This is a genomic window from Bradyrhizobium sp. CCBAU 65884 (genome assembly GCF_028128835.1).
Classification (GTDB): Bacteria; Pseudomonadota; Alphaproteobacteria; order Rhizobiales; family Xanthobacteraceae; genus Bradyrhizobium; species Bradyrhizobium ottawaense.
Genome location: NZ_LBJU01000122.1, coordinates 1 through 207,290, shown reverse-complemented (window position 1 = coordinate 207,290; position 207,290 = coordinate 1). Strand labels below are relative to the sequence as shown.

General features: G+C 64.8%; 195 protein-coding genes, 1 tRNA gene and 5 pseudogenes. 78 read left to right on the top strand and 123 right to left on the bottom strand.

Translation table 11 applies throughout. The features are described 5' to 3' along the window. Positions 1–625 (top strand): annotated as a pseudogene (locus tag XI03_RS23820) (hypothetical protein); the annotation flags it as partial. Here the strand turns inward: XI03_RS23820 and gmk are convergent. The 9 genes from gmk to XI03_RS23775 all read right to left on the bottom strand — a co-directional run bounded on the left by gmk (position 558) and on the right by XI03_RS23775 (position 9,256). After that, on the bottom strand, positions 558–1,217 hold the full coding sequence (gene gmk, locus XI03_RS23815) for a guanylate kinase (protein WP_028145020.1): 660 nt from the start codon (positions 1,215–1,217) through the stop codon (positions 558–560). The pseudogene XI03_RS23820 and the gene gmk overlap by 68 nt on opposite strands. A gap of 3 nt (positions 1,218–1,220) precedes the next feature. Further along, positions 1,221–2,108, bottom strand: a complete 888-nt coding sequence (locus tag XI03_RS23810) for a YicC/YloC family endoribonuclease (RefSeq protein ID WP_038946510.1) — start codon at positions 2,106–2,108, stop codon at positions 1,221–1,223. Between the two features lie 115 nt (positions 2,109–2,223). Continuing rightward, positions 2,224–3,498 (bottom strand): endolytic transglycosylase MltG, encoded by a 1,275-nt coding sequence (gene mltG / locus XI03_RS23805; RefSeq protein WP_028145022.1) that lies wholly within the window; start codon positions 3,496–3,498, stop codon positions 2,224–2,226. A gap of 125 nt (positions 3,499–3,623) precedes the next feature. Further along, the gene (fabF, locus tag XI03_RS23800) at positions 3,624–4,889 is read right to left on the bottom strand and encodes a beta-ketoacyl-ACP synthase II (RefSeq protein WP_095424743.1); all 1,266 of its coding nucleotides are present in this window, start codon (positions 4,887–4,889) and stop codon (positions 3,624–3,626) included. Between the two features lie 108 nt (positions 4,890–4,997). After that, positions 4,998–5,237, bottom strand: coding sequence for an acyl carrier protein (locus tag XI03_RS23795; protein WP_008130699.1), 240 nt, complete (start codon positions 5,235–5,237; stop codon positions 4,998–5,000). Positions 5,238–5,550: 313 nt separating this feature from the next. Beyond that, positions 5,551–6,288 (bottom strand): 3-oxoacyl-[acyl-carrier-protein] reductase, encoded by a 738-nt coding sequence (gene fabG, locus XI03_RS23790; RefSeq protein ID WP_028145024.1) that lies wholly within the window; start codon positions 6,286–6,288, stop codon positions 5,551–5,553. A 101-nt stretch (positions 6,289–6,389) separates the two neighbouring features. Beyond that, positions 6,390–7,349 carry an ACP S-malonyltransferase gene (gene fabD, locus XI03_RS23785; protein ID WP_271593495.1) on the bottom strand — a complete coding sequence of 320 codons (960 nt, stop codon included), beginning with the start codon at positions 7,347–7,349 and terminating at the stop codon, positions 6,390–6,392. A gap of 173 nt (positions 7,350–7,522) precedes the next feature. Further along, positions 7,523–8,548, bottom strand: a complete 1,026-nt coding sequence (locus XI03_RS23780; RefSeq protein ID WP_095424741.1) for a fatty acid desaturase family protein — start codon at positions 8,546–8,548, stop codon at positions 7,523–7,525. Between the two features lie 3 nt (positions 8,549–8,551). Next, positions 8,552–9,256, bottom strand: a complete 705-nt coding sequence (locus XI03_RS23775; RefSeq protein ID WP_028145027.1) for a TetR/AcrR family transcriptional regulator C-terminal domain-containing protein — start codon at positions 9,254–9,256, stop codon at positions 8,552–8,554. A gap of 335 nt (positions 9,257–9,591) precedes the next feature. Here XI03_RS23775 and rpsF point away from each other — a divergent pair, with 335 nt between their 5' ends. The 4 genes from rpsF to rplI all read left to right on the top strand — a co-directional run bounded on the left by rpsF (position 9,592) and on the right by rplI (position 12,115). After that, positions 9,592–10,101, top strand: a complete 510-nt coding sequence (rpsF, locus tag XI03_RS23770) for a 30S ribosomal protein S6 (protein WP_028145028.1) — start codon at positions 9,592–9,594, stop codon at positions 10,099–10,101. Between the two features lie 5 nt (positions 10,102–10,106). Beyond that, complete coding sequence (rpsR, locus tag XI03_RS23765) at positions 10,107–10,346, top strand: 30S ribosomal protein S18 (RefSeq protein WP_007592020.1); 240 nt, start codon at positions 10,107–10,109, stop codon at positions 10,344–10,346. 131 nt (positions 10,347–10,477) lie between these two features. After that, entirely contained in the window at positions 10,478–11,464 is a 987-nt protein-coding gene (locus tag XI03_RS23760) for a membrane protein (RefSeq protein ID WP_028145029.1), read from the top strand. A gap of 51 nt (positions 11,465–11,515) precedes the next feature. Beyond that, positions 11,516–12,115 (top strand): 50S ribosomal protein L9, encoded by a 600-nt coding sequence (rplI, locus tag XI03_RS23755; protein ID WP_028145030.1) that lies wholly within the window; start codon positions 11,516–11,518, stop codon positions 12,113–12,115. Positions 12,116–12,151: 36 nt separating this feature from the next. On the opposite strand, the gene XI03_RS23750 is transcribed toward rplI, so the two are convergent. The 3 genes from XI03_RS23750 to XI03_RS23740 all read right to left on the bottom strand — a co-directional run bounded on the left by XI03_RS23750 (position 12,152) and on the right by XI03_RS23740 (position 14,295). Then, positions 12,152–12,619, bottom strand: coding sequence for a PaaI family thioesterase (locus tag XI03_RS23750; protein ID WP_038946502.1), 468 nt, complete (start codon positions 12,617–12,619; stop codon positions 12,152–12,154). 11 nt (positions 12,620–12,630) lie between these two features. Next, positions 12,631–13,227: a TetR/AcrR family transcriptional regulator gene (locus XI03_RS23745; RefSeq protein WP_271593494.1), complete on the bottom strand. Its 597-nt coding sequence runs from the start codon at positions 13,225–13,227 to the stop codon at positions 12,631–12,633. Between the two features lie 108 nt (positions 13,228–13,335). Further along, positions 13,336–14,295: a hypothetical protein gene (locus XI03_RS23740; RefSeq protein WP_271593493.1), complete on the bottom strand. Its 960-nt coding sequence runs from the start codon at positions 14,293–14,295 to the stop codon at positions 13,336–13,338. 279 nt (positions 14,296–14,574) lie between these two features. On the opposite strand from XI03_RS23740, the gene XI03_RS23735 reads away from it, so the two are divergent. The 3 genes from XI03_RS23735 to alr all read left to right on the top strand — a co-directional run bounded on the left by XI03_RS23735 (position 14,575) and on the right by alr (position 19,457). Continuing rightward, positions 14,575–15,825 carry an SAM-dependent methyltransferase gene (locus XI03_RS23735; RefSeq protein ID WP_028145033.1) on the top strand — a complete coding sequence of 417 codons (1,251 nt, stop codon included), beginning with the start codon at positions 14,575–14,577 and terminating at the stop codon, positions 15,823–15,825. Positions 15,826–16,621: 796 nt separating this feature from the next. Continuing rightward, entirely contained in the window at positions 16,622–18,130 is a 1,509-nt protein-coding gene (locus XI03_RS23730) for a replicative DNA helicase (RefSeq protein ID WP_028145035.1), read from the top strand. A gap of 40 nt (positions 18,131–18,170) precedes the next feature. Then, the gene (alr, locus tag XI03_RS23725; RefSeq protein ID WP_271593492.1) at positions 18,171–19,457 is read left to right on the top strand and encodes an alanine racemase; all 1,287 of its coding nucleotides are present in this window, start codon (positions 18,171–18,173) and stop codon (positions 19,455–19,457) included. A gap of 123 nt (positions 19,458–19,580) precedes the next feature. Here the strand turns inward: alr and XI03_RS23720 are convergent, their stop codons facing one another. Beyond that, positions 19,581–19,802: a cysteine rich repeat-containing protein gene (locus tag XI03_RS23720; protein WP_271593491.1), complete on the bottom strand. Its 222-nt coding sequence runs from the start codon at positions 19,800–19,802 to the stop codon at positions 19,581–19,583. A gap of 40 nt (positions 19,803–19,842) precedes the next feature. On the opposite strand from XI03_RS23720, the gene XI03_RS23715 reads away from it, so the two are divergent. After that, on the top strand, positions 19,843–20,613 hold the full coding sequence (locus XI03_RS23715) for an exodeoxyribonuclease III (RefSeq protein ID WP_038946496.1): 771 nt from the start codon (positions 19,843–19,845) through the stop codon (positions 20,611–20,613). Positions 20,614–20,723: 110 nt separating this feature from the next. On the opposite strand, the gene XI03_RS23710 is transcribed toward XI03_RS23715, so the two are convergent. From XI03_RS23710 to XI03_RS23700, 3 genes and pseudogenes are all read right to left on the bottom strand, one after another. Beyond that, positions 20,724–21,539 (bottom strand): DUF4886 domain-containing protein, encoded by an 816-nt coding sequence (locus tag XI03_RS23710; RefSeq protein WP_271593490.1) that lies wholly within the window; start codon positions 21,537–21,539, stop codon positions 20,724–20,726. 96 nt (positions 21,540–21,635) lie between these two features. After that, positions 21,636–21,995 (bottom strand): GFA family protein, encoded by a 360-nt coding sequence (locus XI03_RS23705; RefSeq protein ID WP_271593489.1) that lies wholly within the window; start codon positions 21,993–21,995, stop codon positions 21,636–21,638. A gap of 198 nt (positions 21,996–22,193) precedes the next feature. Next, positions 22,194–22,969: pseudogene (locus XI03_RS23700) on the bottom strand (potassium channel family protein). A gap of 655 nt (positions 22,970–23,624) precedes the next feature. Between XI03_RS23700 and XI03_RS23695 the strand changes: the two are divergent. The 15 genes from XI03_RS23695 to XI03_RS23625 all read left to right on the top strand — a co-directional run bounded on the left by XI03_RS23695 (position 23,625) and on the right by XI03_RS23625 (position 37,861). Then, positions 23,625–24,365 carry a FadR/GntR family transcriptional regulator gene (locus tag XI03_RS23695; RefSeq protein ID WP_018317590.1) on the top strand — a complete coding sequence of 247 codons (741 nt, stop codon included), beginning with the start codon at positions 23,625–23,627 and terminating at the stop codon, positions 24,363–24,365. 54 nt (positions 24,366–24,419) lie between these two features. Further along, positions 24,420–25,319, top strand: coding sequence for an NAD(P)-dependent oxidoreductase (locus XI03_RS23690; protein ID WP_271593488.1), 900 nt, complete (start codon positions 24,420–24,422; stop codon positions 25,317–25,319). Positions 25,320–25,329: 10 nt separating this feature from the next. Further along, positions 25,330–26,013, top strand: coding sequence for an amino acid ABC transporter permease (locus XI03_RS23685; protein WP_028145043.1), 684 nt, complete (start codon positions 25,330–25,332; stop codon positions 26,011–26,013). A 7-nt stretch (positions 26,014–26,020) separates the two neighbouring features. Then, positions 26,021–26,689: an amino acid ABC transporter permease gene (locus XI03_RS23680; protein WP_026201880.1), complete on the top strand. Its 669-nt coding sequence runs from the start codon at positions 26,021–26,023 to the stop codon at positions 26,687–26,689. 1 nt (position 26,690) lies between these two features. Then, complete coding sequence (locus XI03_RS23675) at positions 26,691–27,446, top strand: amino acid ABC transporter ATP-binding protein (protein ID WP_271593500.1); 756 nt, start codon at positions 26,691–26,693, stop codon at positions 27,444–27,446. A 20-nt stretch (positions 27,447–27,466) separates the two neighbouring features. Continuing rightward, a complete protein-coding gene (locus XI03_RS23670; protein ID WP_028145045.1) occupies positions 27,467–28,261 on the top strand; it encodes a transporter substrate-binding domain-containing protein in 795 nt (264 codons plus the stop codon). Positions 28,262–28,329: 68 nt separating this feature from the next. Continuing rightward, positions 28,330–28,776: a ribose 5-phosphate isomerase B gene (gene rpiB, locus XI03_RS23665; RefSeq protein WP_271593487.1), complete on the top strand. Its 447-nt coding sequence runs from the start codon at positions 28,330–28,332 to the stop codon at positions 28,774–28,776. 13 nt (positions 28,777–28,789) lie between these two features. Then, positions 28,790–29,707: a ribokinase gene (locus XI03_RS23660; protein ID WP_271593486.1), complete on the top strand. Its 918-nt coding sequence runs from the start codon at positions 28,790–28,792 to the stop codon at positions 29,705–29,707. 57 nt (positions 29,708–29,764) lie between these two features. Next, entirely contained in the window at positions 29,765–30,493 is a 729-nt protein-coding gene (locus XI03_RS23655) for a sulfite exporter TauE/SafE family protein (protein ID WP_038972493.1), read from the top strand. A gap of 16 nt (positions 30,494–30,509) precedes the next feature. Continuing rightward, positions 30,510–31,958: a DNA repair protein RadA gene (gene radA / locus XI03_RS23650; protein WP_018317598.1), complete on the top strand. Its 1,449-nt coding sequence runs from the start codon at positions 30,510–30,512 to the stop codon at positions 31,956–31,958. A gap of 168 nt (positions 31,959–32,126) precedes the next feature. Continuing rightward, entirely contained in the window at positions 32,127–32,756 is a 630-nt protein-coding gene (locus tag XI03_RS23645; protein ID WP_028145049.1) for a CvpA family protein, read from the top strand. Between the two features lie 27 nt (positions 32,757–32,783). Then, positions 32,784–34,307 (top strand): amidophosphoribosyltransferase, encoded by a 1,524-nt coding sequence (gene purF, locus XI03_RS23640; RefSeq protein ID WP_152103071.1) that lies wholly within the window; start codon positions 32,784–32,786, stop codon positions 34,305–34,307. Between the two features lie 184 nt (positions 34,308–34,491). Next, positions 34,492–35,232, top strand: a complete 741-nt coding sequence (locus XI03_RS23635) for an SDR family NAD(P)-dependent oxidoreductase (protein ID WP_271593485.1) — start codon at positions 34,492–34,494, stop codon at positions 35,230–35,232. A 91-nt stretch (positions 35,233–35,323) separates the two neighbouring features. Next, entirely contained in the window at positions 35,324–36,466 is a 1,143-nt protein-coding gene (locus XI03_RS23630; RefSeq protein ID WP_271593484.1) for a hypothetical protein, read from the top strand. Positions 36,467–36,634: 168 nt separating this feature from the next. Beyond that, positions 36,635–37,861, top strand: coding sequence for an ABC transporter substrate-binding protein (locus XI03_RS23625; protein ID WP_028145053.1), 1,227 nt, complete (start codon positions 36,635–36,637; stop codon positions 37,859–37,861). 224 nt (positions 37,862–38,085) lie between these two features. On the opposite strand, the gene XI03_RS23620 is transcribed toward XI03_RS23625, so the two are convergent. The 8 genes from XI03_RS23620 to XI03_RS23585 all read right to left on the bottom strand — a co-directional run bounded on the left by XI03_RS23620 (position 38,086) and on the right by XI03_RS23585 (position 46,812). Then, positions 38,086–39,342 (bottom strand): TCR/Tet family MFS transporter, encoded by a 1,257-nt coding sequence (locus tag XI03_RS23620; RefSeq protein WP_028145054.1) that lies wholly within the window; start codon positions 39,340–39,342, stop codon positions 38,086–38,088. Then, the gene (gene der, locus XI03_RS23615) at positions 39,339–40,721 is read right to left on the bottom strand and encodes a ribosome biogenesis GTPase Der (protein WP_018317605.1); all 1,383 of its coding nucleotides are present in this window, start codon (positions 40,719–40,721) and stop codon (positions 39,339–39,341) included. The genes XI03_RS23620 and der overlap by 4 nt, the downstream gene beginning before the upstream one ends. 50 nt (positions 40,722–40,771) lie before the next feature. Beyond that, positions 40,772–41,320: a hypothetical protein gene (locus XI03_RS23610; protein WP_028145056.1), complete on the bottom strand. Its 549-nt coding sequence runs from the start codon at positions 41,318–41,320 to the stop codon at positions 40,772–40,774. A 48-nt stretch (positions 41,321–41,368) separates the two neighbouring features. Beyond that, the gene (locus tag XI03_RS23605; RefSeq protein WP_028145057.1) at positions 41,369–42,022 is read right to left on the bottom strand and encodes a tetratricopeptide repeat protein; all 654 of its coding nucleotides are present in this window, start codon (positions 42,020–42,022) and stop codon (positions 41,369–41,371) included. A gap of 167 nt (positions 42,023–42,189) precedes the next feature. Further along, positions 42,190–43,782, bottom strand: a complete 1,593-nt coding sequence (locus XI03_RS23600; RefSeq protein ID WP_271593483.1) for a class I adenylate-forming enzyme family protein — start codon at positions 43,780–43,782, stop codon at positions 42,190–42,192. A 72-nt stretch (positions 43,783–43,854) separates the two neighbouring features. Continuing rightward, the gene (locus XI03_RS23595) at positions 43,855–44,439 is read right to left on the bottom strand and encodes an NnrU family protein (protein WP_271593482.1); all 585 of its coding nucleotides are present in this window, start codon (positions 44,437–44,439) and stop codon (positions 43,855–43,857) included. A 71-nt stretch (positions 44,440–44,510) separates the two neighbouring features. After that, positions 44,511–45,089 (bottom strand): hypothetical protein, encoded by a 579-nt coding sequence (locus tag XI03_RS23590; RefSeq protein ID WP_028145060.1) that lies wholly within the window; start codon positions 45,087–45,089, stop codon positions 44,511–44,513. A gap of 100 nt (positions 45,090–45,189) precedes the next feature. After that, a complete protein-coding gene (locus tag XI03_RS23585) occupies positions 45,190–46,812 on the bottom strand; it encodes a peptide chain release factor 3 (RefSeq protein WP_038946486.1) in 1,623 nt (540 codons plus the stop codon). A 176-nt stretch (positions 46,813–46,988) separates the two neighbouring features. On the opposite strand from XI03_RS23585, the gene sugE reads away from it, so the two are divergent. Next, on the top strand, positions 46,989–47,303 hold the full coding sequence (gene sugE, locus XI03_RS23580) for a quaternary ammonium compound efflux SMR transporter SugE (RefSeq protein ID WP_271593481.1): 315 nt from the start codon (positions 46,989–46,991) through the stop codon (positions 47,301–47,303). Here sugE and XI03_RS23575 read toward each other — a convergent pair. The 7 genes from XI03_RS23575 to XI03_RS23545 form a co-directional block, all read right to left on the bottom strand. After that, positions 47,296–48,303: an inorganic phosphate transporter gene (locus XI03_RS23575; protein ID WP_028145063.1), complete on the bottom strand. Its 1,008-nt coding sequence runs from the start codon at positions 48,301–48,303 to the stop codon at positions 47,296–47,298. The two genes, sugE and XI03_RS23575, sit on opposite strands and share 8 nt — an antisense overlap. An 11-nt stretch (positions 48,304–48,314) precedes the next feature. Further along, positions 48,315–48,959 (bottom strand): DUF47 domain-containing protein, encoded by a 645-nt coding sequence (locus XI03_RS23570; RefSeq protein ID WP_271593480.1) that lies wholly within the window; start codon positions 48,957–48,959, stop codon positions 48,315–48,317. Between the two features lie 156 nt (positions 48,960–49,115). Continuing rightward, on the bottom strand, positions 49,116–50,084 hold the full coding sequence (locus XI03_RS23565) for a branched-chain amino acid ABC transporter permease (RefSeq protein WP_028145064.1): 969 nt from the start codon (positions 50,082–50,084) through the stop codon (positions 49,116–49,118). Position 50,085: 1 nt separating this feature from the next. Next, positions 50,086–50,949: a branched-chain amino acid ABC transporter permease gene (locus tag XI03_RS23560; RefSeq protein WP_018317616.1), complete on the bottom strand. Its 864-nt coding sequence runs from the start codon at positions 50,947–50,949 to the stop codon at positions 50,086–50,088. A 72-nt stretch (positions 50,950–51,021) separates the two neighbouring features. Continuing rightward, positions 51,022–52,245, bottom strand: a complete 1,224-nt coding sequence (locus XI03_RS23555) for an ABC transporter substrate-binding protein (protein WP_028145065.1) — start codon at positions 52,243–52,245, stop codon at positions 51,022–51,024. 35 nt (positions 52,246–52,280) lie between these two features. Then, complete coding sequence (locus XI03_RS23550; protein ID WP_038972499.1) at positions 52,281–53,027, bottom strand: ABC transporter ATP-binding protein; 747 nt, start codon at positions 53,025–53,027, stop codon at positions 52,281–52,283. Next, on the bottom strand, positions 53,020–53,775 hold the full coding sequence (locus XI03_RS23545; RefSeq protein ID WP_018317619.1) for an ABC transporter ATP-binding protein: 756 nt from the start codon (positions 53,773–53,775) through the stop codon (positions 53,020–53,022). The genes XI03_RS23550 and XI03_RS23545 overlap by 8 nt, the downstream gene beginning before the upstream one ends. Before the next feature lie 355 nt (positions 53,776–54,130). Between XI03_RS23545 and XI03_RS23540 the strand changes: the two genes are divergently transcribed. Continuing rightward, positions 54,131–54,778 (top strand): hypothetical protein, encoded by a 648-nt coding sequence (locus tag XI03_RS23540; protein WP_271593479.1) that lies wholly within the window; start codon positions 54,131–54,133, stop codon positions 54,776–54,778. Positions 54,779–54,781: 3 nt separating this feature from the next. Here the strand turns inward: XI03_RS23540 and XI03_RS23535 are convergent, their stop codons facing one another. Then, positions 54,782–55,141, bottom strand: a complete 360-nt coding sequence (locus XI03_RS23535; protein ID WP_038946481.1) for an ArsC family reductase — start codon at positions 55,139–55,141, stop codon at positions 54,782–54,784. Between the two features lie 103 nt (positions 55,142–55,244). Here XI03_RS23535 and XI03_RS23530 point away from each other — a divergent pair, with 103 nt between their 5' ends. The 3 genes from XI03_RS23530 (at position 55,245) to XI03_RS23520 (ending at position 57,241) form a co-directional block, all read left to right on the top strand. After that, positions 55,245–55,616, top strand: coding sequence for a tRNA-binding protein (locus tag XI03_RS23530; RefSeq protein ID WP_038946480.1), 372 nt, complete (start codon positions 55,245–55,247; stop codon positions 55,614–55,616). Positions 55,617–55,822: 206 nt separating this feature from the next. Further along, complete coding sequence (locus tag XI03_RS23525; RefSeq protein WP_271593478.1) at positions 55,823–56,455, top strand: TetR/AcrR family transcriptional regulator; 633 nt, start codon at positions 55,823–55,825, stop codon at positions 56,453–56,455. A 3-nt stretch (positions 56,456–56,458) separates the two neighbouring features. Then, positions 56,459–57,241 carry a sulfite exporter TauE/SafE family protein gene (locus tag XI03_RS23520; RefSeq protein ID WP_271593477.1) on the top strand — a complete coding sequence of 261 codons (783 nt, stop codon included), beginning with the start codon at positions 56,459–56,461 and terminating at the stop codon, positions 57,239–57,241. A 2-nt stretch (positions 57,242–57,243) separates the two neighbouring features. Here the strand turns inward: XI03_RS23520 and XI03_RS23515 are convergent, their stop codons facing one another. From XI03_RS23515 to XI03_RS23475, 9 genes are all read right to left on the bottom strand, one after another. Continuing rightward, positions 57,244–57,948, bottom strand: coding sequence for a glutathione S-transferase family protein (locus XI03_RS23515; RefSeq protein WP_038946479.1), 705 nt, complete (start codon positions 57,946–57,948; stop codon positions 57,244–57,246). Positions 57,949–58,047: 99 nt separating this feature from the next. After that, positions 58,048–58,275, bottom strand: coding sequence for a hypothetical protein (locus tag XI03_RS23510; RefSeq protein ID WP_049801662.1), 228 nt, complete (start codon positions 58,273–58,275; stop codon positions 58,048–58,050). Positions 58,276–58,309: 34 nt separating this feature from the next. Then, positions 58,310–58,975 (bottom strand): DUF429 domain-containing protein, encoded by a 666-nt coding sequence (locus XI03_RS23505; RefSeq protein WP_271593476.1) that lies wholly within the window; start codon positions 58,973–58,975, stop codon positions 58,310–58,312. Positions 58,976–59,051: 76 nt separating this feature from the next. Further along, a complete protein-coding gene (locus XI03_RS23500) occupies positions 59,052–59,573 on the bottom strand; it encodes an RNA polymerase sigma factor (protein ID WP_028145074.1) in 522 nt (173 codons plus the stop codon). Then, a complete protein-coding gene (locus XI03_RS23495) occupies positions 59,570–59,779 on the bottom strand; it encodes a YgaP family membrane protein (RefSeq protein ID WP_271593475.1) in 210 nt (69 codons plus the stop codon). The genes XI03_RS23500 and XI03_RS23495 overlap by 4 nt, the downstream gene beginning before the upstream one ends. A 95-nt stretch (positions 59,780–59,874) precedes the next feature. Then, positions 59,875–61,059, bottom strand: coding sequence for a serine hydrolase domain-containing protein (locus XI03_RS23490; protein ID WP_271593474.1), 1,185 nt, complete (start codon positions 61,057–61,059; stop codon positions 59,875–59,877). A gap of 74 nt (positions 61,060–61,133) precedes the next feature. Next, positions 61,134–61,826, bottom strand: a complete 693-nt coding sequence (locus XI03_RS23485; RefSeq protein ID WP_038946476.1) for a GNAT family N-acetyltransferase — start codon at positions 61,824–61,826, stop codon at positions 61,134–61,136. Between the two features lie 4 nt (positions 61,827–61,830). Continuing rightward, entirely contained in the window at positions 61,831–62,178 is a 348-nt protein-coding gene (locus XI03_RS23480; protein ID WP_026201886.1) for a Lin0512 family protein, read from the bottom strand. 216 nt (positions 62,179–62,394) lie between these two features. Beyond that, positions 62,395–64,059 carry an acetolactate synthase large subunit gene (locus XI03_RS23475; protein ID WP_271593473.1) on the bottom strand — a complete coding sequence of 555 codons (1,665 nt, stop codon included), beginning with the start codon at positions 64,057–64,059 and terminating at the stop codon, positions 62,395–62,397. Between the two features lie 204 nt (positions 64,060–64,263). Here XI03_RS23475 and XI03_RS23470 point away from each other — a divergent pair, with 204 nt between their 5' ends. From XI03_RS23470 to XI03_RS23440, 7 genes are all read left to right on the top strand, one after another. Further along, positions 64,264–64,632: an MmcQ/YjbR family DNA-binding protein gene (locus tag XI03_RS23470; protein ID WP_271593472.1), complete on the top strand. Its 369-nt coding sequence runs from the start codon at positions 64,264–64,266 to the stop codon at positions 64,630–64,632. Between the two features lie 98 nt (positions 64,633–64,730). Then, on the top strand, positions 64,731–66,119 hold the full coding sequence (locus tag XI03_RS23465; RefSeq protein WP_271593471.1) for an SWIM zinc finger family protein: 1,389 nt from the start codon (positions 64,731–64,733) through the stop codon (positions 66,117–66,119). Next, positions 66,112–67,542: a DUF5691 domain-containing protein gene (locus tag XI03_RS23460; RefSeq protein WP_271593470.1), complete on the top strand. Its 1,431-nt coding sequence runs from the start codon at positions 66,112–66,114 to the stop codon at positions 67,540–67,542. Before XI03_RS23465 ends, XI03_RS23460 begins: the two co-directional genes overlap by 8 nt. Further along, on the top strand, positions 67,539–68,615 hold the full coding sequence (locus XI03_RS23455) for an ATP-binding protein (RefSeq protein WP_271593469.1): 1,077 nt from the start codon (positions 67,539–67,541) through the stop codon (positions 68,613–68,615). Before XI03_RS23460 ends, XI03_RS23455 begins: the two co-directional genes overlap by 4 nt. 16 nt (positions 68,616–68,631) lie before the next feature. Then, positions 68,632–70,857: a DUF5682 family protein gene (locus XI03_RS23450; protein ID WP_271593468.1), complete on the top strand. Its 2,226-nt coding sequence runs from the start codon at positions 68,632–68,634 to the stop codon at positions 70,855–70,857. Continuing rightward, positions 70,854–72,035 carry a VWA domain-containing protein gene (locus tag XI03_RS23445; RefSeq protein ID WP_271593467.1) on the top strand — a complete coding sequence of 394 codons (1,182 nt, stop codon included), beginning with the start codon at positions 70,854–70,856 and terminating at the stop codon, positions 72,033–72,035. The genes XI03_RS23450 and XI03_RS23445 overlap by 4 nt, the downstream gene beginning before the upstream one ends. Positions 72,036–72,098: 63 nt before the next feature. Next, entirely contained in the window at positions 72,099–72,971 is an 873-nt protein-coding gene (locus XI03_RS23440; protein WP_271593466.1) for a helix-turn-helix domain-containing GNAT family N-acetyltransferase, read from the top strand. Positions 72,972–72,986: 15 nt separating this feature from the next. Here XI03_RS23440 and XI03_RS23435 read toward each other — a convergent pair whose 3' ends face one another. Continuing rightward, positions 72,987–73,712 carry an SDR family oxidoreductase gene (locus tag XI03_RS23435; protein WP_028145085.1) on the bottom strand — a complete coding sequence of 242 codons (726 nt, stop codon included), beginning with the start codon at positions 73,710–73,712 and terminating at the stop codon, positions 72,987–72,989. Between the two features lie 105 nt (positions 73,713–73,817). Here XI03_RS23435 and XI03_RS23430 point away from each other — a divergent pair, with 105 nt between their 5' ends. Together XI03_RS23430 and XI03_RS23425 are read left to right on the top strand one after the other, a co-directional pair. Beyond that, positions 73,818–74,708: a LysR family transcriptional regulator gene (locus XI03_RS23430; RefSeq protein ID WP_028145086.1), complete on the top strand. Its 891-nt coding sequence runs from the start codon at positions 73,818–73,820 to the stop codon at positions 74,706–74,708. Between the two features lie 16 nt (positions 74,709–74,724). Continuing rightward, positions 74,725–75,111: an ester cyclase gene (locus XI03_RS23425; RefSeq protein WP_038946465.1), complete on the top strand. Its 387-nt coding sequence runs from the start codon at positions 74,725–74,727 to the stop codon at positions 75,109–75,111. A gap of 21 nt (positions 75,112–75,132) precedes the next feature. Here XI03_RS23425 and XI03_RS23420 read toward each other — a convergent pair whose 3' ends face one another. From XI03_RS23420 to XI03_RS23410, 3 genes are all read right to left on the bottom strand, one after another. Further along, on the bottom strand, positions 75,133–76,353 hold the full coding sequence (locus tag XI03_RS23420) for an MFS transporter (RefSeq protein WP_152103076.1): 1,221 nt from the start codon (positions 76,351–76,353) through the stop codon (positions 75,133–75,135). 309 nt (positions 76,354–76,662) lie between these two features. Then, complete coding sequence (locus XI03_RS23415) at positions 76,663–77,241, bottom strand: DUF308 domain-containing protein (protein WP_271593465.1); 579 nt, start codon at positions 77,239–77,241, stop codon at positions 76,663–76,665. An 84-nt stretch (positions 77,242–77,325) separates the two neighbouring features. After that, positions 77,326–77,910 carry a TetR/AcrR family transcriptional regulator gene (locus XI03_RS23410; RefSeq protein ID WP_271593464.1) on the bottom strand — a complete coding sequence of 195 codons (585 nt, stop codon included), beginning with the start codon at positions 77,908–77,910 and terminating at the stop codon, positions 77,326–77,328. A gap of 79 nt (positions 77,911–77,989) precedes the next feature. Between XI03_RS23410 and XI03_RS23405 the strand changes: the two genes are divergently transcribed. Continuing rightward, positions 77,990–78,490 carry a peptide deformylase gene (locus XI03_RS23405; protein ID WP_271593463.1) on the top strand — a complete coding sequence of 167 codons (501 nt, stop codon included), beginning with the start codon at positions 77,990–77,992 and terminating at the stop codon, positions 78,488–78,490. A gap of 57 nt (positions 78,491–78,547) precedes the next feature. Here the strand turns inward: XI03_RS23405 and XI03_RS23400 are convergent, their stop codons facing one another. The 3 genes from XI03_RS23400 to XI03_RS23390 form a co-directional block, all read right to left on the bottom strand. Beyond that, a complete protein-coding gene (locus XI03_RS23400; RefSeq protein WP_271593462.1) occupies positions 78,548–79,426 on the bottom strand; it encodes an AraC family transcriptional regulator in 879 nt (292 codons plus the stop codon). Between the two features lie 179 nt (positions 79,427–79,605). Further along, a complete protein-coding gene (locus XI03_RS23395) occupies positions 79,606–80,862 on the bottom strand; it encodes a serine hydrolase domain-containing protein (protein WP_271593461.1) in 1,257 nt (418 codons plus the stop codon). Positions 80,863–80,980: 118 nt separating this feature from the next. After that, positions 80,981–82,984 carry a TonB-dependent siderophore receptor gene (locus XI03_RS23390; RefSeq protein ID WP_271593460.1) on the bottom strand — a complete coding sequence of 668 codons (2,004 nt, stop codon included), beginning with the start codon at positions 82,982–82,984 and terminating at the stop codon, positions 80,981–80,983. Positions 82,985–83,509: 525 nt separating this feature from the next. Between XI03_RS23390 and XI03_RS23385 the strand changes: the two genes are divergently transcribed. Next, entirely contained in the window at positions 83,510–83,860 is a 351-nt protein-coding gene (locus XI03_RS23385; RefSeq protein WP_271593459.1) for an AraC family ligand binding domain-containing protein, read from the top strand. 24 nt (positions 83,861–83,884) lie between these two features. On the opposite strand, the gene XI03_RS23380 is transcribed toward XI03_RS23385, so the two are convergent. Then, complete coding sequence (locus tag XI03_RS23380; RefSeq protein WP_212476937.1) at positions 83,885–84,247, bottom strand: ArsR/SmtB family transcription factor; 363 nt, start codon at positions 84,245–84,247, stop codon at positions 83,885–83,887. Beyond that, complete coding sequence (locus XI03_RS23375) at positions 84,247–84,909, bottom strand: SRPBCC family protein (protein ID WP_271593458.1); 663 nt, start codon at positions 84,907–84,909, stop codon at positions 84,247–84,249. The genes XI03_RS23380 and XI03_RS23375 overlap by 1 nt, the downstream gene beginning before the upstream one ends. A gap of 297 nt (positions 84,910–85,206) precedes the next feature. Here XI03_RS23375 and XI03_RS23370 point away from each other — a divergent pair, with 297 nt between their 5' ends. Beyond that, complete coding sequence (locus XI03_RS23370; protein ID WP_271593457.1) at positions 85,207–85,554, top strand: hypothetical protein; 348 nt, start codon at positions 85,207–85,209, stop codon at positions 85,552–85,554. 35 nt (positions 85,555–85,589) lie between these two features. Here XI03_RS23370 and XI03_RS23365 read toward each other — a convergent pair whose 3' ends face one another. Both XI03_RS23365 and guaA read right to left on the bottom strand, forming a co-directional pair. Beyond that, on the bottom strand, positions 85,590–86,489 hold the full coding sequence (locus tag XI03_RS23365) for an HNH endonuclease (protein WP_038946454.1): 900 nt from the start codon (positions 86,487–86,489) through the stop codon (positions 85,590–85,592). A 51-nt stretch (positions 86,490–86,540) separates the two neighbouring features. Continuing rightward, positions 86,541–88,139, bottom strand: a complete 1,599-nt coding sequence (guaA, locus tag XI03_RS23360; RefSeq protein ID WP_028145099.1) for a glutamine-hydrolyzing GMP synthase — start codon at positions 88,137–88,139, stop codon at positions 86,541–86,543. Between the two features lie 149 nt (positions 88,140–88,288). On the opposite strand from guaA, the gene XI03_RS23355 reads away from it, so the two are divergent. The 3 genes from XI03_RS23355 (at position 88,289) to XI03_RS23345 (ending at position 89,602) form a co-directional block, all read left to right on the top strand. Continuing rightward, the gene (locus XI03_RS23355; protein ID WP_097668173.1) at positions 88,289–88,660 is read left to right on the top strand and encodes a nuclear transport factor 2 family protein; all 372 of its coding nucleotides are present in this window, start codon (positions 88,289–88,291) and stop codon (positions 88,658–88,660) included. Positions 88,661–88,793: 133 nt separating this feature from the next. Next, positions 88,794–89,126, top strand: a complete 333-nt coding sequence (locus XI03_RS23350) for a DHCW motif cupin fold protein (RefSeq protein ID WP_028145101.1) — start codon at positions 88,794–88,796, stop codon at positions 89,124–89,126. Between the two features lie 266 nt (positions 89,127–89,392). Beyond that, entirely contained in the window at positions 89,393–89,602 is a 210-nt protein-coding gene (locus XI03_RS23345) for a cold-shock protein (RefSeq protein WP_008141931.1), read from the top strand. Positions 89,603–89,818: 216 nt separating this feature from the next. Here the strand turns inward: XI03_RS23345 and XI03_RS23340 are convergent, their stop codons facing one another. Then, positions 89,819–91,120: an RsmB/NOP family class I SAM-dependent RNA methyltransferase gene (locus XI03_RS23340; protein ID WP_271593456.1), complete on the bottom strand. Its 1,302-nt coding sequence runs from the start codon at positions 91,118–91,120 to the stop codon at positions 89,819–89,821. A 34-nt stretch (positions 91,121–91,154) separates the two neighbouring features. Beyond that, positions 91,155–91,577, bottom strand: coding sequence for an MAPEG family protein (locus XI03_RS23335; protein ID WP_038946451.1), 423 nt, complete (start codon positions 91,575–91,577; stop codon positions 91,155–91,157). A 171-nt stretch (positions 91,578–91,748) separates the two neighbouring features. Here XI03_RS23335 and XI03_RS23330 point away from each other — a divergent pair, with 171 nt between their 5' ends. Then, positions 91,749–92,363 (top strand): acriflavin resistance protein, encoded by a 615-nt coding sequence (locus XI03_RS23330; RefSeq protein ID WP_271593455.1) that lies wholly within the window; start codon positions 91,749–91,751, stop codon positions 92,361–92,363. 69 nt (positions 92,364–92,432) lie between these two features. After that, positions 92,433–93,275 carry a metallophosphoesterase family protein gene (locus tag XI03_RS23325; protein ID WP_271593454.1) on the top strand — a complete coding sequence of 281 codons (843 nt, stop codon included), beginning with the start codon at positions 92,433–92,435 and terminating at the stop codon, positions 93,273–93,275. Between the two features lie 15 nt (positions 93,276–93,290). Here the strand turns inward: XI03_RS23325 and XI03_RS23320 are convergent, their stop codons facing one another. The 3 genes from XI03_RS23320 to guaB all read right to left on the bottom strand — a co-directional run bounded on the left by XI03_RS23320 (position 93,291) and on the right by guaB (position 96,520). Continuing rightward, positions 93,291–93,590: a hypothetical protein gene (locus XI03_RS23320; protein ID WP_028145106.1), complete on the bottom strand. Its 300-nt coding sequence runs from the start codon at positions 93,588–93,590 to the stop codon at positions 93,291–93,293. A gap of 170 nt (positions 93,591–93,760) precedes the next feature. Continuing rightward, positions 93,761–94,783, bottom strand: a complete 1,023-nt coding sequence (locus XI03_RS23315) for an NADP-dependent oxidoreductase (RefSeq protein ID WP_038972532.1) — start codon at positions 94,781–94,783, stop codon at positions 93,761–93,763. Between the two features lie 246 nt (positions 94,784–95,029). Next, positions 95,030–96,520, bottom strand: coding sequence for an IMP dehydrogenase (guaB, locus tag XI03_RS23310; RefSeq protein ID WP_028145108.1), 1,491 nt, complete (start codon positions 96,518–96,520; stop codon positions 95,030–95,032). A 475-nt stretch (positions 96,521–96,995) separates the two neighbouring features. Here guaB and XI03_RS23305 point away from each other — a divergent pair, with 475 nt between their 5' ends. Then, positions 96,996–98,486: a DHA2 family efflux MFS transporter permease subunit gene (locus tag XI03_RS23305; RefSeq protein ID WP_028145109.1), complete on the top strand. Its 1,491-nt coding sequence runs from the start codon at positions 96,996–96,998 to the stop codon at positions 98,484–98,486. A gap of 208 nt (positions 98,487–98,694) precedes the next feature. Here the strand turns inward: XI03_RS23305 and XI03_RS23300 are convergent, their stop codons facing one another. Together XI03_RS23300 and XI03_RS23295 are read right to left on the bottom strand one after the other, a co-directional pair. After that, the gene (locus tag XI03_RS23300) at positions 98,695–99,390 is read right to left on the bottom strand and encodes an RlmE family RNA methyltransferase (protein ID WP_271593453.1); all 696 of its coding nucleotides are present in this window, start codon (positions 99,388–99,390) and stop codon (positions 98,695–98,697) included. A gap of 1 nt (position 99,391) precedes the next feature. Next, a complete protein-coding gene (locus tag XI03_RS23295) occupies positions 99,392–100,465 on the bottom strand; it encodes a Ppx/GppA phosphatase family protein (protein WP_271593452.1) in 1,074 nt (357 codons plus the stop codon). 209 nt (positions 100,466–100,674) lie between these two features. Between XI03_RS23295 and XI03_RS23290 the strand changes: the two genes are divergently transcribed. After that, positions 100,675–103,047 carry a xanthine dehydrogenase family protein molybdopterin-binding subunit gene (locus XI03_RS23290; RefSeq protein ID WP_271593451.1) on the top strand — a complete coding sequence of 791 codons (2,373 nt, stop codon included), beginning with the start codon at positions 100,675–100,677 and terminating at the stop codon, positions 103,045–103,047. Between the two features lie 130 nt (positions 103,048–103,177). On the opposite strand, the gene XI03_RS23285 is transcribed toward XI03_RS23290, so the two are convergent. After that, entirely contained in the window at positions 103,178–103,975 is a 798-nt protein-coding gene (locus tag XI03_RS23285) for a hypothetical protein (RefSeq protein ID WP_271593450.1), read from the bottom strand. Between the two features lie 104 nt (positions 103,976–104,079). Here XI03_RS23285 and XI03_RS23280 point away from each other — a divergent pair, with 104 nt between their 5' ends. From XI03_RS23280 to XI03_RS23270, 3 genes are all read left to right on the top strand, one after another. Beyond that, on the top strand, positions 104,080–104,583 hold the full coding sequence (locus tag XI03_RS23280; protein WP_038972538.1) for a YaiI/YqxD family protein: 504 nt from the start codon (positions 104,080–104,082) through the stop codon (positions 104,581–104,583). Position 104,584: 1 nt separating this feature from the next. Next, complete coding sequence (locus XI03_RS23275; RefSeq protein ID WP_271593449.1) at positions 104,585–106,396, top strand: ABC-F family ATP-binding cassette domain-containing protein; 1,812 nt, start codon at positions 104,585–104,587, stop codon at positions 106,394–106,396. A gap of 64 nt (positions 106,397–106,460) precedes the next feature. After that, positions 106,461–107,540: a D-TA family PLP-dependent enzyme gene (locus tag XI03_RS23270; RefSeq protein ID WP_271593448.1), complete on the top strand. Its 1,080-nt coding sequence runs from the start codon at positions 106,461–106,463 to the stop codon at positions 107,538–107,540. A 95-nt stretch (positions 107,541–107,635) separates the two neighbouring features. On the opposite strand, the gene XI03_RS23265 is transcribed toward XI03_RS23270, so the two are convergent. The 8 genes from XI03_RS23265 to XI03_RS23230 all read right to left on the bottom strand — a co-directional run bounded on the left by XI03_RS23265 (position 107,636) and on the right by XI03_RS23230 (position 117,042). Further along, positions 107,636–108,856 (bottom strand): NAD(P)/FAD-dependent oxidoreductase, encoded by a 1,221-nt coding sequence (locus XI03_RS23265; RefSeq protein WP_271593499.1) that lies wholly within the window; start codon positions 108,854–108,856, stop codon positions 107,636–107,638. After that, on the bottom strand, positions 108,853–109,770 hold the full coding sequence (locus tag XI03_RS23260; RefSeq protein WP_028145118.1) for an SDR family NAD(P)-dependent oxidoreductase: 918 nt from the start codon (positions 109,768–109,770) through the stop codon (positions 108,853–108,855). The genes XI03_RS23265 and XI03_RS23260 overlap by 4 nt, the downstream gene beginning before the upstream one ends. Positions 109,771–109,876: 106 nt before the next feature. Next, complete coding sequence (locus XI03_RS23255; protein WP_271593447.1) at positions 109,877–110,356, bottom strand: MaoC family dehydratase; 480 nt, start codon at positions 110,354–110,356, stop codon at positions 109,877–109,879. 64 nt (positions 110,357–110,420) lie between these two features. Next, positions 110,421–112,136: an AMP-binding protein gene (locus XI03_RS23250; RefSeq protein WP_271593446.1), complete on the bottom strand. Its 1,716-nt coding sequence runs from the start codon at positions 112,134–112,136 to the stop codon at positions 110,421–110,423. A 128-nt stretch (positions 112,137–112,264) separates the two neighbouring features. Further along, positions 112,265–113,173 (bottom strand): 3-hydroxyisobutyrate dehydrogenase, encoded by a 909-nt coding sequence (mmsB, locus tag XI03_RS23245; protein WP_304489545.1) that lies wholly within the window; start codon positions 113,171–113,173, stop codon positions 112,265–112,267. A 6-nt stretch (positions 113,174–113,179) separates the two neighbouring features. Next, positions 113,180–114,247, bottom strand: coding sequence for an enoyl-CoA hydratase/isomerase family protein (locus tag XI03_RS23240; protein WP_271593445.1), 1,068 nt, complete (start codon positions 114,245–114,247; stop codon positions 113,180–113,182). After that, positions 114,244–115,389 (bottom strand): isobutyryl-CoA dehydrogenase, encoded by a 1,146-nt coding sequence (locus XI03_RS23235; protein WP_038946439.1) that lies wholly within the window; start codon positions 115,387–115,389, stop codon positions 114,244–114,246. Before XI03_RS23235 ends, XI03_RS23240 begins: the two co-directional genes overlap by 4 nt. Positions 115,390–115,545: 156 nt before the next feature. Further along, entirely contained in the window at positions 115,546–117,042 is a 1,497-nt protein-coding gene (locus XI03_RS23230; protein WP_038946438.1) for a CoA-acylating methylmalonate-semialdehyde dehydrogenase, read from the bottom strand. 102 nt (positions 117,043–117,144) lie between these two features. Between XI03_RS23230 and XI03_RS23225 the strand changes: the two genes are divergently transcribed. Then, complete coding sequence (locus XI03_RS23225) at positions 117,145–118,059, top strand: LysR family transcriptional regulator (protein WP_028145124.1); 915 nt, start codon at positions 117,145–117,147, stop codon at positions 118,057–118,059. A 103-nt stretch (positions 118,060–118,162) separates the two neighbouring features. Here XI03_RS23225 and XI03_RS23220 read toward each other — a convergent pair whose 3' ends face one another. Continuing rightward, positions 118,163–118,780 (bottom strand): TetR/AcrR family transcriptional regulator, encoded by a 618-nt coding sequence (locus tag XI03_RS23220; RefSeq protein ID WP_028145125.1) that lies wholly within the window; start codon positions 118,778–118,780, stop codon positions 118,163–118,165. 64 nt (positions 118,781–118,844) lie between these two features. Next, a pseudogene (locus XI03_RS23215) lies at positions 118,845–119,377 on the bottom strand (PaaI family thioesterase). A gap of 152 nt (positions 119,378–119,529) precedes the next feature. On the opposite strand from XI03_RS23215, the gene XI03_RS23210 reads away from it, so the two are divergent. From XI03_RS23210 to XI03_RS23200, 3 genes are all read left to right on the top strand, one after another. Beyond that, positions 119,530–120,300, top strand: a complete 771-nt coding sequence (locus XI03_RS23210; RefSeq protein ID WP_028145127.1) for an enoyl-CoA hydratase — start codon at positions 119,530–119,532, stop codon at positions 120,298–120,300. A 157-nt stretch (positions 120,301–120,457) separates the two neighbouring features. Then, positions 120,458–121,654, top strand: a complete 1,197-nt coding sequence (locus XI03_RS23205) for an acetyl-CoA C-acyltransferase (RefSeq protein ID WP_271593444.1) — start codon at positions 120,458–120,460, stop codon at positions 121,652–121,654. A 112-nt stretch (positions 121,655–121,766) separates the two neighbouring features. Continuing rightward, on the top strand, positions 121,767–123,062 hold the full coding sequence (locus tag XI03_RS23200; protein WP_271593443.1) for an MFS transporter: 1,296 nt from the start codon (positions 121,767–121,769) through the stop codon (positions 123,060–123,062). On the opposite strand, the gene XI03_RS23195 is transcribed toward XI03_RS23200, so the two are convergent. From XI03_RS23195 to XI03_RS23185, 3 genes are all read right to left on the bottom strand, one after another. Next, entirely contained in the window at positions 123,059–124,429 is a 1,371-nt protein-coding gene (locus XI03_RS23195) for a carbohydrate porin (RefSeq protein ID WP_442869737.1), read from the bottom strand. The genes XI03_RS23200 and XI03_RS23195 overlap by 4 nt on opposite strands. Before the next feature lie 30 nt (positions 124,430–124,459). After that, complete coding sequence (locus tag XI03_RS23190) at positions 124,460–125,476, bottom strand: transporter (protein ID WP_028145131.1); 1,017 nt, start codon at positions 125,474–125,476, stop codon at positions 124,460–124,462. A 111-nt stretch (positions 125,477–125,587) separates the two neighbouring features. Continuing rightward, positions 125,588–126,367, bottom strand: coding sequence for an acetoacetate decarboxylase (locus XI03_RS23185; RefSeq protein ID WP_271593441.1), 780 nt, complete (start codon positions 126,365–126,367; stop codon positions 125,588–125,590). A 198-nt stretch (positions 126,368–126,565) separates the two neighbouring features. Here XI03_RS23185 and XI03_RS23180 point away from each other — a divergent pair, with 198 nt between their 5' ends. After that, positions 126,566–127,741: a patatin-like phospholipase family protein gene (locus XI03_RS23180; protein ID WP_028145133.1), complete on the top strand. Its 1,176-nt coding sequence runs from the start codon at positions 126,566–126,568 to the stop codon at positions 127,739–127,741. A 1,421-nt stretch (positions 127,742–129,162) separates the two neighbouring features. On the opposite strand, the gene XI03_RS23175 is transcribed toward XI03_RS23180, so the two are convergent. Beyond that, positions 129,163–129,705 (bottom strand): hypothetical protein, encoded by a 543-nt coding sequence (locus XI03_RS23175; RefSeq protein WP_028145135.1) that lies wholly within the window; start codon positions 129,703–129,705, stop codon positions 129,163–129,165. 436 nt (positions 129,706–130,141) lie between these two features. On the opposite strand from XI03_RS23175, the gene XI03_RS23170 reads away from it, so the two are divergent. Together XI03_RS23170 and XI03_RS23165 are read left to right on the top strand one after the other, a co-directional pair. Further along, entirely contained in the window at positions 130,142–130,567 is a 426-nt protein-coding gene (locus XI03_RS23170; RefSeq protein ID WP_028145136.1) for a YybH family protein, read from the top strand. A gap of 149 nt (positions 130,568–130,716) precedes the next feature. Next, positions 130,717–130,992, top strand: a complete 276-nt coding sequence (locus XI03_RS23165; protein ID WP_018319867.1) for a DUF3303 domain-containing protein — start codon at positions 130,717–130,719, stop codon at positions 130,990–130,992. A 193-nt stretch (positions 130,993–131,185) separates the two neighbouring features. Here XI03_RS23165 and XI03_RS23160 read toward each other — a convergent pair whose 3' ends face one another. The 5 genes from XI03_RS23160 to acuR all read right to left on the bottom strand — a co-directional run bounded on the left by XI03_RS23160 (position 131,186) and on the right by acuR (position 135,015). Further along, positions 131,186–131,680 carry a hypothetical protein gene (locus XI03_RS23160; protein WP_271593440.1) on the bottom strand — a complete coding sequence of 165 codons (495 nt, stop codon included), beginning with the start codon at positions 131,678–131,680 and terminating at the stop codon, positions 131,186–131,188. A gap of 404 nt (positions 131,681–132,084) precedes the next feature. After that, complete coding sequence (locus XI03_RS23155) at positions 132,085–132,831, bottom strand: CoA-transferase (protein ID WP_271593439.1); 747 nt, start codon at positions 132,829–132,831, stop codon at positions 132,085–132,087. Further along, positions 132,828–133,634 (bottom strand): CoA transferase subunit A, encoded by an 807-nt coding sequence (locus tag XI03_RS23150; RefSeq protein WP_271593438.1) that lies wholly within the window; start codon positions 133,632–133,634, stop codon positions 132,828–132,830. The genes XI03_RS23155 and XI03_RS23150 overlap by 4 nt, the downstream gene beginning before the upstream one ends. Before the next feature lie 111 nt (positions 133,635–133,745). After that, the gene (locus tag XI03_RS23145) at positions 133,746–134,321 is read right to left on the bottom strand and encodes a peroxidase-related enzyme (RefSeq protein WP_271593437.1); all 576 of its coding nucleotides are present in this window, start codon (positions 134,319–134,321) and stop codon (positions 133,746–133,748) included. A 7-nt stretch (positions 134,322–134,328) separates the two neighbouring features. Beyond that, positions 134,329–135,015 carry an acrylate utilization transcriptional regulator AcuR gene (gene acuR / locus XI03_RS23140; protein ID WP_442869736.1) on the bottom strand — a complete coding sequence of 229 codons (687 nt, stop codon included), beginning with the start codon at positions 135,013–135,015 and terminating at the stop codon, positions 134,329–134,331. Between the two features lie 192 nt (positions 135,016–135,207). Between acuR and XI03_RS23135 the strand changes: the two genes are divergently transcribed. After that, complete coding sequence (locus XI03_RS23135) at positions 135,208–136,683, top strand: FAD-binding oxidoreductase (RefSeq protein ID WP_271593435.1); 1,476 nt, start codon at positions 135,208–135,210, stop codon at positions 136,681–136,683. 99 nt (positions 136,684–136,782) lie between these two features. Here the strand turns inward: XI03_RS23135 and XI03_RS23130 are convergent, their stop codons facing one another. From XI03_RS23130 to XI03_RS23115, 4 genes are all read right to left on the bottom strand, one after another. Next, positions 136,783–137,376 (bottom strand): hypothetical protein, encoded by a 594-nt coding sequence (locus tag XI03_RS23130; protein WP_271593434.1) that lies wholly within the window; start codon positions 137,374–137,376, stop codon positions 136,783–136,785. A gap of 287 nt (positions 137,377–137,663) precedes the next feature. Then, positions 137,664–139,361, bottom strand: a complete 1,698-nt coding sequence (locus tag XI03_RS23125) for a GMC family oxidoreductase (RefSeq protein ID WP_271593433.1) — start codon at positions 139,359–139,361, stop codon at positions 137,664–137,666. A gap of 269 nt (positions 139,362–139,630) precedes the next feature. Further along, a complete protein-coding gene (locus tag XI03_RS23120; RefSeq protein WP_271593432.1) occupies positions 139,631–141,190 on the bottom strand; it encodes an acyl-CoA carboxylase subunit beta in 1,560 nt (519 codons plus the stop codon). Next, positions 141,120–142,094, bottom strand: a complete 975-nt coding sequence (locus XI03_RS23115; RefSeq protein ID WP_028145144.1) for an IclR family transcriptional regulator — start codon at positions 142,092–142,094, stop codon at positions 141,120–141,122. The genes XI03_RS23120 and XI03_RS23115 overlap by 71 nt, the downstream gene beginning before the upstream one ends. Positions 142,095–142,188: 94 nt before the next feature. Here XI03_RS23115 and XI03_RS23110 point away from each other — a divergent pair. The 4 genes and pseudogenes from XI03_RS23110 to glsA all read left to right on the top strand — a co-directional run. After that, positions 142,189–142,407 (top strand): annotated as a pseudogene (locus tag XI03_RS23110) (acetyl-CoA carboxylase biotin carboxyl carrier protein subunit); the annotation flags it as partial. 320 nt (positions 142,408–142,727) lie between these two features. Further along, positions 142,728–143,894 carry a TAXI family TRAP transporter solute-binding subunit gene (locus tag XI03_RS23105; protein WP_038946423.1) on the top strand — a complete coding sequence of 389 codons (1,167 nt, stop codon included), beginning with the start codon at positions 142,728–142,730 and terminating at the stop codon, positions 143,892–143,894. A 166-nt stretch (positions 143,895–144,060) separates the two neighbouring features. Then, positions 144,061–146,136, top strand: coding sequence for a TRAP transporter permease (locus tag XI03_RS23100; protein ID WP_097668162.1), 2,076 nt, complete (start codon positions 144,061–144,063; stop codon positions 146,134–146,136). A 21-nt stretch (positions 146,137–146,157) separates the two neighbouring features. Beyond that, a complete protein-coding gene (glsA, locus tag XI03_RS23095) occupies positions 146,158–148,005 on the top strand; it encodes a glutaminase A (protein ID WP_271593431.1) in 1,848 nt (615 codons plus the stop codon). Positions 148,006–148,212: 207 nt separating this feature from the next. Here the strand turns inward: glsA and XI03_RS23090 are convergent, their stop codons facing one another. The 14 genes and pseudogenes from XI03_RS23090 to XI03_RS23025 all read right to left on the bottom strand — a co-directional run bounded on the left by XI03_RS23090 (position 148,213) and on the right by XI03_RS23025 (position 161,174). Continuing rightward, on the bottom strand, positions 148,213–148,515 hold the full coding sequence (locus XI03_RS23090; protein ID WP_271593430.1) for a nucleoside triphosphate pyrophosphohydrolase family protein: 303 nt from the start codon (positions 148,513–148,515) through the stop codon (positions 148,213–148,215). A gap of 26 nt (positions 148,516–148,541) precedes the next feature. Continuing rightward, positions 148,542–149,069, bottom strand: a complete 528-nt coding sequence (locus tag XI03_RS23085) for a carboxymuconolactone decarboxylase family protein (RefSeq protein WP_271593429.1) — start codon at positions 149,067–149,069, stop codon at positions 148,542–148,544. 481 nt (positions 149,070–149,550) lie between these two features. Then, positions 149,551–149,910 carry a Zn-ribbon domain-containing OB-fold protein gene (locus tag XI03_RS23080; RefSeq protein ID WP_271593428.1) on the bottom strand — a complete coding sequence of 120 codons (360 nt, stop codon included), beginning with the start codon at positions 149,908–149,910 and terminating at the stop codon, positions 149,551–149,553. Further along, a pseudogene (locus XI03_RS23075) lies at positions 149,907–151,044 on the bottom strand (thiolase family protein). Before XI03_RS23075 ends, XI03_RS23080 begins: the two are co-directional and overlap by 4 nt. A gap of 145 nt (positions 151,045–151,189) precedes the next feature. After that, complete coding sequence (locus tag XI03_RS23070) at positions 151,190–152,389, bottom strand: CaiB/BaiF CoA transferase family protein (RefSeq protein ID WP_038946418.1); 1,200 nt, start codon at positions 152,387–152,389, stop codon at positions 151,190–151,192. Between the two features lie 127 nt (positions 152,390–152,516). Then, entirely contained in the window at positions 152,517–152,723 is a 207-nt protein-coding gene (locus tag XI03_RS23065) for a hypothetical protein (protein ID WP_028145154.1), read from the bottom strand. Between the two features lie 122 nt (positions 152,724–152,845). Beyond that, positions 152,846–154,015 carry an acetyl-CoA acetyltransferase gene (locus XI03_RS23060; protein ID WP_028145155.1) on the bottom strand — a complete coding sequence of 390 codons (1,170 nt, stop codon included), beginning with the start codon at positions 154,013–154,015 and terminating at the stop codon, positions 152,846–152,848. A 61-nt stretch (positions 154,016–154,076) separates the two neighbouring features. Next, a complete protein-coding gene (eda, locus tag XI03_RS23055) occupies positions 154,077–154,727 on the bottom strand; it encodes a bifunctional 4-hydroxy-2-oxoglutarate aldolase/2-dehydro-3-deoxy-phosphogluconate aldolase (RefSeq protein WP_028145156.1) in 651 nt (216 codons plus the stop codon). 13 nt (positions 154,728–154,740) lie between these two features. Beyond that, a complete protein-coding gene (locus tag XI03_RS23050) occupies positions 154,741–155,715 on the bottom strand; it encodes a sugar kinase (RefSeq protein ID WP_271593427.1) in 975 nt (324 codons plus the stop codon). Between the two features lie 24 nt (positions 155,716–155,739). Continuing rightward, positions 155,740–156,726, bottom strand: coding sequence for a D-erythronate dehydrogenase (gene denD / locus XI03_RS23045; protein WP_271593426.1), 987 nt, complete (start codon positions 156,724–156,726; stop codon positions 155,740–155,742). Positions 156,727–156,793: 67 nt separating this feature from the next. Next, positions 156,794–157,729, bottom strand: coding sequence for a carbohydrate ABC transporter permease (locus XI03_RS23040; RefSeq protein ID WP_028145159.1), 936 nt, complete (start codon positions 157,727–157,729; stop codon positions 156,794–156,796). Beyond that, positions 157,722–158,639 (bottom strand): carbohydrate ABC transporter permease, encoded by a 918-nt coding sequence (locus XI03_RS23035; RefSeq protein WP_080670311.1) that lies wholly within the window; start codon positions 158,637–158,639, stop codon positions 157,722–157,724. The genes XI03_RS23040 and XI03_RS23035 overlap by 8 nt, the downstream gene beginning before the upstream one ends. Before the next feature lie 100 nt (positions 158,640–158,739). Continuing rightward, positions 158,740–160,059 carry an ABC transporter substrate-binding protein gene (locus tag XI03_RS23030; RefSeq protein ID WP_028145161.1) on the bottom strand — a complete coding sequence of 440 codons (1,320 nt, stop codon included), beginning with the start codon at positions 160,057–160,059 and terminating at the stop codon, positions 158,740–158,742. A 47-nt stretch (positions 160,060–160,106) separates the two neighbouring features. Then, positions 160,107–161,174, bottom strand: a complete 1,068-nt coding sequence (locus XI03_RS23025) for an ABC transporter ATP-binding protein (RefSeq protein ID WP_028145162.1) — start codon at positions 161,172–161,174, stop codon at positions 160,107–160,109. 202 nt (positions 161,175–161,376) lie between these two features. On the opposite strand from XI03_RS23025, the gene XI03_RS23020 reads away from it, so the two are divergent. The 7 genes from XI03_RS23020 (at position 161,377) to XI03_RS22990 (ending at position 167,808) form a co-directional block, all read left to right on the top strand. After that, complete coding sequence (locus tag XI03_RS23020) at positions 161,377–162,477, top strand: LacI family DNA-binding transcriptional regulator (RefSeq protein ID WP_212476992.1); 1,101 nt, start codon at positions 161,377–161,379, stop codon at positions 162,475–162,477. A gap of 136 nt (positions 162,478–162,613) precedes the next feature. Beyond that, entirely contained in the window at positions 162,614–164,443 is a 1,830-nt protein-coding gene (locus tag XI03_RS23015; protein ID WP_271593425.1) for an IlvD/Edd family dehydratase, read from the top strand. 154 nt (positions 164,444–164,597) lie between these two features. Then, positions 164,598–165,329, top strand: coding sequence for an SDR family oxidoreductase (locus tag XI03_RS23010; RefSeq protein ID WP_271593424.1), 732 nt, complete (start codon positions 164,598–164,600; stop codon positions 165,327–165,329). A 17-nt stretch (positions 165,330–165,346) separates the two neighbouring features. Continuing rightward, positions 165,347–166,093 (top strand): SDR family NAD(P)-dependent oxidoreductase, encoded by a 747-nt coding sequence (locus tag XI03_RS23005; protein ID WP_271593423.1) that lies wholly within the window; start codon positions 165,347–165,349, stop codon positions 166,091–166,093. Between the two features lie 7 nt (positions 166,094–166,100). Further along, on the top strand, positions 166,101–166,493 hold the full coding sequence (locus XI03_RS23000) for a GFA family protein (RefSeq protein WP_028145167.1): 393 nt from the start codon (positions 166,101–166,103) through the stop codon (positions 166,491–166,493). 149 nt (positions 166,494–166,642) lie between these two features. Next, on the top strand, positions 166,643–167,323 hold the full coding sequence (locus XI03_RS22995; RefSeq protein ID WP_028145168.1) for a site-2 protease family protein: 681 nt from the start codon (positions 166,643–166,645) through the stop codon (positions 167,321–167,323). A 62-nt stretch (positions 167,324–167,385) separates the two neighbouring features. Continuing rightward, positions 167,386–167,808 carry a hypothetical protein gene (locus XI03_RS22990; RefSeq protein WP_271593498.1) on the top strand — a complete coding sequence of 141 codons (423 nt, stop codon included), beginning with the start codon at positions 167,386–167,388 and terminating at the stop codon, positions 167,806–167,808. Here XI03_RS22990 and XI03_RS22985 read toward each other — a convergent pair. The 6 genes from XI03_RS22985 to XI03_RS22960 all read right to left on the bottom strand — a co-directional run bounded on the left by XI03_RS22985 (position 167,796) and on the right by XI03_RS22960 (position 173,604). Beyond that, positions 167,796–168,608, bottom strand: coding sequence for an energy transducer TonB family protein (locus XI03_RS22985; protein WP_271593422.1), 813 nt, complete (start codon positions 168,606–168,608; stop codon positions 167,796–167,798). The genes XI03_RS22990 and XI03_RS22985 overlap by 13 nt on opposite strands. Positions 168,609–168,617: 9 nt before the next feature. Next, positions 168,618–169,073, bottom strand: a complete 456-nt coding sequence (exbD, locus tag XI03_RS22980) for a TonB system transport protein ExbD (protein ID WP_028145171.1) — start codon at positions 169,071–169,073, stop codon at positions 168,618–168,620. Between the two features lie 3 nt (positions 169,074–169,076). Then, positions 169,077–170,051 carry a tonB-system energizer ExbB gene (gene exbB / locus XI03_RS22975; RefSeq protein WP_271593421.1) on the bottom strand — a complete coding sequence of 325 codons (975 nt, stop codon included), beginning with the start codon at positions 170,049–170,051 and terminating at the stop codon, positions 169,077–169,079. Continuing rightward, complete coding sequence (locus tag XI03_RS22970) at positions 170,048–170,737, bottom strand: Fe2+-dependent dioxygenase (protein WP_095425903.1); 690 nt, start codon at positions 170,735–170,737, stop codon at positions 170,048–170,050. Before XI03_RS22970 ends, exbB begins: the two co-directional genes overlap by 4 nt. A 2-nt stretch (positions 170,738–170,739) precedes the next feature. Then, complete coding sequence (locus XI03_RS22965) at positions 170,740–173,139, bottom strand: TonB-dependent receptor (protein ID WP_271593497.1); 2,400 nt, start codon at positions 173,137–173,139, stop codon at positions 170,740–170,742. A 225-nt stretch (positions 173,140–173,364) separates the two neighbouring features. Further along, positions 173,365–173,604 (bottom strand): hypothetical protein, encoded by a 240-nt coding sequence (locus tag XI03_RS22960; RefSeq protein WP_018319817.1) that lies wholly within the window; start codon positions 173,602–173,604, stop codon positions 173,365–173,367. 377 nt (positions 173,605–173,981) lie between these two features. On the opposite strand from XI03_RS22960, the gene XI03_RS22955 reads away from it, so the two are divergent. The 3 genes from XI03_RS22955 (at position 173,982) to XI03_RS22945 (ending at position 178,927) form a co-directional block, all read left to right on the top strand. Further along, positions 173,982–175,154 carry an efflux RND transporter periplasmic adaptor subunit gene (locus XI03_RS22955; protein WP_028145175.1) on the top strand — a complete coding sequence of 391 codons (1,173 nt, stop codon included), beginning with the start codon at positions 173,982–173,984 and terminating at the stop codon, positions 175,152–175,154. Beyond that, entirely contained in the window at positions 175,151–178,297 is a 3,147-nt protein-coding gene (locus tag XI03_RS22950; RefSeq protein ID WP_271593420.1) for a multidrug efflux RND transporter permease subunit, read from the top strand. Before XI03_RS22955 ends, XI03_RS22950 begins: the two co-directional genes overlap by 4 nt. Before the next feature lie 66 nt (positions 178,298–178,363). Beyond that, positions 178,364–178,927 (top strand): invasion associated locus B family protein, encoded by a 564-nt coding sequence (locus XI03_RS22945; RefSeq protein ID WP_271593419.1) that lies wholly within the window; start codon positions 178,364–178,366, stop codon positions 178,925–178,927. A 208-nt stretch (positions 178,928–179,135) separates the two neighbouring features. On the opposite strand, the gene XI03_RS22940 is transcribed toward XI03_RS22945, so the two are convergent. From XI03_RS22940 to XI03_RS22900, 9 genes are all read right to left on the bottom strand, one after another. Next, positions 179,136–179,498, bottom strand: coding sequence for a DUF1428 domain-containing protein (locus XI03_RS22940; RefSeq protein WP_271593418.1), 363 nt, complete (start codon positions 179,496–179,498; stop codon positions 179,136–179,138). Between the two features lie 168 nt (positions 179,499–179,666). Then, a tRNA-Gln gene (locus XI03_RS22935) sits at positions 179,667–179,740 on the bottom strand. 176 nt (positions 179,741–179,916) lie between these two features. After that, the gene (locus tag XI03_RS22930; RefSeq protein ID WP_271593417.1) at positions 179,917–180,960 is read right to left on the bottom strand and encodes an acyltransferase family protein; all 1,044 of its coding nucleotides are present in this window, start codon (positions 180,958–180,960) and stop codon (positions 179,917–179,919) included. Between the two features lie 108 nt (positions 180,961–181,068). Next, positions 181,069–182,040, bottom strand: coding sequence for a Bug family tripartite tricarboxylate transporter substrate binding protein (locus XI03_RS22925; protein ID WP_038970931.1), 972 nt, complete (start codon positions 182,038–182,040; stop codon positions 181,069–181,071). A gap of 60 nt (positions 182,041–182,100) precedes the next feature. Then, the gene (locus XI03_RS22920; protein ID WP_271593416.1) at positions 182,101–183,231 is read right to left on the bottom strand and encodes an iron-containing alcohol dehydrogenase; all 1,131 of its coding nucleotides are present in this window, start codon (positions 183,229–183,231) and stop codon (positions 182,101–182,103) included. Positions 183,232–183,244: 13 nt separating this feature from the next. Further along, positions 183,245–184,282, bottom strand: a complete 1,038-nt coding sequence (gene pdxA / locus XI03_RS22915; RefSeq protein WP_028145182.1) for a 4-hydroxythreonine-4-phosphate dehydrogenase PdxA — start codon at positions 184,280–184,282, stop codon at positions 183,245–183,247. Then, positions 184,279–185,385, bottom strand: a complete 1,107-nt coding sequence (locus XI03_RS22910) for a four-carbon acid sugar kinase family protein (protein ID WP_271593496.1) — start codon at positions 185,383–185,385, stop codon at positions 184,279–184,281. The genes pdxA and XI03_RS22910 overlap by 4 nt, the downstream gene beginning before the upstream one ends. Before the next feature lie 2 nt (positions 185,386–185,387). Continuing rightward, positions 185,388–186,827 (bottom strand): FAD-binding oxidoreductase, encoded by a 1,440-nt coding sequence (locus XI03_RS22905; protein ID WP_271593415.1) that lies wholly within the window; start codon positions 186,825–186,827, stop codon positions 185,388–185,390. A 24-nt stretch (positions 186,828–186,851) separates the two neighbouring features. Continuing rightward, a complete protein-coding gene (locus tag XI03_RS22900) occupies positions 186,852–187,772 on the bottom strand; it encodes a dihydrodipicolinate synthase family protein (protein ID WP_271593414.1) in 921 nt (306 codons plus the stop codon). A gap of 104 nt (positions 187,773–187,876) precedes the next feature. On the opposite strand from XI03_RS22900, the gene XI03_RS22895 reads away from it, so the two are divergent. Further along, positions 187,877–188,728, top strand: a complete 852-nt coding sequence (locus XI03_RS22895) for an IclR family transcriptional regulator (RefSeq protein WP_240536292.1) — start codon at positions 187,877–187,879, stop codon at positions 188,726–188,728. 132 nt (positions 188,729–188,860) lie between these two features. Further along, on the top strand, positions 188,861–189,592 hold the full coding sequence (locus XI03_RS22890) for a DUF3750 domain-containing protein (RefSeq protein WP_038970937.1): 732 nt from the start codon (positions 188,861–188,863) through the stop codon (positions 189,590–189,592). Between the two features lie 41 nt (positions 189,593–189,633). On the opposite strand, the gene rnz is transcribed toward XI03_RS22890, so the two are convergent. From rnz to XI03_RS22870, 4 genes are read right to left on the bottom strand one after another with little or no spacing between them, the layout of a single operon-like run. Continuing rightward, positions 189,634–190,539 carry a ribonuclease Z gene (gene rnz / locus XI03_RS22885; protein WP_271593413.1) on the bottom strand — a complete coding sequence of 302 codons (906 nt, stop codon included), beginning with the start codon at positions 190,537–190,539 and terminating at the stop codon, positions 189,634–189,636. 52 nt (positions 190,540–190,591) lie between these two features. Next, positions 190,592–191,575: an antibiotic biosynthesis monooxygenase gene (locus XI03_RS22880; protein WP_271593412.1), complete on the bottom strand. Its 984-nt coding sequence runs from the start codon at positions 191,573–191,575 to the stop codon at positions 190,592–190,594. Between the two features lie 10 nt (positions 191,576–191,585). Continuing rightward, entirely contained in the window at positions 191,586–192,983 is a 1,398-nt protein-coding gene (gene guaD / locus XI03_RS22875) for a guanine deaminase (RefSeq protein ID WP_028145190.1), read from the bottom strand. 15 nt (positions 192,984–192,998) lie between these two features. Continuing rightward, a complete protein-coding gene (locus XI03_RS22870) occupies positions 192,999–194,216 on the bottom strand; it encodes a multidrug effflux MFS transporter (protein ID WP_028145191.1) in 1,218 nt (405 codons plus the stop codon). Positions 194,217–194,735: 519 nt separating this feature from the next. Here XI03_RS22870 and XI03_RS22865 point away from each other — a divergent pair. Continuing rightward, complete coding sequence (locus XI03_RS22865; protein ID WP_271593411.1) at positions 194,736–196,217, top strand: amidase; 1,482 nt, start codon at positions 194,736–194,738, stop codon at positions 196,215–196,217. 34 nt (positions 196,218–196,251) lie between these two features. Here the strand turns inward: XI03_RS22865 and XI03_RS22860 are convergent, their stop codons facing one another. Next, a complete protein-coding gene (locus XI03_RS22860) occupies positions 196,252–196,857 on the bottom strand; it encodes a TetR/AcrR family transcriptional regulator (RefSeq protein ID WP_038946365.1) in 606 nt (201 codons plus the stop codon). Positions 196,858–197,055: 198 nt separating this feature from the next. Between XI03_RS22860 and XI03_RS22855 the strand changes: the two genes are divergently transcribed. Both XI03_RS22855 and XI03_RS22850 read left to right on the top strand, forming a co-directional pair. Continuing rightward, positions 197,056–198,300 (top strand): efflux RND transporter periplasmic adaptor subunit, encoded by a 1,245-nt coding sequence (locus tag XI03_RS22855; RefSeq protein ID WP_271593410.1) that lies wholly within the window; start codon positions 197,056–197,058, stop codon positions 198,298–198,300. A 165-nt stretch (positions 198,301–198,465) separates the two neighbouring features. After that, a complete protein-coding gene (locus XI03_RS22850) occupies positions 198,466–201,666 on the top strand; it encodes an efflux RND transporter permease subunit (protein WP_271593409.1) in 3,201 nt (1,066 codons plus the stop codon). On the opposite strand, the gene XI03_RS22845 is transcribed toward XI03_RS22850, so the two are convergent. The 6 genes from XI03_RS22845 to XI03_RS22820 form a co-directional block, all read right to left on the bottom strand. Next, positions 201,663–202,391 carry a sulfite exporter TauE/SafE family protein gene (locus XI03_RS22845; protein WP_038970940.1) on the bottom strand — a complete coding sequence of 243 codons (729 nt, stop codon included), beginning with the start codon at positions 202,389–202,391 and terminating at the stop codon, positions 201,663–201,665. The two genes, XI03_RS22850 and XI03_RS22845, sit on opposite strands and share 4 nt — an antisense overlap. A 14-nt stretch (positions 202,392–202,405) precedes the next feature. After that, positions 202,406–202,651 carry a hypothetical protein gene (locus XI03_RS22840; protein WP_240536293.1) on the bottom strand — a complete coding sequence of 82 codons (246 nt, stop codon included), beginning with the start codon at positions 202,649–202,651 and terminating at the stop codon, positions 202,406–202,408. Beyond that, a complete protein-coding gene (locus XI03_RS22835) occupies positions 202,578–202,814 on the bottom strand; it encodes a hypothetical protein (RefSeq protein WP_244429067.1) in 237 nt (78 codons plus the stop codon). The genes XI03_RS22840 and XI03_RS22835 overlap by 74 nt, the downstream gene beginning before the upstream one ends. Positions 202,815–203,066: 252 nt before the next feature. Further along, entirely contained in the window at positions 203,067–204,185 is a 1,119-nt protein-coding gene (locus tag XI03_RS22830; protein WP_271593408.1) for a helix-turn-helix transcriptional regulator, read from the bottom strand. Positions 204,186–204,292: 107 nt separating this feature from the next. After that, complete coding sequence (locus tag XI03_RS22825) at positions 204,293–205,411, bottom strand: helix-turn-helix transcriptional regulator (RefSeq protein WP_271593407.1); 1,119 nt, start codon at positions 205,409–205,411, stop codon at positions 204,293–204,295. 144 nt (positions 205,412–205,555) lie between these two features. After that, the gene (locus XI03_RS22820; protein WP_271593406.1) at positions 205,556–207,181 is read right to left on the bottom strand and encodes an autotransporter family protein; all 1,626 of its coding nucleotides are present in this window, start codon (positions 207,179–207,181) and stop codon (positions 205,556–205,558) included. Between the last annotated feature and the right edge of the window lie 109 nt (positions 207,182–207,290).

The window sequence follows — 207,290 nt, the reverse complement described above, 5'->3', positions numbered from 1 at the left end:
CGGCTCCGCCGACAAGCCGGCCGGCTCGGTGCAGATGCTGCTGCTCGTGATCGGCGGCGCGCTGGCGCTCGCCGGCATCCTCGCCAGCATCATCTACCGCTTCGCCGGCGGACGCCTCCGCGTCCAGGCCGCCGACCGCCGCGGACGTTGGGACGATTGGACGCCGCAGGACCATGACGCAAGCCGCGCGCCCTGGCTCGGTGCGGAGCCGGCCGTCACGCCGCGCGCACAGCAGGGCCCCGTCGACTTCGATGAAGTTCGGCCGCCGCAGACCGCGCAAATCGCCGCCTTCACCAGGGAGATCGGCAGGATCGCGGCGCAATCCGCGTCCATTCGCAACAAGGCCGCCGAGCTCGACAAGGCCGACATCTTCAACGGAAAGTTCGAGATCGAGGCATCGGCGCCCCGGCTCGCGGTCAAAGATACGGCCGACGAAGAGCCCGTCGATCGCCATGAAGATGCTCAGGTAGATGCGCAGGCTGGGGAAGCCGTCGACGTCGACGTGATCACCGCGATGCTGGAACGGCTGGCGAAGCAAGGGCCGCGGCTGCCGCAGCCTAGCCCTGAAGCTGAGCTTGCAGAGCTCGTACGAAACCAACGAGGCCAATCCGCCGCTCGCGCTTGAGGCGCTCGGCCTTCAGGATCGACTGCACCTCGGCAAACGCCTCGTCGACGTCGTGGTTGATCACGATGTAGTCGTACTCGGCCCAGTGACTCATCTCGTGGCTGGCCCGGCTCATGCGCTTGCGGATCACCTCGTCGGAATCCTGCGCGCGCGAATGCAGGCGCTTTTCGAGATCCGCCGCCGAGGGCGGCAGGATGAAGACGCTGACGACGTCGGCGCGGGCTTTTTCGCGCAGCTGCTGCGTGCCTTGCCAGTCGATGTCGAACAGCACGTCCTGCCCGGACGATAGCGCGGCTTCGACGGGGCTGCGCGGCGTACCGTAGCTGTTGTCGAACACGGTGGCCCATTCCAGCAGCTCATCGCCCTTCACCATCGCCTCGAAGCGGGGCTTGTCGACGAACAGATAGTCCTTGCCGTTGACCTCGCCCGGCCGCATCGGCCGCGTGGTCGCGGATACCGACATTTTCAGGCCGGACATGCGGTCGATCAAAAGACGCGACAGCGTCGTCTTGCCCGCGCCCGAGGGCGAGGACAGCACGAACATCAATCCGCGCCGCTCGACACCGTCAGTTCCGTGACCGCCGCTCGTCATCGATCACTCCAGATTCTGGACCTGCTCGCGGAACTGCTCGACCACGTTCTTCATGGCGAGGCCCGTATTGGTCAGCTCGATGTCGTTCGACTTCGAGCAGCAGGTGTTGACCTCGCGGTGAAACTCCTGCGCCAGGAAGTCGAGCTTGCGGCCGATCGGGCCACCCTTGCCGATCAGCTCGCGCGCCTGCGCGATGTGGGACGCGATGCGGTCGAGCTCCTCGCGGATGTCCGCCCGGGTGGCGATCAGGATCGCCTCCTGCATCAGGCGGTCGGAATCGAAACGGTCGGAGGTGTCGAGCAGGCTCGCGATCTGTTCGGCAAGCCTGGCCTTGATCGCCTCCGGCTTGCGGCCGGGCGCGGCTTCCGCCCTCTTCGCCAATTGCTCGACCTCGTCGACCCGCTGGGTCAGGATCTGCCCGAGCGACGAGCCCTCGCGCTTGCGCATCTCGACGAGATCGGCGAGCGCCTTGTCGAAAGCCTCGGCGGCGGCGATCCGCGCGGCCTTGTCCTCCTCCTCCTCGCCCTCGGGCTCGGCAACCTCGACGACGCCCTTGATGGCGAGCAGGCCGTCGATGCTCGGCGCCACCGCGTCGACCTTGCCGGCGATCATGGCGGCGGCCTTCAGCACGGCGTTGAGCACGTCCTCGTTGACGCGGACAGAGGCTGCGGCATTGGCGCGCTTGACGGTGAGATTGGCGTAGACGGTGCCGCGCGACAGCAGCTCGCCGGCGCGTTTCTTGGCATGGGCCTCGAGCTCGTCGAACCCCTGCGGCAGCCGCACCCTGAGGTCAAAGCCCTTGGCGTTGACCGACTTCAATTCCCATTCGAAGGTGTACGGCCCGCTAGCGCCGTGGCATCTCGCAAAGCCGGTCATGGACGACAGCGCCATCAGGTCAAATTCTCCAGAAACACGGGATTCGCGAGGCATCAAGCCACGCGAAACTTAAGACTATTTTGCAGGAAAGTGGAATCCGCAAAGTCCCGCAAGCAGGTCTGCAACGCGCCTAGCGCTGGACCACCGGCGGCGAGGGCTGCACCGCGCCCTGCCGCGCCGGTGCTGGAGCGGCGGGGCGTGCCGCCGGCGGCTTTTTCTGCTGGTTGGGCCGGGCCGGCGTGGTCGCCGTCGGTGTATCGGCAGCTCCGGGTGCGACGGCGGCGGGCGGCGGCGCATCCTCGGCCGGCTCCACCGTGTCGTTCTGGATCTGCTTTTCCATGGCGCGGAGCTTGGCGACGTTCTTCTGATGGGCGTCGTAAGTCTCGGTGAAGGCGTGCCCGCCGGTGCCGTCGGCGACGAAGAAGAGGTCGCGGGTGCGGGCCGGATTGGCGGCGGCCTCCAGCGAGGCGCGGCCGGGGTTGGCGATCGGACCCGGCGGCAGGCCCTCGATCACATAGGTGTTGTAGGGCGAGGGCTGCGTGATCTCGCTGCGCTTGATCGGGCGGCCCAGCGTGCCCTTGCCGCCGACGAGGCCATAGATGATGGTCGGATCCGACTGCAGCTTGATCCGCTGCTTCAGCCGGTTGGTGAACACCGCGGCGACACGGCTGCGCTCGTCGGGCTTTCCGGTTTCTTTCTCGACGATGGAGGCGAGCGTCACCAGCTGCTCCGGCGTCTTGACCGGAATGTCCTGATTGCGGCGCTCCCAGATCTCGGCGAGCACGCGTTTGTGCGCCTGCTGCATGCGCTGGACCACCTGATCACGCGGGGTGCCGCGCGGGAATTTGTAGGTCTCGGGCAGCAGCGTGCCCTCGCGCGGCAGCTCGCGCACGCTGCCGGTGAAGATGTCGTTGTCGGACAGGCGCGCCACGATCTGCTCGGAGGTCAGACCCTCCGGAATCGTGACGGCATGCTGCACCACCTTGCCCTCGACGATGGTGGCGATGACGTCGCGCAGCGATGCGTTCTTCTGGAACGAATATTCGCCCGGCTTGAGGTCCGAGCTCGCCTTCAACGCGGCAACGCTGGCGATGAACACCCACGGGTTGATGTCGGTCACGCCTTCCCGGTTCAGCGTCTCGGCGATGTCGCGCTTGCCCGCACGCTGGGGGATGTTGACGATCTTGTCATCCTTGAGCGGCCCGGGCGCCTCGAGCACTTGCCGGCCGTAATAATAGATGCCGCCGGCGCCGAGCATGGCGATCAGCAGGAGGGTGATGATGGCGTTGCCGACGACCACGAAAGGATTGCGCGCACGGTCCGATCGCTTCGGCGGCGGCGGGACCTGCTCGGGCTCGAGCGCTGCCCGCGGACTCCGGGGCGAAATGGGCGGCCTTTCACTCATCGAAACAACCTGAATCCTGCCGGTTCAATCGCGGCCCGACAATCGCTTGCCCTGCCAAATGCACGCGCCCACTTCCATGACTATCGCCGAATACGGCAAAACGGTGGATTCGTCTCAAACTTAAACTAACTGGCGAGGCGCCGGACGATCACCGACGCATTGGTACCGCCAAAACCAAACGAGTTCGACAGGGCGACGTTGACCTCACGCTTCTTCGCCGTATGCGGCACGAGATCGATCGCAGTCTCCACCGACGGATTGTCGAGGTTGATCGTCGGCGGCACGACATTATCGCGAATCGCGAGAATGGCGAAGATCGCCTCGATCGCACCGGCCGCGCCGAGGAGATGACCCGTCGACGATTTGGTCGAGGACATCGCAACCTTGGAGGCGGCATTGCCAAGCAGACGCTCGACGGCGCCGAGCTCGATCTCGTCGCCGAGCGGCGTCGAGGTGCCGTGCGCGTTGATGTAGTCGAGATCGGAGGCGGTCAGGCCGGCGCGCTTGAGCGCGGCAGACATGCTGCGGAAGCCGCCATCGCCGTCGGGCGAAGGCGACGTAATGTGATAGGCATCACCCGAAAGACCGTAGCCGATCACCTCGGCATAGATCCTGGCGCCGCGGCGCCGGGCGTGCTCGAGCTCCTCGAGCACCAGGACTCCGGCGCCCTCGCCCATCACGAAACCGTCACGGTCCTTGTCGTAGGGACGCGAGGCCTTTTCGGGTGCCTCGTTGAAACCGGTCGACAGCGCGCGCGCGGCGTTGAAGCCGGCAATGCCGATGCGGCTGATCGGCGATTCCGCGCCGCCAGCGACCATCACATCGGCATCGCCCAGCGCGATCAGCCGGGCGGCATCGCCGACGGCGTGTGCGCCGGTCGAGCAGGCCGTGACCACCGAATGGTTCGGTCCCTTCAGTCCGTGCGCGATCGAGACGTAGCCGGAAGCCAGATTGATCAGGCGGCCCGGAATGAAGAACGGCGACACCCGGCGCGGTCCGCGCTCCTTGAGCAGGATCGCGGTCTCGGCAATGCCGTTGAGGCCGCCGATGCCCGACCCGATCATGGTGCCGGTTGCGCATTTGTCCTCTTCGGTCTCGGGATGCCAGTTGGCGTCGTCGAGCGCCTGGCCGGCTGCGGCCATGCCGAAGATGATGAAGTCGTCGACCTTGCGCTGGTCCTTCGGCTCCATCCACTTGTCGGGATTGAAGGTGTCGTTGGTGCCGTCGCCGCGCACGACCGTGCAGGCGTATTTGGTCTGAAGATCGGAGACATCGAAGCTCTCGATCCTGCGCGCACCGCTCTCGCCGTTGAGGATGCGCTTCCAGGTCGGTTCGACGCCGCAGCCGAGTGGCGACACCATGCCGAGACCAGTGACGACAACCCGCCTCATATCCGAAAACTCCGCATCGAAAGATTCACGGCCAATAACAAGAAACCGGCTGACCGCTGGGAAGCGGCCCGTCCGGTTTCAATGTTGTCCCCGCGAAAATGAAGAGCCTTAGCTCTTCGCGTTCTTCTCGAGAAACTTCGTGGCGTCGCCGACGGTGAGAATCGTTTCCGCAGCGTCGTCCGGAATCTCGCAACCGAATTCTTCTTCGAACGCCATCACCAGCTCGACGGTGTCCAGACTGTCGGCGCCGAGGTCGTCGATGAAGCTCGCGGCGTCGACAACCTTCTCGGGTTCAACACCAAGGTGTTCGACCACGATCTTCTTAACCCGTTCGCCAATGTCACTCATTGCATAACCTCGTGTTGTTCCCTGTAGACCCGACCCCCCGGGACGATACGAGCCGTCGTGGTCGTGTTACTTGCCTTCGCTTACGAACTTTGATTTGGCCCCATCCTAACCGATACAGGGCCCGGCGAACGACGGCCAAGGCTCCGCATCGCCAATATACAGGGTTTCAAAAACCTGCAATGGCGTTCTTTGCCCATCCGTTGAGCGTCCGGTTATCATACTTCAATTGCCTTGACTACAAGCCTCATTTCCCTCCGGAAACGGCCGTTTGCCGCATCCCCACAGCCCATGTGGGCAGTGCGGAACGAACGCTTCAGATCATGGCCATGCCGCCGTTGACGTGAATGGTCTGGCCGGTGACGTAGGCTGCTTCGTTCGAACTGAGGTAGACGGCCGCCGCCGCGATATCCTCGGGCGTTCCCAGGCGGGCGGCCGGAACCTTGGTCAGAATCGTTTCGCGCTGCTTGTCGTTGAGCGCATCGGTCATCGGCGTCTTGATGAAGCCCGGCGCGATGCAGTTGGCGGTGACGCCGCGCTTGGCGTATTCGGCCCCCAGCGTCTTGATCATGCCGATCAGGCCCGCCTTCGACGCCGTGTAATTGCCCTGCCCGGGATTGCCGGTGACGCCGACCACCGAGGTGATGGCGACGATGCGGCCGAAGCGCTTGCGCATCATCAGCTTGGTGGCGGCGCGCGCCAGGCGGAAGGTCGAGGTCAGATTGATGTTGATGACCTCCTCCCAATCCTCGTCCCGGAGCTGCACGAAGAGATTGTCGCGGGTGATGCCGGCATTGGCGATGAGGATGTCGACCTGGCCCATTGCCGCTTCCGCAGCGGGCACCAGCGCCTCGACCTCGTCGGCCTTGGAAAGATTACAGGGCAACACAAAGGTGCGCTCGCCGAGCTTGCCGGCAAGCTCATCCAGCACCTCCTTGCGCGTTCCTGATATCGCAACGGTCGCACCCTGCGCGTGCAGCGCCTGCGCGATCGCGCCGCCGATGCCGCCGGTCGCGCCGGTGACGAGCGCCTTTTTACCAGTCAGATCGAACATCGAAAAACTCCTCCAAAGCACGATCCGGAAAAGTGCGCAGCGGTTTCCGAAAGATCGTGCGTAAACTGAAAAACTCAAGCGCGATGAGCAATCATCGCGCTTTAGCCCTGCTTGGCAGCGGCCAATGCATCCTTGGCGGCGGCAATGTCGTTCGGGCCACCGACTGAAACGCCGACGGCGCCGTCCGCGATGCGCTTGACGAGACCGGACAGGACCTTGCCGGCGCCGATCTCGAAGAACCGCGTGACGCCCTGCCCTGCCATATAGGCAACCGACTCGCGCCAGCGCACGGTGCCGGTGACCTGCTCGACCAGGCGGCGACGAATCTCGTCGGGATCGGTGATGGCGCTCGCCAGCACGTTCGACACCAGCGGCGCGGCCGGGGCCTTGATCGTGACCTTCGACAGCGCTTCTGCCATGGCGTCGGCAGCGGGCTGCATCAGCTTGCAATGGAACGGGGCGGACACCGGCAGCAGCATCGCGCGCTTGGCGCCCTTGGCCTTGGCGATCTCGACGGCGCGATCGACCGCGGCCTTGTCGCCCGAGACGACAACCTGCCCGCCGCCATTGTCGTTGGCGGCCTGGCAGACCTGCCCCTGCGCCGCCTCCTTGGCGACCTCGATGGCCGCCTCGTAGTCGAGACCGAGCAGCGCGGCCATCGCGCCGGCGCCGACCGGGACGGCCTTTTGCATTGCGAGACCGCGGGTGCGAAGCAGGCGGGCGGTATCCGAGACCGTCAGGCTGCCGGCCGCGGCCAGCGCCGAATATTCACCGAGCGAGTGGCCGGCGACGAATGCTGCATCTCGTCCCACGGAAAATTCCGCCTCAGCCTCCAGCACGCGCAGGGTGGCGACCGACACCGCCATCAGCGCCGGCTGGGCGTTTTCGGTGAGCTGGAGGGTTTCGGCCGGACCATCCCAGATGATCGCTGTCAGCTTCTCCCCTAGCGCGGCGTCGACCTCGTCGAACACGGCGCGCGCCACCGGAAAGGCATCGGCCAGGGCCTTGCCCATGCCGACCGCCTGGGAACCCTGCCCAGGAAATGTGAATGCAGCCGTCATCGGCGCTCCCTGCTTGTCGGACACGATCCCCGCGAGAACCGGCAGCCGATTACGCACGGCGTTAGGCCATGGTTCCGGATCGTGCTCCAAAGGGGGCCGTAGACACTGTCCGGGGCCGGACTGTCAAGCCGAGATGGGAACTCCGAGCAGCACTCAACTGGGGATGCGCCCCCTCAAAACCCACCGGCGGTCTGGTTGGCGTCGACCTCAGCTCCGGCCCGCGCACGGCGCGCGCTGCTCGCCAACTGCCCCGGCCGATCCTCCCTGTCAGGCTTTGCGGTCGCCAGCCGCAACACCGCCGCGTAGTTCGGCTGCACCTCCATGCGGCCGGCGTGCCGGCTCTCGCTCAGCAGGCGATGGACCTTCGGCAGATTGTAACAGGGCACGTAGAACAGCAGATGATGCTCGAGGTGATAGTTGACGTAGTACGGCGCGATGAACAGGCGCTCGAGAACATTGGCATGCGTGGTGCGGGTGTTGCGCAGGGGATCGCTGCTGTCGGGGACGACGGCATGCTCTGCAATGTTGCGGATGCGGGTGATGACCATCATCCAGGTCAGGAGCGGCACCAGCCAGAGCAGCGGATAGGCCCACCATACGCCGGCCGCCGCGAGCGCTGCGAACATGGCGGCGTTGAGGAGGCATTGCGGGCCGAGCTTGTCCCAGAAATGCGCCAGACGCTGCCGCCACGGCCAGTCCTTCGGCCCGAGCGCATTGAGCAGCTGCGCCTTGCGCTGCTGGTAGCCGGTCTGCCCGGTGATGTCGCGAATGAACTTGCGGCGATAGCTGAGCTTGGTGATCGGAAACGGCGCCGACAGCACGAGATCGGGATCATCCTCCTGCTGGGTGCGCGCATGGTGCTGAAGGTGGTAACGCCGGTAGCTGCGCGTCTCAGCAAACAGCGGATAGGCGCAGAACCACTGGCTCAGGGCCAGATTGGTTTTCTCATCAGTGGACAGGCAGCCATGTGCGCCATCATGCATCAGGATCGCGAGGCCCAGCTGGCGCGAGCCGATGATTGCGACGGCGAGGACATAGGTGACCGGATTGGGCCACCACGCGACCAAGGCGATCGCGCCAATGATCAGCGCCCAGGCGTGCGCGATCAGCGCAACACCTTTCCAGGTCACACGCTCTCGCACGTCGGCAAGCTGGTCGTCGGTCAGGAAATCGCGGGCACGCATGCGAAGCGCGGTCATGGCCTAGCCTTCCTCGTTCGAATTGCTTGATGCCTCGCGCCCCTCGACGAGACGCAGGCGCGCCGTGTCATCGGATTTCGCCTGCTCGCCGAGCACGCGCAGCATCTCGGCGCAGAGCGCCTCGGGCGAACGGCCCATGGCGTAGCCTTCGAGAATGACGCCGATGGCGACGGCCCAGAACCGCCGCGAGCTTTCGTCGGGCGCGCGCAGCGAGCGCCAGCCGTGCCGCGCCACCTGGCTCGCATAGGCGCGCGCGCCTTCACCGTGCAGGCGCTCGATCGTGCGCTCGACCAGCGGTGCGAGATCCTGGCGGCGCCGCGTCAATGTCAGCGCCTCGGCAAAGAAAGCCACTGAATCGCTCGCCGTCACTGTCTCCGCGAGCGCATGCGTGTAGTCCCGTGGCGTGCGCGCCTTCAGCGCCGCCTGCTCGGTCGCACGCGCCAGATACAGCAGCTCGCGGCAAGCGCATTCGACGAACAGCGCCTCCTTGGTGCGGAAGTAGTAGGTGATCTGGCTCGGGAATGCGTCCGCGGCGGCCGCGATGTCGGTGATCGCCGTGCCCGAAAGTCCCCGCTCCCGGAACAGCGGGCTCGCCGCATCCAGCAGCAGCGAGCGCATCTTGCGCCCCGCCGACCGTGTGGCCCGCGTAGCGTGCTTCGGATCGCCTGCCGACGCCTCAAACGGAGCCTGGATCGATTCACCCGCCATCAGCACCTCCCGATCCATTATTTGTATGATATACAAACAAATAGGTCAAGCCGTACGGGAGCGTGGGTTTGGCCCGCCTGCCAGCACCGCCCGGCCGGAAACGGGGCACTCCAACCTTGCCAAGTCAGCCAAAATCCGTATAAGGCGCGCATCCGCAGACCCCGGCCGGGAGCTGAACGGACGGTCTCAGCAAGTCATTCGTGATTTTGGTGTGGCAGGGCCAGTCGGCCCGTCGTCCCGTGTTTCCGCCTTCTGAGCTTAATCCCAGAGTCCTTTCCGAAGGCCTCTTAAGGGCTTGACGCCGGGCGATGCGCCAACATGAGGAAAGGACCACCATGGCTCTTTATGAGCATGTCTTTCTCGCGCGTCAGGACGCGAGCACGCAGCAGGTCGAAGAACTGACTGCGCAGATGACCGGTATCGTCGAGGGTCTCGGCGGCAAGGTCACCAAGACCGAGAATTGGGGCGTACGCTCCCTCACCTACCGCATGAACAAGAACCGCAAGGCGCACTTCGTTCTGCTCAACATCGACGCGCCGTCCGCGGCGATCGCCGAGATCGAGCGCCAGGAGCGCATCAGCGAAGACGTGATCCGCTATCTCAGCGTCCGCGTCGAGGAGCTCGAGGAAGGCCCGTCCGCGATGATGCGCAAGGCCGACCGTGACCGCGAGCGCGACGACCGTGGCGGCGGCTTCCGTGGCGACCGCGAAGGCGGTGGCTTCCGCGGCGACCGCGAGGGTGGTTTCCGTGGTGGCGATCGTGACGGTGGTGGCTTCCGCGGTGATCGCGGCCCGCGCCGTCCGCGCGAAGAAGCTGAAACCACCACCACGACGGACGGGGAGTAAGAACAATGGCTGAAGCTGGTGCACGCCGCCCATTTTTCCGTCGTCGCAAGAGCTGCCCGTTCACGGGCGCCAATGCTCCCAAGATCGACTACAAGGACTCCAAGCTGCTGATGCGTTACGTCTCCGAGCGCGGCAAGATCGTGCCGAGCCGCATCACCGCGGTGTCCGCAAAGAAGCAGCGTGAGCTCGCCCGCGCCATCAAGCGCGCGCGGTTCCTGGGCCTGTTGCCCTACGTCATTCGCTGATACGACCAATTCGACCGGCGGCGTCACGCCGCCGGTCGCGACTTTTCTGAACTCATAAGGCTTCCGGGTCGTCCGGTCGCCGATGGTTGGGGCGAGATGCCTCTAACCGCTCGAAGGGAGCGGGACAGCTGATGATGGCCTTTGTGCTGATAGCCCTGATCGCCGGCGCTGCGTCGGCCCTGATGTTCGCCTCGATCATTTCGGGCGCGCTGATCTCGCTCGTCCTGTTCTATCTCGCACCGCTGCCGCTGATGGTCGCCGCGATCGGCTGGGGACCGCTTTGCGCAAGCCTCGGCGGCATCGCCGCCGCGATCGGCCTCGGTGCCCTGTTCGGCCTGCCCTATTGCATCGCATTCGCCGTCACCGTCGCGCTGCCGGCCTGGTGGCTCGGCCATCTCGTGCTGCTCAGCCGTCCTGTGGGAAAGGTTGCCGTGGGACATGCCGCGCCAGACGGCGCCGCGCCCGCCGAACCTGACCTCGAATGGTATCCGGTCGGCCGCATCCTGCTGTGGCTCGCCGGCTTCGCCACGCTGACCACGATCGCCGCCCTGCTCACGCTCGGGACCGACGCCGAGACCATCATCGGCACGCTGCGGCGCGGCCTGATGCGCCTCCTCCGGGCCACGGACCCGCAAAGCTCCGGCGAAGCCGGCCAGTTCGTCGACGCGCTGGTGCGGATCGCACCGGCCGCGGCGACCATCATCGCGATGATGACACTGACGCTCAACCTCTGGCTCAGCGCCAAGATCACGGCGACCTCGGGCCGGCTGCGGCGCCCGTGGCCGGACATGATGACGGCGGAGCTGCCGCCGATGACGCTGGTGGCGCTCTGCATCGCGCTCGCCTTCTGCTTCACCGGCGGGCTGCTCGCGATCGCGGCACAGATCACCGCGGCCGCGCTGATGATGGGCTATGCGCTGACCGGCTTTGCGGTGCTGCATACGCTCACGCTGACGCTGAAGAGCCGCACCTTCTGGCTCGGCTCAACCTACGCCGTCGTGGTCGTGTTCGGATGGCCCGTGATCGCGATGGTGATCCTCGGACTTGCGGATGCCGTGTTCGGCTTCCGCGAACGCTTCCTGCGCAGCCGGCAACCGCCACCGCTGCCGACCCCTTGAGTTCAACCCCGAAACCGAAACCGTACAGAGCACTTCAAAAGGAGAACGAATATGGAAGTCATTTTGCTGGAACGCGTCAACAAGCTCGGCCAGATGGGCGAAGTCGTGAAGGTTCGCGACGGCTATGCCCGCAATTTCCTGCTCAAGCGCGGCAAGGCATTGCGCGCCACCGCCGACAACAAAGCCAAGTATGACGGCATGAAGGCCGAGCTCGAGGCCCGCAACCTCCAGAGCAAGGGCGAGGCGTCAAAGGTCGCCGAGAAGATCGCGGGCAAGAACATCATCGTGATCCGCCAGGCCTCGGAAGCCGGCCAGCTGTTCGGCTCGGTCAACGTGCGTGACATCGTCGTCGCGTTCGAAGCCGACGGCATCTCGCTGGCCCGCCCGCAGGTCCAGCTCGACGCGCCAATCAAGACCATCGGCAAGCGCTCCATCACCGTTGCCGTCCACCCCGAGGTCGAGGTCGAGATCACCGTCACGGTTGCACGCAGCCAGGACGAGGCCGAGCGCATCAACCGCGGCGAGGACATCTCGACCCGCAACGAGGACCGCGACGCGGCCGCCGAGGCGATCGCCGCCGCCGGCGAGTTCTTCGATCCGGAAGCCGAACACGACGAAGCCGAGCCCGCACCGGCCGCGGAAGAGAAGTAAGCCTCGCATTCATACGCGAAGCGAAGCCCGGTCGCCTCAGGCGGCCGGGCTTTTCGTTTTGACGGCGACGTCCTCGCTCAACATCGCGATCGAGGCCAGCGCCGTCGCCGTGTGCTTCTCGACACCGTCGCTGACGCAGAACACGTCGGCCGCGACCACCGACACCTGGCGGCCCGGCTTGATCACCCGGGCACGACAGATCAGCTTCTCACCGACCGCGGGCGACAACAGGTTGAGCTTGTATTCCGCCGTCAGCGCCGGCTGGCCGCGCGAGGTCGCGGCTGCGATCGTCGTGGCGTTGTCGACCAGGAAGGCGGTGACCCCACCGTGGAAGAAGCCGTGCTGCTGCAGCAGCTCCGGCCGGCGATCCACAGCGATCGTGCAGGTGCCGCGCGACAATTCCGAGAGCTCGGCGCCGACCAGGTTCATGAAGCCTTGTCGGCCGACATTGGCGTGGATGCGTTCGGCCACAGTGGCGAATTCGGGATCTGCTGCGGCGCTCATGAGGCCTCTCCTTATGTCTTGTTGATGCGTTCGGGCGGCCTCAGCGCACGGCCGGCACAGGCGATCAGCGTGTCAGCCTCGACGCGGGGATCGGCGCGGTCGCGTCCCGACAGGAAGGCGCGGCAGAAGATCTGCGCCGGCCCGATGAGCTGGCTGACGAACATCACCGGCGTCATCGGCAAGAGCTCACCGCTTGCAACCAGCGGCGCGCGCCAGCGCTCGATACCGTCGGCGAGCCGCGCATTCTGCGCGCGCTGGGCGTCGCGAACGTCCTCGCCCCACTCGCTCCGCGAAATCTCGAACAGGTAGCGCGCCTCGCGCCGGCTGGTCGCGACCCAGTCGAGATGGGCCCGGATCAGCCGATCGATGCCCCGCTCCGCATCGGGCACGGGATCGAGCGCCGCCAGCACCGCGGCGTGATAGTGCCGCAAGACCTCCAGGAACAGCGCACCGGCGAGCTCCTTCTTCGAGCCGAAGGCGTGAAAGAAGCTGCCATTGGAGGCGCGGGCCCGGGTGCGGATCGCGGCCACCGTCGCGGCCTCGAATCCGACGCGGTCGAACACGATCAGCCCGGCTGCCAACAGGTCGTTCCGCACGCTCGCCGTCATGGACGCCTCCTAGAGTATTACTCTAGAGCAATACTCTAGACGCGGTCAATGCAATGCGGAGGCCGCGATGAACGCGGCCTCCGCATGTCGATCAAAAACGTCGCTGGCTTAGCGCGAGATGGGCGGCGTTGGCGGACCGGAGGACTCGGCCGGCGCAGCAGGCGGGGCTGCAGCGGTCGCGGGCGGTGCCGGCTGCGGCTTGGCCGCCGGTTCGGAGCTGGCCGCAGGCGGGGCCGGCTTGGGAGCGGCCTCTTCCGCCGGTTTGGGCGCGGCTGGCTCGGCAGGCTTCGCAGCCGGCGCTACCGCCGGGACTGGATCGGGCCGCAGCGCCGGAGCTTCGCTGCCGCGGGGCTCGGCCTTGGCGCTGTCAGGCTTGGTCTCAACAGGCTTCTCGGACGCCTTGCCGCTGTCGGGCTTGGCCTCGTCGCGACCGGGCTCGACCTTGGCCGCGTCGGGCTTGGACTCAGGCTTGGATTCGGGCTTGGGCTCGCTCTTCTTCTCGTCAGTGGCTGGCGCGGCAGCGTCGACCTTTGGCGCCTCCTCGGTGCCGGGCTTGGCGCGGCGCTTGCCCTTGCGTCCCTCGGGCGCAGCCTGTCCCTCGGGCTTCGTGCCCTCCTCGACCGGCCGTGCGGCACGCTTCTGGCGCGCACCTTCCGCTGCGGGAGCAGCGGCCTCGCCGTCCGGCCTGGCCGCGTCCTGGGCGCGCGGGCGGCGGCCCTGATGCTCGGGATTGGTGCTCGCGTCCTTCTCCCTCGCGCCGTCCTTCTTGCCGTCCTTGGCCTGGTAGCGCGTGTCGGTGGCGCCGTTGGAGACGAGATAGGAGGCGAGGATGCCCGCCATGTCCGAGCTCGTGGTGTAGTGCTGGCGCAGGAAGCCCGGCAGCGAGCCCGGCGCGACGGACTTCAGAAGTCCGCGCGGGCTCTTGTGGCACGCATTGCAGGTCTGCGCGAAAAGCTGGGACGGGGTTTTGCCGGCCTCGAGGTTGGTCACCTGCGCAAAAACGGTATCGGCCGCGCCGAAGCCGATCAGAAGCAATACCGTCGCGAGGCTGAGCGCTCGGCTCGACATTCCCATCATCTCCATTGAATTCCGAGAGTTGCAGCCAGCGTGCGGCGCGGCAGCGGTCACCTTTTATCCGATTGAGCCACGAATGGAAGCAGGCACCACGCGCAAGGATGTGATTAAGCGGTTTGCGAATATCGGCTGTGAACTCAGCGCATTAGCGCAGCCGATCCTGCCTCCCTAAATTTGGATGCAAGCGCATAGGAACCGCCGCGTCACCTGGGCGTCAGAAGTGAAGGCCGGGTTAGTCGCATCCCTTCGGGTTCGCTCGAGAGGAAGGTGTCGATGGACCTCTTGTTGCGTAGATTTCTGTCTCAATTCATCCGCCGCGGCACGATGACGGTGACCGGCTCGAGCGGATCGAAGTTCACCGTTGGAGACGGCACTGGCGAACCGGTCGCGGTGCGCTTCGTCACCGCGGAGGCGGAGCGGAAGATTCTCGTCAATCCCGAGCTCGGGCTTGGCGAGGCCTATATGGACCGCGAGTTCATCGTCGAGCGCGGCACCATAGCTGATGCCCTCGCGATCCTGCTCGATCAACCCGACCTATTGCCGCAGTGGGCAAAACCATGGTGGCGCCTGCGCTATCTGACGCGGCATCTGAAGCAGTTCAATCCGCGCTCGCGCTCCCGCCACAACGTCGCGCATCACTATGATCTCGATGCCCGGCTCTATTCGCTCTTCCTGGACGCCGACAAGCAATATAGCTGCGCCTATTTCGAGACGCAGGACGCGACGCTCGACGACGCGCAGATCGCCAAGAAACGGCACATCGCCGCAAAGCTGCTGGTCAGGCCCGGCCAGCGCGTCCTCGACATCGGCTCCGGCTGGGGCGGGCTCGGGCTCTACCTCGCCGAGATCGCCGCCGCCGACGTCACCGGCGTGACGCTGTCGAGCGAGCAGCTGCAGCTCGCCAACGCGCGCGCGGCTGAAAAGCGCCTGACCGGATCGGCCAGATTCCTGCTCCAGGACTATCGCGACATCGAGGGCCCGTTCGACCGTATCGTCTCCGTTGGCATGCTCGAGCATGTCGGCGCCCGCTTCTACGACACCTACTTCCAACGCTGCGCCGAGCTGTTGGGCGAGAACGGCATCATGCTGCTGCACGCGATCGGCCGTTCGCAGGGCCCGGACTCGACCAATCCCTGGATCGCCAAATACATCTTCCCCGGCGGCTACATCCCGGCGCTGTCGGAGGTGCTGCCGGCGATCGAGCGCGCCGGCCTCCTGGTCTGCGATATCGAGATCCTGCGCCTGCACTACGCGGAAACGCTGAAGGCCTGGCGGGAACGTTTCATGGCGCGGCGCGAGGAGGCCGTGCAGCTCTACGACGAGCGCTTCGCGCTGATGTGGGAATTCTATCTGGCGGCCTGCGAGATGACGTTCCGCAAGCAAGCCATGATGAACTTCCAGATCCAGCTCACCCGGCGCCAGGGCGTGGTGCCGATCACCCGCGACTACATGCCGCGTGAAGAAGCCCGGCTGCGAGCTCGCGAACGCGCGAGCAAGCCCAGACTGAAATTGGCTGGTGAATAGGTCCTAGTCTGGTGAATAGATCCTAGTGACGCAGGGTCGACATCTGGGAGGAGCGGAAACTGGCCGTTAACGCCAGCTGCGCCCTCAGCGCGACCAGGATTTCCGGGGCGACAGGCTGGCGACGTATTTCGGGCCGTTCCGCGTGCTCCATGGCCGCAATCAGCCCCGAGAGCCAAAGCCGGCTACCCGCCTCGCTCCGCCAAATCTGGTGCTGCCGTTCTGGCCGCATCGCCTGCCTCGTTCCCTGTTGACGGATCGCGGGAGACAATTCCCTCCCCCGCCTGCCTGTTCCCGTCTTACCCCCGAAAGATTCCGGGGAGATGTGATCCAATTCACATAAGTCTGGTCGGGCCTGGCTTAGACCGTCGCCATGAGCAAAGAGACCCAAACCTCATTCGACGTGCAGGACGACCTCCGCACCGATTACGCCCTGATCGTTACCGGCGTCGGGGCGGCTCTGGTGGCGCTGGTCTACCTCCTGCTGGTCTGAAGGCGAGCCCAAAGCCGCCAGCGTGCGTCATTTCGCGCGCTTCTGGATTCGTCTGCGCGCCAATCCATTAGGTTCATGCCATAAGGTACATGGTTGCAGGATTTTTCCATGGCGCCGTGGCGGCCACTTCCTGGCCGGGCGAGTTCCGCAAAAATCCGTCAAGCGCGACGCGTGCTGCGAGCGCTAATCATCCACCATTTTAACTGAGCGGTTGATAGCGGTCAGCTTTCGCTTCCGCTTTGCACCGAGGCGGCGCTTTATCCCGGCCCCGCATCCGCCCAAGAAAATTGCTAAGCACGTCCGACCATGGCCCTGACTGATTCGAACGTCCTCAAACTCGCACCCGAGCCTGGCACTCCCGCCTACCGGAGCGCGCCGCATAATATCGAAGCGGAACAGAGCCTTCTGGGCGCGATCCTGGTCAACAATGATGCGTTCTACCGTGTCTCCGACTTCCTCGAGCCGAAGCATTATTTCGAGCCGCTGCACCAGACCATCTACGAGACCGCCGGCAGCCTGATCCGGATGGGCAAGATCGCCACGCCCGTGACGCTGAAGACGTTCCTGCCCGCCGACACCGACGTCGGCGGTATGACCATCGGGCAGTATCTGGCGCGCCTTGCGGCGGAAGCGACCACCATCATCAATGCTCAGGACTACGGCCGCACCATCTATGACCTGGCGCTGCGCCGCGACCTCATCGGCATCGGCGAGGACATGGTCAATGTCGCCTATGACGCTCCGGTCGATTTCGCGCCGCGGGCGCAGATCGAGGATGCCGAGCGCCGCCTCTACGAACTCGCCGAGTCCGGCCGCTATGACGGCGGATTCCAGAAATTCTCGCAGGCGCTGGCGGTCGCGGTCGATCTCGCTGCAAAGGCGTTCCAGCGCGACGGCAAGCTGTCGGGCATCTCGACGGGCATGCGCGACCTCGACACCAAGATGGGTGGCCTGCAGCACTCCGACCTCATCATCGTCGCGGGCCGTCCCGGCATGGGCAAGACATCGCTGGCGACCAACATCGCCTACAATGTCGCGCAAGCCTATGTTCCGGAACTCCAGGCCGACGGCACCACGAAGGCCGCCAATGGCGGCGTCATCGGCTTCTTCTCCTGCGAAATGTCGTCCGACCAGCTCGCCACGCGTATCGTGGCCGAACGCACTGGCGTTCCCTCCTCCCACATCCGCCGCGGTGGCATCTCGGAAGCCGATTTCGAAAAGATCCGGGAGGTCTCGATCGAGCTGCAATCGCTGCCTTTCTATGTCGACGCGACCGGCGGCCTGTCGATCGCGCAGCTGATGGCGCGCGCCCGCCGGCTGAAGCGGCAGAAGGGCCTCGATCTGCTCGTGATCGACTACATCCAGCTGCTGTCGGGCTCGGGCAAGCGGAGCGATAATCGCGTGCAGGAAATCACGGAGATCACGACCAGCCTGAAGGCGCTCGCCAAGGAGCTCAACGTTCCGATCATCGCGCTGTCCCAGCTCTCACGCCAGGTCGAATCCCGCGACGACAAACGGCCGCAGCTCTCCGACTTGCGTGAATCCGGATCAATCGAGCAGGACGCCGACGTGGTGCTGTTCGTGTATCGCGAGGAATATTACCTCGCCATGAAGGAACCGCGCCCGGGCACGCCTGAACACGAGAAGTGGCAGCTCGACATGAGTCTTGCGCACGGCAAGGCCGAGGTCATCATCGGCAAGCAGCGCCACGGCCCGACAGGCACCGTTGACTTGGCCTTCGAGGCCTCGATCACGCGGTTCGGCGACCTCGCGCCTGACAGTCAGTTGCCGGCTCGCAGCGGCAACGACTACTGAGTTCCTTGAACAGGACCGGCCTCTTGCGTAAAACGACGCCATGACAATGGCGGCGTCCGACCCGAAAACCATCTCACAATCCGGCCTTCTCTCCGCGGAGGCCAACCAGGCTGCCGCGCTCGCTGCCTATGGCGGCGTGCTGACCGTCGATCTCGACGCCATCATTGCCAATTGGCGCAAGCTCGAGAAGACGGCGGTGCCGGCTGAGTGTTCGGCGGTGATCAAGGCCGACGCCTATGGCTGCGGCGCCGCCGAGGTCGCGCGTGCGCTGAGCAAGGCCGGCTGCAAGACCTTTTTCGTCGCCACCATCGAGGAAGCGCGCAAGGTGCGCGCAGCCGTGCCGGAGCCCACGATCTACGTGCTCGGCGGCTATTTCCAGAATACCGGCGAGCACTACGCCAAGATCAATTGCCGTCCTGTCATCGGCGACCTCAACGAGCTCGCCGAGTGGGACGTGTTCTGCCGCCGCACCGGCTGGACCGGGGGCACGGCCGTTCACATCGACACCGGCATGAACCGGCTCGGCCTGACGCTGTCGGAAGCGCAGGCCATCATCCCCCGCATCAATGCCGGCGATCACGGCATCACGCTGGTGATGAGCCATCTGGTCTCGGCCGAGCAGCTCAACAGCCCGGTGAATGCCAAGCAGCTCGCTTCCTTCCGCGCCATCGCCAGCGAATTCACCGGCGTGCCGGCGGCGCTCGCCAATTCCTCCGGCATCTTCCTCGGCGCGCCCTTCCAGTTCGATATGGTGCGGCCGGGCGCTGCGCTCTACGGCGTCAACCCGACGCCGGAGGCCGACAATCCGATGCAGCCGGTGGTCGACCTCAAGGCGCGCATCGTGCAGATCCGCACTATCGAGCGCGGCGAGACCGTCGGCTATGGCGGCACCTGGACCGCGCGGCGGCCGACAAAGCTCGCGATCATCGCGGTCGGTTATGCCGACGGCTATTTCCGCGCCGCCAGCTCCAATGACGGCACCCGCGGCGCCGAGGTCATCGTCGCCGGCAAGCGCTGCCCCGTCGCCGGCCGCGTCTCCATGGATCTGATCGCGATCGACATCACCGATCTGCCGCCGAATGCAGCGCGGCGCGGCCACCTGGTGACGCTGCTCGGCGAGGGCATCACCGTCGACGAGCTCGCGCATCATTTCGGCACCATCGGCTACGAGGTGCTGACCAGCCTCGGCCACCGCTACGCCCGACTCTACAAAGGCGGCAATGTAGAGGAACCGCTGGTGAAGCCGGAGCCAGCGCAGGCCGCCGAGCAACCGCCCTCCCCGCCGCCAATCGAGCAGCCGGCAGCCCCGCCGCCGCTGCCGGGCTGAACTCTCGTGCCCCGGATGCGGCGCAGTGCGCTGCTGAGCCGGGGCCCATCTCTCTACAGCGCACCGTGTCGCTGTCTGGGTCCCGGCTCGCGCTACGCGCGTCCGGGACACGGAAGGGATCGCTTACTTCTTCTTCCTGTTGTCCAGCGCCGCCTTGCAGGTCGCGCTGAGCTGATCGCGCTTGTCGGTGAGGCAGGCGACGACGCGCCCTCCACCCGGCGCGATGCCGGCGCAGAATTTATCATAGTCTCCCTTGCACGCACCGCGCGGGTCGGACGATTGTGCCGACGCGGCCCCGGAGAACGCGAGGGCGACGACGATGGCGGCAAAGTTCAACTTGGACATTTTATCTCCGGGTACGGAAGGCAGGAGCCGGTAGCTCTACATGAAGATCGCGACATTCAACATCAACAACGTCAACCGCCGCCTGCCCAATCTGTTGGCATGGCTGCGCGCGGCAAAGCCCGATGTCGTCGCGCTTCAGGAATTGAAGGCAAGTGATGGCGAATTTCCGGCGGCCGCGATCGAAAAGGCCGGCTATGGCGCGGTGTGGCGCGGACAGAAGACCTGGAACGGTGTCGCGATCCTCGCCCGCAATGCAGAGCCCATTCTGACCCGCGACCGCTTGCCTGGAAAACCCAGCGATCTCGAAGCCCGCTATCTCGAAGCCGCCGTGCGCGGGATCATCGTCACCAGCATCTATCTGCCGAACGGCAATCCGCAACCGGGGCCGAAATTCGACTTCAAGCTCGACTGGTTCGCGCGCCTCAAGCGCCACGCCAAGAGCCTCATCAAGCAGGATCTGCCCGTCGTGCTCGCCGGCGACTACAACGTCGCGCCTGCAGAGATCGACATCTATCCGACGCGCTCATGGGACAAGGATGCGCTGATCCAGCCGAAGAGCCGGGCAGCCTTTGCTTCGCTCGTCGAGCAAGGCTGGTGCGATGCGATCCGCGAGCTGCATCCGGACCAGCGCATCTACACGTTCTGGGACTACAAGCGGAACCGCTGGCCGCGCGATGCGGGGCTGCGGCTCGATCATCTCCTGCTCAGCCCTGCCCTCGCCCCGCGCCTGGCCAAGGCCGGCGTCGACAAGAATATCCGCGGCGAGGATGGCGCCAGCGATCACGCGCCGGCATGGGTGGTGTTGAAATAGCAGAAGTGCCGTAGGTGGGCAAAGCGAAACGTGCCCACCAAACTCGTTTACGGAGACAGATGGTGGGCACGGCGCAAGCGCGCCTTTGCCCACCCTGCGATCACGCGAGTTCAGCGCCCATAATAGTCCTGCACCGTGTCCCATGCCGCCTTTTGCAGAAGCTGCGCCGTCCCCGCATCCAGCCCCAAAGTGTAGGCATTGTCGACAGGCGAACGGCCTGTCAACGCGGCAAACGTCACGCATGCCGCAAGATAGGTGCCCGCCGGACTCGGATGCCGCTTGTCCAGCGCATACAGATTGAGCTCCGGCCGCAGCTTGCGCACCCGCGCGAAGGCAAGACCTGCAGGAATGACCAACGCATCGTTGGCATTGCCTGCGATCGTGTAGGCCTCGGCCAACGATTCCGTCATCTCCGGCTTGTCAGCATAGGCCCAGGACATGAACAGCACCGGCCGCATGCCGTGGACGCGAACGATCTCGCTGTCCTTCTTCGCGAAAGTCGCGAACGCGTCCTTCAATTGCGGATGGATCGGGCACTGGCTGCAATCCATCATCACCACGGCGTCGTACTGCCGGCCTGGCTTGTTGAAGATGACGTTGTTCTGCTCGTCGAAGGAATACGCGCCGAGGCCGCCCGGCCGCAGCAGATTGTCCATGTCGTGCCAATCGAGGCCGGAGCCGCCGATCGTCACCATGGTGTTGCGGTACACCGCCTTGTTCGCGGGATCCACAGCCCGCTCCATGAAGGTGAGATGCCCGGGCATGCCGTTGTTGTAGTAGAAGAAGCTGTTGCCGACGAACAGCGCTGCCTTGGGGAAGTCCGGTCCGAGCGAAGTCACCTTCGGCCTGGTCTGCGCCTGGACATTGAAGCCGGCTGCAGCGGCGAGACACATTGCGAGCATGACTCGCGCAAAAAGACGCATCATGGCTTCCTCCCCTTTTCTCCAGGCCGGAACCAAATCAGCTTTTCAAAATGGCCTCAAGAGCACGAACGTGCAGCGGACATCTGCGCGCATCCATGCTCACCACAAGTTCTTGCCGTCGATCATGTTGACCGGCACCGCCTCCAGATCGAAATCGTCGAACAGGCGCGCATTCACCGCGACCTTGGGATTGTCGATGCCGGTCGACCAGTCCGGCGACTCCGAATAGGTGCCGCAGCCGCAGCTTGCACAAAAATGATGTTTGACGGTGCGGCTACCCCACAAATAAGTCGCAACGTTCTCCGCGGGTGACAGCAGACGAAACTGCGCCGGCGTGTAATAGGCCCACAACGCGCCGCGCTTGGCGCAGAGCGTGCAGGTGCAGCGCGTCACGCTCGAGGGCGCCTCCGTCACCTCGAACACCGTCTCACCGCAATGACAACTTGCCTCGATCGGCATGACCCCTCCCGTTGTGTCAGAACTGGGGCATAGCCAGCCCCTGCTGCCAACATGCTGTCAGCAGCAGGACGCCTCAACCAAAATATGAAAAACAACCCCATGCACAGTAGCCGACCGCTGTCGGATCAATGAGTTACTGATTTCCGCAATTCGACCTGCCTGCCGTCGGGCAAAACACCGGCACGATGCCTCGGGGATTCAGATGGCCCCTTCGTCGGGAATATTGAGAACGGTGCCACAGGCCTTGCAATGCACGGCGTCGGCATCGTGCCTCTGGAGCCCGCAAGTCGGGCACGGAAATCGCACCTTGTGGGGACTGAGGAGCGCGCGTGCGAGATTGAAGAACAGCGTCACGCCGAAAATCATGATCACGACGGTGATCAAGCGACCGAGCGTGCCCGGCAGGGTAATGTCGCCAAAGCCGGTCGTTGTCAGCGCCGTGACGGTGAAATACAGGGCATCGGCATAGTTCCGGATCTCATCGTTGCGAAACTTCTGGGTCTCGTAAACGATCCCGGTCATGACGAAGATGAAGACGGCCAGGTTCGTGCGGCGAAGATGACGTCTTCGTTGCGACGGAAGAAGGGAGAATCCATGCGCAACCTCACCAGCATCTGGTAGTCGCGAAGCAGGCCCAACGTTCGCAAGATCCGGAAAAAGCCGCCCGCCTCGCCGGCAAGCGGTGCCAGGAACGATACGATCGCAACCATGTCAGCCCAAGTCGCGAGTTGACTGAATTTTCGAAACGGATGCCGATCGACCAGAAGCCGCGCCGAGAAGTCGGCGAGTAACGTGACGCCGAACAGGACATCGAGCGTTTCAACGATCTCACTGGGCGGCAGGAACGAGGTTGCGATGATGAACAGCACCGTCACGATGTCGAAGGCGAGCAGCGCGTAGCGGAAGCGCACGCCGCTTGGCGTTGCGCCCTCGTAAAGGCGACGGACATTGCTTCTGAGAGAATTGAGAGTCACGGCATCATGATCGCGGTTCGCACGGATGATGGCAACTCGGAGAGCGCGCCGCAAGATCGAACCCGATCGCTGCCATCTTTGGCCGAACAGGAGAAGGGTTGCCAACCCTGAGCGACTGGACGGTGTCCGACACGAAAGCCATGGTTGCGCCAGTTTCGCGATAATTTCTTAGCCCACCTGATCTATTCCGAGATTATTCGCGGTGCGAATTATTCTGATCGCTGCGATGTCGCTCGCCTGCATTGGTGCCGCACAGGCGCAGAACGTGACGTTCAAGCGTTTCCGAAACTCCGACCCGCAATGGGTGTCAGTATCGCTGCGAGGATCGTCCGCTGAGTTGAAGCCGACGCGATCGACATTGTTGCGGATGTCGGATCGGTAACTCGTCGTTGTCGAGAATGAACGTCTTCGTCGAATAGGTGCTGCCAAGGTCGATGTGGAGATAGTCGAGCTTCGCCGTCCAGTTTGCCGCGAGCGCCGCCTCGATGCCGCCCCGACGACCCGATCATGGACTGGGCGATGTCGACATCGACGGCCAAAAGCGGCTCCCGGTGGACTAAGGCCGGAACCGAGGCCGGCTTGAGAGCCGAGCCTCTTGACCTCAGCCCCTTGGTCAGCATACTGGTCTGACCAAGATCAGACCAGCGGGACGGGAATGGAGCTCAAGCGGGCCACCGAAGGCGAAAAAGGGTTCGAGAAGGTGTTCGCCTTCCTGCGCGAACGCCTGCTCGCCGGCTCGCTCAAGCCCGGCGACCGCCTCATCTCGGAACGCGAGCTGGCAACTCTCCTCGGCGTCAGCCGGCCGATCGTCCGCGAGGCACTGCGTGCCCTCACCGTGCTCGGCATCGTCGAGATCCGCGATCGCATCGGCACCGTGGTGACCCGGCCGGACGTGTCGGTGCTGAACGACTTCTTCACCTTCGCGCTCGCCCAGCAGGCGGACATGCTCGACGACGTCATGCAGGCGCGCGTCGCGATCGAATGCCAGGCGATCCGCCTCGCCTGCGAGCGTGCCAACATTGCCGATTTCGAGCGCCTGCAGCGCGCGCTCGCGAAGATCGGCGAGACGATCGACGAGGCCGATGCCGGCGGCATGGCCGATTTCGACTTCCACCGTGCCATCGTCGTCGCCTCGCATTCGGAGACACTGACGGTCCTGCATGGTTCGTTGGCCGGCCTCTTGACCCATTCGCATCGCAGCCGCCGTGAGCTGGTGCAGGCCTTTCCGTCGATGAAGACCTATCTGATCGACGATCACCGCCGCATCTTCGAGGCCGTGATTGCGCGAGACCCGGAGCGGGCGGACGCGACGCTGCGCAAGCATTTTGCCATCGGCGACGAGTACCGGCGGCGCGCCATCGTCGGCGACATCGACAAGACCAGCGCCTCGGGATGATCGCGGCAGCGCGGTCAACCAAGAAGCCAATCAACCAAGAAACGGACTGATTACATGGGACGGAACGACAAGGGCAATGTCGGCTTCATCGGCATCGGCACGATGGGCCGAGAGATGGTGCGCAACTTGCTGATGGCCGGCCACGCAGTTCGCGTGTTCGATCTCGACGAGGTGGCACTGGCCGACAGCGCCAGGGAAGGCGCTGCTCGTGCCAGGAGTCCAGCCGATGCCGCGCAAGGCGCCGACATCGTCATCACCATGCTGCCCGACACGCCCCATGTCGAGGCGACCATTTACGGCGAGCACGGCCTGCTGAAGTCGCCGCCATCAGGCAAGCTCGTCGTCGACATGAGCACGATTTCGCCGGTCGCCGTCCGCCGTATCCATGCCGACCTGCAAAAGATCGGCGTCGGCTTCATCGACGCGCCGGTCTCGGGCGGGCCGGTTGGCGCCAAGAATGCCGCGCTCTCGATCATGGCCGGCGGCGATGCGGGCGCCTTTGCGCAGGCCGAGCCGTTCTTCCGTGCGATGGGCACCACCATCACGCATGTCGGCGCGTCCGGCGCCGGCCAGACCGTCAAGCTCTGCAACCAGCTGATCTGCGGCATCAACATCCAGGCGATTTGCGAGGCGCTGGCGCTTGGCCGCGCTTCGGGCCTCGATCTCAATCTGCTGCGCCGGGTGCTGCTCGGTGGCTCCGCGGCCTCCTGGATGCTCGACAAGCTCGGCCCCCAGATGATCGCAGGCGACGTCTCCGCCGGCTTCCGGATCGATCTCCAGCTCAAGGACCTCCGCCTGGTCCAGGAGCACGCGCAGGCGCTCAGCGTGCCGCTCCCCGGCACCGCGCTCGTGACCAGCCAGTATGTCGATGCGCGCGCGCACGACGAAGGAAGCAACGGCAACCAGGCGCTGTTCCGCGTCTACGACCGCATGACCAACCAGACAACCGGCTGAACGGGTGGCGATGAGCCTTCAACTCGACTTCCCCGCAGTGCTGGAGCGTTGGCCGAGCTTTCTCGCCGGCGCCGTCCTCACGCTGGAGCTTGCCGCCTTCGCGACGGTGCTCGGCGCCCTCCTCGGCACGCTCGCGGCGGTCGGGCGCGGAACGCACAACGCGCTGATATCAGGCGCCTGCAAGGCCTATGTCGAGACCATCCGCAACACGCCGCTCTTGGTTCAGATCTTCCTGGTCTATTTCGGCCTGGCCAGTCTGGGGCTGAAATTCTCCGCTTTCACGGTGGCCGTGGCCGCGCTGACGATCAACGTCGGCGCCTACACCGCCGAGATCATGCGCGCCGGCTTCGAGGCGATCCCGCGGGGACAGATCGAGGCGGCCGAGGGCCTGGCGCTGTCGCGCCTCCAGATCTACTGGCACATCATCCTGCTGCCGGCGATCGAGAAGGTCTATCCGGCGCTGACCAGCCAGTTCGTGCTGCTGATGCTGGCCTCTTCGGTCTGCTCGCAGATCTCGGCCGAGGAGCTCACCGCCGTCGCCAACTACATCCAGTCGGATACGTATCGCGCGTTCGAGACCTACATCATCGTCGCCGTGCTCTACGTCATCCTGTCGCTGGTGATGCGCGCCGGCTTCTGGGGCCTCGGGCTCGTGCTGTTTCCGCGCCGTCGCCGGCTCGGCACGCCGTTGTGAGATGATCATGGGCGGACATCTCAACATCAATCATCTGATGTTCCTCGGCCAGGGCGCGCTGTGGACCATTGGCTTGTCGGTGATCGCGCTGATCGGCGGCGGCATCGTCGGTTTCGTGATCGCGCTCGCGCGGATATCGCCGCTGAAATCGGTGCGGATTGCCAGCGCCGTCTATGTCCAGCTCATCCAGGGCACGCCGCTACTCGTCATCCTGTTCCTCGGCTATTTCGGTCTCGCCGCGATCGGCCTCAAGGTCTCGCCGCTCGCTGCTGCCGGCGCCTCGCTGACGCTGTACGTCGCCGCCTATCTCGGCGAGATCTGGCGCGGCTGCATCCAGTCCGTGCCGAAGCCGCAATGGGAGGCCGCCGAAGGCCTGGCGCTGAGCCGGACCCAGCGCATGATGAAAGTTATCCTGCCGCAGGCCATTCGCATCGCGACGCCGCCCACCGTCGGCTTCATGGTGCAGATCGTCAAAAACACCTCGCTCGCCTCCGTCGTCGGCTTCGTCGAGCTGATGCGCTCGGGGCAGATCGTCAACAACTCGCTGTTCGAGCCCTTCGCCATCTACGCCATCATCGCCGTCATCTATTTCGCCATGTGCTATCCGCTGTCGCTGTTCAGCCAGAGGCTGGAACGGCGGATGGGGCGTGGCAGATCCAACCTCGCGCCGGCCTGACATGCAACAGAACCCCTCCTCCGACTCAATCGTGTCGCTCCGCGACGTGCAAAAGAGCTTTGGCTCGCTCCGGGTCCTCGATGGCGTCAGCTTCGCAGTCGAGCGCGGCGAAGTGCTGGCGCTGATCGGCCGCTCAGGCTCCGGCAAGAGCACGGCGCTGCGCTGTATCGACCGTTTCGAGAAGGTCGACGGCGGCGAGATCGTCGTTTGCGGGCATCGGGTCGACCGTCCCAACGTCGATCTGCGCGCGCTGCGCCAGGACGTCGGTATCGTGTTCCAGAGCTATAATCTGTTTCCACACCTGACGATCGAGCAGAACATCACGCTGGCGCCCTGCGCCGTGAAGGGCCTGGCGAATTCGCAGGCCAAGGACCTCGCACGCAAGGTGCTGGCGCAGGTCGGGCTCGAAGAGAAGCTGCACGCCTATCCCGAGCAATTGTCGGGCGGCCAGCAGCAGCGCGCCGCGATCGCGCGTTCGCTCGCCATGCAGCCGAAGGTGATGCTGTTCGACGAGGTCACCTCTGCGCTCGACCCCGAACTCACCGCCGAAGTACTGAAGGTGATCGAGCAGCTGGCGGCGGACGGCATGACTATGGTGATGGTCACGCACGAGATGGGCTTTGCCAAAGGCATCGCCGACCGGATCGTGTTCATGCATCGCGGCAAGGTTCACGAGACCGGCCCCGCCTCGATCCTGACATCGCCGACGACGCCGGAGCTCACGCAATTCGTGGGCACGGGAAATCTAAAATCATAACAGGGAGAGGAGAACTAGGGATGACCAACAAGACACTGCTGGGGACCGCCGCCGCGCTGCTCGGCCTCGTCATTTTGTCCGCCACGCCGGCATCGGCCGACCTGCTCGACGACGTGATGAAGGCCAAGAAGATTCGCATTTCAACCGACCTTGCGATTCCGCCCTCGGGCATGATGGATTCCAGCATGAAGCCGACCGGCTCCGACGTCGAGGTGGCTCAGTTGCTCGCCAAGGACTGGGGCCTCGAGCTCGAATTCATCCAGACCACCGGCGCGACCCGCATCCCGAACGTCTTGACCGGCAAGGCCGACATCATCATCTCGACCCTGTCGGTGACGCCCGAGCGCGCCAAGGTCATCGACTTCACCAAGCGCTATGCGACGCTGCAGTCCGACGTCGGCTGCCTCAAGTCGATGAACGTCAAGGACTGGCCCGACCTGAAAGGCAAGACCATCGGCGTCTCGCGCGGGACCACGCAGGATACCACCCTGTCCAACATGAAGGACAAGGAGCTGACGATCGCCCGCTATGACGACGACGCCACGGAAGTCACGGCGGCCGTCTCCGGTCAGGTCGATTGCGTCGGCACGTCGGCCACGATCATCAACCAGATCGGCGTCAAGAATCCCGCCCGCATCTTCGAGTCGAAGATTCCGCTCGCAACCTTCGACCTCGCCATCGGCCTGAAGAAAGGCGAGCAGCGCCTGATGGACAAGCTCAACGGCTGGATCACCGAGAACGTCAAGAACGGCAAGCTCAACGCGATCTACAAGAAATTCCACGGGGTCGAGCTGCCGCCCGACATGCGTAGCTGAACGAAAGAGAAGCCGTGACAGCCGCTTTCCGGCTGTCACGGTCAATGAAAAATCAAGAAGGACACCACATGCGTCTCGTCATCGGATCCGACCACGCCGGCTGGCCGCTCAAGCAGACCGTTATCGACCACATCCGCAAGCTCGGCCACGACATCGTCGATGTCGGCTCCCATGACGACGAGCCGGTGGACTTCCCCGACATCGCGCGGGCCGTGGCGCAGAAGGTGACGTCGGGCGAAGCCGCACGCGGGATCATGGTGTGCGGCACCGGCGTCGGCGCCTCGATCGCGGCCAACAAGATGAAGGGCATCCGCGCCGCGGTCTGTCACGACGTTCATTCCGCCCATCAGAGCGTCGAGCACGACGACGTCAACGTCATGTGCATTGGCGCGCAGATCGTCGGCGCCTGGCTCGCCGTGGATCTCGTCTCGTCCTACCTCTCAGCGGAATTCTCGACCGAGGAGGATTTCCGCCGTCGGGTCGAGAAACTGCGCGTCATGGACGAGCAAGGCTGAGGGCCTCTCCACCATGATCCTGGTGTTCGGGTCGCTCAACATCGACCTCGTCGCGAAGGTCCCGATCATTCCAGGCCCCGGCCGGACGGTGCTCGCGCCGTCCTACCAGACGCATTTCGGCGGCAAGGGCGCCAACCAGGCCGTTGCCGCCGCGCGGATCGCGGGACCGGGACAAGTCCGGATGGCGGGCCGCGTCGGCCGGGACGGGTTTGGCAACAGCGCGATCGAGAACCTCCGGGCCAACGAAGTCGACACCGGCCTCGTCGTCGGGGCCGACGAGCCGACCGGCTGCGCCTTTATCACGGTCGACCAGGCCGGCGAGAATGCGATCACGGTCGCAAGCGGCGCCAACATGGCCGCGAATGCCGGGGATCTCCCGGCCAGGCTGTTTGGTCCCGACACGGTGCTGGTGCTTCAGATGGAAGTGCCCTTCGCGCAGGCGCTCGAGGCTGCGCGCAGGACGACATTGGCCGCCGGCACCGTCGTCTGGAATCTCGCGCCCGTCCCGGAGAGGATGACCCGCGAGATGGTGACAAAGCTTCTTGCCGTGACCGACCATCTCCTCGTCAACGAGCACGAGGCGCTGGACGCCGCCGGCGCCATCGACCTCGCTACGTCCAGTTACGAGGCCGCTGCCGCGGACCTCGCCAGGGCCGGCGACCTCACCTGCATCGTGACCGCCGGTGCGCAAGGCGCGCTGGCCGTGACGGCCGACGGCACCCGCCTGCGTGCGCCCGCCCCGCGCATCACGCCGGTGGACACGACCGGCGCTGGCGACACCTTTGTCGGCGCGTTCGCGGCCATGCTGAGCGAAGGCGTGTCGCTGCAGATTGCGCTCGATGTGAGCTGCGAAGCCGCCGCATTGAAATGCCTCAAAGCCGGCGCCCAGACCGGCATGCCGATGCGTAGCGCAATAGGTTCCCTCGCCTAGCACGAATCGCCCATATCGCTGCCCGCGGCTAAACTCTCCCGATTCGTGGAGAGCGTTTTGGCCTTCCTCTTCGTCCTCATCGTCGGCCTCGTCGCCGGCACCATCTCAGGCATCGTGGGCACCGGCTCGTCGATCATGCTGATGCCGGTGCTGGTCTATGCCTATGGGCCGAAGGAAGCGGTGCCGATCATGGCGGTGGCGTCCGTGATGGCGAACTTTTCGCGGATCCTGGCCTGGTGGCGAGAGGTCGACTGGCGGGCCTGCGCGGCCTATTCGGTCACGGGCATCCCGGCCGCCGTGCTCGGCGCACGGACGCTGCTGGCGCTGCCTTCGCATGCGGTGGACCTCGCCATCGGCATCTTCCTGATCGCGATGGTGCCGGTGCGGCACTGGCTGGCGCGGCACGACCTCAAGGCCAATCTCTGGCATCTGGCGATCGGCGGCGCCGTGATCGGCTATCTCACCGGCATCGTGGTCTCGACCGGCCCGCTCAGCGTGCCGCTGTTCCTGTTCTACGGACTCAGCAAGGGCGCTTTCCTCGCCACCGAGGCGGCCTCCTCGCTCGGCCTCTACTTCGCGAAATCGGTGACCTTCGAGCGTTTCGGCGCGCTGACCGGCGATGTCTTCATGAAGGGCCTGATCGCGGGCGCCTCGCTGATGTCGGGCGCCTTCATCGCAAAGCGCTTCGTGCTGCACCTGAAGCCGGACGTGTTCCGCCTGATGATGGACGCGATCATGGTCGCGGCCGGGCTCTCCATGCTATGGAACGCGACGCAATCTCCCTGAGCACGATTGACGCCCCATGGCCAAGAACACGCTTTCCTTCGTCTGCCAGAACTGCGGCGCGGCCTACAACCGCTGGCAGGGCAAGTGCGAATCCTGCGGCGAGTGGAATACGCTCGCCGAGGAGGACACCAGCGGCAGCGTCCCCGTCTCGATCCGCTCCAAGCGCAAGGGACGGACGTTTGCGCTGGAGAGCCTGTCGGGGAAAACCCAGGATGCGCCGCGCCTGTCCTCAGGGATGACCGAGCTCGACCGCGTCACCGGCGGCGGCTTCGTGCGCGGCTCGGTGCTGCTGGTCGGCGGCGATCCCGGCATCGGCAAGTCGACATTGCTGACGCAGGCCACCAGCATGATGGCACGCGCCGGCCACCGCATCGTCTACATCTCCGGCGAAGAGGCGGTCGCGCAGGTGCGCCTGCGCGCCGAACGGCTCGGGCTGTCGGATGCGCCGGTGCAGCTCGCCGCCGAGACCTCGGTCGAGGACATCGTCTCGACGCTGTCCGAGGGCGCGGTCCCGCGGTTGATCGTGATCGATTCGATCCAGACCATGTGGACCGACACGGTGGAATCCGCGCCGGGCACGGTGACCCAGGTGCGCGCCTCGGCGCAGGCGCTGATCCGCTTTGCGAAGAAAACCGGTGCGGCCATCATCCTGGTCGGCCATGTCACCAAGGACGGCCAGATTGCCGGCCCCCGCGTGGTCGAGCACATGGTCGACGCCGTGCTGTCGTTCGAGGGCGAAGGCTCGCAGCAGTTCCGCATCCTGCGCGCCGTGAAGAACCGTTTCGGCCCGACCGACGAGATCGGCGTGTTCGAAATGACGGGCCTTGGCCTGCGCGAGGTCACCAATCCCTCCGAGCTGTTCCTGTCCGAGCGTGATCTCGGCACGCCCGGCACCGCAGTGTTCGCGGGCATCGAGGGCACGCGGCCCGTCCTGGTCGAATTGCAGGCGCTGGTGGCGCCGACCTCGCTCGGCACCCCGCGACGGGCCGTGGTGGGCTGGGATCAGAGTCGGCTCTCGATGGTGCTGGCGGTGCTGGAGGCCCATTGCGGGGTCAAGCTGTCGGGCCACGACGTCTATCTGAACGTGGCGGGAGGCTTGCGCATCCACGAGCCCGCGGCCGACATGGCCGCCGCGGCCGCGCTGGTGTCCTCCCTGGTTAACGCGCAGTTACCCACGGATGCGGTCTATTTCGGCGAGATTTCACTTTCTGGCGTGATCCGGCCGGTGGCGCAGACCCCGGCCCGGCTCAAGGAGGCGGTCAAGCTGGGCTTCAAGCGCGCCGTGCTGCCCGAATCGGCCCGAGGCGGGGATGCCGGCGGTGACGCCGGACTGTCCCTGAACGCGGTCAACAGCCTGACGACATTGGTCGCAGAGATTGCCGCCAAGGGCTCCCGCCGGGGCGAATCGAACGCGCCGGCAGAGAAAAATGCCACACCGGCAAGATTCCGCCGTGGAGAGGGTTAGGTGGAGGTGACGTCGGAGGCCCCCGCCGCTATACAGCCGTCACAAAAGCAGCATGGGATTGCGAGGTTGCGGCCTTGCCGGGAACGCCGTCTGCCCCTCTTTTAGGGCAGCGGCCAAACACCGATTCGGCTAGAGCACCTTCGACGTACGAGCGGACCAGACCAGCCGATGCCAGTAACACTCCTCGACCTGATCCTGCTCGGTGTGATGCTGATCTCGGGCCTGCTCGCGATGGTCCGCGGCTTCATGCGCGAAATCCTGTCGATCGCGGCCTGGGGCGCCGCGGCGATCGTGACGCTGTACTCCTTCTCAAAGCTGCTGCCGACCGCCAAGAGCTATTTCAACAACGATACCGTCGCGAGCGTGGTCGTCGTCGCCGGCGTTTTCGTCGGCACCCTGGTCGTGGTCTCCGTGATCACGGTCCGGATCTCCGACATGATCCTGGATTCCAGGATCGGCGCGCTGGACCGCACCCTCGGCTTCCTGTTTGGCCTGGCTCGCGGGCTTTTGATCGTCGTGGTCGCCTTCCTGTTCTTCACCTGGCTGGTTCCGGACAAGCAGCGCCCGGACTGGGTGACGGGGGCCAAATCCCGCGTGGTGCTCCAGGGAACCGGGGATTGGCTGATGGCCCTCTTGCCTGACGACCCCGAGAACACCATCTTGAAGAGATTCAAGAAAAACAAACCAGATGATGATCAAGCTGAATCCGAGCAGCAGCCTTCGGGCAGTGGCGACGGATACAGTAAACCTGCTCGTGACAGTTTGAAGAAACTGATCGAGAAACCTGCGGCGCGTTGATTGCCCTTAAAGAGAGGCGCGGACGAGATGCGACACCCTGACCAGGACGCCCAACTTGATCTCGATCCAAACGCCGGCCCAAGCCCGGCCGTTCTAGAGGTTCAGGACGACCTGGAGGGAGATACGCTGCGCGAGGAATGCGGCGTCTTCGGCATCTATGGTCACCCGGACGCCGCCGCCATCACCGCGCTTGGTCTGCACGCCCTTCAGCACCGCGGCCAGGAAGCCGCCGGCATCGTCTCCTACGACGGCAGCCGCTTCCACAGTGAACGCCGCCTCGGCCTCGTCGGCGACACCTTCTCCCGCCGCGAAGTAATCGACCGCCTCCCCGGCAATATGGCCGTCGGCCATGTCCGCTACTCCACCACCGGCGCCACCATCCTGCGCAACGTGCAGCCGCTGTTCGCCGAGCTCAATGCCGGCGGTCTGGCGGTCGCCCATAACGGCAACCTCACCAACGGCCTGACGCTGCGCCGCGAGCTCGTGCGCCACGGCGCCATGATGCAGTCGACCACCGACACCGAGGTGATCCTGCATCTGGTCGCGCGCTCCAGGCGCAGCCGCTTCATCGAGCGCTACATCGACGCGCTGCGCGAGATCGAGGGTGCCTATGCGCTGGTCTCGCTGACCAACAAGAAGCTGGTCGGCGCGCGCGATCCGCGTGGCATCCGCCCGCTGGTGCTCGGCGAGCTCGACGGCTGCCCGATCCTGACCTCGGAGACCTGCGCGCTCGACATCATCGGCGCGCGCTTCATCCGCGACATCGAGCCGGGCGAAGTCATCGTGTTCGACGAGAACGGCCAGGACATCCACAAGCCGTTCCCGCCGATGGCGCCGCGTCCCTGCATCTTCGAATACATTTATTTCGCCCGTCCGGACTCCATCGTCCACGGCCGCTCGGTCTACGAGGTCCGCAAGGCCTTCGGTGCGCAGCTCGCGCGCGAGAGCCACGTGCCGATCGACGTCGTCGTGCCGGTGCCGGATTCCGGCGTGCCCGCCGCGGTCGGCTACAGCCAGCATTCGGGCGTGCCGTTCGAGCTCGGCATCATCCGCAACCACTATGTCGGCCGCACCTTCATCCAGCCGACGCAGGCGATCCGCGAATCCGGCGTGCGCATGAAGCATTCGGCCAACCGCGCCGCGATCGAAGGCAAGCGCATCATCCTGATCGACGACTCGCTGGTGCGCGGCACCACCTCGAAGAAGATCGTGCGCATGATGCGCGATGCCGGCGCCAAGGAAGTGCACTTCCGCCTCGCTTCGCCGCCGATCCTCTATCCCGATTATTACGGCATCGACCTGCCCGACCGCGGCGGCCTCCTGGCCGCGACGCATTCGCTGGAGGAGATGCGCGAGATCATCGGCGCCGACTCGCTCGCCTTCCTGTCGATCGACGGCATGTACCGCGCCATGGGCGAGCCCGGCCGCGACCCGGCCAATCCGAAGTTCTCGGATCATTGTTTTACCGGCGCCTATCCGACCCACCTCACCGACCAGACCCAGACCGAACAGCAGCCGCGGCAATTGTCGCTGCTGGCGGAAGCGAGCTGACGGCGTAGTCGTCATCCCGGGGCGATGCGAAGCATCGAGCTGTGGTGCGCAATTGCGCACCTGAGGATCTCGAGATTCCCCGATGCGCGATTGCGCATCTGAGGTCTGGTGCTTCGCACCATCCCGGAAATGACAGATGCGGATGGGGGCTTGTCCCGGCCATCCACGCCTGTAAAACCCCGCCATGACAAAACTCCTCGCTGATCGCATTGCTCTCGTCACCGGCGCCTCGCGCGGCATCGGCCATGCCGCAGCAATCGCGCTCGCCAAAGCCGGCGCGCATATCGTGGCGGTGGCGCGCACGCAGGGCGGGCTCGAGGAGCTCGATGACGAGATCCGGAAGATCGGCGGCAGCGCCACCCTGGTGCCGCTCAACCTCACCGATTCCGACGGCATCGCGCGGCTCGGCGCCGGCCTGCACGAGCGCTATGGCAAGCTCGACATCCTCGTCGGCAATGCCGGCGTGCTCGGTCCCTCCTCGCCGATCGGCCATATCGAGCTGAAGACCTTCACCGACGTGATGGCCGTGAACGTCTCCGCCAACTTCCAGCTGATCCGCTGCATGGAGCCGCTGCTGAAGCAGTCGGATGCGGGCCGCGCCGTGTTCATCACCTCGGGCGCCGCCAACAAGGCGACCGCCTATGTCAGCCCCTACGCAGCGTCCAAGGCCGCGCTGGAGACGCTGGCGCGCGCCTGGGCGCAGGAGACCGCGAACACGAAGCTCCGCGTCAACCTGTTCAACCCCGGCCCGGTCCGCACCCGCATGCGCGCCACGCTGATGCCGGGCGAAGACCCCGCGACGCTCGACACGCCCGAGCAGGTCGCCGAATTCATCGTGCCGATGTGCGCGCCTGACTGGACCGAGACCGGCAAGTTCTATGACTACAAGACCCGCAACCTGATGAGCTTCCGCTCGCCTGCGTAATTTCCTTGCCAGATTGACTCGCCAGCCTCCCCGCGATTGACTGCCCGCGCGCAAGCGGCAGCAAGCCGCACGCCAAAAATGGGAGGTTGCCATGGCGCCATGGCATGATCGCGCAGGCTTTGCGTCTGCGCTCGCACGTCACGCACTCTCCATTCTGATCGCAGCCGTCGCGCTCGCGTCTCCGGTTGCGTCGAAGGCCGGCGACGTCCCGACCTTCGCGGTCGATCCCTCCTGGCCGAAGCAGCTGCCGAACAACTGGATTCTCGGCCAGGTCGGCGGCATCACGGTCGACTGGCAGGGCCATATCTGGGTGATCCATCGCCCGCGCTCGCTCACCGACGACGAGAAAGGCGCAAGCCTCAATCCGCCGCGCTCGAAATGCTGCGTGTCGGCGCCGCCCGTGCTCGAGTTCGACGCCGACGGCAATCTGCTGCGGTCCTGGGGCGGTCCCGGCCAGGGCTATGAATGGGTCGGCCGCGAGCACGGCATCGAGGTCGACGAGCGCGGCTTCGTCTGGGTCGGCGGCAATGCCGACAACGACAACGCCATTTTGAAGTTCACGCTCGACGGCAAGTTCGTCGCCCAGATCGGCAAGTTCGCCCCGAGCCTCGGCAGCAACGACACGACGCAGCTCGGCAAGCCCGCCGAGACCGCACTCGACAAGGAGGCGAACGAAATCTACGTCGCCGACGGCTACGGCAACCGCCGCGTCATCGTGTTCGATGCGACGACGCTGGCCTACAAGCGGCACTGGGGCGCCTACGGCAACAAGCCCGACGACGCCAAGCAGGCGCCCTACGATCCCAAGGCGCAGGTCGCGCAGCAATTCGGCAACCCGGTCCACTGCGTGAAGCTTGCCAATGACGGCCTCGTCTATGTCTGCGACCGCATCAACAACCGCATCCAGGTCTTCAGGAAGGACGGCAGCTTCGTGAAGGAGTTCTTCTTCGAGAAGAACACGCTCGGCAACGGCGCGGTGTGGGACATCGCGATCTGGCCCGATCCGAAGCAGACCTATCTGCTCAGCGCCGACGGCGAGAACAACGAGATCAGGGTCATCAAGCGCGAAGATGGTAGCGTGGTCGGCAGCTTCGGGCACAACGGCCGCAACGCCGGTCAATTCCACTGGGTGCATGCCATGGCGATCGACGCGAGGGGTAACGTCTATACCGCCGAGGTCGATACCGGAAAGCGCATCCAGAAATTCAAGCTGACATCGGACGCGCTCAAATAGCGTCTCAACGCATTTTGCCCAAAAGTTAACCGAAGGATGACGCTACGACGCAGCGTCATCCGGCTTTAGGCGCATTGCCGCCGGCCCTGGGAAAGGCTAGAGCCAATCAGCCGGAACAAGGCTTCGCAAGAGAGCCGTCCGCATATTTGACAAGGGAGGAAACCTTTTATGACGACGACGTTCGCGCGCCGCTCCGCGGCCCTTCTGGCCTGTGCCGCCTTCGGTTTTGCAACATCCGCCTACGCGCAGGACAAGACCGTCAAGATCGGCGTGCTCAACGACATGTCGAGCCTCTATGCCGACATCGGCGGCCCCAACTCCGTGGTTGCGATCAAGATGGCGGTTGAGGATTCCGGCCTGCTCAAGAAGGGCTGGAAGATCGACGTCATCAGCGGCGATCACCAGAACAAGCCCGACGTCGGCGTCAACATCGCCCGGCAGTGGATCGACAACGAGAAGGTCGACGCGATCGCCGATACGCCGAACTCCGGTGTCGCCCTGGCGGTCAGCAACCTCGTCAAGGAAAAGAATGCGGTGCTGCTGAATTCCGGCGCCGCCTCCGCCGACCTCACCGGCAAGGCCTGCACGCCGAACACGATCTCCTACACCTATGACACCTACATGCTGGCCAATGGCACCGGCAAGGCGCTGACCAAGGCCGGCGGCGACAGCTGGTTCTTCCTGACTGCGGATTATGCCTTCGGCCACGCGCTCGAACGCGACACCACGGCGGTCGTGACCGCGAACGGCGGCAAGGTGCTCGGCAGCGTCAAGCATCCGATCAATACCGCGGACTTCTCATCCTTCCTGCTGCAGGCGCAATCCTCCAAGTCCAAGGTGGTAGGCCTTGCCAACGCCGGCGGCGACACCACGAACTCGATCAAGCAGGCGGCCGAATTCGGCATCGTCTCCGCCGGCCAGAAGCTCGCGGCCCTGCTGCTGTTCATCAACGACGTGCATTCGCTGGGCCTGAAGACCGCCCAGGGCCTGACCTTCACCGAATCGTTCTACTGGGACCTGAACGACAAGACCCGCGAATGGTCCAAGCGTTTCTCGGCGCTGGCCAGCAAGAACGCGATGCCCTCGATGACGCAGGCCGGCAACTACGCGATGGTGCTGCATTATCTCAAGGCGATGGACGCGCTCGGCGGCAATCCGCATGACGGCGCCAAGGTCGTCGCCAAGATGAAGGAGCTGCCGACCGACGATCCGCTGTTCGGCAACGGTCCGCTGCGCCAGGACGGCCGCCGCCTCATCCCCGCTTACCTGTTCGAGGTGAAGAAGCCCGAGGAGTCGAAGGGGCCGTGGGACTATTACAAGCAGATCGCCACGATCTCGGCGGAAGACGCGGCCAAGCCGCTCAAGGACAGCGACTGCCCGCTGGTGAAGAAGTGACCGCATAGCGGTCATCCCGGGATGGTGCGCAAGCACCAGACCCGGGATCTCGAGATTCCGGGTTCGATGCTTCGCATCGCCCCGGAATGACGAAGGAACAACTGCCGTAGGGTGGGCAAAGCGACTTGTCCGCCATAGCTCGAAGAGCGGCGGCGGAAGCGTGCCCACGACTTCTTGCTATCATGAACAGATGGTGGGCACGGCGCGGCGCGCCTTTGCCCACCCTACGATCCTGCCTTCGCCGCCCCCAGCGTCCGCACCGCGATCGCCACGCAGACCACCATCAGCGCTGCCGCGAGCAGGAACGGTGCGCCGGGCAGATGCAGCGGCGCGCCCGCGCTGATGAAATAGGAAAAGGTCAGCGTGAACAGGAACGGGCCGACGAGCTGCGACACGCTCTGCACGCTCGCGGTCGCGCCCTGGAGCTGGCCCTGCTGCTCGGCCGCGACCAGCCGCGTCATCAATGCCTGCGACGCGGCACCCGAGATGCCCCACAGCGCCAGAATGGGAATCCCGATCCAGGACAGCGGCCCGGTCGGCGCAGCGCCCAGGACGACGAAGCCGAGCGCGCCACAACACAGGCCCAGCAACAGCGCGTTCCGCTCGCCGAGCACGCGCACGATCGGGCCGATCGCAAGCCCCTGCACCACCATGGCGCAGATGCCGACCATCGCCAGCGTCAATCCCACGGTCTTGGAATCCCAACCGTAGCGATAGGTCGCATAGAGCACGAAGGTCGAGGGCAGCACGACATGTGCGACCTGCGCGATGAAATTGACGACGGACAACGCAGCGAGCACTGCATTGGAGCGCAATAGGCGGAGCGCCCCGACCGGACTGGCGCTCCGCCAGCGGAACGGCGCGCGCTTGTCGGGCGCGAGCGATTCCGGCAGGACGAATAGCCCATAGAGCGCATTGGCGAAGCTGAGGGCTGCCGACGCCCAGAACGGCAAGCGCGGATCGATATCGCCGAGCAGGCCGCCGAGCGCTGGCCCAAGAATGAATCCGGCGCCGAACGCCGCGCCAATCCGGCCGAAGACCGCCGCGCGCCGCTCCGGCGGCGTGATGTCGGCGATATAGGCAAAGGCCGTCGAGATGCTGGCCGAGGTGATGCCGGAGATGACGCGGCCGACGAACAACCACACCAGGGACGGCGCCAGCGCCATCAGCACGTAGTCGGCGGCAAGGCCGAAATTCGACAGCAACACCACCGGCCGCCGCCCGAAACGGTCCGACAGCGCGCCGAGCAACGGCGAGAACACGAACTGCATCAGCGCCCAGGCGGTGCCGAACAGGCCGAAGATGCGGGCGGCGTGGGCGGTATCGTTGTCGACGAAGCTCTCGATCAGCTTCGGCAGGATCGGCATGATCACGCCGAGCGCGAGCATGTCCAAGAGGATGGTGACGAAGATGAAGGCGACCGCGCCGCGCCTCGCCGGCACGGCGCCTTGCGCCGTCGCCTCGCCGGCGCCGTCACTCACGACGGGCGCTTGCGCTTGTGCGCAAAGGGATTGGCCTTTTCACGGAGAGTAATGCGCACCGGCGTGCCCGGCAGTTCGAAAGTCTCGCGCATGGAATTGATGAGGTAGCGCAGATAGGACTGCGGCACCGCGTCCGCGCGCGAGCAGAACAGTACAAAGCTCGGCGGGCGCGCCTTGGTCTGCGTGATGTAATTGAGCTTGAGCCGTCGGCCGGACACGGCGGGCGGCGGATTGGCCTGGACAGCCTGCTCGAACCAGCGGTTCAACGCCGAAGTCGACACGCGCCGGTTCCAGAGCGCGTAGGCGTCCTGGATTGCCTGCATCAGCCGATCGATGCCCTCGCCCATCAGGCCCGAGACCGCGACGATCGGCACGCCCTTGATCTGCGGCAGCCAATGGTCGGCATCGCGGCGCAGGCCCGAGATCGCGCCGCCCCCCTTGCTCTCCATCAGGTCCCATTTGTTGACGGCGAGCACGACCGCGCGGCCCTCGCGTTCGATCAGATCGGCGATGCGCAAATCCTGCTCCTCGAAGCGGTTCTGCGAATCCATCATCATCACGACGACTTCGGCAAAACGGACCGCACGCAGGGCGTCGGCGACGGAGAGCTTTTCCAGCTTCTCCTCGATGCGGGAGCGCCGGCGGAGACCGGCGGTATCGAACACGCGAAACTCGCGGCCCTTCCAGTTGATCTCGACCGCGATGGAATCGCGCGTGGTGCCGGCCTCCGGGCTCGTCAGCAGGCGTTCCTCGCCGAGCAGATGGTTGATCAGCGTCGACTTGCCGGCATTGGGCCGGCCGACGATGGCGACCCGGATCGGGCGCGTCGCGGCCTCTTCCTCGGTGAGCGGCTCGTCGTCCTCGGTCTCGTCGTCGTCGACGGGCTCCGGCATCAGCTTGGCGAGTTCATCGTAGAGCTCGCCCATGCCTTCGCCATGCTCGGCCGAGATCTGGATGGGATCGCCGAGGCCGAGTGCAAAGGATTCCATCGCGCCGGCATCGCCGTGCTTGCCCTCGCTCTTGTTGGCAACCAGCAGCACGGGCTTGTTGGCCTTGCGGGCGAAATCGGCGAAGGCGCGGTCGGTGGGCGTGAGGCCGACGCGGGCATCGATGACGAAGAACAGCGCGTCGGCCTGCGCGATCGCGGTCTCGGTCTGCTCCTGCATGCGCGCGGTCAGCGAGCCCTTGGCGCCCTCGTCGAGGCCGGCGGTATCGATGATGGTGAATTCGAGATCGCCGAGCCTCGCCTCACCCTCGCGGCGGTCGCGGGTGACGCCCGGCAGGTCGTCGACGAGCGCGAGCTTCTGTCCGACCAGGCGGTTGAACAGCGTCGATTTGCCGACATTGGGCCGGCCGATAATGGCAATCGTGAAGGACATCGGTCATTCGTGCGCTGCCGGGGCTGCGCCTGTCAATGCAGGTGGAATTATTAGCGCGAGAAGCTGCCGCTCGGCAGCGGCGCCGGGAAGCCGCCCTGCGTCTGCTGCTGCGTGGTCTGGGTCGGTTGCGCCTGCTGGACCGGCTGATCCGGCGGCGGTGCGGTGGTGCGCTTGCGGACGATCTTGTGCTTGGGCGGCGGAGCGGCCGTGGCCGGCGCCGCCTCCGGCTGGGCCTCGCCGTCAACTTCGCCGGCGGGCGCCTCCGCGGGCGCGACGGCTGCGGCGGCCGGCTGCCTTGTCTTCTTTGCGTGGGCTCCCTTCGCCGGCTTGGCCTCGGGCGGCGGCTCGGCGGGCAAAGCCGCGACGGCAGGTGCGTTCGGATCGGGCTGCTGCTGAGCGCCCTTGTACATGTCCTTCGGGACGCCCTGCTCGAGGCCCGGCACGCCCTCCGGGAAGACCGGCTTGCGGTCGCCCGGCAGCTTCTTCTTGGTGTCGAGGAAGTCGAGCATGTCGCTTGGATCGAAGCTGGAGCAGCCGCCCAGGACACCCGTGAAGGCGATCAGGACGGCGGCTGCGATCAAGCGTGGCGTACGGCGCATCTTGTGTGTCTCGTTTACGTCAGAGGGCCCGTCGTCAGCTCTTTTTGCTCAGCTCTTGGCGACGGGCGGAAGCAGGGCCTGGAGCGCCTCGGCGCGCGAGCGCAGGCCGGGCGGCGTTTCGCCGTCCTCGCTAATCGCGTCGAGCCATTTGCGGGCCGCGGTCATGTCGTTGTTGCGCCAGGCCGACAGCGCCAGCATCTCGCGGGCACTGTGGCGGAAGGTCGATTTGGGCGCTGCGGAAGGCTCGAGCCGCTGCTGCATGTCGGCATAGGACGCGCTGTCGAGCAGCAGGCCGGCGGCGCGGACCTTGGCCAGATCCTGCCACTCACCGCCGACGCTGCGGTCGGCAGCGATGTCGTCATACATCTTGGCGGCAGCCTTGGCGTCGCGGGGCGCCGCCTCGGCCGCGGCACGCAGCCGCGCCAGGGTGCGATAGCCCGACGGCGCCTTGGCGGCGAGTTCGGTGAAGGCGGCCTCGGCCTCGGCATGCTTGTCCTGGTCGGACAGCTCTGCGGCCCTCTCGAAGGCGGCGCCGGCCTCGGCGGCCTTCCTGGCCTCCAGATATTGATACCCGCGCCAGCCGCCGACGCCGGCCACAACCAGCACCATCAGGGCGATGAAGTAGATCGAATATCTATCCCACAGCTTCTTGAGCTGTTCGCGACGTACTTCCTCGTCGACTTCGTTAAATAATTCAGACACTTATGCTAATCCCATGCCCATCCGGGTACGCGCGCGGAAGCGTTCGCGTCAGGAATCCCGTCCCCCACGTGGCGGCGAGGTACCCTAACGATATGGCGCTGGCAAGGCAAAGCGAGCCCGATCAAGGCGTTAACCACCCGGGAGAGCCCGGATGGCGCCTGCCCGGCTCAAGCGCCCAGGAGCTCCCGGAGCTGCCGCTTCAGCACCTTGCCGTTGGCATTGCGCGGCAGCGGGTCCGGCGTGATCGCCATGGTCTCGGGAACCTTGTAGTCGGACAGACGCTCGGCGCACCAAGCCCGTAAGTCGCTGTCGGCGACCGGGCTGCGTGTCACCACCACGGCGTGGACGCGCTCGCCCAGCACCGGGCAGGCCTTGGCGATGATCGCGCTCTCGATCACCGCGGGATGGCCGGCCAGCACGGATTCGACCTCGGCCGAATAGATCTTCAGGCCGCCGCGATTGATCATGTCCTTCTGCCGGTCGAACACGCGGACGAACCCTTCCGCATCGACCGAGCCGAGATCGCCGGAGTGCCAGAATCCGCTGGTGAAGCTTTCGGCGGTGGCCTTCGGGTTGTTCCAATAGCCCTTGATGACGGAGGCGCTCTGGATCCAGAGCTCGCCGATCTCGCCATGAGGCAGCTCGCGCCCATCCGGATCCATCGCGACGATGCGCGCGCCGGGACACGGCAGGCCGACGCTGTCGATGTGGCTCTCGGTCAACTCGCCCGGCATGATCGTCGAAGGCGACGTCGTCTCGGTCGAACCGTAGCAGTTCATCAGCTTCAGTCCGGGAATCGTCGCCTTGAGCTTCTCGATGGTCGCGACCGGCATCGGCGCGCCGCCGAAGCCGCCGATGCGCCAGCTCGACAGATCGTAGCCGTCGAAATCGGGCTGCAGCAGGCAGAGATTGTACATCGCCGGCACCATCACCGTGTAGGTGACCCGCTCGCGCGCGGCGAGTTTGAGGTAATCGGCGGCCTTGAACTCCGGCATGATGATCAGCGCTCCGCCACAGCGGATCATGGTCGTGATGTTGGCGACGACGCCGGTGACATGGCCGAGAGGTACTGCCGCGATCGAGCGATCCGCCTGCGTCAATTGCAGGCAGGACGCGAACACCATCGAGGAATGGACGATGTTGCAATGGGCCAGCATCGCGCCCTTCGGCTTGCCTGTGGTGCCCGAGGTGTAGAGGATCATCGCCGTGTCCTCTTCGCTCACCTCGACCGGCGCTGGCGCCGGCGGGTTGTCGGCGAGCGCGGCGAAGTGCGAGCGAGCCGGATCGTCGTCGACGGCGATGCGATGGATCACATCGGGCACCTCCTGCGCATCGGGCAGCCGCTCTGCGAGCCCTGCTTCGTGGATCAGGATCCTGGCGCCGCAATCGGCGAGGACATAGGCGATCTCCGGCTTCTGCTGGCGCGTGCTGAGCAGCACCGTGACCAGCCCCTCATGCGCGGCGGCAAACAGCAGCAGCGGAAATGCGATGCGGTTGCCGAGCAGGATCGCGACGCGGTCGCCGCGCTGCAGGCCAAGCTTGCGGAAGCCCGCGGCGATCTGCGCTGCCTGCTCCACGGCCTGCCGCCAGCTCAGCCGGACATTGCCTGCGATCAGCGCCTCGCCATCGGCATTGCGGGCGCGGGCTTGCGCGATCATCTCCCACACGCTCGCCGGCCGGTCGCAAAAGGCCGGCACCACCCGATCGCCAAAGCGCGCCTCGAACCGCATCGGCGGGATCTGAGATTGCGACCAGTCCATCGAAGGGCCCTCGGCTTGTTGCTCTTATTGCCTTCCGCGCATGGACATCGGGTTTCGTCTTGTGCTGACCGGCTAGACCCCGAACACGGGAACACCGATCACGACCGGATGGAACGCGAAGGCCAGCGCGAGATAGGCGACGACGCCGACGACGATCGCAATCAGATCATTGCTGACGCCGCCCACCGGGATCGGCGGGCCACCGCTATCGGTGCGATGCTTGAGCGAAATGCGGTCGTATACCGCCCAGCCCAGGAACGAGCCGAACAGGATGATGGAGCCGAGATCGCCGTTGGCGAGCAGATGCGCCGCCGCCCACAGCTTGATGCCGGCCAGCATCGGATGCTTCAGCGTCGCGTAGATGCGGCCGCGCAGGTAAGAGGCGACCACCAGGATGACCGCGGGCAGCATCAGCGCGAGCGTGATGTGCTTCATCGCCTTCGGCGGATACCAGACGTCGATCCAGCCGGAGCTGCGGTAATGGGCAAAGCCCCAGATGATCAACGCGAGCCCCGCGAGCGAGACCACGGCATAGAGGATCTTGTAGGTCCCCTCGCCCAGCCTTGCGATTGCCTGCGCGCGCGCCTCACGTTTGGTGGTGAACACATGGGTCGCAAAAAACAGCGCAAGCCCCAGGATCATGACCAGCAGACCCACGACATCCTCCCCCGTAAAGCAGCCCCCGCCAATGGCGTATCATCGATTGGCCGCGGGTCGCAACTCGCGCGCTACTGAGCGACCTGCCGATTGTCGACATACCGGATCGCGATCGGCCGCCCGGCCAGGGCGCCGGCGAGCCCGCCAGTGAATTTCAGCGGCAGGCAGGCATTCAGCGATGCGTTGATCGCCTTCAGATAGGTCGTGCGGGTGTCGGCGGGGACGCCGGCGGTCGCGAATGTGAGGCGCGGCGGGCCGATCAGGCCTCCGGCCCTGTTGAAGCTGAAACGCACCGACATCTGCATGCCCGCGCGCGCATTGTCCGATGGCGGCGACCAGCAGCTACGCAACTCGGCGAAGAGGTCGCCGATCGTGTCGAGATCGTGATCGGGCTTTTGGTATTTGGCGCGATCGGCCTCTGATGGGACGCTTTGGATGGTGAGCTGGAGATTCTGGCCGTAGGGATAGTCGATCTCGGGAATGCAGGGACCGGGCTCGAGCGGGCTGCAATAGGACGGCGTGCAGGGGCGGCCGTCGAGCACGCTGCAGGGCTCGTGCGCGAACGGGATCGGATTGATCTGCCGCGGCCTCGCGTCGGCAGCGATCGTAGAGATCGCCAATAGGATGAAAACGAGGATGCCGCGCCACATGATGCGAGTTCGCGATGTCACTTCGACAAAAGTGGCATCGTCCATGCACGCGTCAAGCCCGCGCGGGTTCACATGCTCGCGCGCAAGATGAGGCGCCGCCCTACCCCTTCTTCTTGACGTCCTTGACGTTGGTGAACTCGATGCCCTCGGCGCGCTCCTTGGTGTAGCCGAGATAGAATTCGTTCCTCGCCAGATACACGGGATCGCCGTCGACGTCGTCGGCGATGCTGGAGGTATTGGCGGCGATGAAGGTGTCGAGCTTCTTGCGGTCCTCCGAGGAGACCCAGCGCGCGAGCTGGAATTCGCTGACCTCGAATTCGACCGGCAGCGAATACTCCGCCTCCAGCCGCGCCTTCAGCACGTCGAGCTGGAGCGCGCCGACGACACCCACCAGCGCCGGCGCTCCGTCGCGCGGGCGGAACACCTGCACCACGCCCTCTTCCGACATCTGCTGAAGCGCTTCCTTCAGCTTCTTAGCCTTCATCGCGTCGGTGAGACGGACGCGGCGAACGATTTCCGGCGCGAAGCTCGGCACCCCGACGAAGTTGAAATCCTCGCCTTCGGTCAGCGTGTCGCCGATGCGCAGCGTGCCGTGATTGGGAATGCCGACGACGTCGCCGGCGAAGGCTTCATCCGCGACCGAACGGTCCTGCGCGAAGAAGAATTGCGGGCTCGACAGCGGCATGCTCTTGCCGGTGCGCACCAGCTTGGCCTTCATGCCGCGGCTGAGCTTGCCCGAGCAGAGGCGCGCAAAGGCGATGCGGTCGCGGTGGTTCGGATCCATATTGGCCTGGATCTTGAACACGAAGGCGCTCATGCGCGGATCGGTGGCCTCGACCTTGCGCTGGTCGCTGTCCTGCGCGCGCGGCTCGGGCGCGAACTTGCCAAGGCCTTCCAGGAGATCGCCGACGCCGAAATTGCGCAGCGCGCTGCCGAAATAGACCGGCGTCAGGTGGCCCTCGCGGAACGCGTCGAGCTCGAACGGTTTTGACGCTTCGGTGACAAGCTCGAGCTCGTCCTTGACCGCGGAGACGTCGAGATTGGCGTTGAGCTTGGCGAGCTCGGCGATCTCGATCTGCTGCGCCGCGCCGGTCTTGGCGCCGCCGCCTTCGAGCAGGCGCACGCCGCCATTGACGACGTCGTAGGTGCCGAGGAAGTCGCGGCCGCGTCCGACCGGCCAGGTCATCGGCGTGGTGTCGAGCGCCAGCGTCTTCTCGATCTCGTCGAGCAGCTCGAACACGTCGCGGCTCTCGCGATCCATCTTGTTGATGAAGGTGATGATCGGGATATCCCGAAGACGACACACCTCGAACAGCTTTCGGGTGCGCGCCTCGATGCCCTTGGCGGCGTCGATCACCATCACGGCGGAATCGACCGCCGTGAGGGTGCGATAGGTATCTTCCGAAAAGTCCTCGTGGCCCGGCGTGTCCAGGAGGTTGAACACGAGCCCTTCGAACTCGAAGGTCATCACCGAGGTCACGACCGAGATGCCGCGCTCGCGCTCGATCTTCATCCAGTCCGATCGCGTGTTGCGCCGCTCGCCCTTGGCTTTGACCTGACCGGCGAGATTGATGGCGCCGCCGAACAGCAGCAGCTTTTCGGTCAGCGTGGTCTTGCCGGCGTCGGGATGGGAGATGATCGCAAACGTGCGCCGCCGCGCCACTTCAGCGGCAAGCGGGGAACGGGCCGGCGATTCGGCTGTGGTGATGGCGATGTCGGACATGGCGGGAGCGTGTGGCAGGGAAAACGGGCCTGATCAAGCCTCATTTGGTGATTGCGGAGCCTCCCGGCCAGCCCCATATCCGCCTTGGCCATACTGGCCTTTGGGGGGAGGACGGCCTCCCCAGCCCATCAGCACGTCAGCCGCGGGGACGACCCTGCCTTGAATGGAGGGTCGTCATGGCCTGGAGCATCCTGTTCGTCGCGGGCCTTCTCGAGATCACCTGGGCGATCGGCCTGAAATACACCGAGGGCTTTACCAGGCTTGTTCCGTCCGTCGTCACGCTCGTGGCCATGGCCGGCAGCGTCATCCTGCTCGGGCTCGCGCTCAAATCCCTGCCCGTTGGAACCGCCTATGCGGTCTGGACCGGCATCGGCGCGGTCGGCACCGCAACACTGGGCATCATGCTGTTCGGCGAGCCGGCCACGGCCCTCCGTCTTGCCAGCATCGGGCTGATCGTCGCCGGGATCGTCGGGCTGAAGCTCGTTACTTGACGAAGATCTTGACCGCCCACCAGGTCAGCGCCGCCACGATGGCCGAGGCCGGGATCGTGATCACCCAGGCGTAGACGATCGAGCTGGCAACGTTCCAGCGCACCGCCGAGACGCGGCGGGCGGCACCGACGCCGACGATGGCGCCGGTGATGGTGTGCGTGGTGGAGACGGGAACCCCGAGATAGGTTGCCATGAACAAAGTCGCGGCCCCGCCGGTCTCGGCGCAAAAGCCCTGCATCGGGGTCAATTTGGTGATGCGCAGGCCCATGGTGCGGACGATGCGCCAGCCGCCCATCAGGGTGCCCAGCGCCATCGCCGCCTGGCAGGACAGCACCACCCAGAACGGCACCGAGAAGTCGCTGCCCAGATGGCCCTGCGAATAGAGCAGCACCGCGATGATGCCCATGGTCTTCTGCGCGTCGTTACCGCCATGGCCGAGCGAATAGAGCGAGGCGGAGGCGAATTGCAGGATACGGAAGGCGCGATCGACCGCGAAAGGCGTCGAGCGCACCGAGGCCCAGGACACGATCGCCACCAGCATCATCGCGAGCAGGAAGCCGATCAGCGGCGACAGCACGATCGCCAGCACCGTCTTGGTCAATCCGCTCCACACCGCAGCCGAGATCCCGGCCTTGGCCATGCCGCCGCCGACGAGCCCGCCGATCAGCGCATGCGAGGACGAGGACGGAATGCCGAGCGCCCAGGTCACGAGGTTCCAGACGATGGCGCCGACCAGGGCCGCGAAGATCACCTGGGCATCGACGATCGAGGGATCGATGATGCCGGTGCCGATGGTCTGGGCGACGTGCAGGCCGAACACCATGAAGGCGACGAAATTGAAGAACGCGGCCCAGAATACCGCGAATTGCGGTCGCAGCACCCGGGTCGAGACGATGGTCGCGATCGAATTGGCGGCATCGTGCAGGCCGTTCAGGAAATCGAACAGCAGCGCGACGGCGATCAAGCCGACCAGGACGGGAAGACCCAACGCGGCATCCACAGCGGCCTGTCCTAAACTTGCTCGATGACGATGCTGTTGATCTCGTTCGCAACGTCGTCGAAGCGATCCGCCACCTTCTCGAGGTGGTCGTAGATCTCGACGCCGACGATGAAGTCCATCGCATTGCCGTCGCGATGCTTGAGGAACAGCTCCTTCAGGCCGATGTCGTGGAGATCGTCGACGCGGCCCTCGAGCTTGCCGAGTTCCTCCGTGATCGCGGTCAGCATGGCGACGTTCGGGCCGATCGACTGCATCAGCGGCAGCGCGCGGCCGACCAGATTGGCGCATTCGATCAGAAGCCCGCCGATCTCGCGCATGGGCGGCTCGAAGGTGCGGACCTCGAACAGCATCACCGCCTTGGCCGTCTGCTGCATCTGGTCGATGGCGTCGTCCATCGACGTGATCAGGTTCTTGATGTCGCCGCGGTCGAACGGGGTGATGAAGGTGCGGCGCACCGCCGTCAGCACCTCTCGGGTGATGTTGTCGGCATCATTCTCGAACTGGTTGACGCGCTGGCAATAGACCGGCGTCTCCTCGCCCCCGTTCAGCATACCCTGGAGCGCGATGGAGCCCTGGATCACCGTCCGGGCATGCCGGTCGAACAGGTCAAAGAACCGTTCTTCCTTGGGAAGGAAAGCACGAAACCATCGCATCATGGGGGTAGGCTACCGGTTGGAAATGGCCCGGCCCTGTCGGGCCGTCATGAAACTGTCATAGACCATTTTCGATCCGCGCGCGTGTCATCTCACGCCCGCGGAGCCGGATCATCCACCGCTTTCAGGCGGTCGGTAAACCACTTTTGAATCAGCTACTTAGAGCGATCGCCGGAAGTAATGCGCGATTTCGCCGATGACGCCGCGGCGGAAGGTGAGCACGCAGATTACGAAGATCGAGCCCTGGATTACCGTCACCCACTGGCCGAAGCCGGCGAGATATTGCTGCATGGCGATGATCGCGAACGCACCGACCACGGGGCCGAAGATGGTTCCGAGGCCGCCAACCAGCGTCATCAGCACGACCTCGCCCGACATCGACCAATGGACGTCGGTGAGCGAGGCGTTCTGCGCCACGAACACCTTCAGCGCACCGGCAAAACCGGCCAGGGTTCCCGACAGTACGAAGGCCAGGAACTTGTACTGGTCGGTCCGGTAGCCGAGCGAAATCGCCCGCGGCTCATTCTCCCGGATCGCCTTCAGCACCTCGCCGAACGGCGAGTTGATGACACGGAAGATCAGCAGGAAGCCGGCGAGGAACCCCACCAGCACGACGTAATAGAGCACCGTCGGCTTGGACAGATCGAACACGCCGAACATGTGTCCCTGCGGGATGCCCTGGATGCCGTCCTCGCCGTGGGTGAACGGGGCCTGGAGGTAGATGAAGTACAGCAGCTGCGACAGCGCCAGCGTGATCATCGAGAAATAGATGCCCTGGCGGCGGATCGAGATGTAGCCGGTGATGAGCGAGAGCACGAAAGCCGCGGCGATGCCGACGAGGATGCCGAGCTCGGGCGGCAGCGCCCACACTTTCAGCGCATGCGCGCAGCAATAGCCGGCGGTACCCAGGAACATGGCGTGGCCGAACGACAACAGGCCGCCATAGCCGATCAGCAGATTGAAGGCGCAGGCGAGCAGCGCAAAGCACAGCGCCTGCATCACGAAGAACGGGTAGACGCCCGTGAATGGCACCGACGCCAGCAGCAGCGCCATCACTACGAAAGCGATCATCTCGTCGCGCATCGCGCGAGGGGTCACCGGCAGCGTGTCGTCCGTCAGGGTTGTCATATCAGGCCGCCCTTCCCGTCAATCCCGTTGGCTTCACCAAGAGCACCAGCACCATCAGCACGAACACGACGGTGTTGGAGGCCTCGGGATAGAAATACTTGGTCAGACCCTCGATCACGCCCAGCGCGAAGCCGGTGATGATGGAGCCCATGATCGAACCCATGCCGCCGATCACGACCACCGCGAACACGACGATGATGAGGTCGGCGCCCATCAGCGGCCGCACCTGGTTGATCGGCGCCGAGAGCACGCCCGCGAGCGCGGCAAGGCCGACGCCGAGACCATAGGTCAGCGTGATCATGCGCGGCACGTTGATGCCGAAGGCGCGCACCAACGTCGGATTTTCGGTGGCGGCGCGCAGGTAAGCGCCGAGCTGGGTCTTCTCGATCAGGAACCAGGTCGCCAGACACACGACCAGCGAGAACACGACCACCCAGCCGCGATAGATCGGCAAGAACATGAAGCCCAGATTCATGCCGCCCTTGAGCTGGTCCGGAATGGCGTAAGGCAGACCGGAGGAGCCGAAATAGTTCTGGAACACGCCCTGCACGATCAGCGCGATGCCGAAGGTCAGGAGCAGGCCGTAGAGATGGTCGAGCCCGGTCAGCCATTGCAGCATGGTCCTTTCCAGGATCATGCCGAAGATGCCGACGATCACGGGTGCGATCAGCAGCGCCCACCAGTAGTTGATGCCGCCGAGGCTCAACAGGAAATAAGCAACGAAGGCGCCCATCATGTAGAGCGCGCCATGGGCGAAATTGATGATGTTGAGCATGCCGAAAATCACGGCAAGCCCGAGACTGAGCAGCGCGTAGAACGAGCCGTTGATCAGTCCCACCAGTAGCTGAGCGTATAGAGCCTGCATCGATCCCGCACCCGGTCCCTTCGGCGTTCCCTGAAAGTCGCCCGCGGGCCTGATGGCCTGCGGGCGGTTATCTTACTTCTTCAAGAGCGCGCACTTGCTCTCGGACAGCGGCGTGAAAGCCTGATCGCCCGGCACCGTGCCGACCAGCTTGTAGAAGTCCCACGGCCCCTTGGATTCGGAGGGCTTCTTCACCTCGAACAGATAGGCGTTGTGGATGGTGCGGCCGTTGGGCTGGATCTCGCCCTTGCCGAACAGATCGTCCTCCGTCGGCATCGACTTCATCTTCTCGACGACCTTGACGCCGTCATGGGGATTGCCGCCGAGCGCTTCCAGCGCCTTGAGATAGTGACGCACGCCCGAATAGACGCCGGCCTGCACCATGGTGGGCGGTGCGTTGTTCTTCATCCTGTCAGCGAAGCGCTTCGAGAACGCCCGGGTCTGGTCGTTCATGTCCCAGTAGAAGGTCTCGGTGAAGTTGAGGCCTTGCGCCGTCTCCAGCCCGATCGCCTTGACGTCGGTGAGGAAGAGCAGTAGCGCCGCGAGCTTCTGGCCGCCCTTGCCGATGCCGAACTCGGCAGCCTGCTTGATCGTGTTGGTGGTGTCGCCGCCGGCATTGGCAAGACCGATGATCTTTGCCTTGGATGACTGCGCCTGGAGCAGGAATGACGAGAAGTCGGGCGTGTTCAGCGGATGCTTGACGCCGCCGACCACCTTGCCGCCGTTGGCGGTGACGACCGCCGTGGTGTCGCGCTCGAGCGCCGCACCAAAGGCATAGTCGGCGGTCAGGAAGAACCAGGTGTCGCCGCCGGCCTTCACCAGCGCCTGGCCGGTGGTGTGGGCCAGCATGTAGGTATCGTAGGTCCAGTGCACGGTGTTGGGGGAGCACTGCGCGTTGCTGAGATCCGAGGTCGCCGCGCCCGAATTGATGTAGACGCCGTTCTTTTCCTTGATGACGTTGTTGACGGCGAGCGCCACGCCCGAATTCGGCACGTCGACGATGATGTCGACCTTGTCGACGTCGAACCACTGCCGCGCGATCGCGGTGCCGATGTCGGGTTTGTTCTGGTGATCGCCGGAGATGATGTCGATCTTCCAGCCCTTCGCCGCCAGGCCGGAATCCTCAACCGCCATCTGTGCGGCAAGCGTCGAGCCGGGACCGCCGAGGTCGGCGTAGAGGCCGGACTGATCGGACAGCGCGCCGATCTTGACGGTCTTGTCCTGCGCGGAGGCGACGCCTGTTACGGCGAAGGTGAGCGCGGTGGTCAGCAGCAATGATGCAATCGACTTCGTCTTCATGCAACTTTCCTTTTTGAATTTTCTCGTTGGCAGTTCTAGACACCCAAATAGGTGTGGAGCTTGTCCATGTTGGCGGCAAGATCCGCATTGGAAAATCCGTCAATGATCTTGCCGTGCTCGACCACGTAGTAGCGGTCGGCGACGGTGGATGCGAAGCGGAAATTCTGCTCGACCAGGAGGATCGTGAACCCCTCCTTCTTGAGCCGCGCGATGGTGTGGCCGATCTGCTGGATGATGACCGGCGCCAGGCCCTCGGTCGGCTCGTCCAGCATCAGGAAGCTCGCGCCGGTGCGCAGGATGCGCGCGATCGCGAGCATCTGCTGCTCGCCACCGGACAGCTTGGTGCCCTGGCTGTTGAGCCGCTCCTTCAGGTTCGGGAACAGATCGAAGATCTGATCGAGCGGCAGCCCGCCTTCGCGGACCACCGGCGGCAGCATCAAATTCTCCCGCACATCGAGACTGGAGAATATGCCCCGCTCTTCCGGGCAGAATGCGATGCCCATGCGCGCGATCTTGTCGGAGGTCGCGCGGATGATCTCCTGGTTGTTGAACTTCACCGAGCCGGTACGCTTGCCGATGATGCCCATGATCGACTTCAGCGTGGTCGTCTTACCGGCGCCGTTACGCCCGAGCAGGGTGACGACCTCGCCCGCGTTCACGTCGAAGTTGATCCCGTGCAGGATGTGAGACTCGCCGTACCAGGCTTCCAGGTTGCGGATTTGAAGGATGTTTCCGCCGGTCGCAGCCTTGGCCGGAGCCTCGGCGATCGCAGTGTCAGGCATGACCGGCTCCCAGATAGGCTTCCTTGACGCGCTCGTCCTTGGTGAGCTCCGAGTAATGGCCCTGCGCGAGCACCTGGCCGCGCGTCAGCACGGTGATGATGTCGGACAGGTTGGCCACGACGCTTAAGTTATGCTCCACCATCAGGATGGTGTATTTCGCCGAGATCCGCTTGATCAGCGCCGCGATCTTGTCGATGTCCTCGTGGCCCATGCCCGCCATCGGCTCGTCCAGCAGCATCATCTCCGGGTCGAGCGCGAGCGTGGTTGCGATCTCCAGTGCACGCTTGCGTCCATAGGGCATCTCGACCGCGGGCGTGTTGGCAAACTCGTTCAGGCCGACATCGTTCAACAATTCGCGCGCGCGATCGTTGAAGCGGTTGAGCACCGACTTGGAGCGCCAGAAATCGAACGAAGAGCCGTGCTGGCGCTGAAGCGCGACACGGACGTTCTCCAGCGCCGTGAGATGCGGAAACACCGCCGAAATCTGGAACGAACGGACCAGCCCCATGCGGGCCACGTCGGCCGGCGCCATCGCGGTGATGTCCTGCCCCTTGTAGAGGATTTTTCCTGCGGACGGTTTCAGGAACTTGGTCAGAAGATTGAAGCAGGTCGTCTTGCCGGCCCCGTTCGGGCCGATCAACGCATGAATGCTCCCACGGCGAACCTTGAGCGCAACGTCACGGACGGCGAAGAAGCCCGCGAACTCCTTGGTCAAGCCTTCCGTTTCGAGAATAAACTCATCGGCCAAACAGATTTCCCCCTGCCCGCGCGAGCCGCGTGGCTATCCTTGTTGCTTCGGCTTTCCGGGGGCCTTGGAGCCTATCCTTGGAGCCCATCCGGAACGCCGTCTCCGGGCGCGGAATATGCCGGAGGTGACGGGGGTTAGGCAAGGCGGAAAGCTGAGCAGATCAGGTCTCCGGCTGGGATACAAATGCTCCCTTAGTCGGAGATGTTTTGATGTCGTGCCTGCCCGGCCTCCCGGTTCGCAAGACACCGGTCATCAAGCCGTCGTTAACGGTCTTTCGTCCGGCGCGCCAGCCTTCATAGAAAATTTTCCCGCAGGAGACATCATGTGCTGGTTTTGACGTTCCGGGATTATTGTTTTGGATTTCGCAAGCGCCGCTCCGTCCGTCGTCAAGTCGATCAGGCAGCGTGATCTCCTGAACACGTGGCTGCGACTTTATGCGCGCCAGCAGATCGCGCCGGCAGTCTGGGAATATCAGCCTGCGCGGCTCGAGGAAGAGCTGTCCGATCTCATCTATTATACGGTGGACGTTTCGACGCCGGCGCCGCGCCTCACCATCCAGAGCGAAAACACGCGCATCTCCCGCGCCTATGGACATACCGGCAAGGGCGTTCTGCTCGACGATTATCTCGGGCCGCGGCTCGCCCCCTTCGTGATGCCGGTTTACTATGAATGCGTGGCACGCGGGCTGCCCGTCTACAGCGTTGCCGATGTCGACGACATCTACGGACGCATCGTCGCGTATGAACGGCTGCTGCTACCTTTCCAGACCGGCGGCCAAGTCTGCCACGTCATCGCCTCGGTCAAGACCTTCTGCGAGGACGGCGGCTTCGAGATCAAGAATCTGATGCGCGGAAATGACGCGCTGCCGCGCCCGAAACTGCGCGCCGTGATCGATCGCGATCTCTTCCATCGCGCGCCTGGCCGCATCGCGACGGCCGACGTGGTCGAATTCGCGGACCAGCCGGCTCCCGGCGTCACCAACGAGATCATCGAGCTGAACTAGACTCTAACGCGTCCTGGCTCCGACTTCCTTGGCATAGATGTCCGGCTTGAAGCCGACCAGCAGCTTGCCGCCGATCTCCAGCACCGGCCGCTTGATCATCGATGGTTGCGCTAGCATCAGCGCCAGCGCCTTCTTCTCGGTGACGCCATCCTTGTCGGAATCGGGCAGCTTCCTGAACGTCGTGCCGGCGCGATTGAGCAGAGTCTCCCAGCCGACCTTGTCGCTCCAGTGCTTGAGCTTGTCCTTGTCCACGCCCGCTGTCTTGTAGTCGTGAAATTCATATGCGACTCCATGGGAGTCGAGCCAGGCGCGCGCCTTCTTCATGGTGTCGCAGTTCTTGATGCCGTAGATGGTGTTGGGCAAGATGTTCCTCGCGCATGGCGTACGTGATGTTCGCAGCGTTGTACGAAACTCCGCCTCGCGCGACAATATTGCGAACGACGCCAACTCGCCGAACGGACATCCCATGCACGTCACCCACGATCCCGCAGCCGCCGCCACGCCGACCATCGACTTCAACAGCTTCCTCGCGGTCGATATACGCGTCGGCACCATCGTCGATGCGAAACCGTTTCCAGAGGCGCGCAAGCCGGCCTTTCGGCTGTGGATCGACTTCGGCCCGGTGATCGGCGTGCGCAAGAGCTCGGCGCAGATCACCGAGAACCATCCGCTCGAGACGCTGGTGGGACAACAGGTCGCGGCCGTCGTCAATTTCCCGCCGCGCCAGATCGGACCCGTCATCTCCGAGGTGCTGACGCTCGGCTTCCCCGATGCCGACGGCAAGGTCGTGCTGGTGCAGCCCAGCAGGCCGGTGCCGAACGGCGGACGGCTGTTCTAGCCGCGCGCGATCGAGTGCAGCGTCGCCTCATTCGCAACGACATCATCCTTCTCCTGCCAGGCCCCCAGACCAGCCAGACTTGACCAAAATCCTCTTCTGCATTAAAAATGACTGACTGATCGTTTTTTATTACGATCCACTTATGTCCTGCCCAATTGGGATCAACGGTAAAACGATCGACCTGTCAGTTATTTAAGGACGGCGAGATGCCCAAGATCAGCGACAAGCAGCGCGAAAGTCGGCGGCAGCAAATTCTCGAAGCTGCCCTCGCCTGCTTCTCCGAAGACGGTTTTCACCAGACCGGCATGGCCGACATCGTGAAACGCTCCGGACTGAGCCACGGCGCGGTTTATCTCTACTTCCAGAGCAAGGACGATCTGATCGAGGCACTCGCCGACGACCGGCATCGGCGCGAAGCCGTGCTCAATTCGGTCGCGCAAGGATCCGGCGATCCGATCGAAGGGCTTCACGCGCTGATCCGCGTCTACGCGCAATGGCTGACCGACCCCGCCGGCGAACCGCGCCGCCGTGTCGGCATCCACGGCTGGGCCGAAGCCCTGCGCAACCGCCGCGTCCGCACCAGCGTCGTCGAAGGCATCGACATGCCGCGCGCGCTGATCGTGGCGCTGGTCGAGCGCGGCCAGCATGACGGCCTGATCAGGCGCGACCTCGGTGCCGAAGCGATCGCACGCGTGCTGATCGCGATCTTCCAGGGTTTTGTGCTGCAAAAATGCTGGGGCGAGGATTTCGACGTCGAGGCCTGCATGGCGGCGGTGGCCGGGGTGATCGACGGCTTTCGCACGATCAGGCCTGACATCAAGCGGCGAACCAGGACGTAAGCGATGTCAGGAATCCACGACCTGCTCGCTGGCGCCGGCGTCGGCCTGGTCAGCGGATTGACGTCGGGCTTGATGGGAACGAGCCCGGGTGGCGGGCTCGTGATCTTCAGCGTGCTGCTGCTCGGCGCGGAACAGCACGTCGCGCAAGGGACGTCGCTGATCACACAGGTCCCGCCGACGGGCCTCGCCGGCGCGCGCCGCTACTGGCAGAGCGGCAATCGCAGCCCCTGGCCGTGGATCGCCTGGATCGGCATCGGATTTCTCGTCGGCGGCGCCGGTGGCGGCTACGCCGCGGCGGCGGTTTCCGACCGGGTCTTGCAATGGACTTATGTCGTCTATCTCGCCGCGCTGATCGCCCTGCTGATCCTGCGCCGCGATCGCAAGGACGGCGGCCGTGAAGCCGACGACCAGGACCAGCTGCCCCGGCTACCCCTGCTGCTCATCGGCCTGCTCGCCGGATTTTCCTCCGGCTTCATGGGCATCGGCGGGGGCCTGGCCATCACGGTCGGCCTTGCTGCGGGCCTGCGCGTGCCGCAGCATCAGGCGCAGCTCGTCAGCCTCGTTTTCTCGGTCATCCCGACCAACCTGCCGGCGGCCTGGATCTACTGGAGCAAGGGCCTGATGGTCGGCTGGCCGGCCATCACAGGTATTCTGGCCGGCCTCTGGATCGGCACGGATCTCGGCGCACGCATGGCCAACGGCGTCAGCAGATCGGTGCTGCGCCGGGTCATGATCGCCTTCGTCTCGCTGATGGCGCTCTACATGACGTACAAGGCGCTGACCTGATCTTACGGCCGCTGCGGAATGTTCAGCCCCCGCTGCACCGCCGGACGCGCGAGGCCCCGTTCGAGCCAGGCACCGACCGATTTGAACTGGGTGAATTCGACGAGCTCGCCGGCACCGTAGAAGCCGATGAGATTGCGCACCCAGCCGAGCATGGAGATGTCGGCAATGGTGTAGTCGTCATCCATGAACCATTGCCGTCCCGAAAGATGCGTCTCCATCACGCCGAGCAGGCGCTTGGCTTCGGCGACGTATCGGTCACGGGGCCGCTTGTCCTCAAAATCCTTGCCGGCGAATTTGTGGAAGAAGCCGACCTGGCCGAACATCGGCCCGATGCCGCCCATCTGGAAGTGCACCCACTGGATGGTCTGGTAGCGGCGCGCGGCATCCTCCGGCAGAAGCTTGCCGGTCTTCTCGGCGAGGTATTGCAGGATCGCCCCGGACTCGAACAGCGGCAGCGGCCTGCCTCCGGGACCGTTGGGGTCGAGGATCGCCGGGATCTTGCCATTCGGATTGAGCGAGAGAAATTCAGTCGTCTTCTGGTCGTCCTTGCCGAAATCGACGAGATGGACCTCGTACGGAAGTCCGATCTCCTCCAGCATGATCGAGACCTTGACGCCGTTCGGCGTCGGCAGCGAATAGAGCTGGAGCAACTCGGGATGTTTGGCCGGCCAGCGTCTGCTGATGGGAAAGGCGGACAGATCAGACATCGGGACTCCAGCTTCGTTCATGCGATGCCGCCTAATCTAGGCGAGCAGACGAACGACGCAAGGTCGAGCGGTCACATCATTTCCCGCACGGGGATGAGATCACAAGGGCCGCAGCAAATGACTGGTGGCGTAAATCACATCGCGCTGTGCGCGCTGCTTGATGAAGAGCTGTCCGGTGACGAGCAACGCGCTGGTGAAGACGAGCGCAAGCATTGCGGTCGCGAATTGACTGACATCCCTCATCGCACGAGCTTCTCTGTCATCGGTCCACACGGGGAACGCGGACCCGCCATCGACAGTTCCTGCATAGGTCAAATAAATTGCCACTTTTTCCCGATTTCCATCTCATGGGCTGGCAGCCTCAATAATTGATCTCCATACGCAGTCCGCGCGGATCGGTCTCCTCCCCGCCGACACGTTGCGTGCTGTCGCGCGCCGCGATGGCGCAGGCACAGGCGTCGATGAGATCGTCGCGGCCGACGCCGGTGCCATGTCGCTGCGTCAGCCATTTCGGCAAACGCGTAAAGCCGCGTTGCGCCAGCAGCGCGACGCGCTGCTCGCGGCCGAGCGCGGATGCCTTCTTCGCAAGCCGGACTCGCCCTGCGAGATTCCAGAACACCAATTCCGGATGCGCTTCGCCGGTCGTTGCCTGCCGCGCCGGAGTCATGATCTCGTCGACCTCCCTGATCTTGTCCCTGATATTCCAGAGCTGCGCTGACACGCCCCTGCCCTTGCCTTCATGCGCCCAGTAGTAACGGTTGGCCTCGGCCATGTCGGTGAACGTCCAGAGATCGCGGCGCGCACCGAGAAACACGGCGGGGCCAATCAGCTCGCGCGCTCGCAGGTCGCACAGGCGATAGCCGGCCGAATTCAATCCGATCGGCATGTCGATCATCGCACGCACATGCGGCAACGCGAGCAAACGCGTCAGGCCCGGCGAATAGTCGAAGCCATGATCGCCGCGCTCGCCGATCCAGGCCGCGACCCAGCCGAAACGAAATCCGTCGATGCCGAGATAGTTATTCACGCGCGCGACGCCGCCGCTGCCGAAGTTCGTTCACCCCAAGCTGCCACCTCGATGTTGCAGGAACAGCGCTCACGTTTCATCTCGTCAGATATTCGCGCATCAGGGCGCGAGCGCGGTGCAGCCGGGCCTTTACGGTCTGCCGGGACGCGCCGAGCGCGACGGCGATTTCCTCGATGGTCATTTCCTTGACGTCGCGCATCAGCGCGACGTCGCGATAATGCGGCGGCAGTGCCTCGAAGGCCGCAGCTACGTCGAGTCGCAGATCGGCTTCAGGGCGCGTCAGCAGCAGCGCTTCCGCCTCGCTCTCATCGATAGGCCGCGCGAGGCCTGCTTTGCGCGCCAACCGCAGGCATTCGCGGCGGACCACGCTGAACAGCCAGGCCGAAAACGCCAGCAGCGAGCGGATGGTGCCGACATGGCGGAACAGGATCCATAGCGCCTCCTGCGCCGCATCCTCGGCATCCGCCGAGCTGCGGCAGGTCGCGCGGGCGTAGCGGCGGATATCCGGCTGCGCCGTCTCGAGCAGCGAGGCGATCGCGTGGGGATCGCCGAGCCGCGCCGCTTCGAACAGGTTCGGCGAAATCGCCGCCGCACTCACGACACCCCTCCTCTCCCGATCCCCGCCATCGCGCACATCGGGCAATAGCCGACAAGGCCGGTCAGCGCGAAGCCGGCGCCACCCAGCGCGACCAGCCACGCCGTCGGGCCGGCCAGATAAACGGATGCCGCAACCACCACCGCGACACCCGAGGCGATCCGCACCGTCTGGTGCAAGCCGCCGATGTTCTTCCTGTAAAATGCCATCGCATCCTCCGAGTTGAGCCGAGGCAAATTGCCTCGACCATCAAGAGGGCGCGCCGGCTGGAAAGGATTCGCGGAGCGCGTAATTTTTTCGCGGGTCAGCCGCCGACGGCCTGATAGGCCAGGCGCTTGAACTCGAAGAAGAACGGATTCCAGAAGCCCATGTAACGTTGGGCCATCAGGACCCCCGCGGTATTGGCCTGCGGACAGATCCACCAATGCGTGCCGGCAAGCCCGCCCCACTGGAATTCACCAGTGGAGTTCGGCGGATCAAACGGCGTCGGCGCGAAGGTGACGGCGCCGCCGAGGCCAAAGCCCTTGCCGGGGATCGGGCCGAGATTGGCGAAGCGGATGGTCTGCCCTGCCGGGAGCTGGTTCGTCATCATCTGCCGCAGCGTCTCCGGCTTCAGCAGCGCATCCGAACCGGGCAGCAGCGCGCGGACCAGCGCGAGCATGTCGGGCAGGGTCGAGACCAGACCGCCGCCGCCCGAGAGCCGCGGGAACGGCCGCCGATAGGCTTGCGGAAACGGCAGATTGTCGGCCCGCGTGAGGCCAGGCTTCATGGGGTCGAGCACGTCGGCGCCATTGTAGAGCGCAACCAGCCTGCCCTGCTGCGCTTCCGGAACATGGAAGCCGGTGTCGGTCATGCCGAGCGGGTCGAAGATGCGCGCCTTCAGAAAGGCGTCGAGCGCTTTGCCGGAGACGACCTCCACGACACGGCCGAGCACGTCGGTGGCGACCGAATATTCCCAGCTCGTGCCGGGATGATACGACAGCGGCAGATCGGCGAGTTGGTCGATCATGTCGGCGAGTGGCGTCAGCGGATTGAGTACGCGCGCCTCGTTGTAGGCCTTGAACAGCACCGTGCCGGGATCGAAGATGCCGTAGCTGAGGCCGGAGGCGTGGGTCAGGAGCTGGCGGATCGTGATCGAATTCTTCGCCGGCTCGACATCGGCAAGGCTCGAGGCGCCCGGCTTCAGCACCTTGCGACCGGCGAGCTGCGGCAGGAATGTCTCGATCGGGTCATCGAGGCCGATGCGGCCTTCCTCGACCAGCAGCATGATCGCGCAAGTGACGAAGATCTTGGTGTTGGAGAACGCGCGGAAGATATGGTCGGGACGAAGCGCGGTCTTAGCTTCGCGGTCGGCAAAACCGACGCATTGCTGGTCGACCACCTCGCCCCCGCGCAGCACGGCCCAGGATGCGCCCGGAATGATCTCCTGATCGACGTAGCGCTGCATCGCCGTCCGTGCGGCGGAAAAATCGGTCGTTCTGGCGTCCATTTACTTCCCCCAAATTGTGGTTGGGACGGATATAGCGAAAATCGGGAGGAAATGAAGGGCGCCCCCGAGGGCGCCTATTCTTCCCTCATGAACGCTGTGACGTGCAGGCAACGGCGGATGCGCATGCCCTGTCGCTGGTACAGCGCGATCGCCGACGCGTTGCTCGAAAACACGTGGAGGAACGGAATTTCCCCGCGCGCCTCGATCCCGCGCGCGACGGCCGCAAGCAGCGCTTGCGCATAGCCGCGGCCGCGATAGTCGGGATGCACACACACGGCCGTCACCTCGGTGAACTTGCCCGGCTTCATGCGCTCGCCGGTCATCGCGACCAATTGTCCCCCGGCGCGAATGCCGAGGAACGTACCGAGCTCATGGGTGCGCCGCGCGAACGGACCGGGCTTGGTCAGCTCCGTCAATGCCATCATGGCAGGGACGTCGTCGGCCCCCAGAGTGACGATCTCGGCATCGCGGAGCGGACTGACCGCGGGCGAGCCGATCATCTGCTCGCAAGGCCCGGCGATCACGACCTTGAAACCGGCGGGGACGTCAACCGGATCTGGCGTGAACAATGCTGCGACCTGCGAACCCGACAGCAGATCACCGAGCGCGGCAAAGCTTGCCGCGGACATGTCGACCATGTCGGCAAACGGCGTCATGTCGACGGGATAGCGCAGCGCCCGCGGCCCGCCCTCGGCCAGATGCTTGTGGCTGGTCGTCAGCGCGCTCCAGATCGGACGATCGAGCAGCGCCTCATCGCTGTCGGACACCGGTCTAGTCCTTGTCGAAGCTGACGATGACAGCGGCATTGGCGATGAGGATGGGATCGTTGGCCACTTCGGTCGCCGAGGGAATCTCCAGCCCGCCCTTGACCGCGGTGACGGTCACGGTGCCGTAAGGAAGCTCCTTGGCCACAGCCTCCTTGTCGACAGCTTCCGGATTGGGTACCGCGATCGTGACGTCGACGAACATGTCGTTCGCGGTCTTGCCGATCATCCGGAAGAAGCCGAGGCTCGAGTGCCTGATGGCATCCGACACCGCGCGCTTGGCCGCCTTGGTGGCGTCCCTGCCGTGGACATCGACGCCCATACCCATCTCGGTGACGCAGCGAACACGAGTCATTTTGTTGTCCTGTGCTTGTTCGGTATTTGGGAGTGTGGGTGATCGAGTCTCTCCAGACAAGCCCCTCTCGTGTCCCGGACGCGCTGCAACGCTTTTGCGTTGCTGCGCAGAGCCGGGACCCAGGAGGCGGCGAAGGTGGCTGACGCATGGGCCCCGGCTCTGCAGCGCAACGCTGAAGAAGCGCTGCGCCGCGTCCGGGGCACGAGACCGAGACTCTCACGCCTTCGATTTCTCGTGCGCCCGCAGCTCGTCCACGAGCACCCGCACGTTCTCCGAATAGTCGATCGGGATCACGACCAGATGCACGCCGCCCTCTTTGAAAGCAGCATCCAGCGTCGGGCCAAAGCTGTCGATGCTCTCGACCCGATGCCCCTTCGCTCCATAAGCCTTCGCGTAGAGGACAAAATCGGGATTGCCGAAGGTCATGCCGTAATCGGCGAAATGATCGACGGCCTGCTTCCAGCGGATCATGCCGTAGGCGTTATCCTCCAGCACCAGCACGACGAGGTTGAGCTTGAGGCGGACGGCGGTCTCCATCTCCTGGCTGTTCATCATGAAGCCGCCGTCGCCGGCGACCGCGAGCACGCGGCGGTCGGGATAGAGCATCGCGGCCATCATCGCCGACGGCAGACCTGCGCCCATGGTCGCCAGCGCATTGTCGAGCAGCAGCGTGTTGGCGACGCGGGTGCGGTAGTTGCGCGCGAACCAGATCTTGTACATGCCGTTGTCGAGCGCGACGATGCCGTTCTCCGGGATCACCTGCCGGATGTCGTGCACGATCCGCTGCGGCGTCGGCGGCCAGCGCGCCTCGGTGGCGCGGTCGGCGATGTGGCCGAGAATCTTCTCGCGCAGCGGCAGCAGCGACGCGGCTTGCGGCAGCTTGCCTTCGAGCCGGTCGGCGAGCAGCTCCAGGCTGGGGCCGACGTCGCCAATGACCTCCGCGTCGGGAAAATAGACCAGCTCGACACTGGCCGACGTGTAGCTGACGTGAATGACCTTCGGGCCTGACGGCCCCATGATGAAGGGCGGCTTCTCGATCGGGTCGTGACCTATCGCAATGATCAGGTCGGCGGCATCGATCGCGTCATGAACGTAGTCGCGTTCGGACAGCGCGGCGGTCCCCATGTAGAGATTGGTACCGCCGGGCACGGTGCCCTTGCCCATCTGCGTGGTGAAGAACGGAATGCCGGTCCGCCGCACGAAGCTGGCGATACCGTGGGTCGCGCGCGGCCGGCTGGTCGCGGCGCCCATCATGACCAGCGGATGTCTCGCCGACAGAATCATCTCGGCGGCGCGGTCGAGCGCGGTGCGATGAGCGACCGGGATTTCGATCGGATGGACCGGGATCACGGGAACGTCAGGCACTTCGTCACCCGCGATGTCCTCGGGCAATTCGAGATGCACCGGCCCCGGCCGCTCCTCCATGGCGACGCGAAAGGCATCGCGCACCACGGTCGGAATGCTGGAGGCGCTGACGATCTGCCGCGACAGCTTCGTCAATGGCTTCATGGTCGCGACCACGTCCACGATCTGGAAGCGCGCTTGTCGGCTGCTCATGATCGGCTTCTGGCCGGTGATCAGGATCATCGGCATCGCGCCGAGATGCGCATAGGCGGCCCCCGTTGACAGATTGAGCGCGCCGGGCCCGAGCGTCGAGAGGCAAACGCCGGGCTTGCCGGTCAACCGCCCATGCGTGGCGGCCATGAAGGCGGCGGCCTGCTCGTGACGGGTCAGGACCAGTTCGATCTTGGAGGTGCGGAGCGATTCCACGAGATCGAGATTCTCTTCGCCGGGAACGCCGAAGATGCGATCGACACCTTCGTTCTCGAGCGCCGCGACAAACAGGTCCGATCCCTTCACCTTGCGCTCCTGTCCGCTCATGTCGCCTCCGCTTGTGCTCGCTGCCGTGTTCCACGGCAGTTGGCACATGGTAGCGGCCTGCGGCGCCGGCACAACTCACAAAGGGCGGCACACGGCATCAACTTCGCCCTTGCCGTGCGAACCAAGCGAAACAATCGAGCGTCTCTCCGCGAGGCCGTCAGCATGCACGTTGCAAGCCGCGCGCAACCTGCTATCGCTCCGGCAATGACACCCAAATCCTTCGAAACCCGCTGCCTGCGCCTGCCCGCTGTCACCAAGGTGGTGCAATGGGAGGGCACCTCCGTCTTCAAGGTCGGCGGCAAGATGTTCGCGCTCGGCGGCGGCTTTGCCGCGCGCTCCGGCGGCTACATGTTCAAGACCGCGAACATGGCCTACGCCATGCTGATCGAGCACGGCCTGGCCCGGCCTGCGCCGTATTTGGCGCGCGCCAAATGGGTGCAACTCGTCAGCAACAACGCCTTACCCGATGCCGAGCTCATCCTGTATCTGGCGCAGGCGCACGCGCTGATCGCGGCAAAGCTGACGCGGAAGACACGCAAGGAACTCGGGCTCGCCTCACCGGAGCGATCATGACCATTCCCGCGTGCAGCACAGGGATCGCTCGCGGCGACATTGAGCTTTCATTGTTCCCCGTTATACTGCCACTTCTGGATTCGATTTAGGGCATCGGCGTGGCGATTGATCTGAAGGCGGTCGAGCAACTCGCTACCGATCAATCCTCACTCAAGGCCGCCGCCGGCCTCGCCAAGCCCGCCAAATGGTCCGGTGTCGGCATGAGCCGTGATGCCGCGCTGATCTGGGGCGAATGCGCGGGCTCCGGCGCCAATCCGTACCGCGTGATGGCCGATCTGCGCGACCTCGGCAACAAGTGCACCTGCCCCTCGCGCAAATTCCCCTGCAAGCATGTGCTCGGCCTGTTGTGGCTGAATGCAGAAGCGGTGGTGCCGTTCACGCCCGCCGACACGCCGGCCTGGGTCAGCGATTGGCTCGGCCGCAGGCGCGGCCCGTCCGCGGCAAAGCCTGCAACCAATGCGCCGCCCGGCGGCGACAAGGATCTGGGTGCCGCGCGCGCCGCCGAGCCTGAGGTCGCAGACGACCCGAAGGACGTGGCGCGGCGCGAGGCCCAGGTAGCCAAACGTAACGAAGAGACCGAGCGCGCCATTTTCGATGCGCTGGATGCGCTCGATCAATGGATCGGCGACCAGCTTCGCATGGGATTGTCAGGCTTCATCGATGATGCCACGGCGCGATGCCGGCGGATCGCGGCGCGGCTTGTCGATGGCAAGGCCGCGGTGCTCGCCGGCCGGATCGACGAGCTGCCGTCCCGCCTCCTCGCGCTCTCCGCAGGCGACCGTCCGCGCGGCGCCGTGGTCGAGCTCGGCAAGCTCGTTCTGCTCGCGCGCGCCTTCCGCGCCACCCCGCGCAATACCGCGATCCGGCGCGCGGTCGCCGCATCGGAGACGCGCGAGACGGTGCTGGCCGATCCAGATGCGCTACGGGTCGATGCGGATTGGGAGGTGCTTGCCGAGCAGGTGCAGACGCGCCGTGACGGGTTGGTGTCACAGACGACATGGCTGCTCAACCTCGCCGCGGCCGGCCCACGCTTCGCAATGCTGCTCGATTTTTTCCCGGCAAGCGCGGGAAGGCGCGGTTCGGTCTTCACGCCCGGCGAGCGCTTTCATGGCGAGCTCGTCTTCTATCCGTCGGCGCAGCCGCTTCGCGCCCTGCTCGTCCGGCGCGACGCCACGCACGAGATGCTGCCGCCGGCATGGCCCGCGCCGGATGACACACTCTCCGACGCGTTGACGCGACCGTTGCTGGCAGAGCCCTGGGTGATCGATATTCCGCTGCTGCTGCCGCAGGGGCGCATCGCGCGCGACGCTGCCGGACACACATGGTGGCGATCGGCCGATGGCCTCGCGACGCTGCCGGTGGCCTCCGAGGTCAATGGCATTCTGTGCGGCACCGATCTCGCGCGCACCGCCGCGATCTGGTCGGGCAATCGGCTCGCGATCCTCGCCGCGCAGACCCCTTGGGGGCGGATCGGCGGCCATGACTGAGGCAACCAGGGCCGAGACGATCCTTGATTCGATGGGCGCGGTCCTCACGCGCTGGACCATGGGATCCGCGGCCGCGCCCGCAGCCACGTTCTGGCGTACCGAACTCGGCGGGGATCCCGCCGAAGCGGAATTGCGGCTGCTTGCGCTTTCCGGCCAGTTTCTCGGCACCTCGGTAACGATGGAGCCGGCTTCAGTGCTCCGCGTCCTGCCCGATATCCCGACGCTTGCACTGCCGACGGTGCCCGAAGATCTGCGTCCGCTCGTGCACCGGATCCTCGCGGCGAAGAAACAGGCGCACGCCGGGACCGAACTCGTCCACTTCCTCGCGGCGCGCGGCTGGACAACGCATCCGGCCGACTGGATGCCCGCAGCCGACGATGACGATACGCCGGACGTCTATGCCATCTGGCGCGACTGGACGACAATTGCCGACTCCGACGGCGCCGCGCGGCAGCAAACCAGCGACAATCTCACCGCCGAGAACTGGGACGATTTCTGGCCCGCTGCTCGCAAGGCGGCACTGGCCGAACTCAGGCGGCGCGACCCGTCCGCCGCACGCGCGGTGCTCGAGGCCAAGCTCGCGAGCGAGACTGCCGACGCACGCTTGCGCCTGCTGTTGCTGCTGTCGGAGCGGCTATCGGACGACGACATCGCCTTTCTCGAGCGCATCGCGGCCGACGATCGCGCCCCCAAGGTCAGGGCGCTTGCGGTCTCGCTGCTCGCGCGTCTCGGCCGAGGCCCTGCGGCCGGCGAGGACGTCGCCGAACTTGCCGACTTCTTTTCGGTCAAGACCAAGGGGCTGCTACGCCGCTCGCGCGTGGTCCAGGCCGAACCACTCAAGACGCCGGCGCAAGTGCAACGCCGCAAGGCCCTGTTCGACGGCGCCGACCTCGTTTCGTTTTCCGGCACGCTGGGGCTTGCGCCGCAGGAGCTGATTGCCGCCTGGGACTGGAACGTGGACCATGCCGCCGACATGTCGCTGATCAACCTGATCGTCGCGACCGGGACGGATGCGCTGGTCGCGCAAGCGGCGGACGCGATCGGCGAACGCGATGCCACTGGCCTCGTTGCCGCGCTCGCGCCACGCCTTGCGCCCGCCGAACGCACGAGGCATGCCGAGGCGGCGCTGCGCACCCACGGCATCAGCTTCGAACTGGCCCGACAACTCGCAGGCGCAGCGGCACGGCTGGACGATCCGCTCTCCGCGCCCGCCGGCAAGACCCTGCTCGCCGCTCTTCATCGCGATGACGCGAGGCCCGGCGATCAGGTCTCGGAGCTTCACGCACTGGGTCTCATCGCCTCGCGCGACGGCGCGCAACGATCACTGCAACGACTGACGGCTGCGGGCCTGCTGCAAGGAGACCCGCGCCTCGACATGCTGCGGCTCAACGCCGCGTTGGACGACAACGGAGCGAAACCATGAGCGAGAAACTGCGCTTGCCCGCCGAGGACAGCTATGCCGCCGAGTTGAAGGCGCTTGCCGCGGGCGACGGGCATCGTCCGCCGGGCTGGGCGCTCTCGCCGCGGCAAGTGGTGACTTACCTCATGGGCGGAAAGGCCGCAGACGGGAGCGTGATCACGCCGAAATATGTCGGAGACAAGCGGCTGATCGAGACCGCCGTCGCGACACTGGCGACCGATCGCGCCTTGTTGCTGCTGGGCGTGCCTGGCACCGCCAAATCCTGGGTCTCCGAGCACCTCGCCGCGGGCATCACCGGCGACTCCACGCTCGTGATCCAGTGTACGGCCGGGACCGACGAGAACCAGATCCGCTACGGCTGGAACTATGCCCAATTGCTCGCGCACGGGCCGAGCCGCGAAGCGCTGGTCCCGACGCCGCTGATGCGTGCGATGGAGGGCGGCAAGCTCTGCCGTTTCGAGGAACTGACGCGGATGGGCAGCGACGTGCAGGACACGCTGATCACCGTGCTGTCCGAAAAGATGATGCCGGTCCCGGAGCTCAACACTGCCGTCTATGCCCAGCGCGGCTTCAACATCATCGCCACCGCCAACAACCGCGACAAGGGCGTCAACGAATTGTCGTCCGCGCTCAAGCGCCGCTTCAACGTCGTCGTGCTGCCCCTGCCCGACAGCGCCGAGGAGGAAGTGGCGATCATCGTCAAGCGCGTCGGCGAGATGGCGCAGAATCTCGATTTGCCGGCACCGAAGAACGTCGCCGACGAGGTCGCGCGCGTCGTCTCGATCTTCCGTGAGCTGCGCTCGGGCTCGACCGAGGACGGCAAGATCGCGCTCAAATCGCCCTCGGGCGGGCTGTCGACAGCCGAAGCGATCGCGGTGATGGTCGGCGGGATCAGCCAGGCGACTTTCTTCAACGACGGCAAGCTGACGCCGGAAACACTCGCCAGCAACATGATCGGCGCGGTCGTGAAGGATCCGGTGCAGGATACCGCCGTGCTCGGCGAATATCTCGAAACCGTGTTGAAGAAGCGGCGTGGCTTCGAAGGCTATTATGCTTCGCTGACCGACCGGATCTGACAGCGCGGCGCGAGCGATGGCAGGCCAGGTCTCCCTCTTCGGCATCCGGCATCACGGCCCCGGCTCCGCGCGGCGGCTGGTGGAAGCGCTCGATGCGCTGAAGCCGGTCGCGGTGCTGATCGAAGGCCCGGCGGATGCATCGGAGCTGCTGCCGATGCTCGCCGATCCCGACATGGTGACGCCGGTGGCGCTGCTCACCTATGCCGAGGACAATCCGGCCAACGCCAGCTTCTTCCCCTTTGCCGACTATTCGCCGGAATACCAGGCCGCACGCTGGGCGGTGCGCCACGGTGCGACGCTGCGCTTCATCGACCTGCCGGCATCGGACCGGCTGGGTGCCACCGACGGCGACATTGCGGAGGAGATTGCGGCAAGGGCGGAGGCCGATCCAGTCAGCCACGACCCGATCGGGGCGCTCGCCACCGCCGCAGGCTATGACGACGGCGAGTCCTGGTGGTCCGACGTCATCGAGGAAAATCCCGCAACGGGCCCGATCTTCGCCGCCGTTGCCGATGCGATGACGGCACTGCGCGCGGACGAGACATCGCTGTCGGCCCGCGAGGCCGCGCGCGAGGCGCATATGCGGATCGAGATCGCGAAGGCGGCGAAGGACCACGATGGCGCCATCGCGGTCGTCTGCGGCGCCTGGCACGTGCCGGCACTCGCCGAGCGTCGCAGCCTTGCTGCGGATCGCGAATTGCTCAAGGGCCGGCCGAAGACGAAGATCAAGGCGACCTGGGCGCCCTGGACCGCGCCGCGTCTGGCGCGCGCGAGCGGCTATGGCGCGGGCGTGGTGGCGCCGGGATGGTGCGCTCATGTCTGGGACACGCGCGAGCGCGATCGTGCCGCGGAGTGGCTTGCCAAGGCGACCCGCGTGCTGCGCGATCGCGGCCATTTCGTCTCGACCGCCTCGGTCATCGAGGCGCAGCGGCTGGGCACGGCGCTTGCGGCGCTGCGCGGCCGCCCCGCGCCGGGTTTCGCGGAGCTGCGCGAGGCGGCGATCGCCTGCCTCTGCAACGGCGAACGCGCCATGTGGGACGACATTTCGGCCGAGCTGCTGATCGGCGCAGGTGTCGGCGCGATTCCAGCGACAACACCGCTCGCGCCGCTGCTCGAAGATCTCCAGCGGCAGCAGAAGGCGACGCGGCTCAAGCCGGAGGCGCTCGATCGGCCGCTGACGCTCGATCTGCGCAGCGAAAGCGGGCTGATGCGCTCCACGCTGCTGCACCGGCTGAACGCGCTCGACGTGCCCTGGGGACGGCTGACCGATGCGGGCCGCAGCCGCGGTACGTTTCGCGAGAACTGGCAGTTGCGCTGGGAGCCGGAATTCGCAGTCAGGCTCGTGGAGAATCTGCTCCACGGTTCGACCATCGCCGAGGCTGCCGGCGGACGCCTGATCGAAGCGATGAGCAAGGAAGCCGAGCTGGCTCCGCTCGCGACGCTGGTGCGCAACGCCATGATCGCCGACCTGTCCCGTGCCACCGCGTTCGGCATCGCGGCGCTGGAGACCAAGGCGGCGCTGACCAGCGACGGACAGTCTCTGCTTGGTGCGTTGCCGCCGATGGCCGACATCCTGCGCTATGGCGAGGCGCGCGCCGGCACGGTCGAGCATCTGGCGGCGCTGATGCCGCGCATCGTGGTGCAGGCCGCACTCGCTTTGCCCTATGCCGCGCGCAATCTGGACGGACCCGCGGCGGCCAAGCTGCGCGGCGCGCTGCTCGCAGCCGACGCCGCGATCCAGCTTGCCCAGATCGAGCCCGAAATCGTCGCCAGCTGGCGCGATGCGCTGAGCGCGCTGCTGAACGATGATCAGGCGACCCGGTTGATCGCCGGCACCGCGGCCCGGCTGCTCTACGAGGCCGAGCTCTTGACCGCCGATCACGCGGCAGATCTGCTGACGCGGATGCTCTCGCCCGGCACACCCGTGGCGGAAGCCGCCGGCTTCTTTGAAGGCTTCTTCGAGGGCGCCGGCCAGCGGCTGATCCACGATGCAACGCTGCGCGGCGCCGTCGACGCCTGGTTGATGACGCTGGACGAGGATGCCTTCACCGCGAGCCTGCCGCTGTTCCGCCGCGTCTTCTCGGCGCTGGACCGAACCGAGCGCAGGCGATTGATGGACGCGCTGTTCGCGCGCAGCACCGATGCCGCCAAAGGGTATCGGCTGCTCGCCGGCGCAGGCGAGATCTGGCCCGCGCATCAGGCCCGCGTGCTCGAACTTCTCACCTCGGGAGCTGCGCGATGAGCGAAGCCGATGAACGCAGCCGCCGCTGGACGCTCGCCCTCGGCGTCGACGCGGAAGGCGCCGAGAATGGCCCCGCCCTGTCCGCCAGCGATCGCCGCATGTCCGAGGCGCTGACGGCGCTCTATGGCGACGGCGACGAGGCGCCGAGGAAGGGCCGCGGCGGGCTCGGCGGCTCGGCGCCGCGCGTCGCAAAATGGCTCGGCGACATCAGGGAGTTCTTCCCCGCGCCCGTGGTGCAGGTGATCCAGAAAGATGCCTTCGAGCGCAAGGGCCTGCGCCAGATGCTGCTCGAGCCTGAATTCCTTGCGACCGTCGAGGCGGATGTGAGCCTGATCGCCGATCTCGTCGCACTGCGCGGCGTGATGCCGGAGAAGACCAAGGACACCGCCCGCATCGTCATCGCCAAGGTGGTGGCCGAGCTGATGGAACGGCTCGAGCGGCGCACCGCGGACGCGGTCCGCGGCGCCTTGAACCGCTCGCTGCGCACCCATCGCCCGCGCTTTGCCGACATCGACTGGCCGCGCACCATCAAGGCCAATCTGCGCCACTACCAGGCCGAGCACCGCACCGTGGTGCCCGAACGGCTGATCGGCTTCCTGCGCCAGCAGCGTCGCATCGTCGATCTCGAAGAGGTTACTCTGTGCGTCGACCAGTCGGGGTCGATGGCAACCTCCGTCGTCTATGCCTCGATCTTCGCGGCGGTGATGGCCTCGCTGCCGGTGGTCACAACCAAGCTCGTCTGTTTCGACACTGCGATCGTCGACCTGACCGAAGAGCTCGCCGATCCCGTCGAGGTGCTGTTCGGCGTCCAGCTCGGCGGCGGCACCGACATCAACCGCGCCGTCGCCTATTGCGAGGAGCGCATCGAACGGCCGGCGAAAGCGCATCTGATCCTGATCACCGACCTCTATGAGGGCGGCGATGCGGACGCGCTGGTCGACCGGCTGGCGCGGCTCGCGACGCGCGGCATCAACGTGATCGTCCTGCTGGCGCTGACCGACACCGGCCACCCCTCTTATAATCCCGCGCTGTCTGCGAAGGTCGCAAGTCTCGGCATTCCCGTGTTCGCCTGCACGCCGGATCAGTTCCCGGATCTGATGGCAACCGCCCTGAAGCGCGAGGATGTTGCCGGATGGGCCGCCGACCGGGACATCAAGCTGATCCGCCCGGAAACCTAGCATCCAGCCCGATCAGCTCCCGCCCGATTGACAGACCACGATATCTGACTAAAGTCAGACATCATGCTCGACCCCGTTTCCCGCGTTCGTCGTTTCAACCGTGCCGTCACCTCCGCCGTCGGCGCGCTCGATACCTCTTTTCTTGGGCGCGGCCGCCCGCTCGGCGCGGCGCGCGTGCTCAATGCGATCGGGCACGGGCGCTCGGACGTGGCCGATATCCGCGACTATCTCGGCCTCGATTCCGGTTTGATGAGCCGGCTGCTGCGCAGCCTGGAAGAGGACGGCCTGGTCGAGACCGCCGCGCATGAGGACGATGCCCGCCGCCGGGTCGCGACATTGACGCGTGCGGGCCGGCGCGAGTTCGCAGCCTATGAGGCGCTGTCGAACACGCAGGCCGAGGGCTTGCTCGCGCAGCATTCGCAGGCCGAGACGCTGCTGGCGGCGATGGACCTGATCGCGTCCGCATTGACGCGCGAGCGTGTTGCGCTGGAGGAGATGGATCCGCAATGCGAGCAAGCGCGTTACTGCCTCGGCGAGTATTATGCCGAGCTCGGCCGCCGCTTCAAGCAGGGCTTCGACGTTTCGCTGTCGCGCGACCCCGACGCCAAGGACATGCGCCGCCCGCGCGGCAGCTTCATCGTCGCGATGTCGGACACGCTGCCGATCGGCTGCGTCGGCCTGAAGGGCACCGATCACGGCTATGCCGAGATCAAGCGGCTGTGGGTCGCGCCCGCCGCGCGCGGATTGCGGCTCGGCCGGCGCCTGATGGACGGGGCCGAGAGCGCCGCGCGCGAACTCGGCATCACGCTGCTGCGGCTCGACACCAACAGCGCGCTGCCCGAGGCCGGCCAGCTCTACCGCACGACGGGCTGGCGCGGGATCCCGCGCTACAATGACGACCCCTACCCGGACCTGTTTTTCGAGAAGCGCATCTGATGCGGATGGGTATCGTCACCTCGTCCGCGTCGGCCGCACGACGATCTCGTTGACGTCGACGTCATCGGGCTGCTCGATGGCGAAGCGCACCGCGCGGGCGATGGCGTCTGGCTGAAGCGCAATCGCCCGATACGCCTTCATCGCCTCGGCGGCCACGGGATCGGTGATAGTGCCGGCAAGCTCGCTTTCGACCACGCCGGGATGGATGCAGGTGACGCGGATATTGTCGTGCTCCTGGCGCAGGCCATCCGAGATCGCCCGCACCGCATATTTCGTGGCGCAGTAGACGGCTGCCGTCGGCGACACGCTCAGCGCGCCGATCGAGGCGATGTTGACGATTTGGCCGGAGCCGCGCGCCACCATCTCCGGCAGCACGGCGGCGATGCCGTAGAGCACGCCCTTGATGTTGACGTCGACCATCCGGTCCCACTCCTCGACCTTGAGCGAGGCCATCAGCGACAGCGGCATCACGCCGGCATTGTTGACGATGACGTCGACGCGGCCCCAGACCCCGCGCGCTGCGTCGGCAAAGGCGGCAACGCTGGCGCGGTCGGTGACGTCGAGTGGATGCGCGAGCACCGTTCCGCCCCGCCCGTTCAACTCGGCCGCAAGCGCATTCAGACGGTCGGTGCGCCGCGCGCCGAGCAGAATCTTCGCGCCGGCCGCGGCCAGCTCGCGGGCAATGCCGGCGCCGATACCGCTGGAGGCGCCGGTGATGAGAATGACTTTGTCGATTGGCATGAGGGTTCTTCCCGTTGCTTTCGGAGTGATTGCGGGAAGATGGACCGGCGCCATCGCTGTGATAAGACGACGATCCCTAACCACACTGACAAGCTACGCTAACCGATGGAACCAGACCTCAACGCCCTCGCCGTCTTTGCGCTGGTCGCCGAAGAGCGGAATTTCCGCGCCGCCGCCGACCGTCTCGGCGTAACCCGCTCGGCGGTGAGCCAGACAATCCGGCGGCTGGAGGAAACGCTCGGCATCGCGCTGGTCCAGCGCACCACCCGCAGCGTCAGCCTGACCGAAGCCGGCGAGCGGCTGCATGCGGAGGTCGCGCCTGCGATCGCGGACATGCGCGCCGCGCTCGACGGCACCGAGGCACTACGCGGGCGGCCGCGCGGTTTGCTACGCCTCGCCGTCTCCTCGATCGCCGAGCATTTTCTCTCGGGGCGCTTTCTTGCGGACTTCGCCGACGCGAACCCGGAGGTGCAGCTCGACATCACCGTGACGGATGCGGAATTCGACATCGTCGCCGCCGGCTATGACGCCGGCGTCCGCCTTGGCGAGGTCATCGAGCAGGACATGATTGCGGTGCCGATCGCCGGAGAGGAACGCCAGCTCGCCGTCTGCGCGCCGGATTTCCGCGACCGCTTCGGCGTGCCCTCGCATCCGTCCGAGCTTGCGTCCTTTCGCTGTATCGGCTGGCGTCCGGCGCCGAACGTTGTCCCCTATCGCTGGGAGTTTGCCGACGGCGGCAAGGAGTTCAGCGTCGCGGTCGCTCCCGAGATCACGACCAACGACATGGCGCTGATGATCAAGCTGGCGGTGGCCGGCGCCGGCATCACGTTCGGCATGGAGGCGAGCTTTCGCCCCGCAATCGCGCGCGGCGAGCTGGTGCCGATCCTGGAGGACTATTGCCCCTGCTTCGCCGGATTCTATCTCTACTACCCGAGCCGCCGCAACGTCGCACCGAAGCTGCGCGCGCTGATCGAGCATCTACGGCGGCGCGCGTGAACCGGAAGGAGCCGGTATGGAGAAAGAAGAGCTCGCCGGCATCTACCGTGCCTACATCGCCTGCCTGAACCGGCAGGATTGGCCGGCGCTCGGCCAGTTCGTGCATGATGAGGTCGCCCGCAATGCCCGTCCGCTCGGCCTGTCCGGCTACCGCGCGATGCTGGAGCAGGATTTTCGGGAGATACCCGACCTGCAATTCCACATCGAGATGCTCATCATCGATCCACCGCGCATCGCGGCACGACTGAAGTTCGATTGCACGCCGGTCGGGACGTTCCTTGGGCTTGCCGTCAACGGAAGGCGCGTGTCGTTTTGCGAGAACGTGTTCTACGAATTCGGCAACGACAAGATCCGGCAGGTCTGGTCGGTGATCGACAAGACCGCGATCGAGGCGCAGCTCTGACCTTGCGCCTCGATGTCGAACCTACGCCGCCGCCGGCGCCACCTCGCCTTGCGGCTTCGCAAACGGCCTGAAATTCATCGCCATCAGGAAGGCACCCAAGCCCATCGCCCAGGAAGCGATGTAGAGCCAGGCGTAGCTGGAGAAGGCGTCGTAGATCAGGCCGCCGGCGAGCGGGCCCGTCGCCATGCCGAGGCTGCCGGCCATCGCCGTGCCGCCGATCACCGTGCCCATCATCCGCAGCGGAAAGTTCTCGCGTATCAGCACGGCGTAGAGCGGCATAGTGCCGGCATAGATGAAGCCGAACACGGCGCCGACGGCGTAGAAGGTCGCGAGCTGATGGGCGAAGACGTAGGCGAGCGCGCCGAACGCCTGGAGCAGCAGCCCTGAGACCAGCACGCGCTTGGCCCCGAAACGGTCGCCCATCAGGCCGAAGGCGATGCGCCCGCCGAGACCGGCAAAACCCTCGATGCTGTAGATCGTCACCGCCGCGACCAGCGGGATGCCGCAGCTCACGGCATAGCTGACGGTGTGGATGATTGGACCGGAATGGGTGGCGCAGCAGAAGAAATTGGTCGCGAGCAGGATGAGGAATTGCGGCGAGCGCAGCGCCTCGCCCATCGACATCTCGCTCTGCGCGGCCCCCTCGCCCGTTGGTGCGACCGCCGCATTGGCGAGCGCTGGCGGGCGGCGCACCAGGAACGAGACTGGGATCATGATGGCGCCGACGACGAGCGCGATGATCTGCATCGAGGTGCGCCAGTCATGGTTCGAGACGAGCCAGGCCGCGAGCGGCGCCATCGTCATCGGCGCCACGCCCATGCCGGCCGACACCAGCGACACGGCAAGGCTGCGATGGGTATCGAACCAGCCGGTCACGGTCGCCATCATCGGCGCGAAGATCGCCGCACAGGAGGCGCCGACCAGAAGGCCGAACACGAACTGGAACACGATCAGGGAGGTCGCATGGCTCGCCGTGAACAGGCTGAGCGCCAGTACCGTCGATCCCGTCAGCACCACCGGCAGCGGCCCGAACCGGTCGGACAGTGTGCCCCAGACCATGCTGGTGCAGGCCATCGCCAGAAAACCGATCGTCATCGCGCTGGAGATGCCTGTCACGGACCAGCCGGTGTCCTTGGCGATCGGCTGCAGGAACACCGGCAGCGAAAACATGCCGCCGATCGCGACGCAGCCGAGCAGGCCGCCGGCGGCGACGATCACCCAGCGATAGTTGGAAGAAGTCATTTCGGTCTCCCGTCAGGTCTGTCTCACGTGGAAGACGAATGGGAACCGGGCGGACCGACATGGCTCACGTCATTTTTGCCGCCCCGGTTCGTGACCAGCCAACAAAAAAGTCGAAAAACAACCCCATGCAAAGTAGCCGGGCGCTGTCGGATCAATGACTTACGAGGCCTGCGATTTGCGGAATGACGCGCGATTTGACCTGTCAGGCAAAACACCGGCACGATGGCATCATCCCGCCGAACTTGATCTCATCACCATCGAACGTCTGCCACCGACAGACGACAAGATGCGTTGCCGGAGGCGCCCGTCTCACAGCGCCGCGCCGCGGCGCCACGTGCTGACGGTGAGCCAGACCGCCGAGACCAGGAAGTACAGCGCGCCGACCGCAGCGTAGCCCGCGACGTTCGCGATCGACGGGATTGCGGGCATCGTAGCCTGAAAGATGAAGAAGCCGCCCGCCAGCGCCGACTGGCCACCACTGAGCACCATGGCCCATTGCGCGCCGTAGCTCCTCCAGCGCCGGACCGCCGTTCCGAGTTGAAGCAATCCGGCAAGGATCGCCCACGCGCCGAAGATCCCGAGCACCCAGTTCATGCTCACCCGCAAGGCCAGGATGACCGCGATGGTGGTCGCCAGGCTGACCAGCACGTTCAGGGCCTGGGTACGGTTCTGGTTCAATCCGCCGCTGCAGAGCGCGTCAAGATAGTTCGCCGCGGCGTCCCATGCCGGATAGGCGATCAGCAACGTTGCCGCGATCACCGCAGATGACGGCGCGATGGCGAAGGCCGCAATGACCCAGGCGAGGGAAAACGCGGCGCGTAGGAAATAGTATTGCTTCAGCCATTGCGCGCGGTCGAACGTATCCGAAGTCATCTCAAGATTTCTCATGTTCTTTCCTTACCTACTAGTTGGTAGATTTCTTGCGAAGCGAAATCGCTGCCATTCACGTCGATTGCAGCGGTGCTGATTGCGTCAGTGCCTGGGGGAAAGCCGATCCAGCAGCGGACGGGCGATGATCCCGAACATCTTTGGATCGCCATAGGCGCGCGCGGACAACATCGCGCCGTGAACGGTCGCCATGAATCCTTCAGCCTCGATCCGAGCCGTGCCGGAGAGCTGAAGCCGCCCCTGCCGCTTGCCGCGCTCCATCACCGATGTCAGCCACGACGCCAGGGAGCGGAAGTGAGCCCGGACCTCGAGCGCGACCTCCTCAGGCAGGATCGGAAGCTCGCTGGCGAGCAGCGCGCAAACACAGAACGGAGCCGTCGCGTCCTTGATGCACGCTTCCCAATACGCGACATAGCTCCTGAGCTGCTCGCCGGGGTCGGGGACGTTTCGCTCCATGGCCGCCAGCCCCGCCTGTGCTTCCTCGCGATATCGCGACACGAGCGTTCGGACCAGGTCGACCTTGCTGGCGAAATGGTGATGAATGCTCGGTTTGCGGATGCCGACGATCTCGGCCACATCGGCGTAACTGAAGCCGTTGTAGCCGCCGGCGACGATCAGCGTGCGTGCGCAGGCAAGGATGTCGTCGGATGTCGAGGATATCTTGGTCATGGCAGGTCAGCTACCTTCCAGTTGGTAGACTGTCAAGAACGGCGTGCTTCAACCCTCCGTGAGTGGTAGGAGCCCTTGCATGACCATCCGCCCCATCGTCCGTTACCCCGATCGCCGGCTCACGATGCCGGCACGCACCGTCACCGCATTCGACGACGGCTTGCGCGAGCTGGCAGCGGATCTGCTCGACACCATGCGCGCCGCCCCCGGCATCGGCATCACCGCGCCGCATATCGGCGTGCCGCTGCGCGTCGTCGTGCTCGAGCTCGACGCCAAGGACGGCCCCCTCACCTACGTCAATCCGGTCATTGAATGGACGTCACCCGAGATGATCCTGCACCGCGAGGGCAGCGTCTCGATGCCCGGCGTCAATGACGAGGTGCAGCGCCACGCCCGAGTGCGGATCAGCTATTGGGATCTCGACGGCGAATTGCAGAGCGAGGAGTCGGAAGCCTTGCGCGCCGTCTGCCATCAGCACGAGATCGACCAGCTCGACGGCATGTTCTGGATCCAGCGGCTGTCGCGGCTGAAGCGCGAGCGGCTGGTGAAGAAGTTCGAGAAGATGTCGCGGAATATGTAGGACGGGTTGGCCGCGACTGCGCTTCGCGCAGCCGCGGGCATAATCCACCTTAGGCAATCATTTCAGCGGCAGAAAAAGCTCCGCCACCGTCTCGTGCTCGGGCACTTCCGGGAAGAAGCTCAGTCGTTGGCAATAGATCGGGAAGTCGCGTGCCTCCTCGCCGCTGGCCGGAAGCCAGTCGCGATAGAGGTAGAGCGCGGCGGGCTCCAGATTGTCGGTGTAGCCGACGATTCGCAGCACGGCGCAGCGTCCGCCGGGGATCTCGCCGGCCTTGATCTCTTCGCCATTCGCCTCGATCGACTGCTCGGCGCCGACACAAAGGTCCACGCTGTAATCGGCAGGCGATGAAGGACGCCGCTCGGAACGCCAGACATTGAAAGTCGGACTTGTCCGGGGATGCAGGCCGGCTGTCTTGCGCCAGGCGATGAAGCGCTGGATGGTGGCGCCAAGCGTCGCCGGGTCGCCCCGATGCTCCATGATCGCCACTTTCGTGGTGGGCACATCGCGGATCGTCACGTCGTCACTGCTAAACGTCTTCATGAGCTTGTTCCTCGCGTTATCGAGAGGCCCGAAGGCCGCAAGCCACGGCTCCCAGTCGGGAGACTTCCGGAACGACGACGGCGATTGCCCGAACCGTTGCCGAAAGGCGCGGGCGAAGGCGTCAGGCGTAGCGTAACCGGCATCCATCGCGATGTCGGTGACGCCAAGGGCGTTACCGTAGGCCAGCTGATGCGAAGCGCGCTTCATGCGGGCCAACTGGACATAGCGATGCACTGACAACCCGAAGGTCGCGGTGAATTGCCGGTGGAAATGAAACTTCGAGAACGCGGCAACAGCGCTTAACCCGTCGAGGGCCAGATCATCGTCGAGATGCCGATCGATATGATCCAGCACCCGTCGCATCCGGTCCTGATAGTTTTGCAGCGCCGCCTTCATCGTCCCTCCTCCGTGGCGGCTCCATCTAGCCGCAGAAGGCCGTGACACGCTCGACCGATCTTGCGGTTTGAGAGGATATCGCGGCATTCGCCGGCCCGTAGGGCGGATTAGGAAGCGTAATCCGCCATCTTGAACGAGCAGCGGCGGATTACGCCTTGCGGCTAATCCGCCCTACGCACCTATCCCGCCATCAGCGCCTTCGCCAGCGCCATGTAGGCCGGCAGCGTCACGGGATCGTTGGCGGCGTTGCCCGCGACGGGATGCGAGGCGTAGCGCGCGATCACCATCTCGGCCTTCGGATCGACATAGATGCCCTGGCCGTAGACGCCGCGCGCCATGTAGGCGCCGTGGGCGTTGTGGCTGACCCACCATTGGTTGCGGTAGGAGGCGCCGGGCAAGGTGGTGTAGCCGGCGGGCTTGAACTTTTCGGGGTCGCCTCCGCGCGCGATGTCCGCGACCACGGATGAAGGCACGATCTGGCGACCGTTGAAGCGGCCATGGTTGCGCATGGTCTCGCCGAAGCGGGCAAGATCGCGCAGTGTCGTGGAAAGACCGCCACCGCCGCTCTCGGTGCCGATGCGGTCGACGTGATAATACGCGTCCTCCTCCGCATCCATGGGAATCCAGATGCGCTCGGACAGAAGATCGGACAGCGTCATGCCGCTGGCGCGTCTGATGATCCAGGCCAGCACGTCGGTGTTGACGGTCTTGTACGCAAAGACCTTGCCGTGCTCGCCCTGCTTCTTCTGCGCCATCAGGAAATCGAAAATGGTGGTCGGGCCGTCATAATCGGGCTCGATCGGCGCCATGCCGTTGGCGCGCCGCAATCCCCACACGGCCGAATTCTTGTCGGTGTAAACTTCGGTGTATGCGAGGCCCGTGGTCATATCCATGACCTCGTGCACGCGCGCGTCGCCAAACGCGCTCGCCTTCAGCTCCGGCACATAGTCCGTGACGGGTGTCTGCGGATCGATCCTGCCCTCGGCCACCAGAATGCCGGCCAGCACGCCGGTGAACGACTTCGTCACCGACATCCCGATATGCGGCTTGTGCGGCTTCAACGCGCCGAAATAGCGCTCATAGATCAGCTTGCCCCGATGCAGCACGGCGATGCCGTCCGCATAGGTCTCCTCCAGCATCTTTGCGAAGGTCATGGGCCGGCCGTCCATCGTGGTCGAGGCGACCGCGCCGATGTCATGGTCCTCGCGCGGCAGCACCGACATCGGCCCTGCCCCGCGCCAGACGTTCACCGTCGGCACCAGCTGCCGGACATTGCTCCACGCCCAGCGCAGCTCGGGAAAGCTGCGGAACGAGCCGTCCTGGAAGGTGATGGTGCGATCCGGCGCCGGCGGAAAGCCCTTCATCCAGCCGAGGGTCTCGGGATCGGTCTCGGCGGCGGTTGCGGGCTGTTGGCTGAAGGCGGTCGCAGTGGACATGCAGGCTGGCTCCGGAAAGGACGATGCAGATGTCGTATCACGGCCGAACGTGACGGACATCCGACGTTTGCGCCGGGTCCCTGCGCGCCCATCGGATCGGCGGCAGCGCCAGCCCTGCTCACCACCGCGCTGTCGCGCTCCCCAGCACGGTCCGTCCCTGCGTGAACGCGCAGGTCCCACCATTGCAGATCGGAACGCGCTCATCCGACAGATTGCGCGCATTCAGAGCCAAGCGCATGCCGCGATAGTCGTAATGCACGCCCGCATCAAACGCCGTGACGGCCGGATTCCTGATCGTATTGACCTCGTCCGCCCAGGTCTGCCCGATCCATCGCGCACCGGCACCGACGCCAAAGCCTGCAAGCAGGCCATTCTGCCAGGTGTAATCGAGGAAGATCGCCGCCTGCTGCAACGGCACGCCGATCGGCACCTTGCCGAGATCAAGGCCATTGCTGCGCGTCACGATGGCATCGGTATAGCTGTAGGACGCGACACCTTTGAGACCCTCGGCCAGCGACAGCACGGCCTCGAGCTCGGCGCCGCGGGAACGAACCTGACCGGTCTGCACCGAAAAAGTCGGAAAGGCCGGATCGATGGTCAACACGTTGTCCTTGGTGAGGTTGAACCAGGTCGCGGTGAAGTAACTGTTCCAGCCAAGCGGCTGATACTTGATACCGGCTTCAAACGATTCACCCGTCGTTGGCGCGAATGGTGTACCGCCGCGCTGGGGTGCCGTCGTGCCGGTTAGCGGCAGAAACGATGTCGCATAGTTCACATAGGGGGCAAGCCCCGACTCGAACAGATACAACAATCCGGCGCGGCCGGTGAACTTGCTTGGCTCGCTGTTGCTCGTCACACCCGTCAGGTCGTTGCGGTTCGAGAGCTCGGCAAAATCCTGCCGGCCGCCGACGGTCAGCCGCCAGCCGCCCCACGCCATCTGGTCTTGTGCGTAAAGCCCGACCTGGCCGAGCGTTTGGCTGTTGGTGCTCATGAGCCCCAGAGGCATCGTCGGCGCCGAACTGCCGTAAACCGGATTGGTCAGATCGAGCGACGGCGCCAAGCCGGCATAATAGTCCAGCGTCGTGCTTTGCCGGAAATAATCAACACCCGCGAGGACCGTATGCTTGATCGGACCGGTGGCCAGCTTGGTCTCGATCTGGTTGTCGACGTTGAATGTGTTCAGCCGCTCACGGAAGGTCGCCGCGTAGCGGTTGAGGGTGCGGCCATCCGGCGACAAACCGAGCGCATCGACCATGTTGCCCTCGAACGACACATGTCCGAGCCGGACATGCTGCCGGAACGCCAATGCCTCGTTGAAGCGATGCTCGAGCCTGTAACCGACCGAGGCCTGCCACTGCGTGAGCGCGTCGAATGCGGGATCGCCGAGACGAATATTGGTGACCACGCCGGTCACCGGGTTGCGAAGGTAATACGGCCACATCGACGTCTTGCTGCGCTCGTACTCGGCCAGCACGGTCAGCGTCGTATCCTCGTTCAGCTTGGCGGTCACGCTCGGGGCGAAGAACACGCGGTCGTCCCACGTCCCGGGAATCTGCGTGCCGCTGTCGCGCACCAGCCCGGTGAAGCGATAGAGCAGCTTGTCGTTATCAAGGCTCGGTCCGCTGAAGTCGAAACGTCCCTGATAGCGATCGAAATTGCCGATATCGAGGCCAACCTCGTTGAGCCGCTTGTCGAGCGGCATCTTGCTCACATAGTTCACCATGCCACCGGCTTCATTGGCACCGTACAGCACGGACGACGGACCGCGCATCACCTCGATGCGCTCGGCGCCATAGGGCTCGTTGCGGAAATAGGCGAACGAGCCGTTGCCCTGCCGCAAGCCGTCCCGATAATTGCCGTACTGGTTGGCCGCAAAGCCCCGGATCAGAAACTGATCATAACGCGGGTCGAAGCCGTAAGGCTGCGTCTGCACGCCGGCGGTGTAGGCCAACGCCTCGCCGACGGTTCGTGCGCCGGTGTCGCGGATCTGGTCCTGCGTCACGACCGAGACGGACTGCGGCGTCTCGATCAGCGGCGTATTCGTCTTGGTGCCGGTTGCGCTGCGCGTTGCGACGAAGCCCTGGACCGGACCCATCGCGCTCTGAAGAGTCGTGGCCGACACCGGAGCTGCTGCAGCAATCTGCGCCTCCCTGCGCGGATTCGGCCGCCGCACCGATCGTCGCATCTCGCTTGCAGCACCGGGCCGCGCGGACTGCGCGCGGCGGGCCTGCTGCGGCTTTGGAGCATCGACCGTCACTGGCGGTAGCTGAGATTGAGCGTAACTCTTGCCGTCAAGTCCTGCATCCAACACGAACAAACTGCAGGTCGCGAGAAAACCATGCCTCACGGCATTCAAACTCAGCATTCCAATCCCCGGTGAGCAAAAAATCAGACACGGACTTATGGGCACACGGAAACGAGGAAGCGAAATTGAATGGGTCTAAGGAATGTCGTCTCGTCGCGACTGTGGCATTGTTGCGACTCCGATCCCGTATGCGCAGCGTGCGACAATCTGGACATCGCGCCCCTTGATGGATGGCGCTGCGAGCGCTGCGTCAAACCGCCCCGCGGCGATGTTGAACAAACACCGGCGTCAGGCGTCTACCGTTCCACCCTGTCAACTCAGGCGCAGAACGGAAGGATTCCCATGAAGGTTCGCAAGTTTGCCGTGGCAGACGCGCCGTTCGAGCGCTCGCCCGGGCAGGACGGAGACATTTTCGCAGGCAATGTGATCGACCGGCGCCACGGCGGCCCGATCACCATCGGATACGGCCGCTATGCGCCGAACCAGAGCCTCGATGAAAAGCTCGCCGTGGACGATGTCATGCTCGTGCTGGAGGGCAAGCTATCGGTGTCGAGTGAAGCCGGCACCGTCACGGCAGGCCCCGGCGAGATCATCTACATGCCCAAGGGCGAGAAGGTCACCATCCGCTCGCACGAGCAAGGCGCCGTCACGGCCTACGTCACCTATCCACATTGGCAGGAGGCGCATGAGTGAGACGTTTCGGGTCCGGCACGGCTCTCAGGCCCTCTTGCCGCTCCGCTTGGTCAGCGGCGCATTGCGCCGCTCCCGCTTGCCGCGCGCGATTTCCGTCGCCAGCGCGTCGAGCTTCGGCTCCCAGAAAGTCCTGAACCGACCGACCCACGCATCCACTGCCTGAAGTCCGGCCACGTCGACCGAGTAGAGGCGTCGTTGCGCTTGCGCCCGAACGGTCGCAAAGCCGCTCTCGCGCAGCACCTTCAGGTGCTGCGACACGGCGGCTTGCGTGATGCCGAACTCGGCGCCGATCGCCTCGACGACCTCCCCGGAGGCCATCTCTCCCGGGGCGAGCAGTTCGAGGATGCGTCGGCGCACGGGATCGGCGAGGACTTCGAAGACGTGCATCAGCTTCCTGTGCCGGGGTGCGCGATGTCAGGCGGCATCTCGCCGCGATAGAAGGCAATGGTGCGGTCCGAGCGCTGCTTCGCCGAGGCCGCATCCACCCCGCTCACGACATGCGCTGCGCGCCACAACTCGCCGCTCCCGGTCATGAATTCCTTGCCCTCGGGCGAGCCCATCCACGCCTCGGCCGTCTCGTGGTCGACCGATGCCCCCGTCGCAACGTATCGCTCGAGCCCGGCAATGGCGAGGTCCCAACCGATGCCGACCGCACCTGGACCGAACTGATTCCAATGATCCTCGATCATCGCGCTGTGCTCAAGCGTCAAGCGCGCCTGGCTCCGTTCTGCCGCCAGCGTGACGTCGATCCAGCTCACCGCGCCTGCAAATTCCCACGTCGCCGCAAAATGGGTTGGCGGCGCACAGGCCGTGATGGTGCCGCCCGCATTGCCCTTGAGCTGATATCTTCCGCCGAGCTGGAGGTCTCCCTCGACCGGCAGAAACCAGCGCGGGATGCGTTCCCTGCTCGTCACCGCATCCCAGAGATCGTCGACGCTGGTGTCGTAGAGCCGCGTCAAGGTGACCGCACTGGCCGCCTTCCCGTCCTTCTCAAAATTGCGCACCGAACGCGTGACAAGCCCCAACACCCTGGCAACGTCGATCTCCATCCCGGACCTCCCTTTGATTTCGGGAAGGAATATCGGCATAGGCTTATATAAGTAAATACTTATATTACGGCATGCGACCGTCACCTCGCCATCGAGCACGATGGGTTCCGCCGCACACTTTGAGCGCGCCTGACGTCGCGCGCTTCATCCTCGACCTCAAGGACTTCAACCGGCGCTGACGAGGCCAGGGCGCGCTTGCGCTGGCGTTACCTCAGTACCGATGCTACGAGGCTGCACGCACAGGATGAATCACGGACGCCCCCTCAAGAACGTCCCATTCTCAAACGGAATCCAGGAATGAATGTAACTGTCTCGATCGTCGTCGTGGCTGCCGAGCTTGTCGTCAGCGCGCTGAGTGCCTTCATCTCAGTTGCCGCGCTTGGCTTTGCAGGAGAGGCCACCCGATCCAAGGACCTGACGGCCTTTGGCTGGATCCTCGGAGCTGTCTACATCATCGTCGCCCTGACGCCCCTCGTCGCAACCACATGGGTAGCCTACAGGCGGTTCGTTTCAGACAAGGCATTTCCGGTGCTCGAGATCGTCTCGTCGCCGTACCTGGTCCCGGTGGTGCTGTTGGTCGGCGCCGCGATCTTCTGCGTCGGGCTGCTGGCGCTTCAAAACGGCGCGGGGTTGGCGCCGCGGTAAGTGCCCATCCTACGCGTTGACCTCGCTCGCTTTCCCTATTGCTTGAAGCAATGTTCGCGATGCCATTTCAGGAAGTGCGGGTGTGGGCGATCTGATATTCGCCGCGGCGCAAGTGCGTGCCCCGTCTTATTGATGATTGATCGCGCGCCGTCCGGATCGTTTGTCTGGCGCGAGATCAATATCTTCAAATCGTCCGCCAGGCTAATGAGGCCGCGATCGAACATCCAATGCGCGGTACCACAAAGTGCGATGCCATTGCTAATGATGTCAGGTCCACGCGCCTCGACCGGTCGTATGTGAGCGGCTGCGACCTCGGCACGCCCCATTCCATTGATAAGCTTTAGCCCGGTGATGGCACAACGCTCATCGTAGGCGCGAAGCACGACGCGACGGAAGACTCGATCGCGCAAAATCCTAGATACCGTCACGCTAATACGCTCGCGCTGCTGTTCGAATCTGAACGGCACCGCCTCCTCGTTAAGGTCGAGTGGACGGACATCGTCATCGCGTCGCGGCAACAGCGGCGCATTCTCCGCCAAACCAAGTTCACATATTCTGTTGAAGTCGCCGGGGGAGATTGGACGGACTGCAGACTGAGCGCGTCCTGAAATTCGTCCCTGCTCATTCAGGACGCCGCGCTCTACGGGACCAGTTGGCCCGTTGAAGGGGACCGGATTGGCGAAATCGAGGTAACTTCCGGGTTCGATCATAGCCAAATACATTCCCGAAGTACCTGTGTCGGGAACAACCTGCTGAACCCGCGCAATCGCAAAGTAGCCCCGCGTCTCAGCGACCTTGCTCGGTTCGTAGTAGATTATCCAATCACCGACGCAGGCTTCAACGCGGCGAAGATACTGGCTGGGAAATTGATATTGTTCAGCGGGGCTGTCATCGTAGATCGAGTCCGATCGATGGATGAATACCCCAAATCCCATGATCTAAGCGACGCCGCCTCCCCGAAGCGCTTGAGATTGAATAGGCACCCCCTACTCCCACTCAATCGTCCCGGGCGGCTTGCTGGTCACGTCGTACACCACCCTATTCACGCCCTTCACCTCGTTGATGATGCGCGTGGCAGTCTCGCCCAGGAACTTCATGTCGAACTGGTAGAAGTCCGCGGTCATGCCGTCGGTTGAGGTGACCGCGCGCAGGCCCACGACGTAGTCGTAGGTGCGGCCGTCGCCCATGACGCCCACCGTCTTCACCGGGAGCAGCACGGCAAAAGCCTGCCAGATCTCGTCGTAGAGGCCGTGCTTGCGGATCTGGTCGATGTAGACGGCGTCGGCCTTGCGCAGGATGTCGAGCTTGTCGCGGGTGATGTCGCCGGGGCAGCGGATGGCGAGGCCCGGGCCCGGGAACGGATGGCGGCCGACGAAGATCTCGGGCAGGCCGAGTTCGCGGCCGAGCTTGCGCACCTCGTCCTTGAACAGCTCGCGCAGGGGCTCGACGAGCTTCATGTTCATGCGCTCGGGCAGACCGCCGACATTGTGGTGCGACTTGATCGTCACCGAGGGGCCGCCGGTGAAGGAGACGCTCTCGATCACGTCGGGGTAGAGCGTGCCTTGCGCCAGGAAGTCGGCGCCGCCGATCTTCTTGGCCTCCTGCTCGAACACCTCGATGAAGAGGCGGCCGATGGTCTTGCGCTTGGTTTCGGGATCGGTGACGCCTTCGAGCTCGCCGAGGAACTGCTTGGACGCATCCACGTGCACGAGCGGGATGTTGTAGTGGTGGCGGAACAGGTCGACCACGGTCTTGGCCTCGTCGAGGCGGAGCAGGCCGTGATCGACGAACACGCACGTCAGCTGCTCGCCGATGGCTTCGTGGATCAGCACGGCCGCGACCGCGGAATCGACGCCGCCGGAGAGGCCGCAGATCACCTTGCCCTTGCCGACCTGGGCGCGGATTTTTGCGATCTCCTCCTCGCGGAAGGCGCGCATGGTCCAGTCGCCGGTGAGCCCTGCGATCTTGCGCACGAAGTTGCGGATCAGTTTCGCGCCGTCGGGCGTGTGCACCACTTCGGGGTGGAACATCAGGCCGTAATATTTGCGCGTCTCGTCCTGGATGATTGCGAACGGCGCGTTCGGCGAGGTGCCGGCGACGGAGAAGCCCGGCGGCATCTTGGTGATGCGGTCGCCATGGCTCATCCAGACCTGGTTCTTGCCGCCTGACGACCAGACGTCCTCGAACAGCTTGCTCGGCGCCTTCACCTCGACATCGGCGCGGCCGAATTCGCGGTGATGACCGCCCTCGACCTCGCCCCCGAGCTGAGCCGCCATGGTCATCTGGCCGTAGCAGATGCCCATCACGGGCACGCCGGAATCGAAGATCGCTTGCGGGGCGCGAGGCGAGCCGGCCTCGTGGACCGACTCGGGACCGCCCGAGAGGATCACCGCCTTCGGCTTCATCTCGTTGAAGGCGGCTTCGGCCTTGTTGAACGGGACGATCTCGCAATAGACGCCGTCCTCACGCACGCGACGCGCGATCAGCTGCGTCACCTGGCTGCCGAAGTCGACGATGAGAATCTTGTCGTGCGCCGAGGCCACCGAGGGCGTCGACGCGGAGCGGTCGTTCTGTGCTGCTGTCATGGCCAGCAGATACGCGACGGGGGCTTTTCCCGCAACCGCGCGGGCCGCGCGCCCACATTCTTCTTTGGGCATGGACAAGGCGGATATAGGTCAGTATCATTGACCTAATATGCCCCGCTCTTCAAACAGGGCCTATCAGGGAGAACGCCATGCCGCAGCATCATCAGCCGTCAACGCTTGCCGAGCTCGGCCGGACCTGGGTCGAGGCCTGGAACGCGCGCGATCTCGAACGCGTGCTCGCGCTCTATGACGAGGCCGTCGTGATGACCTCGGACCGCATTCCGGCGCTGGGGTTCGATGCCAGCGGAACGTTGCGCGGCAAGGACGCCTTGCGGGCCTACTGGGGCAAGGCGCTTGGGCTGCTGCCGGAGCTGCATTTTTCGCTGATCGAGCTGTTCGTCAGCCCCGATAGCGTCGTGGTGTTCTACGCGAACGAGCGCGGCAAGAAGATCTGCGAATATCTGCGGGTGAATGATGCGGGGCTGATCGTGCAGGGCTCGGCGAACCATTTGGTGCACTAGTCTATCCCCGTAATTGCGAGCGCAGCGAAGCAATCCAGAATCTTTCCGCGGATACATTCCTGGATTGCTTCGTCGCAAGGGCTCCTCGCAATGACGAAGTTTGTTGCATCGCCCCCAATTCAGGACCTCCCTCATGAAGCTTCCCACCTCCCCGTTCACCGTCACCGACTGGAGCAAGGTCAGCCCGACCACACACCCCGGCGAGCATGGCGAGGCCATTTGGCGCACGCTCAACATCGGCGATCTCCGGGTGCGGATGGTCGAGTATTCGCCGGGCTATTTGGCCGACCATTGGTGCGATCGCGGCCACGTGCTCTACGTGCTCAAGGGCGAGCTCGACAGCGAGCTGCGCGACGGGCGCAAATTCAAGCTCACGGCCGGGATGAGCTACCAGGTCTCGGACTACGGCGACGCCGCCCACCGGTCCTCGACCGCGACCGGAGCGACCCTTTTCATCGTGGACTGAGATCCGCCGGGCGGTTAATTTGCACCGCAAAATAGCAAAGTCGCGCGACGTGCCGAGCCACGGGTGGTGCCTTGAACTGGCCCCAAATTCTCGCTATATTGTGATCATCGATACTTGGCCGAACGACTGGGCCGCTTCGCTTCGTTGCTGACGGGCGCGCACGCTTCAGATGAATTCTCCAAACATCGACTCATCAGGGATTATGGGCGCAATGCTGCGTACCGGTCCGCGTGCGTACTCAATCTAACTAACTAAAGGAAATTCCCATGGCTATGGGCACCGTGAAGTGGTTCAACACCCAAAAGGGTTATGGTTTCATCCAGCCGGACGACGGCCAGAAGGACGTGTTCGTGCACATCAGCGCCGTCGAGCGCGCCGGCCTCTCCTCCCTCAACGAGGGTCAGAAGGTCTCGTTCGACATCGTCGCCGATCGTCGCAGCGGCAAGTCCTCGGCTGACAATCTCCGCGTCGGCTAATGCCTACGCAGCGTTCTGACCACGGACGTACCGGCAGAACGTTAGAAAAATGAAAGCCCCGCGACCGGGATCCGGTCTGCGGGGTTTTTGTTTTTGGCTCCCCGTCATTCCGGGGCTCGCGAAGCGAGAGCCCGGAATCCATTGGACCGCAGAGACTGCCGCGCGATGGATTCCGGGCTCGCCCTGCGGGCGCCCCGGAATGACGGCGGAGTATTGTCAGCCCGCCTTCTTCAACACCGACACGAAGAACCCGTCCGTCCCGGTCCGCCGCGGCGTCATCAGCCAGCCCTCGGGCGACTGCAGCGCGGCCTCCCCAAACGCCTCCGCCTTGTCCCACAGCACGCTCGCGGTCTGCTCGGGCGGCACGGCCGCGAACTCGGGATGGCGCGCGACGAATGCCCTCACCTGCTCGCCGTTCTCTTCCGACAGCACCGAGCAGGTGATGTAGGCAATGCGGCCGCCCGGCTTCACCAGCGGCACCGCGCGCTCCAGCACCTCGGCCTGGTCGCGCAGGCGAATCTCCAGCGCGCCCGGGCGCATGCGCCATTTGGCATCGGGGTTGCGGCGCCAGGTTCCGGTTCCCGTGCAGGGCGCGTCGATCACGACGAGGTCGGCCGTTGCGCTGATATCGGCCAGCGGATCGGCCTCGCCCTTGGGTGTGCGGACATCGGCATTGTGGACGCCGGCGCGCGACAGCCGCTCGTGGATCGGCGCGAGCTGGCGCTTGTCGCTGTCGGTCGCGATCAGCCGGCCCTTGCCCTGCATCAGGGCGGCGAGCGCCAGCGTCTTGCCGCCCGCGCCGGCGCAGAGGTCGATCACCTGCTCGCCGGGCTTTGCCGCGGTGAACTGGGCCGCCAGCTGCGATCCCTCATCCTGCACTTCAATGGCGCCCTTGATGAAATCCTCCTCGGCCTGGATCCCGGGGTTGCGTGCATCGGCCGAAAGCGCGATGCGCAGGCCCGTTGCCGACCAAGGCGTCGGTTTCGCATGAAGATGAGCAAGCGACTGCAGCGCCTTGTCGCGGTTGGATTTTAGCGTGTTGACGCGCAGGTCGAGCGGTGCCCGGCTCGCCATCGCGGCCGCCTCCGCGGCACGGTCCTCGCCGAACACTTTTGCCAGGTGCGGATCCAGCCATTCGGGATAGTCGCCGGCGATCGCGGCCGGCGCGTCCTTCAGGGACCGCGAGGCGAGCGCGGCCGCTTCCGCCTCGGTCAGCGGCGCCGGCGCAAAGCGGCTGCCGTCGAACAAGGCGCCCATCGTGGCCGTGTCCATGTCGCGCTCGAGCCGGAGCATGCCGATCAACCTGGCACGCGCGGTACCGGACTCCATCAGGAACGCGCTCGAGGCGTAGCGGCGCAGCACGTCCCAGACCAGACCGGCAATGGCGGCGCGGTCGCCCGAGCCGGCAAAGCGGTGCGCGGTGCCCCACTCCTTCAGCGCCTTGGCCGCGGGCACGCGGTCCTTCTCGATGGTGTCGATCAGTTCGATGGCTGCGGACAGCCGGGCAGCGGGAGTCATTTGAATCTTTCAGATGAAATCGGACTCGCAAGAGTCAGATCAACAAGAGCATTTTCAGTGCGAAGTAGATCCACATCGCCAGCAGCACGAGGACGCCGGCGAGCCAGACCGTGGAGCGCCGTCCGAGATCGTTCGAGGAGACGAACACGCCGGCATGGGCAAAGCGCGTCACCACGAACACCCAGGACATCAGCACGATGAAGAGATCGGCATGGCGCAAGGGCAGCGCCAGCGCGATCAGGACGTAGAGCAGGACCGGCAGCTCGAACTGGTTGCGGTAGCAATTGGCGATCTGTGTGGCGCCCTTCGGCCAGTTCGGCTCGCCGAGTGCAATGTCGCGGATGCTGGTCTCGCCGGAGACCAGCGTCTTGCGGCGCGCGAACACCATGCCGATCAGAAGCGCGAAGGTAAGGCCGACCTGCACGAAGACAGGGAGCAGGACCATTTGGACGGACATCGGAACTTTCCCGTAAGGCGGAACGCCGCGAACCGTCATTAGCCGCCGCTCCTCGTCCTGACAATCAACCAGTTGAACCGGCGTTCCCGGTCTTGCGACCAACCACCGATAGTTAAAGCGATTTCGGCTCCTTTTCGGGAGCCCAAGGCGAGATAGAGGCGAGATGGCGCCATGACCACCCTGTCCAGCCTCTGGACTGAATCCGCCGACGGCCAGCTCGGTATCCTGATGTCGGCCCTCTCAGGTATCGCGATGGCGCTTGCGGTCGCGCTGGCGATGACGGTCTACTTTCGCCTGAGCTACCGAACCTCGCGCGACGTCGTCAGGCATGGCCTCGCCGCTCTGGCCGCCACTGCCCTGTTCGCCTTCGCCGTCTACGACATGCGCCACGCCGCGCTCGCCTATCTCGGTCTCAATCCGTCCAAGCCCGCCGTCGAGTTCGAAATCCGCATGCCCCGGGCGATGCTGACGGCGGTGACCGACAGCCAGATCGAGCTGCATACCGACCGCAACCAGACGCTGGCGCTGGTCGACGGCGTGCGCGACCTCTCGGATGGCCGCGCGCTGCTGCGCGGCGCGGTCGTGCTCAACCACCGCACCGCGGACCGCGTGCTGGTCGTAAACCTGCCGGGCAAGGGCATTTTCGAGTTCCGCCTCCGCCTGCCCGCCGAGCCGCATCGCTCCGTCGAGTTCGGTCCCTGGCACCTCGCCGACCGCATCGCCTCGCCGCTCGCCGACACCGTCGCGCCGCAGGACGCCTACACGATCCGCTACCGCGTGCTTTAAACTTTGTTCGCCTGCGATCCATCCCGCGCCGTCATCGTTCCGACGCGCAAGCACGGGTACGGTGATCGCATGTCCGAATTTCGCCTGACGCAGATTTCCGACACCCATCTCGGCCGGCGCTTCCCCGGCCTGATCGCCAACTTCCAGGCGATCAGCGAACATATCGACGGCAACCGGCCCGATCTCGTCATCAACACCGGCGACGTCGCCTTCGACGGGCCGACCGGCCGCGACGATGTCGTCTTCGCAAAAGACCTGCACGACGCCCTGCCCGTCGACTGCCGTTACCTCCCCGGCAATCACGACATCGGCGACAATCCGACCGCGGTTGGCCCGGCGCCGAAGCCGCCGGTCACGGAAGCGCATCGCCGGCAATTCTGCGACCTCATCGGCGAAGACCATTGGTCATTCGAGGCTGGAGGCTGGCGCTTCATCGGCCTCAACTCGCTGGTGATGAATTCCGGGCTCGCCTTCGAGGTCGAGCAGTTCGACTGGCTGTCGCAACAGATCGCGCGCACGAACGGCAGGCCGGTCGCACTGTTCCTTCACAAGCCGGTGTTTCTCAACCTGCCCGACGATCCCGAGACGCCGGAGACCGCGATCCGCTACGTGCCGCAGCCGGCACGGGCACGGCTGATCGAGATGCTCGGGACGATCGACCTGCGCCTCATCGCCAGCGGCCACGTGCACCAGCGGCGCGACTTCACCTGGCGCCACACCCGCCATGTCTGGGCGCCGTCGGCCGGCTTCGTCATCAACGATCAGCGCCAGGACCGGATCGCGATCAAGGAAGTCGGGCTGGTCGAATACCGCTTCCGGCCCGACGGTTTCGAGGTCCGCCACGTCAGGGCCGCGGGCCAGGTCGATGTCGACATCGAGGAGCTGCTCGTCCAGATGGGCGGCGAGCATTAAGGCGCGCTGATCCGCTCAGGCGACGCTCTTGAGGTCCTGCTGGATCGCAGCGAGCAAGGATTGCAGCGCCTCGCTGTTCACCGGCTTGGCCGCGAGATCATTGGCAGGCGGCTGCCTGGCGGGCTGCACGGCCTTGACCGGGCGCTTCGGGAATGGCGGGGGCGGTGCCGGCATCGAGGGGCGCGTCAGATCGCCCTCCTCGTCGACATGGACGAACTTGCCATGGATGACGTCGTCGTGGCGGCCCATGACGAACATGGCCAGCCAATAGCCGGCAGCAAGCAGGATAACGCAGAAAACACTGATCTCTAACATCGCAGCACCTAAAATATGCCCGATGATTCAATGCCTTCGCGATCCCGTCAATGAACAGCCGGTCACACCTGCGGCTTTTGCGGGCAGGTGTGACCATTTGGTGACTCTTTCTTAACTATCCCGGGGCGGCATGTGGCTCCCGAGCCACGGGAGTCCCAGTCCCTGTCGCGCTAGGCCTTGTCCGGCCCGACCCGGACCAGCTGCTTGCCGAAATTAGCGCCCTTCAAGAGGCCCATGAAGGCGCCGGGCGCGCTTTCCAGGCCCTCGGTGACGAACTCCTTGTACTTGACCTTGCCGTCGCGGACCCAAGAGGACATGTCGCGCAGGAAGTCGCCATGGCGCGAGGCGAAGTCGGAGACAATGAAGCCGCGGAAGGTCAGCCGCTTCGTCAGCGTCGCTCGCATCATCGATGCGGCCCATTTCGGCGCCTTGGCTTCGGTGTCGTTGTAGTGCGCGATCAGGCCGCACACCGGCACACGCGCGAACGGATTGAGCAGGGGGAACACCGCCTCGAACACGGCGCCGCCGACATTCTCGAAATAGACGTCGATACCTTTCGGACAGGCCTCCTTCAGCTTGGCGGCCAAATCGGGATCGCGGTGATCGATGCAGGCATCGAAGCCGAGCTCCTTCACCACGTAGGCGCACTTGTCCTTGCCGCCGGCAATGCCGACCGCGCGTGCGCCCTTGATCTTCGCGATCTGCCCCACCGCCGAGCCGACCGCACCGGAGGCACCCGCGACCACGACGGTCTCGCCTGCTTGCGGCTTGCCGATGTCGAGCAGGCCCGTATACGCAGTCATGCCGGGCATGCCGAGCACGCCGATCGAGGTCGAGATCGGACCGAGCTTCGGATCGACCTTGATCAGGCCCTTGCCGTTCGAGATCGCATGCGTCTGCCAGCCGGTCCGTGCACGGACGATGTCGCCCTTGGCGAAATCCGGATTGTTGGAGGCCGCAACCTCGCTCACCGCCTCGCCTTCCATCACGCCGCCGACCGGCACCGGCGCAGCATAGGACGGACCATCACTCATGCGCCCGCGCATATAGGGATCGAGCGAGAGCCAGATCGTGCGCAGCAGGACTTCGCCTGCCGCAGGCGCCGGGACAGCGAATTCCTCGATACGGAAATCAGACGGCTTGGGCTCACCGACGGGACGCGCGGCGAGAACGATGCGCTTGGCTTGGGACATGATGGCTTCCTCCTGATTGTCTTTCGACGTGAACGGAAGCGGAGGGAGGTAGCTGCGTCAATACAAAAGCGGTGACGCGTGATGGCGTTTCGTCGCGCGCAGCTCTCGTGTCCCGGACGCGCAGCGTTGCTGCGCAGAGCCGGGACCCAGAAAGCGACACGGCAAAATGCCGAGACATGGGCCCCGGCTCTGCAGCGCATCACCGAAGAGGTGCTGCGCTGCGTCCGGGGCACGAGAGCGGAGTAACTAGCCCCCGCCCGGATAGTTCGGGCTCTCGCGCGTGATGGTGACATCGTGGACGTGGCTTTCGCGCAGGCCGGCGCCGGTGATGCGGACGAACTGGGCCTTGTCGTGCAGGTCCTTCATGTCCTTTGCGCCGACATAGCCCATCGCGGCGCGCAGGCCACCGGCAAGCTGGTGCATGACGTTGCCGACCGGGCCCTTGTAGGGCACCTGGCCCTCGATGCCTTCAGGCACGAGCTTGAGCGTGTCCTTGATGTCCTGCTGGAAGTAGCGATCGGCAGATCCGCGCGCCATCGCGCCGACCGAGCCCATGCCGCGATAGGCCTTGTAGGAACGGCCCTGCCACAAAAACACTTCACCGGGCGTCTCGTCGGTACCGGCCAGTAGCGAGCCGACCATCGCGATGTCGGCCCCCGCGGCGAGCGCCTTGGCGAGGTCGCCGGAGAACTTGATGCCGCCGTCGGCGATGACGGGAATGTCGGCCTTCTTCGCCGCTTCCACCGCATCCATGATCGCGGTGAGCTGGGGAACGCCGACGCCGGCGACGATGCGCGTGGTGCAGATCGAGCCCGGGCCGATGCCGACCTTGATGCAGTCGGCGCCAGCATCGATCAGGGCCTGCGTGCCCTCGGTGGTAGCAACGTTGCCGGCAACGACCTGAACGGAGTTGGAGAGACGCTTGATGCGGTTCACGGCATGCAGCACATGACGGGAATGACCGTGCGCGGTGTCGACGACGACGAGGTCGACGCCGGCATCGATCAGCCGCTCGGTGCGCTCGAAGCCGGTGTCGCCGACGGTGGTGGCGGCGGCGACGCGCAGGCGCCCCTGGGCATCCTTGCAGGCGAGCGGATGGGCGACCGCCTTCTCCATGTCCTTGACGGTGATGAGGCCGACGCAGCGATATTGCTCGTCGACGACGAGCAGCTTCTCGATGCGATGCTGGTGCAGCATCCGCCGCGCCTCGTCCTGGCTGACATTCTCGCGCACCGTGACGAGACCTTCATGCGTCATCAGCTCGGAGACTTTTTGCCGGCGGTCGGTGGCAAAGCGCACGTCGCGGTTGGTGAGGATGCCGACCAGCTTGCCCGGCGTGGACTTGCCGGCGCCGGTGACGACGGGAATGCCGGAGATGCCGTGATCGCTCATCAGCTTGAGCGCGTCCTCGAGCGAGGCCTCGGGGCTGATGGTGAGCGGGTTCACCACCATGCCGGACTCGTAGCGCTTGACCTGCCGCACCTGCGCGGCCTGCCCTTCGGGATCGAAATTGCGGTGGATGACGCCGAGGCCGCCGGCCTGCGCCATCGCGATCGCCATGCGGGCTTCGGTAACGGTGTCCATGGCGGAGGCCATGATCGGGATGTTGAGCGGTATGGCGCGGGTGACGCGGGAGCGGATGTCGACCTCGCCCGGCATGACGTCCGACAGGCCCGGCTTCAGCAGCACGTCGTCGAACGTAAAGGCTTCGCGAATGCCTTGTTGCACCGTGGCCATGTGCCAACTCCTTCCGCGGCCCTGCCGCAAATAGCTATGGATGAGCGCCGCCCTCGGCGTACCTTGCGGCATCGCCTTGAGAATCGGAGCCCATCGGTGGGGTTGACGCGGGTCGATAGCACGGCCGCGTGACGAATCAAAGCAATTCGGACCGCCGGCCAGCCATGCACAGGCTTTTTTGGCCAGTTCAGCGTGGAATAGCCGGGGGCAGCCCCTCCTCGTCATTCCGGGGCGCGACGACGTCGCGAGCCCGGAATCCATCCCGCAGCGGTCCCTGCGGCCCAATGGATTCCGGGCTCGCGCCAAGTGGCGCGCCCCGGAATGACGAAGGAGCGCGACACGCAACCCTGGAGAGAGGTCACACCGTTGTTACGCCGGACTTAGGTGCTATGCGTCGATCCGCAATGGTCGGGGACCAGTGGCGGTGATAAGCCGCAATTCCACCCTTCCTTCCGATTTTCATTACCAATCCGTCATGGTCGACAAGCAACGCGTCATTCCGCTGATCGTGGCCACCGCGCTTTTCATGGAGAACATGGATTCGACGGTGATCGCCACCTCGCTGCCGGCAATCGCGGCCGATATCGGCACCAGCCCGCTGACGCTGAAGCTCGCGATCACGTCCTATCTGCTGTCGCTTGCGGTGTTCATCCCGGCGAGCGGCTGGACCGCCGACCGCTTCGGCGCGCGCATGGTGTTCGCGATCGCCGTCGGCGTATTCATGGTCGGCTCGGTCGGCTGCGCGCTCTCCTCCTCGGTCACCGATTTCGTGTTCGCGCGCGTTTTGCAAGGCATGGGCGGGGCGATGATGACGCCGGTCGGGCGCCTCGTGCTGCTGCGCTCGGTCGACAAGAGCGCGCTGGTCAACGCCATGGCCTGGGTGACGGTCCCTGCCCTGATCGGTCCCGTGATCGGGCCGCCGCTCGGCGGCTTCATCACGACCTACGCGTCCTGGCACTGGATCTTCCTGATCAACATCCCGATCGGGCTGCTCGGCATCTTCATGGCGCTGCGCTTCATCGACCCGATCAAGAGCGAGGAGCGCGAGCCGTTCGACCTCTACGGCATGGTGCTCGCAGGCATCGGCCTCGCCGGCATCGCCTTCGGCCTGTCGGTTGCCGGTCTCAACCTGCTGCCGTGGAGCACCGTCGCCGCGCTGATCGCGGGCGGCGCGATCTCGATGACACTCTACGTCATTCACGCCCGGCGCACCGGCTCGCCGGTGCTCGACTTCTCGCTTCTGAAGCTGCCGACGCTGCGCGCCGCCGTGTTCGGCGGCTTCCTGTTCCGGCTCGGCATCGGCGCGCTGCCGTTCCTGCTGCCGCTCTTGATGCAGATCGGCTTCGGTCTGTCGCCGTTCCATTCGGGTCTCGTCACCTTCGCCTCTTCGCTCGGCGCCATGGGCATGAAGACGCTGGCGGCGCGCATCATCCGCACCTTCGGCTTCCGCAATCTGATGACGGTGAACGCGATCGTCAGCGCCTTCTTCCTCGCCGTCTGCGCGCTGTTCACGGTGACGACGCCGCTGCTCATCATCATGGTCATCCTGGTGGTCGGCGGCTTCTTCCGCTCGCTCGAGTTCACCGCAATCAACACGGTCGCCTATGCCGACGTCGAGACTGCGCAGATGAGCCGCGCCACCACCCTCGTCAGCGTCAACCAGCAGCTCGCGGTCTCCGCCGGCGTCGCCGTCGGCGCGGCCTGCGTGGAAACGACGATGTGGTTCAACCATGTCAGCGAAATCGACGCCACCGTGTTCGCCCCCGCCTTCCTCGTGGTCGCGCTGACCTCGGCGGCGTCGAGCTGGTTCTTCTGGCAGATGCCCGTCGATGCCGGCCACGAGATCTCCGGCCGCAAGGCCGTGGAGATCGCCAGTCGCAAGGGTGCCGGCAAGGGTGCAGAAAAGGCGGCGGTCAAGGCGGCGTCCGAGGATACGCAGGACGTGCGGGATCAAAGGTTGGGGTGAGTTGAGCGAGCGGGCGCCTCACACTCGGTGTCGTCCCTGCGAATGCAGGGACTCATAACCACAGGGAGGAGACGTTGCGCGAGTCTGCCACTCCGAGTCTTCGCCAAACTTCTCCCTGTGGCTATGGGTCCCGGATCGGCGCTTCGCTCCAGACAACGCTACGCGTTGTCGGGAGCTCCGCTTGTCCGGGACGACAGCGGAGATTGGCTCAGGCAGCCCCGCCCCGAAATCCCGTCGCCAGCACGTAGCGTTCCGAGGAATCCTGCCGGCTCGCCGCGGGCTTCACGTGACGCACCGTCGCAAAATCGCGCTTGAGCTGGGCGAGCAGATCGGCATCGGCGCCGCTCTGGAACGTCTTGGCCAGGAACGCGCCGCCGGGCTTGAGCACGTCGCACGCAAACGCCGCGGCGGTCTCGACCAGGCCGACGATACGGAGCTGGTCGGTCTTGCGGTGGCCGGTGGTGTTGGCGGCCATATCGGACATCACGAAATCGGCGCCGCCGCCCAGCATCGCGGTCAGCTTCTCGGGCGCATCGTTAGCCATGAAGTCGAGCTGCGCGAAATCCACGCCGGGGATCTCCGGCATTTCCAACAGATCGATGGCAACGACCTTGCCCTTGCCTTCCACCGAGCCGACGCGCTTGGCCGCGATCTGGCTCCAGCCGCCGGGCGCCGCGCCGAGGTCGACGACGGCCATGCCGGGTTTCAAGACCCGGAATTTGTCGTCGATCTCCAGAAGCTTGAACGCGGCGCGCGAGCGGTAGCCCGCCGCCTTGGCCTTCACGACATAGGGATCGTTGAGCTGCCGCTCCAGCCACAGCTTCGACGACAATTTGCGCTTGCCGCCGGTCTTGACCTTGGTCTTGACCTGGACGTGCAAGCGGCCGGTGGTGTCCTTGGCCATCTCACCAGCTCCTGAGCGCGCCGTCCTCGCGCATCATCTCGACCAGCATGCCCTCGCGCAGGCCACGGTCGGCGACGCGCAGGCGCGGCAGCGGAAAGGCGCGGCGGATCGCATCGAGGATGGCGCAGCCGGCGAGCACGAGATCGGCGCGCTCGACGCTGATGCAACTGTTGCCGGCGCGCTCCTCGTAGCTCATGCCGAGCAGCTTGTTGATGGTCGCGGTGATGTCGGAATCGTTCATCCAGATGCTGTCGATGCGGCGGCGGTCATAGCGCGCGAGGTTGAGATGGATGCCGGCGAGCGTCGTCACCGTGCCCGAGGTGCCGAGCAGGTGCATGTCGGCGAGATCGCCGCCGTGGACTTCGGCGAACGGCGCGACGTGGTTCGCCACCTCCTGCTCCATCGCGGCGTAGATCTCCGGCGTCACGTCGCGGCCGCCGAACTGCTCGGCGAGCGTGACCACACCGTAGGGGATCGACATCCAGGCCTTGATCCGCGGCTCCGGATTTTGCGGATCGCGCTCGATCCGCACCAGCTCGGTCGAGCCGCCGCCGATGTCGAACAGGATCGCGCCGCGGCCCCTGGGGTCGACCAGCGGCGAGCAGCCGAGCACGGCGAGCGCGGCCTCGGTCTCGCGGTCGATCACTTCGAGCTCGATGCCGGTCTCGGCCGCGACGCGGCTGCGGAACCCCTCCGCATTCGAGGCGGCGCGGCAGGCTTCGGTCGCGATCAGCCGCAACCGGCGCGCTTTGCGCAAATTGATCTTGTCACGGCAGATGCTGAGCGCAGCAATGGCACGCTCGATCGCGGCCTCGCTGATGCAGCCGGTCGACGAGACCCCCTCCCCGAGCCGGATGATGCGCGAGAAGGAATCGACGACGCGAAAGCCGTCCTGGGTCGGACAGGCGATCAGCAGCCTGCAATTGTTGGTGCCGAGGTCCAGCGCCGCATAGACGCCGGTTCCCGACGCCTGCGCGCCGACAGCCGGGTCGGTGGCCAACGCCACCGCCGCCATCGACCCCTCCAGCTCACCGTGCGGCGCATGGCCATCGCGGAGCCGCGTGTGGTCATTCATACAAACTGTCTTTCCGCGGCCGGTCGGGCCGGTCTGGAATTGATTTTTCGCCTGAAACATTAGCAGCGCAGCCGGCCTGCGCAACAACGCATCACATGGGACCATGCCCATTCGTGCGTTGTCGTGAACGGGGTGGTGGGTTATCTCAATGGAGTCCGGTGCCCCGCTGCCGCGAAAATGCGCAAATGCCGGCTTTTCAGGTCAATTCCATGCAAGAACACACCAAATCGTCCACGCTCGAAAACGCTATTGCACTGCAAAAATATGGCGTCGGGCAACCCGTCCGCCGCAAGGAGGACGACACGCTGGTGCGCGGCAAGGGCCGCTATACCGACGATTTCAACCTGCCCGGCCAGGCCTATGCCGTGGTCGTCCGTTCCACCCACGCCCATGGAATCATCCGCGGCATCGGCATCGACGCCGCCAAGGCGATGCCGGGCGTGCTCGGCGTGTGGACCGGCAGGGATCTCGATGCCGCCGGCTATGGCCCCTTCACCTGCGGCCTGCCGCTGAAGAGCCGCGACGGCTCGCCTTTGCTCCAGACCAACCGCCAGCCGCTGGCGACCGACAAGGTCCGCTTCGTCGGCGATCCCGTCGCCTTCGTGGTTGCCGAGACACTGGCGCAGGCGCGCGATGCGGCTGAGGCGGTCGAGCTAGATATCGAGCCGCTGCCAGCCGTGACGGATCCCGAGGAAGCGGCCAAGCCCGGCGCGCCGCAGCTCTATGAGCACATTCCTGGTAACGTGGCGCTCGACTACCACTATGGCGACATGGAGAAGGTCAACGCCGCCTTCGCCGACGCCGCCCATGTCACCAGGATGGACATCGAAAACACCCGTGTCGCCGTGGTCTCGATGGAGCCGCGCGTCGGCCTTGCCTCCTACGACAAGAAGACCGAGCGCTACACGCTTCAGGTGCCGACGCAGGGCGTCGCCGGCAACCGCGCCAACCTCGCCAAGAACCTGAAGGTGCCGAACGAGAAAGTGCGCATCCTCACCGCCAATGTCGGCGGCTCCTTCGGCATGAAGAACATCAACTATCCCGAGTACATGTGCATCCTGTATGCGGCGAAGGAATTGGGAAAGCCGGTGAAGTGGCTCGACGAGCGCTCGACCGCCTTCCTCTCCGACAGCCACGGCCGCGCCCAGAAGATCCATGCCGAGCTGGCGCTCGACGCCGAAGGGCATTTCCTCGCGGCCAAGCTGTCCGGCTACGGCAATCTCGGCGCCTACATCACCGGCGTCGCGCCCGGGCCGCTCTCGCTCAATACCGGCAAGAATTTTTCCAGCGTCTACCGCACGCCGTTGATGGCAGTCGACATCAAGGTGGTGCTGACCAACACCACGCTGATGGGCGCCTATCGCGGCGCCGGCCGGCCCGAGGCGAACTACTACATGGAGCGGCTGATCGATCGCGCTGCCGACGAGATGGGCATCAACCGGCTGACCTTGCGCAAGCGCAATTTCATCAAGCAGAACCAGATGCCGTTCGCGGCGTCCTCCGGCGTCACCTATGACAGCGGCGACTTCCAGGCCGTGTTCAACAAGGCGCTCGAAATCTCCGACCACGAGAATTTCGCCAAGCGCAAGAAGGAGAGCAGGAAGGCCGGCAAGCTGCGCGGCATCGCGGTCGGCTCCTATCTCGAGGTCACGGCGCCGCCGAGCCCGGAGCTGGGAAAGATCGTGTTCGACGCTGGCGGCACCGTGCAGCTCATCACCGGCACGCTCGATTACGGCCAGGGCCATGCCACGCCATTCGCGCAGGTGCTGAGCGAGCAGCTCGGTGTTCCCTTCGAGAGCGTCAAGCTGGTGCAGGGCGACAGCGACATCGTCCATACCGGCAACGGCACCGGCGGGTCGCGCTCGATCACGGCAACCGGCCAGGCCATCGTGGGGGCTGCAAAGCTCGTCATCGAGAAAGGCAAGCGCGCAGCGGCGCATATGCTCGAAGCGTCCGAAGCCGACATCGAATTCGAAGGCGGCAGCTTCACCATCGCCGGCACCGATCGCAGTATCGACATCATGGAGCTCGCCAAGCGCTTGCATGACGGCAAGACGCCGGAGGGCGTGCCCGATAGCCTCGACGTCGATCACACCAGCGAACCAGTCGCCTCGGCGTTCCCGAACGGCTGTCATGTCGCCGAGGTCGAGATCGACCCCGAAACCGGCGTGGTGCAGATCGTGCGCTACAGCGCGGTCAACGATTTCGGCACGGTGATCAACCCGCTGCTGGTCGCAGGCCAGCTCCATGGCGGCGTGGTCCAGGGCATCGGGCAAGCGCTGATGGAGCACATCCGCTACGACGAGAGCGGCCAGCCGATTACGGGCTCGCTGATGGACTACGCGCTGCCGCGCGCTGAGGACGTTCCCAACATGACGGTCGGCGATCACCCGGTGCCCGCGACGACCAATCCGCTCGGCAGCAAGGGCTGCGGCGAAGCCGGCTGCGCCGGCAGCCTGTCGACGGTGGTGAACGCGGTGCTCGACGCGCTCTCGGACCACGGCATCAAGCAGATCGACATGCCGCTGACCCCGGAGCGCGTGTGGCGGGCCATTCAGGACGCGAAGGGCAAGGCGGCGTAAGGCTGCCCTTTCTCAGTCGTCATGGCCGGGCTTGTCCCGGCCATCCACGGCTTGCCACGAGGCACGGAGAACGTGGATGCCCGGGACAAGCCCGGGCATGACGACGTGGTGACGATGTGCTTATTTCCGCCTACGCCGCCTGCTCGCGCGGCTGGGTGATCGCAATGTGCTGGCAATGCGCGAGCGGCGTCGTGCCGTTGGCGACGACGAGCGCGTCGAGCTCGACGAAGCGGTGGCCCTTCTTCTCGTAATTCGCCGTGACCTTGGCCCGCGCGGTGATCTCGTCGCCGGTGCGTCCCGCAGACAGCAGCTGCATGCGGCTGCCGACGTGGATCCACGGGCCCAGAATGGTGTTGTCGACCAGCACGCGGTTCATGACCCGCTGGATCAGGCCGGGATGACCGAGCCCTTCGCGCGCAAAGATCGGATCGGTTTCCCTGACATCGGCGAGATAGTCGGTCGCGTCCTGCCCGGCCCACCGGCGCGGCTCGGTGCCCAGCCATTTGCCCGTCTCGAACGTCGCCGGACTGACCGGCTTGCGCTCGGCGACCACGGGGACCGCGACATAGTCGCTCAGCGACACCGCCGGCGCTGCCGCCGGCAGCGAGGCCGTACCTGTCGCGCAGAGCTCGGTGCGGCTGAACACTTCGATCGTCAGCAAGCCGTTATGCTCGGTCGCATCGACATCGGCGGGCTCGCCATCATAGACCGGCTTGATGAAGCGGGCCTCGATGAGCCCGCGGCTCAGAAAATCACGGCCCCACCGCGCCACCGGCACGTGCATCATGTAGGCGAAGACATCAACGCCGGGGACCAGCCCGCCGGAAAAGCCGAAGCGGCGCGCCACGGTGTCGTCATGCATCTTGTTTTCGGATTGCTTGGCGGTGTTGTAGGCCTCGACGCGCCAGGTTTCGAGCCGGTCCGGCATGGGGACATCTTCCCTGTTCTTGTTGTTTCGGGCTGATCGTAGGCCCCAGGGAACACCGGTCAATCCCCTCGCCTTTGCGGCCCGAATGGGGTACCACGCGGCGAATGACTGACACCCCCACCCGCATCTATGTCGACGCCGACGCCTGCCCGGTGAAGGACGAGATCTATCGCGTCGCGCTCCGGCACGGCGTGCCCGTGAGCGTGGTCGCCGGCAATTTCATCCGCGTGCCGCACGATCCGCTGATCGAGCGTATCGCCGCAGGCGCCGGCATGGACGCCGCCGACGACTGGATCGTCGAACGCGTCAAGTCCGGCGACGTCGTCGTGACATCGGACATTCCGCTTGCGAGCCGCTGCGTCAAGGCCGGCGCTGACGTGATCGCCCCGAACGGCAAGCCGTTCACGGAAGAGTCGATCGGGATGACGCTGGCGGTGCGCAATCTGATGACGGATCTGCGCTCGGCCGGCGAGGTCACCGGCGGCCCGCGATCATTCGCACCGCGCGACCGTTCCGCCTTCCTCTCGGCGCTCGACCAGACGCTGCGCCGGATCCAGCGCCGCCGTGCCGATCAGGCCGCTACGAGCCAGAATTTGAGTCAGGGCTGACATGGCGCCGCCGCTGATCCAACTCAAGGACATCAGGCTGACCTTTGGCGGCACGCCGCTGCTGTCAGGCGTCGAGCTCAACGTCGCGCCATCCGAGCGCGTCTGTTTGATCGGCCGCAACGGCTCGGGCAAGTCGACGCTGCTGAAGATCGCGGCCGGCCTCGTCGAGCCCGACGGCGGCACGCGCTTCGTGCAGCCGGGCGCCACCGTGCGTTACCTGCCGCAGGAGCCCGACTTCGGCGAGCACAAGACCACGCTTGCCTATGTCGAGTCCGGTCTCGCGCCCGGCGACGATCAGCACCAGGCGCGCTACCTGCTGGAGCAGCTTGGCCTGACCGGTGACGAGAACCCGCATAATCTCTCCGGCGGCGAGGCCCGTCGCGCGGCGCTGGCGCATGTGCTCGCGCCCTCGCCTGACATTTTGCTGCTGGACGAGCCGACCAACCATCTCGATCTCGCCACCATCGAATGGCTGGAACAGGAGCTCGACTCCAGGCGCAGCGCGCTGGTGATCATCAGCCACGACCGCCGCTTCCTCACCAATCTCTCGCGCTCCACGGCTTGGCTCGACCGCGGCCGGATCAAGCAGATCGATCGTGGCTTTGCCTCGTTCGAGAGCTGGCGCGACGAGGTGCTGGCGGAAGAAGAGCGCGACCAGCACAAGCTCGACCGCAAGATCGTCGACGAAGAGCACTGGCTGCGCCACGGCGTCTCCGGCCGGCGCACGCGCAACGTCAAGCGCCTCGCCAATCTGCATACGCTGCGCGACCAGCGGCGCAACTATCGCGGCACGGCCGGCACCGCCAGTCTCGCGGCGGCCGAAGCAGAGCAATCCGGCAAGCTGGTGATCGAGGCCAAGGGCGTCACCAAGGCCTATGGCGAGCGCAAGATCGTCGAGAATTTCTCGACGCGCATCCAGCGCGGCGACCGGCTCGGCATCATCGGACCGAACGGCGCCGGCAAGACCACGCTGGTCAATCTGCTCACCGGCGGCGGGGAACCGGACTCCGGCACCCTACGTCTCGGCGCCAATCTAGAGGTAGCGACGCTGGATCAGCACCGCGAAAGCCTCGATCCGAAATCGACGCTGGCTGAAGCCTTGACCGGCGGGCGCGGCGACCAGATCATGGTCGGCGGCAAGCCGAAGCACGTCGTCGGCTACATGAAGGACTTTTTGTTCGCGCAGGAGCAGCGCGGCACGCCGGTGGAAGTCCTCTCGGGCGGTGAGCGCGGCCGGCTGATGCTGGCGCGCGCACTGGCAAAACCCTCGAACCTGCTGGTGCTGGACGAGCCGACCAACGACCTCGATCTCGAAACGCTCGACGTCCTCGAAGACATGCTCGGCGACTACGAGGGCACCGTCATCCTGATCAGCCATGACCGCGACTTCCTCGACCGCGTCGTCACCTCCGTGATCGCGCCCGAGGGCAACGGCAAGTGGACCGAATATGCCGGCGGCTACAGCGACATGCTGACCCAGCGCGGCGCGGATTTGAAGCGCGAAACGGCGAAGGCCCAGCCGGTTGCGGAGAAGAGAGAGGAGCGCGCCGCTGCTCCCGCCTCCACACCGAAACGCAAGCTGAGCTTCAACGAGAAGCACGCGCTGGAAACGCTGCCGAAGAAAATGGAAACGCTGCAGGCCGATATTGCAAAACTGCAGCGCGTGCTCGACGATCCCAATCTCTATGCGAAAGATCGCAAGACATTCGACGACACCTCCGCCGCTATCGCGAAGGCGCATGATGAACTGTCTGCCGCTGAAGAGCGCTGGCTCGAACTTGAAATGCTTCGTGAAGAAATAGAGCAGGCCTAGCGCGCATTCCGCAAAAGTGGGCACCGGTTTTGCGATCAGAATGCGCGCCAACTGAGAGACTCCCATGACAACTCCCCTCGCCGCAAAAATCGCCCGCGAATACGGCACGCCCTGCGCCGTCATCGACATGGACAAGGTCGAGCGCAACATCGCGCGGATCCAGAAGGCCTGCGACGAGGCCGGAATCGCCAACCGTCCCCACATCAAGACCCACAAGAACCCGACCATCGCCAAGATGCAGGTCGCGGCCGGCGCGAAGGGCATCACCTGCCAGAAGCTGGGCGAAGCCGAGATCATGGCCAATGCCGGCATCGACGACATCCTGATCAGCTACAATCTCCTCGGCGAAGAGAAGATGGCGCGGCTCGGTGCGCTGCAGGCCAAGGCCAACATGACGGTGGCCGCCGACAATTCCACCGTCGTTGCCGGCCTGCCCAAGGCTGCGGCGGCGTCGGGCCGTCCGCTCTCGGTCGTGGTCGAATGCGACACGGGGCGCAAGCGCGCCGGTGTCGAGACGCCCGCGGAAGCCATTGCGCTGGCGCGCGAGATCGCGGGATCGAAGGGGCTGCAATTCGCCGGCTTCATGCTCTACCCGACCGAGACCGGCTGGGCGGACGCGCAAAAATTCTACGACGAAGCGCTGGCCGGCGTGCGCGCGCACGGGCTGGACGCAAAAATCGTCTCGACCGGCGGCACGCCGAACCTGAAGAACATCGGCAAGCTCAAGGGCGGCACCGAGCATCGCTTCGGCACCTACATCTACAACGACCGCATGCAGGTCGCTGCGGGCTCGGCGACCTGGGACGATTGCGCGCTGCATATTTACTCGACCGTGGTCAGCCGCGCCGCACCCGAGCGCGGCATTCTCGATGCCGGCTCGAAGACGCTGACCACGGATACCGGCGGTCTCGACGGCCACGGCCTGATCCTGGAGCACCCCGAAGCCAAGATCGCGCGCTTCGCCGAGGAGCACGGCTTCCTCGATCTCTCCCGCAGCAACACTCGGCCCAATGTCGGCGACGTCGTCCGCATCGTGCCCAACCACGTCTGTGTCGTCGTCAACATGATGGACGAGGTGGTGATGGTCCGCGGCGAGGAGATCATCGGCACGCTGCCGGTGGCGGCACGCGGGAAGTTGCGGTAGGCATTGCTCTGGTAGGGTGGGTTAGCCGAAGGCGTAACCCACCACTCCTCTCGATGCAGATACAGACGTGGTGGGTTACGCTTCGCTAACCCACCCTACGACCTGGCGAGCCACGCCAGCACGCCCCTGCCCGCGGCGGCTCCCGTCGCGAACGAGGCCTGCAGCAGATAGCCGCCGGTCGGCGCCTCCCAGTCCAGCATCTCGCCGGCGGCGAACACGCCGGGCAATTTTCGCAGCATGAAGCTGCCATCGAGCTCATCGAAGGTGATCCCGCCCGCAGTCGAGATCGCGCGATCGATCGGGGCAACGCCGGTGAGCTGAACCGGAATGGCGTTGATCAGATGCGCAAGCTCGGCGGGCGAGAACGCGGCCAGTTGCCGGCCGGACACGATGGCGGCCTCCTGCATCAGGCCGATTCCGACCGGCGACAATTGCGCCGCCTTGCGCAGGAAGTTCGCGAGCGATTGCTTGCCGCGTGTCCCTGATAGCCGCGTGGTCAGGGCGGCGGCGTCGAGGTCCGGCCGCAATGCGATCAAAAGCGTCGCCTGCCCGAGACTGAGCACCGCCTCCCGCAACTCCGCCGACAGCGCGTAGATCGCGCCGCCTTCGATGCCGCTACGCGTGATCATGGCTTCGCCCCGCACCGTATGCGCGCCGATCGTAAGCGCCACGCCCTTGAGCGGCTGGCCCTCGAAGCGGTCGCGGAACACATCGGACCAGGCGACCGTGAAGCCGGAATTGGCCGGCCGCAGCTTTGAGATGGCAACGCCCTTCGCGGCGAGGATGTCGGCCCAGCTGCCATCCGACCCCAGCCGCGGCCAGCTCGCGCCGCCGAGCGCGAGCACGGTGGCGTTGGCAGTGACGACCGCCACGCCATCGGGCGCTCGAAACACCAGCCGCCCCTCGTCATTCCAGCCGGTCCAGCGATGACGAAAGGCAAACCGCACGCCGCTCGCATCGAGCCGCCGGAGCCACGCGCGCAGCAAGGGCGAGGCCTTGAACGTTTTTGGAAACACCCGCCCGCTGGTGCCGACGAAGGTCGGCTCACCCAGGGCTTCGCTCCACGCGCGCAACGCCTCGGGCGAAAACGCCTCGATCGCCGCCTGCAGCTTCGGCGCCGCCTCGCGATAGCGCGCCATGAATTCCGACAGCGGTTCGCTGTGGGTGAGATTGAGCCCGCCGCGGCCGGCCATCAGGAATTTTCGGCCCGCGGACGGCATCGCGTCGTACACGGTGACGCGCGCGCCGCCCTGCGCCTGCACCTCCGCCGCCATCAGCCCGGCGGGACCGGCCCCGATGACGGCGACGTCGGTCAGAGCTTGATCCCCGCCCGCGCCGCGGCCTGCGCCACGTATTTCTGCGTCTGCTCGAACGCCCCGGTCAGCGCCTTGGCTTTCGACATGTCGCTGATCTCCGCGAAATGCGCGGCCACCGCGTCCGGCGTCCATTCGGTCTCCGGCAGGTTGATGCCCTCGCTCTCCACGATCTTGATCACCGCGAAGGAGCCAGCACCGGCGCCCATGATGGTACGGGTCGGAGCGTCTTCGCTGAGCATGTACTCGACCGCGGGCGTGATCGCGTTCGGCTTCATCAATTGCAGCGCCTGCGGCGGCAGCAGCTCTTCCGTCATGCGGGTTGCCGCCGTCGGCGAGATGATGTTGACGCGGATGTCGGACTTGCGGCCTTCCTCGGCGAGCACGTTCATCAGGCCGACCATGCCGGACTTGGCCGCGCCGTAATTGGCCTGGCCGAAATTGCCGTAGAGGCCGGAGGACGACGTCGTCAGCACGATGCGGCCGTAATTGCGGTCGCGCATGCCGGCCCAGGCCGCCTTGCAGCAATAGAAGGTGCCGACGAGATGCACGTCGAGCACCTTCTGGAAGTCGGCCGCTTCCATCTTGCCGAACGACTTGTCGCGCAGAATGCCGGCATTGGCGCACAAGAGATCGACGCTGCCCCATTCCTTGGTGGCGCGCTCGACCATGGCGGTGACCTGTTCGAAATTCGAGACGTCGGCGCCATCCGCCATCGCGGTGCCACCGGCTTTGCGGATTTCCTCGACCACGGTCTCGGCCGGCGACAGCGAGCCACCGGTGCCGTCACGCGCGCCGCCGAAATCGTTGACGACGACCTTGGCGCCGCGGCTGGCCAGTCCCAGCGCATGCGCACGCCCCAGACCATTGCCCGCGCCGGTGACGATGGCGACGCGTCCGTCGAACCTGATTGCCATGAGTGCTTTCCTACATGCTAGTCGTCATGGGCGGGCTCGACCCGGCCATCCATCAAATTGACAGGCTTTTGAGCAGCGATGGCTGGCCGGGTCAAGCCCGGCCGCCCTACGCGAAATAGATCAAACCCAGCCACTCCGCGACCAGCGCCGGCTTGTCCTCGCCTTCGATCTCCACGGTGACGTTGGTGCGGGACTGCAGCTCGTTGGGCTTGCGGAGCTTGGCTTCGGCCAGCACGAAACGGCCGCGGACGCGCTTGCCGGAACGCACCGGCGAGATGAAGCGCAGCTTGTCGAAACCGTAATTGACGCCCATCGTGGTGCCCGCGATCACGGGCATCACCTCATAGGACATGATCGACAGCAGCGACATCGTCAGGAAGCCGTGCGCGATGGTGGTGCCGAAGGCGGTCTCCTTCTTGGCCCGTTCAGGGTCGACATGGATGAACTGATGATCCTCGATCACATCGGCATAGGTGTCGATGCGCGGCTGATCGATCAGGTGCCATGAGGACACGCCGATCTCCCTGCCGACCATGGCCTGATAGGCTTCCAAGGAAATCGGCGGCTTCTTCCAGACTTCGTTCATTTAGCAACTCCAAATGCCGTCATTCCGGGGCGCGCGAAGCGCGAGCCCGGAATGACAAGCCTACTTAGGTCTCACTCCGTGTTTTCGGCAGTTCCGGAAAATCCTCCTCACGGAATTCCCGGCCGCGCAGCGGATCGTTGCGATCATCGTCGCGCTCCAGCCTGCGTAGCTGCACCCGGCGGATTTTTCCAGAGATCGTCTTCGGCAGCTCGGTGACGATTTCGAGGCGACGGATGCGCTTGAACGGGGCGAGCCGCGTGTGCAGGTGCTGGAAGATCGACAGCGCGGTCTCAGGCGTCCGCTCCGCGCCCGAGGTCAGCAGCACGAACGCCTTGGGGATCGCGAGCCGGATCGGATCCGGGCTCGGCACCACCGCGGCTTCTGCGACCAGCTCATGCTCGAGCAACACGCTCTCCAACTCGAACGGACTGATCCGGTAATCCGACGACTTGAACACGTCGTCGGAGCGGCCGACAAAAGTAAGATAGCCCTCGTCGTCTTCGAACACGACATCGCCGCTGCGATAGAGCTCGCCCTCGGCGCCGGAGAGCTTGCCGTCGTCGCTCTGATAGCCCTGCATCAGCCCGGCGGGGCGCTCGGCGCCGAGCACCAGTGTAACTTCGCCTTCCCTGGCGGGATGGCCGTCAGCATCGCTGATCTGCACGCGATAGCCCGGCAGCGGCCGGCCCATCGAGCCGATCTTGATCTTCTGGCCCGGCGAGTTGCCGGCGAGCGCGGTGGTTTCGGTCTGGCCGTAGCCGTCGCGGATAGTGAGCCCCCAGGCGGCCTGCACCTGGTCGATCACTTCCGGGTTGAGCGGCTCGCCGGCGCCGCAGACCTCGCGCAAGCTCACCTTGAAGGAGGCAAGGTTCTCCTGGATGAACAGCCGCCACACCGTCGGCGGCGCGCACAGCGTGGTGACGCCGCAGCGGCCGATGGTGGCGAGCAGGCCCTTGGCATCGAAGCGCGGCTGGTTGACCACGAACACGGTGGCGCCCGCATTCCACGGCGCGAAGAAGCAGCTCCAGGCATGCTTGGCCCAGCCGGGCGAGGAAATGTTGAGATGGACGTCACCGGGCTTCAGCCCGATCCAGTACATGGTCGACAGATGGCCGACCGGATAGCTGCGCTGACTGTGCCGGACGAGTTTTGGTTTTGCCGTGGTCCCCGAGGTAAAGTAGAGCAGCATCGGATCGTCGGCATTAGTCGGGCCGTCGGCGCTAAAACTCTCCGGGGCCTTTGCGGCCTCATCATAGGAGAGCCATCCGTCGTGAGCCGTGCCGACCACGATGCGAACGATGTTCTCGGCACCAAGGTTTGCGAACTTCGCGACCTGATCCTCGGCGGCGATCACCGCCTTGGCCTTGCCGCGATCGAGGCGATCGCGCAGCTCGTCCGCGGTGAGCAGCGTGGTCGCGGGGATCACGACGACGCCGAGCTTCATCGCCGCCAGCATCGTCTCCCACAGCGGAACCACATTGCCGAGCAGCAGCAGAAGATGATCGCCGCGGTTCAGGCCCTGCGCGCGGAGGAAATTCGCCACCTGGTTCGAGCGCTTCGACAGCGCCGCGAAGGACAGTTTTGTCTGCCGGTCCTGCGCGGCGTCGACGATCCAGAGCGCGGGCCGGTCCTTGGCTTCGGCGTCCTTCGCCAGCTCGTCGAACCAGTCGAGCGCCCAGTTGAAGGGAGCCGGATCCGGCCAGCGGAAGCCTTTGACCGCTGTCTCGTAATCCGTCCGGTGCTTGAGCAGAAACGCGCGCGCGTCCTGAAATGTCGTCATGTTCCGGGCCCGTCGAAATGATCTTCGAACGTAACCCGGATGGAGCGAAGCGCAATCCGGGGCCGGCTACGCCATTGGAAGCAGCTGACCCGGATTTCGCTTCGCTCCATCCGGGCAACGAAGCCTCGCTATTTTCCAGCGAGGCTGCGAACGTGCTTGATAATTCCGGAAAAATCCACCCCACCTTGCCCGGCTGCGTCGAAAGACTGATAGATCTCCTGCGCATGCTTGCCGAGCGGGGTGGCCGCGCCCGCAGCCTTCGCGGCGTCCTGCGCCAGCGTCAGATCCTTCACCATCAGCGCCGAGGCAAAGCCCGGCTTGTAGTCGTTGTTCGCGGGCGAAGTCGGCACCGGACCCGGCACCGGGCAATAGGTCGTCAGCGACCAGCACTGGCCGGACGAGGTCGAGGCAACGTCGAACAGCGCCTGATGCGAGAGCCCGAGCTTCTCGCCGAGTGCGAAAGCTTCGCTCACCGCGATCATGGAAATGCCGAGGATCATGTTGTTGCAGATCTTGGCCGCCTGCCCTGCGCCGGCGCCGCCGCAATGCACGATCTTCTTGCCCATGTTCTCCAGCACGGGCTTTGCCGCCGCGAATGCACTCTCCTCGCCGCCGCACATGAAGGTGAGCGTCGCGCCCTTGGCGCCGCCGGTGCCGCCGGAGACCGGCGCATCCACCGAGAGCACGCCGTGCTTGCCGGCGAGCGCATGCGCCTGCCTCGCACTCTCGACGTCGATGGTGGAGCTATCGATGACCAGCGCACCCTTGGTCATCGCGGGAAGGATTTCGTTCCAGACGCCGAGCACATGCTTGCCGGCCGGGAGCATGGTGACGACGACATCGGCGCCCTTTACCGCGCCCGCGGCGCTGTCGGCGATGCCGGCGCCATCGGCCTTGGCCTGATTGCGCGAGGCTTCGACGAGATCGAACGCCACCACCTTGTGGCCGGCCTTCACGAGGTTGGCGGCCATCGGGCCGCCCATGTTGCCCAGACCAATGAATGCGATCGTGGCCATTGTCGTCTCCTCCGCTTCAATCGTTGATTAGTTGAACTTCAGCTCGTCGGCGCCGATCTCGGCGAGATACGGCGCAAGCATCTCTGGCGTCACATCCTCGATCCGCGGCGGCGACCAGATCGGATTGCGGTCCTTGTCGATCACGGCCGCGCGCACGCCCTCGCGAAAATCATCGCTGCGGAACACCTCGAGCGCGGCACGGTATTCGCGCACCAGGCATTCCTCCAGGCTCGACGCGGTGCGCGCCAGTCGCAACAATTTCAGCGTCACCACCATGCCGCGCGGCGATTTTTCGTTGAGCGTCTTCAGCGTCGCCAGCGCGAACTCCGAGCCGTCACGTTTCAGAGCGGCAAAGATATCTTCCATCCGGTCGAAGCCGAACAATGCGTCGATAGCAGGCTCTTTTGCCGCGACCGGTCCCACGGTCTCGGCCGTCGCAAAGCCGTTGATGAGCTTGCCAATATCGGCCGCAGTTACGCCTGGACGAACCTTGGTCAGCGCCTCGCGCAGCTCCGGCCATTTGGCCGTCGGCACCACGGCGTCGGCGAATTTGGCGTGGATCGCGTCGGGCCCGTTCATGGTCTGGCCGGTCAGGCCGAAGTAAGTGCCGATCTCGCCCGGCGAGCGCGACAACAGAAAGGTGCCGCCGACGTCAGGAAAGAAGCCGAGCCCGACTTCGGGCATCGCGAGCTTGGTGCGATCGGTGACGATGCGATGGCTGGCATGGGCGGAGAGCCCGACGCCGCCGCCCATCACGATGCCGTCCATGAAGGCGATATACGGTTTTGGGAATTTCTTGATCCGGGCGTTGAGGATGTATTCCTCGCGCCAGAGGATCTTGCCGAGGTCGCCGTTGACCTTCGAGCTCTCCCAGAGCGTGCGGATGTCGCCGCCGGCACAGAGGCCGCGCTCCCCGGCACCTTCCAGCACGATCACGGCGACGGCGGAATCGGCCTCGAAGCGATCGAGCGCCTTGTCGATGTCGCGAAACATCTCCAGCGTGACGGCGTTGATGGCCTTGGGACGATTGAGCCTGATCACCCCGGCCGCGCCCTCGACGCGCGCGACCAGATCGCCCTCTTCCACCGAACTCATCGCGCGCCCTCGATCAGTTTGCGCGCCACGATGAGCCGCATGATTTCATTGGTGCCTTCGAGGATCTGGTGCACGCGCAGATCGCGCACGATCTTCTCGATCCCATATTCGCTCAAGTACCCGTAGCCGCCGTGAAGCTGCAGCGCATGGTTGGCGACCTCGAAGCCGACATCGGTGCCGAAGCGTTTTGCCATCGCGCATAGCATGGTGGCATCGGGGTCCTTCCGGTCCAACGCCGCGGCGGCGCGCCACAGGAAGGTGCGCGCGGCCTCGAGCTCGATCGCCATGTCGGCGAGACGGAATTGCAGCGCCTGGAATTCGTCGAGACGCTTTCCGAAGGCCTTGCGCTCCTTCATGTAGGCGCGCGCCTTGTCGAGCGCGGTTTGCGCGCCGCCCAGCGAGCACGCGGTGATGTTGAGGCGGCCCCCATCGAGACCGGCCATCGCGATCTTGAAGCCGATGCCCTCCTCGCCGAGGCGGTTGGTAACAGGCACGCGGGCGTTCTCGAACATCACGGCGCGGGTCGGCTGCGCGTTCCAGCCCATCTTGCGCTCATTGGCGCCGAAGGAGACGCCCGGCGTCTTGCCGTCGATGACGAGGGTCGAGATGCCGCCGGGGCCATCGCCGCCGGTGCGCACCATCGCGACCAGCAGATCAGTACCGCCGGCACCGGAGATGAACTGCTTCTGGCCGTTGAGAACGTAGTGATCGCCATCGCGCACCGCGCGGGTGCGGAGCGCCGCGGCATCCGAGCCCGCGCCCGGCTCGGTCAGGCAGTAGCTGGCGATCAGCTCCATCGAGCAGAGCTTTGGCAGCCATGTATGGCGCTGGGTGTCGCTGCCGAAGGCATCGATCATCCAGCTCGCCATGTTGTGGATCGAGATGAAGGCGGAGGTGGTCGGGCAGCCCGTCGCCAACGCCTCGAAGATCAGCGCCGCGTCGAACCGCGTCATCGCGGATCCCCCGACATCCTCACGGATGTAGATGCCGCCCATGCCGAGCGTGGCGGCCTCGCGCATCACGTCGACGGGGAAGTGCTTCTCCTCGTCCCAGCGCAGCGCGTGCGGCGCGATCTTCTCCGCCGCAAACGCCAACGCCATGTCGCGAACCGCGATCTGATCCTCGTTCAGAGCGAACTGCATGCTGCCGTTACCCTCTTGCCCCATCGTCATTGTGAGCGCAGCGACGTGTCCGCCGAAGCCTTTGGCGAAGGCGGAAGCAATCCAGGCTGCCTCCGCGGAAAGACTCTGGATTGCTTCGTCGCTACGCTCCTCGCAATGACGGGCCGGGCAACAGCCCTACTTCATCAGCGGGATCGAGAACTCCGCACCTTCCTTGACGCCGGACGGCCAGCGCGAGGTCACCGTCTTGGTCTTGGTGTAGAAGCGGACCGAATCCGGACCGTGCTGGTTGAGATCGCCAAAACCCGATTTCTTCCAGCCGCCGAAGGTGTAATAGGCAATCGGCACCGGGATCGGCACGTTGATGCCGACCATGCCGACATTGACCTTGGCTGCGAAGTCGCGGGCGGCGTCACCGTCGCGGGTGAAGATGGCAACGCCGTTGCCGTAGTCATGCTCGGACGGCAGCGCCAGCGCTTCCTTGTAATCGTGCGCGCGCACGACCGAGAGCACCGGGCCGAAGATCTCTTCCTTGTAGATCCGCATATCCTTGGTGACGTTGTCGAACAGCGAGCCGCCGAGATAGAAGCCGTTCTCGTAGCCCTGCATCTTGAAGCCGCGGCCATCGACGGCGAGCGTCGCGCCTTCCTTGATGCCGATGTCGATGTAGCCCTTGACCTTCTCGACCGCCTCGCGCGTGACCAGCGGGCCGTAATCGGCGGACGGATCGATCGAGGTGCCGATCTTGAGCGACTCGACACGCGGGATCAGCTTTTCCATGAGACGGTCGGCAGTGGACTTGCCGACGGGGACTGCGACGGAGACGGCCATGCAGCGCTCGCCGGCCGAGCCGTAGCCGGCGCCGATCAGCGCATCGACCGCCTGGTCCATGTCGGCATCCGGCATGATGATGGCGTGGTTCTTGGCGCCGCCGAAACACTGGCAGCGCTTGCCCGTTTGAGCTGCGCGCTCATAGATGTACTGCGCGATCGGCGTGGAGCCGACGAAGCCGACGGCCTTGATATCGGGGTCGTCGAGGATGGCGTCTACCGCCTCCTTGTCGCCGTTGACGACGTTGAGGATGCCGGCCGGCAGGCCGGCCTCGATCATGAGTTCGGCGAGCAGCATCGGCACGCCGGGATCGCGCTCGGAGGGCTTGAGGATGAAGGCGTTGCCGCAGGCGATCGCGGGCGCGAACTTCCACATCGGGATCATCGCCGGGAAGTTGAACGGCGTGATGCCGGCGACGACACCGAGCGCCTGACGCATGGAATAGATGTCGATGCCGGGGCCGGCGCCTTCGGTGTATTCGCCCTTCATCAGATGCGGGATGCCGCAGGCGAACTCGGCGACCTCGAGGCCGCGCTGGATGTCGCCCTTCGCATCGGGGACGGTCTTGCCGTGCTCGCGGGCGAGCAGCTCGGCCAGCTTGTCGTAGTCGCGCTGAACCAGCTCGACGAATTTCATCATGACGCGGGCGCGGCGCTGCGGGTTGGTCGCGGCCCATTCGGGCTGTGCTGCGCGGGCGTTCTCGACCGCGGCCCGGACCTCGGCCTTGGACGCCAGCGCCACCTTGGCCTGGACGTCACCGGTCATCGGCTCGAAAACGTCGGCGGTGCGGCCAGAGGTGCCCTTTACTTCCTTACCACCGATGAAATGTCCGACTGAACGCATGGAATGATCTCCTTGAGGCCGAGCTTGAACGCTTTGACAAATCCTATCGACCTGCATTTTATAGGATTCAAGTCTGAGATAATGCACCATAGATGTGCGAAAATGCTGGATCAAGGCGCTATCGATTGGGACGACTTTCGCTTCGTGCTGGCCATCGTGCGGGGCGGCTCGGTTTCGGCTGCGGCAAAACAGCTCGGGGTCGACCATGCCACGGTGATCCGCCGCGTCGACCGGCTGGAGAAGCACCTCTCGGCCAAGCTGTTCGACCGGCGCAAGACCGGCTACCTCCTCACCGAGGCCGGCCAGCGCGTCGCCGATAGCGCGGAAGCGATGGAATCGACCATCGTTGCCAACCAGGAGCAGGTCGGCGGCTCCGTGGCGCGGCTGACGGGGACGGTGCGGATCGGCGCGCCCGACGGGTTCGGCACGGCCTTCCTGGCGCCGCGGCTGGCCCCCTTCGCCGACCGGTATCCCGATCTCGATCTGCAACTTGTGGCCACCGCGCGGCTGTTCAGTCTCTCCAAGCGCGAGGCCGATATCGCCATCAGCCTGACCATGCCGAAGGAAGGCCGCATTGTCGGCCGCAAGCTGCTCGACTACCGCCTCGGCCTCTATGCCGCACCTGGCTATCTCGATCGCTTCCCCGCGATCACCTCACGGCAGGATCTGCCGCAACACCGCTTCGTCGGCTACATCGAAGAGCTCTTGTTCACGCCGGAACTCGATTATCTGCCGCAGGTGTCGCCGCGGATTTCGGCGCGCTTCCGCAGCGCCAATCTGATCGCACAGCTCAATGCCACGCTGTCGGGGTTCGGCATCGCGGTGCTGCCGCACTTCATGGCGAGCGATTATCCGCAACTCGTTCCGGTGTTGCCCGAGGAGATCTCGATCACGCGGACATTCTGGATGCTGATGCACGCCGACAGCAAGGATCTGGCGCGGATCAGGGCGGTGGCCGATTACATCGGGGAGATCGTGGAGCGCGAGCGGGCGCTGTTTGCGGGACGCACTTCATAGGGTGGGTTAGCCGAAGGCGTAACCCACCACGTCTGCCTCCGCGGAAATCGAAGAGGTGGATTACGCTTCGCTAATCCACCCTACGCATTCAACGGCACCTCGGCTAGCTCTTCGCCTTCTTTGGCGCAGCAGCCTTCGGCTCGCGCTTCGCGCCCTCCAGCGCACTGTCCCTGCCCACCTTCAACACCTCGTCGGAGAGCTCGCTCGACCCTGCAATGCGCGCCAGCAGCATGGTGCCGGCCATCGTCGCCAGCGTCGCAACCGCCTGCTTGCGTGCGGCCTTGCGCGGCATGTTCGGAATGTTGTCCGCTAGCACCTCGATCATCTCGTCGAGCTTGCCGGCAAAGGCCTTTCGCGCCTTCGGGCTCTCGCGGGCAATCTCGGCACCGAGCGCGGGGATCGAGCAGCCATGGCCGGGATTGTCGCGATGCAACGCCGACAGGTAGGCCTCCGCGATCATCGCCAGCCGCTTGTCCGGCGAAACCTCGTCGGTGATCTTGCGCCAGTGTTCCATCGAGCGGTCCATCGCGTAACCGAACGCCTCGATCACCAGCGCCTCGCGGGAATCGAAATGCGCGTAGAAGCCGCCATGGGTCAGGCCCGCCTCCTTCATGAGGTCGGCTACGCCGATGCCATGGGCGCCCTTTTCGCGCAGCCGCACAGAGGCCCTCTTCACGATACGGTCGTGGGTTTCCTGCTTGTGTTCCCGGGAGTAGCGCATGCGGTTCTCATTGAATGTCGATGGTCATCTCATAACACGCAAATGACGAAAAGGGTGCATTAATTCATGTTAAGTTGCTTCCGATCATGGAAAACGTTGCAGTTGCATGCACCGCAAGCGCGCCCCTGCCGTCCCGGACGAAGCCTTCGGCGTAGCTGTCTGCCGCCCCAGCTTGATCACCTTGCCTTCGGCCGAGATCAGGCCCGAGCGAACCGAGAGCGGACGCAGGAAGGTCATTTTCAGGTCGAGCGTCACGGAGTTCTGCCCGGCTTCCAACCGGGTCGAGATCGCGCATCCCATCGCGGTATCGAGCAGCGCAGCTGCGGTCGCGCCGTGGATGAGGCCGATGGTATTTTCGAGATCCTCGCGCGGCTCCAGTTCCATGACGATCCGGCCCGGCTCGACCACCCCCACCGTGAAGCCGATCAGTTTTGCAAAAGGCGGCGGCGGCAGCCGGCCATCGCGAATGCCCCGCATGGCGTCCATGCCCGACAGGCCCATCGCCACTTTCGCGACCGGCGCCGGCACCTGCCAGTCCACCACGCGCTCGCGACGCTGTGCGGGCGAAAACAGATCGAGTTGGTCGGGTTCAGTCATGGGATCCCTTTTGTATGTTACTCGTCATACTATGCCACGGACTTCGCCCTTGCAACTCGCCCCACCCCGCTTGACAACAAGGACGTTTCGGCCCGGAAGTGGCACCGACCCGCGCGCCTCGCGCCGGCCCACGAAACCTTCGAGATGCCACGATGGAAATGCTCACCCCCCACTGCGGCGTGACGCGCGATACGCGCGGCGTCGTTCATGTCGCGATCTGCAACGCGGGCCCGCTCAATATTCTCGGCTCGCCGGTGATCGACGACGTGCGCGAAGGCCTGCAGCAGCTCAGCTCGGACCGCAGCATCCGCGTCGTGGTGCTGCGCGGCCAGAGCGAGAAGAGCATGATCGGGGGCGCCGACATCAAGGAGATGGCCAAGCTCGACCAACGATCGGCCGAGGCCTTCATCAGCCGCCTGCGCGATCTCTGCGAGGCCGTGCGCGCCTTCCCCGCCCCGGTGATCGCGCGCATGCCCGGCTGGTGCCTCGGCGGCGGCCTCGAAGTCGCCGCCGCCTGCGATTTCCGGATTGCCGCGCATGATGCGCATTTCGGCATGCCGGAGGTTCGCGTCGGCATTCCCTCGGTGATCCACGCAGCGCTGTTGCCCCGTCTGATCGGCTGGGCCCGCGCGCGCTGGCTGGTGATGACGGCGGAGAATATCGACGCGCCGACGGCGTTCGCCTGGGGCCTGGTCGACAAGGTGGCGCCCGAAGACGGCCTGGATGCGGAGATCGAGCACTTGGTGAAAGCATTGCTCGAATGCGGCCCAGAAGCGCTGCGCTCGCAGAAGGCCCTGCTGCGGCAGTGGGAGGAACTGCCGCTGACGGAGTCGGTGAACCTCAGCGTCAAGGTGTTCGGCGAGTCGTTCCTGACGGACGAGCCGACGCGGCTGATGCAGGCGTTTGTGAACAGGAAACGGTAGGATACAGGCTTCGGTGCCCCTGACGCAGCGTGAGGAAACAGCGCCGCAACAAATCTCATCCGACCCACGACATTTTCTCATCCCTGCCGCGGTTGCATTTTTTGCGCCGCATCATATGATGATCATAATCTTAAACAGCACCTCCAGGGAGCCCATCATGGCCGAAGCCGCCGATCCCGTCGTCATCCTCTCCGCCGCCCGCACCCCGCTCGGCCGCTTCATGGGCGAGCTCTCGCCGCTCCCCGCCCACAAGCTCGGATCGCATGTGATCGGCGCGGCGCTGGAGCGCGCAAGACTTGAACCCGAGAAAGTCGACGAGGTCTTCATGGGCTGTGTGCTGCCGGCCGGACAGGGCCAGGCACCCGCCCGCCAGGCGGCGCGCGCGGCCGGGCTGCCCGATGCCACTGGCGCGACCACGGTCAACAAGGTCTGCGGCTCCGGCATGAAGGCGACCATGCTCGCGCACGACATCATTCGCGCCGGCTCGGCCGAGATCGTCGTCTCCGGCGGCATGGAGAGCATGAGCAACGCGCCGTATCTCCTCGCCAAGGCACGCGGCGGCTATCGCGTTGGCCATGACCGCATCATCGACCACATGATGATGGATGGCCTCGAGGATGCCTACGAGACCGGCCGTTCCATGGGCGATTTCGGCGAGGCCACCGCGGAGACGTACCAGTTCACCCGCAAGGACCAGGACGCCTATGCCATGGAGACGCTCAGCCGCGCCCGCAAGGCTGTCGAGGGCGGCGCGTTCAAGGTCGAGATTGCGCCGATCACGCTCGCGGAAAAGGCCGGTCCCCGCATCGTCGCCAATGATGAGCATCCCCTGAAGGTCGACCCGGCGAAGATCCCGGGCCTGAAGCCGGCATTCCGCGCCAACGGCACCATCACGCCGGCCGCCTCCTCCGCCAATGCCGACGGCGCCGCCGCGCTGGTGCTGACGAAGCGGTCGCTCGCCGATCGGGGCGGCCTGCCCGTGCTCGCCGAGATCAAGGGCCACGCCACCCACAGCCAGGAGCCGCAATGGTTCACCACGGCGCCGATCCCGGCGATCCGCAAGCTGCTCGACAAGGTCGGCTGGAGCGCAGGCGACGTCGACCTGTTCGAGATCAACGAGGCCTTCGCCGTGGTGGCGATGGCGGCGCAGCGTGACCTCGGTATTCCCCGCGACAAGCTGAACGTCAATGGCGGCGCCTGCGCGCTCGGCCATCCCATCGGGGCCACCGGGGCCCGACTGATCGTGACGCTGCTGCATGCGCTCGAGGCCCAGAATCTCAAACGCGGTATCGCGGCCCTCTGCATCGGCGGCGGCGAAGCCACGGCGATCGCGGTGGAGCGGCTGGCACGCTGAGCGCGGGTGTCCGAAATTGAGGGAAGTCTGTCATTTCAGACTTCCCGTTCCTGTGCCAGACTGCAACGATGACGCGGGTCCCTCGGGGCTCGCCAACCCACATTGAGGCCCAATGATCTCGAACTGGCTCGCGGCAGCATTGTCCCGCCGCAACATCCATTACGGCTGGGTGATGGTCGGCGTGACCTTCCTTGCCGCGCTGATCAGCGCCGGCACGGTCGGCGCGCCCGGCGTGTTCATCGTTCCGCTTCAGAAGGAGTTCGGCTGGAGCACGGCGGAGATCTCTTCCGCGCTGTCGATCCGTTTCATCCTGTTCGGGCTGATGGCGCCGTTCGCCGCCGCCCTGCTCAACCGCTACGGGCTGCGCAACGTCACGCTGGCGGCACAGCTGATCGTGGTCTCGGCGCTGGTTGCATCGCTCGGCATGACTCAGGTCTGGCAGCTCGTCGCCCTCTGGGGAGTGGTGATCGGCATCGGCACCGGCATGACCGCGCTGGTGCTCGGCGCGACCATTGCCACGCGCTGGTTCGCGGCACGGCGCGGCCTCGTCGTCGGCATCATGACCGCGAGCGTCGCCACTGGTCAGCTCGTGTTCCTGCCGCTGCTCGCAAGCCTCACCGATCGCTATGGCTGGCGGCTGGCGCTCGGCTTCGTCTGCATCATGCTCGGCGTCTCCGCGCTGGCCGTCCTGCTTGCGATGCGCGACCGGCCGAGCGATCTCGGCCTGCGCCCGTACGGCGACGAAGGCACCGAGCCCCTGCCCACCCCGCCCGTGAGCCACGGCTCGATCACGGGCGTGGCGCTCGGCACGCTGCGCGATGCCTCGAAGTCGACTGCATTCTGGATCCTGTTTGCGACCTTCTTCGTCTGCGGCGCTTCCACCAACGGCCTCGTCCAGGTTCACCTGATCCCGATGTGCCTCGATTTCGGCATCCCGCAGGTGCAGGCCGCGAGCCTGCTCGCAGCCATGGGCATCTTCGACTTCTTCGGCACCATCATGTCGGGCTGGCTGTCGGACCGCTACGACAATCGCTATCTCTTGTTCTGGTACTACGGCCTGCGCGGGCTCTCGCTGATCTTCCTGCCGTTCAGCGACTTCTCGTTCTATGGCCTTTCGATCTTCGCGATGTTCTACGGGCTCGACTGGATCGCGACGGTGCCGCCGACGGTGCGCCTCACCGCGCAGAAATTCGGACCCGAGCGCGCCAATCTGGTGTTCGGCTGGATCTTTGCCGGCCATCAGCTCGGCGCCGGCACCGCGGCGTTCGGCGCTGGTCTCTCGCGGACGGTCTATGAGAGCTATTTGCCCGCGTTCTTCATCGCCGGCGCGCTCTGCGTGTTCGCCTCGTTGATCGTGCTGGCGCTGTCGCGGCAACCCAAACTACAGCCGGCGGCGGCCTCGGCCTAGTACCGGATCGTGGTGGTGACGCCGAACACCGCGGCGTCACCGATCCTGGAAATACCGCTCGGATCGTTCGGATTCGCGATGCCGCCTGAGGGACGGAACACATACTGAAAGTAAGGCGCGATCAGCCAGCCCGGCTTGATGTGCGCCTCGTAGATCATCTCGATCAGCGTCTCGTTGCTGCGCACCGGGCTCCGGATGCCGGTGAAGGCCTGCGTGTCGACGTCGAGATGGCGCGCGGTGTTCGAGATCCGCATATAGGCCATCGCCACGCCGAAGCGGTCGAGCGGGCGGCCCGGCGTGAAGCCGACGAAGCCGATGCCGCCGTCCATATAGAGGTCGATCAGATTGCGATCCGGCGGGCTGTAGGCGATGCGGCCGAACGCGGTGATGCCGGGGAGCGAGGCCGACGTGCTGGTCTCGGTGACCTCAGGCGGACGATACAGCACCTGCTCGATCACGGCGAAGATGCCGTAATTGCCTTTGAGCTTTGCGGGGATGCCGCTGCCGCCGGGATCGGCGATCGACATCCCCTCCGCCGTCAAGCGCTGGCTGTCGAACGAGCCGTAATGCTTCCACGCACCCGGCGTGAAATTGCCGGTGAGCGGACGGCCGCCGATATCGATGTCGTAGTTGAAGCGGACCTGCCCGATCACCCACGGCGGATCGTTGACGCGGAATGCCAGGCCATGATGATCGCGCAGTTGAGGATCGACATCGCCGGGCCCGGACGGATCGCCGTTGAACACCGCACCATACGCGGTGATCTTGTCGGTCAGTGCGGCCTTGATGCGAATGCCGGGCACCGCGATCGGCGGCGCCGGGCCGCCGGCCGGAAGATTGCTGGCCTTGATCGCGGGCCAGCCGAAGGTGCCGTTGACGAAGAGGTCGTCGGTCTGGCTGTCGAAGAACTCGACATCGGCGGCCTGCTGGCCGGCCCTGATGTTCAGGCGGTCATTGAAAAAGCTCTGCTCGAAATAGGCATTGTAGAGCCGCTGATCCGGCAGCGCCTCGATCTCGCTGATGGTGGCGAGGTTCATCACGTAGTTGCGGCTGAGCCCCTGGCCGTAGATGACGAGAGCATTGGCGTAAAAGCGGCCGCCGGTCCAGCCGACCAGCCTGTCGAGATCGGCATCGACCGACAGATCGAGCCGGCCGAAATGGATGGCGCCACGCTTCACGCCGCCGGCGGCGTTGGCGATATTGTCTGCGATATAGGTGGCGCCGAAATTCAGGCCCTTGCTGGCAAGGCCGTCGTGCCATTCGTTGAACCATTTGGGAAACAGCCATGCGGCCGCGCTTTCGTCCTTGGCACCGGCGAGCGCGCTCGTCGCCGTGCAGGCCAGGGCGATCGCGGCCGCCACGGATATTTGGGTCCCCCAACTCACGATCGACACACGCTACTTGAAGATACCGGTGCGCCGCATGAAGAGATAGGCCGCAGTAACCGAGCAGGCCATCAGCACTGCCGCCCACAAAAATCCGCTTTCGACCTCGGTCAGCGGCAGGCCCTTGGTGTTCATGCCGAAGATGCCGGTGACCAGCGTCGGCGGCAGCAACAGCGAGGTCACGATCGAGAGGGTGTGGAGATGGCGGTTGCTCTCCTCCTCGTTCTTGAAGCGCAGCTCTTCCTCGAGCAGGCGGCTGCGCTCGCGCAGCTCGACGATGTCGTGATCGAGCCCGTCGAGCCGCTGCGCGAGCTTGCCGGCCTGGATCCGCAACGCCGGCGACAAATGATCGGTGTTCTTCTGATCGAGACGGTGAAACAGCGTGCGCAATCCGGTGAGCTGCCGATGCAGCCGCACGCAGGTGCGGCGGAGCCGGCCGAGATTGCGGCGCATCTCGGGCCTCGCGTCATCGGCGAGGATGCGCTCCTCGATATCGTCGATCTCCTGGCCGAGCTTGTCGGCCATCCGGTCCAGCGTGTCCGCGACCTCGTCGACGATCTTTTCGAGCAGATGAGCGACATTGTCGACGCGGTAGCCGCCTTCGAGCACCCGCCGCGTGGCGTCCGCCGAGCACAGCGCCTGGTGGCGGCCGGAGACCAGCAGCCGCTCGGTCATGGCGAAGCGCAGGAACGCGGTCTCCTCCGTCGCGCTGTCGATCTCGCGCACGAGATCGGAGAACACACCATAGACGCAATGGTCGATGACGTGAAGCTGCTGGAAGGTGTCGCTCGACAGCAGCAGTTCGCGTGCAAGCGCCGGCAGCTGCGACGCCGCGATCCAGGGCCGCGCCCGCGCGTCGGTCAGGTTGAAATGCAGCCAGAGCCGGCCGTCATGGCTGAACTCGATCGGCTGGTCGACCGGCAGCGCCTCGGCACTGCCGTCGCTGTGCAGGCGGAAGGCCCAGACCAGGCCGGGAATGGCGGGTTCGGCGTTCGATAATGCGCTGGCAAGCTTTGCCGGCTCAGCCATGGATAGCCCCAACCGTCAACAACTGCCCCGTTCCGGAAGACGGCTGACGGCATCTTCCGGACCCCACGCGGGTACTCAATTACGCCAGTGTTACAGTTTGATGATGCCGCCCTATTCCGCCGCGAGCCCGGTCGCGGCCGCCTCGGCTTGCCTGATGTAGTCATGGACGACGCGGCCGAACGGCAGCGTCAGATCGGCGATGTAATGATGCGCCCCGAGGCAGCGGCGGACCGGGAAATCGGCGACCGGCGCATTCACATGCGGCACCAGATGCAGCCGGCCCGGCCCCATCCAGGAGCCCTTCGGCACGATGTCGATCAGGTTGATCGCAACCAGCTGGCAGACCTCGAGACGGCCGTCGACGCCCGGGATCATCTTCAGATTGATCTGCGTCTTCGACAGCGTGGCGCGGGTGAGGTCGCCGTTGCCGGCCATGCTCTCGTGCTTGTAGCCCATGGTGCCCATGGCGACGAGCTGGCCGGCATATTCCAGCGTGCCCGTCAGCGTGTCCTTGACGATTTCGAGCTTGGGATGGGCGTATTTCTTGGGAAAGCCCCAGATCTCGCGGCCGGCGGCGATCGGCGGATCGTCGTCGAGATACATCTGCGAGACGAAGTTGACGTCCTCGCCGTTGAGACGCGCGGGAATGACGAGGCCGGATTCGGTATAGCTGCCGAAGCCGGAGGAATCCGGCATCTTGATCCATTCGTAATGCACGATCGGCTGGTCGATCGGCTGCAGCGGCTCGGGCAGGCCGGCGCGGATCAGCTCCGGGTCGGTCTCGTAGGTGATGACGAGGAATTCGCGGTTGACGAACCGATACGGCCCGGCCGGATAGCTCGGCCCTGCCGCGGGCATGGACGGAAGTCTCAGCACGTCTTCGCTACGCATCGCTGGTCTCCTGTGTTCCTGATCGGCGGCAATTGCTAGCGATCCTCATTGACTGCGATGTGAAGCTTTTCCGTCAGGCGCACGACCCCTGCCATTGCAGCGTGGTCGGTCTGCGTTGCCGGCGATGCATCGGTGCCGCCTTGTCATCACGCCGTCACCACGTGACGCAATCGTCTTGCGCAAGCAGGAGGCATCGCCATGGACGCCCGCACGTCGCATCCGACATATCAGAGCCATCAGGCGCCCTCGCGGGGCTGGCGGCCCGAACGCTGCGATCGCATCGCGCTGGTGCTGCAGGGCGGCGGCGCGCTCGGCGCCTACCAGGCCGGTGTCTATCAGGCGCTGCACGAGGCCGGCATCGAGCCCGACTGGGTCTGCGGTGTCTCGATCGGCGCGATCAACTCCGCCATCATCGCCGGCAACAAGCCGGAAAAGCGGCTCGAGGCGCTGCGCATCTTCTGGGAGCGCATCACCAACCGCAAGATCTGGCACTACACGCCCGACGGCGACGTCTTCCGCCAGTGGCGCAATCTCACCAGCGCCTGGATGACCTCGGCGATGGGCCAGCCCGGATTCTTCACCCCGCACCAAATGAATCCCTGGTTCAGCCCGGTCGGCGCGCGCACCGCGACCAGCTATTACGACACCATGCCGCTGAAGGAGAGCCTGCTCGAGCTGGTCGACTTCGATCTCATCAACGAGAAGAAGGTCCGCTTCGCGGTCGGCGCGGTCAACGTGCTTTCGGGCAATTTCATCTATTTCGACAATTCCCATGACGAGATCGAGCCGGAGCACATCATGGCCTCCGGCGCCCTGCCCCCGGCGCTGCCGATGGTGCGGATCGGCACCGATCATTTCTGGGACGGCGGCATCGTCTCCAACACGCCGCTGCAACACCTGCTCGACCAGGAGGATGCGCTCAATTCGCTGGTGTTTCAGGTCGACCTGTTCAGCGCGCGCGGCGTGCTGCCGCGCTCGATCCAGGACGTGATGGCTCGCCACAAGGACATCATGTATTCCTCGCGCACGCGCCACAACACCGACGTCTATCGCCGCACCCACAATCTCAAGGTCCTGCTCCACAAGGCGCTGGCGAAGCTGCCGGACGAGCAACTGTCCGACGAGGAGCGCAAGCTGAAGACGAGCCTGTGCCACATGCCGGAGATCGCGATCCTGCATCTGATCTACCAGCAGAAGGCCTATGAGGGCGACGCCAAGGACCACGAGTTCTCGGGCACCTCGATGCGCGAGCACTGGACCAGCGGCTATGAAGACACCAAGCGCACGCTCAAGCGCCGCGACTGGATCAAGATGCCGGAGGAAGGCATGGGCCTCGTCGTGCACGACGTGCACCGGGAGACGGAGAGCGCGTAAGGGACGCTTGTGTCCCGGACGCGCAGCAACGCCTTGAGCGTTGCTGCGCCAAGCCGGGACCCAGAAGCTACACGGTTCGCCGCGATCATGGGCCCCGGCTCTGCAGCGCTCCGTCAAAGGGACGCTGCGCTGCGTCCGGGGCACGAGACTGCCCATAAACATGATCCATTCGGAAGACACACTTCCGCATTCTCGCGGCTCATTTCGCCCGAGCTTTGCTCTCGTCGTTGCCCTTCTTGTTCAGAAAGGGCGCAGGGAAGGCCGGGCGCCGGCTGGCACCCGCGGTCCCGTGTGCGAACAAGACGCGCACGGGTTGGACAACAGGTGTAGCCGGGCGACCGGCCTTCCCTGCGCGGATGGCTTTACGGCTTATGTCGCGCTCTCCCCGGGGAGCGATGCACTATTGCCCCCGTCGCCTTGCGGATGACTGATGTGCTGACCCGGTTGAGCCGCAACATCACCGCAACACTTGACGCACAGACCCCGGGCGTCAGGACCACACGATTTTGCCGTCCGCGCACATCCCCGTTCCTGTCCCCGATGGCTTGCGTGCGCTCACCATCGAGGCCGAACCAAGGACGCCGTCAGCGCCGTGTCGTATCGCGCGTGCAGCTGCTCACGGGGATCCCGCCCTGCAGCCTGCCCAGCGCGCCGACGCCGTCGCGGCCACCGCCTCCCGGCCCGCGTCTCGTGACGATCGCGAAACGCCCCTTGTGGCGGGCGGGATGGGCCATTGATACGACATATCCGAAATTCGGTAAATAGGAATGTTTTTGCGTCGAGGGATTGACAGGGTGTTTTGCCCGACGGGCGGCGTGCCACCGTAACTGAATATTCGATGCAATGGTGTAAGGGCCTTCGGGTCCCTCTCGCAATCACCGGGGTGGAACAACAGCAGATCGTTTCGAGCAAGTCGCTTCCTGATGGAGGCGCCGGGCTCCTGGATGGCGGAGATCGCGATCGAATTGAACAAGGAAGCGAAGTGACGCCGATCTTCGCGCATGCGCAACAATTCTCCATACGCAGCAATCGTTCTCCGCTTGGTGGAGCGGCATCGCAGCCGCTATCGTTGCCTTCAGGCCCTAGGACTCCCCAAGTTCTCGCGCCTGAGGACCGCCGCCTCGGCCCCTGGACGTTGACAGTCCCCGAGCAGCTGGCGGCGGTCCTTTCTCCTGTCTCGGCCGCGCCCCGATTTGCAACAGTCGGTTGCTGAGACGGGCCGAGCCGAGGCATACGATTTGCGGACCCGCTAAGTCATTGATCCCTTTTGTGACCCGAACTGGAAGGACAAGCCTTTTTCCGAGTCCCAATCTCTCGGCTTGGGGTAGAGGTCAGCCACCTCCAGACCTAAATCGGCCGCGCAAGGCCCCAAAACAAACCGCAGGAGGCGCCGCGGTAGGACGTCGATTGAATGTCGTTAGCTACCGCATCAGGTGGAAATCAGGGCGGGCTGGCGCTAACGGCGGCCACAGAAGCGCCCGAACGATGAGCGGAATACCAACGGCCAGAGGTATCAGCCAGTACATGAAATGAGGCAGGTCCTTCCAAAGTGGAAGCTGCTTTCCGTTGTCCACGTAGAAGGCAACCAGCATCAGGATATACGACAGGCCCATCCCCGCGATATGGACCCTGACCCAATACCGCCAGCGGTGCCGGAGCGCAGTGCGACCGATCCAGGCGCAGGCGAACGACAACGTACCGAGAACGAACAAGTGATAGTTTTCGGCCCAGCGCATAAGCGACAGTAACGTCGCGGACGCGAAGAGCGCCAGCAGACACCAGAAATAGATCGTTCCAAGCCTGGAATGACGCCCGCGACGCTTCTGACTCAACATTGCGATTGCGCCGATCGCAACGCTCGCAAGGCCCAGGGGGATATGCACCCCGAAGATCAACGCCAGAAAGAAGTGGTCGGTTGATGGAATTTCGATGCCCGCCACGATGGTCGTTTCTTCGCCTGTCATGGCGTTACTCCCATCTTGCAATTCAACATCGACTAAGCCGGCGAAGAGGGTCGTTTGACGGCGAACGCTACGGCGCCGCAGACAATGCAAAGCATGCAGCAGCCGATCAGGACGACTGCATAGCTTCTCGTCCAATCGGCGCTTGCTGCGAAAGGCAGCGGGCCGAACGCTGCGCCGGCAATGCCAACTCCTTCGGGCCGCGCCCGCCAGAGACGAAGAGCGCGCCTGGTCAAGCGTTGGAGCCGCGACATGGAATACTCGTCAGGTCAATTGCCCGTCAATTTTCCCCTGCGCAGCTTCGTCAATGGTGCTGACGGTAATTCTCCGGAATTGCCGTTGCGTCTGTCCCGGTCTGGGATGGGCCATTCAATGCATCCACTTCGAGACGAGACGACTGCCCCTTTGTCCGCATCGTACATTGAGTCTGGAGATGATCATGCGCAACATTGCATCGGCGATTGCAATCGTGATCGCGTTGAGCGCGCCGGCTTTGGCTCAGAAGGCCGAGATCGAAGCGAACAATGCGAAATGGATAGAGATGTTCAACAAGGGAGATTTTTCCGGGATTGCATCCCTCTACAGCGCCGATGCGACCGCGCTCCCGCCGGGCTCCGCGATGGTGCAGGGTCGACCAGCCATCGAGGTCATGTGGAAAAGCATGGCTGAACAAGTGACCGATCCGAAGCTCACAACGGTGGATGTCAAGCCACTCGGTTCTTCCGCGGCCCGTGAGATCGGCACGTTCGTCCTGAAGACCAAGGGGTCGACACCGCAGGAAGTGACCGGAAAGTATGTCGTCGTCTGGGAGAAGGTCGGAGACGACTGGAAGCTCGCCACCGACATCTGGAACGACGGCAAGTAGCCGTCTTACGTTCAAACCAGCGCTTGCGCAAAAAGCAGGAGGGATCAAACCGACGCGCGTCGCCGTTGTCATTCGATAAGCAGGCGCTATCGTGCGCATGCGGCGCAGCCGCGACGTTCATCCGATAATTCTGGTCATGGGAGAATCGCATGAAATTCATAACCACCTGGAGCGTACCTCAAGGCACCTTCAATGCAGCCGTCGCCCGCTTTCTCGAGACCGGTGGCGCACCACCCGAGGGCGTCAAGATGCTGGGCCGCTGGCATGGCATGAATGGACAGGGATTTGCGATCTCTGAATCGAGTGATCCAAAAGCCATGTATCGTTGGCTCGCGCAATGGTCTGACCTGCTCCCGTTGACCGTCACGCCCTGCCTTGAGGACGGAGACGCGGGCGAGGTGATGGCGTCGCTTCCCAAGCGTTGATCATCAAGCGTTGATCATCAAGCGAGCGAAGGGTTTTCTGAACCAGATCATCCACTGAAGCGCGATGAGATTAGGATGAATCGTCATCGCGCTTTAGTTTATTGCTTGAGCATGCACTTTTCGGAAAACCGCTGCGCACTTTTCCGGATCATGCTCTAGGGTCCAGCCGTCTCCCAAAAACTCCGGAGAAAGGCTACTTCCCTTCCTTGTTCAATTCGATCGCGACCTCCGCCATCCAGGAGCCCGGCGCCTCCATCAGGAAGGATTGACGGTTGCTTCTGGTCTGGATCGTCACCAGTGCGGCCACTGTGTTTCCCTCTATTCGCGCCTCAATCAGGCCGTCCTTGTTGGTGCCGTAGACCTTGCCGCCCTGCCGGTATTCGCTCTCGAACCAGTTGCCGGAAAGTTCCGTCCCGCTCTGCTCGATGTTCGCGGACAGGACCATCTTGTACGCATCGCTTGCGCAGCGCAGGTCGAGCGTCAACGACCGCCCCGGCCTGGTGACGTTGTACGCCACCTTGCAGCGAACCTTCTCGCGCGGACCGTCCGACGGCTTCATGGTGCCGATGCCCGACCATGCGCCGGCCAGACCGTCGAACACCGGCTCTGCGCGCAGCGGGCCGGTGCCGACGAGCACGAGCCACGCCGCGCCAATGCTCATGCGCGCCGCCAAAACCTTCAATCGCATTCTGCCAATCCTGATCTGTAAAGTCTGAGCGCGTTCTACGCCCTGATGGCCGCGGGAAGTTGTCGAAGATGTTTAGAAATGTTGCAGAGAATGCCTGAACGTTGCCGGGATCGACGCATCAGCCGGTAATGAAGCCGATATCGCCGCGGCAAGTTCCAGGCTGTCCCGCTCGGCCGCAAATACCCCGCGGGAGCGCAGGGCAATCGCATACGGCATTTTCCGCCAGCCGAGCGCGCGCCTCGTCCTTCGAGACGACCGCTTTGCGGTCTCCTCAGGATGAGGCTAAGCGGCATCGGTGCCCGTTGAGAGTGCTGCCGCACACTCCGTCCTCATCCTGAGGGCCCGCCAACGGCGGGCGTCTCGAAGGATGGCCACAGAGAACGTCGCCGAAGCGAAATCCCGCCTCAGTTCGGACCGGGCATATTGCCCGCGAACTGCGGATAGCACTCGCGCAGTTCCTCGCGGATTCGCCCCCGGATCAAAGCAAGCGTCGCCTCGTCCGGCAGCGGCGTCGTGACCTCGCATCTCTCGTTGTCGTACGAGAATCCCGTCGTGCCTCGAATGTCGCGCCAACCATATCCCGGATGCGTGCTCTCGAGGCGGAAACGTCCCGCTTCTCGGTCGAAGGAAAACAACGCCGCATTGGTCAGCAGGGCATGAGGGCCGCCTCGCCGATAGACCGTCTCGTCGGTAACTCCAGGCGCGGAGACGAAGTCCACGCGCTCCACCAGGGATCGCAGGCTGTGCTCTTCGCGGAACAGAATGACCCGCGGCACCAGGAAGTACAGATAGGCGGAGCCGAACGAGCCGGGCCACCTGACCGGATTGTTTGGATAGTCGCCGGTGCCAACGAGATTGACGTTGCCCTGGCCGTCGATCTGGCCGCCGCCGAGAAAGAAGGCGTCGAGGCGCCCCTGCGCAGCGCAATCGAACAGCTCCTCGGCACCGCCAGTGAAGGAATTGTGCTTGACCGACCCGAGGATCGAGACCTGCACCTGCTCCAACCCGTCACGCTGGTTGAGCGCACGCAACAGCATCGCTCCCGCCGCCGGCATCGGCGAGGATTGACCGACTGCAACATGCCGCACGCCCTTCAGCAGCCGCGAGATCGTATGGATCATCAACTCGCGGCTGGTGCACGCCGCGCTCATGCCGCGCTCCTCGCGCCCCGGATGTAGGCCTGGAACCCTTCCGGCGAGCGCGCCGCGCGCGCGTATTTCTCGACTTCCTGTCCATCCCTGGGATATTCGGCGTAAAGCCCGGTGGGCCATCCACCGTTCTTCAGCTGTGCCACCGCGCTCACATAGATCGCGGGCAGGACGCCCGCGGCCATCTTCTCGTCCTCGAGCAGCGACGTCTCGGAGATGCGCTCCACGGTCACGAAGGCCTGCTTCGACGCATGGGCCAGCAGCATCGTTTCGCGCCGGCGGCCCAGCCGGACATTGCCGAACCGGTCTGCTTCAGGCGCATGAAACAAAGCCATATCGGGCTGGATCGCCGAGACCACGACGATCTTCTCGCCGTCGTCGAACGGATTGGACGTCACCTTCCAGTCGTAGCGCTTATCCAGGACGTCGCTGCCGATGATGCCGCGGATCGGCATGAACGGAACGCCCTTCTCCGCGGCCGTCAACCCTGCGAACACCGCGGGACAAGTGGCATCACGGAGGCGAATGGATCCGTCGCGGACAGCCCGGCTGAAGCAGGGCGCGCCGCCGGCTTCGCCGAGACTGACGGCGCTCGTCTCCAGCGTTGCCACGGCGCCGGCGCCGATGAGCATGTCGACCTGCATGCCGCCGATCGGTGCGCAGACCACATGGAGATCGCGAATGCCGCGATCGATCAGCATCCGAACCAGTCCTGGTGCCGCGGCGTAGTCGTCCGGCGCCAGGCCGAGCTTGCACCCCGAGGGTATCATCTCCGCCATCTCTCGCGGCGTTACGAAGTCTGTCATCTCTTCACCTCTCCCTCGATTTCCAGTCAGGCCCATCGAACAAGATCGACGTCCGGACTCGTCCGCATCATCCGAGCCGTGGCGCCGCCGATTGTGAACATGCGGACCCGGTCAACCACGTCCCATGTTGTAGAACTCCGGGTTCGGACGCATGCTGGTGACGTTGGCAAGCCGGTTGGAGAGACCGAAGAAGGCCGAGATCGCGGCAATGTCCCAGATGTCGTCTTCCGTGAACCCGTGCGATTTCAGCGTGGCGAAATCGGATTCGGAAACCTTGTAGGCCTCGGTCGAAACGCGCACGGCGAAATCGAGCATCGCCTTCTGCCGGTCGGTGATATCCGCCTTGCGGTAGTTGACCGCGACCTGGTCGGCGATCAGCGGATCCTTGGCGCGGATCCGCAGGATCGCGCCATGGGCGACGACGCAATACTGGCATTGATTGAGGTTGCTGGTCGCAACCACGATCATTTCCCGCTCGGCCTTGGTGAGGTTGCCGGGCTTGTCCATGAGCGCGTCGTGATAGGCAAAAAACGCGCGAAACTCGTCCGGCCGGTGCGCCAGCACGAGAAACACGTTCGGAATGAAGCCGGACTTCTCCTGGACGGCGACGATGCGGGCGCGGATGTCCTCTGGCATGTCGGCCAGATCAGGGACAGGGAAGCGGCTGATGGCAAGTGCCTGGGTCATGGCCTGGTTATCCTCGGTACTCGTCGATGGAAATCGGTACGATCACGCGTTCCTTCGCCTGGATCATGGCGAGAAATCCTCGCGCGAAGACGTCGAGCGCGTCGGGGCGCCTTTCCAGCTTCGCCCGCAGCACCGCGCCCTCCCAGCCGATCCAGAAGAACTGCGCGAGGCTGTCGCAATCGACGCCTTCGGGGACGTCGCCCGCCTGCTGCGCCGCGCGGAGGCAGCGTGAGGTCCGCGCCTCCCAATCCCTGAAGACGGCGGCGAGGCGCTTTCGGAACGGCTCCGGCAGCGCCCCCATCTCTTGCCCGAGATTGCCGACGAGACAGCCACGTCGATAGCCGTAGCGAGCCATGCCCGAGCGCGCGTCTGCGATGAAATCGCGCAGGCGATCCAGCGGAGCCCGCTCTGTGTCGTCGAACCATCGATCCAGCTTGCGGGCGAAATAGGCGGCATAGGCATCGATCAGCTCGAGGCCAAAAGCCTCCTTGCTGCCGAAGTAATGATAGAACGACCCTTTCGGCACGTCCGCGGAGTCCAGGATTTCCTCGACGCCGACGGCGCTGAATCCCTTCTCGGTCAGTATAGCAACGCCCGTCCGCAACAGACGCGCGCGCGGCGCATTCGGCTGCGACTGGTCCTTGGGAGGACGCCCCCGTCGGCACGGCTCTGAAACCGAGGCTGCTCCATTCATCAAGATTTATTAGACCGATTGTCTTGCAAATTCAACCGCTCGTCGTCCCAAGGCTCAACTCTCCCGCGGACCGCATTCGTCACCGGCTGCAGTTCGAGACATCTTGCCGTTAGACTCCCCGCGCCAAACGTGGACAATACCCGAGCACGTTACGTGCGCAGTGCACACCAAGATGCGCCAGGGGAAACGAAAATGCCGGCTGCCTTTCCGTCGTCCGAACCCACCATTCCGACCGCTCCCTTGACGGCCGAGATGCGCGATGCGTTGCGCGCGATCGTGGGTGAGAAGGGCCTCATCGAGGACGCGCACGGCAAGCAGCCATTCGTGACGGATTGGCGGGGACTGCTGGTTGGCGGTGCCGGCGCCGTCGTCCGTCCTGGCAGCACCGAGGAGGTCTCGAAAGTGGTCCGGCTTTGCCATGAGCACGGCGTCGCCATCGTGCCACAGGGTGGCAACACCGGCCTGATGGGTGGGGCAACGCCCTGGCCTGCACACACCGGCATCGTGTTGTCGCTCGGCCGCATGAACCGCGTGCTGGACGTCGATCCCGTCGGCTACGCGATGACGGTCGAGGCCGGCTGCGTGCTGCAGACACTTCAAGAGACGGCGAGCCGGCACGACAGGTTCCTGCCGCTCAGCCTCGGCGCCCAGGGCTCGTGCATGATCGGCGGCAATCTATCGACCAACGCCGGCGGCGTGCAGGTGCTGCGCTATGGCAATGCCCGCAATCTCGTGCTGGGTCTCGAGGTCGTGCTGGCGAGCGGCGAGATCTGGGACGGATTGCGCGCGCTCAAGAAGGACAACACCGGCTATGACCTCAAGCACCTCTTCATGGGCGCCGAGGGCACGCTGGGCATCATCACCAAAGCCGTGCTCAAGCTGTGGCCGGCGCCGAAGGACGTCTCTACGTCGTGGCTGGCGATCCGCGATCCGCGCGCGGCCCTCGAGATCCTGTCGGAAGCGCACAGCGCGTCCGAGGACAATGTCGGCTCCTGCGAGCTGATGAGCCGGGCCGCCATCGACATGGTGCTGCGCCATATTCCCGGCACCCAGGATCCTCTCAAGGCCGACACGCCATGGTACCTGCTGCTGGAATGGTCGTCCTCGCGGGCGCGCCAGGACGGCGCGGAGGGCATGTCCGAGAAGATGGAGCAGTTTCTTGGCCATCAACTCGAGGCCGGCCGCGTGCTCGATGCGGTGATCGCCCACACGGTCGGTCAAGCGCGCAACATGTGGCGCATCCGCGAAAGTGTCGCCGAGGCGTCCCGGGCCGAAGGTCCGGGGCTCAGCTTCGATGTGTCGGTGGCCATCTCCAAGATTCCGGAGTTCATCGCCAAGGGCACCACGGCGGTGCTCGATATTCTCCCGACCATCAGGCCCTATCCTTTGGGGCACATCGGCGATGGCAATCTGCATTTTTCGTTCATGGGGCCATCAGGCATGGATCAGCAGACGCTGACCCAATACAAGGGGGCCATCACGCGGGCCGTGAACGATCTCGTCACCTCGATGGGCGGCTCGATCTCGGCGGAACACGGCATCGGCATCGACAAGCTCGACGAGCTCAGCCATTACCGCTCGAAGACCGAGCTCGACATCATGCGAACCATCAAGCGCGCGCTCGATCCGCAGAACATCATGAATCCCGGCAAGGTGCTGCGGCTGTGACCGACGCTGCGCCCCGCGCCGACGATCGGTCGAGCGTGGGCAGGTCGCAACGATGTTGCGACCCGTCCGCGATCTTGTCGAGAGTGGTGTCCGCGGCCCTCAAGCCGCCGAACCGCCGTGCGGATTGACGATCGCATACCCTCGCAATGAACGTGCGTGGATTCGCGTGGCGTGTCCGCCCGAGTTGGCGTCATAGGCCATCCAGACATCGCCTCCGAGGTGCTGCTCCAGAACGAAAACGTGTCCCCGTCGCGCAGCAACCATTCCCGGTGCGGGTGATGTCCGCGGAAATCGCAGCCAATTGGCCGCAAGATTCAATTCCGGCATGATACGACCGAACACGCGCAGAGCCGCGCCGCAGCCGCAGAAGGACGAAGGGCAACCTGCCGGACGACCACCGACGACGCGAGCCCCGGAGGCACTGGAGACGGTCGCCGGCGTGGCGGCGCCCCCAGCATCGGTCACTGTCAGTTGCGTCGAGCGGTACGCTTGCAGTGACGGCCTGGAATTCAGTGAGTATCTGGAAGTAATTGAAGACTTGAAAGTCCGCTCGCGCTGCATCTGCGAATACGAGAAGTCGCAAGGCATGGTGACGTTGCATTCGGAAGCATGATGAATGCGATAAGGTCGCGCTTCCGAAGTAACAGAGCTCAAGGCAACGAAGAGGTACGCAGAAATTACTAGCCTGTACATTGCAGGACTCCAAAATAGAGTGGTCCTGCCCCAGGCAACGAGAAACCAATAACAGTTTGGCTGAAATGGGCCTAAAGAGCGGCTGAAAATGGCTGCGTCCGCGCGACGCTGTCTGCAATCGTCATAGCCTACAAATAGCGACCGAAATGATTAACTCGCAGAGAACGAATGAACGCTCGGCGCGTCCAACGCACGGCATGCAATCAAGTCCGGTTCGCATGGGTCGTGGATTCCGCAGCAAGCTCGCCTCGTCACCGCGCTGCCCGTGATCGGCACGACGCCGCCATTCACTGCATCATCGCAGCTGCGATCTTCTCCGCCGACATCAACACGGGAAAGTTGGTGTTGGCGCATGGCACCACCGGAAAGATCGAGGCGTCGACGACGCGCAGGCCCTGGATGCCCTTGACGCGGCCCTGATTGTCGACCACCGCCATCGGATCGTCGGCCCGGCCCATGCGGCATGAGCAGGAGGCGTGCCAGACGCCGATGGTCGCCTTGCGCACGAAGGCTTCCAGCGCCTCGTCGTCGTTCATCACCTGATCGAAGGTAAAACCCTCGACCACGAAATTGTCGATCATGTAGTGACGCAGCGCCGCCGGTCCGTCCATCAAGGTCGCGGCGATCTTGGTCAAGATCCTGTTCCTGGTGTTGACCACGCCGATCTTGCGGACCTTGTCCGTATAGGCGGCCGGGAACGGCTTGTCCGTCACCGCCTTGACCACGTCGCTCATCTGCACCGCCGCCATCTTGCGGAAGCCGCTCATCAGGCGATCGAGATCGCGCCGGTCGGACAACAGGTTGAACTCGACGATCGGCTCTGCCGACGGATCGCGCGAGGCCAGCTTGACCTGTCCGGTCTCGGAATAGGTCTTGTTGACGAAGGTCAAGAGCGAACCGATCTGCTCGCCGACCGCATGCCAGGCCGACTTGGAGAGCAGGACGACGAACATGTCGCCCTTCGGCACACCTTCGAGACCCGACGAGTAGCGCAGGCCAAGCTGCATGTGGCGCCTGGTGTGCTCGTTCATGCGCGCGCCGCGGCGGACAAAGGACGACAGCGAGATCGAGGGATGATCCATCAGGCGCTGGCCGACGCCCGGCAGTCCCACCAGCACGGGAATCCCCATATCCTTGAGATGGCCGACCGGCCCGATGCCGGCGCGGAGCAGATGCGCCGGCGAATGGATGGCGCCGCTGGAGAGGATGATCTCGCGTCCACGGAATTCCTGCTCGCGTCCGTCCACGACGGCCTTCACGCCGACGCATCGCGTCCCCTCGAACTGCAGCTCGCGCACTTGCGTGTTGGTGGAGATCGTGAGATTGGCGCGCTGGCGGGTGTCGCGGTCGAGATAGCCCATCGCGGCCGAGACGCGCTGCTCGGCCTGATTGGAATGCGTCACCGGGAAATAACCGTCGACGAACTCGCCGTTCTGGTCCGGCAGGAATCGGTGGCCGGCCTGCTGGAAGGCATCGGCGAAGGCCTGCGAATGCCGCGTCCAGTGCTCGCGCGGGATGCGGCGCACCGGGATCCGGCCATCCTTGCCATGGTACGGTCCGTCGAAATCGAGATCGCGCTCGACCTTCTTGAAGAAGGGCAGCACGTCGTTCCAGGTCCACCCTTCGGCGCCGCGCGCGTCCCATTCGTCGTAATCGGTGGGAGCACCGCGGTTGGCCATCTGGCCGTTGATCGATGAGCCGCCGCCGAGCACGCGCGCCTGCTCGTATTTGCGCAAGGGAGGCCGGCCCACGTGCGGGTTGTTGTGGCTGACGACCTGCGTCGTGACCTTGAGCTCGGTCCAGTGGAAGCGCGGATCGAAATAGGCCGTGCCCGGATAGCTGTCCCTGATCTCGGCCGGCTCGTTGCCGGGCGGCGTGTCCTGCCCGGCTTCGCACAGCAGGACCTTGTTGGCACTCTTCGCGGAGAGCCGGTGGGCCAGCACGGACCCCGCCGAGCCGCCGCCCACGATAATGAAGTCATACACGATGGCGTTTCCTGTTGTTCTTGTTGGCGGAGCTTAACGCGTTATTGTTTTGCCGTGGAAGGGCTTTGGATCGCACCGGCGCAGCTTCTCGTGTCCCGGACGCGCCGCAACGCGTAGCGTTGCTGCGCAGAGCCGGGACCCAGGAGGCTCCGGACTCGCTGTGGCATGGGCCCCGGCTCTGCAGCGCACCACCGCCGGACGATGCTTCGCATCTTCGGCGGCGCTGCGCTGCGTCCGGGGCACGAGCGTCACGGCTTGGCACACGGTGCCTACGGCCTGATCGAAAAGTTCTCCGGCGGCCCGGCTTTTCGCAGCGGCTCGGCGAGGCGCGCGAACTCGCACAGCAGCGACCTTGTCTTGCGGGGATCGATGATCTCCTCGACCCAGAATTTTTCGGCCGAGCGGAACGGCGAGCGCAGCTTGTTGAGGCGCTCCTCGATCTCCTTGAGCTTCTCCGCCTTGTCCTCGGCAGCATCAATGTCGGCGCGGTAGGCAGCCTCGATGCCGCCTTCGAGCGGCAGCGAGCCCCAATAGGCCGACGGCCAGGCATAGCGGATCGAGAAGCGGTCGGCCGGCTGGTGCACGACACCCGCAACACCAAACGCGTTGCGCAGGATCACGGTGCACCAGGGCACGGTGGTCTGGTTCACCGCAGCCATGGCGCGAACGCCGTGGCGGATGGTGGCGGCCTTCTCGGCATCGAGGCCGATCATGAAGCCCGGGCAGTCCATGAGATAGACGACCGGCAGATGAAAAGTTTCGGCGAAGTCGACCCAGCGCACCACCTTCTGGCAGGCATCCGCCGTCCAGGAGCCGCCATAATGAAAGCTATCGCTGGCGAGGACCAGCACCGCCCTGCCCTCGAGTCGCGCGAGACCGACGATGATGGGCTTGCCGAAATTCGTGCCGACCTCGAAGAACGAGCCCTTGTCCACGACGGACTCGATAATGGGCCGCATCTTGTAGACCTGCTTGCGGTTGCGCGGCACCGCGTTCATCAGCGCCTCTTCGGAGCGCTCGGGATTGTCGGTACAGGGCAAGGTCGGCGGCAGCTCATAGACCGATGACGGCAGATAGGACAGGAAGCGCCGCGCGCAGGCGAACGCCTCTTCTTCCGTATCGACGGCATGATCGACCGCGCCGGCGCGGGTCTGGATGTCGGCGCCGCCGAGCTCCTCCTTCGATAGGTCCTGCCCGAGCGCCTTCACCACCGGCGGCCCCGCGACGAACATCGCGGACTTCCTCGTCATGATCGAATAGTGGCTGGCGGCAAGCCGCGCGGCACCGAGCCCTGCGACCGAGCCAAGGCCGAGGGCGACCACGGGAACGCGCGACAAATTCTCCGTCGTGAAGCGATACCAGCGCGTGCCGCCGATGCCTCCAGGCAGATTCGCCGCGCCCTTGGTCTCGATGGTCTTGACCGAACCGCCGCCGCCGGAGCCCTCGATGATGCGGACGATCGGCAGGCGGAAATCATGCGCCATCTCCTCCGCCATCAGCGGCTTTGCGGAAATGGACGCATCTGCCGAGCCGCCCCGTACCGTAAAGTCGTCGCCGACCACAACCACGGTGCGGCCGTCGACGCGCGCGCGGCCGAACACGCAGTTCGCCGGCGTCAGTTTCTGCAGCTCGCCGCTGCTATCGTACTCACCGATGCCGGAGACGGCACCGATCTCGTGGAAGCTGCCGCGATCGATCAGCTTGTCGATACGCTCCCGAACAGTCAGCCGGCCCTGGTCATGCTGTCGCTTGACCTTGTCAACGCCGCCCATCTCCCGCGCGAAGGCTTCGCGCCGGGCGAGCTCGTCGAGTTCCGGCTTCCAGTTCATTCACTCCCTCCGAATTGATCGGCTTGTTATTGTTGTGCACGGCCATTGCGACCGGTTTACGCGGGATGCGGTTGTTGAAGGCGTCGCCTTCCGCGCCCTCCATCAGGCTGCCGAGCGAACGGCCGAGCTCGAGCATCAGGGGTGCGACTTCAGCATGCAGCCGCTGCTCGTCATACATCGTGGACAGAAGGCCGATCGTGATGACGACGTAGGTCTGGTACTGCGGCGACCAGATCGGCACCGCGAGCCCGTTGATGTGCGGGCTCCAGAGGCCACAGGCCACGACATATCCGCGCTCACGCAACATCTGCCGATTGGCTTCAATGCGGGGTTTCAGGATCTTCGCAGCCTCGGGCGCTTCCCGTTCCACGTCCGCGATGAAGGCATCGCCGATCTCCGGCGCCAGCGCCGCGGTGTAGGCCGCGCCCGCGGCGGTCGAGGCCATCGAGATGCGGCTGCCGGTGCCCTCGTGCAGGCCGAGGGCGGTCGGCGAGCGCGCGAACTGCAGATAGACCAGATGGAAGCGATCGGGCACGACGAGGCCGACTGTGCCCGGCAGCTGCTCGGCGACTTCCTGAAGCCGTTGCCGGATCATGCTGCGCAGCTGCGCGCCCTTCATCATCGAGGCACTCATCGCCACCGCGCTCGGGCCGATGCGATATTTCTGATCGCGCGGCAGGTAGACCAGCTGGCCCATCCGCGTCAGCGTGTGCGTGAGCCGCGACACCGTCGAGCGCGGCAGGCCGCAGCGATTTGAAATCTCGAGATTGCCGAGCCTTGCCTCGTGGCCCTCGAAGCATCGCAACACGTCGAACGCGCGCGAGACCACCTGGATGACATCACCCTCACCGGCATCGCCAGCGAGCACACCTTGCCTACTCAACCGCTCGGATCGTCGTCCCATGTTCCCTACCGTTTGTTCCGCTGTGCGGAATTAAATTCCACTTGCAGACGACGCTACCTCAGGCATTTTGCGACGACAACAAAAAGGCGATGGCATGCCAGAAATTAAGATCGTCACGGAGGTCGCCGGGCGCGTCTGCGCAACTCCCGTGCAAGTTGGAGGAACCGTTGCGGATGGCGATGACGTTGTAATCGTCGAAGCCATGAAGATGGAGATACCGGTATCCTCGCCCGCGAACGGCACCATCACATCGCTTCTGGTGAAACTCGACGACGTCGTTGCCGAGGGACAGGCGGTCGCGATTGTCGCGAGCTGCAGTGCGTTCTCTTCGTGGCCATCCTTCGAGACGCCCGCTACGGCGGGCTCCTCGGGATGAGGTCTGTTTTCGCCGCAGATTCGTAGACCTCATGGTGAGGAGCGCCGCTTACGGCGCGTCTCGAACCATGGGCCGAGCACTCCGTATTCGCCGCGAGGCCGCATCCTCCGCGACAATGTGTCAGCCCGATGCGTCGCATTCCCGGTACGGCGTTGCCATCGCCTGATGCGGGTGACATGATCCGTCGCGAACAAAACTCTGTTTCAAACAAAGAACGAAATTCTTCGCGGCAAACGCGACGATCATTGGAGGGAAACATGCTTCGTGGGCTGCTCATGCTCGCGCCTGCCTTGGTGGCGGGCATCTCTTTTGCGTCTACACGCTATTCGTTCGCCGAAGACATCAAGCTGCCGGCGACGTTGACGTTCACCGCCTATGACACCGGAACGGCCGGCTTCAACATCGCCGTCGGCGTCGGCAAGATGATGAAGGACAAATACGGCACCGATGTGCGCGTGCTGCCCGCAGGGAACGACGTCGCCCGCCTCGCGCCGCTGCGCGCCAAGCGCGCCGTATCCTCGGCGATGGGATCCGGCACCTACTTCGCGCAGGAAGGCATGTTCGAGTTCGGCGCGAAGGAATGGGGTCCGCAGCCGCTTCAGATCCTGCTCTCGACCGTCGACTGCAATTGCGGATCGCTCGGCGTCGCCGCCGACACCGGTGTGAAGGAGCTGAAGGACCTCAAGGGCAAGCGTGTCGGCTTCGTGGTCGGCTCACCCGCGCTGAACCAGAACTCGCTCGCAGTGCTCGCCTTCGCCGGGCTGACGCAGAAGGACGTCAAGGCCGTCGAATTCGCGAGCTACGGCGCGATGTGGAAAGGCCTAATCAACAACGACGTCGATGCCGCTTTCGGCACCACCATCACCGGCCCCGCCAAGGAAGCCGAGACCTCGCCGCGCGGCCTGATCTGGCCGCCGCTGCCCGCCAAGGACAAGGAAGGCTGGGCTCGGATGCAGAAGGTCGGCTCGTTCTTCTTCCCGCAAGTCGCGACCTGCGGCGCCGGCATCTCGCCGGACAAGCCGGTCGAGCTCGGCAACTACCCCTACCCGATCTTCGTCGCCTATGCCTCGCAGCCGGCCGACCAGGTCTATGCGATCACCAAGGCGATGATCACAAATTACGATGCCTACAAGGACTCCGCGCCCGGCGCCGGCGGCCTCGCGGCCGACCGCCAGACCAAGAACTGGGTGGTGCCGGTGCATCCCGGCTCGGTGAAGGCGCTGAAGGAAGCCGGGCAATGGAGCGATGCGCAGGAGGCGCACAACAACAAGCTGATCAAGCGGCAGGAGGTGCTGGCAGCTGCGTGGGCCGATTACGGCAAGTCCAACCCGCCGTCGGACGACAAGGCGTTTCTCGACGGCTGGATGAAGGCGCGCGCGACGGCGCTTGCGAAAGCCGACATGCCGAACGGGTTCGAGGATTAGAGTGTGCCGACATTGAGCTTGACCGTTGCTTCGCGTCAGGTGCGCCGCCTCTCCCGCTTGCGGGAGAGGTTGAGCGAGCTCGCGGCCGCATTCGAGTCAACCAACGGCTATTCGCCTAATTAGTTACCAGCCCAATTAGTTACCAGCCCACGCGCGGGGTCGATTGATGTCTTCCGTTTCCACCTCCACTGCCCCGCAAGACGAGACCAAGCGGGTCGTATTCGACGATCCACATGGCGCGGCCGGCAACATGCAGGAGGCCGAAGTCACGCGCGTGCGCACCTTGCGCGGCGCCTGGCGCTGGACGCTGGTCGCTGCGACCGCGGCCACGATCCTGCTCTGCATCAACCAGCAATTCTCGTTGCGCTTCTTCATCGGCTACACCCAGCTCAACACGGAGTATTTCTATCTCCTGATCGCGTTGATGCTGCCCTTCACCTTCCTGATCTTTCCGGGCTCCGAGCGCGCCCCGCTCGACCGGATTCCCTGGTACGACCTCGTCTTGTTCGCCGCGACTTTCGCCGCAGCGCTGCTGCTGATGTCGAACGTGCGCAAGGCGGCGGAGGCCGGTTGGGAATTCGGCGGCGCGCCGAACAACGTGATCGCCGCGGGGCTCGTGATGTGGGTGATGCTGATGGAGGCGCTGCGCCGCACCGGCGGCTGGAGCCTGCTGTTGAGCGTGCTCCCCTTCACCGTCTATCCGCTGTTCGCCGAATCCAGCTGGCTCGGCCCTTTCCGCGGCACGCAATCGACGTTGGAGCAGGCGACCGCCTATCACGTGCTGTCGGGCGAGAGCCTGCTCGGCATTCCGATCCAGGCCTTCGCCGATACCGTGATCGGCTTCCTCGTATTCGGCACTGCGCTGATGATGACGGGCGCCGGCAAATTCTTCATCAACCTCTCTTTCGCGATGTGCGGGACGTTCCGCGGCGGCGCGGCCAAGGTCTGCATCTTCGCGAGCGGCCTGCTCGGCATGATGTCGGGCTCGATCATCTCCAACGTGCTGACCGCCGGCACCATGACCATCCCCGTGATGAAGAAGAGCGGCTTTCGCGCCTCCTATGCCGGCGCGATCGAGGCCTGCGCCTCGACCGGCGCGGTGCTGGCGCCGCCGGTGATGGGCGCGACCGCCTTCGTGATCGCGCAGTTCCTCAATATCAGCTACGCCGAGGTCGCGGTCGCCGCGATCATCCCGGCCGCGCTCTATTATGTCGGCCTGTTCATGCAGGTCGATACCTACGCCGCGCGCCACGGGCTGAAGGGGATTCCGCGCGCCGAGCTGCCGCGGATCATGGATACGATCAAGGACGGCTGGTACTACGTCTTCGTCATCGCCCTGCTGATCGTGATGCTGCTCTACTTCAAGCGCGAAAGCCATGCGCCGTTCTACGCGACCGCGCTGCTGCTGGTGCTCAACCAATTCTTCTCCAAGGACACCCGCTGGACCCTTGCGACGATCGGAAAATTCCTCGAGGTCAACGGCCGCACCTTCGTCGAGCTCGTCGGCATCCTCGCCGGCTGCGGTCTCCTGATCGGCGCGTTCTCGATGACCGGAGTGGTGTCGAGCCTTGCTAACGATCTCTTGCATATTGCCGGCGACAATCCCTTCCTGCTGCTCGGCATGTGCGCGGTCACCAGCCTGATCCTCGGCCTCGGGCTGACGACGACGGCCTGCTACATCTTCCTTGCCATCCTGGTCGCGCCCGCACTGGAGAAGCTCGGGCTGAACAAGATGGCCGTGCACATGTTCATCTTCTATTGGGGCATGCTGTCCTCGATCACCCCGCCGGTCGCGATCGCCTCCTTCGCGGCCGCAGGCATTGCCGGCTCGCCGGCGATGAAGACGGGCTGGGAATCGATGTGGGTCGGCAGCATCATCTATTTCATCCCGTTCTTCTTCGTGCTTAATCCGGCGCTGGTGCTGCAAGGGCCGAGCCCGTATCTCGCCGGTCTCGGCCTGATGGGACTTGCTGCGTTCGGCACGCTGTTCATCTGCGGCGGCATCCAGGGCTATCAGCCCTTCGTCGGGGACTTACGCAGCGCCGGCGGGCTGGAATGGCCGATCCGCGTTCTGCTGGTGATCGGCGGCTTCGTGGTGGCGACACCGGGCGGCGGGATCATGCCGCTGTCGCAGCTGCAGGTGACGCTGCTGGGCCTTGCCATCCTTGCACCCACGGTTCTGCTCGCCCTGCTGCTGGTCCGGCGGCAGGCCGTGGTACCGAACGGGTTGCGCATACCCTGATTGCGTTGCACAAGAGAGGCGATGACCCCGCTCTCTCCTCTCGCCGCCGCCTGGACCCGCTCGAAGCCGCCCTTGCTGCGGTTTCTGAATAATTGCCTCAACGAATTCTCTGCCGAAACGTCAGGCACGGTCGCCGACTACATTCCCGAGCTGAGCAAGGCTGATCCTGCCTATTTTGGCATCAGCCTCGCCACGCTCGACGGCCATGTCTACGAGGTCGGCGACTCCAGGGTGCCCTTCACCATCCAGTCGATGTCAAAACCGTTCGTGTTCGCGCTGGCGCTCGACCTGCTCGGCGCCGGCAGGGTCGAGAGCGCGATCGGCGTCGAACCGTCGGGCGATCCTTTCAACTCGATCCGGCTCAATTCCGAGAACCACCCGTTCAATCCGATGGTCAATGCCGGCGCGATCGCCTGCACCGGGCTGATCTACGACAGCAAGGGCGCAGATGCCTTCGAGCAGATACGCCTGGCGCTGAGCCGCTTCGCCGGTCGCGATCTCGCCGTGGACGAGGCTGTCTACGGCTCGGAGAGCCAGACCGGTGACCGCAACCGCGCGATCGGTTATCTGCTGAAGACCAACGCGGTGATCTCGGACAATGTCGCAGGCGTGCTCGACGTCTATTTCCGGCAATGCGCGGTGCTGGTCACCGCGCGCGACATCGCGGTGATGGCGGCGACCCTCGCCAATCGCGGCGTCAATCCGGTCACGGGCGAGCAGGTGCTGACGCCTTACGCGATCTCCCGCACGCTGTCGGTGATGACGTCCTCGGGCATGTACGACTATGCCGGCGAATGGATTTACCGGATCGGCATTCCCGCCAAGAGCGGCGTCGGCGGCGGCATCCTCGCCGCCCTCCCCGCCCGCCTCGGGCTCGGCAGCTATTCGCCAAGGCTCGACAAGCACGGCAACAGCGTGCGCGGCATCAAGGTCTGTGAGGCGCTGTCCTCACATTACGATCTGCACATGCTCAACCGCAGCGACGATGCGCGCAACGCCGTCATCGCCGACTACGATATCGGCAAGAGCCCGTCGCGCCGCGTGCGCCGGCCGCAGGAGCGCGAGATTCTCGCCGCCCATGAGCAGGAGGTGCGGATCATCGAGCTGGTCGGCACGCTGTCACTGTCCGCGGTCGACTACGTCTCCCGGCGGCTTGCGGGGCGGCCCCGTCCGCAATTCGTGATCTTCGATCTGCACCGCGTCACCTCCACCACGCGCGCCGGGGCGCGGCTCGTCGCCGAAGCGTTCGAGGAGCTCGCGGCGCTGAATGTCACGGTGGTGCTGTCGGGCGTCAGGCGCGCATCCAAGGAATGGGACACGTTGCGGGAATGGACGGCCGAGCTGAAGAACGTCCGCGACTTCTACCTGCTCGACACCGCGATCGAATGGGCCGAAGACCAGATCGTCTACCGCTACGGCGGCTCGATCGACTTCCACGAGACCACCGAGCTTGCCGAGCAACCGCTGCTCGAGGGCCTCGGCGAGGACGAGCTGACGGACCTCGCCTCGATCTGCAACATCCGCACCTATCAGTCCGGCGCGAAGATTCTCACCACGGGCGATCCCGCCGATTCCCTGTTCTTCCTGCGCAGCGGCGCCGTGCACGTCACGCTCCCCGACGGCGTGCGGCTGGCGACGCTGACCGCGGGCATGGCGTTCGGCGAAATGGCGCTGCTGGAGTCCACGCGCTCGGCCGACGTCTTCGCCGACATGGCAGCGACTGCCTATGAGGCTCCGCTGCAGGAATTTGAACGCTTCCGCCAGCAGCACCCGCACGCCAGCGAGCGCATCATGCGCAACCTCGCCCAGCTGCTCGCCGATCGCCTGATCGTGGCGAATGCGAAGGTGGACATCCTGACATCGACGTGAGCTGCAGCGTTCTTGGATTTTGCGCGAGCTGAGCGCGCGCCTCGTCCTTCGAGACGACCTCTTCGCGGTCTCCTCAGGATGAGGCTAAGCAGTAGCGGTGCTCGTCGAAACCGCTGCCGCGCATTCGGTCCTCATCCTGAGGGCCCGCCACCGGCGGGCGTCTCGAAGGATGGCGACAGGGAGGCGATCGACCGCCCCTACCTCGCCCTAGCGGCTCGCCGCCTCGCTCAGCCGTCGCTTGATCTTCGCCGCGCTTTTCTCGAGCAGTTCGGACGGTGCCTGCCCGGTCGTCGCGCAGAGGCAGGCCCAGTAATAGATGACGTCGCCGAGCTCATCGACGAGGCCAGCCTTGTCGAGCCAGTCATCGCGCAACAGCTTCTTGATGTGCTCGGCCACCTCGCCGGCCTCGCCCGCGAGGCCGAGACCGAGATAGGACAGCCGCTCGTTGGACGGATGTTCATCGACTTTCGCAACGCTCGCGGCCCAGGCCGCATATTCATCGATCGTCATTGGCATCCCTCGCCGCGGTGCTTCGATCAGCCCACCACTTCGGTAACGGGCTGGAGATCGATCTCAAACGTCTCCAGGAATTTTGACGTCATGATGTAGAAGCCGACCGAGAGCTGGAGCTCGACCAGCGCGGCCGGCGTCAGCTTCGCTGCGATCGCCTTGAAGGTCGCATCCGTCGGCTTCTTGAGTTTCACGATCTCGTCGGTGAAGGCGAGCGCGGCGCGCTGCACCTCGTTGAAGCACGTCGCCGCCTCCCAGTTTTCGAGCGCCTCGTTCTGCGCGTCGGTGACGCCGACATTCTTGCCGATCCGCTTGTGCGCGACGATCTCGTACGGCGCCTCGCACAAGATGCCGGTGCGGGTGATCGCAAGCTCGCGCACAACCGGATCGAGCTCCCCCTTGTGGCGGATGGCGCCCCCCAGGCGGCAGTACTGCTCGAAATAGCTTGGCGAGTGCGCCATCATGCGGAAGATGTTGGCGTTGCGGTTCTTGTCGAGAATTTCGCGGGTGCGGTCGGATGCCTTGGACGGGTCGCTGTAGTTGATGCGGGCCATGATTTTCCTGAAGTTTTCCCTGATTTTTTGATGCTTTTTGTCGTCGTCCGCGCAAGTTCCCAAAGACTCTATTCGCGCGAGGACGCAGGAGCAACATTATCGAGTCAAATTGCCGCCGCATTGCTGATCGACCCTGACACAGTCGATATTCGCCGCGTGGGGACAAATCACGGTGAATACTCGCAAATGGGGTGTTCCGAGTAAAACAATTGGCCGTCGGGTGTGCTAGCCGCACAACGATGAGTCACGCCCAAGTCTAGGGAGAAAAAGGCATGAAGGAAGCCACCAAGGGGGCGGCCTCGGGAGCGCTCGCGCATATGCTGGCGGTGACGGCGATGCTCGTCATCGCCAGCATCTTGTTCTACGGGCGTTAGTTGGAGTTCTAGAGTTTTCGTCATTCCGGGGTGGCCCTCGCACAGGCCAGGCCCAGAATACCCGTTCCAGGCTCGGTCCCATGACCGCCCCCGAATGACGAATCCCGTTACGTTTCCTTCGTGAAGAACGGCACGAGTTTCCCGGCAAACGGCTTGAAGCTCGCGATGACCGAATCGCCGATGACGAGTCCGTTGTCGCCATGCGCCATCATGCGAAAACCCTCGGCGCAATCGACCAGCAAAATGTTGTAAGGCACCTGTGCGCGCGTCTCGGGTGTGGCGGCGCGGCAGACCAGCGAGCTCGCATAGACCCTTCCCTTGCCGCTGGCGCGCTGCTCGCGCGGATCCGATTCGCCACAAGCCGCGCAGAAGGCGCGGTGGAAATACTGCACATGCCCGCATGAGTTGCAGGTCTGGTAGGTGATGGCCGCCTCGCCCTTGGTCCAGTCTGCCAGACGCCCGCTCATCGCACCCGCTCCAGGAACATGCTCACATGCGACGACAGCACGCCGCCGTCGCCCATGCAGCAACGCGATCGAGGCGTCGCGCACCTGGCGGCAAGCCGCCCGCCCCGTCATCTGCAAATGCGCCTCGACCAGATGCGCCATAGCGCCGCCGACGCCGCAATGGCCATAGCTGAGCAGGCCGCCATGGGTGTTCAGCGGCATCGCGCCGTCGCGGCTGAAATGGCCGGATCGGACGCGGGCTGCGGCCTCGCCGCGGCCGGCAAGACCGAGGTCTTCGAGCAGCATCGCGAGCGTAATGGTAAAACTGTCGTAGATCGCGGCGTAGCGCACATCGGAGATCGCAAGGCCCGCGGCCTTCTTGGCGCGGGCGATGGAGATCTCGGCGCCGAGTTCGCTGAGCGCGGGCGCGGCCGTGACATGCTGATGGGTATGCGCCTGGGCGCAGCCGCGGATGCGCACGCCCGCCTCCCCCGTCCGCTCGCGGCTGATGACGAAGGCGGCGCCGCCGTCGGACACGGGGCAGCAGTCGAGCAGCTTGAGCGGCATCGCCACCGGCTTCGAGGCCATGACGTCGGCAACGGTGATCGGGTCGTGGAATTGCGCGCCGGGATGGGTGCAGGCGTAGCTGCGCATCAGCACGGCGAATTCGGCAAGGTCCTCTTCGGTCACGCCATATTCGTGCATGTACCTGCTAGCGACGAGGCCGTAATAGGCGGGGATCGTTGGTCCAAGCGACACCTCGTAATCGGGATGGCCGACCTGCGCCAGCGCCTGGATCGAGGCATCGCGGCTCTGCCCGGTGAGCCGGTTCTCGCCGGCAACGACCAGCACATGGCGCGCGACGCCCGAGGTGACGAGGTGATGCGCCAGCATCGTCATCGCGAGTCCCGTGGCGCCGCCGACCTGCACGGCGTGAGCGTAACTCGGGCGGATTCCAAAGTGCTCGGCGAACACGGTCGCCAGCATGATGTGCGGCGAGACGGTGGAATAGCCGCAAAGGATGCCGTCGATGTCGGAGCGCTTCAGCCCGGCATCGTCGAGCGCGGCTTGTGCCGCCTGGCTCATCAGGTCGAGCGAGGACGAGCCGTCATGCTTGCCGAAGGGCGTGAGGCCGACGCCGGTGATGAAGCTCATCGTCTCTCTTCCTCGTCATTCCGGGGCGCGCCCCTTGGCGCGAGCCCGGAATCCATACTCCCGATCGTGGTTATGGATTCCGGGCTCGCGACTTCGTCGCGCCCCGGAATGACGGATGAGAGAGTTGTCGCCATCACTTCCTCCCCTACTCCGGCGGCGAGCGCGTGACGCCGTCGCGCACCATGGCGGCGATCTCGTCGGCGGAGTATCCGATCTCGCGAAGAATCTCCGCGCCGTGCTCGTTGAGCCGCGGCGCCAGCCGCACCGGCTCGGCCTCCGTCTCCGACCAGGTCGCGGTCACTTTCATGCTGCGGATCGGACCTTCGGTCGGATGGTCCACGACCGGAAAGAAATTCGTCGCCTCCAGATGCTCGTCGTGCAGGATCGAGGCGAGGTCGTGCATCGGCATGACCGGCACGTCGGCCTTGGTCAGCAGGTCGATCCATTCGGCGGTGGAGCGCGTCTCGAAGATGCGCGCGAGCTCGGCATAGACGACGTCGATATTGGCGGCGCGCCCCGCGAAAGTCGCGAATTTTGGATCGACACGCAGATCATCGCGCGCCGTCGCCTTGAAGAAATTCTCCCACTGCTTGTCGTTGTAGACGATGACGCTGAGATAGCCGTCCGAGGTCTTGTACGGCCTGCGGTCGCGCGAGAGGTGGCGGGCATAGCCGCCCTTGTCGAGCGGCGGCTCGTAGGTGAGCCCGCCCATGTGATCGCCCATGACGAAGCCGGCCATGGTCTCGAACATCGGGATATCGACGCGCTGGCCGCGTCCGGTGCGGTCGCGATGCACGAGACTGGCGCAGATCGCGCCGACGGCGGTGAGGCCGACGATGCGGTCGACCAGCGCGTTCGGCACATAGCGCGGCACGCCGTCGCCGGTCTGCGCCATCAGCGCCGGCAGCGCGGTGGCGCCCTGGATCAGATCGTCATAGGCGGGCTTTGCGGCATACGGGCCATCCTGCCCGAAGCCGAACACGCCGGCATAGACGAGGCGCGGATTGAGGGCGGAGACGACGTCGTAGCCGAGCTGCAGCCGCGCCATCGCCTGGGGGCGGACGTTGTAAACCAATACGTCGGCGTCCTTCAGCAGCCGCAACACGGCCTCGCGGCCCGCGGGCTTCTTCAGATCGAGGCAGATCGAGCGTTTGCTGCGGTTGGTGTTGAGAAACACCGGGCCCATGCCGGCATGGCGCATCGGGCCGATCAGGCGGGTGACGTCGCCGTCGAGCGATTCCACCTTGATGACGTCGGCGCCGTAGTCGCCGAGCATCTGGGTCGCATACGGCCCCATCAGCACGGTGGTCATGTCGATGACCTTGATGCCCTTCAGCGGCCCCATCATTCGCTCCCGATTGCGCGAGGGCCAAGGCGCGGCCCCGCGATTTCGGTCCAGCTAAAGGCAGCGGGGCCGCGCGCACAAGGGCGGCCGGCGTATGGCCGCATGCGCCGCGCGGCGATACCGGCCGCTATTTCTTCTGGCGGGATTCGCGGATCTTGAGGAGCCGGTCGAGCTCTTCGTTCTGCTGGCTGATCCGGTCGGCGATGCGCGACTCGTTCTGCTCGCCTGAGGCGGCCGCGGCCTGCTCGATGAGCTGCCTTATATTGTCCTCGAGGATCGCAATCCGACCGTTGAGTGCGTCCATCGACAGCGAGTCTTCGTAGTCAGTGCTCATGATGCATTTCCGCCAATCAATCAGGAGCCATAGGGTGGGCCAAGCGAAGCGGGCCCACCATGATCTAACGCAAGGAAGAGGGTGGGCACGGCGCCTTCGCGCCTCTGCCCACCCTACAAGACCTACTTCAGCGGCTCCAGCACCGAGACGTAGTTGGCGACCGCGGCGCCGCCCATGTTGAAGATGCCGCCGAGCTTGGCGTTCTTGAGCTGCATGCCCTCGGGCGCCTGGCCTGCGAGCTGCATCGCGGTCATCACATGCATGGAAACGCCGGTGGCGCCGATCGGATGGCCCTTGGCCTTCAGGCCGCCGGACGGATTGACCGGCAGCTTGCCGTCCTTGAGCGTCCAGCCTTCCTTGATGGCGCGGGCGCCCTGCCCCCTCGGCGTCAGCCCCATCGCTTCGTATTCGATCAGCTCGGCCACGGTGAAGCAGTCATGGGTCTCGACGAAGGAGAGATCGGACAGCGTCACCCCGGCCTTCTCCAGCGCGCGCTGCCAGGCAACGGTGCAGCCCTCGAACTGGAGGATGTCGCGCTTGGACATCGGCAGGAAGTCCTGGGCGTGCGCGGTGGCGCGGAAGCCGATCGACTTGGTCATGCCCTTGGCGGTCTCGGCGTCAGCCAGCACCAGCGCGGCGGCGCCGTCGGAGACCAGCGAGCAATCGGTGCGCTTCAGGGGGCCGGCGACGTAGGGGTTCTTCTCGCTCTCGGCGCGGCAGAAGTCGAAACCGAAATCCTTGCGCATCTGGGCGAAGGGATTGGCGACGCCGTTCTTGTGGTTCTTGGCCGCGATCAGCGCCAGGGCGTCGGACTGGTCGCCGTATTTCTGGAAATAGGAGCTGGCGATCTTGCCGAACACGCCGGCGAAGCCGCCGACGGTGTCGCCGTCCTCGGGCAGGTAGGACGCCTTCAGCAGGTTCTTGCCGATCTCGGCGCCCGGGGTGCGGGTCATCTGCTCGACACCGACGACCAGGACGATCTTGGCGGCGCCTGCGGCGATCGCGCGCAGGCCCTGGTGCACGGCGGCAGAACCGGTGGCGCAGGCGTTCTCGACCCGGGTGGCCGGCTTGAAGCGCAGCTTCGGGTCGGCCTGGAGCACCAGCGAGGCGGTAAAATCCTGCGCCGAGAAGCCGGCGTTGAAATGGCCGAGCACGATCTCGTCGACATCGCCGGCCGAAATGCCGGCATCGGCCATCGCCTCATTGGCGACGCGGGTGACGAGGCTTTCGACGGTCTCGGTGTCGAACTTGCCGAACGGCGTATGCGCCCATCCGACGATGCTGGCGGTCATGGTCATGTCTCCCTGGGGTCTCTCTTCCTGAGCTAAGTCTTAGCGCAGGGATGGCAAGACTTCACGCGGGTTTCAGGGCCTTGAGGGTGCGCTGGCAGATGGCAGTTATGCCGGCCCAGTTCCCGGCCTTGATCTCGGCCGTCGGGCACAGCCAGGAACCGCCGACCGCGACCACGTTGGGCTCGGCGAGCCAGCTCGCCGCATTGGCCTCACCGATGCCACCGGTCGGGCAGAACCGCACGTTCGGGAACGGGCCGCCGAGCGAACGCAGGCCCTTGATGCCGCCGGCCTGCTCCGCCGGGAAGAATTTTGCGACGTCGAGGCCGTGCGACAGCGCCAGCATCAGCTCGGACGCCGTGGCGATGCCCGGCGCGAACGGCAGGGAGCTGTGGGCGGCGGCCTTGAGGAGATCGGGGGTCAGGCCCGGGCTGATGCCGAAGGCGACGCCGAGCTTCTCGACACGGGTGAAGTCGGCCGGATTCAGGATCGTGCCGATGCCGACGACCGCCTCCGGGACTTCGGCCATCATCGCCCTCGCCGCCTCGATCGCAACCGGGGTGCGCATGGTCACCTCCAGCGTGCGGACGCCGCCGGCAACCAGCGCGCGCGCCAGCGGCACGGCATCCTGGATCCGCTCGATGGTGAGGACGGGAATGACGGTCGCCGCCTTGAACAGCGCGGCGAGGTGGTTCTGTTGGGCAGTCGTGGTCATAGGGTCTCGATCTTTACTTGGTCGCCTGGCGGGAGGTCGCCGGCCGGTGCCGTTTCTTCGGCGGCATGGCATAGCCCGGAATAATGGCGCCGGAATAGCAGATCACGAGGCTGGCGAGGCGATGCCCGGCCTGGGCGGCCTCGACCGGATCGGAACCGGCGAGCCGGGCCGCGATATAGGCCGCGGCAAAGCTGTCTCCGGCCGCCGTGGTGTCGACGACGGGCTTGGTCATCGGTTCGGCCCGGACCTCATGGGTAGCCCCGGGGAAACGCAGCAGGCTGACGGGCTCGGCGAGCCGGAACACCAGCTCGGGCGTCGGGATGCGTGCCATCAGCTGATCGTTGCTCTCGCCAGGATAGAGCGCGAGCAGGTCCTCGGTCGAGGTCAGCACGATATCGGCGGCGGCGAAAGCAGCCGCAAACACCTCGCGCGCGACGTCGCGGTCCGGCCAACCCCGCGCGCGAAAATTGGTGTCGAACACAAAGCGGGTGCCGAGCAGGCGCGCGCGCTTGATCGCCGCGAACAGCCGCTCGCGCCCGGGCGCATCGTAGATCGAGAGCGTGATCGCGGAGAGATAGACGATGTCGTAGCTCATCAGCGAGTTGAGCAGCTCATCGGTCTCCGGCAGGTTCATCAGCTGGCGCGCCGCCGCGCTGTCGCGCCAGTGGAAGAACTGGCGCTCGCCCTTCGCATCCAGCTGGATCATGTAGAGGCCGGGTAGCTTGCCGGCCAGCCGCACGACACGCCTTGTGCCGACGCCCTCCGCATTCCAGGCCGCGATCATCTCATCGCTGAGGCCGTCATCGCCGAGCGCGGTGAGATAATCGACCTTGACCTCGAGCCGCGCCAGATAGACCGCGGTGTTGAGGGTGTCACCGCCGAAGCCGCGCGAATACAGCCCGCCGCCCTGCCCTTGCCCGGCAGACGCGCCTCCTTGCGCCTGCCTGAGCTCGACCATGCATTCGCCGATGCAAGCAACGCTCGCCATCACCAGGGCTCGCTCAGTCAGTGATCATGCGACGAAGTTGCCGCCGAGCTCGTCTTCGATGTGAATGCGGATGATGTCGTCGAAGGTCTTCTCGGCGGTGGTGAAGCCGAGCTCGAGCGACCGCTTTGCATTGAAATTGCGCGGCCAGCCGCCGACGATGCCGACGATGAAGGGATCAGGTTCGTGCTTGATGCGCGCCGCGACTTTTTCGCCGGCAACCCGCTTCAAGGCGGCGATCTGCTCGCCGACCGTTGCCGAAAGGCCTGGCATGGTCAGATTGCGGCGCGGGCCGACGGTGGCGAGATCCATGGTGCCGGCATGGAGCAGGAAGCCGACCGCGGAGCGCGGCGTCGCGTGCCAGTGGCGAACGTCCTCGGACACCGGCAGCACCGCTTCCTTGCCGGCCAGCGGCTCGCGCAGGATGTTGGAGAAGAAGCCCGATGCCGCCTTGTTGGGCAGGCCCGGCCGGATGCAGATGGTCGGCAGACGGATACCGATGCCGTCGAGGAAACCACGCCGCGAATAGTCGGCCAGCAACAGCTCGCCGATCGCCTTCTGGGTGCCGTAGCTGAGCAGCGGGGTGTGGAAGAACTCGTCGCCGATCGCATCGGGGAACGGCGCGCCGAACACCGCGATCGAGGACGTGAACACCACGCGGGGCTTGTAGCCGCCGCCGACCAGCCTGACAGCATCGAGCAGCATCCGCGTGCCGTCGAGATTGATGCGGTAACCCTTGTCGAAGTCGAACTCGGCTTCGCCGGAGACGATCGCGGCGAGATGGAAGATCACGTCCGGGCGGCCGGCGATGAGCTTCTCGGCCGCGCCTGGGACTGCGAAATCGCCCGACACGGTCTCGACCGGGAAACCGGCCTTTTCCGGCCTCTTCGGTTCGACCACGTCATGCATGGTCAGCTTGGTGATGTCGCTCTTGCCGAGCCGGCCGTCACGCAACAGCCGTTCGCACAATTTGCGGCCGACCATGCCGGCGGCGCCGAGAACCAGAATGTGCAAGAGCTTAACTCCTTCTTATTGGCCGGAGCGCGCAGCCTCCGGCGCGCTCCCGTGGCGGACCCCGCGATTATTCCTTCACGGCGCCGGTCATCGCGGACACATAATGCTCCACGAAGAAGGCGTAAAGGATGACGAGCGGCAGCGAGCCGGCCAGGGCTCCGGCCATCAGCGAACCCCAGCGGTAGATGTCACCGTCCACGAACTCGTTGACGATCGCGACCGGCACCGTCTTGTTGCTGGTCGACTGCAGGAAGGTCAACGCGTAGATGAACTCGTTCCAGCACAGCGTGAAGCAGAAGATGAAGGCCGAGATCAGCCCGGGGATTGCGAGCGGCAGAACGATCTTGATCAGGATTTGCCAGCGGCTCGCCCCGTCGATCAGCGCGCATTCCTCGAGCTCGAACGGGATGGTCTTGAAATAGCCCATCAAGAGCCAGGTCGAGAACGGGATCAGGATGGTCGGATAGGTCAGGATCAACGCCAGCGGCGAGTCGAATAGCCCGTACTGGAACACGACGGTGGCGAGCGGGATGAACAGGATCGATGGCGGCACCAGATAAGCGAGGAAGATCAGCCCGCCGACGAGATTGGCGCCCTTGTAGCGCAAGCGCACGATGGCGTAGGCAGCTAACACCGACGCGATGATCGAAAGCACCGTCGCGCAGACGGCCACGTACATCGTGTTCCAGAGCCAGTACGGGTAGTAGCTCTCGAACAGCAGCTTGTGGAAATGCTTGAAGGTCGGATTCCACGTCCAGAACGGGTTGTACCTGTCGAGATCGAGCAATTGCTCGTCCGGCTTCACCGAGGTCAGCGCCATCCAGTAGAACGGGAACAGCAGAACGATGACGATGATCGCGAGCGGCAGGTACAGCGTCACCATCCGGCGCGGCACCGACTGCAGATAGCTCATGCCCTCGCTGTGATCGTCCTTCGCCACCGTCGGAGAGGATCCCGATAGCACGGCCTTGAGATCAACGGACCTGGTGGGCAGATCAGTCATTGTTCTCTCCCTGCTGCCATTTCCTGCGCTGGAGGCCGAACCACGACACCATGATTGCGGCGAGCAGGAACGGAATCATGGCGCTCGAGATCGCGGCACCCTCGCCCAGCTGCCCGGCGATGATCGCGCGCTGGTAGGACAGCGTCGCCATCAGATGGGTGGCGTTGACCGGGCCGCCGCGCGTCATAGCCCAGATCAGCTGGAAGTCGGTGAAGGTGAACAGCACCGAGAAGGTCATCACGACGGCGATGATCGGCGTCAGCAGCGGATAGGTGATGAAGCGGAAATTCTGCCAGCGCGTGGCGCCGTCGAGCGTTGCGGCTTCATAGAGCGAGGGCGACACCGTCTGCAGGCCCGCCAGCAGCGTGATGGCCACGAACGGCACGCCGCGCCAGATATTGGCGAAGATCACGCAAATGCGCGCCCAGGTCGTGTCGCCGAGGAAGTTGATGTTTTGGTCGATCAGGCCGAGATGCCTCAGCGACCAGGAGATGATGGAGAATTGCGAGTCGAAGATCCACCAGAACGCCAGTGCCGAGAGCACCGTCGGCACGATGAAGGGGATCAGGACCATCGCGCGCAACATCGCCTTGAACGGCATGTTCTCGTTCAGCAGCAGCGCGAGATAAAGCCCGATCGCGAATTTGAGGGCGCTGGCGACGAAGGTGTAGAGCAGCGTGTTGAACACCGACAGCCAGAAGATGGAGTCGTCCCACAGCCACTCATAGTTCTCGGTAGCGACAAAGTGCCCGACCCTGCCGATGCGGGTGTCGGTGAAGGACAGCCAGATGCCGAGCCCCAGCGGATAGGCCAGGAAGAAGATCAGGAAGGCCATGGCCGGCACCATGAACCAGAAGCCGAGCCAGTTGCGATTGTGTTTGAGCTGGGTCCAGGCGCCGTCCTCTCTCATCTGAGGCTTGGCCCGGGGAATTGCGACATCAGCCATGCCCGATATCCCTGATCGAAATGTTGACGAGCGGGCGGCCGAATGGCCGCCCGCCCCGTGACCCTCAGCGATAGATGCGCTTCAGCTGGCGCTCGGCTTCCGCCATCGCGCCCTTCGCATCCTTGGTGCCGGTGCAGTAGTTGGCGAACATGTCGACGACGATGAAGTCGGCGATTGCGGTTGCCGCCTTTTCGCCGACGGTGCCGATACCGGCCGCCGGGAGAGTGCGCTTGGACGCCTGCGAGAACACGGCATTCTTGGGATCCGCCGTCCAGATCGGCGCCGATTCATAGCCGTTCAAGGTCTGCGTCAGATAGCCCTGCGCGCCGTCCAGCCACTTCTCGTAGTTCTCCTTCTCCAGCATGAAGGCGACGAAAGCCTTCGCCGCGTTCGGATATTTGGTGAAGTTGAAGGCGAGGATCGGCAGCGCAAGCTGCAGCTCGGTCGGCTTGCCGACCGGTCCGACCGGCCAGAGCGCGTGATAGGTGTCCTCGGCGAGCTCCTTCTTGCTCGCATCGGTCTTGGCGGCGACGTAGATCGAGATGCCGTTCGCCGTGCAATAGAGCTCGCCGGCGAGGAACGCCTTGTTGTTGGAGGAATCGTTCCAGGACGCGGTGCCCGGGATGAAGGCATCGTACAGCGACTTGCAATATTCCAGCGCCTTCGCGGTCTCCGGCGAATTGATGATGATCTTGTCGCTCTGGTCGACCGTGTAGGCGCCGTGGCCCCACAGCACCCAGTGCAGCCACGAATTGCCGTCGCCCGAGGCGTGCCCGAGCGCGAAGCCGGCCGGCGTGTTGTTCGCCTTCAGCGCCTTGCACATCTCGAGGAAGCTGGGGAAGTCCTTCGGGAATTCCTTGAACCCCGCCTTGTCGAGCGCCGACTTGCGGTACGTCATGTAACCGCCGTTGGTCGCGACGGGAATACCGAGCCAGTCGTTGCCTTGCTTGCAGGTCTTGGCGGCCGCATCGGTCCAGCCGCCGTACTTCTTGCCGAGATAATCGGCGACGTCGTTCATCTTCAGCACTTTGGTGGGGAACAGCTGCGGCAACGTGTGCAGGCCCCAGGCGAGATCGAGCCCGGAGCCGGTATTGGCCGCAACAGAGGCCTTCGGCTGCACGTCCTCGAAGGATTCGCTGAACACGTTCATCTCGGTGCCGGTGGCAGCCTTGAACGCCGCGACCATTGCGTTGAACGCGTCGTCCTCAGCCGGCACGAAGCGCTTCCATCGCATCACGGTCAGCTTGGCACCGGGCTCCGCCTTCCAGGGCGCGCTCTGCGCCCAGGCCTTGGCGAAATCGAACAGTGCCGGCCCGGTGAGCATGCCGGTCGCAGCCAGTGCCGTTCCGCCTTGAAGCAGAGTCCGGCGGGTAAAGTCTTGCATGTCGTCCTCCCTGTGATGCTTTTTTATTGTCTTAACTTGAACTTACGCTACGCGTTCAGGCGCTTTCCCGTCGCCTCGTCGAACAGATGCACCAGCGACGGATCGGGCTTCAGCCGGATCTTGTCGCCCGGGTTGAACTGATGGCGTTCGCGGAAGACCGCGACGACCTGCTCGCCGCCGATCTTGGCGAACACCTGCGTCTCCGAGCCGGTCGGCTCGACCACGATGATCTCGGCTTCGGCGCCGTCGTCGGCAATGGTGAAATGCTCGGGCCGCACGCCATAGACCGCGGGACGGCCGTCGGACGCCGCGGGAGCGGTCTTGAGCGGCAGCTTGACGCCGTTCGGTCCCTCGAAGGTCGCAACGCCGTTGACGCGCACATGCCCCTTCAGGAAGTTCATCGCGGGCGAGCCGATGAAGCCGGCGACGAACTGGTTATCGGGCTTGTCATAGAGCTCGAGCGGCGTGCCCATCTGCTCGACGATGCCGTCATGCATGACGACGATCTTGTCGGCCATGGTCATGGCTTCGATCTGGTCGTGGGTGACGTAGACGGTCGTCGTCTTCAGCCGCTGATGCAGCTCCTTGATCTCGGTGCGCATGGCGACGCGCAGCTTGGCGTCGAGGTTGGACAAGGGCTCGTCGAACAGGAAGACTTGCGGATCGCGCACGATGGCGCGGCCCATCGCGACGCGTTGGCGCTGGCCGCCGGAGAGCTGGCGCGGATAGCGATCGAGCAGCGGCGACAGCGCGAGGATCTCGGCGGCGCGCTTGACGCGCTTGTTGATCTCGTCGGCGCCCGCATTCCGCAGCTTCAGCGAGAAGCCCATGTTGTCGGCGACCGTCATGTGCGGATAGAGCGCGTAGTTCTGGAATACCATCGCAATGTCCCGCTCCTTGGGCTGGACATTGTTGACGACGCGGTCGCCGATCGAGATCGTGCCGGAGGTGATGTTCTCGAGACCGGCGAGCATGCGCAGAAGCGTCGACTTGCCGCAGCCGGAAGGGCCGACCAGAACGACGAACTGGCCGTCCTCGATCGGTACAGTCACGCCGTGCAGGACTTCAAAATTGCCGAACGATTTCCGCACGTCGCGGATTTGCACAGACGACATCTAGCTCCCTCCTCGAAAGTCCACGGCGCCTCTAGCGCCGCGACCGTCTTGTTTTTTCAGACTTCACCGAACTCGGCCCGATCTTAGCGGGCAACATTGTCGGCAGTTTGTGCGGTTTTGGCAATTTGTCTTTGGTTAGTCGTTGCTGGTAGCGCTGTCAACGTTCCTTTGTTTGCGGGACTGACTGTGTTAAGAGCAGCAAATGGGTCGAAAACGCACCAAGTCAGGCAAGATCCGGCTGGCGGAAGTCGCCGAGCTTGCCGGCGTCAGCCCGATTACGGCGTCCCGCTTCTTCCGCAATCCGGAGGCCCTGTCGATCGGCAAGCGGACGCGGGTCGAGAGCGCCGCCAAGGAGCTCGGCTATGTGCCGAACCTTGCGGCCCGCGCGCTGGCCTCGCAACGCACCGAGGTCATCGGTGTCTTGATCCCGTCCCTCACCAACAACGTGTTCTCGGACGTGCTGCGCGGCATCTACGACGCGTCCGAAGGTAGCCGTTACTCGATCCAGTTGTCCAACACGCGCTACAGCATTCTCCAGGAAGAAAAGCTGCTGCGACTGTTTCTCGCGCAGAAGCCGGCCGGGCTGATCGTCACCGGCATCGACCAGACCACGGAATCGCGCGCCATGCTGGAGGCCGCGGATTGCCCGATCGTGCAGATCATGGAGATCGGCCCCGATCCGGTCGACATGATGATCGGCTTTTCGCACTATGATGCAGCCCGCGCAGCGGTTGCGCACCTGTTCGAGCAGGGCCGCCGCAAGATCGGCTTCGTCGGTGCGCGCATGGACCCGCGGGTGCAGCGGCGGCTGGACGGATATGTCTCGGCGATGAAGGATGCCGCACTGTTCGAGCAGCGCCTCGTCGTCACCACGGCGACACCGACCTCGGTGACGCTGGGCGGCGCCCTGTTCACCGATCTCCTGGCGCGCGAGCCCAATCTCGATGCGGTGTTCTGCGCCAATGACGACCTTGCGCTCGGCGTACTGTTCGAATGCCGGCGCCGGGAGATCGCTGTCCCCGAGCAGATCGCGATCGTCGGCTTCAACGACCTCGAATTCATGGCCTCCGCCGTCCCCACCCTCACCAGCGTGCGCACCAACCGCTACGAGATGGGCAAAACGGCCGCCACCATGCTGATCGAGGCGATCGACGGACGGCGCCCGGAGCAGCCGGTGCTCGATCTCGGCTTCAGGGTGATCGAGCGGCAAAGCTCATCGCCGCGCCATTCGGACGGCAGGCCGACCGTTTCAGGCGCAGGCGCGGCGAACAAAATGGTAGCGTTACCAAGTAGCCATGACTAGTATCGCATTTGTGAGGAAACGACCCGCCAGCGGGCCAGCGATCCGTCATTGGCGTCATTGGGCATCGCACAAGCCGACACCCCAAGACTGATGTAAATGGACGGACGCCAGTGCGTTTGCATTGCAGGAGAAACCAATGACAAAAAAGCCAACCAATGGGCATGAGCCCGCCGGCAACGGCTCCCGCCGCCACCTTCGCTCGCAGGAATGGTTCAACAACCCGCATAATCCGGGCATGACGGCGCTCTACATGGAGCGCTACCTCAATTACGGCCTCACCCGTGCGGAGCTGCAGTCCGGCAAGCCGATCATCGGCATCGCCCAGACCGGCAACGACCTCTCTCCCTGCAACCGCCACCATATCGAGCTTGCCCATCGCGTCCGCGAGGGCATCCGTGAGGCCGGCGGCATTGCGATGGAATTCCCGACCCATCCGATCCAGGAGACCGGCAAGCGCCCGACCGCCGCGCTGGACCGCAACCTCGCCTATCTCGGCCTGGTCGAGATCCTCTACGGCTATCCGCTCGACGGCGTCGTGCTCACCACCGGCTGCGACAAGACCACGCCGGCCTGCATGATGGCGGCGGCGACCGTCAATCTGCCCGCGATCGTGCTGTCGGGCGGCCCGATGCTGAACGGCTGGCATGCCGGCGAGCGCACCGGCTCCGGCACCATCGTCTGGAAGTCACGCGAGCGGCTCGCCGCGGGCGAGATCGACTATGAAGAGTTCATGGAGATCGTGGCTTCGTCGGCGCCCTCGGTCGGCCATTGCAACACCATGGGCACCGCCTCGACCATGAACGGTCTTGCCGAAGCGCTCGGCTTCTCGCTGCCGGGCTGCGCGGCGATCCCCGCGCCCTATCGCGAGCGCGGCCAGATCGCCTACGAGACCGGCAAGCGCGCCGTCGAGATGGTCTGGGAAGATCTCAAGCCCTCGGACATCCTGACCCGCAAGGCGTTCGAGAACTGCATCGTGATCAATTCGGCGATCGGCGGCTCGACCAACGCGCCGATCCACATCAACGCGCTGGCCCGCCACATCGGCGTCGAGCTCACCATCGAGGACTGGCAGAAGGTCGGGCACGACGTGCCGCTGCTGGTCAACATGCAGCCGGCCGGCTTCTATCTCGGCGAGGAATTCCACCGCGCCGGCGGCGTGCCTGCGGTGGTGCGCGAGTTGATGAAGCACAAGCGCATCCATGAGGATGCCGTCACCGTCAACGGCCGCGGCATCGGCGAGAACTGCAAGGACGCGCCTGTCCCCGACAACGACGTGATCTGGGCTTACGACAAGCCGCTGGTGAAGGACGCCGGCTTCCTGGTGCTGAAGGGCAATCTGTTCGATTCCGCGATCATGAAGACCTCAGTGATCTCCAAGGAATTCCGCGACCGCTATCTCAGCAATCCGAAAGATCCCAACGCATTCGAGGGCCGCGCCATCGTGTTCGAGGGTCCGGAGGACTATCACGCGCGGATCGACGATGCCTCGCTCGACATCGACGAGCGCTGCGTGCTGTTCATCCGCGGCACCGGACCGATCGGCTACCCTGGTGGAGCCGAGGTCGTGAACATGCAGCCGCCGGCAGCGCTGATCAAACGCGGCATCCTGTCCCTGCCCTGCATCGGCGACGGCCGCCAGTCCGGCACTTCGGGCTCGCCCTCGATCCTGAACGCTTCGCCGGAAGCTGCCGCCAATGGCGGGCTTGCGATCCTCAAGACTGGCGACAAGGTCCGGGTCGACCTCAACAAGGGCAGCGCCAACATCCTGATCTCGGACGAGGAGCTGAAGAAGCGTCACGCCGAGCTCAAGGCCAATGGCGGCTTCAGGCATCCCGAAAACCAGACGCCGTGGCAGGAGATCTATCGCAACACCGTCGGCCAGCAATCGACCGGCGCCTGCATGGAGCTCGCCACGCGCTATCAGAACGTCGCCGGCACGTTTGGCGTGGCGCGGGATAATCACTAACCAAGATTGTCATTCCGGGATGCGCCGCAAGGCGCAGGCCCGGAATCCATACTCCCGATCGTGGTTATGGATTCTCAGATGCGCAATTGCGCATCGTAGCTCGCGCCTTCGCCGCGCCCCGGAATGACGGCACCAATTCAAAGGAGAAAACAACATGGCAGACCGCCTCAAGGGCAAACGCGCCGTCGTCACGGCTGCGGCAGCAGGCATCGGACGCGCTTGCGCCATCGCATTTGCGCGTGAAGGCGCAACCGTCATCGCCACCGACATCAACGAGGCCGGTATCGCTGATCTGACCAAGGAAGGCATTGCCGAGGTCGCAAAGCTCGACGTGCGCAACACCGCCGACGTCAACGCCTTTGCCAAGCGCATCGGCAAGATCGACATCCTGCTCAACGCGGCCGGCTTCGTGCACCACGGCACCATCCTGGAGTGCTCGGAAGAGGATTTTGATTTCTCGTTCGACCTCAACGTCAAGTCGATGCACCGGACCATCAGGGCGTTCCTGCCCGACATGATCGCGGGCGGCGGGGGCAGCATCGTCAACATCTCCTCCTGCGCAGCGCTGCGGCCGCCGGCGAACCGCTACGTCTACAGCTCGTCGAAGGCGGCAGTGTCGCTGCTGTCGCGCGCGGTCGCGCTCGACTTCATCACCAAGGGCATCCGCTGCAACTCGATCTGCCCTGGCACCGTCGAGACTCCCTCGATGCTCGACCGCGCCGCCGCACAGGGACCGCAAGGCAAGGAGATGTTCATCTCCCGCCAGAAGATGGGCCGGCTCGGCACCGCCGAGGAGATTGCCAACATGGCGGTCTATCTCGGCAGCGACGAGAGCGCCTTCACCACCGGCGTCGACCTCGTCGTCGACGGCGGCTACATGCTCTGACCCCAGGGGCACCCGGCATGAACAAGATCGATCTCGACGGCCGCGTCGCCATCGTCACTGGTGGCGCGCAGGGCTTTGGCCGCGCCATCACCGAGCGCCTTGCCGCCTCCGGCGCCAAGGTCGCGATCTGGGATTTCGACGCCGCGCTCGCTGAGAAGACGGCGAAGGAGATCGGCGACAACGTCCGCGTCTTCAAAGTCGACGTCACCGACACCGCGGCCGTCGAGCAGGCGCGCGATGCGACGCTCACCGCATTCGGCAAGATCGACATCCTCGTCAACAATGCCGGCATCGCCGGCGTGAACAAGCCGGTCTGGGAGACCGACCTCGATGAATGGCGCAAGGTCCTGCGCATCAACCTCGATGGTCCCTTCATCGTCTGCAAGGCCATCGTGCCCGCGATGCTCAAGCAGAAATACGGGCGGATCGTGAACATCGCCTCGATCGCCGGCAAGGAAGGCAACCCGAACGCCTCGCACTATTCGGCGTCCAAGGCCGGCCTGATCGCGCTGACGAAATCTCTCGGCAAGGAGCTTGCCGCGCATGACATCCTCGTCAATGCGGTGACGCCGGCCGCGGCCAAGACCGCGATCTTCGACCAGATGACGCAGCAGCACATCGACTTCATGCTGTCGAAGATCCCGAAGGGGCGCTTCGTGCTGGTCGAAGAGCTCGCCGCGATGGTGGCCTGGCTCGCATCCGAGGACTGCGCGTTCTCGACCGGCGCGGTGTTCGACATCTCGGGCGGACGCGCAACCTATTGAGGACAGCATGATCCGGGAAGGTGGATGCCTGTGCGGCGCGGTGCGGTTCAAGGCGGAAGGCGAGCCGCTCAACGTTCGCGTCTGCCATTGCCGCCTCTGTCAGAAGGCGATGGGCTCGCCCTTCTTCGCCCGCGCGCAGTTCGACCAGCGCGCGCTGAGCGTCGAAGGCGAGACGGAGCGCTATGCGTCGTCCGAGGCGATCGACCGCGTGTTCTGCAAGCGCTGCGGCACGCGCCTGTTCGCCTGGCGCCGTAACGGCACGCTCGCGGGCGTGTCCCTCTCCGTTTTCGACGATCGCAATGCCTTCGCGCCGACCGAGCACATCTGGGTCTCGGAAAAGCCCGCCTGGCTGAAGCTCGACGACGGCCTGGTGCAATATCCGGGGACGATTCCGGCCTAATTGCACGATGGCACGGCGGCGTGCTGCCGGCGCCCCCTTTGCAGCGTGGCATTTCGGGACCGCCCCTCCTATGTTGAGCCGAAGCGTTGCTGTACCGCCGGTTGGCCGGGACGGCCGCAAGGCCGCAGGCAAACCGGGACGGACGAGCCGTGAACATTTCCTTTTATGATCTGTCGGTATGGGTGCTTCCCCTCGTGCTCGCCATCACCTTCCACGAGGCTGCGCACGCTTTCGTCGCGGACCGGCTCGGGGACGACACGGCCTCGCAGCTCGGCCGCGTCAGCTTCAACCCGCTGCGCCACATTGACCCGTTCGGCACCGTGATCCTGCCGGCGATGCTGCTGTTCGCGCACTCGCCGTTCCTGTTCGGCTACGCCAAGCCGGTACCGGTCAACTTCCGCAAGCTGAACAACCCCAAACTGGACATGGTCTGGGTGGCATTGGCCGGGCCTGTCACCAACATCCTGCTGGCGCTTGCAGTGGCCCTCGCCTTCCACGCCCTGCCCCTTGTCCCCGCAAGCTCGGCGAAATGGGTCGCCGACAACCTCAAGAATGCGCTCATCATCAACGCCATCCTCGCGGTCTTCAACATGATGCCGATCCCGCCGCTCGATGGCGGGCGCGTCGCGGTCGGGCTGTTGCCCCGCCCGCTCGCCATGCCGCTGGCCCGGCTCGAGCCGTTCGGGATGCTGATCCTGATCGGCCTGTTGATCCTGCTGCCCCTTGCAGGTTCCCAGTTCGGTCTAAATCTTGATGTTATTTCAGCAATACTGCGAACGTTGACCGGTTATGTGATTCAGGCTGTTCTCCTCCTGACCGGCAATGCGTAGTTGAACAGCCACCCGAACTTTAAGCCGAAGGGCCAGAGGCCGACTTGGTCAAAGCTGCCGATATGCTGATCGCGCGACGCGCGGACACCCGCGCCCGCGCCGATTTTGCCACCTGGAAGATGATGGCCAAGCTCAATGGGGCGTCCGCGCTCCCGCCGGAGGCCCAGGAGTTTCTGGCGAGCTACCAGAACCTGCTGGCGCAGATGAGCGAGGGCGAGGCCACCGAGGCGACCATCGGTGCGATCTACAAGGCCTATTATGCCGAGATGGGCGGCGCGGGAGCCGCACCCGACGTCCGCCCTCGCCCGCCTGAAGCAGCGGCGGACAATGTTACCGCTTTCCGCCGTCCGGCGCCGAACCCAAAGACGACCAGCTTTTTCGGGGCTGGTGCGACAGCTGGAACCCAGAAACGGCCGCTCCCGGTGGCGCTGATCTTCGCCTGCCTGGTCGTCGTCTATGTCGGCATCCGGCTCTACTGGCGCTGAGCGGTCTTCTTCTTTTTCGTGTCGGCCGGCGTGAAGATGATATCGACGGTCCGCTCGAACCGGTCCTCGGTCAGCCCGGCAGGCGGCTGCGGGATCGGATCCGACTTGCGGACGATCGAGACCGCGGCCGCGTCGTAGGCTGAATCCCCGGATGACTCCACCACATCCACCGACAGCACGTTGCCCTTCCGGTTGATCGCGAAGCTCACCTTGACCTTCTGGTTATTGGGCTGCTTGCCTTCCGGATTGATCTTGTGCAGCGACAAATGCGCGCTGATCTTGCGGTTCCAGTCGGCGGTCAGCTTCAGGATGTCCTTGCCGATGCCGATGACGGGCGCCAGCGCCTTCTCGGCCTCGCGCGCGTCCTCCTCGAGCGTCTGCCGTGCCGTCGCAACCGATTTCGGCGAGGCTTCGGCGGCCGGCGTTTCGACCGCCTGAATTTTCGGATCGTCTTCGGTCGGCTTCTTCGCGTTGTTCTCGGTCACGACGCGGTCGGGATCCTCGACCTGCTGCGACTGGTCCTTGGGAAGCTCCGTCTCCTTGGTCTCGGCCTTCTGCTCGGGAAGCGCCTGCTGCTCCTGCATCGCTTCGCTGTCGGGCCCGGGCGGCAGATCGGTTTCGGGCGCCTTGGGCGATGCCATCTCCACGGCGAATTCCGCACCGTTCGCACCCAGGCCGTCGCCGTCGTCGTCAGCGCGCAAATGAGCCAGCGCGAGCGCAGCACCACCCAAATGGAGCACGAGCGCGGCCACCGCCGCCAGGATCCAGAGCTTCCGGGATGGTCTGTGTTCGTCCGACATAGCGGGCCTCTATGGCTGAGCGGCGCCTGCCGCAGGCGCTCCCGGCGCGCCTTCCAGCGCCACCAGTTTCACCCGCGTATAGCCGCCTGAGCGCAGGAGCTCCATGACGCCCATCAACTCCCCGTACGGCACCGAACGATCGGCGCGCAGGAAGACGTACTTGTCCTTGCTCATGTCGGACAGTCCGTCGAGCGTCCCGATCAGCTCGGCCCGGTGAACCGGATTCTCCCCGAGGGCGAGCGTCAGATCGGGCTTGATGCTGAGATAGGTCGGCTTGTCCGGTTTCTTCTGCGGCGTCGCGCTCGACGTCGGCAGATCGATCGGCAGGTCGACCGTGGAGAGCGGAGCTGCGACCATGAAGATGATCAGCAGCACCAGGATGACGTCGATGAACGGCGTGACGTTGATGTCATGCGTTTCCGAGAAATCGTCGTCGTCATCGTTGTCTGCGAGCGAAACGCCCATGGCTCACTCCGCTGCGCGCGAATGCACGCTGCCGTGGCTGCGGTCGAGATCGCGCGAGAGCAGCCGCCCCGCGGCACCCGAGGCGCGGCTGACGAGCTCGAGATAGCCCTTCGTCACGCGCGAGAAGTGGTTGTAGATGATGACGGCCGGGATCGCGGCGACGAGGCCGATCGCGGTGGCGAGCAGCGCCTCGGCGATGCCGGGCGCGACGACCGCGAGGTTCGTGGTCTGCGACTTCGAGATGCCGATGAAGCTGTTCATGATGCCCCAGACCGTGCCGAACAGGCCGACGAAGGGCGAGGTCGAGCCGATGGTCGCGAGCACGCCCATGCCGATGCGGATCCGCCGCGCCTCGGCGCGCACGATCTCGGAAAAGCTGGAGGCTGCGCGCTCCTTGATGCCGGCGTCGCTGGACAGGCCGGCCGACATCCGCGCCTCGCGCAGCGCCGCCGCCAGGAACGACGGCAGGATGCCCTCCTTGGCTCCGAGCGCCATCTGCGCTTCGGCGAGGGAGCGCGTCTCCGCAACCTTCTTCAGCGCCGAACGAAGCTTGGAGGATGCGACCGACAGCTCGATCGACTTGGCGATGAAGACGGTCCAGGTCATCAGCGATGCGAAGGCGAGCCCGATCATCACCGCCTTCACGATGACGTCCGCCGACATGAACATCACCCAGGGTGACAATTCCTTCATCGCCGGCGCGATGCCAGCCGCCGCATCGGACTTGGCGGTGGTCGAAACGGTGGCCGCCGGGGACGCCGTCGGAGCAACCGGGGTGGCTGTCGAAGCCGAAGGCGCCGGGACCGCAGGCGTGGTGGCCGCGGGCGCCGCCGGAGCCGGACCGGCCGGGGCCGGCTGAGCCGTCGACTGCGCCGGTGCCGAGGGGGGTTGTGTCTGGGCCGAAACGGGGGATGCGAGCCAGGCGGCCGCAAGCATCAAGGCTGCGGCAAGGCTTGCTCTAGAGGTCATGGTCTTCATACTTCGGCCCAGTAGCGAATGAGGTTGTGATAGATACCCGTCAATTTGACCGTTTCGGGATCGTCACGCCCGAGCCGGTCCACCAGCGCCTGAATCGCGGTATCGAGGTCGAAGATCATGCTCCGGGCTTGATCGTCCCGTATCATGCTCTGAAGCCAGAAGAAAGACGCAACCCGTGTTCCCCTGGTCACCGGCGTGACGAGGTGGAGGCTGGTCGAGGGATAGAGCACGCAGTCGCCGGCTGGCAACTTGACTTCGTGCGAGCCGTAAGTGTCCTCGATCACAAGTTCGCCACCGTCGTACTCTTCCGGCTCGGCGAGAAACAGCGTCACCGACAGGTCCGTGCGGATGCGAAGGCCGGTCAGACGGTCGCCGCGGATCGCATTGTCGACATGCAGGCCGAAATGGTGGCCGCTATCCGCCGCATAGCGGTTGAACAGCGGCGGGAAGATCTGGAGCGGAATTGCCGCCGCGATGAAGCGCGGGTTCGACGTCAGCGCCGAGATGATGTGGTTGCCGAGTTTTCGCGCGACCTCGCTATCGGGCGGCAATTGCTCGTTGCGCTTGACCATCGCCGACTGCGCGCCGGCGGTGGACCGGCCGTCCTCCCATGCGCTGGCGTCCATGATGCGGCGGAAATCCGCCACATCATCTTTGCTGAGAACGCCAGGCAGACACGTCAACATGATCAGAACTTCGCCGTCGTCACGAGGTAGAACGCCCGGCCCGGCGCGACTGCGACGAACGGCACGGCGCTGCGATAGAACGAGTCGTAATACAGCTTGTTGGTCAGGTTCTGGGCGTAGAACTTCATCGTCCAGTTCTTGTCGATCTTCTTCTCGACGAACGCATCGAAGCGCCAATAGCTCGGCAACTCGTTGGTGTTGGCCGCGAACGTGCCGCCATAGACCTTCGAGCGATACACCGCCTGTCCGCCAAGCTCCCAGCCGTCGTCGAACTTGTATTTGGTCAGCATGCTGAACGACTGATGGGCGATATTGGCAAGCTGCAGGCCGATGTTCGAGGCAACGCCGCTCTGCGTGACCTTGGACTGCATCAACACCAGGCCGCCGAAGATGCTCCAGCGATCGGTGATCTTACCCTCGGCTTCGATGTCGATGCCCTGGATCCTGTAGGCCGCGCCCGAGGTGAGCAGGCCGTTGACGGTCTCGCGCGCGTTGTCCTTGGTGGTCTGGAACAGCGCGCCGGTCACCAGCAGATGGCGATCGGCAAGCTCCCATTTGGTACCGACCTCGATCGCCTTGTTGCGCTCGGGTCCAAGCAGGATGGTCGAGTTGGCGGGAACGCCGCCGTAGTCGGTGCCGGTCGCGTCAAGCTCCGAGCCGAACGGATTGGCCGAGGTCGCGTAGGCTGCGTAGACGCTGCCGATCGACATCGGCTTGTAGACCGCGCCAACGTTGTAATTGACGAGATCGTTGTTCTGCTTGAGGTAGGCCGAGTTCGTCGACGCGCTCTGGCTGTAGCCGTCGTAGCGGATACCGCCGTTGACGATGATCGTGTCCTGCCAGTTCGCGGTGTCCATGACGTACACGCTGCTGGTGTTGACGCCGTAGCGCGTCGGATTTCCGACGAGCCCCGGAATGCCGAAGGGAATGTTGGTGTATTGCGGGGAGTAGAGATTGACCCCCGTGACCGCACCGGTGCTCGTGAAGGGGCTTCCCGCCAGTTCCGAGGCGAGGCCGGCGTAGCGGTCGATCGAGATGTTCTCGTTCGAATATTCGACGCCGAACACCGCAGTGTGCTTGACCCCGCCGGTGTCGAGCTTGAACGTCGCCTCGTTCTGATTGGTCCACACGTCCACGTTCTGATAGCGGCTCTGCGCGCTCGCCGTCGTGGTCCAGAGCATCGGATTGGGGCTGGTCGTAATCGGGTTCTGCGGCAGCGTGCCGATATAGTTGAGCACCGAATGCTCGCCGCGCACCTTGCTGGTCAGCGTGATGGCCTCGTTGACCTTGTACTCGATCGTGCCGGTGCCGAAATCCTGCCGCGCCGTCTGGAAGTCGCGATTGAGGAAGCCGTACCAGTTGCCGCGCGGAATGCCGGCCGAGGTCACCGGCACATTGCCCTGCCTGTAATAGGGCACGCCGAAATCCGGCAGACCGCTGAGGTCGGTGTGGACGTAGTTCGTGGTGATCTTGATGTCGCTCGTCGGGGTGTACTTGGTCGAGATGAAGGAGCCCCAGCGATTGTCGGTCACATAATTGCGGCCGGCGACGTTGGCGTCCTGGAACAGGCCGCCCGTGCGTACCGAGAAGGTGGGATCGATGACCTGGTTGACGTCGAGCGTGACGCGCTTTGTGTAGTCGGTCCCGAACTCGGTATCCATGCGCTGGAAATTGCGATCGCCCGCCTGCTTGGTGACGATGTTGATGGCGCCGCCGGCGGTGCCGCGGCCGGCATAGGAGGACGCGGGACCGCGCAGAATCTCGATCTGCTCGGTGAAGAAGTTCTCGCGGATGGACACGGCGGGATCGCGGATGCCGTCGATGAACACGTCGTTGCGCGCATCGAAGCCGCGGATGAAGAAACGGTCGCCGAACGCGTTGCCGCCCTCGCCCGAGCCCAGCGTCACGCCCGCGGTCGAGCGCCCGATCTCCTTCAGCGTCGTCGCGTTCTTGTCCTCGAGAACTTCCTTGCTGAGCACCGTGATCGACTTGGGCGTGTTCAGCATCTTCTCGGGAAACTTGCCGCTGGCCTGGACGTGGTCGACCTTGTAGGGCGCGGCCGGATCCGCATAGGGATTGCCGTCGGGAGCGCCTGACGGTGTGGTCGGCGCCGTCTGCTGAGCCGCCTGCTCGCGCTGCGCGGCGCGGCGAATCGCATTGCGGGCGCGGACCTGCTCCGGCGAGGGCTTCGATGCGGTTGGACGCGGACGTTCGACGGGAGCATCGACCGTCACCGGCGGCAGGTTCGACTGCTGCGCCTGCGCGCCGCTCGACACCGACGCCACCGCGATCAAGCTCGCAACTGCGGAGACCTTCTTGCCGGAAACGCCTGCGAACTTTTCATCCACCAGACCGAATGCTGCGACCGAACGCAACGATTTCGGTGCGACCACCTGCCCCATTACCAAACGCCCCATCTTCCTGTTCGCTCATTCACTTCGACGAACGATGAGTGTTGGTATCGACCACAAAATAGCGGGTCAATGCGAGCGCCTCGCAAGAACCCTTGAATCAGTCCAGTTCAAAACAATTCTAAACTACAGTTTGAAATCGTTCTAAACTGATATTGGACTCGTTCTAAAAGACAACGCGCCGATGCCGGGCAATCGGCGGTCTCGCTCACAGCATCAATCGCTGCTCGGCGGCTTCATCAGCGAAAACAATTCGTCGACGGTTTTCAGCGCAACAGCGCGCACGCGATCGGTGCTGTCCATGCCGGCGATGTTGACGCCGTTCACGACGGCTTTGATCTCGTCCCGGAAGTCGGTGAGGAAGCGCAAGGGATCGCGCTGCTCATTGGCGACACGCGCGATCAATCCCGTGATCAGAATCTGACACGCGATCAGCTTGCCGTTCAGCTCGTCCATCCTGCGCTCCCTTTGTGGCGGCGCCGATATGGACGATGCTGAAATTCCTGACAACCGAAACGGCCCCCGCGCGACTTAGAACCATTCTTGTTACCGATACCGACTGGCGGCTCGGCCCGCACCATTCGGCCCGAGCACACCGTCTGGGAGTGCTGCTTGAGGTTTGCCCGCCGATCGCGTCTGCCGGGAAAATGCAGCACTGCACACCGCCGTGCCAGACCACTGCCCAGACGGTGCAAAGCTTTCCAATTGTTTAGGATTCTCAACTGATAGTGCTGTTTACACTGGAACTTGGCGTGTATTATACAAACGCTTATGGAACCCTACGATTGCCCCATAATTCGTAGCTGAGGGCACAAGAGCCGACACGAGACGATATGAAAAAGTCCCGGCCGATCCTCTGGATTCTGATCATCGCGGCCGTGGCCTCCGCGGGTTACTATGGTTGGCAGAAATTCGGCGCCTCCCAGGCTGGAAAAACCCAGACCGCCCAGAAGGGTCCGCCCCGCCCGCCCGCCGTCCCCGTCAGCGTTGCCCCGGTTCAGAAGGTCGATTTCCCGGTCTATCTGACCGGTCTCGGCACGGTTCAGGGGTTCAACACCGTGCAAGTCCGCACCCGCGTGGATGGCCAGATCGACAAGCTCGCCTTCCGCGAAGGCCAGATCGTCCAGCAGGGCGAGCTTCTGGTCTCGATCGATCCCCGTCCCTATCAAGCCACGCTCGACCAGGCCAAGGCCAAGAAGGCGCAGGACGAGGCTAGTCTGGCCAACGCCAATCTCGAGCTTCAGCGCGCCATGAAGCTCGGCGAATTCGCCACCGCCCAGCGGGTCGACACCCAGCGCTCGACCGTCGCCCAGCTCACCGCCCAGATCGCCGCCGACGAAGCCGCGATCGCCAACGCCCAGACCCAGCTCGACTACACCCAGGTCAAGGCGCCGATCACCGGCGTCGCCGGCCTGCGCCAGGTCGACATCGGCAACATCGTCAACGCCTCGACGCAGACGGGCATCGTCACGATCTCGCAGGTCGAGCCGATCTCCGTGATCTTCACCGCACCGGAAGACCAGCTGCCCTATATCACCGAAGGGCAGAAGAGCGGCGCGCTCAAGGTGATCGCTTTCACCACCGACGGCAAGAAGACGCTGGCCGAGGGCAAGCTTGCGGTCATCAACAACCAGGTCGACACCAGCAGCGGAACGATCCGGCTCAAGGCGGTGTTCGACAACAAGGACCACACGCTGTGGCCGGGCCAATCGGTCTCGACGCGGCTTCTGGTGCGGACGCTGAAGGATGCGACCGTGGTTCCGGATGACGCGGTCCAGCATTCGACCAATGGCCTCTACGCCTATACCGTCAATCAGGACAACAAGGCCGAGGTGCACAAGGTCAAGGTCAGCTACGCCATCGACGGACATTCGGTCATCGAAGAAGGGCTGAGCGCCGGTCAGCAGGTGATCACCGGCGGCCAGTTCAAGGTGCAGCCCGGAAGCCTCGTCTCGACGACGGTGGCGAGTTCGAACCCGGCCCAGAACAAGGTACGACAGGAATGACCGAGGGCGGGATTTCGGCACCTTTCATCCGTTATCCCATCGGCACCTCGCTGCTGATGGCCGGCATCCTCTTCGTCGGTCTCGTCGCCTATCCCCTGCTCCCGGTCGCACCGCTGCCGCAGGTCGACTTCCCGACCATCCAGATCACCGCCAATTTGCCGGGCGGCAGTCCCGAGACGATGGCTTCGTCGGTGGCGCAGCCGCTGGAGCGCCAGTTCGCCCAGATTCCCGGCATCGCGCAGATGACCTCGACGAGCTATCTGGGCACGGCGTCGATCACCATCCAGTTCGATCTCAACCGCAGCATCGATGGCGCTGCCAATGACGTGCAGGGCGCCATCAACGCCGCCAGCGGCCAGCTGCCGAAGAACCTGCCGTCGCCGCCGACGTACCGCAAGGTCAACCCGGCTGATGCGCCGATCCTGCTGCTCTCTGCGACATCGGAGACGTTGCCTCTGACCAGCGTCAGCGACGCGGTCGACGCCCAGCTCGCCCAGCAGATCAGCCAGCTCTCCGGCGTCGCCCAGGTCTTCATCGGCGGCCAGCAAAAACCCTCCATCCGCGTCCAGGTCGATCCCGCGAAGCTGGTCGCCAAGGGCCTGTCGATGGAGGACGTACGCAGCCAGATCGCGATCACCACGGTCGACAGTCCGAAGGGCAATATCGACGGCGAGAAGCGCGCCTACACGATCTACGCCAACGACCAGCTCACGCACGCGAAGGACTGGAACGACGTCATCATCGCCTATCGCAACGGCGCTCCGTTGCGAATCCGCGACATCGGCCAGGCGGTCAGCGCCGCTGAAGACGCCAAGCAGGCGGCCTGGGCCAACGGCAGGCGTGGCGTGTTCCTGGTGATATTCAAGCAGCCGGGCGCCAACGTCATCGAGACCGTCGATCGGATCAAGGCCACCCTGCCTCGCCTCGTGGCCGCGATCCCACCCGCCATCAAGATCGAGCTCATCAGCGACCGCACAACGACCATCCGCGCCGCCGTCGAGGACGTCCAGTTCACGCTGCTGCTGACCATCGCCCTCGTGGTCATGGTCATCTTCATCTTCCTGCGCAGCTTCTGGGCCACCGTCATTCCGGCCATCACGGTTCCGCTGGCGCTGCTCGGCGCCTGCGCGCTGATGTGGGTCGTCGGCTATTCCCTCGACAATCTATCGCTGATGGCACTCACCATCGCGGTCGGATTCGTCGTCGACGATGCCATCGTGATGCTCGAGAACATCACGCGCTACATCGAGGAAGGCGAATCGCCGATGGCGGCGGCCTTCCGCGGCTCGAAGGAAATCGGTTTCACCATCGTGTCGATCAGCATCTCGCTGGTCGCAGTGCTGATTCCGCTGCTCTTGATGGGCGGCATCATCGGGCGCCTGTTCCGCGAATTCGCCGTCGTGCTGGCGATGACCATCTTCGTCTCGATGTTCGTGTCGCTGACCCTGACGCCGATGATGGCCTCGCGCTTCCTGCGCGCCCATGGCGAGGTGCGCCACGGCCGGTTCTATCAATGGAGCGAGCGCGCCTTCGACGCGATGCTGCGCGGCTACGAATACGTTCTCGACCATGCCCTCGCCTGGCGGCGCACCACGCTGGCGATCTTCTTCGCCACGCTCGGACTGTCGATCTATTTGTTCGTCCTGATCCCGAAGGGTTTCTTCCCGCAGCAGGATGTCGGCCTGATCACGGCGACTTCGGAAGCCTCGCAGGACATTTCGTTCAAGGAGATGACCCGGCGTCAGGAACAGCTCGGCAAGATCATCCTCGCCGATCCCGATGTCGCCAGCGTCGCCATGTCGATCGGCGGCAGCGGCCGCGCCGGCAACAACGGCAACATATTCATCACGCTGAAGGCTCGCGACAAGCGCGATGCCTCGGCTCAGCAGATCATCGCGCGACTGCGTCCCCAGTTCGACAAGGTCGAGGGCGCCCGCGTCTACATGCAGGCAGCCCAGGACGTGCGCCTCGGCGGACGGCCGACGCGTACGCAGTTCGAATTCACGCTGCAGGACGCCAATCTGGACGAGCTCAACGAATGGGCGCCCAAAATCCTCGCCAAGATGCAGACGCTGCCGGAGCTGCGCGACGTCGCGACCGACCAGCAGACCCAGGGCACCACGGTCCAGCTCAAGATCAACCGCGACACCGCCGCGCGCTACGGCATCCAGCCGCAGCTGATCGACGACACGCTGTATGACGCCTTCGGACAGCGGCAGATCACGCAGTATTTCACCCAGCTCAACACCTACAAGGTGATCCTGGAGATCCTGCCGGAGATGCAGGGCAATCTCGACAGCCTGAACAAGCTCTATCTGAAGTCGCCGCTGACGGGCGACCAGGTCCCGCTATCGACGTTCGCGACCTGGACCACCGATCCGGTCCGCCCGCTCTCGATCAGCCACCAGGGCCAGTTCCCGGCGATCACCATCAGCTTCAACCTCGGCCAGGGCGTCGCGCTCGGTCAGGCGACGGAAGCCGTGCAGAAGGCGATGGCAGATCTCGGCGCGCCGCCGACGCTGAACTCGAGCTTCCAGGGCACCGCGCAGGCGTTCCAGCAATCGCTCGGCACCGTGCCGCTGCTGATCCTTGCCGCGCTCGTCGTGGTCTACCTGATCCTCGGCATCCTCTACGAGAGCTACATCCATCCGATCACGATTCTGTCGACCCTGCCCTCGGCAGGCGTCGGCGCGCTTCTGATCCTGATGGCGGCCGGGTTCGACTTCAGCCTCATTGCCTTGATCGGAATCATTCTCCTGATCGGCATCGTGAAGAAGAACGGCATCATGATGGTCGACTTCGCCATCGCCGCCGAGCGCGACGAGCACAAGACGCCGGCGGAATCGATCCGCCAGGCCGCCCTGCTCCGCTTCCGCCCGATCATGATGACGACGATGGCCGCGCTGCTCGGCGGCGTGCCGCTGATGCTCGGTCACGGCACCGGCGCCGAGATCCGCCAGCCGCTCGGCTACGCCATGGTCGGCGGCCTGATCGTCAGCCAGGCGCTGACGCTGTTCACCACGCCGGTGGTCTATCTCTATCTCGACGAGCTCAACAACTGGTTCTCGGGCTGGGGCCGTTCGGGTGACGGCGAAGGCGGCGAGACGGTCGAGCACGGCACCGTTAAGGAAGCCGCCGAGTAGCGGCTTGCACGGCGCTTCCGGCGACGCTACAGCGAGGCCCCCGGTTCACGCCAACGCGGTTTCGCCATGCTCATGCAATCCAGACTTGTCGCCCTCGCCGCAGCTGTCCTGTTGCCCTTGGGCTCCGCGTATGCCCAACAGGCCAAGAAGAACGCCCCCGCTCCGGCGGCACAGCCCGCGCCGGCTCCGACGCAGCCACAGGCTGACGGCGCGCCGGCACAACAGCCCGGCTGGATCGTGCGTTGCACCAGCGTCAGCCGCGACGCGCCGCTCGAGTGCGCGATGGAGCAGAACGCGGTGCTGACCAAGACCGGCCAGACCATCGTCCTGATCAACATCCGCATCGCGCCCGACACCCGCACCCCGGTGGCGCTGCTGCAATTGCCGCTCGGCCTCAACCTTCCCATCGGCGCCAAGCTCCAGGTCGACGAGGGCAAGACGGTCGATTTGCAGATCCAGACCTGCGAGAACCGCGGCTGCTACGCCTCGGCGCCGATCGCGCCGGACCTGCTTGCCGCCTTGCGGTCGGGCAAGCAGCTCAAGGTCTCCTTCCAGAACATGGCCAAGGAGACGATCGCGATCCCGATGCCGCTGGGCGATTTCGCGGCCGCCTACGACAAGATCAAGTAAGGCGTTTCCCCGTTACTGCCGCGCCATCTGCGCGTTGCCGACGGCATCGCCGTCGAGCCGCTGGTCATTGTGCATGGTGACGGTGACGTGCAGCAGCCGTGTCGATCAGCAGCGTGTATTCGGTGATGGAGGCGCGGCTCGCCGGCTGCCCGCTGCTGCAGGCCGAAGTCGACCGCGCACCTCCGAGATAGGCTTTCGTCCCCGCCTGTCAGCCGATGACGTCGCTCGCCCTGAGCAAGGTCGTGAAGCCGCCATAGATCATGCGCTTGCCGTCGAACGGCATGCCCTCCATCTTCAGCCGCGGGTCCTCCATCACCTTCTTGTTGACGGCATCGCGGGTCTCCCGGTCGCGGTAGACGATCCAGGCGAACACCACGACCTCGTCCTCCTTCGCCATCACCGCGCGCGGAAACGAGGTGAGCTCGCCATAGGGGACATCGTCAGCGACGCATTCGACATAATCGAGCGCGCCGTGCTCCATCCAGAGCGCGCAGGCGGTCGTCGACAGCGTCTTGTAGGCCTCGATCTTGTCCTTCGGCACAGCCAGAACGAAACCATCGACATAGGGCATCAGGGATCTCCTTGAGTTGTGTGACCCAAGGACGATGCAGAGAACGGCGATCCGACCGGGGAAATGCGATTTCAGATGAGGCAAACGGTCGCGACCGGCGGCGCGGCCCGTGGACAGTCACCGTCACCGAGGGGCCTCGAGATCTTGACCTTTGGGCGTGCCTGGAACTGGCTGGGGAACCTGGATTCGAACCAAGACAAACAGAGTCAGAGTCTGTTGTGCTACCGTTACACCATTCCCCACCGAAGCGCCTGAAATCGCTAAGCTTTCTTCGGAAGTTCTGCGAGCGCGGCTGACAGTTTCGCAAATCAGCGGCTCGCAGGCCGCTCATATAGCCGCGCTGACCTTCGCGGTCCAGCCCCTCTGTGAACATCGTCGGCTTGTTCTCGCTGCGTTCGCACCGACAAGACCGACTGTCTCAACCCTTCCCGAAGGAATCCTGCGGCCCTCTGCGGTTGTAGAACAGCGACCGGCGCGCCCGATCGATCCATCGCTGCAGCGTGAACTCGAAGGCGAGCGCAACGACCGTGGATGCGAGCAGGATGCCCAGGGTTTGAAACAGAATTCGCCAATGGTTCACAATGTGCGGATTGGTCAGCGTGATCGGATCGAAGAACTGCAGATTGATCGCGATCTGGATGAAGAGAAAATGCGAGAGATAGACGCCATAGGAGGCGTCGCCCAACGCGGTCGACAGCGGTCCGTTGATTCTCGAGAAGAGCGTCGGAATCACGATGCAGGTTGCGATAACCAGCGGTACGCCCTGAACGATGCCCCCGTGATAGTCGACGTCGGCATAGACGTCGCCGAGGAGATAGAGGCAGTACAGGGCCGCGAGCCAGTAGCCCGCACGCGTCGACCATGTCAGGCGATCTCGCAACGAGAAGAGCACAACGCCGGTGCCGAAATAGCCGATCTGGCTGTAAAACGGGAAGTAAGCCCATTTCCATTCGTAGACGTGCAGAATGGTCATCTTGATCGCGAAGGCAGCGACCACCAACCCGGCGAGCCATTTTCTATTCAGGAGAAGCAAGGCAGGCAGCAGCGCGTAGAAGACGATCTCCGCACTGATCGACCAGGCCTGCGGAACCAGGAGATACGTGGTGCTGTGCATGGCCGAATAGAGATCGAGACCCAGCAGCGACAGGTTGATCACATAGGGCCGCTCATCCGTTCTGAGGGAATTGAAGATGCCGCTCTCGTTCGCCGGATTCCACAGATGTAGCGCGAACGTAGCTGCAAGGACAGCGAGGTAGAACGGATAAAGCCTCGCGAAGCGGCTGGCGAAGAATGCAGCAGGCCGTCCGGGATAGTGCCGCTCATAGGCGGCGGCCATGTAAAAGCCGCTGATGATGTAGAAGACTTCTACAGCGGCCAAACCTCCGATCGTCTGGTGAATGACGCCAAATTGGCAATGAAATCCAACGACGATCGCCGCCAGCAGAAAACGAACAGTCCCCATCAGCCCCGCACCCGTTGGCTGATGCGAACTTAGACCGGCGACCGGCGTTGAACAAGCGGCCGCCGTTCTCGGGCATGCGGCGGCCGGCTTCTCTCATCGCGTGCCGCCCTACTCCAGCTTGATGTTGGCGGCCTCGATCACCTTCTTCCAGCGCGCCGTCTCAGCGTTGATGTAGGCCGCGAACGGTTCGGAATCCACGGCGACAGCGGTGGCACCGAGCTCGGCCATCTTCTGCACCGTCTCCGGTTGCTGCATGAAGGCGCGGATCTCGGCCGAGAGCTTTTCGACGATCGGCTTGGGCGTGCCCGCGGGCACAATGAAACCGTGCCAGGCCACCGCCTCGAAGCCGGGCAGGAATTCGGCAACGGCCGGAGCTTCGGGATCGAAGGCGGCGCGCTTCGGCGTTGCCGTCGCGAGCAGCGCGAGCTGGCCGGTCTTCACCTGCGGCAGCAGCAGCGGAACGTTGTCGAAGGCGAGATCGATCTGGCCGCTGAGCAGGTCCGTCAGCATCTGGCTGGAGCCCTTGTAGGGCACGTGCACCATCTTGGTGCCGGTCATCTGCTGGAACAGCTCGCTGGCAAGATGCTGCGAGGTGCCGACACCGGCCGAGCCGAACGAGACCTTGTCCGGATTCGCCTTCAGATAGGCGATCAGCTCCGGCACGGTACGCGCCTTGATCTTGTTGGGATTGACGACGAGAACGTTGGGCACGACGCTGATCTGGGCGACAGGCACCAGGTCCTTGTCCGGCTGGTAGCTGAGCTTCGGCCCGTAGAGCGACGGGTTGATCGCAAGCGCGGACGTGCTCGCAAGGCCGAGCGTGATGCCATCCGGCGCCGATTTCGCCACCCGCGTCACGCCGAGGATCGAGCCGGCACCGCCGACATTCTCGACCACGAAGGGCTTGCCGAACTTCGCCTGCAAATGGTTGGAGACCATCCGCGCGAAGATGTCCGCGGTGCCGCCGGCGGCGAAGGGAACGACCACCGTCACCTGCTTGGACGGATAGCCGTCCTGCGCCTTTGCGGGTGAGGCCGCCAGCACCAAGGCTGAGGCAAGGACGAGCCAGATCGATCTCATAGACGTTTCCTCTGTTTTCCGTGTTGTTGATTGGCTGCCGCGTGCGTGCGGCGGAGACGGCTAGAACGCGATCTCGTACATGTTCAGGATCGCATCCCGGCCGAGGTCGCGCGGATTGTTGTCGAGCAGGCGGCGAATGGCGTGCGCCTCGTCGGCCATCACGCCGAGATCGTCCCGGGGCACGCCGAGCGCGGACAGCCGCATCTCGATGCCGAGATTCTTGCAGAACCCGTAGGTGGCGTCGAATGCGAGCTTTGGATCGCCCTTCTCCGGCAGTCCGAGCGCCTGGAGCACCGCGATCGTCTTCGCTTCCACCGCCGGCATGTTGAAGGCCAGCGTATGCGGGAAGATAACCGCGCAGGCGAGGCCATGCGCCACGTGGTGACGGGTGCCGAGCGGATACGCCACGGCGTGGCCGGCGGTCGTGTTCACCGGTCCCAGGCAATAGCCACCATAGAGCGAGGCGAGCGCCAGGCCCGCACGAGCCTCGCGGTCGCCGCCATCGGCCACCGCGCGCTCGAGATAGCGGCCGACCAGCCGCGCGCCTTCGAGCGCGTAGAGGTCGATCGTCGGATGCGCCTTGCGGCTGGTATAGGCCTCGACGCAATGCGCCAGCGCGTCGACCCCGGTTGCCGCGGTGACCTCTTTCGGCACGGTCATCGTCAGATCCGGATCGACGATGGCGATGTCGGCCAGCATGAAGCGGCTCTGCACTGCCTGCTTGTTCTGGCTGACGGGATCGGTCACGAGCGCGCGGGTGCCGGCCTCGCTGCCGGTGCCCGACGTCGTCGGAATCTGCATCAGCGCGACGCTGCGGCCGGCCACCTTCTCCGGCCCGACGATGTCGGCAAAGGGCACGTCGCTCGCGCACATCACCGCGACCAGCTTGGCGAGATCCATCGCGCTGCCGCCGCCGAAGCCGACCACGAGATCGGGGTTGACGTCCTTCGCCATCGCCACCGCCTTCTCGAGATTGGGCAGGTCGGGCTCGGGCTTGACGTCACCGAACACCTTCACCGCACCCGGCAGCGCCAGCATGTCGACGCGGCGTGCGTTGAACGGATCGGAGATCACCAGCGGCCGCCTGGCACCGATCCGCTCGGCGAAGCGCGCTGCCGCGCCGATCGTGCCGTTGCCGAACTCGAGGATGGTGGGACGCTGGATTTCAATGGGCGTGAAGGCGTTGGTCATCGTGCGTTCTAACTCATGATTTGGATGCAGAAACGCCAGCGGCGAGCCGCTCGGCATAGTCGATGGCTTCGATCAGGCTGTGTTCGTTGGCGATGCCCTGGCCGGCGATGTCGAAGGCTGTGCCGTGATCGACGGAGGTGCGGATGATCGGCAGGCCCAGCGTGATGTTGACGCCGGACAGCTCCTGCCAGCGGCCGGTTGCCGGATCGACCTGGAAGCCGAGCAGCTTGACCGGAATGTGCCCCTGGTCGTGATACATCGCGACCGCCGCATCGTACTGGCCGGCGCGCAGCTTGACGAAGATGGTATCGCCGGGCACGGGGCCGACGACGTCGAGACCGTCGGCGACGGCTTTTGCAATCGTCGGCGCGGACACGTCGATGTCCTGCCGGCCGAACAAGCCGCCCTCGCCGGCGTGTGGATTGAGCGCGGCAACCGCGATCTTCGGCTTGGCAATGCCGAGCCGCAGCAGGGCATCGTTGGTGAGGTCGATGACCATGCGCAGCCGCTCCGGCGTCAGACGCTTCGGCACGTCCTCGAGCGCCACATGGGTCGAGACATGGCTGACGCGCATGTTGCCATGGGCGAGCAGCATCACCGAGCCGCGCACGCCGGTGAGATGCGCCAGCATCTCGGTATGACCCGGGAAGTGATAGCCGGCCCTGTTGAGCGCTTCCTTGTTGAGCGGCGCCGTGACGATCGCCGCGGTCCGGCCCGCCTGCGTCAGCCGCACGCCCTGCTCGATCGCCTTGTAGGCAAAGCGGCCGCCATCAGCGCTGAGCACGCCCGGCTTGATCGGATCGCCCTCGATGTCGGCCTGGAGGAAGCAGAGGTTTGGCCAGTCGCGATCCTCGGCGCGCACTTCGGGAATCGCAATGCCGGCACCAAGTGCGGCTTTCGCGCCATCGAGCGCCGCGCCGCTGCCGATGATCAGCATCCGCAGATCGCCTTTCGCGATCCGGTCCTGCAGCCCGACGCAGGCCTTGACGATGATCTCCGGCCCGATCCCGGCGGGATCGCCCATGGTGATGGCTAGATGACGAGAGGTCATGTCGGACTCCCCTTGCTGAGCAAATGATTATCCCGAAGCAGGTCGCGCCACAGCTCGCTGGGGCCGAATGCACCGGACTTCGAGATGACATCGACGCCGGCCCAGCGGCCGCCTTGCAAGATCGAGCGCGGCAACCCCGGCACGATACGTCCTGTCACCTCGAGCGCATGCGCGCCAAGGGCAACGCATGCGGCCTTCAGGGTTTCCCCACCGGCAACAACCAGCGTGCCCGGCGGTTCGAGTGCCGCGATCAGCCCCGCCATCTCGTGCGCGATCCGCCGCGCCGCCTCGGCCCGCACCAAGCCGTCGGCGAGGGCGAATTTCACCAGCGCCACGCCCTCGTCGGCCAGCTTGCGCCGAACGCCCGCGTCGCCCTCCCCCTCGGCCAGCGCGATGGTGGCGTGACCACATGCAGCCAGCTGGGATGCGGTGGCAGCCTGGTCGGAGCCAAACAGCCCCAGCACCGGCCGCTTCAGTTGCGAGAACGCAGCGGCGCCTTGACCGCGGGCAAGCGCACCGGCCAAGCCGCCGCTCCCACACCACAACACGGGCCCCGGCATGCGCCGCGCCATTTCGACGACGCGATCGAGGTCGAGGTCGCTCTCGGCATCGAACACCTGAACGCCGCCTTGCGAGAGCGTGTCAGGCATGCCCTGGCGTGCCTCGATGCCGTCCTGCCGCAATTGATCCAGCAAATTGTTGCCGACCCTGTGCCAATCGCCATGCACGGTGCGGGCGAATTGCTGGCCACCGACGGTGCGGCGTCCCTGATAATCGAACGCCGGCGCGACCACGCAGGAGGTCCAATGGCCGCTGCGCAGACAGGCGCCAAGCTCAGCCGCCCACGCGCCCCGAAGGAGGCTATCGACCTTCTTGTAGGCGATCGTCCCGCCCTGAAGGTGGGGCGCCAGTCGCCCAACGATTTCTACGCTCTCGGCCTTCGAGCGCTCACGGGTGCCGCTATCGATCGCCAGGCTTCCGGACTCCAGCAGCGTAAACGGATCCGACCAGAGGACGTCGAACGGTCCGCACAGGCCGACGAACTCTGCCGCGGTGTCGAGCGCACCGGTGAGATCGTCGGCAAGCAGGCGGACGCTCGTCATGGTCATGCCGCTCCCGCACCAAAGATCTTGCCGGGATTCATCAGGCCCTTCGGATCGAGCAATCTCTTGATATCGCGCATCAGCTCGATGTCGAGGGGATCGGCGATACGGGCGAGCCGGCCGCGATTGGTGACGCCGATGCCGTGCTCGGCACTGATCGCACCGCCCTGCGCTGCGGTCTCGTCGTCGACGATCTCGTTGATTTCAGCCACCAGCGCAGCCGTCGCCGCCTGGTCCTGGCAACGCGCGCGGTCGATCAGGGCGATCACGTGGATGTTGCCGTCGCCGATATGGCCGTGCATCACGATCCGCGCGTGCGGTACCGCGGCGTTGATCCGGGCCTCGACATTGGTGACGAAAGCGGCCTGACGCTCCAGCGGAACGACACTGTCGTGCGAGACGACATAGCCGCTACGCTTGTTGCCTTCGGACACGCTGTGCCTGACAGCCCAGATCGCCTTCGCCTGCGCGAGGTTGACGGCCAGGATGACGTCCTCGGCAAGGCCGGCCTCCATCGCCTCCGCCAGCACCGTGGCGAGCGGCTCGTCGAGGTCGACGCCGGCGAGCGTGTCGGTCAGTTCGACGATCAGATACCACGGCGTAGTCAGCTCGAAGGGGATCGTGACATGTGGCACGGACTCTGCGATCGCCTCGATCTGCGCGCGCGACATGATCTCAAGGCTGCCGAGCCGGTCGCCGACCGCGCCGCGCAGGCGCTGCATGATCTCGAGCGCCTGCTCCACGCCCTGCAGTTTCAGCAGCGCCAGCGCCGAGCTGCGCGGCGGCGCGAACAGCTTCAACACCGCCGCGGTGATGATGCCGAGCGTGCCCTCTGCCCCGATGAACAGCTGCTTGAGCGCGTAGCCGGTATTGTCCTTGCGCAGTGCGCGCAGGCCGTTGAAGATTCGCCCGTCGGGCAACACGACCTCCAGCCCGAGCACGAGATCGCGCGTCGGACCGTAACGCAGCACCGCCGTGCCGCCGGCATTCGTCGAGATATTGCCGCCGATCTGGCAGGAGCCTTCGGCACCCAGGCTCAAGGGAAAGTAGCGATCGACGTCGCGCGCCGCGTTTTGCACCTCAGCGAGGATGCAGCCGGCTTCCACTGTGATCGTGTTCGCGAGTGGGCTGACGTCGCGGACGGCGCGCATCCGGTCGAGCCGGATCACCACATTGCCGGCCCGATCGTCCGGCGTCGCCGCCCCGCACATGCCGGTGTTGCCCCCCTGCGGCACGATCGCGAGCTGCCTTGCCGCACAGAATTTGACGACGGCGGCGACCTCGGCGGTGGAGCCGGGCTTCACCACCGCGACCGCGCGGCCGTGATAACGCCCGCGCCAGTCTACGACGTAGGCTTCCTGGTCAGCTCCGGACGCAATGACGTGCTTGTCGCCGACGATCGCGGCAAGCCCGGAGAGCGCTTCCTGGAAGGAGTCTGGCATCGGATCGCCTCGTCGTCGCGCCGCCTACAAAGCGACTGCGAATGCCGCAGCATTCGCGAGCAGCTCTTTCACCTGCTCCGGCGGCAAGCACTCCAGCGGCGGTCGCAGGCTCTGCCATCCCGCATGACCGGTGCGCTCTGCCACCAGTGTCTTCAGCGAGGCCATCTGCGGGAAGCGCGAGACCAGCTCGCGCGCTTTCACGATGCGCGCCTGCGCCGTCTTGAGCGCCGCGTCGTCGTCGCTATCGCGAAAATGCTTGTAGACATAAGCAAGGTCCCGCGCGACCAGATTGGAGGTCGCCGTGATGCAGCCGGCGCCGCCCTTGCGCAGCAGCGGCAGCAGCAGTGGATCGGCTCCGACCAGGACCGAAAAGCCGGGGAAACGCTCGACCATCGCGGTCATGTTCGCGAAGTCGCCGGAGGAATCCTTGATACCCACGAACGTCGCCGGATAAGCCGTTCGCAGCCGCTCGATCAGCGCATGCGAGATCGGCTGCGCCGACATCTGCGGGATGTGATAGAGCACGACCTTGAGCCTGGCATCGCCAATGCGCTGCACGATTTCGCTATAGGACGCGTAAACGCCGTCGTCCGTGACACCCTTATAATAAAACGGCGGCAGCATCACGACGGTGTCGACGCCGACTGAAAGCGCGTGGCGCGTCAGGGCGATGGTCTCGCTGAACGCGGCAACGCCGGTGCCCGGCAGAAGACGTTGCGGCGCGATGCCGGCAGCTACCACCGCCTCGAGCAGCGCCATGCGCTCCGCCGCGGAGAAGGAATTCGCCTCGCCCGTCGTGCCGAGCAGCGCGATGCCGTCGCAACCCTCATCGAGGAGATAGCGGCAATGCGCGATGAAGCGCGCATGATCGGGGGCGAGCTGGGCGTCGAGCGGAGTCAGCGCGGCCGAGAACACGCCATGAGGGTGCAGTGATGGTGTCGACAAACTTCCTCCAATCGTCAAATCTGTTGTTCGGAATGCGAACATTTGTTATTGGCTTGTACCAGTCGTAAAATCAGCTTGCCGCCGCGTCAAGGGCGGTGGCTGTCATGGCAAGGCATTCGAGCATGGCCAAGGTCGAAAAGAAGGCCACGAAGCGCAAATCGGAATCGTCCCCGAAAAATCCCAAAAATCATGTCGCGTCCGTCGGCAAGGCCTTTGCCGTGCTCAAGAGCTTCAGCAGCGAAGTCTTTGAGCTCACCCTGAGTGAGATTGCCGCACGGGCGGATCTCGATCGCGGAACGGCGTTCCGGCTGATCCAGACCCTGACCGAGCTCGGCTATCTGCAAGCCGTGCCGCAGAGCCGCCGGTTCCGCCTCGGCGTTGCCTGCCTCGACCTCGGCTACACCGTGCTGTCGCACGGATCGCTAAGGCCGATGGTCGAGCCGTTGCTGCGAGATCTCGTGCCCGATGTCGGCGATGCGGCTTCGCTCGGCATCCTCGACGGCGGTGACGTGGTCTATCTCGCGCGCGTCGGCGCGGGCCTCGACCGCCACAAGATGGATCGCCGGCCCGGCACGCGCATTCCCGCCTATAGCGCCGCGCTCGGTCATGTCATGCTGGCACATCTGGCGCGGGACGAGCAGATCGAGCGACTGGAATCGCGCCCTCGCGTCAAACTGTCGGAGCGGACGCTGACTGATCTCGATGCCCTGCTCGCCCGGCTCGATCAGGTGAAGAAGAAAGGCCACGCCGTCTCCGACGGCGAGAACGCCTACGGCCTGCGCACGCTGGCAACGCCGATCTTCGACGCCCAGGGCCTCGTGATCGGGGGATTGAGCATCACGGTCGATGCCATGCGCATGGACATGCCGACGTTCCGTGACCAGGCGCTGCCGCGGCTGATGGAGCTGACCGGCCAGGTGCAGGATCTCGCGATCAAGTCGGGATTGACGAGCTGAGCGATCTCTTCGCGGATGTCCCGTGCGACCTCACAGCTGACGATCTGCATTCGAAGATCATTGTGAAAAAGCTTTCGCGACCTATATCCTCGAGGCTTCCTTCCGAAACCCGATCTCGCCTTGCGAAGAGCCGTGCTCATTTTCTTCCTGCTCCTGTTCGTGCCGATCGGCCTATCGGCCGCGCGGTACTATTGGCTTGGAGATGGCCGCGGCAATTGGCAGACGGCTGACCGTTCCAGCGCAGGCCTGCTGCCGCCGGCTTCTTCCCATCCCGACGCCCTGATCCGGGTTTATGCGGCGCGAACGGTCCGGTGGCGAAGCATCTTCGCCGTCCACACCTGGATAGTCGTCAAGGAAAAGGATGCGACCAGCTACAGCCGATACGACTACACCGCGTGGGGCGAACCGATCCGGAGCAATGGCTTCGCCCCCGATGGAAGGTGGTTCGGCGCCCTGCCGGAAACCGTCGTCGCCGTAGATGGGTCGCGGGCCGAGCTCCTCATCCCCAGGATTCGGACCGTGATCGAGACCTACAAGTTTCGAACCTACGGCGACTACAGCGCCTGGCCGGGACCGAATTCAAACACCTTCGTTCAAGCCGCGCTCGATGCCGTGCCGGAACTTCGCGCGGTTCTGCCGCCGACCGCGATCGGCAAGGATTATCCCTATTCCGGGGAATGGATTGGGCTGACCGCCTCGCGCACCGGCTTCTATGCCTCGCTCTTCGGCTATCTCGGCCTGACCCTCGGATGGGTTGAAGGCCTCGAGGTCAACTTCTTCGGCGCCGTGCTCGGCCTCGACATCCGCCGGCCCGCCGTCAAGCTGCCGGGCATCGGCCGCCTCGGTGTTGCCGCCGGTCTGTAGAGCCGGCCGAGACGGCGATTGGCGATGTCTCGTCGCGATGGCTAGATCACGATGTGATCGAAGTCGGCGGCGATCCGGCTGTTCGGAAAGATCCGCGCCGCCTCCGCGAAAATCTCTTCGTCCTCATAGCGTCCCGACATATGGGTCAGCACGAGCTGCTTCACATTGCTCGCCGCCGCAAACGACGCCGCTTCTGCCGCGGTGAGATGGCCGTAATCCCGCGCGGTTGGCGCGTCACGATCGAGGAACGTTGCCTCGATCACCAGCATGTCGGCGTCAACGACGTGTTGCGCCAGCCCCTCGGTGGTTTCGGTGTCGCCGATCACGACGAGTTTCCTGCCGCCGCTCGGCGGCCCCAGGACGTCTTCCGGATCGATCGTTTGATCGCCCTCGATTACGACTGCCCGGCCTGCGGCCAGCTCGCCGCGCAAGGGACCGTCGGGAACGCCAAGCGCCGCCAGCCGATCCGGCTGAAGGTGGCGGCGAGCGGGGCTTTGGAAGACGAATCCAAAACTGTCGGTGTCGCGATGGCGGACCGGAAAGCAGTCGATGGTGAAATCACCGGCGTCGACGAACCGTCCTGCGGCCAACAAGGCGAACTCCACTGGGAGCGGCGCCCTGCCCGCGCCCCACAAGCCGGCCAGCATCTGGATGACCGTATCAAGCGTCGATGGGCCACCATGAACCATCATTACCTCGCCGCTCTGCCGCAAACGCAGCGTCGAGAACAGGCCGGGGATGCCGAGCACATGATCGAGATGGGCATGCGTCAGCAGAATGCGGTCGAGCCGTCGAAAACCCGCGCCACTGCGCAGCAGCTGGCGCTGCGTGCCCTCGCCGCAATCGACCAGCATGCGCTGTCCGGCAGCCTCGATCAGCAGGGCCGGATGGTTGCGTTCCGCGGAGGGAACGCTCGCCGAGGTGCCAAGGAATGTCAGGGCAAACATGGTCGTCGATGTCCAGCGACCGCCCCTCTCCGCGACGGTACGGTGGACGGTCTCACCGTCCCCAATGCCACGCGAGCAACAGCGCGTACAGCCCCATCGAAGCGGCGTAGAGCGCGGCAAGAAGTGCATGGCCCGCGATCTGGCGACTGATCGCCGCCTTCGGCGCGACCCACCAGTCGAGTGCCTTGAAGGCCGCGGGCACGAGCCACCAGCCGAGCAGCTGGGTGCTGACGAGATTGCCGACAAACAGCGACAGCCAGATCGGTACGCCATGGCTGTCGATCAGGGGCCGGCTGACGAAAGTGCCCCAGAGATAGACCACGGGGTAGAGCACCAGGAGGACGATGAGGTTGCTCTTCCAGATCATGGCCGGGCCCTGCTCGGGAGCCCCAGTCTTGCCGGCCGGGAACCAGAAATTGAAGCCGTAGCTCGCGCGCTTCACGTTCATGCCGGCGTTGAAGCGCTCGCCCTCTTTCAGCAGGGTCTGACGGACGGGCGAGCCAAGCCATGCATTGAGGTTGGCATCGCTGTCGAACGACAGGATGACGATCCATTCGTCGCGCAAGCCTGGAATCGGCCGCTCGATCTTGTGACGCAAAAATCCCTTGAACTCGGCCTCCGCGGCCTGGATGCGCTGCTGCCATTTCAGAAACGCGTCCTCGAGTCCATCCGGCACCTTGAAGGAGATGACGGCCGACACCGCGCTGTCACGCTGAACGCCGGTGTCGGGCAGGATGTGGACATCCTCCGAACCGACGAAGAAGCGCTGCACCTCAGCGATCAGCTTCGCCCGCACCTCGCTCTGGAGCCAGGCGCGCGCCGCGGCCGGACTGGCGAAACGCAAAATCGTCACCCAGTCGACATGCGCCGGCGGTTGCGGCGGCACCACCTCCTGCCCCAGGAAACCGGGCCAGGCCTTGAGCGCCTCGCCCACCTCGCCGTTCCACCGCGCGAACGCGGCAAAGCCCTCGTCAGCGATGCGGCGCTGGATGACGAGGGCGACCGGCTGGCCGGCCGTGTCAGGAGATGTGCTCATCGCGGCGGCTTCAGCCTTTTTTGTAGAGACGCTTGCCCATCACCCAGGTCTCGTCGACGCAGCGATCGTCGCCGACCATCATCACGGCGAACAGCATGCTGGCGGCCTCGTCCATCGTGCGCGGGCCGGCGCCCTCGGCGATCAGCGATTGGTGCCACGCTTGGGCGATCTGCCCGCCGTTCGGATCGAGCGCAACGAAATCGGCTTCTTTGCCGGGCTCGAAATTACCGAGCTTGTCGTCGATGTAGAGGCCCTCGGCACCGCCAAGCGTGATCGACCAGAAGCCGCGATAGGGCGAGAGCTTGTTGCGCTCGGCTTCCGCAAGGTCCTTCCGCGTGGGATCGATGCTGCCGTCGAGCAGCGTGTTGTTGCACATGCCGACCTTGTAGGCGTCGTCGAGCACGGAGATCATCGAGAAGCGGTTGCCGCCGCCGACATCGGTGCCGAACGACATCTTCACGCGATGCTCCGGATCGGTGGCGCGGCCGAGGCGGAACAGGCCGCTGCCGAGGAACAGGTTCGAGCACGGACAGAACACCACCGCCGCGCCCTTCTTCGACATGCGCCGGAATTCGTTGTTCGAGAGATAGACGCCGTGGCCGCCGGAGAATTTTGGACCGACGAGGTCGAACTTCTCGTAGACGCCGAGATAGTCCTCGCAGTCCGGGTGCTCGACCAGCACGCCACTGCATTCAGCCGGGTTCTCGGAGATGTGGGTGTTGACCCAGCAGTCCGGATGCTCGTGCTTGAGGCGCTGGCACGCCTTGAGCAATTCCGGCGAGGCACCGAAGGCGAAGCGCGGCGTGATGGCGTAGAGGTTGCGGCCCTTGTTGTGATACTCTGCGATCAGCCGCTTGCTGTCGCGATAGAAATTCTCCGGGGTATCGATGAAGTCCGCCGGCGCGTTGCGATCGATGCCGGTGAGGCCCGCGATGACGCGCATGTTGCGGCGGGCCGCTTCCTCGAACAGTTCCTCGGTTGAAACAGGCGAGGAGCTCGTGAAGGCCTGGCAGGTGGTGGTGCCGGACGCGAGCAACGCGTCGAGGAAACGCTTGACGCCCTCCCGCGCGTAGTTGCGATCCCGGTATTTGAGCTCTTCCGGATAGACCCATTTCTGGAGCCACGGCAGCAGCTGCTCGCCATAGGCCCCGAGCACGCGGGTCTGCGGCAGATGGATGTGGCCGTCGATGAAGCCCGGAACGATGATGCGGTCCTTGATGTGGGTGATCTCAACGCCGGGATGGGCGGCGGCGATCGTCTCGTAGGGTCCGAACGCCTTGATGACGCCATCGGTGACGATCATGAGACCGTCCTGGTGAAAGCGCGCGGCGGCCTGCTCGTTGCCGACATGCTTCCAGGGATCGTCGACGAAGTCGAAGAACGTGCCGCGAATACCGACCGTGGTCATGATTGGGTCCCTTCCTTAAGACTGTGTGGCTTGGCGCACTGACGGCAGCGACATCGCGAGCAGCGTGCCCGCGATGGCGCAGAGGCCGAGATAGAGCCATCCGATCGGCGCCTGCGTTGCCTCAGGCAACACTGCCGCGATCGCCATGGCGCCGCTCACGGCGAGATAGCAGAGCGCGCTGATCAGACCGCCGATCAGGCCGTGGTCGCGCTCGAACAGGCCGAGCGCCATGCCGTACATCATCGGGCACAGCACGCCGCAGCCGCCGAGCACCAGCGCACCGCCGATCGTGATCGACGCGAAATCGAGACCGACGACCATGCCTGTTACGGTCAGCACGGCGGAGCCGGCGAGAAACAGCGCGAAGGCACCGAAGCCCAGCAGGCGCGCCGGCATGAAGCGCGCAAAATGCGCGCAGCCGAGCTCGCCGGCGAGATTGACCCCGCCGAGGCCGAGCGCGACGAGGCCGTAGATCGCCGCCGAGTAACCGAGGCCGGTCTGGTAGAAGAACGGCGCGACGACGCCGAACGCCAGCTGCGCGCTCGCCGCCGCGGCGAAGACCAGCACGAAAGCCAAAAAGCCTGGACGGACCAGCGCCTCGCGCAAGATACCCGCCGTGCGGCGCGGATCGAACGGCGCGCGCCGCTCCGACGGCAATGTCTCGGGCAGAAGAAACACGACGATCGCAGCGACGATGGCCGCGGCAATCGCAATGATGACGAAGACACCGCGCCAGGACGTCAGCTCGACGATGAAGCCGCCGGCCGCGGGCGCGAGCACCGGCGCCAGCCCCCAGGCCGCGCCAAGCAGGCCGGAGATCGCGGTGAGCTCACGGCCGCGATAGCAATCGGCCGCAACCGCATAGGCCACGACGAGGCAGGTGCAGCCGCCGATCCCTTGCAGGAAGCGCAAGCCCAGCAGCAGCGAGGCGCTGGTGGCGAGCGCGCAGGCGATGCTCATCGCGATCAGCATCGACAGGCCTGCGAGCAGGACGTTGCGGCGGCCCAGCGTGTCGGAGGCGATGCCGACCGGCACCAGCGCCAGACTCATGCCGAGCATGTAGGCGGTGACGGTGTTCTGCATCGAGGCGGGATCGGCGGCGAGATCCACCACCATCTGCGGCAGGCCGGGCGTATAGGCATCGAGCGGAATCTGGCTGAACGGCACGACGCACAGCAGGATCGGCACGATCCCGCGCTTCGCGCAACCGGCGTCCGAAGCAAGTGCGGTCATGAGCAACGCCCCCTTGATCTCCGCGGGCCCCGTCTTTTCGTGCGCGCAGTGAGACGCGACGATGCAGGTTGCGGGAACTTTGACGCGCGGGAGCGTGCCAGAACTGTGTGTAAGAATTCTTAGGAGCGCCCGTATCGATACGGCCTTTGATGATGCCCTGGCCGGGGGACGCCCAAACAAAAAACGCGAAAACAACCCCATGCAAAGTACAAATCATTGAAGAATTTCGCGCCGCACTCCGCCAGGGCCTGCCCTTGCGGACGTTTGACACGTCGGGCAAAGCAGGCGCTGACTCGCCTGATGGCCGATTGTGGATCCCGCCAGCGCGCCGGTCCGTTAACGGGGCGGAAGGCATAGCTGCTTCGAAGCCCGGGCCTCCGCACCGGTGCCCCCGGCAAGCAGATCTGGTGCCCGTTGCGCCGCCTCCTCATCCCCCTTTCAAAATCGCATGGTCGGTGCCCCGAGCGATCTGCAGCGGGGATAGTGTAGATGCCGCGATGAGAGACATTGGAGTTCGTGATGACCGCAGATGCTGCTGACCTGAACTACGGCTCGATCAGAGCACTGGCGAGCGCCCTGCACGCGCGCAAGATATCTGCCTCGGAATTGCTCGAACACACGATCGCGCGCATCGAGGCACTGGACGGGCGGATCAACGCGGTCATCGTGCGCGATTTCGACCGCGCGAGAGCGGCCGCGCGCGCCGCCGATGCCGCGCTTGGACGCGGCGAGCAACGGCCATTGCTCGGCATCCCCGTGACCTTGAAAGAACCCTTCAACGTCGCGGGCCTGCCGACGAATTGGGGCTTTCCGCATTTCAGGGATTTCCAGCCGGCAGAGAATGCCCTCGTCGTCTCGCGGTTGAAGGCGGCCGGCGCCATCGTCATCGGCAAGACCAACATTCCGATCGGGCTCAGGGATTTCCAGAGCTACAACGAGATCTACGGGACGACCAACAACCCCTGGGACCTCGGCCGGTCGCCCGGCGGTTCCTCTGGCGGATCAGGCGCGGCACTGGCTGCCGGCTTCGGTCCACTCTCGATCGGCTCGGATATCGGCGGCTCGATCCGGGTCCCCTCGCATTTCTGCGGCGTGTTCGGACACAAGCCGAGCCTCGGCCTGGTCCCGCTGCGCGGATACAGCCTGCCGCCGGCACCGCCCGTCCCCGGCCAGGGCGATCTCGCGGTCGTTGGGCCGATGGCGCGCACAGCTTCGGACCTTGCGCTGGCGCTCGACGTGATCGCCGGCCCGGACGAGACGCGCGACGGCGTCGGCTACCGCCTCGCGCTGCCGGCCCCGCGCCACGACCGGCTCGGGGATTTCAGGATCCTTGTGATCGATACACATCCGTTGATACCGACGGGTGACGCGGTGCGTTCAGCCATTGGACGATTGGCCGAGCGGCTCGGCAGATCGGGCGCGCAGGTGGCGCGCTCGAGCACATCGCTGCCCGATCTCGCCGAGTCGGCCCGGCTCTACATGAGACTGCTGAACGCCGCGCGAAGCCCGCGCCTGACACCGGCCGCCATCGAAGAAGCGCGAGGTCTTGCCGCGGCACTCTCCCCCGACGACCGCAGCCTGCAGGCCGAACGCGCCCGCGGCTGGGGCATGATCCATCGCGAATGGCTCGCGACCGATGCGGCGCGCCTGCAGCTGCAGCAACGGTGGCAGGAGCTCTTCCGCGAATTCGACGCGGTGATCTATCCGGCAGCGGCCGTGCCGGCCTTTCCGCATGACTATTCCGAACCGTTCGACGCCCGGCAGCTCGACATCGATGGAAAGCTCTACAACTACTCCGATGCGTGCTTCATCTGGGCCGACCCCGCTTCCACCTGCGGGTTACCTGCGACCGCCGTTCCGATCGAGCGTACGTCGTCGGGCCTGCCGGTCGGCGTCCAGATCATCGGGCCCTATCTGGAGGATCGTACGACGATGGCGCTCGCCGGACTGATCGAGCGCGAGTTCGGCGGCTTCGTGCCGCCGCCGGCGCTGTCTGCATGATCCGCGGGAAGACAGCCGACGGCACTTACAGCCATCACGTTCGGTCGGCCGACTGCGCCTCGACCGCCTGCACGGCGACATGAGCCACCTGTCGCAGCGCTTCGCGGTCCGCGCCCGAGGATGCCATCACCCCCATGCCGACCGCGACCGCCGAGACGTAGCGCGCGAGCGCGGCGGGGTCGGCGCTCTCCTTGAGATCGCCATCGGCCTTGGCACGAACAAAACGGTCGCGGAGCTGGTCCTCGTTCTGGGCGCGGCGGGCGGCGAGCTCGAACGGGACGTTTTCGGAGCCGGTACCGCAGGCGATGCCGCCCTGCACGAGCAGGCAGCCGGGCGGATTGGCGGGATCGGTCTGCTTCTCGGCGATGCCCATCAGCATCCGTTCGGCGACGTCACGGGCGGTGGATGCGGCCACCACCTCGTCCATCCAGACGCCGCGCAGCTTGGTGTAGCGATCGAGCGCAGCCTTCAGCAGACCTTCCTTATTGCCGAAACAGGCATAGAGGCTGGGCGGATTGATGCCCATGGCCTCGGTCAGTTGCGCGATGGTGGCGCCCTCATAGCCATGGCGCCAAAACACTTCCATCGCCTGGTCCAACGCCGTTTCGGCGTTGAATTCGCGGGGGCGTCCCATGCGCATGTGCCTGTCTCCTCGGAATCGGCGGCTGGTATCAGCTTAACGCCGGCCCTATCTATTTGTTCTGGCTTTCTTTTTCTTGTGTCTTCCAATCGTCGCGGTATCGGCGTACATTTTTCTTAGTGAATGGTACATAAGTATCTTGCACTGCGAGATCCAGCTCCACATCTGTAGTGAACACTACATATCTGGAGCGCGCAAATGCCCCCCTCCCAACATACCTCCCACACCGGCCGTCTCCGCCGCCTTCTTGGCGGCGTCGCCATCGTGGGCGCCCTCGCCGTAGCCGGTACGATTGCGACCGGCCACTATCTTCGTTCCGCCCAGGCAACCGCAACGGCCGCCGCGGCTGAACAGGCGGTGTCCGTCACCGTCGCCATGATCGAGCCGCGGCAGACCGCGCTGTGGGACGACTTCTCCGGCCGGTTGGAAGCCATCAACCGCGTCGAGCTCCGCCCGCGTGTCGCCGGTGCGATCCTTGCGACCAACTTCACCGAAGGCGCGCTGGTGAAGGCTGGCGACGTGCTGTTCAAGATCGATCCGGCGCCTTACGCCGCCGAGGTCGACAAGGCCAACGCCCAGCTCGAGGCCGCAAAGGCGCGCGTGGTGTTCACCACCAGCGAGGTCGAACGCGGCGCGCAGCTGGTCGGCAACGCCGTCGTGACGCGCCGCGATTTCGACCAGCGCGAGAACGCCAACCGCGAAGCGATCGCCAACGTGAAGGCGGCCGAGGCAACGCTCCAGACTGCAAAGCTCAATCTCGACTACACCGAGGTGCGCGCGCCCGTGGACGGCCGCGTCGGCAAGATCGAGATCACCGTCGGCAATCTCGTCGCCGCCGGCACCGCCTCCCCGGTGCTGACATCGCTGGTCTCGGTCAATCCGATCTATGCGTCCTTCGATGCGGACGAAGAGGTCGTGCTGCGCGCGCTGAACTCGATCGCGGATGCCAAGGGCGGACGCGGCAAGCTCGACCAGATCCCCGTGGAGATGGCGACCTCCGGCGGCCTCTCGGCGAAAGGCCACATCCAGCTCATCGACAACCAGGTCAACGGCCAGAGCGGCACCATCCGGGTGCGCGCGGTGTTCCGGAACGAGGACGGGCGTCTGATCCCCGGCCAGTTCGCCCGCGTGCGCATGGGCCAGCCGAAGCAGCAGACGCTGGTGATGATCGATGAGCGCGCGATCGGGACCGATCAGGACAAGAAGTTCGTGATGGCGGTCGGCGACGACAGCCGCGCGGTCTACCGACCGATCACGCTCGGCAGCGCCGTCGACGGGCTTCGCATCGTCACCTCGGGCCTGAAGTCCGGCGATCGTATCGTCGTCAACGGTCTGCAGCGCGTGCGTCCGGGCGCCCTCCTCAAGACGGAGGTCGCAGCGATGGGCGCGCGTGGGCAGCAAGCAGCTTCCAACCACAGCAACCAGGACGTGGTGCAACGCTAATGTTCTCTGTCATCCCGGGGGCGCGCATAGCGCGAACCCGGGATCTCGAAGTTACGAAACTCCGACCACCTCACCTCTGGATTCCGGGCTCGCGGGCTTCGCCCACGCCCCGGAATGACGGCGGAGCTGTCGGAGACGCACAAGATATTGCCCAGGGGCAAAGCCATGAATCTCTCGAAATTCTTCATCGATCGTCCGATTTTTGCCGGCGTGCTGTCGGTCCTGATTTTCCTTGCCGGCCTGATCTCGCTGTTCGCGATGCCGATCTCGGAATATCCGGACGTGGTGCCGCCGTCGGTCCTGGTGCGCGCCACCTATCCCGGCGCCAATCCCAAGGTGATCGCGGAGACGGTCGCGACCCCGATCGAGGAGCAGATCAACGGCGTCGAGAACATGCTCTACATGTCGAGCCAGGCGACCACCGACGGCGCGATGACGCTGACGGTGACCTTCCGGCTCGGCACCGATCCCGACAAGGCGACGCAGCTGGTGCAGAACCGCGTGCAGCAGGCCGAGCCGCGCCTGCCGGCCGTGGTGCGCCAGCTCGGCATCGTCACCAAGAAGTCCTCGCCCGACCTCACCATGGTCGTGCATCTGTTGTCGCCGAACGGCCGCTACGACATGACCTATTTGCGCAACTACGCGGTGCTCAACGTCAAGGACCGCCTGGCGCGGATCGACGGCGTCGGCGACGTCCAGCTCTACGGCGCCGGTGACTATTCGATGCGGGTCTGGGTCGATCCGCAGAAGGCGGCCGAGCACGGCCTGACCGCGAGCGACATCGTCAAATCGATCCAGGCGCAGAACGTCGAGGCCGCCGCCGGCGTCGTCGGCTCCTCCCCGAACGTGCAGGGCATCGACCTGCAACTGTCCGTCAATGCGGAAGGCCGGCTCTCCAGCGAAGAGCAATTCGGCGACATCGTGGTCAAGACCGGCACGCGCGGCGAGGTCGTGCGGCTGCGCGACGTCGCGCGGATCGAGCTCGGCGCCTCGCAATATGGCCTGCGCTCGCTGCTCGACAACAAGCAGGCGGTGGCGATCCCGATCTTCCAGGCGCCGGGCTCCAACGCGCTGCAGATCTCAGACAACGTCCGCGCCACCATGGCCGAGATCAAGAAGAACATGCCGGAAGGCGTGTCTTATCAGATCGTCTACGACCCCACCCAGTTCGTGCGCTCCTCGATCGAGGCCGTCATCCACACGCTGCTGGAAGCGATCGCGCTGGTGGTGCTGGTGGTGATCCTGTTCCTCCAGACCTGGCGGGCCTCGATCATTCCGCTGCTGGCCGTGCCGGTGTCGATCGTCGGCACGTTCGCGGTGATGCACGTGTTCGGCTTCTCCATCAACGCGCTCAGCCTGTTCGGCCTCGTGCTCGCGATCGGCATCGTCGTCGACGACGCCATCGTCGTGGTCGAGAATGTCGAGCGCAACATCGAGGCCGGGCTGTCGCCGCGCGACGCCACCTATCAGGCCATGCGCGAGGTGTCGGGCCCGATCATCGCCATCGCCATGGTGCTGATCGCGGTGTTCGTGCCCCTGGCCTTCATCTCCGGCCTCACCGGACAGTTCTACAAGCAGTTCGCACTCACGATCGCGATCTCGACCGTGATCTCGGCGGTCAACTCGCTGACGCTGTCGCCGGCGCTGTCGGCGCTGCTGCTGAGGGGACACAACGAGCCGAAGGACCGGCTGACGCTCATCATGGAAAAGAGCCTTGGCTGGTTCTTCCGCGGCTTCAACAAGGCCTTCACGCGCTCCTCGGATAATTACAGCGGAACCGTCACCAAGGTGATCTCGGGCAAGGCCGCAGTGATGGGGCTCTACGTGGTCCTGGTCGGCCTCACCGCCCTCTTGTTCCAGCAGGTGCCTGGTGGATTCGTGCCCGGCCAGGACAAGCAATATCTCGTCGGCTTCTCACGGCTGCCTGACGGTGCAACGCTCGACCGCACCGAAGAGGTGATCCGGAAGATGAGCGACGTCGCGCTGACCCAGCCCGGTGTCGAGAGCTCGGTGGCATTCCCGGGCCTGTCGATCTCGGGCTTCACCAACTCCTCCAATGCCGGCATCGTGTTCTCGACGCTGAAACCCTTCGACGAGCGCAAGGGCCCGGCCCTGAGCGGGAATGCCATCGCGGCCGACCTGAACAAGAAGTACGCCGGCATCCAGGAGGCCTTCATCGCCATGTTCCCGCCGCCGCCGGTCAATGGTCTCGGCACCATCGGCGGCTTCAAGCTCCAGATCGAGGACCGCGCCGGCCTCGGCTATGAGGCCTTGAACGAAGCGACGAAAGCGTTCATGGCGGCGATGCAGAAGGCGCCGGAGATCGCGGGCGTGTTCTCGAGCTTCCAGGTCAACGTGCCCCAGCTCTTCGCCGACATCGACCGCACCAAGGCGCTGCAGCTTGGCGTGCCCGTGACTGAAGTCTTCAACACCCTGCAGATCTACCTCGGGTCCTACTACGTCAACGACTTCAACAAGTTCGGCCGCACCTACTCGGTCTATGTGCAGGCCGACGCGCCGTTCCGCGCACGCGCCGACGACATCAGGCAGTTGAAGGTGCGCTCGTCCTCGGGCGACATGGTGCCGTTGTCGGCGCTGCTCAATATCCGCCAGAGCGCGGGACCGGAGCGTGCGATCCGCTACAACGGATTCCTGTCGTCCGATATCAACGCCGCCGCCGCCCCCGGCTTCTCGTCGGGCCAGGCGCAGGAGGCGGCAACCCGGATCGCGGCGGAGACGTTGCCACCCGGCTTTGCCTTCGAATGGACCGACCTGACCTATCAGGAGTTCATCGCCGGCAATTCCGGCCTCTGGGTGTTTCCGCTGGCGATCCTGCTGGTGTTCCTGGTGCTGGCCGCGCTCTACGAGAGCCTGACCCTGCCGCTCTCGATCATCATGATCGTGCCGATGGGCCTGCTCGCCGCCATGTTCGGCGTCTGGATCTCCAAGGGCGACAACAACGTCTTCACCCAGATCGGCCTGATCGTTCTCGTAGGGCTCTCGGCCAAGAACGCGATCCTGATCGTCGAGTTCGCGCGCGAGCTCGAATTCGCCGGGCGCACGCCGATCCGCGCCGCGATCGAGGCGAGCCGCTTGAGGCTTCGCCCGATCCTGATGACGTCGATGGCCTTCATCATGGGCGTGCTGCCGCTGGTGCTCTCGACCGGCGCGGGCTCGGAGATGCGGCGAGCCATGGGCGTGGCCGTGTTCTCCGGCATGATCGGCGTCACCGTGTTCGGCCTGTTCCTGACGCCGGTGTTCTATGTGCTGCTGCGGACCGTGACCGGTAACAAGCCGCTGGTGCATCACGGCAGCGACATCGGCGCGGCGCCGGTCCAGGGACTTCACGAAGTCCAAGGACACTAGATCAGGGATATCCCCGACACGAGCAACAGAACGAGCACGGTCTTGCGAAAGACCGTCTCGTTGACCCGGTGGAAAGCGATCACGCCAAGCGCCGAGCCGGCGAACAACGCCGGCAGGCTGACAGCAAGGTCGACGAAGACCTTTGACGACAGGTCCTGATGCCCGACCAGCAGCGCGATGGCAAACAGCTGCATTGCCGCGATGAACGGCTGCACCAGGCCGCGCTGCTCGCTCTTGGGCATGCCGCGCATGTCGCACCAGATCGTCGGGATTGCGCCCGGCATCGCCGTCAGCCCGCCGACGAGCCCTCCTCCAAATCCGATCAGCGCCACCCAGTGCCGGCCGACGGCCTCTCCGGCCGTGACCAGCGTCGGCCGCAGCAGCATATACGCGGCATAGAGCGCGACGATGATGCCGAAGCCGCGCCTGAGCAGATGCGTATCCGCGCTCTGCAACAGCGACACCGCGATGGGAACGCCGATCAATCCGCCGACGATCAGCAGTAGACTGCCCTCCCAACGGATGCTGCGCCGGAGCGCCCACAGATTGGTCGCCTGCACGCCGATGCTGCAAGCCATCATCAACGGCACGGCTTCGAGCGGCTGAAACACCCGCAGCAGGATCGTGCCCGCGACCGCCGAAAACGCGAAACCCGAGAGCCCCGAAACGAAGGCGCCGGCGAAGACGGCAACGCTAAGCAGAATCAGAGTCGTGACATCAGGCACGGACCGTCCTCCGGTCAATCGTAGGGGATCTGCGGAACGGCGACATCCGGGGTGTCCGTGCAGGCCGCCGGTTCGCGTGGAAACGACATTTGCATCGCGTGGGCGTGGGATCGTTCCAGAAGCGCCAGCCCGACCAGCTGAAGAGCGACGAGCGCCCCGGTCAGCGCAATCGCGACGATGTTGAAATTACGCGCGCTCGTAGGCGGGCTCGCCGGCGGCGCGCTCGCGCGCATCAGATCCGTGGGCATTTCCTGAAACATCCTCTTGCTTGCTGACCGGAATGATTTCGTTCAAGGGCAATGTGTCGCCGGGCTGCGCCAGCAAGTGGTGATAGCGTTGCAATGCGCGTTGCGCGTCGATCTTACGCTGCTCGCGGAACACGGCGCCGATGCGAGCGACGATGTCGCGGAACTTGTCGGCCATGGCAAGTGACGTCCTTCGCATGACGACCTCCTCTCAACCTGTGCGAGAGAATGATGAGATTCACCCCAGCGTGATGTGAGTTGCTTCACAAAGAAGTCTGATAGGTCGAACAAGAAATCGTGTGACGCGTCTGTAGAAGAATACGCAAAAAGTCGCGTCATTCGATCGAATGACGCGCGATAACTTTCTAATGATGTCTCTCTTTGAACCTGTCGGCGTGCTGCAGCGAAGGGCCCGCGACGCGCCTGCGCATCAGTGCAGAAGCGGATTGGAGAATCCCGCTGCAAGCTTGACGAGATCGGCCTGACGGGACACGCCGGTCTTGGCGAAGACGCGATGAAGATGCGTCTTCACCGTCGTCTCGGCGATCCCCAATGCGAGCGCGGTCTCCGGCACACCGCCGACCTCGACGATCGATTGCAGAACCCTGAGTTCCGCGGGCGTCAGCTCGAACGTGCGGTCGATCAGGCCGGCACATGAGCGGCTGTCGAGTTCCGCCTTCCAGACAAGCAAGGCCCCGACGGCCGATGTGCGCTCGGTCGCGCCATCGCGCAGCAGCGAGGGCAACGCAATCACGTGCGCGACGTAGTGCGAACCGTCGTGCGACGTCAGAGGGATCTTTCGACCTTCAGCGGCCGCCAAGGCCACCTCTCCCGGATCGCGGAAGATATTGCGCAGGGCCAGATTGGCCTCGGAGGATCTCGTCACCAGCCTGCCCGAGATCGAGCGCAGGACATCGTCCGCGGCCAGGATCGTCTCGGCCGCCGGATTGCTGTGGACGATCCGGCAGGCTGCGTCGAGCAGGATGACGCCGGCATTCAGGCGGTCCACGACGTCGGCCAGCGCGGTCGCGCGCTGCTGCTTCCGCTCGATCGCGCGGTTGATCATGAGCGCGCGGCTCGCATGCGGGACCAGGAACTGCATTCGCGCGCGCTGCTCGGCGCCCAGCATCTCCCTGCCGGGGATGACGGTCAGCAACATCGGGCACGGCGACTTCGACTGCTCCAGCACCACATTGGCGACGTCGATGCAGCCCTGCGGGCGCAGCCATTCCTGATAGAAACGCCCGCGGCGGTACTGGTCGAAATTCACGAGGTCCGGAATGTTGCGCACCTCGCCATACCCAGGAAGCCGGGCGAGCGGATCGTACCGGGAGTAGGTCTCGGAATAGAGCTGGATGTAGTGGGGATCGACTCCGCAATAATAGTGGGTCGCCCCTGACTTGCTGACCGTATCCTTCGAAATCAGGCCGCAGGCCTGGCTGCCGATGAACGCATTGAGCTTGACCACGACGTCGCTCCACAACTCAGGGTAGAGTCCTGCATCATAGATGCTCTCGATCAGCTCGGAATGTCGTGGAGGTCGGAGCATCGGAAGAGCCAATGGTCAAATTCGGAGATTTGCGGAATGATCTTCGTGCCCGGCGGCTCCTGTGAGTCTGTCGCGGGAGAAAAAGGTTCAACGCCGACGGCGGTTTGTCAGTGGACGAGCGGATTGGCAAATCCCGCCGCGAGCTTGACCAGATCGGCCTGCCGGGACACGCCAGTCTTGGCGAAGACGCGATGCAGATGCGTTTTCGCCGTCGTCTCCGCGATACCGAGCGCGGCCGCCGTCTCCGGGATGCCGCCGATCTCGACGATCGACAGGAACACGCGGAGCTCCGCCGGCGTCAGCTCGAAAGTTCGCGCGATCAATTCGCCGCAGGATTGTCCACCGAGCGACACCTTGCGCACAAGCAGCGCACCGGCGGCATCGACCACGCGCTCGCTGCCGTTGCGCAGCAAGGACGACAACGGCAGCATGTGAGCGACGTAGCGCTCGCCGGTGGCGGACAATAGCGGAATCGCATGGCCGCCTGCGGCAAGCGATGTGCCGTCGCGGCGGCCTGCAAACGCTTTGCGCAGCGCCTGATTGGCCTCAGCGCTGCTGGTCACGAGTTGCCCGGCAACGGACCGCACCAAATCATCGGCCGCGAGCAGGTCCTGACCGGCCGAATTCGCATGCACCAGGCGGCAGAAGCCGTCGACCAGGAAGATCCCGACCGTCAAATTGTCGAGGACATCAGCCAGTGCCGTCGCCAGCGTCAATTGCGCGGTCATGGCGCGGTTGATCTGCAGCGCGCGGCTGGCGTGCGGCACCAGCAGCGAGAGGCGCTGCTTCATGCGCCGATCGACCATGCGGCAGCCCGACAGCACGGTCATCATCACCGGGCAGTTCGCATTCGACATCTCGAGCACGACATTGGCCGCGTCGCTGCATCCCTGCGGCTGCATCCATTCCTGGTAGAAGCGCCCGCGCCGGTACTCTTCGAAATTGACGAGGTCGGGAATGCTTACAATCCTGCCGTGTGGCGGCAGGACCGTCAGCGGATCGAACTTCGAATGGGTCTCGGCATAGAGCTGGATGTAGTGCGGGTCCGCCCCGCAATAGTAATGCGTGACACCGGATTTGCTGATCGAATCCTTCGAGAACAGCCCGCAGGCCTGGCCGCCGACGAAATCCCGGATGCCGGCCACCGCGTTATTCCACAGCGAAGGATCGAGCCCGGCATCGTAGATGGACTCGACGAGATCTGGCAGCTTTTGCGATCCGTGCATGGCTCAGATTGGCACTGAATGATCAATGCCGGGGAGCATAACACAACCGTAGCATGCGACATCCTCCGATCGGAGGAGGCGCCGGCCGGGCGGATGGCGCCCGGCCGGCGGCATCGCGTTCGAGCCGCCAGGGCTGATGCCGGCTCAGAACGCGACGCGAACGCCACCCTTGGCCGTGCCGGTGCGGCTCTGGTCGGACATCATCATGCCCTCGACCGCGCCAAACACGGACACGTTGGGCCCGGTGCGGTAGTCGAAGCCGAGGCCGGCGACGGCACCGACCGGGCTGCGACTGCCCGGGGTGACGAACGACAGATTCTGGCCGAGCAGCACCGTGTTGACGGTGGTGTCGCCGACGCGCTGGAGCGCGATGACACCGCCATGGATGTTGGCCTTGAGCTCGCCGCCGGCAATGCTCGTCACCCGCGAGAGATCGACCTCGCCGCGCTCCTCGAAGTCCTGCAGCGTGCGGCCACCGACCGACAGCCCTTGCGCCGAACCGGTCTCGCTGTAGCCGTCGAACCGGCCCGCGACATAACGCAGCCGCGCGGTCGGCGTCAGCACGTAGCCGTTGCCGATGTTGAGTCTGTAGCCGTAGGCGACTTCTGGACTCACGTACCATCCGCTGTAGTTCGCGGCTGCCGTCTCCATGCCGCCGACGACCGCGTTGTTCAGCACCAGTCGGCGCGACCTGTTGTCGGCGTTACCGCCCTGGATCGTGAGGTCGAAGAACTGCGAAGCCCATTCGAACCGGCTGTAAGCGCCAGCAAACACGTAATTGGTGTCCACCGACTGCGAATTGAGATCGACCGAGAGGCCGCCCTGCCCGCCACCGAGGAAGGCGCCGACCAGCCAGTCCGGCTGCACCTTGCGGTCGATGCCGATGGCCCCGCCCCACGCCGTCGAGGTTGCGCGCAGCGTGGATGTGGTCTCGTCCTGGATGCGCTGGCCGCCGAAGCTGTTGGCCCAGACCGTGATCGGCGCGGGATCCGTCCAGAGGCTGCGAGGCGCCTTGGTGAAGGGTCCGGCCTGCGCCGTCTCGGGGGCATAGGCCATCGCCATCATGTTGCTGCCGGCGGGCCCCGCGCCGCCGCTCAGGCGGCCCTGCACCAGCGAGGAGACGCCGCCGGTGAAATCCATCAGCGTGCGGTCGGTCTGTGCCAGCGCGGTCGGATCGAGGGTGGCGAGTGTGCCGCCGGCAAAGACCTTCGGGCCATCGAAGCCCCCGCTGTTGGCGTTGATGGTGCCGTTGAAGTTGACGAAGGTCGGAAGCTCGATGCTCGTCAGCGACGCCACCCGGCTGCTCAAAGGGACGAAGTTGACGTTGACGACGTCGGCACCGAAGCCGAAATCGACCACACCGTTGATCTTCGAGCCCGGCAGCAGCGTCACCGTGTCGGCCTTGCTCGACAATTTGATTGCCGTCCCGCTGGTGCCAGTGATCGTACCGGAATTCGTGATGTTCGCCCCGTCTCTGGAAGAGATGCCCGTACTGGCGATAATGGTGCCGGAATTGATGACGTTGACCTGGATCGCGGAGATTCCGGTGCCGCCGAGGTTGGAGGCCTGAAGAAGGCCGGTGTTCGTCACATTGGCGACGTTGGCGCTGACGGCTGCGCTATCCCCAATGATGGATCCGGAATTGTTGACGTTGCCGACGAGTGCATTGACGCCGCGATCTGCCGTGACTCTTCCGATATTGTCCAGGTTCACCGTGCCGGCGCTCATGCCGGAGCCGAGTATCGACGCAATCAGCCCTGTGTTGGTCACAGTGACGCTCGTACCAAAGATCGCGCTCGATACGCTAGTGTCTTGAACCAGAAGTTCGCAACATCGGGTCTTGTTTTTCCGGGGCACTGTAACGACAGAAGCGCTCGAT

Coding starts and splice junctions, on each gene's coding strand:
- pdxA (WP_028145182.1), bottom strand. CDS start 184,282: ATGACCTCTCGTCATCTAGCCATCACCATGGGCGATCCCGCCGGGATC.
- rplI (WP_028145030.1), top strand. CDS start 11,516: ATGGAAGTCATTTTGCTGGAACGCGTCAACAAGCTCGGCCAGATGGGC.
- XI03_RS23035 (WP_080670311.1), bottom strand. CDS start 158,639: ATGAGAGAGGACGGCGCCTGGACCCAGCTCAAACACAATCGCAACTGG.
- alr (WP_271593492.1), top strand. CDS start 18,171: ATGACAATGGCGGCGTCCGACCCGAAAACCATCTCACAATCCGGCCTT.
- XI03_RS23025 (WP_028145162.1), bottom strand. CDS start 161,174: ATGTCGTCTGTGCAAATCCGCGACGTGCGGAAATCGTTCGGCAATTTT.
- XI03_RS22955 (WP_028145175.1), top strand. CDS start 173,982: ATGAAAAAGTCCCGGCCGATCCTCTGGATTCTGATCATCGCGGCCGTG.
- XI03_RS23060 (WP_028145155.1), bottom strand. CDS start 154,015: ATGACCGCCAGCATCGTCGGATGGGCGCATACGCCGTTCGGCAAGTTC.
- XI03_RS23090 (WP_271593430.1), bottom strand. CDS start 148,515: ATGACGATCGATGAATATGCGGCCTGGGCCGCGAGCGTTGCGAAAGTC.
- XI03_RS22930 (WP_271593417.1), bottom strand. CDS start 180,960: ATGGGGACTGTTCGTTTTCTGCTGGCGGCGATCGTCGTTGGATTTCAT.
- XI03_RS23290 (WP_271593451.1), top strand. CDS start 100,675: ATGCAAGAACACACCAAATCGTCCACGCTCGAAAACGCTATTGCACTG.
- XI03_RS23570 (WP_271593480.1), bottom strand. CDS start 48,959: ATGATGCGATGGTTTCGTGCTTTCCTTCCCAAGGAAGAACGGTTCTTT.
- XI03_RS23560 (WP_018317616.1), bottom strand. CDS start 50,949: ATGCAGGCTCTATACGCTCAGCTACTGGTGGGACTGATCAACGGCTCG.
- XI03_RS23285 (WP_271593450.1), bottom strand. CDS start 103,975: ATGCCGGACCGGCTCGAAACCTGGCGCGTCGAGGCCTACAACACCGCC.
- XI03_RS23445 (WP_271593467.1), top strand. CDS start 70,854: ATGAGCGAAGCCGATGAACGCAGCCGCCGCTGGACGCTCGCCCTCGGC.
- XI03_RS22950 (WP_271593420.1), top strand. CDS start 175,151: ATGACCGAGGGCGGGATTTCGGCACCTTTCATCCGTTATCCCATCGGC.
- XI03_RS22850 (WP_271593409.1), top strand. CDS start 198,466: ATGAATCTCTCGAAATTCTTCATCGATCGTCCGATTTTTGCCGGCGTG.
- radA (WP_018317598.1), top strand. CDS start 30,510: ATGGCCAAGAACACGCTTTCCTTCGTCTGCCAGAACTGCGGCGCGGCC.
- XI03_RS23585 (WP_038946486.1), bottom strand. CDS start 46,812: ATGTCCGACATCGCCATCACCACAGCCGAATCGCCGGCCCGTTCCCCG.
- XI03_RS23180 (WP_028145133.1), top strand. CDS start 126,566: ATGGACGCCCGCACGTCGCATCCGACATATCAGAGCCATCAGGCGCCC.
- XI03_RS23105 (WP_038946423.1), top strand. CDS start 142,728: ATGCTTCGTGGGCTGCTCATGCTCGCGCCTGCCTTGGTGGCGGGCATC.
- XI03_RS23355 (WP_097668173.1), top strand. CDS start 88,289: ATGCCGCAGCATCATCAGCCGTCAACGCTTGCCGAGCTCGGCCGGACC.
- XI03_RS23380 (WP_212476937.1), bottom strand. CDS start 84,247: ATGCACGTCTTCGAAGTCCTCGCCGATCCCGTGCGCCGACGCATCCTC.
- XI03_RS23735 (WP_028145033.1), top strand. CDS start 14,575: ATGGACCTCTTGTTGCGTAGATTTCTGTCTCAATTCATCCGCCGCGGC.
- XI03_RS23010 (WP_271593424.1), top strand. CDS start 164,598: ATGGCAGACCGCCTCAAGGGCAAACGCGCCGTCGTCACGGCTGCGGCA.
- rpsF (WP_028145028.1), top strand. CDS start 9,592: ATGGCTCTTTATGAGCATGTCTTTCTCGCGCGTCAGGACGCGAGCACG.
- XI03_RS23425 (WP_038946465.1), top strand. CDS start 74,725: ATGGAGAAAGAAGAGCTCGCCGGCATCTACCGTGCCTACATCGCCTGC.
- XI03_RS23705 (WP_271593489.1), bottom strand. CDS start 21,995: ATGCCGATCGAGGCAAGTTGTCATTGCGGTGAGACGGTGTTCGAGGTG.
- acuR (WP_442869736.1), bottom strand. CDS start 135,015: ATGAATGGAGCAGCCTCGGTTTCAGAGCCGTGCCGACGGGGGCGTCCT.
- XI03_RS23240 (WP_271593445.1), bottom strand. CDS start 114,247: ATGAGTTCGGTGGAAGAGGGCGATCTGGTCGCGCGCGTCGAGGGCGCG.
- XI03_RS22830 (WP_271593408.1), bottom strand. CDS start 204,185: ATGCTCCGACCTCCACGACATTCCGAGCTGATCGAGAGCATCTATGAT.
- XI03_RS23810 (WP_038946510.1), bottom strand. CDS start 2,108: ATGGCGCTGTCGTCCATGACCGGCTTTGCGAGATGCCACGGCGCTAGC.
- XI03_RS23040 (WP_028145159.1), bottom strand. CDS start 157,729: ATGACTGATCTGCCCACCAGGTCCGTTGATCTCAAGGCCGTGCTATCG.
- XI03_RS23005 (WP_271593423.1), top strand. CDS start 165,347: ATGAACAAGATCGATCTCGACGGCCGCGTCGCCATCGTCACTGGTGGC.
- XI03_RS23670 (WP_028145045.1), top strand. CDS start 27,467: ATGACCAACAAGACACTGCTGGGGACCGCCGCCGCGCTGCTCGGCCTC.
- XI03_RS22835 (WP_244429067.1), bottom strand. CDS start 202,814: ATGGCCGACAAGTTCCGCGACATCGTCGCTCGCATCGGCGCCGTGTTC.
- XI03_RS23050 (WP_271593427.1), bottom strand. CDS start 155,715: ATGGCGAGCGTTGCTTGCATCGGCGAATGCATGGTCGAGCTCAGGCAG.
- XI03_RS22910 (WP_271593496.1), bottom strand. CDS start 185,385: ATGACGAGCGTCCGCCTGCTTGCCGACGATCTCACCGGTGCGCTCGAC.
- XI03_RS23345 (WP_008141931.1), top strand. CDS start 89,393: ATGGCTATGGGCACCGTGAAGTGGTTCAACACCCAAAAGGGTTATGGT.
- der (WP_018317605.1), bottom strand. CDS start 40,721: ATGTCCTTCACGATTGCCATTATCGGCCGGCCCAATGTCGGCAAATCG.
- XI03_RS23530 (WP_038946480.1), top strand. CDS start 55,245: ATGCACGTCACCCACGATCCCGCAGCCGCCGCCACGCCGACCATCGAC.
- XI03_RS23065 (WP_028145154.1), bottom strand. CDS start 152,723: ATGAGCACTGACTACGAAGACTCGCTGTCGATGGACGCACTCAACGGT.
- XI03_RS23410 (WP_271593464.1), bottom strand. CDS start 77,910: ATGACCAAGATATCCTCGACATCCGACGACATCCTTGCCTGCGCACGC.
- XI03_RS23350 (WP_028145101.1), top strand. CDS start 88,794: ATGAAGCTTCCCACCTCCCCGTTCACCGTCACCGACTGGAGCAAGGTC.
- XI03_RS23280 (WP_038972538.1), top strand. CDS start 104,080: ATGACTGACACCCCCACCCGCATCTATGTCGACGCCGACGCCTGCCCG.
- XI03_RS23710 (WP_271593490.1), bottom strand. CDS start 21,539: ATGATGCGTCTTTTTGCGCGAGTCATGCTCGCAATGTGTCTCGCCGCT.
- XI03_RS23600 (WP_271593483.1), bottom strand. CDS start 43,782: ATGGACTGGTCGCAATCTCAGATCCCGCCGATGCGGTTCGAGGCGCGC.
- XI03_RS23455 (WP_271593469.1), top strand. CDS start 67,539: ATGAGCGAGAAACTGCGCTTGCCCGCCGAGGACAGCTATGCCGCCGAG.
- XI03_RS23490 (WP_271593474.1), bottom strand. CDS start 61,059: ATGGACGCCAGAACGACCGATTTTTCCGCCGCACGGACGGCGATGCAG.
- XI03_RS22985 (WP_271593422.1), bottom strand. CDS start 168,608: ATGTCGGACGAACACAGACCATCCCGGAAGCTCTGGATCCTGGCGGCG.
- XI03_RS23175 (WP_028145135.1), bottom strand. CDS start 129,705: ATGACAGGCGAAGAAACGACCATCGTGGCGGGCATCGAAATTCCATCA.
- XI03_RS23170 (WP_028145136.1), top strand. CDS start 130,142: ATGCGCAACATTGCATCGGCGATTGCAATCGTGATCGCGTTGAGCGCG.
- XI03_RS23440 (WP_271593466.1), top strand. CDS start 72,099: ATGCTCGACCCCGTTTCCCGCGTTCGTCGTTTCAACCGTGCCGTCACC.
- XI03_RS23305 (WP_028145109.1), top strand. CDS start 96,996: ATGGTCGACAAGCAACGCGTCATTCCGCTGATCGTGGCCACCGCGCTT.
- XI03_RS23555 (WP_028145065.1), bottom strand. CDS start 52,245: ATGAAGACGAAGTCGATTGCATCATTGCTGCTGACCACCGCGCTCACC.
- XI03_RS23590 (WP_028145060.1), bottom strand. CDS start 45,089: ATGTGGCGCGGCATCCTCGTTTTCATCCTATTGGCGATCTCTACGATC.
- XI03_RS23625 (WP_028145053.1), top strand. CDS start 36,635: ATGACGACGACGTTCGCGCGCCGCTCCGCGGCCCTTCTGGCCTGTGCC.
- purF (WP_152103071.1), top strand. CDS start 32,784: ATGCGACACCCTGACCAGGACGCCCAACTTGATCTCGATCCAAACGCC.
- XI03_RS22920 (WP_271593416.1), bottom strand. CDS start 183,231: ATGACCAACGCCTTCACGCCCATTGAAATCCAGCGTCCCACCATCCTC.
- XI03_RS23320 (WP_028145106.1), bottom strand. CDS start 93,590: ATGTTAGAGATCAGTGTTTTCTGCGTTATCCTGCTTGCTGCCGGCTAT.
- XI03_RS23475 (WP_271593473.1), bottom strand. CDS start 64,059: ATGAGCGGACAGGAGCGCAAGGTGAAGGGATCGGACCTGTTTGTCGCG.
- XI03_RS22970 (WP_095425903.1), bottom strand. CDS start 170,737: ATGTTGACGTGTCTGCCTGGCGTTCTCAGCAAAGATGATGTGGCGGAT.
- XI03_RS23220 (WP_028145125.1), bottom strand. CDS start 118,780: ATGCGCTACTCCCGGGAACACAAGCAGGAAACCCACGACCGTATCGTG.
- fabG (WP_028145024.1), bottom strand. CDS start 6,288: ATGTTCGATCTGACTGGTAAAAAGGCGCTCGTCACCGGCGCGACCGGC.
- XI03_RS23000 (WP_028145167.1), top strand. CDS start 166,101: ATGATCCGGGAAGGTGGATGCCTGTGCGGCGCGGTGCGGTTCAAGGCG.
- fabF (WP_095424743.1), bottom strand. CDS start 4,889: ATGAGGCGGGTTGTCGTCACTGGTCTCGGCATGGTGTCGCCACTCGGC.
- XI03_RS22895 (WP_240536292.1), top strand. CDS start 187,877: ATGGCAAGGCATTCGAGCATGGCCAAGGTCGAAAAGAAGGCCACGAAG.
- XI03_RS23780 (WP_095424741.1), bottom strand. CDS start 8,548: ATGACCGCGCTTCGCATGCGTGCCCGCGATTTCCTGACCGACGACCAG.
- mltG (WP_028145022.1), bottom strand. CDS start 3,498: ATGAGTGAAAGGCCGCCCATTTCGCCCCGGAGTCCGCGGGCAGCGCTC.
- XI03_RS23375 (WP_271593458.1), bottom strand. CDS start 84,909: ATGGAGATCGACGTTGCCAGGGTGTTGGGGCTTGTCACGCGTTCGGTG.
- XI03_RS22860 (WP_038946365.1), bottom strand. CDS start 196,857: ATGCGCATGGGACGCCCCCGCGAATTCAACGCCGAAACGGCGTTGGAC.
- exbD (WP_028145171.1), bottom strand. CDS start 169,073: ATGGGCGTTTCGCTCGCAGACAACGATGACGACGACGATTTCTCGGAA.
- XI03_RS23715 (WP_038946496.1), top strand. CDS start 19,843: ATGAAGATCGCGACATTCAACATCAACAACGTCAACCGCCGCCTGCCC.
- XI03_RS23460 (WP_271593470.1), top strand. CDS start 66,112: ATGACTGAGGCAACCAGGGCCGAGACGATCCTTGATTCGATGGGCGCG.
- XI03_RS23120 (WP_271593432.1), bottom strand. CDS start 141,190: ATGAACTGGAAGCCGGAACTCGACGAGCTCGCCCGGCGCGAAGCCTTC.
- XI03_RS23385 (WP_271593459.1), top strand. CDS start 83,510: ATGAAGGTTCGCAAGTTTGCCGTGGCAGACGCGCCGTTCGAGCGCTCG.
- guaB (WP_028145108.1), bottom strand. CDS start 96,520: ATGGCCACGGTGCAACAAGGCATTCGCGAAGCCTTTACGTTCGACGAC.
- XI03_RS23235 (WP_038946439.1), bottom strand. CDS start 115,389: ATGCAGTTCGCTCTGAACGAGGATCAGATCGCGGTTCGCGACATGGCG.
- XI03_RS22905 (WP_271593415.1), bottom strand. CDS start 186,827: ATGCCAGACTCCTTCCAGGAAGCGCTCTCCGGGCTTGCCGCGATCGTC.
- XI03_RS23635 (WP_271593485.1), top strand. CDS start 34,492: ATGACAAAACTCCTCGCTGATCGCATTGCTCTCGTCACCGGCGCCTCG.
- rpiB (WP_271593487.1), top strand. CDS start 28,330: ATGCGTCTCGTCATCGGATCCGACCACGCCGGCTGGCCGCTCAAGCAG.
- XI03_RS23325 (WP_271593454.1), top strand. CDS start 92,433: ATGTCCGAATTTCGCCTGACGCAGATTTCCGACACCCATCTCGGCCGG.
- XI03_RS23685 (WP_028145043.1), top strand. CDS start 25,330: ATGAGCCTTCAACTCGACTTCCCCGCAGTGCTGGAGCGTTGGCCGAGC.
- XI03_RS23080 (WP_271593428.1), bottom strand. CDS start 149,910: ATGAGCGGGCGTCTGGCAGACTGGACCAAGGGCGAGGCGGCCATCACC.
- XI03_RS22990 (WP_271593498.1), top strand. CDS start 167,386: ATGCTGATCGCGCGACGCGCGGACACCCGCGCCCGCGCCGATTTTGCC.
- XI03_RS23630 (WP_271593484.1), top strand. CDS start 35,324: ATGGCGCCATGGCATGATCGCGCAGGCTTTGCGTCTGCGCTCGCACGT.
- XI03_RS23070 (WP_038946418.1), bottom strand. CDS start 152,389: ATGGGGCCGCTGAAGGGCATCAAGGTCATCGACATGACCACCGTGCTG.
- XI03_RS23450 (WP_271593468.1), top strand. CDS start 68,632: ATGGCAGGCCAGGTCTCCCTCTTCGGCATCCGGCATCACGGCCCCGGC.
- XI03_RS23135 (WP_271593435.1), top strand. CDS start 135,208: ATGCCGGCTGCCTTTCCGTCGTCCGAACCCACCATTCCGACCGCTCCC.
- XI03_RS22925 (WP_038970931.1), bottom strand. CDS start 182,040: ATGAGATCGATCTGGCTCGTCCTTGCCTCAGCCTTGGTGCTGGCGGCC.
- XI03_RS23020 (WP_212476992.1), top strand. CDS start 161,377: ATGGGTCGAAAACGCACCAAGTCAGGCAAGATCCGGCTGGCGGAAGTC.
- XI03_RS23400 (WP_271593462.1), bottom strand. CDS start 79,426: ATGAAGGCGGCGCTGCAAAACTATCAGGACCGGATGCGACGGGTGCTG.
- XI03_RS23695 (WP_018317590.1), top strand. CDS start 23,625: ATGGAGCTCAAGCGGGCCACCGAAGGCGAAAAAGGGTTCGAGAAGGTG.
- XI03_RS23330 (WP_271593455.1), top strand. CDS start 91,749: ATGACCACCCTGTCCAGCCTCTGGACTGAATCCGCCGACGGCCAGCTC.
- XI03_RS23405 (WP_271593463.1), top strand. CDS start 77,990: ATGACCATCCGCCCCATCGTCCGTTACCCCGATCGCCGGCTCACGATG.
- XI03_RS23255 (WP_271593447.1), bottom strand. CDS start 110,356: ATGAACGAAGTCTGGAAGAAGCCGCCGATTTCCTTGGAAGCCTATCAG.
- XI03_RS23675 (WP_271593500.1), top strand. CDS start 26,691: ATGCAACAGAACCCCTCCTCCGACTCAATCGTGTCGCTCCGCGACGTG.
- XI03_RS23435 (WP_028145085.1), bottom strand. CDS start 73,712: ATGCCAATCGACAAAGTCATTCTCATCACCGGCGCCTCCAGCGGTATC.
- guaA (WP_028145099.1), bottom strand. CDS start 88,139: ATGACAGCAGCACAGAACGACCGCTCCGCGTCGACGCCCTCGGTGGCC.
- XI03_RS23230 (WP_038946438.1), bottom strand. CDS start 117,042: ATGCGTTCAGTCGGACATTTCATCGGTGGTAAGGAAGTAAAGGGCACC.
- guaD (WP_028145190.1), bottom strand. CDS start 192,983: ATGACCACGGTCGGTATTCGCGGCACGTTCTTCGACTTCGTCGACGAT.
- XI03_RS23610 (WP_028145056.1), bottom strand. CDS start 41,320: ATGCGCCGTACGCCACGCTTGATCGCAGCCGCCGTCCTGATCGCCTTC.
- XI03_RS22880 (WP_271593412.1), bottom strand. CDS start 191,575: ATGAGCACATCTCCTGACACGGCCGGCCAGCCGGTCGCCCTCGTCATC.
- XI03_RS22865 (WP_271593411.1), top strand. CDS start 194,736: ATGACCGCAGATGCTGCTGACCTGAACTACGGCTCGATCAGAGCACTG.
- XI03_RS23270 (WP_271593448.1), top strand. CDS start 106,461: ATGACAACTCCCCTCGCCGCAAAAATCGCCCGCGAATACGGCACGCCC.
- eda (WP_028145156.1), bottom strand. CDS start 154,727: ATGACCACGACTGCCCAACAGAACCACCTCGCCGCGCTGTTCAAGGCG.
- XI03_RS23115 (WP_028145144.1), bottom strand. CDS start 142,094: ATGGGACGACGATCCGAGCGGTTGAGTAGGCAAGGTGTGCTCGCTGGC.
- XI03_RS23730 (WP_028145035.1), top strand. CDS start 16,622: ATGGCCCTGACTGATTCGAACGTCCTCAAACTCGCACCCGAGCCTGGC.
- XI03_RS23100 (WP_097668162.1), top strand. CDS start 144,061: ATGTCTTCCGTTTCCACCTCCACTGCCCCGCAAGACGAGACCAAGCGG.
- XI03_RS23315 (WP_038972532.1), bottom strand. CDS start 94,783: ATGTCCCAAGCCAAGCGCATCGTTCTCGCCGCGCGTCCCGTCGGTGAG.
- XI03_RS23205 (WP_271593444.1), top strand. CDS start 120,458: ATGGCCGAAGCCGCCGATCCCGTCGTCATCCTCTCCGCCGCCCGCACC.
- glsA (WP_271593431.1), top strand. CDS start 146,158: ATGACCCCGCTCTCTCCTCTCGCCGCCGCCTGGACCCGCTCGAAGCCG.
- XI03_RS23335 (WP_038946451.1), bottom strand. CDS start 91,577: ATGTCCGTCCAAATGGTCCTGCTCCCTGTCTTCGTGCAGGTCGGCCTT.
- XI03_RS23660 (WP_271593486.1), top strand. CDS start 28,790: ATGATCCTGGTGTTCGGGTCGCTCAACATCGACCTCGTCGCGAAGGTC.
- XI03_RS23370 (WP_271593457.1), top strand. CDS start 85,207: ATGAATGTAACTGTCTCGATCGTCGTCGTGGCTGCCGAGCTTGTCGTC.
- XI03_RS23480 (WP_026201886.1), bottom strand. CDS start 62,178: ATGACTCGTGTTCGCTGCGTCACCGAGATGGGTATGGGCGTCGATGTC.
- XI03_RS23185 (WP_271593441.1), bottom strand. CDS start 126,367: ATGCGTAGCGAAGACGTGCTGAGACTTCCGTCCATGCCCGCGGCAGGG.
- gmk (WP_028145020.1), bottom strand. CDS start 1,217: ATGACGAGCGGCGGTCACGGAACTGACGGTGTCGAGCGGCGCGGATTG.
- XI03_RS23190 (WP_028145131.1), bottom strand. CDS start 125,476: ATGGCTGAGCCGGCAAAGCTTGCCAGCGCATTATCGAACGCCGAACCC.
- XI03_RS23225 (WP_028145124.1), top strand. CDS start 117,145: ATGCTGGATCAAGGCGCTATCGATTGGGACGACTTTCGCTTCGTGCTG.
- XI03_RS23085 (WP_271593429.1), bottom strand. CDS start 149,069: ATGGCCCGCATCAACTACAGCGACCCGTCCAAGGCATCCGACCGCACC.
- XI03_RS23645 (WP_028145049.1), top strand. CDS start 32,127: ATGCCAGTAACACTCCTCGACCTGATCCTGCTCGGTGTGATGCTGATC.
- XI03_RS23260 (WP_028145118.1), bottom strand. CDS start 109,770: ATGGCAATCAGGTTCGACGGACGCGTCGCCATCGTCACCGGCGCGGGC.
- XI03_RS22945 (WP_271593419.1), top strand. CDS start 178,364: ATGCTCATGCAATCCAGACTTGTCGCCCTCGCCGCAGCTGTCCTGTTG.
- rpsR (WP_007592020.1), top strand. CDS start 10,107: ATGGCTGAAGCTGGTGCACGCCGCCCATTTTTCCGTCGTCGCAAGAGC.
- XI03_RS23430 (WP_028145086.1), top strand. CDS start 73,818: ATGGAACCAGACCTCAACGCCCTCGCCGTCTTTGCGCTGGTCGCCGAA.
- XI03_RS23365 (WP_038946454.1), bottom strand. CDS start 86,489: ATGGGATTTGGGGTATTCATCCATCGATCGGACTCGATCTACGATGAC.
- XI03_RS23030 (WP_028145161.1), bottom strand. CDS start 160,059: ATGCAAGACTTTACCCGCCGGACTCTGCTTCAAGGCGGAACGGCACTG.
- XI03_RS23520 (WP_271593477.1), top strand. CDS start 56,459: ATGTCAGGAATCCACGACCTGCTCGCTGGCGCCGGCGTCGGCCTGGTC.
- XI03_RS23420 (WP_152103076.1), bottom strand. CDS start 76,353: ATGACTTCTTCCAACTATCGCTGGGTGATCGTCGCCGCCGGCGGCCTG.
- XI03_RS23295 (WP_271593452.1), bottom strand. CDS start 100,465: ATGAATGACCACACGCGGCTCCGCGATGGCCATGCGCCGCACGGTGAG.
- XI03_RS23275 (WP_271593449.1), top strand. CDS start 104,585: ATGGCGCCGCCGCTGATCCAACTCAAGGACATCAGGCTGACCTTTGGC.
- exbB (WP_271593421.1), bottom strand. CDS start 170,051: ATGAAGACCATGACCTCTAGAGCAAGCCTTGCCGCAGCCTTGATGCTT.
- fabD (WP_271593495.1), bottom strand. CDS start 7,349: ATGACGGCTGCATTCACATTTCCTGGGCAGGGTTCCCAGGCGGTCGGC.
- XI03_RS23720 (WP_271593491.1), bottom strand. CDS start 19,802: ATGTCCAAGTTGAACTTTGCCGCCATCGTCGTCGCCCTCGCGTTCTCC.
- XI03_RS22855 (WP_271593410.1), top strand. CDS start 197,056: ATGCCCCCCTCCCAACATACCTCCCACACCGGCCGTCTCCGCCGCCTT.
- XI03_RS23690 (WP_271593488.1), top strand. CDS start 24,420: ATGGGACGGAACGACAAGGGCAATGTCGGCTTCATCGGCATCGGCACG.
- XI03_RS23160 (WP_271593440.1), bottom strand. CDS start 131,680: ATGCGATTGAAGGTTTTGGCGGCGCGCATGAGCATTGGCGCGGCGTGG.
- sugE (WP_271593481.1), top strand. CDS start 46,989: ATGGCCTGGAGCATCCTGTTCGTCGCGGGCCTTCTCGAGATCACCTGG.
- XI03_RS22940 (WP_271593418.1), bottom strand. CDS start 179,498: ATGCCCTATGTCGATGGTTTCGTTCTGGCTGTGCCGAAGGACAAGATC.
- XI03_RS23130 (WP_271593434.1), bottom strand. CDS start 137,376: ATGTACAGGCTAGTAATTTCTGCGTACCTCTTCGTTGCCTTGAGCTCT.
- XI03_RS23750 (WP_038946502.1), bottom strand. CDS start 12,619: ATGAGCGCCGCAGCAGATCCCGAATTCGCCACTGTGGCCGAACGCATC.
- rnz (WP_271593413.1), bottom strand. CDS start 190,539: ATGTTTGCCCTGACATTCCTTGGCACCTCGGCGAGCGTTCCCTCCGCG.
- XI03_RS23395 (WP_271593461.1), bottom strand. CDS start 80,862: ATGTCCACTGCGACCGCCTTCAGCCAACAGCCCGCAACCGCCGCCGAG.
- XI03_RS22840 (WP_240536293.1), bottom strand. CDS start 202,651: ATGTTTCAGGAAATGCCCACGGATCTGATGCGCGCGAGCGCGCCGCCG.
- XI03_RS23300 (WP_271593453.1), bottom strand. CDS start 99,390: ATGGCCAAGGACACCACCGGCCGCTTGCACGTCCAGGTCAAGACCAAG.
- XI03_RS23515 (WP_038946479.1), bottom strand. CDS start 57,948: ATGTCTGATCTGTCCGCCTTTCCCATCAGCAGACGCTGGCCGGCCAAA.
- XI03_RS23795 (WP_008130699.1), bottom strand. CDS start 5,237: ATGAGTGACATTGGCGAACGGGTTAAGAAGATCGTGGTCGAACACCTT.
- XI03_RS23165 (WP_018319867.1), top strand. CDS start 130,717: ATGAAATTCATAACCACCTGGAGCGTACCTCAAGGCACCTTCAATGCA.
- XI03_RS23680 (WP_026201880.1), top strand. CDS start 26,021: ATGGGCGGACATCTCAACATCAATCATCTGATGTTCCTCGGCCAGGGC.
- XI03_RS23740 (WP_271593493.1), bottom strand. CDS start 14,295: ATGTCGAGCCGAGCGCTCAGCCTCGCGACGGTATTGCTTCTGATCGGC.
- XI03_RS23775 (WP_028145027.1), bottom strand. CDS start 9,256: ATGGCGGGTGAATCGATCCAGGCTCCGTTTGAGGCGTCGGCAGGCGAT.
- XI03_RS23145 (WP_271593437.1), bottom strand. CDS start 134,321: ATGACCCAGGCACTTGCCATCAGCCGCTTCCCTGTCCCTGATCTGGCC.
- XI03_RS23550 (WP_038972499.1), bottom strand. CDS start 53,027: ATGCCTGACACTGCGATCGCCGAGGCTCCGGCCAAGGCTGCGACCGGC.
- XI03_RS23210 (WP_028145127.1), top strand. CDS start 119,530: ATGGAAATGCTCACCCCCCACTGCGGCGTGACGCGCGATACGCGCGGC.
- XI03_RS23015 (WP_271593425.1), top strand. CDS start 162,614: ATGACAAAAAAGCCAACCAATGGGCATGAGCCCGCCGGCAACGGCTCC.
- XI03_RS23470 (WP_271593472.1), top strand. CDS start 64,264: ATGACACCCAAATCCTTCGAAACCCGCTGCCTGCGCCTGCCCGCTGTC.
- XI03_RS23250 (WP_271593446.1), bottom strand. CDS start 112,136: ATGACGACATTTCAGGACGCGCGCGCGTTTCTGCTCAAGCACCGGACG.
- XI03_RS22965 (WP_271593497.1), bottom strand. CDS start 173,139: ATGGGGCAGGTGGTCGCACCGAAATCGTTGCGTTCGGTCGCAGCATTC.
- XI03_RS23745 (WP_271593494.1), bottom strand. CDS start 13,227: ATGACGGCGAGCGTGCGGAACGACCTGTTGGCAGCCGGGCTGATCGTG.
- XI03_RS23415 (WP_271593465.1), bottom strand. CDS start 77,241: ATGAGAAATCTTGAGATGACTTCGGATACGTTCGACCGCGCGCAATGG.
- XI03_RS23200 (WP_271593443.1), top strand. CDS start 121,767: ATGATCTCGAACTGGCTCGCGGCAGCATTGTCCCGCCGCAACATCCAT.
- XI03_RS22870 (WP_028145191.1), bottom strand. CDS start 194,216: ATGACCGCACTTGCTTCGGACGCCGGTTGCGCGAAGCGCGGGATCGTG.
- XI03_RS22960 (WP_018319817.1), bottom strand. CDS start 173,604: ATGGACGAGCTGAACGGCAAGCTGATCGCGTGTCAGATTCTGATCACG.
- XI03_RS23340 (WP_271593456.1), bottom strand. CDS start 91,120: ATGACTCCCGCTGCCCGGCTGTCCGCAGCCATCGAACTGATCGACACC.
- XI03_RS23155 (WP_271593439.1), bottom strand. CDS start 132,831: ATGAGCGCGGCGTGCACCAGCCGCGAGTTGATGATCCATACGATCTCG.
- XI03_RS23495 (WP_271593475.1), bottom strand. CDS start 59,779: ATGGCATTTTACAGGAAGAACATCGGCGGCTTGCACCAGACGGTGCGG.
- XI03_RS23760 (WP_028145029.1), top strand. CDS start 10,478: ATGATGGCCTTTGTGCTGATAGCCCTGATCGCCGGCGCTGCGTCGGCC.
- XI03_RS23150 (WP_271593438.1), bottom strand. CDS start 133,634: ATGACAGACTTCGTAACGCCGCGAGAGATGGCGGAGATGATACCCTCG.
- XI03_RS23525 (WP_271593478.1), top strand. CDS start 55,823: ATGCCCAAGATCAGCGACAAGCAGCGCGAAAGTCGGCGGCAGCAAATT.
- XI03_RS23565 (WP_028145064.1), bottom strand. CDS start 50,084: ATGACAACCCTGACGGACGACACGCTGCCGGTGACCCCTCGCGCGATG.
- XI03_RS22825 (WP_271593407.1), bottom strand. CDS start 205,411: ATGCACGGATCGCAAAAGCTGCCAGATCTCGTCGAGTCCATCTACGAT.